This window comes from Microvirga pudoricolor (assembly GCF_016892705.1).
GTDB classification, from domain to species: domain Bacteria; phylum Pseudomonadota; class Alphaproteobacteria; order Rhizobiales; family Beijerinckiaceae; genus Microvirga; species Microvirga pudoricolor.
The window spans coordinates 338,504-559,745 of record NZ_JAFEMB010000001.1 but is presented as its reverse complement, the minus strand read 5'-3'; the positions used below and the strand labels follow the sequence as shown (position 1 = coordinate 559,745).

Annotated in this window: 226 protein-coding genes and 1 riboswitch (2 of these 227 cut by a window edge); of the genes, 118 read left to right on the top strand and 108 right to left on the bottom strand. The window is 66.6% G+C overall.

Annotation, left to right across the window (positions count from 1 at the left end; genetic code table 11):
• From ILT42_RS02680 to uxuA, 6 genes are all read left to right on the top strand, one after another.
• Positions 1 to 629 carry the 3' portion of a GntR family transcriptional regulator gene (locus ILT42_RS02680; RefSeq protein WP_204213768.1) on the top strand. It extends 70 nt beyond the left edge of the window, so the window shows 629 of its 699 coding nt (coding positions 71–699); its start codon lies off the left edge, out of view; the stop codon is at positions 627 to 629.
• A 40-nt stretch (positions 630 to 669) separates the two neighbouring features.
• Positions 670 to 1,488, top strand: a complete 819-nt coding sequence (locus tag ILT42_RS02675; RefSeq protein WP_204213767.1) for a substrate-binding periplasmic protein — start codon at positions 670 to 672, stop codon at positions 1,486 to 1,488.
• Between the two features lie 58 nt (positions 1,489 to 1,546).
• The gene (locus ILT42_RS02670; RefSeq protein WP_204213766.1) at positions 1,547 to 2,212 is read left to right on the top strand and encodes an amino acid ABC transporter permease; all 666 of its coding nucleotides are present in this window, start codon (positions 1,547 to 1,549) and stop codon (positions 2,210 to 2,212) included.
• Positions 2,209 to 2,868 carry an amino acid ABC transporter permease gene (locus ILT42_RS02665; RefSeq protein ID WP_204213765.1) on the top strand — a complete coding sequence of 220 codons (660 nt, stop codon included), beginning with the start codon at positions 2,209 to 2,211 and terminating at the stop codon, positions 2,866 to 2,868. The genes ILT42_RS02670 and ILT42_RS02665 overlap by 4 nt, the downstream gene beginning before the upstream one ends.
• Positions 2,865 to 3,650, top strand: coding sequence for an amino acid ABC transporter ATP-binding protein (locus tag ILT42_RS02660; RefSeq protein WP_407664495.1), 786 nt, complete (start codon positions 2,865 to 2,867; stop codon positions 3,648 to 3,650). Before ILT42_RS02665 ends, ILT42_RS02660 begins: the two co-directional genes overlap by 4 nt.
• An 83-nt stretch (positions 3,651 to 3,733) precedes the next feature.
• The gene (gene uxuA, locus ILT42_RS02655) at positions 3,734 to 4,930 is read left to right on the top strand and encodes a mannonate dehydratase (protein WP_204213764.1); all 1,197 of its coding nucleotides are present in this window, start codon (positions 3,734 to 3,736) and stop codon (positions 4,928 to 4,930) included.
• Positions 4,931 to 5,067: 137 nt separating this feature from the next.
• Here uxuA and ILT42_RS02650 read toward each other — a convergent pair whose 3' ends face one another.
• A complete protein-coding gene (locus ILT42_RS02650; protein ID WP_204213763.1) occupies positions 5,068 to 5,463 on the bottom strand; it encodes a DUF1622 domain-containing protein in 396 nt (131 codons plus the stop codon).
• A gap of 178 nt (positions 5,464 to 5,641) precedes the next feature.
• Here ILT42_RS02650 and ILT42_RS02645 point away from each other — a divergent pair, with 178 nt between their 5' ends.
• Both ILT42_RS02645 and purT read left to right on the top strand, forming a co-directional pair.
• A complete protein-coding gene (locus ILT42_RS02645) occupies positions 5,642 to 6,616 on the top strand; it encodes a phosphoribosylaminoimidazolesuccinocarboxamide synthase (RefSeq protein ID WP_204213762.1) in 975 nt (324 codons plus the stop codon).
• 21 nt (positions 6,617 to 6,637) lie between these two features.
• Complete coding sequence (gene purT / locus ILT42_RS02640) at positions 6,638 to 7,810, top strand: formate-dependent phosphoribosylglycinamide formyltransferase (RefSeq protein ID WP_204213761.1); 1,173 nt, start codon at positions 6,638 to 6,640, stop codon at positions 7,808 to 7,810.
• Between the two features lie 263 nt (positions 7,811 to 8,073).
• Here purT and ILT42_RS02635 read toward each other — a convergent pair whose 3' ends face one another.
• Positions 8,074 to 8,844, bottom strand: coding sequence for an IclR family transcriptional regulator domain-containing protein (locus tag ILT42_RS02635; protein WP_204213760.1), 771 nt, complete (start codon positions 8,842 to 8,844; stop codon positions 8,074 to 8,076).
• Between the two features lie 150 nt (positions 8,845 to 8,994).
• Here ILT42_RS02635 and ILT42_RS02630 point away from each other — a divergent pair, with 150 nt between their 5' ends.
• From ILT42_RS02630 to rfbD, 15 genes are all read left to right on the top strand, one after another.
• Positions 8,995 to 10,173, top strand: coding sequence for an ABC transporter substrate-binding protein (locus ILT42_RS02630; protein WP_204213759.1), 1,179 nt, complete (start codon positions 8,995 to 8,997; stop codon positions 10,171 to 10,173).
• 69 nt (positions 10,174 to 10,242) lie between these two features.
• The gene (locus tag ILT42_RS02625) at positions 10,243 to 11,103 is read left to right on the top strand and encodes a branched-chain amino acid ABC transporter permease (protein WP_204213758.1); all 861 of its coding nucleotides are present in this window, start codon (positions 10,243 to 10,245) and stop codon (positions 11,101 to 11,103) included.
• A complete protein-coding gene (locus ILT42_RS02620) occupies positions 11,103 to 12,116 on the top strand; it encodes a branched-chain amino acid ABC transporter permease (RefSeq protein WP_204213757.1) in 1,014 nt (337 codons plus the stop codon). Before ILT42_RS02625 ends, ILT42_RS02620 begins: the two co-directional genes overlap by 1 nt.
• Complete coding sequence (locus tag ILT42_RS02615) at positions 12,113 to 12,877, top strand: ABC transporter ATP-binding protein (RefSeq protein WP_204213756.1); 765 nt, start codon at positions 12,113 to 12,115, stop codon at positions 12,875 to 12,877. The genes ILT42_RS02620 and ILT42_RS02615 overlap by 4 nt, the downstream gene beginning before the upstream one ends.
• Complete coding sequence (locus tag ILT42_RS02610; protein WP_204213755.1) at positions 12,858 to 13,574, top strand: ABC transporter ATP-binding protein; 717 nt, start codon at positions 12,858 to 12,860, stop codon at positions 13,572 to 13,574. The genes ILT42_RS02615 and ILT42_RS02610 overlap by 20 nt, the downstream gene beginning before the upstream one ends.
• Positions 13,575 to 13,593: 19 nt before the next feature.
• Positions 13,594 to 14,763: a 4-hydroxybenzoate 3-monooxygenase gene (gene pobA / locus ILT42_RS02605; protein WP_204213754.1), complete on the top strand. Its 1,170-nt coding sequence runs from the start codon at positions 13,594 to 13,596 to the stop codon at positions 14,761 to 14,763.
• Positions 14,764 to 15,240: 477 nt separating this feature from the next.
• On the top strand, positions 15,241 to 16,455 hold the full coding sequence (locus ILT42_RS02600; protein WP_204213753.1) for an ABC transporter substrate-binding protein: 1,215 nt from the start codon (positions 15,241 to 15,243) through the stop codon (positions 16,453 to 16,455).
• A gap of 116 nt (positions 16,456 to 16,571) precedes the next feature.
• Entirely contained in the window at positions 16,572 to 17,333 is a 762-nt protein-coding gene (locus tag ILT42_RS02595; RefSeq protein WP_204213752.1) for an ABC transporter ATP-binding protein, read from the top strand.
• Positions 17,326 to 18,033, top strand: coding sequence for an ABC transporter ATP-binding protein (locus ILT42_RS02590; protein ID WP_204213751.1), 708 nt, complete (start codon positions 17,326 to 17,328; stop codon positions 18,031 to 18,033). Before ILT42_RS02595 ends, ILT42_RS02590 begins: the two co-directional genes overlap by 8 nt.
• Before the next feature lie 2 nt (positions 18,034 to 18,035).
• Positions 18,036 to 18,923: a branched-chain amino acid ABC transporter permease gene (locus tag ILT42_RS02585; RefSeq protein WP_204213750.1), complete on the top strand. Its 888-nt coding sequence runs from the start codon at positions 18,036 to 18,038 to the stop codon at positions 18,921 to 18,923.
• A gap of 2 nt (positions 18,924 to 18,925) precedes the next feature.
• Positions 18,926 to 19,897, top strand: a complete 972-nt coding sequence (locus ILT42_RS02580) for a branched-chain amino acid ABC transporter permease (RefSeq protein WP_204213749.1) — start codon at positions 18,926 to 18,928, stop codon at positions 19,895 to 19,897.
• A gap of 13 nt (positions 19,898 to 19,910) precedes the next feature.
• Positions 19,911 to 21,548, top strand: a complete 1,638-nt coding sequence (locus ILT42_RS02575) for a GMC family oxidoreductase (RefSeq protein WP_204213748.1) — start codon at positions 19,911 to 19,913, stop codon at positions 21,546 to 21,548.
• 114 nt (positions 21,549 to 21,662) lie between these two features.
• On the top strand, positions 21,663 to 22,241 hold the full coding sequence (rfbC, locus tag ILT42_RS02570) for a dTDP-4-dehydrorhamnose 3,5-epimerase (protein WP_204213747.1): 579 nt from the start codon (positions 21,663 to 21,665) through the stop codon (positions 22,239 to 22,241).
• Positions 22,242 to 22,271: 30 nt separating this feature from the next.
• Positions 22,272 to 23,342: a dTDP-glucose 4,6-dehydratase gene (gene rfbB / locus ILT42_RS02565; protein WP_204213746.1), complete on the top strand. Its 1,071-nt coding sequence runs from the start codon at positions 22,272 to 22,274 to the stop codon at positions 23,340 to 23,342.
• Positions 23,339 to 24,217, top strand: a complete 879-nt coding sequence (gene rfbD, locus ILT42_RS02560; protein ID WP_204213745.1) for a dTDP-4-dehydrorhamnose reductase — start codon at positions 23,339 to 23,341, stop codon at positions 24,215 to 24,217. Before rfbB ends, rfbD begins: the two co-directional genes overlap by 4 nt.
• Here the strand turns inward: rfbD and ILT42_RS02555 are convergent.
• The 3 genes from ILT42_RS02555 to ILT42_RS02545 form a co-directional block, all read right to left on the bottom strand.
• Positions 24,212 to 24,679, bottom strand: coding sequence for a hypothetical protein (locus ILT42_RS02555; RefSeq protein ID WP_204213744.1), 468 nt, complete (start codon positions 24,677 to 24,679; stop codon positions 24,212 to 24,214). The two genes, rfbD and ILT42_RS02555, sit on opposite strands and share 6 nt — an antisense overlap.
• A 6-nt stretch (positions 24,680 to 24,685) precedes the next feature.
• Positions 24,686 to 25,030, bottom strand: coding sequence for a DUF6152 family protein (locus tag ILT42_RS02550; RefSeq protein ID WP_229428423.1), 345 nt, complete (start codon positions 25,028 to 25,030; stop codon positions 24,686 to 24,688).
• Between the two features lie 113 nt (positions 25,031 to 25,143).
• Positions 25,144 to 25,659 (bottom strand): hypothetical protein, encoded by a 516-nt coding sequence (locus tag ILT42_RS02545; RefSeq protein ID WP_204213742.1) that lies wholly within the window; start codon positions 25,657 to 25,659, stop codon positions 25,144 to 25,146.
• Positions 25,660 to 25,786: 127 nt separating this feature from the next.
• Here ILT42_RS02545 and ILT42_RS02540 point away from each other — a divergent pair, with 127 nt between their 5' ends.
• Positions 25,787 to 26,680, top strand: coding sequence for a diacylglycerol/lipid kinase family protein (locus ILT42_RS02540; protein ID WP_204213741.1), 894 nt, complete (start codon positions 25,787 to 25,789; stop codon positions 26,678 to 26,680).
• A gap of 4 nt (positions 26,681 to 26,684) precedes the next feature.
• Here ILT42_RS02540 and ILT42_RS02535 read toward each other — a convergent pair whose 3' ends face one another.
• Both ILT42_RS02535 and ILT42_RS02530 read right to left on the bottom strand, forming a co-directional pair.
• A complete protein-coding gene (locus ILT42_RS02535) occupies positions 26,685 to 27,656 on the bottom strand; it encodes a threonine ammonia-lyase (protein ID WP_204213740.1) in 972 nt (323 codons plus the stop codon).
• Positions 27,657 to 27,667: 11 nt separating this feature from the next.
• Positions 27,668 to 28,048, bottom strand: coding sequence for a RidA family protein (locus ILT42_RS02530; RefSeq protein ID WP_204213739.1), 381 nt, complete (start codon positions 28,046 to 28,048; stop codon positions 27,668 to 27,670).
• A gap of 157 nt (positions 28,049 to 28,205) precedes the next feature.
• Between ILT42_RS02530 and argE the strand changes: the two genes are divergently transcribed.
• The 6 genes from argE (at position 28,206) to ILT42_RS02500 (ending at position 35,196) form a co-directional block, all read left to right on the top strand.
• Positions 28,206 to 29,360, top strand: a complete 1,155-nt coding sequence (gene argE / locus ILT42_RS02525; RefSeq protein ID WP_204213738.1) for an acetylornithine deacetylase — start codon at positions 28,206 to 28,208, stop codon at positions 29,358 to 29,360.
• Between the two features lie 155 nt (positions 29,361 to 29,515).
• Positions 29,516 to 31,111, top strand: a complete 1,596-nt coding sequence (locus tag ILT42_RS02520) for an ABC transporter substrate-binding protein (protein WP_204213737.1) — start codon at positions 29,516 to 29,518, stop codon at positions 31,109 to 31,111.
• 111 nt (positions 31,112 to 31,222) lie between these two features.
• On the top strand, positions 31,223 to 32,203 hold the full coding sequence (locus ILT42_RS02515; RefSeq protein WP_204213736.1) for an ABC transporter permease: 981 nt from the start codon (positions 31,223 to 31,225) through the stop codon (positions 32,201 to 32,203).
• Between the two features lie 10 nt (positions 32,204 to 32,213).
• A complete protein-coding gene (locus ILT42_RS02510) occupies positions 32,214 to 33,185 on the top strand; it encodes an ABC transporter permease (RefSeq protein WP_204213735.1) in 972 nt (323 codons plus the stop codon).
• Between the two features lie 17 nt (positions 33,186 to 33,202).
• Positions 33,203 to 34,195: an ABC transporter ATP-binding protein gene (locus ILT42_RS02505; protein WP_204213734.1), complete on the top strand. Its 993-nt coding sequence runs from the start codon at positions 33,203 to 33,205 to the stop codon at positions 34,193 to 34,195.
• Between the two features lie 71 nt (positions 34,196 to 34,266).
• On the top strand, positions 34,267 to 35,196 hold the full coding sequence (locus tag ILT42_RS02500; protein WP_229428421.1) for an ABC transporter ATP-binding protein: 930 nt from the start codon (positions 34,267 to 34,269) through the stop codon (positions 35,194 to 35,196).
• Between the two features lie 7 nt (positions 35,197 to 35,203).
• On the opposite strand, the gene ILT42_RS02495 is transcribed toward ILT42_RS02500, so the two are convergent.
• The 8 genes from ILT42_RS02495 to ILT42_RS02460 all read right to left on the bottom strand — a co-directional run bounded on the left by ILT42_RS02495 (position 35,204) and on the right by ILT42_RS02460 (position 43,159).
• On the bottom strand, positions 35,204 to 35,449 hold the full coding sequence (locus ILT42_RS02495) for a hypothetical protein (protein WP_204213732.1): 246 nt from the start codon (positions 35,447 to 35,449) through the stop codon (positions 35,204 to 35,206).
• Positions 35,450 to 35,518: 69 nt separating this feature from the next.
• Positions 35,519 to 36,223, bottom strand: coding sequence for a fumarylacetoacetate hydrolase family protein (locus ILT42_RS02490; RefSeq protein WP_204213731.1), 705 nt, complete (start codon positions 36,221 to 36,223; stop codon positions 35,519 to 35,521).
• Positions 36,224 to 36,258: 35 nt separating this feature from the next.
• Entirely contained in the window at positions 36,259 to 38,436 is a 2,178-nt protein-coding gene (locus tag ILT42_RS02485) for a malate synthase G (RefSeq protein WP_204213730.1), read from the bottom strand.
• 108 nt (positions 38,437 to 38,544) lie between these two features.
• Entirely contained in the window at positions 38,545 to 39,255 is a 711-nt protein-coding gene (locus tag ILT42_RS02480; protein ID WP_204213729.1) for an energy-coupling factor transporter transmembrane component T family protein, read from the bottom strand.
• Positions 39,249 to 40,874: an ATP-binding cassette domain-containing protein gene (locus ILT42_RS02475; RefSeq protein ID WP_204213728.1), complete on the bottom strand. Its 1,626-nt coding sequence runs from the start codon at positions 40,872 to 40,874 to the stop codon at positions 39,249 to 39,251. Before ILT42_RS02475 ends, ILT42_RS02480 begins: the two co-directional genes overlap by 7 nt.
• A complete protein-coding gene (locus tag ILT42_RS02470) occupies positions 40,849 to 41,436 on the bottom strand; it encodes an ECF transporter S component (protein ID WP_204213727.1) in 588 nt (195 codons plus the stop codon). Before ILT42_RS02470 ends, ILT42_RS02475 begins: the two co-directional genes overlap by 26 nt.
• 47 nt (positions 41,437 to 41,483) lie before the next feature.
• Complete coding sequence (locus tag ILT42_RS02465; protein WP_204213726.1) at positions 41,484 to 42,089, bottom strand: YkoF family thiamine/hydroxymethylpyrimidine-binding protein; 606 nt, start codon at positions 42,087 to 42,089, stop codon at positions 41,484 to 41,486.
• A riboswitch (TPP riboswitch) is annotated at positions 42,078 to 42,181 on the bottom strand. Its footprint overlaps the gene before it by 12 nt.
• 48 nt (positions 42,182 to 42,229) lie before the next feature.
• Positions 42,230 to 43,159: a choline/ethanolamine kinase family protein gene (locus ILT42_RS02460; RefSeq protein WP_204213725.1), complete on the bottom strand. Its 930-nt coding sequence runs from the start codon at positions 43,157 to 43,159 to the stop codon at positions 42,230 to 42,232.
• Between the two features lie 79 nt (positions 43,160 to 43,238).
• Here ILT42_RS02460 and ILT42_RS02455 point away from each other — a divergent pair, with 79 nt between their 5' ends.
• The 3 genes from ILT42_RS02455 to ILT42_RS02445 all read left to right on the top strand — a co-directional run bounded on the left by ILT42_RS02455 (position 43,239) and on the right by ILT42_RS02445 (position 46,553).
• Positions 43,239 to 44,417 carry a BaiN/RdsA family NAD(P)/FAD-dependent oxidoreductase gene (locus ILT42_RS02455; RefSeq protein WP_204213724.1) on the top strand — a complete coding sequence of 393 codons (1,179 nt, stop codon included), beginning with the start codon at positions 43,239 to 43,241 and terminating at the stop codon, positions 44,415 to 44,417.
• Between the two features lie 115 nt (positions 44,418 to 44,532).
• Positions 44,533 to 45,654, top strand: a complete 1,122-nt coding sequence (locus ILT42_RS02450; RefSeq protein WP_204213723.1) for an AGE family epimerase/isomerase — start codon at positions 44,533 to 44,535, stop codon at positions 45,652 to 45,654.
• An 11-nt stretch (positions 45,655 to 45,665) separates the two neighbouring features.
• On the top strand, positions 45,666 to 46,553 hold the full coding sequence (locus ILT42_RS02445) for an ROK family protein (RefSeq protein ID WP_204213722.1): 888 nt from the start codon (positions 45,666 to 45,668) through the stop codon (positions 46,551 to 46,553).
• 9 nt (positions 46,554 to 46,562) lie between these two features.
• Here the strand turns inward: ILT42_RS02445 and ILT42_RS02440 are convergent, their stop codons facing one another.
• A complete protein-coding gene (locus ILT42_RS02440; protein ID WP_204213721.1) occupies positions 46,563 to 48,194 on the bottom strand; it encodes an alpha-D-glucose phosphate-specific phosphoglucomutase in 1,632 nt (543 codons plus the stop codon).
• A 251-nt stretch (positions 48,195 to 48,445) separates the two neighbouring features.
• Here ILT42_RS02440 and ILT42_RS02435 point away from each other — a divergent pair, with 251 nt between their 5' ends.
• The 9 genes from ILT42_RS02435 to ILT42_RS02395 all read left to right on the top strand — a co-directional run bounded on the left by ILT42_RS02435 (position 48,446) and on the right by ILT42_RS02395 (position 59,330).
• Positions 48,446 to 50,014: an aromatic amino acid lyase gene (locus ILT42_RS02435; RefSeq protein ID WP_204213720.1), complete on the top strand. Its 1,569-nt coding sequence runs from the start codon at positions 48,446 to 48,448 to the stop codon at positions 50,012 to 50,014.
• Positions 50,015 to 50,074: 60 nt separating this feature from the next.
• Entirely contained in the window at positions 50,075 to 50,986 is a 912-nt protein-coding gene (osmF, locus tag ILT42_RS02430; protein ID WP_204213719.1) for a glycine betaine ABC transporter substrate-binding protein OsmF, read from the top strand.
• Positions 50,987 to 51,047: 61 nt separating this feature from the next.
• Positions 51,048 to 52,223: an ABC transporter permease gene (locus ILT42_RS02425; RefSeq protein ID WP_229428420.1), complete on the top strand. Its 1,176-nt coding sequence runs from the start codon at positions 51,048 to 51,050 to the stop codon at positions 52,221 to 52,223.
• Positions 52,220 to 53,158: an ABC transporter ATP-binding protein gene (locus ILT42_RS02420; RefSeq protein ID WP_204213717.1), complete on the top strand. Its 939-nt coding sequence runs from the start codon at positions 52,220 to 52,222 to the stop codon at positions 53,156 to 53,158. Before ILT42_RS02425 ends, ILT42_RS02420 begins: the two co-directional genes overlap by 4 nt.
• Positions 53,155 to 53,913: an ABC transporter permease gene (locus ILT42_RS02415; RefSeq protein ID WP_204213716.1), complete on the top strand. Its 759-nt coding sequence runs from the start codon at positions 53,155 to 53,157 to the stop codon at positions 53,911 to 53,913. Before ILT42_RS02420 ends, ILT42_RS02415 begins: the two co-directional genes overlap by 4 nt.
• Positions 53,910 to 55,292, top strand: coding sequence for a dihydroorotase (locus ILT42_RS02410; RefSeq protein ID WP_204213715.1), 1,383 nt, complete (start codon positions 53,910 to 53,912; stop codon positions 55,290 to 55,292). The genes ILT42_RS02415 and ILT42_RS02410 overlap by 4 nt, the downstream gene beginning before the upstream one ends.
• Positions 55,289 to 56,551, top strand: a complete 1,263-nt coding sequence (locus ILT42_RS02405) for a Zn-dependent hydrolase (protein WP_204213714.1) — start codon at positions 55,289 to 55,291, stop codon at positions 56,549 to 56,551. Before ILT42_RS02410 ends, ILT42_RS02405 begins: the two co-directional genes overlap by 4 nt.
• Positions 56,552 to 56,566: 15 nt before the next feature.
• Positions 56,567 to 57,658, top strand: a complete 1,092-nt coding sequence (locus ILT42_RS02400; protein WP_204213713.1) for a DUF917 domain-containing protein — start codon at positions 56,567 to 56,569, stop codon at positions 57,656 to 57,658.
• 10 nt (positions 57,659 to 57,668) lie between these two features.
• Complete coding sequence (locus ILT42_RS02395; protein ID WP_204213712.1) at positions 57,669 to 59,330, top strand: urocanate hydratase; 1,662 nt, start codon at positions 57,669 to 57,671, stop codon at positions 59,328 to 59,330.
• A 7-nt stretch (positions 59,331 to 59,337) separates the two neighbouring features.
• Here the strand turns inward: ILT42_RS02395 and ILT42_RS23155 are convergent, their stop codons facing one another.
• Positions 59,338 to 60,147: a sensor histidine kinase gene (locus tag ILT42_RS23155; RefSeq protein ID WP_204213711.1), complete on the bottom strand. Its 810-nt coding sequence runs from the start codon at positions 60,145 to 60,147 to the stop codon at positions 59,338 to 59,340.
• Positions 60,148 to 60,526: 379 nt separating this feature from the next.
• Here ILT42_RS23155 and ILT42_RS02385 point away from each other — a divergent pair, with 379 nt between their 5' ends.
• Entirely contained in the window at positions 60,527 to 60,706 is a 180-nt protein-coding gene (locus ILT42_RS02385) for a CsbD family protein (protein WP_204213710.1), read from the top strand.
• A gap of 2 nt (positions 60,707 to 60,708) precedes the next feature.
• Here ILT42_RS02385 and ILT42_RS02380 read toward each other — a convergent pair whose 3' ends face one another.
• Genes ILT42_RS02380 through ILT42_RS02370 form a run of 3 tightly spaced genes read right to left on the bottom strand, consistent with a single transcriptional unit; the run spans position 60,709 to position 62,755 of the window.
• Positions 60,709 to 61,002 carry a sulfurtransferase TusA family protein gene (locus ILT42_RS02380; protein ID WP_229428327.1) on the bottom strand — a complete coding sequence of 98 codons (294 nt, stop codon included), beginning with the start codon at positions 61,000 to 61,002 and terminating at the stop codon, positions 60,709 to 60,711.
• On the bottom strand, positions 60,978 to 61,622 hold the full coding sequence (mobA, locus tag ILT42_RS02375; RefSeq protein ID WP_204213708.1) for a molybdenum cofactor guanylyltransferase MobA: 645 nt from the start codon (positions 61,620 to 61,622) through the stop codon (positions 60,978 to 60,980). The genes ILT42_RS02380 and mobA overlap by 25 nt, the downstream gene beginning before the upstream one ends.
• Positions 61,623 to 61,624: 2 nt before the next feature.
• A complete protein-coding gene (locus tag ILT42_RS02370; RefSeq protein WP_204213707.1) occupies positions 61,625 to 62,755 on the bottom strand; it encodes an Mrp/NBP35 family ATP-binding protein in 1,131 nt (376 codons plus the stop codon).
• 240 nt (positions 62,756 to 62,995) lie between these two features.
• Between ILT42_RS02370 and ILT42_RS02365 the strand changes: the two genes are divergently transcribed.
• Both ILT42_RS02365 and pncB read left to right on the top strand, forming a co-directional pair.
• A complete protein-coding gene (locus ILT42_RS02365) occupies positions 62,996 to 63,505 on the top strand; it encodes a pyridoxamine 5'-phosphate oxidase family protein (protein WP_204213706.1) in 510 nt (169 codons plus the stop codon).
• Positions 63,506 to 63,632: 127 nt separating this feature from the next.
• Complete coding sequence (gene pncB / locus ILT42_RS02360) at positions 63,633 to 64,925, top strand: nicotinate phosphoribosyltransferase (protein WP_204213705.1); 1,293 nt, start codon at positions 63,633 to 63,635, stop codon at positions 64,923 to 64,925.
• Positions 64,926 to 64,965: 40 nt separating this feature from the next.
• Here pncB and ade read toward each other — a convergent pair whose 3' ends face one another.
• Both ade and ILT42_RS02350 read right to left on the bottom strand, forming a co-directional pair.
• On the bottom strand, positions 64,966 to 66,681 hold the full coding sequence (gene ade / locus ILT42_RS02355; protein WP_204213704.1) for an adenine deaminase: 1,716 nt from the start codon (positions 66,679 to 66,681) through the stop codon (positions 64,966 to 64,968).
• Positions 66,682 to 66,696: 15 nt separating this feature from the next.
• Positions 66,697 to 67,191 (bottom strand): D-Ala-D-Ala carboxypeptidase family metallohydrolase, encoded by a 495-nt coding sequence (locus ILT42_RS02350; RefSeq protein ID WP_204213703.1) that lies wholly within the window; start codon positions 67,189 to 67,191, stop codon positions 66,697 to 66,699.
• A gap of 320 nt (positions 67,192 to 67,511) precedes the next feature.
• Here ILT42_RS02350 and ILT42_RS02345 point away from each other — a divergent pair, with 320 nt between their 5' ends.
• Complete coding sequence (locus ILT42_RS02345) at positions 67,512 to 67,961, top strand: DUF4112 domain-containing protein (protein ID WP_204213702.1); 450 nt, start codon at positions 67,512 to 67,514, stop codon at positions 67,959 to 67,961.
• Positions 67,962 to 67,998: 37 nt separating this feature from the next.
• Here ILT42_RS02345 and ILT42_RS02340 read toward each other — a convergent pair whose 3' ends face one another.
• The 5 genes from ILT42_RS02340 to ILT42_RS02320 form a co-directional block, all read right to left on the bottom strand.
• Positions 67,999 to 68,769, bottom strand: a complete 771-nt coding sequence (locus ILT42_RS02340) for an ABC transporter ATP-binding protein (protein WP_324617688.1) — start codon at positions 68,767 to 68,769, stop codon at positions 67,999 to 68,001.
• 101 nt (positions 68,770 to 68,870) lie between these two features.
• Positions 68,871 to 69,596: an ABC transporter permease gene (locus ILT42_RS02335; RefSeq protein WP_204213700.1), complete on the bottom strand. Its 726-nt coding sequence runs from the start codon at positions 69,594 to 69,596 to the stop codon at positions 68,871 to 68,873.
• Positions 69,596 to 70,252, bottom strand: coding sequence for an ABC transporter permease (locus ILT42_RS02330; protein ID WP_229428417.1), 657 nt, complete (start codon positions 70,250 to 70,252; stop codon positions 69,596 to 69,598). Before ILT42_RS02330 ends, ILT42_RS02335 begins: the two co-directional genes overlap by 1 nt.
• Positions 70,253 to 70,429: 177 nt before the next feature.
• On the bottom strand, positions 70,430 to 71,275 hold the full coding sequence (locus tag ILT42_RS02325; protein ID WP_204213698.1) for a lysine/arginine/ornithine ABC transporter substrate-binding protein: 846 nt from the start codon (positions 71,273 to 71,275) through the stop codon (positions 70,430 to 70,432).
• Positions 71,276 to 71,490: 215 nt separating this feature from the next.
• Positions 71,491 to 72,336 carry a lysine/arginine/ornithine ABC transporter substrate-binding protein gene (locus ILT42_RS02320; protein ID WP_204213697.1) on the bottom strand — a complete coding sequence of 282 codons (846 nt, stop codon included), beginning with the start codon at positions 72,334 to 72,336 and terminating at the stop codon, positions 71,491 to 71,493.
• A 295-nt stretch (positions 72,337 to 72,631) separates the two neighbouring features.
• Between ILT42_RS02320 and ILT42_RS02315 the strand changes: the two genes are divergently transcribed.
• The 3 genes from ILT42_RS02315 (at position 72,632) to ILT42_RS02305 (ending at position 76,483) form a co-directional block, all read left to right on the top strand.
• Positions 72,632 to 74,086: an FAD-binding oxidoreductase gene (locus ILT42_RS02315; RefSeq protein ID WP_229428416.1), complete on the top strand. Its 1,455-nt coding sequence runs from the start codon at positions 72,632 to 72,634 to the stop codon at positions 74,084 to 74,086.
• Positions 74,083 to 75,012: a sugar kinase gene (locus ILT42_RS02310; RefSeq protein ID WP_204213695.1), complete on the top strand. Its 930-nt coding sequence runs from the start codon at positions 74,083 to 74,085 to the stop codon at positions 75,010 to 75,012. The genes ILT42_RS02315 and ILT42_RS02310 overlap by 4 nt, the downstream gene beginning before the upstream one ends.
• Before the next feature lie 406 nt (positions 75,013 to 75,418).
• Positions 75,419 to 76,483, top strand: coding sequence for an acyltransferase family protein (locus tag ILT42_RS02305; RefSeq protein ID WP_204213694.1), 1,065 nt, complete (start codon positions 75,419 to 75,421; stop codon positions 76,481 to 76,483).
• Positions 76,484 to 76,486: 3 nt separating this feature from the next.
• Here ILT42_RS02305 and ILT42_RS02300 read toward each other — a convergent pair whose 3' ends face one another.
• Positions 76,487 to 77,401: a metallophosphoesterase family protein gene (locus ILT42_RS02300; protein WP_204213693.1), complete on the bottom strand. Its 915-nt coding sequence runs from the start codon at positions 77,399 to 77,401 to the stop codon at positions 76,487 to 76,489.
• A 342-nt stretch (positions 77,402 to 77,743) separates the two neighbouring features.
• Here ILT42_RS02300 and ILT42_RS02295 point away from each other — a divergent pair, with 342 nt between their 5' ends.
• Together ILT42_RS02295 and ILT42_RS02290 are read left to right on the top strand one after the other, a co-directional pair.
• On the top strand, positions 77,744 to 78,226 hold the full coding sequence (locus ILT42_RS02295) for an NUDIX domain-containing protein (protein WP_229428325.1): 483 nt from the start codon (positions 77,744 to 77,746) through the stop codon (positions 78,224 to 78,226).
• 155 nt (positions 78,227 to 78,381) lie between these two features.
• Positions 78,382 to 78,894, top strand: coding sequence for a GNAT family N-acetyltransferase (locus ILT42_RS02290; protein ID WP_204213691.1), 513 nt, complete (start codon positions 78,382 to 78,384; stop codon positions 78,892 to 78,894).
• A 2-nt stretch (positions 78,895 to 78,896) separates the two neighbouring features.
• On the opposite strand, the gene ILT42_RS02285 is transcribed toward ILT42_RS02290, so the two are convergent.
• The 4 genes from ILT42_RS02285 to ILT42_RS02270 are packed head-to-tail and all read right to left on the bottom strand — an operon-like array spanning position 78,897 to position 85,764.
• Complete coding sequence (locus ILT42_RS02285) at positions 78,897 to 80,969, bottom strand: hypothetical protein (RefSeq protein ID WP_204213690.1); 2,073 nt, start codon at positions 80,967 to 80,969, stop codon at positions 78,897 to 78,899.
• A gap of 13 nt (positions 80,970 to 80,982) precedes the next feature.
• Positions 80,983 to 83,802, bottom strand: a complete 2,820-nt coding sequence (locus tag ILT42_RS02280; RefSeq protein WP_204213689.1) for a DUF4159 domain-containing protein — start codon at positions 83,800 to 83,802, stop codon at positions 80,983 to 80,985.
• A gap of 8 nt (positions 83,803 to 83,810) precedes the next feature.
• Entirely contained in the window at positions 83,811 to 84,737 is a 927-nt protein-coding gene (locus ILT42_RS02275) for a DUF58 domain-containing protein (RefSeq protein WP_204213688.1), read from the bottom strand.
• A 10-nt stretch (positions 84,738 to 84,747) separates the two neighbouring features.
• Positions 84,748 to 85,764, bottom strand: a complete 1,017-nt coding sequence (locus ILT42_RS02270; protein WP_204213687.1) for an AAA family ATPase — start codon at positions 85,762 to 85,764, stop codon at positions 84,748 to 84,750.
• A gap of 284 nt (positions 85,765 to 86,048) precedes the next feature.
• Here ILT42_RS02270 and ILT42_RS02265 point away from each other — a divergent pair, with 284 nt between their 5' ends.
• The 4 genes from ILT42_RS02265 to ILT42_RS02250 are packed head-to-tail and all read left to right on the top strand — an operon-like array spanning position 86,049 to position 88,781.
• Positions 86,049 to 86,648, top strand: a complete 600-nt coding sequence (locus ILT42_RS02265; RefSeq protein WP_204213686.1) for a DUF1285 domain-containing protein — start codon at positions 86,049 to 86,051, stop codon at positions 86,646 to 86,648.
• Entirely contained in the window at positions 86,645 to 87,283 is a 639-nt protein-coding gene (locus ILT42_RS02260; RefSeq protein ID WP_204213685.1) for a CoA pyrophosphatase, read from the top strand. The genes ILT42_RS02265 and ILT42_RS02260 overlap by 4 nt, the downstream gene beginning before the upstream one ends.
• Positions 87,280 to 87,540: a DUF6111 family protein gene (locus ILT42_RS02255; protein WP_204213684.1), complete on the top strand. Its 261-nt coding sequence runs from the start codon at positions 87,280 to 87,282 to the stop codon at positions 87,538 to 87,540. Before ILT42_RS02260 ends, ILT42_RS02255 begins: the two co-directional genes overlap by 4 nt.
• On the top strand, positions 87,537 to 88,781 hold the full coding sequence (locus tag ILT42_RS02250) for a CCA tRNA nucleotidyltransferase (RefSeq protein ID WP_204213683.1): 1,245 nt from the start codon (positions 87,537 to 87,539) through the stop codon (positions 88,779 to 88,781). The genes ILT42_RS02255 and ILT42_RS02250 overlap by 4 nt, the downstream gene beginning before the upstream one ends.
• A gap of 246 nt (positions 88,782 to 89,027) precedes the next feature.
• Here the strand turns inward: ILT42_RS02250 and hemF are convergent, their stop codons facing one another.
• A complete protein-coding gene (hemF, locus tag ILT42_RS02245; RefSeq protein WP_204213682.1) occupies positions 89,028 to 89,924 on the bottom strand; it encodes an oxygen-dependent coproporphyrinogen oxidase in 897 nt (298 codons plus the stop codon).
• A gap of 228 nt (positions 89,925 to 90,152) precedes the next feature.
• The gene (locus tag ILT42_RS02240; protein ID WP_204213681.1) at positions 90,153 to 90,632 is read right to left on the bottom strand and encodes a tRNA (cytidine(34)-2'-O)-methyltransferase; all 480 of its coding nucleotides are present in this window, start codon (positions 90,630 to 90,632) and stop codon (positions 90,153 to 90,155) included.
• Between the two features lie 110 nt (positions 90,633 to 90,742).
• On the opposite strand from ILT42_RS02240, the gene ILT42_RS02235 reads away from it, so the two are divergent.
• From ILT42_RS02235 to ILT42_RS02200, 8 genes are all read left to right on the top strand, one after another.
• Positions 90,743 to 92,590 (top strand): ABC transporter ATP-binding protein, encoded by a 1,848-nt coding sequence (locus ILT42_RS02235; protein WP_204213680.1) that lies wholly within the window; start codon positions 90,743 to 90,745, stop codon positions 92,588 to 92,590.
• 207 nt (positions 92,591 to 92,797) lie between these two features.
• Positions 92,798 to 93,343 (top strand): ubiquinol-cytochrome c reductase iron-sulfur subunit, encoded by a 546-nt coding sequence (petA, locus tag ILT42_RS02230; protein WP_204213679.1) that lies wholly within the window; start codon positions 92,798 to 92,800, stop codon positions 93,341 to 93,343.
• A 31-nt stretch (positions 93,344 to 93,374) separates the two neighbouring features.
• Positions 93,375 to 94,652 (top strand): cytochrome b, encoded by a 1,278-nt coding sequence (locus tag ILT42_RS02225; RefSeq protein WP_204213678.1) that lies wholly within the window; start codon positions 93,375 to 93,377, stop codon positions 94,650 to 94,652.
• A 23-nt stretch (positions 94,653 to 94,675) separates the two neighbouring features.
• Complete coding sequence (locus tag ILT42_RS02220) at positions 94,676 to 95,560, top strand: cytochrome c1 (protein WP_204213677.1); 885 nt, start codon at positions 94,676 to 94,678, stop codon at positions 95,558 to 95,560.
• A gap of 141 nt (positions 95,561 to 95,701) precedes the next feature.
• Positions 95,702 to 96,580: an S-methyl-5'-thioadenosine phosphorylase gene (locus tag ILT42_RS02215; protein WP_204213676.1), complete on the top strand. Its 879-nt coding sequence runs from the start codon at positions 95,702 to 95,704 to the stop codon at positions 96,578 to 96,580.
• A gap of 67 nt (positions 96,581 to 96,647) precedes the next feature.
• Positions 96,648 to 97,193: an adenine phosphoribosyltransferase gene (locus ILT42_RS02210; protein WP_204213675.1), complete on the top strand. Its 546-nt coding sequence runs from the start codon at positions 96,648 to 96,650 to the stop codon at positions 97,191 to 97,193.
• A 121-nt stretch (positions 97,194 to 97,314) separates the two neighbouring features.
• Positions 97,315 to 97,614: a type II toxin-antitoxin system TacA family antitoxin gene (locus tag ILT42_RS02205; RefSeq protein WP_204213674.1), complete on the top strand. Its 300-nt coding sequence runs from the start codon at positions 97,315 to 97,317 to the stop codon at positions 97,612 to 97,614.
• A complete protein-coding gene (locus ILT42_RS02200; protein ID WP_204213673.1) occupies positions 97,602 to 98,126 on the top strand; it encodes a GNAT family N-acetyltransferase in 525 nt (174 codons plus the stop codon). The genes ILT42_RS02205 and ILT42_RS02200 overlap by 13 nt, the downstream gene beginning before the upstream one ends.
• 13 nt (positions 98,127 to 98,139) lie before the next feature.
• On the opposite strand, the gene ILT42_RS02195 is transcribed toward ILT42_RS02200, so the two are convergent.
• The 9 genes from ILT42_RS02195 to ILT42_RS02155 form a co-directional block, all read right to left on the bottom strand.
• Positions 98,140 to 99,147, bottom strand: coding sequence for a MaoC family dehydratase (locus tag ILT42_RS02195; RefSeq protein ID WP_204213672.1), 1,008 nt, complete (start codon positions 99,145 to 99,147; stop codon positions 98,140 to 98,142).
• A 51-nt stretch (positions 99,148 to 99,198) separates the two neighbouring features.
• Complete coding sequence (gene nfi, locus ILT42_RS02190) at positions 99,199 to 99,867, bottom strand: deoxyribonuclease V (protein WP_204213671.1); 669 nt, start codon at positions 99,865 to 99,867, stop codon at positions 99,199 to 99,201.
• Positions 99,868 to 99,879: 12 nt separating this feature from the next.
• Complete coding sequence (locus ILT42_RS02185) at positions 99,880 to 100,047, bottom strand: hypothetical protein (protein ID WP_204213670.1); 168 nt, start codon at positions 100,045 to 100,047, stop codon at positions 99,880 to 99,882.
• A 73-nt stretch (positions 100,048 to 100,120) separates the two neighbouring features.
• Positions 100,121 to 101,218 (bottom strand): redox-regulated ATPase YchF, encoded by a 1,098-nt coding sequence (gene ychF, locus ILT42_RS02180; protein WP_204213669.1) that lies wholly within the window; start codon positions 101,216 to 101,218, stop codon positions 100,121 to 100,123.
• Between the two features lie 36 nt (positions 101,219 to 101,254).
• Complete coding sequence (gene pth, locus ILT42_RS02175) at positions 101,255 to 101,875, bottom strand: aminoacyl-tRNA hydrolase (protein ID WP_204213668.1); 621 nt, start codon at positions 101,873 to 101,875, stop codon at positions 101,255 to 101,257.
• A 90-nt stretch (positions 101,876 to 101,965) separates the two neighbouring features.
• Positions 101,966 to 102,580 carry a 50S ribosomal protein L25/general stress protein Ctc gene (locus ILT42_RS02170; protein WP_204213667.1) on the bottom strand — a complete coding sequence of 205 codons (615 nt, stop codon included), beginning with the start codon at positions 102,578 to 102,580 and terminating at the stop codon, positions 101,966 to 101,968.
• 157 nt (positions 102,581 to 102,737) lie between these two features.
• Entirely contained in the window at positions 102,738 to 103,667 is a 930-nt protein-coding gene (locus ILT42_RS02165; RefSeq protein WP_204213666.1) for a ribose-phosphate pyrophosphokinase, read from the bottom strand.
• A gap of 154 nt (positions 103,668 to 103,821) precedes the next feature.
• Positions 103,822 to 104,349, bottom strand: a complete 528-nt coding sequence (locus tag ILT42_RS02160; protein WP_204213665.1) for a hypothetical protein — start codon at positions 104,347 to 104,349, stop codon at positions 103,822 to 103,824.
• Between the two features lie 84 nt (positions 104,350 to 104,433).
• Complete coding sequence (locus ILT42_RS02155; RefSeq protein ID WP_204213664.1) at positions 104,434 to 105,594, bottom strand: benzoate/H(+) symporter BenE family transporter; 1,161 nt, start codon at positions 105,592 to 105,594, stop codon at positions 104,434 to 104,436.
• A 123-nt stretch (positions 105,595 to 105,717) separates the two neighbouring features.
• Between ILT42_RS02155 and uvrC the strand changes: the two genes are divergently transcribed.
• The 10 genes from uvrC (at position 105,718) to ILT42_RS02105 (ending at position 113,656) form a co-directional block, all read left to right on the top strand.
• Complete coding sequence (gene uvrC, locus ILT42_RS02150) at positions 105,718 to 107,736, top strand: excinuclease ABC subunit UvrC (protein ID WP_204213663.1); 2,019 nt, start codon at positions 105,718 to 105,720, stop codon at positions 107,734 to 107,736.
• Between the two features lie 164 nt (positions 107,737 to 107,900).
• The gene (gene pgsA, locus ILT42_RS02145; protein ID WP_204213662.1) at positions 107,901 to 108,494 is read left to right on the top strand and encodes a CDP-diacylglycerol--glycerol-3-phosphate 3-phosphatidyltransferase; all 594 of its coding nucleotides are present in this window, start codon (positions 107,901 to 107,903) and stop codon (positions 108,492 to 108,494) included.
• 5 nt (positions 108,495 to 108,499) lie between these two features.
• Positions 108,500 to 108,751 carry a molybdopterin converting factor subunit 1 gene (gene moaD / locus ILT42_RS02140; protein ID WP_324617709.1) on the top strand — a complete coding sequence of 84 codons (252 nt, stop codon included), beginning with the start codon at positions 108,500 to 108,502 and terminating at the stop codon, positions 108,749 to 108,751.
• A 1-nt stretch (position 108,752) separates the two neighbouring features.
• On the top strand, positions 108,753 to 109,241 hold the full coding sequence (locus ILT42_RS02135) for a molybdenum cofactor biosynthesis protein MoaE (protein ID WP_204213660.1): 489 nt from the start codon (positions 108,753 to 108,755) through the stop codon (positions 109,239 to 109,241).
• An 8-nt stretch (positions 109,242 to 109,249) separates the two neighbouring features.
• Positions 109,250 to 109,474: a hypothetical protein gene (locus tag ILT42_RS02130; RefSeq protein ID WP_204213659.1), complete on the top strand. Its 225-nt coding sequence runs from the start codon at positions 109,250 to 109,252 to the stop codon at positions 109,472 to 109,474.
• 321 nt (positions 109,475 to 109,795) lie between these two features.
• Complete coding sequence (locus ILT42_RS02125) at positions 109,796 to 110,806, top strand: extensin-like domain-containing protein (protein WP_229428324.1); 1,011 nt, start codon at positions 109,796 to 109,798, stop codon at positions 110,804 to 110,806.
• 151 nt (positions 110,807 to 110,957) lie between these two features.
• On the top strand, positions 110,958 to 111,392 hold the full coding sequence (locus tag ILT42_RS02120) for a hypothetical protein (RefSeq protein ID WP_204213657.1): 435 nt from the start codon (positions 110,958 to 110,960) through the stop codon (positions 111,390 to 111,392).
• Positions 111,371 to 112,060, top strand: coding sequence for a ribonuclease T2 family protein (locus tag ILT42_RS02115; protein ID WP_204213656.1), 690 nt, complete (start codon positions 111,371 to 111,373; stop codon positions 112,058 to 112,060). The genes ILT42_RS02120 and ILT42_RS02115 overlap by 22 nt, the downstream gene beginning before the upstream one ends.
• A 43-nt stretch (positions 112,061 to 112,103) precedes the next feature.
• Positions 112,104 to 112,952, top strand: a complete 849-nt coding sequence (locus ILT42_RS02110) for a 23S rRNA (adenine(2030)-N(6))-methyltransferase RlmJ (RefSeq protein ID WP_204213655.1) — start codon at positions 112,104 to 112,106, stop codon at positions 112,950 to 112,952.
• Between the two features lie 101 nt (positions 112,953 to 113,053).
• Positions 113,054 to 113,656, top strand: coding sequence for a glutathione S-transferase family protein (locus ILT42_RS02105; protein ID WP_204213654.1), 603 nt, complete (start codon positions 113,054 to 113,056; stop codon positions 113,654 to 113,656).
• A gap of 60 nt (positions 113,657 to 113,716) precedes the next feature.
• Here the strand turns inward: ILT42_RS02105 and ILT42_RS02100 are convergent, their stop codons facing one another.
• Positions 113,717 to 114,439 (bottom strand): outer membrane protein, encoded by a 723-nt coding sequence (locus tag ILT42_RS02100; RefSeq protein ID WP_204213653.1) that lies wholly within the window; start codon positions 114,437 to 114,439, stop codon positions 113,717 to 113,719.
• 287 nt (positions 114,440 to 114,726) lie between these two features.
• Here ILT42_RS02100 and ILT42_RS02095 point away from each other — a divergent pair, with 287 nt between their 5' ends.
• Positions 114,727 to 115,482, top strand: coding sequence for an SDR family oxidoreductase (locus ILT42_RS02095; RefSeq protein ID WP_229428323.1), 756 nt, complete (start codon positions 114,727 to 114,729; stop codon positions 115,480 to 115,482).
• Here ILT42_RS02095 and pgeF read toward each other — a convergent pair.
• The 3 genes from pgeF to lgt are packed head-to-tail and all read right to left on the bottom strand — an operon-like array spanning position 115,472 to position 118,190.
• Positions 115,472 to 116,239 (bottom strand): peptidoglycan editing factor PgeF, encoded by a 768-nt coding sequence (gene pgeF, locus ILT42_RS02090; protein ID WP_204213651.1) that lies wholly within the window; start codon positions 116,237 to 116,239, stop codon positions 115,472 to 115,474. The two genes, ILT42_RS02095 and pgeF, sit on opposite strands and share 11 nt — an antisense overlap.
• Before the next feature lie 2 nt (positions 116,240 to 116,241).
• Entirely contained in the window at positions 116,242 to 117,327 is a 1,086-nt protein-coding gene (locus ILT42_RS02085) for a class I SAM-dependent methyltransferase (protein WP_204213650.1), read from the bottom strand.
• Positions 117,324 to 118,190: a prolipoprotein diacylglyceryl transferase gene (gene lgt / locus ILT42_RS02080; RefSeq protein ID WP_204213649.1), complete on the bottom strand. Its 867-nt coding sequence runs from the start codon at positions 118,188 to 118,190 to the stop codon at positions 117,324 to 117,326. Before lgt ends, ILT42_RS02085 begins: the two co-directional genes overlap by 4 nt.
• Before the next feature lie 125 nt (positions 118,191 to 118,315).
• On the opposite strand from lgt, the gene ILT42_RS02075 reads away from it, so the two are divergent.
• From ILT42_RS02075 to ILT42_RS02055, 5 genes are all read left to right on the top strand, one after another.
• Complete coding sequence (locus ILT42_RS02075; protein ID WP_204213648.1) at positions 118,316 to 118,594, top strand: accessory factor UbiK family protein; 279 nt, start codon at positions 118,316 to 118,318, stop codon at positions 118,592 to 118,594.
• Positions 118,595 to 118,836: 242 nt separating this feature from the next.
• Positions 118,837 to 119,334 (top strand): type III secretion system chaperone family protein, encoded by a 498-nt coding sequence (locus ILT42_RS02070; RefSeq protein ID WP_204213647.1) that lies wholly within the window; start codon positions 118,837 to 118,839, stop codon positions 119,332 to 119,334.
• A 45-nt stretch (positions 119,335 to 119,379) separates the two neighbouring features.
• The gene (proC, locus tag ILT42_RS02065; RefSeq protein WP_204213646.1) at positions 119,380 to 120,207 is read left to right on the top strand and encodes a pyrroline-5-carboxylate reductase; all 828 of its coding nucleotides are present in this window, start codon (positions 119,380 to 119,382) and stop codon (positions 120,205 to 120,207) included.
• A gap of 58 nt (positions 120,208 to 120,265) precedes the next feature.
• Positions 120,266 to 121,003 (top strand): hypothetical protein, encoded by a 738-nt coding sequence (locus tag ILT42_RS02060; protein ID WP_204213645.1) that lies wholly within the window; start codon positions 120,266 to 120,268, stop codon positions 121,001 to 121,003.
• Between the two features lie 22 nt (positions 121,004 to 121,025).
• Positions 121,026 to 121,382 carry a tRNA-binding protein gene (locus ILT42_RS02055; RefSeq protein WP_204213644.1) on the top strand — a complete coding sequence of 119 codons (357 nt, stop codon included), beginning with the start codon at positions 121,026 to 121,028 and terminating at the stop codon, positions 121,380 to 121,382.
• 134 nt (positions 121,383 to 121,516) lie between these two features.
• Here the strand turns inward: ILT42_RS02055 and ILT42_RS02050 are convergent, their stop codons facing one another.
• The 3 genes from ILT42_RS02050 to ILT42_RS02040 are packed head-to-tail and all read right to left on the bottom strand — an operon-like array spanning position 121,517 to position 124,085.
• Positions 121,517 to 122,875, bottom strand: coding sequence for an ATP-binding protein (locus ILT42_RS02050; protein WP_204213643.1), 1,359 nt, complete (start codon positions 122,873 to 122,875; stop codon positions 121,517 to 121,519).
• Complete coding sequence (locus ILT42_RS02045; RefSeq protein WP_229428322.1) at positions 122,872 to 123,594, bottom strand: response regulator; 723 nt, start codon at positions 123,592 to 123,594, stop codon at positions 122,872 to 122,874. Before ILT42_RS02045 ends, ILT42_RS02050 begins: the two co-directional genes overlap by 4 nt.
• Positions 123,591 to 124,085, bottom strand: a complete 495-nt coding sequence (locus ILT42_RS02040) for a MarR family winged helix-turn-helix transcriptional regulator (RefSeq protein WP_324617708.1) — start codon at positions 124,083 to 124,085, stop codon at positions 123,591 to 123,593. Before ILT42_RS02040 ends, ILT42_RS02045 begins: the two co-directional genes overlap by 4 nt.
• A 208-nt stretch (positions 124,086 to 124,293) precedes the next feature.
• On the opposite strand from ILT42_RS02040, the gene ILT42_RS02035 reads away from it, so the two are divergent.
• Positions 124,294 to 125,181, top strand: coding sequence for a branched-chain amino acid aminotransferase (locus tag ILT42_RS02035; RefSeq protein WP_204213641.1), 888 nt, complete (start codon positions 124,294 to 124,296; stop codon positions 125,179 to 125,181).
• 36 nt (positions 125,182 to 125,217) lie between these two features.
• Here ILT42_RS02035 and ILT42_RS23150 read toward each other — a convergent pair whose 3' ends face one another.
• Positions 125,218 to 126,465, bottom strand: coding sequence for a Y-family DNA polymerase (locus ILT42_RS23150; protein WP_204213640.1), 1,248 nt, complete (start codon positions 126,463 to 126,465; stop codon positions 125,218 to 125,220).
• 176 nt (positions 126,466 to 126,641) lie between these two features.
• On the opposite strand from ILT42_RS23150, the gene ILT42_RS02025 reads away from it, so the two are divergent.
• Together ILT42_RS02025 and ILT42_RS02020 are read left to right on the top strand one after the other, a co-directional pair.
• Entirely contained in the window at positions 126,642 to 126,902 is a 261-nt protein-coding gene (locus tag ILT42_RS02025; RefSeq protein ID WP_204213639.1) for a DUF3072 domain-containing protein, read from the top strand.
• A gap of 168 nt (positions 126,903 to 127,070) precedes the next feature.
• Positions 127,071 to 128,081, top strand: a complete 1,011-nt coding sequence (locus tag ILT42_RS02020; RefSeq protein WP_204213638.1) for a Tim44 domain-containing protein — start codon at positions 127,071 to 127,073, stop codon at positions 128,079 to 128,081.
• Positions 128,082 to 128,150: 69 nt separating this feature from the next.
• Here the strand turns inward: ILT42_RS02020 and ILT42_RS02015 are convergent, their stop codons facing one another.
• Positions 128,151 to 128,732 (bottom strand): type 1 glutamine amidotransferase domain-containing protein, encoded by a 582-nt coding sequence (locus tag ILT42_RS02015; RefSeq protein ID WP_204213637.1) that lies wholly within the window; start codon positions 128,730 to 128,732, stop codon positions 128,151 to 128,153.
• A gap of 123 nt (positions 128,733 to 128,855) precedes the next feature.
• Between ILT42_RS02015 and ILT42_RS23145 the strand changes: the two genes are divergently transcribed.
• Positions 128,856 to 129,074, top strand: coding sequence for a hypothetical protein (locus tag ILT42_RS23145; protein WP_324617687.1), 219 nt, complete (start codon positions 128,856 to 128,858; stop codon positions 129,072 to 129,074).
• Positions 129,075 to 129,129: 55 nt separating this feature from the next.
• On the opposite strand, the gene ILT42_RS02010 is transcribed toward ILT42_RS23145, so the two are convergent.
• From ILT42_RS02010 to ILT42_RS01995, 4 genes are all read right to left on the bottom strand, one after another.
• Entirely contained in the window at positions 129,130 to 129,867 is a 738-nt protein-coding gene (locus tag ILT42_RS02010) for a metallophosphoesterase family protein (protein ID WP_204213636.1), read from the bottom strand.
• Complete coding sequence (locus ILT42_RS02005) at positions 129,860 to 130,675, bottom strand: nucleotidyltransferase family protein (RefSeq protein WP_204213635.1); 816 nt, start codon at positions 130,673 to 130,675, stop codon at positions 129,860 to 129,862. Before ILT42_RS02005 ends, ILT42_RS02010 begins: the two co-directional genes overlap by 8 nt.
• Before the next feature lie 100 nt (positions 130,676 to 130,775).
• Positions 130,776 to 131,150 (bottom strand): hypothetical protein, encoded by a 375-nt coding sequence (locus tag ILT42_RS02000; RefSeq protein WP_204213634.1) that lies wholly within the window; start codon positions 131,148 to 131,150, stop codon positions 130,776 to 130,778.
• A gap of 119 nt (positions 131,151 to 131,269) precedes the next feature.
• Positions 131,270 to 131,431: a hypothetical protein gene (locus tag ILT42_RS01995; protein ID WP_204213633.1), complete on the bottom strand. Its 162-nt coding sequence runs from the start codon at positions 131,429 to 131,431 to the stop codon at positions 131,270 to 131,272.
• 261 nt (positions 131,432 to 131,692) lie between these two features.
• On the opposite strand from ILT42_RS01995, the gene ILT42_RS01990 reads away from it, so the two are divergent.
• The 3 genes from ILT42_RS01990 to infA all read left to right on the top strand — a co-directional run bounded on the left by ILT42_RS01990 (position 131,693) and on the right by infA (position 132,754).
• A complete protein-coding gene (locus ILT42_RS01990; protein WP_204213632.1) occupies positions 131,693 to 131,956 on the top strand; it encodes a hypothetical protein in 264 nt (87 codons plus the stop codon).
• Positions 131,957 to 132,172: 216 nt separating this feature from the next.
• Positions 132,173 to 132,382 (top strand): cold-shock protein, encoded by a 210-nt coding sequence (locus ILT42_RS01985; RefSeq protein WP_204213631.1) that lies wholly within the window; start codon positions 132,173 to 132,175, stop codon positions 132,380 to 132,382.
• 93 nt (positions 132,383 to 132,475) lie between these two features.
• Complete coding sequence (infA, locus tag ILT42_RS01980; RefSeq protein WP_204213630.1) at positions 132,476 to 132,754, top strand: translation initiation factor IF-1; 279 nt, start codon at positions 132,476 to 132,478, stop codon at positions 132,752 to 132,754.
• A gap of 63 nt (positions 132,755 to 132,817) precedes the next feature.
• On the opposite strand, the gene ILT42_RS01975 is transcribed toward infA, so the two are convergent.
• Positions 132,818 to 133,366: a sigma-70 family RNA polymerase sigma factor gene (locus ILT42_RS01975; protein WP_204213629.1), complete on the bottom strand. Its 549-nt coding sequence runs from the start codon at positions 133,364 to 133,366 to the stop codon at positions 132,818 to 132,820.
• Position 133,367: 1 nt separating this feature from the next.
• A complete protein-coding gene (locus ILT42_RS01970) occupies positions 133,368 to 133,619 on the bottom strand; it encodes a NepR family anti-sigma factor (RefSeq protein ID WP_204213628.1) in 252 nt (83 codons plus the stop codon).
• Positions 133,620 to 133,970: 351 nt separating this feature from the next.
• Here ILT42_RS01970 and ILT42_RS01965 point away from each other — a divergent pair, with 351 nt between their 5' ends.
• Positions 133,971 to 134,129 carry a DUF3309 family protein gene (locus tag ILT42_RS01965; protein ID WP_204213627.1) on the top strand — a complete coding sequence of 53 codons (159 nt, stop codon included), beginning with the start codon at positions 133,971 to 133,973 and terminating at the stop codon, positions 134,127 to 134,129.
• A 146-nt stretch (positions 134,130 to 134,275) separates the two neighbouring features.
• Here ILT42_RS01965 and ILT42_RS01960 read toward each other — a convergent pair whose 3' ends face one another.
• From ILT42_RS01960 to ILT42_RS01935, 6 genes are all read right to left on the bottom strand, one after another.
• The gene (locus ILT42_RS01960; protein WP_204213626.1) at positions 134,276 to 134,782 is read right to left on the bottom strand and encodes an META domain-containing protein; all 507 of its coding nucleotides are present in this window, start codon (positions 134,780 to 134,782) and stop codon (positions 134,276 to 134,278) included.
• 164 nt (positions 134,783 to 134,946) lie between these two features.
• Positions 134,947 to 135,927 (bottom strand): ATP phosphoribosyltransferase, encoded by a 981-nt coding sequence (gene hisG, locus ILT42_RS01955; RefSeq protein ID WP_204213625.1) that lies wholly within the window; start codon positions 135,925 to 135,927, stop codon positions 134,947 to 134,949.
• On the bottom strand, positions 135,927 to 137,021 hold the full coding sequence (locus tag ILT42_RS01950) for an ATP phosphoribosyltransferase regulatory subunit (RefSeq protein ID WP_204213624.1): 1,095 nt from the start codon (positions 137,019 to 137,021) through the stop codon (positions 135,927 to 135,929). The genes hisG and ILT42_RS01950 overlap by 1 nt, the downstream gene beginning before the upstream one ends.
• Positions 137,022 to 137,353: 332 nt before the next feature.
• On the bottom strand, positions 137,354 to 137,962 hold the full coding sequence (locus ILT42_RS01945; RefSeq protein ID WP_204213623.1) for a hypothetical protein: 609 nt from the start codon (positions 137,960 to 137,962) through the stop codon (positions 137,354 to 137,356).
• A 133-nt stretch (positions 137,963 to 138,095) separates the two neighbouring features.
• Entirely contained in the window at positions 138,096 to 139,580 is a 1,485-nt protein-coding gene (gene hisS / locus ILT42_RS01940) for a histidine--tRNA ligase (protein ID WP_204213622.1), read from the bottom strand.
• 135 nt (positions 139,581 to 139,715) lie between these two features.
• The gene (locus ILT42_RS01935) at positions 139,716 to 141,062 is read right to left on the bottom strand and encodes an aspartate aminotransferase family protein (RefSeq protein ID WP_204213621.1); all 1,347 of its coding nucleotides are present in this window, start codon (positions 141,060 to 141,062) and stop codon (positions 139,716 to 139,718) included.
• A 369-nt stretch (positions 141,063 to 141,431) separates the two neighbouring features.
• Here ILT42_RS01935 and ILT42_RS01930 point away from each other — a divergent pair, with 369 nt between their 5' ends.
• Complete coding sequence (locus tag ILT42_RS01930) at positions 141,432 to 141,644, top strand: hypothetical protein (protein WP_204213620.1); 213 nt, start codon at positions 141,432 to 141,434, stop codon at positions 141,642 to 141,644.
• A gap of 17 nt (positions 141,645 to 141,661) precedes the next feature.
• Here the strand turns inward: ILT42_RS01930 and ILT42_RS01925 are convergent, their stop codons facing one another.
• Positions 141,662 to 141,883, bottom strand: a complete 222-nt coding sequence (locus ILT42_RS01925) for a heavy-metal-associated domain-containing protein (protein ID WP_204213619.1) — start codon at positions 141,881 to 141,883, stop codon at positions 141,662 to 141,664.
• A gap of 126 nt (positions 141,884 to 142,009) precedes the next feature.
• Here ILT42_RS01925 and ILT42_RS01920 point away from each other — a divergent pair, with 126 nt between their 5' ends.
• Both ILT42_RS01920 and ILT42_RS01915 read left to right on the top strand, forming a co-directional pair.
• Complete coding sequence (locus tag ILT42_RS01920; RefSeq protein ID WP_204213618.1) at positions 142,010 to 142,891, top strand: TIGR01459 family HAD-type hydrolase; 882 nt, start codon at positions 142,010 to 142,012, stop codon at positions 142,889 to 142,891.
• 53 nt (positions 142,892 to 142,944) lie between these two features.
• Positions 142,945 to 143,937 carry a bifunctional riboflavin kinase/FAD synthetase gene (locus ILT42_RS01915; RefSeq protein ID WP_204213617.1) on the top strand — a complete coding sequence of 331 codons (993 nt, stop codon included), beginning with the start codon at positions 142,945 to 142,947 and terminating at the stop codon, positions 143,935 to 143,937.
• 16 nt (positions 143,938 to 143,953) lie between these two features.
• On the opposite strand, the gene ILT42_RS01910 is transcribed toward ILT42_RS01915, so the two are convergent.
• From ILT42_RS01910 to ILT42_RS01900, 3 genes are all read right to left on the bottom strand, one after another.
• Entirely contained in the window at positions 143,954 to 145,123 is a 1,170-nt protein-coding gene (locus tag ILT42_RS01910) for a DUF3095 domain-containing protein (RefSeq protein WP_204213616.1), read from the bottom strand.
• Positions 145,124 to 145,204: 81 nt separating this feature from the next.
• Positions 145,205 to 145,705, bottom strand: a complete 501-nt coding sequence (gene msrB / locus ILT42_RS01905; protein ID WP_204213615.1) for a peptide-methionine (R)-S-oxide reductase MsrB — start codon at positions 145,703 to 145,705, stop codon at positions 145,205 to 145,207.
• A 28-nt stretch (positions 145,706 to 145,733) separates the two neighbouring features.
• Positions 145,734 to 146,861: a catalase family protein gene (locus tag ILT42_RS01900; RefSeq protein ID WP_204213614.1), complete on the bottom strand. Its 1,128-nt coding sequence runs from the start codon at positions 146,859 to 146,861 to the stop codon at positions 145,734 to 145,736.
• 405 nt (positions 146,862 to 147,266) lie between these two features.
• Here ILT42_RS01900 and ileS point away from each other — a divergent pair, with 405 nt between their 5' ends.
• From ileS to ILT42_RS01875, 5 genes are all read left to right on the top strand, one after another.
• Positions 147,267 to 150,215, top strand: a complete 2,949-nt coding sequence (gene ileS / locus ILT42_RS01895; protein ID WP_204213613.1) for an isoleucine--tRNA ligase — start codon at positions 147,267 to 147,269, stop codon at positions 150,213 to 150,215.
• A 206-nt stretch (positions 150,216 to 150,421) separates the two neighbouring features.
• Positions 150,422 to 150,886 carry a signal peptidase II gene (gene lspA / locus ILT42_RS01890; protein ID WP_324617707.1) on the top strand — a complete coding sequence of 155 codons (465 nt, stop codon included), beginning with the start codon at positions 150,422 to 150,424 and terminating at the stop codon, positions 150,884 to 150,886.
• 89 nt (positions 150,887 to 150,975) lie between these two features.
• Complete coding sequence (locus ILT42_RS01885; RefSeq protein ID WP_204213611.1) at positions 150,976 to 151,608, top strand: hypothetical protein; 633 nt, start codon at positions 150,976 to 150,978, stop codon at positions 151,606 to 151,608.
• Positions 151,609 to 151,758: 150 nt separating this feature from the next.
• A complete protein-coding gene (locus tag ILT42_RS01880; RefSeq protein ID WP_204213610.1) occupies positions 151,759 to 153,090 on the top strand; it encodes a M16 family metallopeptidase in 1,332 nt (443 codons plus the stop codon).
• A gap of 29 nt (positions 153,091 to 153,119) precedes the next feature.
• Complete coding sequence (locus ILT42_RS01875) at positions 153,120 to 154,397, top strand: M16 family metallopeptidase (RefSeq protein WP_204213609.1); 1,278 nt, start codon at positions 153,120 to 153,122, stop codon at positions 154,395 to 154,397.
• A 22-nt stretch (positions 154,398 to 154,419) separates the two neighbouring features.
• On the opposite strand, the gene ILT42_RS01870 is transcribed toward ILT42_RS01875, so the two are convergent.
• On the bottom strand, positions 154,420 to 156,447 hold the full coding sequence (locus tag ILT42_RS01870; RefSeq protein ID WP_204213608.1) for a M10 family metallopeptidase C-terminal domain-containing protein: 2,028 nt from the start codon (positions 156,445 to 156,447) through the stop codon (positions 154,420 to 154,422).
• 244 nt (positions 156,448 to 156,691) lie between these two features.
• Between ILT42_RS01870 and ILT42_RS01865 the strand changes: the two genes are divergently transcribed.
• The 3 genes from ILT42_RS01865 (at position 156,692) to ILT42_RS01855 (ending at position 160,719) form a co-directional block, all read left to right on the top strand.
• Positions 156,692 to 158,011, top strand: a complete 1,320-nt coding sequence (locus ILT42_RS01865) for a hypothetical protein (protein WP_204213607.1) — start codon at positions 156,692 to 156,694, stop codon at positions 158,009 to 158,011.
• 264 nt (positions 158,012 to 158,275) lie between these two features.
• On the top strand, positions 158,276 to 160,117 hold the full coding sequence (gene mutL / locus ILT42_RS01860) for a DNA mismatch repair endonuclease MutL (RefSeq protein ID WP_204213606.1): 1,842 nt from the start codon (positions 158,276 to 158,278) through the stop codon (positions 160,115 to 160,117).
• Positions 160,118 to 160,191: 74 nt separating this feature from the next.
• The gene (locus tag ILT42_RS01855) at positions 160,192 to 160,719 is read left to right on the top strand and encodes a hypothetical protein (protein ID WP_204213605.1); all 528 of its coding nucleotides are present in this window, start codon (positions 160,192 to 160,194) and stop codon (positions 160,717 to 160,719) included.
• A 29-nt stretch (positions 160,720 to 160,748) separates the two neighbouring features.
• Here the strand turns inward: ILT42_RS01855 and rsmD are convergent, their stop codons facing one another.
• Positions 160,749 to 161,306, bottom strand: a complete 558-nt coding sequence (rsmD, locus tag ILT42_RS01850; protein ID WP_204213604.1) for a 16S rRNA (guanine(966)-N(2))-methyltransferase RsmD — start codon at positions 161,304 to 161,306, stop codon at positions 160,749 to 160,751.
• A gap of 10 nt (positions 161,307 to 161,316) precedes the next feature.
• Complete coding sequence (locus ILT42_RS01845) at positions 161,317 to 163,500, bottom strand: pseudouridine synthase (protein WP_204213603.1); 2,184 nt, start codon at positions 163,498 to 163,500, stop codon at positions 161,317 to 161,319.
• 112 nt (positions 163,501 to 163,612) lie between these two features.
• On the opposite strand from ILT42_RS01845, the gene ILT42_RS01840 reads away from it, so the two are divergent.
• The 3 genes from ILT42_RS01840 to ILT42_RS01830 all read left to right on the top strand — a co-directional run bounded on the left by ILT42_RS01840 (position 163,613) and on the right by ILT42_RS01830 (position 164,625).
• Positions 163,613 to 164,047, top strand: a complete 435-nt coding sequence (locus tag ILT42_RS01840; protein ID WP_204215103.1) for a nucleoside deaminase — start codon at positions 163,613 to 163,615, stop codon at positions 164,045 to 164,047.
• 63 nt (positions 164,048 to 164,110) lie between these two features.
• On the top strand, positions 164,111 to 164,362 hold the full coding sequence (locus tag ILT42_RS01835; RefSeq protein WP_204213602.1) for a type II toxin-antitoxin system Phd/YefM family antitoxin: 252 nt from the start codon (positions 164,111 to 164,113) through the stop codon (positions 164,360 to 164,362).
• A gap of 2 nt (positions 164,363 to 164,364) precedes the next feature.
• Positions 164,365 to 164,625, top strand: a complete 261-nt coding sequence (locus tag ILT42_RS01830) for a Txe/YoeB family addiction module toxin (protein WP_229428321.1) — start codon at positions 164,365 to 164,367, stop codon at positions 164,623 to 164,625.
• A gap of 19 nt (positions 164,626 to 164,644) precedes the next feature.
• On the opposite strand, the gene ILT42_RS01825 is transcribed toward ILT42_RS01830, so the two are convergent.
• From ILT42_RS01825 to ILT42_RS01815, 3 genes are all read right to left on the bottom strand, one after another.
• Complete coding sequence (locus ILT42_RS01825) at positions 164,645 to 165,553, bottom strand: alpha/beta fold hydrolase (RefSeq protein WP_204213601.1); 909 nt, start codon at positions 165,551 to 165,553, stop codon at positions 164,645 to 164,647.
• 57 nt (positions 165,554 to 165,610) lie between these two features.
• A complete protein-coding gene (gene purD / locus ILT42_RS01820) occupies positions 165,611 to 166,888 on the bottom strand; it encodes a phosphoribosylamine--glycine ligase (RefSeq protein WP_204213600.1) in 1,278 nt (425 codons plus the stop codon).
• Between the two features lie 104 nt (positions 166,889 to 166,992).
• Positions 166,993 to 169,506: a hypothetical protein gene (locus ILT42_RS01815; RefSeq protein ID WP_204213599.1), complete on the bottom strand. Its 2,514-nt coding sequence runs from the start codon at positions 169,504 to 169,506 to the stop codon at positions 166,993 to 166,995.
• A 186-nt stretch (positions 169,507 to 169,692) separates the two neighbouring features.
• Between ILT42_RS01815 and xseA the strand changes: the two genes are divergently transcribed.
• Both xseA and ILT42_RS01805 read left to right on the top strand, forming a co-directional pair.
• Positions 169,693 to 171,267 carry an exodeoxyribonuclease VII large subunit gene (gene xseA, locus ILT42_RS01810; RefSeq protein WP_204213598.1) on the top strand — a complete coding sequence of 525 codons (1,575 nt, stop codon included), beginning with the start codon at positions 169,693 to 169,695 and terminating at the stop codon, positions 171,265 to 171,267.
• A gap of 55 nt (positions 171,268 to 171,322) precedes the next feature.
• Positions 171,323 to 171,547 (top strand): DUF2093 domain-containing protein, encoded by a 225-nt coding sequence (locus ILT42_RS01805; RefSeq protein WP_229428408.1) that lies wholly within the window; start codon positions 171,323 to 171,325, stop codon positions 171,545 to 171,547.
• Here the strand turns inward: ILT42_RS01805 and lpxK are convergent.
• The 8 genes from lpxK to ILT42_RS01765 form a co-directional block, all read right to left on the bottom strand.
• Positions 171,544 to 172,533, bottom strand: a complete 990-nt coding sequence (gene lpxK, locus ILT42_RS01800) for a tetraacyldisaccharide 4'-kinase (RefSeq protein ID WP_204213596.1) — start codon at positions 172,531 to 172,533, stop codon at positions 171,544 to 171,546. The two genes, ILT42_RS01805 and lpxK, sit on opposite strands and share 4 nt — an antisense overlap.
• Positions 172,533 to 173,822, bottom strand: coding sequence for a 3-deoxy-D-manno-octulosonic acid transferase (locus ILT42_RS01795; protein ID WP_204213595.1), 1,290 nt, complete (start codon positions 173,820 to 173,822; stop codon positions 172,533 to 172,535). The genes lpxK and ILT42_RS01795 overlap by 1 nt, the downstream gene beginning before the upstream one ends.
• Before the next feature lie 10 nt (positions 173,823 to 173,832).
• A complete protein-coding gene (locus ILT42_RS01790; protein WP_204213594.1) occupies positions 173,833 to 174,582 on the bottom strand; it encodes a lysophospholipid acyltransferase family protein in 750 nt (249 codons plus the stop codon).
• A 14-nt stretch (positions 174,583 to 174,596) separates the two neighbouring features.
• Entirely contained in the window at positions 174,597 to 174,830 is a 234-nt protein-coding gene (locus ILT42_RS01785) for a DUF4170 domain-containing protein (protein WP_204213593.1), read from the bottom strand.
• Positions 174,831 to 174,898: 68 nt separating this feature from the next.
• On the bottom strand, positions 174,899 to 175,780 hold the full coding sequence (locus tag ILT42_RS01780; protein WP_204213592.1) for a 3'(2'),5'-bisphosphate nucleotidase CysQ: 882 nt from the start codon (positions 175,778 to 175,780) through the stop codon (positions 174,899 to 174,901).
• Positions 175,781 to 175,838: 58 nt separating this feature from the next.
• Entirely contained in the window at positions 175,839 to 177,086 is a 1,248-nt protein-coding gene (locus ILT42_RS01775) for an NAD(P)/FAD-dependent oxidoreductase (protein ID WP_204213591.1), read from the bottom strand.
• Between the two features lie 65 nt (positions 177,087 to 177,151).
• The gene (gene ubiA / locus ILT42_RS01770; protein ID WP_204213590.1) at positions 177,152 to 178,090 is read right to left on the bottom strand and encodes a 4-hydroxybenzoate octaprenyltransferase; all 939 of its coding nucleotides are present in this window, start codon (positions 178,088 to 178,090) and stop codon (positions 177,152 to 177,154) included.
• Positions 178,091 to 178,105: 15 nt separating this feature from the next.
• The gene (locus ILT42_RS01765; RefSeq protein ID WP_204213589.1) at positions 178,106 to 178,579 is read right to left on the bottom strand and encodes a hypothetical protein; all 474 of its coding nucleotides are present in this window, start codon (positions 178,577 to 178,579) and stop codon (positions 178,106 to 178,108) included.
• A 187-nt stretch (positions 178,580 to 178,766) separates the two neighbouring features.
• Between ILT42_RS01765 and ILT42_RS01760 the strand changes: the two genes are divergently transcribed.
• The 4 genes from ILT42_RS01760 to ILT42_RS01745 all read left to right on the top strand — a co-directional run bounded on the left by ILT42_RS01760 (position 178,767) and on the right by ILT42_RS01745 (position 185,217).
• Positions 178,767 to 179,537, top strand: a complete 771-nt coding sequence (locus ILT42_RS01760; RefSeq protein WP_204213588.1) for a 16S rRNA (uracil(1498)-N(3))-methyltransferase — start codon at positions 178,767 to 178,769, stop codon at positions 179,535 to 179,537.
• 150 nt (positions 179,538 to 179,687) lie between these two features.
• Positions 179,688 to 180,827, top strand: a complete 1,140-nt coding sequence (locus ILT42_RS01755; protein ID WP_204213587.1) for a carboxylate-amine ligase — start codon at positions 179,688 to 179,690, stop codon at positions 180,825 to 180,827.
• A 142-nt stretch (positions 180,828 to 180,969) separates the two neighbouring features.
• A complete protein-coding gene (locus tag ILT42_RS01750; RefSeq protein ID WP_204213586.1) occupies positions 180,970 to 182,340 on the top strand; it encodes a glutamate--cysteine ligase in 1,371 nt (456 codons plus the stop codon).
• 84 nt (positions 182,341 to 182,424) lie between these two features.
• Positions 182,425 to 185,217, top strand: a complete 2,793-nt coding sequence (locus tag ILT42_RS01745; RefSeq protein WP_229428320.1) for a hypothetical protein — start codon at positions 182,425 to 182,427, stop codon at positions 185,215 to 185,217.
• Between the two features lie 84 nt (positions 185,218 to 185,301).
• Here the strand turns inward: ILT42_RS01745 and sugE are convergent, their stop codons facing one another.
• The 4 genes from sugE to ILT42_RS01725 form a co-directional block, all read right to left on the bottom strand.
• Positions 185,302 to 185,616, bottom strand: a complete 315-nt coding sequence (sugE, locus tag ILT42_RS01740; RefSeq protein ID WP_204213585.1) for a quaternary ammonium compound efflux SMR transporter SugE — start codon at positions 185,614 to 185,616, stop codon at positions 185,302 to 185,304.
• A 136-nt stretch (positions 185,617 to 185,752) separates the two neighbouring features.
• Entirely contained in the window at positions 185,753 to 186,142 is a 390-nt protein-coding gene (locus ILT42_RS01735; protein WP_204213584.1) for a hypothetical protein, read from the bottom strand.
• A 180-nt stretch (positions 186,143 to 186,322) separates the two neighbouring features.
• Complete coding sequence (locus ILT42_RS01730; RefSeq protein WP_204213583.1) at positions 186,323 to 187,999, bottom strand: adenylate/guanylate cyclase domain-containing protein; 1,677 nt, start codon at positions 187,997 to 187,999, stop codon at positions 186,323 to 186,325.
• A gap of 153 nt (positions 188,000 to 188,152) precedes the next feature.
• Entirely contained in the window at positions 188,153 to 188,740 is a 588-nt protein-coding gene (locus ILT42_RS01725; protein ID WP_204213582.1) for a DUF2087 domain-containing protein, read from the bottom strand.
• Positions 188,741 to 189,035: 295 nt separating this feature from the next.
• Between ILT42_RS01725 and ILT42_RS01720 the strand changes: the two genes are divergently transcribed.
• Positions 189,036 to 189,383: a hypothetical protein gene (locus ILT42_RS01720; RefSeq protein ID WP_204213581.1), complete on the top strand. Its 348-nt coding sequence runs from the start codon at positions 189,036 to 189,038 to the stop codon at positions 189,381 to 189,383.
• A 45-nt stretch (positions 189,384 to 189,428) separates the two neighbouring features.
• A complete protein-coding gene (locus ILT42_RS01715) occupies positions 189,429 to 191,894 on the top strand; it encodes a hybrid sensor histidine kinase/response regulator (RefSeq protein ID WP_204213580.1) in 2,466 nt (821 codons plus the stop codon).
• Here the strand turns inward: ILT42_RS01715 and ILT42_RS01710 are convergent.
• The 3 genes from ILT42_RS01710 to ILT42_RS01700 form a co-directional block, all read right to left on the bottom strand.
• Positions 191,882 to 192,838 carry a phosphotransferase family protein gene (locus ILT42_RS01710; protein ID WP_204213579.1) on the bottom strand — a complete coding sequence of 319 codons (957 nt, stop codon included), beginning with the start codon at positions 192,836 to 192,838 and terminating at the stop codon, positions 191,882 to 191,884. The two genes, ILT42_RS01715 and ILT42_RS01710, sit on opposite strands and share 13 nt — an antisense overlap.
• A complete protein-coding gene (locus ILT42_RS01705; RefSeq protein ID WP_204213578.1) occupies positions 192,835 to 193,770 on the bottom strand; it encodes an HAD family hydrolase in 936 nt (311 codons plus the stop codon). The genes ILT42_RS01710 and ILT42_RS01705 overlap by 4 nt, the downstream gene beginning before the upstream one ends.
• A 178-nt stretch (positions 193,771 to 193,948) precedes the next feature.
• On the bottom strand, positions 193,949 to 194,341 hold the full coding sequence (locus ILT42_RS01700) for a hypothetical protein (RefSeq protein WP_204213577.1): 393 nt from the start codon (positions 194,339 to 194,341) through the stop codon (positions 193,949 to 193,951).
• Positions 194,342 to 194,831: 490 nt separating this feature from the next.
• Here ILT42_RS01700 and ILT42_RS01695 point away from each other — a divergent pair, with 490 nt between their 5' ends.
• Positions 194,832 to 195,758, top strand: a complete 927-nt coding sequence (locus tag ILT42_RS01695; RefSeq protein ID WP_204213576.1) for a DMT family transporter — start codon at positions 194,832 to 194,834, stop codon at positions 195,756 to 195,758.
• A gap of 153 nt (positions 195,759 to 195,911) precedes the next feature.
• Here the strand turns inward: ILT42_RS01695 and ILT42_RS01690 are convergent, their stop codons facing one another.
• A complete protein-coding gene (locus ILT42_RS01690; protein ID WP_204213575.1) occupies positions 195,912 to 196,799 on the bottom strand; it encodes a LysR substrate-binding domain-containing protein in 888 nt (295 codons plus the stop codon).
• A gap of 204 nt (positions 196,800 to 197,003) precedes the next feature.
• Between ILT42_RS01690 and ILT42_RS01685 the strand changes: the two genes are divergently transcribed.
• The gene (locus ILT42_RS01685) at positions 197,004 to 197,342 is read left to right on the top strand and encodes a DUF1127 domain-containing protein (RefSeq protein ID WP_204213574.1); all 339 of its coding nucleotides are present in this window, start codon (positions 197,004 to 197,006) and stop codon (positions 197,340 to 197,342) included.
• Positions 197,343 to 197,349: 7 nt separating this feature from the next.
• Here the strand turns inward: ILT42_RS01685 and ILT42_RS01680 are convergent, their stop codons facing one another.
• The 3 genes from ILT42_RS01680 to ILT42_RS01670 are packed head-to-tail and all read right to left on the bottom strand — an operon-like array spanning position 197,350 to position 201,345.
• Positions 197,350 to 198,084, bottom strand: coding sequence for a DUF937 domain-containing protein (locus tag ILT42_RS01680; RefSeq protein ID WP_204213573.1), 735 nt, complete (start codon positions 198,082 to 198,084; stop codon positions 197,350 to 197,352).
• A gap of 13 nt (positions 198,085 to 198,097) precedes the next feature.
• A complete protein-coding gene (locus ILT42_RS01675) occupies positions 198,098 to 199,483 on the bottom strand; it encodes an MATE family efflux transporter (protein ID WP_204213572.1) in 1,386 nt (461 codons plus the stop codon).
• The gene (locus ILT42_RS01670; protein WP_204213571.1) at positions 199,483 to 201,345 is read right to left on the bottom strand and encodes a monovalent cation:proton antiporter-2 (CPA2) family protein; all 1,863 of its coding nucleotides are present in this window, start codon (positions 201,343 to 201,345) and stop codon (positions 199,483 to 199,485) included. The genes ILT42_RS01675 and ILT42_RS01670 overlap by 1 nt, the downstream gene beginning before the upstream one ends.
• Before the next feature lie 175 nt (positions 201,346 to 201,520).
• On the opposite strand from ILT42_RS01670, the gene ispH reads away from it, so the two are divergent.
• Genes ispH through rnhA form a run of 3 tightly spaced genes read left to right on the top strand, consistent with a single transcriptional unit; the run spans position 201,521 to position 203,925 of the window.
• Positions 201,521 to 202,480 (top strand): 4-hydroxy-3-methylbut-2-enyl diphosphate reductase, encoded by a 960-nt coding sequence (gene ispH / locus ILT42_RS01665; protein WP_204213570.1) that lies wholly within the window; start codon positions 201,521 to 201,523, stop codon positions 202,478 to 202,480.
• A gap of 3 nt (positions 202,481 to 202,483) precedes the next feature.
• The gene (locus ILT42_RS01660) at positions 202,484 to 203,449 is read left to right on the top strand and encodes a homoserine kinase (protein ID WP_204213569.1); all 966 of its coding nucleotides are present in this window, start codon (positions 202,484 to 202,486) and stop codon (positions 203,447 to 203,449) included.
• Positions 203,446 to 203,925 (top strand): ribonuclease HI, encoded by a 480-nt coding sequence (gene rnhA / locus ILT42_RS01655; RefSeq protein WP_204213568.1) that lies wholly within the window; start codon positions 203,446 to 203,448, stop codon positions 203,923 to 203,925. The genes ILT42_RS01660 and rnhA overlap by 4 nt, the downstream gene beginning before the upstream one ends.
• Positions 203,926 to 203,938: 13 nt before the next feature.
• Here the strand turns inward: rnhA and ILT42_RS01650 are convergent, their stop codons facing one another.
• Together ILT42_RS01650 and ILT42_RS01645 are read right to left on the bottom strand one after the other, a co-directional pair.
• Positions 203,939 to 204,424, bottom strand: a complete 486-nt coding sequence (locus ILT42_RS01650) for a peroxiredoxin (RefSeq protein WP_204213567.1) — start codon at positions 204,422 to 204,424, stop codon at positions 203,939 to 203,941.
• Between the two features lie 46 nt (positions 204,425 to 204,470).
• Complete coding sequence (locus ILT42_RS01645) at positions 204,471 to 205,286, bottom strand: protein-disulfide reductase DsbD domain-containing protein (protein WP_204213566.1); 816 nt, start codon at positions 205,284 to 205,286, stop codon at positions 204,471 to 204,473.
• Positions 205,287 to 205,399: 113 nt separating this feature from the next.
• Between ILT42_RS01645 and ILT42_RS01640 the strand changes: the two genes are divergently transcribed.
• On the top strand, positions 205,400 to 206,014 hold the full coding sequence (locus ILT42_RS01640; protein WP_204213565.1) for a YqgE/AlgH family protein: 615 nt from the start codon (positions 205,400 to 205,402) through the stop codon (positions 206,012 to 206,014).
• Here the strand turns inward: ILT42_RS01640 and ILT42_RS01635 are convergent, their stop codons facing one another.
• The 11 genes from ILT42_RS01635 to coxB form a co-directional block, all read right to left on the bottom strand.
• Positions 206,015 to 208,897: an EAL domain-containing protein gene (locus tag ILT42_RS01635; RefSeq protein WP_407664530.1), complete on the bottom strand. Its 2,883-nt coding sequence runs from the start codon at positions 208,895 to 208,897 to the stop codon at positions 206,015 to 206,017.
• A gap of 178 nt (positions 208,898 to 209,075) precedes the next feature.
• Positions 209,076 to 210,356: a M16 family metallopeptidase gene (locus tag ILT42_RS01630; RefSeq protein WP_204213563.1), complete on the bottom strand. Its 1,281-nt coding sequence runs from the start codon at positions 210,354 to 210,356 to the stop codon at positions 209,076 to 209,078.
• Positions 210,353 to 211,768 carry a threonine synthase gene (gene thrC, locus ILT42_RS01625; RefSeq protein ID WP_204213562.1) on the bottom strand — a complete coding sequence of 472 codons (1,416 nt, stop codon included), beginning with the start codon at positions 211,766 to 211,768 and terminating at the stop codon, positions 210,353 to 210,355. The genes ILT42_RS01630 and thrC overlap by 4 nt, the downstream gene beginning before the upstream one ends.
• 100 nt (positions 211,769 to 211,868) lie before the next feature.
• Positions 211,869 to 212,624, bottom strand: a complete 756-nt coding sequence (locus ILT42_RS01620; protein ID WP_204213561.1) for an SURF1 family protein — start codon at positions 212,622 to 212,624, stop codon at positions 211,869 to 211,871.
• Entirely contained in the window at positions 212,621 to 212,992 is a 372-nt protein-coding gene (locus ILT42_RS01615; RefSeq protein WP_229428319.1) for a DUF983 domain-containing protein, read from the bottom strand. The genes ILT42_RS01620 and ILT42_RS01615 overlap by 4 nt, the downstream gene beginning before the upstream one ends.
• A gap of 117 nt (positions 212,993 to 213,109) precedes the next feature.
• Complete coding sequence (locus ILT42_RS01610) at positions 213,110 to 213,970, bottom strand: cytochrome c oxidase subunit 3 (protein WP_204213560.1); 861 nt, start codon at positions 213,968 to 213,970, stop codon at positions 213,110 to 213,112.
• A gap of 62 nt (positions 213,971 to 214,032) precedes the next feature.
• On the bottom strand, positions 214,033 to 214,626 hold the full coding sequence (locus ILT42_RS01605; RefSeq protein WP_204213559.1) for a cytochrome c oxidase assembly protein: 594 nt from the start codon (positions 214,624 to 214,626) through the stop codon (positions 214,033 to 214,035).
• Positions 214,627 to 214,634: 8 nt separating this feature from the next.
• Positions 214,635 to 214,796, bottom strand: coding sequence for a hypothetical protein (locus ILT42_RS01600; RefSeq protein ID WP_204213558.1), 162 nt, complete (start codon positions 214,794 to 214,796; stop codon positions 214,635 to 214,637).
• A gap of 3 nt (positions 214,797 to 214,799) precedes the next feature.
• On the bottom strand, positions 214,800 to 215,756 hold the full coding sequence (locus ILT42_RS01595; protein ID WP_204213557.1) for a heme o synthase: 957 nt from the start codon (positions 215,754 to 215,756) through the stop codon (positions 214,800 to 214,802).
• 146 nt (positions 215,757 to 215,902) lie between these two features.
• A complete protein-coding gene (gene ctaD, locus ILT42_RS01590; RefSeq protein WP_204213556.1) occupies positions 215,903 to 217,522 on the bottom strand; it encodes a cytochrome c oxidase subunit I in 1,620 nt (539 codons plus the stop codon).
• A gap of 32 nt (positions 217,523 to 217,554) precedes the next feature.
• The gene (gene coxB / locus ILT42_RS01585) at positions 217,555 to 218,406 is read right to left on the bottom strand and encodes a cytochrome c oxidase subunit II (RefSeq protein ID WP_229428318.1); all 852 of its coding nucleotides are present in this window, start codon (positions 218,404 to 218,406) and stop codon (positions 217,555 to 217,557) included.
• On the opposite strand from coxB, the gene ILT42_RS01580 reads away from it, so the two are divergent.
• From ILT42_RS01580 to ILT42_RS01570, 3 genes are all read left to right on the top strand, one after another.
• A complete protein-coding gene (locus tag ILT42_RS01580; protein WP_204213554.1) occupies positions 218,342 to 218,512 on the top strand; it encodes a hypothetical protein in 171 nt (56 codons plus the stop codon). The genes coxB and ILT42_RS01580 overlap by 65 nt on opposite strands.
• A 282-nt stretch (positions 218,513 to 218,794) precedes the next feature.
• Positions 218,795 to 219,235, top strand: coding sequence for an invasion associated locus B family protein (locus ILT42_RS01575; protein ID WP_407664528.1), 441 nt, complete (start codon positions 218,795 to 218,797; stop codon positions 219,233 to 219,235).
• 83 nt (positions 219,236 to 219,318) lie between these two features.
• On the top strand, positions 219,319 to 219,969 hold the full coding sequence (locus ILT42_RS01570) for a hypothetical protein (protein ID WP_204213552.1): 651 nt from the start codon (positions 219,319 to 219,321) through the stop codon (positions 219,967 to 219,969).
• A gap of 60 nt (positions 219,970 to 220,029) precedes the next feature.
• Here ILT42_RS01570 and ILT42_RS01565 read toward each other — a convergent pair whose 3' ends face one another.
• Together ILT42_RS01565 and ILT42_RS01560 are read right to left on the bottom strand one after the other, a co-directional pair.
• Positions 220,030 to 220,695 carry a LysE family translocator gene (locus ILT42_RS01565; protein WP_204213551.1) on the bottom strand — a complete coding sequence of 222 codons (666 nt, stop codon included), beginning with the start codon at positions 220,693 to 220,695 and terminating at the stop codon, positions 220,030 to 220,032.
• 146 nt (positions 220,696 to 220,841) lie between these two features.
• On the bottom strand, positions 220,842 to 221,242 hold the end of the coding sequence (locus ILT42_RS01560; protein ID WP_204213550.1) for a hemolysin family protein. 907 nt of this gene lie beyond the right edge of the window; 401 of the gene's 1,308 nt are visible here — the last part of the coding sequence; its start codon lies beyond the right edge, outside the window; its stop codon occupies positions 220,842 to 220,844.

Sequence of the window (221,242 nt, the reverse complement as noted above, 5' to 3'; positions counted from 1 at the left end):
TCACGGCGCAGCTGCTGCCCGGCGTCGCGATCTCGGAGGTGAGGCTGGCCGAACGGGTGGGCGCGAGCCGAACCCCCGTTCGGGAGGTGTTCCGCCGCTTGGCCGACGAGGGGCTTCTCAACGTGGTTCCCCAGGTGGGCACCTTCGTGGCGCCCATCGACCTCGATGCGGTCTATGACAGCCAGTTCATCCGCGAGACCCTCGAATGCCGCACCGTCGCGCTGGCCACCGAGCGCGCGACGGAAGCGCAGCGCCGGGCCCTGAAAGACTTGCTTCAGCGGCAGCAGAAGGCGATCCGCAACGAAGACCGACAGGTTTTCTTTGATCTGGACGATGCCTTCCATACCTCGCTCGCCACCCTGGCCGGCCATGCCTCGGTCTGGACCCTGATCCAGGGCGTGAAGACGCAGCTCGACCGGGTGCGCCGACTGTCCCTGGAGAGCGAGGATTGGCTGCGCATGATCTTCGGCCAGCACGAACTCATTCTGGAACGCGTCTGCGCCGCCGACCCGACCGGCGCCGAGGCAGCCATGCGCGATCACCTGCAAAGCGTCTTCGGCGCGATCGAGAGCATCACCCGCTCGCGCCCCAACGTGTTCAAGAACCCGCCAGCCCGGCAAAGCGCCTGAGGCGGGCGACCTATTCAAAAAGGGAGACAAGGAAATGACCATGATCAAGACACTCGCGTTCGCAGCCGCGGCCGCCGTTCTGATGTCCGGCGCCGTGCAGGCCCAGGAGCCGCCGGCGGCCGGCGCAAGCCCGCGCATCGACGCCATCCGCAAGGCCGGCGAGCTGCGCGTGGGCGTTCTCGCCAACATCCCCTGGCTCGTCGAGAACACCAGCGGCACGGGCGAGGCCTGGGACGGTCCCGTGTGGACGCTCGCGAAGGAGTACGCGAAGCTCCTGAACGTGAAGCTCACGCCGGTTCTCGTGAGCCACGAGACGAAGGTGCCGGTGCTCGCCGCCAATCAGGTCGACATGACGATCTCGCCCCTCGCCGAGACGCCGGAGCGCCTGAAGGTCGTGGACTTCGTGCTCTATTCGAACACCAGCGTGTGCATGTTCGGCCTCGCCAACAACCCGAAATTCGCGGGCGCCAAGACCGTCGACGCGCTCAACAGCCCGGACGTGACTATCGCGTATTTCACGGGCGGCGCGGAAGAAGCCTGGGTCAAGTCGCGCTTCCCGAACGCGAAGCTGCGCGGCGTGGCGGGGTCGGGCGCGGCTCCGGTCGAGGAGATCATGGCCAAGCGCGCGGACGCCACGCCGATCAACCGCGTTCCGCTGGTCGGCCTGCAGAAGAAGGTCAAGGGCCTCGCGGTCCTGCCGCAGGAGAACAACTGCCAGGACAGCACCGAAAAGGCGAGCCCGGTGGGCTTGGCCATCGATAAGAACCAGGACTCCTACGCCACGTGGCTGCGCGCGGTCGCCAAGCGCATGGAAACCCAGCTCAAGGCCGACGAGCAGCGCGTCGTCAACGCTCTCTAATAAATCTCCCCTCAGCGGCGGTGGGTTCTAACCCGCCGCCGTCGTGCATGAGCGTATGATGGAATTCGATTTCTCTCCGATTACAGACAATTGGCGCTTCCTGCTCCGTGGCCTGGAGCTGACGGTCGTGCTGTCGCTCGCCACCATGGCGCTGGCGACACTCCTCGGCCTCGCGGTCGGCTTGGGGCGTCTCTACGGCCCCAAATGGCTGCGGGTCGTCCTCGGCTTCTACGTGGATTCCATGCGGGCCATCCCGGTCCTCGTGGTCTTGGTCTGGACCTTCTTCGCCTTTCCGATTCTGACGGGCGTCACACTGCCGCCGTTCTGGGCGGCGCTGGCGGCGCTCACGATCCACATCGCGGCCTTCGTGTCCGAGATCGTGCGCGCGGGCGTCACCTCGGTTCGGCCTGGCCAGACCCGCGCGGCGCTCGCGCTCGGGATGTCCGGCGCGCAGCTCGTGCGCAAGATCATCCTGCCGCAGGCCATCGTGCGCATTCTCCCGGCCTACGGGTCGATCCTGTCCGTCACCATCAAGGACACGGCCATCGCCACCGTCATCGCGGTGCCGGAGCTGATGCGCCAGACCGAGACGCTGGCGGCCCAGACCTTCCGGCCCATCGAGGTCTACACGACCACGATGATCATCTTCTTCCTCATCCTGTTTCCGGTCACGCGTGGCGTCGATGCGATCTACCGCCGGGTTGCTCATCTGGGGCAGTCATGAATCTCGATTGGGGTATAATCTGGCAGTACCGCTGGGATCTCGCGCACGGCGTCGGCATCACCGTCGCGCTCACGGTGCTGACCATGCTGATCGCCGTTCCGGGCGGCATCGCGATCATGATGCTGCGCCAGTCGCGCTATCGCGTCCTGCGCGGCCTCGGGACGGCCTATGTTGAGTTCTTCCGCAACGTGCCGCTGATCCTGCTGGTGTATTGGGCGTTCTACGTGCTGCCCATTCTCACCGACATCCAGTTCTCGGCCTTCACCACAGGACTTGTCGCCCTGTCCCTCAATGTCTCGGCCTATAACGCCGAAACCATCCGGGCCGGCATCGCGTCGATCCGCAAGGGGCAGCTGGAAGCGGCGCTCGCTATGGGCATGAGCCACAGCCAGGCCATGCGCAAGGTTCTCATCCCCCAGGCGCTCCGGCGCATCCTGCCGGTTCTGGCCAGCACCTGGGTGTCTCTGTTCAAGGATACGTCCCTCGTATCCGTCATCGCGGTGGGCGATTTGGCCCATACGGCGCTCCAGATCCGGTCGCAGACCTTCCGGGTCCTGGAGATGCTCACCGCCATGGCGGCCATCTACTGGGCTCTGGGCTACCCGCAGGCCAAGCTGGTCGACTGGATCCACCGCAAATATGGGGTTACCGAGTGAGCGCGTCCCTCAAGCCGACTGCTCCCGCCGAGCGCGCCGGGCAGCAACCCACCATCGCCTATGACGGCGTCGTCAAGCGCTTCGGGAGCCTCACGGTTCTCAACGGCGTCTCGGCGGAGGTCTACAAGGGCGAGGTCGTATGCCTCATCGGCCCCTCGGGCTCGGGCAAGTCGACGCTCCTGCGCTGCACCAACGGCCTCGAGACCGTCGATGGCGGCCGGGTCCTGTTCGACGGCGGGGTCGTGCCGTCCGACCAGGAGCTGATCCGCCGCGTCCGGCAGCGCATGGGTATGGTGTTCCAGAACTTCGAGCTGTTTCCGCACATGACGGCGCTCGACAACATCACGGTCGGGCCGACCACGATCCTGGGCGAGAAGGCTGCGTCCGCCCGCGAGCGCGGTCTCGCGCTCCTCGACAAGGTGGGCCTGCGCCAGAAGGCCGATGCCTTCCCGAGCGCTCTGTCCGGCGGCCAGCAGCAGCGCGTCGCCATTGCGCGGGCGCTCGCCATGAACCCGGAGGTGATGCTCTTCGACGAGCCGACCTCGGCACTGGATCCCGAGACCATTGGCGAGGTGCTCAACGTCATGAAGCGGCTCGCCGACGAAGGCATGACCATGCTGGTGGTCACCCACGAGATGACCTTCGCGCGCCGGGTCGCGGACCGGGTTCTGGTCTTCGATCACGGCCGGATCGTCGAAGCGGGTCCGCCGGAGCAGATCTTCGAGAACCCCCAGCAGGAACGCACCCGCGACTTCCTGGGCCATCTGGGCTGGAACGGTTGAAGAAACGCGCTCCCGTCTGGTCAAAGGCGCGACGGGTCATCAAAAGAAGCTGCATCGAGCCCACGGGGCGCAGGGAGTGAACGATGGAACAGACATGGCGTTGGTGGGGTCCCAAGGACATCATCAGCCTGGCGCATGTGCGCCAGACCGGAGCGACGGGGATCGTCACGGCCCTGCATGACATCCCGGCCGGCGAGGTCTGGACGAAAGAGGCCATCATGGAGCGCAAGCGCTTCATCGAGGATGCGCCCGACCTCGGCCTGCGCTGGAGCGTGGTGGAGAGCCTTCCCGTGGCCGAGCCGATCAAGATCGGCGAGGGCGATCTCACGGAGCTCTTCGACAATTACCGGGAATCCCTGCGCAATCTCGGGGCCTGCGGGGTCGACACGGTCTGCTACAACTTCATGCCGGTGCTCGATTGGGCCCGCACGGACCTGGCCGCCCCGGTTGCCGGAGGCGGGCGGGGCCTGCGCTTCAACCAGCACGAATTCGCGGCCTTCGACTGCTACATCCTGCGCCGGAGCGGCGCGGAGGCGGATTATTCCGAGGATGTTCTGCGCCGCGCCAAGGTCTGGTTCCAGTCCTCCGACGAGGAGGTTCGCGCCAAGCTCCTGTCGAACATCATGGCGGGCCTGCCGGGCGCCTTCGATCGCTATGACGTCGAGGGCCTCAAGGTCATCCTTGGCCGGTTCAAGAACGTCTCGACCGAGCGCCTGCGGGAGAACCTGAAGCGTTTCCTGGACGAGGTCGTGCCCACCGCCGAGGAGGCGGGCGTGCGCATGGCGATCCATCCGGACGATCCGCCATGGGGGCTGCTCGGCCTGCCGCGCATCGTGGGCAACGAGGACGATCTCGCCTTCATCGTGGGCGCGCACGATTCGCTCTCCAACGGCCTGACCTTCTGCACGGGTTCGCTCGGAGCGAACCCGAAGAACGACCTGCCGGCCATGGCGGCGCGTTTCGCGGGTCGTGTCAACTTCGTCCACCTGCGCAACGTCACGAAGGACCCGGACGGCTCCTTCGCGGAGGCCGAGCACCTAGGCGGCGACGTGGACATGGTGGGCGTCGTGTCGGCGCTCCTCCAGGAGCAGAAGCGCCGCAAGGATGCGGGCGACCCCCGCTGGCGGCTGCCGTTCCGGCCCGACCACGGGCACGAGCTTCTCGACGATATCGGCAAGCCGACCCATCCGGGCTACCCGGCCATCGGCCGCCTGCGCGGCCTCGCCGAGATCCGAGGCGTCATGACGGCGGTTTCTCAGCTCCAGGGCCTGCCGGTCTGACGGCACCATAAGAAAACGGGGATGGCGGTACATCCGCGCCATCCCCGCTGGTCAGGTTCTGCTTTCCGGCTGCCCCGAGCCGGTTGACGTGACTCTGCCAGTCCTATGGTTAACGATCCGTTAAGGTCCTGCGCCCGTCAGGAGCGAGCATCTGGAATGCTCGCCGCCGGACCGGGAGCGCCTTCCGATTTGGCGCGGTCCCAGGGCCAACGGCCCTCGATCTCGATCTCGAGGGAGAAGCTCAGGAAGGTCCGGATCAGGACGATGCCGCCCAGGACCGCGATGCTCTCGAGGCTGGGCTCGATGGCGACCGTGTTGATGATGTCGGCCGCGACTAAGAATTCGAGCCCCAGCAGGATCGCCCGGCCGAGGCTCGACCGGTACTGTATGAAGGCATCTGTTCGCGAGCCGCCGAAGAACTGGCCCAGATACGTGACCGTGGCCGCGACGGCCCCGATGGCGATGATGCCGATGCCGCCGAACTCGATGGCCTTGGTGATCCATCGCAAAACCAGGCCGAACCCCTCATCCATGGAAAAGCCCCCGTCCCCAGCCCAGAGTCTTAGGGGAGCGGCGGCCGGCGGCCAGCCCCATGGGCTGGACGTGCCGGTAAAATCAGCACCTTCTTCGCTGGACCCCGCGCCGGGATTTGCCTATCTGGGCGGCGTAAACCCCTTCCGTGAAGGAAGCGGCGTGGCCTGGTAGGTGATCATGGTGGATGCGACCGCGCTGGCGGATTTTGCCGAAAACGTCCTGGTGGACGTCAATCTCCCTGAACTGCCGAACCATTACCGGGGCAAGGTCCGGGACAATTACGACCTGCCCGACGGGCGGCGGGTCATCGTGGCGTCGGACCGGCTGAGCGCCTTCGATATCATCCTGGCGGCGATTCCCCTCAAAGGCCAGGTGCTGACCCAGACGGCCCGCTTCTGGTTCGAGGCCACCCGGGACCTCTGCCCGAACCATGTCCTCGAATATCCCGATCCCAACGTGGTGGTGTGCCGGAAGCTGGACATCCTTCCGGTCGAGATCGTGGTGCGGGACTACCTCGCCGGTACGACCGGCACCTCGATCCTGTCCCTCTACCGCAGCGGTCAGCGCGACATGTACGGGGTGCGTCTGCCGGAGGGCTTGAGGCCGAACGAGAAGCTGCCGGACACCATCATCACGCCGACGTCCAAGGCCTTCCACGGCGGCCACGACGAACCCCTGACGCCCGCCGACATCGTCTCCGGCAACCTGCTGACGGAAGCGCAGTGGCGAACGGTCTCCGACTACGCCCTCGCGCTCTTTGCGCGGGGCCGCGAGATGGCGCGGGAGAGGGGGCTGATCCTCGTCGACACCAAGTACGAGTTCGGTGTGGACGCGCGGGGCGAGATCGTCCTGGCCGACGAGATCCACACGCCGGACAGCAGCCGCTACTGGTTCCTGGAAAGCTACCGGGATCGGTTCGAGACGGGCGAAAAGCCGGAGAGCTTCGACAAGGACTTCGTGCGCAATTGGGTGGCGAGCCGCTGCGATCCGTATAAGGAGCCCGTGCCGGAGATCCCCCGCGACGTGATCCTAGAGACGGCGGCGGTCTATATCCGGGCCTACGAGACGATCACGGGTCAGAGCTTCGCCCTGCCGGACGCGTCGACGCCGGTGATGGACCGCATCCACGCCAATCTGGCCTCCTATTTCTGACATCCGCAGCAGGCTCCTCCCATGGTCTTCACCGCAAAAATTCTCCTCCTCGGATCGGGCGAACTCGGCAAGGAATTCGTGATCTCGGCCAAGCGCTATGGCTGCTACGTCATCGCCTGCGATGCCTATGCGAACGCGCCCGCCATGCAGGTGGCGGATGAGGCCGAGGTGTTTTCCATGCTGGACGATGGCGCGCTGCGCGCCGCCATCGAGAAGCACAAACCCGACTACATCGTGCCGGAGGTGGAGGCGATCCGCACCGAAGTGCTTCAAGAGATGGAGCAGAAGGGCTTTTCCGTGGTTCCTTCGGCACGTGCCACCTACATGACCATGAACCGCGACCGCATTCGCGAGGTCGCGGCGTCCGAGCTGGGCTTGCGCACGTCGAAATACCGCTATGCCGAGAGCCTGGACGAGGTGCTGGCGGGCGCGGAGCACACGGGCTTCCCGTGTGTGATCAAGCCCGTCATGTCGTCCTCGGGCAAAGGGCAGAGCAACGCCCACTCGGTGGACGATCTGGAGAAGTGCTGGACCTACGCGGTCGAGAACATGCGGGGCGACCGCAAGAAGGTGATCGTCGAGGAGTTCATCCGTTTCGATTACGAGATCACGCTGCTCACCGTGAGGACCCGCGAGGGCGTGCGGTTCTGCGAGCCCATCGGACACCGGCAGGAGCGGGGCGATTACCAGGAATCCTGGCAGCCCGTTCCAATGCAGTCGCATCTCCTCGACGAGGCCAAGCGCATGGCCGAGAAGGTGGTGGACAATCTCGGCGGGTACGGCCTGTTCGGGGTCGAGTTCTTCGTCACGAAGGATGCGGTGATCTTCTCCGAACTCTCGCCGCGTCCGCACGACACCGGCATGGTGACCCTGATCTCGCAGAACCTGTCGGAATTCGATCTTCACGCCCGCGCGATCCTGGGGCTTCCCATCGATCGCGTTCACCTGCACGGCAATGCGGCCTCGGCCGTTATCCTGGCTGACCAGGAGGCTTCGGACTTCACCATCGGCGGCTTGGCGGCGGCTTTGCGGCAGGGAGGCGAGGGCGTCGATGTGGACGTGCGGATCTTCGGGAAGCCGACGACGCGGCCCTATCGCCGCATGGGCGTCGCCCTGGCGCTCGGGGGGCGCACGACGGACGAGGCACGCGCCCGCGCACGATCCGCAGCCGAACAGGTGACAATTCAATATTAGCTAAGTCATGACTGCCGGAATGCGGGGAGCATCATAGACTTACATACAGGGAATAAGAAGAAAATCTCGCTGGGGACGCCGCCACCCTTTGTTGCTCACGGTCTGGGTGGCTATTTACGAAGTGCATCCGATGATGAGCGCACCGCCTAATGGCAAGCGGTAACCCCCAGCGAGATTTCTACTGAAACAAGACGCTGGAGCTTCTCTAGGTTCCCAAGTTTATCGGAGATATTAGAAGAAAATTTACGATATGTAATTTCGATTCAAAAGGCGTGACGCAGGGTGGCGCTCGCTTCAAGCAGGGGGCCGAGGAAGAGCTTCTCGACTTCGACGGCCGTCAGACGCGCCGCATGGGTGCTGACGTTGAGCGCCACCGTCACGCAGTCGTTGCGCTGGAACAGCGGGACGGCGATCGAGCGCAGCCCCAGCTCGAGTTCCTCGTTGACGACGGCATATCCGCGCTCGCGGATCAGGGTGAGTTCCCGACGGAGGGCGTCGCGGTCCGTGATGGTGTGGGGCGTCAGAGGCGCGAGCCGTGCGCGCTGCAGGTAGGCGTCGAGGGCTGGGGCGGGCTGGTGCGCCAGGATCGCCCGTCCCATGGAGGTGCAATGGGCGGGCAGGCGGCTTCCGACACTCAAGCCGATGGACATGATGCGCCGGGTGGCCGAACGGGCCACGTAGACGATATCGTCCCCCTCCAGCACCGCCGCCGAGCTCGACTCGCCTGTCGCCGCCGAGAGCCGCTCCAGGACGGGCTGCAGGCGCTCCGGTAGGGGAGAGGACGACAGATAGGCATAGCCGAGGCGCAGGACCTTCGGGGTCAGGCTGAAGTAGCGACCGTCGAAAGCCGCGTAGTCGAGCTGTGCCAGGGTGTGGAGATAACGCCGCGCGGCCGCGCGGGTGACGCCGGTGAGTTTTGCGACGTCCGAGAGGGTCAGGCGTGGGCGCGATTCATCGAAGGCTTCGATGACAAGGAGACCCTTCTCCAGGCTTGCCACGAAGTCCCGGCCGTCCGGTGCAACAGCAGGCTTCACGGGCGCTGGTCCGTGGGTCATGATCGTCATAGTTTAGGACTTTGGTAGCCTTGACACATCAGGCCCGAAATTCCTTCATGTTCGATATTAGCGCGATTGTTCGCAATGCGCACATCAACAAAAGTCTCATACCGTCCCAAGGAGGGAACGATGGCAGTCAGGACACTCATGGGGGCCGCGTTCGGGCTGCTGCTCGCCGGAACGGCCTCCGCCGAGACCGTCAAGGTCGGAATCATCGGTCCGTTCTCCGGGCCCTTCGCGCTCCAGGGCAAGAATTTCCAGGCCGGTGTGGAAGCCTACATGGCGGCCAACGGCAAGCAGGCGAAGGGCCATGACGTCGAGATCATCTACAAGGACCTGCCCGCCGCCAACCCGCAGGCCTCCCGCGCCCTGGCGCAGGAGCTGATCGTCAAGGACAAGGTGCAGTATCTTGGGGGCGTCTATTTCACCCCGGACGCGCTCGCGATCACGCCCCTGCTGAAGCAGGCGAACGCGCCGCTCGTGATCTTCAACGCCGCCACCTCGGCGATCATGACCCAGTCGCCGCTGGTGGTGCGCACCTCCTTCACGACCGCGCAGACCACGACCCCGCTGGGCAAGGTCGCGGTGGACCGGGGCATCAAGAAGGTCATCACCACGGTCAGCGACTATGGCCCAGGCGTCGACGCCGAGAACGCCTTCAAGAAGGCCTTCGAAGCAGCCGGCGGCCAGGTGGTCGAGTCGATCCGCATGCCGCTCAACACCACGGATTTCAGCCCCATCATGCAGCGCGTGAAGGATTCCGGCGCCGAGGCGGTGTTCAGCTTCCTGCCGTCGGGCCCGACGACCCTGGGCTATGTGAAGGCCTACAACGACACAGGTCTCAAGCAGGCGGGCATCAAGTTCCTGGCGCCGGGCGACCTGACGCAGGAATCCGACCTTCCGGCCCTGGGCGACGGCGCGCTCGGGCTGCTGACGAGTTTCCATTATGCGGTCTCGCACGACTCGCCCGAGAACAAGAAGTTCGTCGAAGGCGCCACCAAGGCCATCGGTGGCGCGGACCAGCTCTCCTTTCCGTCGGTGGGCGCCTATGACGGCATGCACGTGATCTACAAGATGATCGAGGCCACCGATGGCAAACAGGACGCCGAGAAGGCCGTGAACGCCGTCAAGGGATTATCCTGGACGAGCCCGCGCGGCCCGGTCAGCATCGATCCCGAGACCCGGCATGTGACGCAGAACATCTACTTGCGCGAGGTGGCCAAGGGTCAGGACGGCAAGACCTACAACAAGGAAATCCAGACCTTCCCGAACCAGAAGGATCCGGGTCTGGCGCCCGCGGGCCAGTAGCGACGGGCGGCCTGGCACAGGGGCAAGCGCGGCACCACCCGGTGCCGCTGCGCCGTTTGGACAACCGAAATGCAGACCATCATCAGCATCGCCGTCGACGCCTTGACCTACGGGATGGCCCTTTTCGTCATCTGCATCGGCTTGTCCCTGACCATGGGGCTGATGCGCCTCGTGAACCTCGCGCACGGGGCCTTCGCGATGATCGGGGGCTACATCGCGTCCTACGCGGCGCGCGATCTCGGTCTGTGGTACGGGTTCGCGGTGCTGCTCGCGATCCTCGGCACGGTTCTCATCGCGATCCCGCTCGAGCGCTTTCTCTTCCGGCGCATCTACGGCGCGCCGCAGCTGACCCAGGTGCTGATGACGATCGGCATCACGTTCTGCATCATCGGCATCACGAACTACCTCTTCGGCCCGACCCTGAAGACCATTCCCCTCCCGCGAGGCCTCGCCGAGCCGGTGGATATCGGGTTTCGGACCATCGCGGCGCACAGGCTCTTCGTTTTGGTCTGCGGCATCGTGGTGGCGGGCGGCCTGTGGTCCCTGATCGAGAGGACGGCCTTCGGCGTCAAGTTGCGGGCCGCCGTGGACAACGCCGCGATGACGAGCGCGCTCGGCGTGCGCACGGAGGTGGTCTATGCGGTGAGCTTCGCGCTGGCGGTCGGCCTCGGCGCGCTGGGCGGCGTCATCGGGGCCGAGTTCCTGCCCGTCGAGCCCTATTACGCCCTGCGCTACATGGTGACTTTCCTGGTGGTGGTGTCGGTGGGCGGCGCGGGGTCGATCCCCGGCGCGGTGCTCGCCTGCCTGCTGCTGGGCGCGGTCGACACGACGGGCCGCTATCTCATGCCGGATTTCGGCAATTTCTTCTTCTACGCGGCAGTCATCCTCATCGTATGTCTGTTCCCGCGCGGCCTCCTTGGACGGGCCTGATGCAGACACTCGCTCAAACCCAGCCCGTAGCCATGCCGCAGCCGAAGCGGGCGTGGTGGCGCGACATCGTCGGCGTGGCGCTGATCGCCGCTGTCGGCCTCGCCGGGTACTGGCTCTTTCCGGACAACCTCGCCCTCCTCACCCGCGTCATCGCCATGGCGCTGCTGGCGCTGTCCATCGATCTCCTCGTCGGCTATTGCGGCATCGCGACGCTCGGCCAAGCGGCCCTGTTCGGCGCGGGCGCCTATGCGGCGGGCATCGCATGCGTGAACGGGATCACGGAACCCTTCACGCTGGTGCTGATCGGCGCCGTCGCCGGCTCGCTGGCGGGGCTCGTCATGGGCGTCGTGATGCTGCGCGCCTCCCACGGCCTGCCGCAGCTCGTGCTCTCCATCGCCATCGTGCAACTGTTTCATGAGGCCGCCAACAAGGCCTCGGCCTGGACCGGCGGCAGCGACGGGCTCGCGGGTCTCAGCCCCGCCGCGCTCTTCGGGGTCTTCGAATTCGACCTGTGGGGGCGCACCGCCTATTTGTTCGGTTTGGGCCTTTTGCTCACGGTTTTCATCGTCTTGAAATTCGTCGTGCGCTCACCCTTCGGCATGCTCTGCCGGGGCATCAAGGAGGATCCGGTGCGGGTGGGCGCCATGGGGGCCTTCGTATTCCCGGTCCTGCTCAAGATGTTCATGATCTCAGGCTCCGTGGCGGGCATCGGCGGCGCATTGGCGGCTATCTCCACCCAGGTGGTCGGCCTCGACAGCGTGAGCTTCGAGCTCTCGGCCAATGCCCTCGTGATGCTGGTGCTCGGCGGCATCGGAACGCTTTACGGGGCGCTTGTCGGCACGGTCATCTTCATGGGCTTCGAACATGTGGTCTCGTCCATCAACCCGTTCCATTGGATGACGCTCGTGGGCGTCCTGCTGATCGTCATGGTGCTGTTCGCGCCGCGCGGCCTCACCGGCCTCATGGAAACCTATACGGGCCTGAAGCTCGGGAAGCGGGGAGGCCGGGCATGAGCGATCTGTTTCGGGTCGAGGGCCTGTCCAAGCAGTTCGGCGGCCTTGCCGTCAGCCGCGATATCTCACTCTCGTTGCCCGAGGGCGAGCGCCTTGCTCTCATCGGGCCGAACGGCGCGGGCAAAACCACGTTCGTCAACCTGGTGACAGGCCAGCTCAAGCCCAGCGCCGGGCGGGTCTTCCTGAACGGCCAGGACGTCACGGGCCTCGGCGCGGTGCAGCGCGTGCGGCGTGGACTCGTGCGGACGTTCCAGGTCACGCGCCTGTTCTCGGAGATGACGCCGGAGGAGCATGTCACGCTCACGATCCTGCAGCGGGAGGGCCGGGCGAACCGCGTCTTCGCCCGTTTCCGGGGGGATTCCGCCGTCGGAGGGGAGGTGGAGGGGATCCTGGCGACGCTCGGTCTCCTCGACGTCGCCCGCCGTCGGGTCGGCGAGATCGCCTACGGCCAACAGCGCCTCCTGGAAATCGCCATCGCGCTCGCCCTCAAGCCCAAGGTCCTGCTCCTGGACGAGCCCGCCGCCGGCGTTCCGTCCACGGACACGCCGCGCATCGAGCGCGCCCTGGAGCAATTGCCGCCGAGCCTCGCCGTTCTGATGATCGAGCACGACATGGACCTCGTGTTCCGTTTCGCGCGCCGGGTCGTGGTGCTGGCGGCCGGCGAGGTCATTTTCCAGGGGTTGCCCGCCGAGGTGGCGGCGGACGACCGCGTTCGTGAAGCCTATCTCGGGAGCTATGCCCATGCCCGCCGCGTCGCTTGAAGTGCGGGACCTCAGCGCCGGGTACGGGCCGACGCTGATCCTGGAGAATGTCTCGTTTTCCGTTCCCGCCGGAAGCCGCCTGTCGATCCTCGGCCGCAACGGCATGGGCAAGACGACGCTGCTGTCGTCGCTCATGGGCATGAACCGGCGCTATGGCGGCGCGATTCTCGTCGGCGGAACGGACATGTCCGGCCTCAATGCATCGAGCCGGGCGCGGGGCGGCCTGGGGCTCGTGCCCCAGACCCGCGACATCTTCCGCTCGCTTACCGTCGAGGAGAACCTGTTCGTCGGTCTGAAAGGGCGCCCGCGCGAAGCCTTGCAGGAGGCCTACGACATGTTCCCGCGCCTGCAGGAGCGCCGCCGCAATCTCGGCTGGCAGCTCTCGGGCGGCGAGCAGCAGATGCTGTCCACGGCGCGCACGATCCTGGGCCGGCCCTCGGTCCTCCTCCTGGACGAGCCCCTGGAGGGGCTCGCCCCCGTGATCTGCGATGAGCTCATGGCGGCGCTCACGCGGCTGGCCGATAGCGGCGAGATGACGATCCTCTTGGTGGAGCAGAGGCTGGAAAGCGCCTTGGATTTCGCCGAGACGGTCATCGTCATGGAGCGCGGCCGGATCGCTTGGCAGGGCCCCAGCGCCGCGATGCGATCCGATCAATCCCTCGTCGAGCGGTACATCGGCGTCGGCTCGCTTCACTGACCTCACCGGATCGACACCCATGCGCACTCAGGTTGCCATCATCGGAGCGGGACCGGCGGGACTCCTGCTGGGGCGCGCCTTGGAGCTTCAGGGCATCGACACGGTCATTCTCGAGCGGAGGAGCCGGGACTACGTGCTCGGCCGAATCCGGGCCGGCGTCCTGGAGCAGGGAACCGTCGAGTTCCTGGACGCGATCGGGGTCGGGGCGCGCATGCATGCGGAAGGGCAGGTGCATACGGGGGTCGAACTGTGCTTCGACGGCGAAAGCCACCGTCTCGACTTCGCTGACCTCGTCGGGCGCAAGGTCATGGTATACGGCCAGACGGAGGTGACGCGCGATCTCATGGCGGCCAGGGACGCATCCGGGGCCGGGATCATCTACGAGGCCGAGGGCGTTTCCCTGCACGACTTCGACGGCAGCGCTCCCAAAGTCCGTTACGTCAAGGACGGCGTGGCGCACGAGGTGAGCTGCGATTTCATCGCGGGCTGCGACGGCTTCCACGGGGTCGCCCGCGCCTCCGTGCCGGAGGCTGCGATCCGAACCTTCGAGCGGGTCTATCCGTTCGGGTGGCTCGGCATCCTGGTGGACAGGCCCCCCGTCGCCGACGAGCTGATCTACGCCCATCACGAGCGCGGCTTCGCGCTCTGCTCCATGCGTTCGCCGACCCGCAGCCGGTATTACATCCAGTGCGGCGCGGACGAGCGGGTCGCCGACTGGTCGGACGACCGTTTCTACGACGAGCTGCGACGTCGCGTCGATCCCGAGACGGCCGACCGCCTGGTGACGGGGCCGTCCATCGAGAAATCGATCGCACCCCTGCGCAGCTTCGTGGCCGAGCCGCTCCGTTTCGGAAGGTTGTTCCTGGCGGGCGACGCCGCCCACATCGTGCCGCCGACGGGCGCCAAGGGTCTCAACCTCGCGGCCAGCGACGTGGTCTATCTGGCGCAGGCCTTGAGCGAATTCTACGGTGATCGCTCCGAGGCCGGGATCGACGGCTATTCGGAGCGCGTGCTCCGGCGAGTGTGGAAGGCGGAGCGCTTTTCCTGGTGGATGACCTCGATCCTGCACATCTTTCCGGAAACAGACGCGTTCGGACGGCGGATTCAGCGGGCGGAGTTCGATTATCTGAAAGGCTCCCGCGCCGCCGGACAGTCTTTGGCCGAGAATTATACAGGGCTTCCTTTTTGAGAATATGTGAGCTGCGACCTCATCCTGAAAGAAACTCATAGCAGCGTCTCGAAGCCTCATCCTGAGGGCCCGCGCAGCGGGCGTCTCGAAGGATGGTCCAGTGTTCACCGGATACACTTCGCTAGAGCCTCCTTCGAGACGGTCTGACGGCCTCCTCACGATGAGGTCGAGATAGACTCGAACGGATTCAGGTAGTGCTCCGATTGAATACACCGTTCAAAAGAGACACGATCGCAAACGTCTAATATTTAGGCAGTTATTCACGTGTCGATCCTGTTTTTCCCTTGTTTTCGGCGCGTCTCAGCAGATCCTGAATCCTTCGCCGAACCTTCTGCGACTTAAGGCTAAGGCTTTTCCGTTTATCCAATGGTTTAAGTTACAGCCGCCCTTTCTTGACCCTATGGGTTCACCGCCACACGATAGGCCCACAAACACGGGTCTGAACAAGACCAGGGAACGGAAGAAAGGGTGGAACTCATGTTGAACCTCAAGAAGGCGCTCCTCGCGCTCAGCTGCAGCGTCCTGGCGACCTCGGCCTATGCGCAGGCGCAGCAGGTCTCGGACGGCGTCGTGAAGATCGGCATTCTCAACGATCAATCCGGCGTGTACGCGGATTTCGGCGGAAAGTATTCCGTCGAGGCGGCCAAGATGGCCGTGGCCGATTTCGGCGGCAAGGTTCTGGGCGCACCCATCGAGATCATCAGCGCCGACCACCAGAACAAGCCCGACATCGCGTCGAGCATCGCGCGCCAGTGGTACGACACCGAGAAGGTCGATTCCATCATGGAGCTGACGACCTCGTCCGTGGCGCTGGCCGTGCAGGGCCTGTCCAAGGAAAAGAAGAAGATCAACATGGTCACGGGTGCGGCCACCACGGACCTCACCGGCAAGCAATGCTCCCCCTACGGCTTCCACTGGGCCTACGACACCCACGCCCTGGCGGTCGGCACCGGCGGCGCGCTGGTCGATAACGGCGGCAAGAAGTGGTTCTTCCTCACGGCCGATTACGCCTTCGGCTATTCGCTCGAAGGCGAAACGTCCAAATACGTGAAGTCGAAGGGCGGCCAGGTGCTGGGCTCCGTGCGCCATCCGCTGAGCGCCAACGATTTCTCGTCTTTCCTGCTCCAGGCCCAGAGCTCCGGCGCCGACGTGGTCGGCCTCGCCAATGCGGGTCTCGACACCGCCAACGCCATCAAGCAGGCCTCCGAGTTCGGCATCACCCAGAGTGGCCAGCGCCTCGCGGGCCTGCTGTTCACCCTGGCGGAGGTCCACGGCCTCGGCCTGAAGGCCGCTCAGGGCCTGACCCTCACGGAGGGCTGGTACTGGGATCAGAACGATGAGAACCGCGCCTTCGCCAAACGCTTCATGGAGAAGACGGGCCGCATGCCCAACATGATCCATACGGGCACCTATTCGGCGGTCTCGCAATACCTGAAGGCGATCCAGAAGGCCGGCACGGACGCGACCGAGCCGGTGGCCAAGGCCCTGCACGAGATGCCCGTCCAGGACATCCTGACCAAGAACGGCAAGGTGCTGCCCAACGGCCGCATGGTCTACGACATGTATCTCTTCCAGGTGAAGAAGCCCGAAGAGAGCAAGAGCGAGTGGGACATGTACAAGCAGCTCGCCACCGTGCCGGGAGACCAGGCCTATACGGCCTTGGCCGAGAGCGGCTGCGCGCTGACCCAGTAAGCCTGAAACGACACGAGGGCGGGCGCGCATCCGGTGCGCCCGCCCTTCTTGCCACCAGAAGACCCTCGGAGCTTCCTCCTCATGCGTTCAGCCTCGCACCAGGATTGCCGATTGCCATGACGGCTCACGCCCAACCCATCCTGAGCGCCCGTGGGCTGACCATGGAATTCCGCGGCTTCGCGGCGGTGAAGAACGTGACCCTCAACGTTCAGGAGGGCACGATCCACGCGCTGATCGGCCCGAACGGCGCCGGCAAGACGACCGTCTTCAACCTCCTGACAAAATTCCTCACGCCGACGCGGGGCGAGATCACCTTCCGGGGTGATACGATCACCAAGATGGCGCCCGCCGAGGTGGCGCGGCTCGGCCTCGTGCGATCCTTCCAGATTTCGGCGGTCTTTCCGCACCTGACCGTGCTCGACAATGTCCGGGTCGCGCTCCAGCGACCCTCCGGCCTCGCCACCCAGTTCTGGCGCTCCTCCAAGACGCTCGCGGGCCTCGATGCGCGGGCTCATGAACTCATCGACGCCGTCAACCTCTCGACCTATGCCCATCTGCCGGCCGTCGAGCTGTCCTACGGCCGCAAACGCGCGCTCGAGATCGCCACGACCCTGGCGCTGGACCCGGCCATGCTGCTCCTCGACGAGCCCATGGCGGGTATGGGGCATGAGGATATCGGACGCGTCTCCGACCTGATCCGGCGCATCGCCAAGGACCGGACGGTCCTGATGGTGGAGCACAACCTGAACGTGGTGGCCGATCTCTGCGACCGGGTGACCGTTCTGGCCCGAGGCGAGATCCTGGCCGAGGGGACCTACGACGAGGTCAGCCAAAATCCCGCGGTGCGCGAGGCCTATATGGGAAGCGAGCATGAGTGAGGCGCCTTACCTGGAAGTTCGCGGGCTTCAGGCCTGGTATGGGGAAAGCCACGTGCTGCACGGGGTCGACCTCGACATCCGCGAGGGCGAGACGGTGGCGCTTCTCGGCCGCAATGGGGCGGGCAAGACCACCACCCTGCGCGCCGTCATGGGCATCCTGCGCAAGCGGGAGGGCGCCATTCGGCTCAAAGGCCAGGACCTGCTCCGCAAGCCCCTCCACCACGTGGCACGGGCTGGCCTCGGCTACGTGCCGGAGGAGCGCGGGATCTTCGCCAGCCTCACCGTGGCCGAGAACCTTCTCCTGCCGCCCAAGGTGGCCGAGGGCGGCATGAGCGTGGACGAGATCTACGCCCTGTTTCCGAACCTCCATGAGCGTCGCACCAGCCAGGGCACCAAGCTCTCCGGCGGCGAGCAGCAGATGTTGGCCATCGCCCGCATCCTGCGCACGGGCGTCACGACCCTCCTGCTCGACGAGCCGACGGAGGGCCTGGCTCCCGTCATCGTCCAGCGCATCGGCGACGTGTTGGTGGAACTCAAGAAACGCGGCATGACGATCCTTCTCGTGGAGCAGAACTTCCGTTTCGCCCGCAAGGTGGCGGACCGGTTCTACCTGATGGAGGACGGGCGCATGGTGGGCTCCTTCCCGGGCCACGAACTCGATGCCCGCATGGGCGAGCTGCAAGAGGTGCTGGGAGTCTAGCCATGAACACCATCTTCGGCGTCCCGGCGCCCGCTCTTTACGGCCAGGTTCTGCTTGGCCTCATCAACGGCTCCTTCTACGCGATGCTCAGCCTCGGGCTGGCGGTCATCTTCGGCCTGCTCCGCATCATCAACTTCGCGCACGGAGCCCAGTACATGCTGGGAGCCTTCGTGGCCTACCTGCTGCTCTTCTACGGCGGCGTGGCCTATTGGCCGGCCCTGATCCTGGCGCCTGTGATCGTTGCGGGCGTCGCCATCGTGATCGAGCGCACCATGCTGCGACGGCTCTACGGCCTCGACCCGCTCTACGGACTTCTTCTGACCTTCGGTCTCGCGCTCATCATCGAGGGGCTGTTCCGCTATTGGTTCGGCACCTCGGGCAAGCCCTACGCGCCGCCCGCCGCCCTGACGGGGGGCGTCAATCTCGGCTTCATGTTCCTGCCGATCTATCGTGGCTGGGTGGTCGTCGCCTCCCTGGCGGTCTGCATCGGGACGTGGCTGCTGATCGAGAAGACCCGTCTCGGCGCCTACCTTCGGGCCGCGACGGAGAACCCCGTCATGGTCCAGGCCTTCGGCGTCAACGTCCCGCTGCTGCTGACCCTGGCCTATGGCCTCGGCGCGGGTTTGGCGGGCCTCGCGGGAGTGCTGGCCGCCCCGATCTATCAGGTCAGCCCTCTCATGGGCTCCAACCTCATCATCGTGGTCTTCGCCGTGGTGGTGGTGGGCGGCATGGGGTCGATCCTGGGCGCCATCCTGACGGGCTACATGCTCGGCCTGCTGGAGGGCCTGACCAAAGTCTTCTATCCTGAAGCCTCCAACATCGTGATCTTCGTGATCATGGCTGTCGTGCTGCTGATCCGGCCGGCAGGATTGTTCGGCCGGGAGGCCTGACCATGACCATCGCCGTCAAGAACCCCACAGCCGCTCCCGATATCCGAACCCCATCACTGGTCTTCGGCTTGGTCGCGGTCGCGGCGCTGCTGGCCGCGCCCTTCGCGTTCTATCCCGTCTTCCTGATGAACATCCTGTGTTTCGCGCTGTTCGCCTGCGCGTTCAACCTGCTCATCGGCTATGTGGGCCTCCTGTCCTTCGGCCATGCGGCATTCTTCGGCGGCGCGGCCTATTTCACTGCACATGCCGTTAAGGAATGGGGTTGGGAGCCGCTGACGGGTATCCTGCTCGGCGTCGCCGGCGCGGCGGGGATCGGCCTTGTGGTCGGGTTCCTGGCGATCCGCCGCCAGGGCATCTACTTCTCGATGATCACCCTGGCGCTCGGCCAGATGTTCGCCTTCATCTGCCTTCAGGTGCCCTTCACGCACGGCGAGGACGGCATCCAGGGCGTGCCGCGCGGGCGGATGCTCGGGATCTTCGACCTGAGCGAACCGCTGACGATGTACTACGTCACCCTGGCGATCTTCCTCTTCGGCTTCTTCGCCATCTGGCGCATCGTCAACTCGCCGTTCGGCAACATCCTGAAAGCGATCCGCGAAAACGAGAACCGCGCCGTATCGCTCGGCTATCGCGTGGACCGCTACAAGCTCGGAGCCTTCGTGATGTCGGCGGCGCTCGCCGGCCTCGCGGGCGGTACCAAGGCCATCATCTTCCAGTTCGCGACCCTCACGGACGTGCAATGGCAGATGTCCGGGGAGGTGATCCTCATGACCCTGCTGGGCGGGATCGGGACCATGGTCGGGCCCGTGGTGGGCGCGGGCCTCGTGGTGACGCTCCAGCATTATCTGGCGGCTTCGGACTTCCCGGTCACGGTTCTCATCGGCGTCATCTTCGTGATCTGCGTGCTCGTCTTCCGGAAAGGCATCGTGGGAGAGATTCTGGCGCTCCTGAACCGGCCTTCCAAGAAGGTTTGAGGGCGATCTCGCCATGGCGGATGACGCATTCGATTACGTGGTCGTTGGAGCCGGGTCGGCCGGCTGCGTCCTCGCGAACCGGCTGTCCAAGGACCCTGCCAACAAGGTCTGTCTCCTGGAGGCGGGGGGCAAGGACAACTGGATCTGGTTTCACATCCCGGTCGGATATCTCTTCGCCATAGGCAATCCGCGCTCCGACTGGATGTTCACCACAGAAAGCGAGCCGGGCCTCAACGGCCGGGCACTAAACTATCCGCGCGGGAAGGTGATCGGCGGCTCCTCGGCCATCAACGCCATGATCTATATGCGCGGCCAGCGGGAGGATTACGACCATTGGCGCCAGCTCGGCCTGGAGGGTTGGGGCTGGGACGACGTCAGACCGATCTTCCGGGGGCATGTGGATCACTACCTCGGCGCGGGCGAGCATCACGGGGCCGGAGGCGAGTGGCGGGTCGAGGAGCCGCGCATGCGCTGGCCGATCCTCGATTCCTTCATCGAAGCCGCCGAGCAGGCCGGGATCCCGCGCAGTTCCGATTTCAACACCGGCAGCAACGAGGGCGTCGGCTATTTCCACGTGAACCAGCGCGGCGGTCGACGCTGGTCATCGGCGCGAGGCTTTCTCAAGCCTGCCCTGAAGCGCCCGAACCTGAAGCTCGAGATCCATGCCCAGGTCCTGCGGATCCTGTTCGAGGGCCGCAAGGCCGTGGGGGTGGAGTTCCGCCAGGGTGGCTTCACCCGCCGGATCCGCGCCCGGCGGGAAATCATCCTGTCGTCCGGCGCCATCGCGTCGCCGCAGCTTTTGCAGCTTTCAGGTGTCGGCGACGGCGACACCCTGCGTCGGCTCGGGATCGACGTCGTTCATCACCTCCCCGGTGTCGGCGCCAATCTCCAGGATCACCTCCAGCTGCGGCCGATTTACAAGGTCCGGGGCGTGCGGACGCTGAACGAGCAATACGGCTCGCTTTTCCGTAAAGGCTATATGGCCTTGGAATATGCGCTTTTCCGGCGCGGGCCGCTGACCATGGCTCCGTCCCAGCTCGGCGCGTTCACCCGCTCCTCGCCGGATTACGCGACGCCCAATCTCCAATTCCACGTCCAGCCCCTGTCCCTCGACAAGTTCGGAGAGGCTCCCCATACCTTCCCGGCCTTCACGGCCAGCGTGTGCAATCTCAGGCCCACCAGCCGGGGCAGTGTCGGGATCAGGCAGGCGGATCCCTTCGAGAAACCCTCGATCCGGCCGAATTACCTCTCGACGGAAGAGGACCAGCGAGTGGCCGTCGATTCCTTGCGCCTCGTGCGCCATATCGTGTCCCAGCCGGCTCTCCAGCGGTTCCACCCGCAGGAGTACAGGCCCGGAGGCGACCTCGTGTCCGACGAACAGCTTCTCGACGGGGCCCGCGCCATCGGGACCACGATCTTCCATCCCGTCGGGACCGCCAAGATGGGGCTGGGAAGCGATCCGATGGCCGTCACCGATGCCCGGCTCCGGGTTCACGGCATCCAGGGCCTTCGGGTGGTCGACGCGTCCGTGATGCCGACCATCACCAGCGGCAACACCAACACCCCCACGATCATGATCGCCGACAAGGGGGCGACGATGATCCTGGAGGACGCTAGGGCAGCGGCAGGAATGAGCGGGCGGGCGTCTTAAGCTGGTCTTTGGCTGATATATTGCTCTTATTTTGGAATTGTGGTCTGAGGCACCGACATACTCATTATTAGAAAATAGGAATATGAACCTTTCATTTCTCGGTGTGAGATCTCAATGTCACTGACCGTTCGCCAAACGGCGATTTCTGACGTGCTCGTGCTTGTCCCGCGCCGGTTCGGCGATGCGCGCGGCTGGTTTGTCGAGACCTACAGCACGCGCGCCTATGAATCGCTTCTCGGGGATGTGACATTCGTTCAGGACAACCAGGCGTTCTCGGCGCAGGCCGGCACGCTGCGCGGCCTGCACTTTCAGGCCCCGCCCGAACCTCAGGCCAAGCTCGTCCGCGTTCTCAGGGGCTCCATCTTCGACGTGGCGGTCGACCTTCGGCGCGGCTCTCCCACTTATGGGCAATGGGTGGGCGAGACGCTCACGGGCGAAGGGGGCGAGCAGATCTTCGTGCCCCGCGGCTTCGCTCACGGCTATTGCACGCTCGAGCCCGACACCGAGGTCGCCTATAAGGTCGACGGCTTTTATGCGCCCTCGTGCGACGGCGGCATCCAGTGGGACGATCCCGCCATCGGCATCGACTGGCCGATCACGGCGGCGGAGGCCGTCTTGTCCGACAAGGACAAGGGGCTGCCTGCCTTCGAGAGCTTTGTCTCCCCATTCCAGTACCGGCCTCCAGGGGCCTGAGCCCCATCTCGAGCCAGAGATACGTCTCGCATGTCCTCTTCTCCTCACCGCATCATCGTCACCGGCGGCGCCGGCTTCATCGGATCGGCCGTCGCCCGCGAAATCATTGCCGGGACACCCCACGCGGTTCTCGTTCTCGACAAGCTCACCTATGCGGGCAACCTCGATTCCCTGAAGCCGGTCGAGAACGATCCCCGCTACAGCTTCGTGCGGGCCGACATCCTGGATACCGCCCGCATGAGCGAGGTGATGGGCTCCTTCCGCCCCACCATGGTGATGCACTTGGCGGCTGAGAGCCACGTCGACCGCTCCATCGACGGGCCGGGCGCCTTCATCCAGACCAATGTGGTGGGCACCTACAGCCTGCTGCAGGCGGCTCTGGGCTATTGGCAGGGTCTGCCGGGCTTTGAGAAGGACGCCTTCCGGTTCCACCACGTCTCCACCGACGAGGTGTTCGGCTCGCTCGGCCCCGAGGGCTTCTTCACGGAAGCGACAGCCTACGATCCGCGCTCGCCGTACTCGGCCTCGAAGGCGGCTTCCGACCATCTGGTGCGGGCGTGGCATCATACCTACGGGCTGCCCACGCTCGTGAGCAACTGCTCCAACAATTACGGGCCCTATCACTTCCCCGAGAAGCTGATTCCGCTCGTCATCCTGAACGCGCTCGAGGGCAAACCCCTGCCGGTCTACGGCGACGGCTCGAACGTGCGCGACTGGCTGTTCGTAGAGGACCACGCCCGGGCGCTGCTCCGGATCGCGCAGACGGGGGAGGTGGGTGAGAGCTACAATGTGGGCGGCCACAACGAGAAGACCAATCTGGAGGTCGTGGAGGCGATCTGCCGGATCCTGGACGATCTGGCGCCGGATGGGGCCATCGGGGCGCGCCGGGGGCTGATCACCTTCGTGAAGGACCGTCCGGGGCACGACCGGCGCTATGCCATCGACGCGGCCAAGATCGGCCGGGAGCTTGGCTGGACGCCTCGTGAGACCTTCGAGACCGGATTGGCCAAGACGGTGCGGTGGTATCTGGAGAACCGGCCGTGGTGGGAGCGGATCCGCTCGGGCATCTATCGCGGCGAACGGCTGGGGGCGGGCGCATGATCCTCCTCTTCGGCGCAGGCGGACAGCTCGGACAGGAATTGACCGCTCTGGCGGGTGCCCGGGGGGTGCCGTTGACGGGCCTGAGCCGGCATGAGGCCGACCTTGCCGACCCGGCGGCCGTGACGCAGGCCATTCGTTCGTCCGCCCCGCGTCTCGTGGTCAATGCGGGCGCCTACACCAAGGTGGACAGGGCTGAGAGCGAGTCCGAGGAGGCGTTCCGGACCAACGCGACCGGCCCCGCGGTTCTGGCCCGAGCCTGCGCGGTGGCTGGGATTCCGCTGGTCCATGTGTCCACAGATTATGTGTTCGACGGCAGCAAGACAGGCCCCTATCGGGAGAGCGATCCGATCGCGCCGATTGGGGTCTACGGACGCAGCAAGGCGGCGGGCGAGGCGGCTGTCCGGGACCATTGGGACCGGCACCTGATCCTGCGCACGGCCTGGGTCTATGGCGTGTACGGGGCAAACTTTCTCAAGACGATGCTTCGTCTGGCGGGCGAGCGGGACGAGTTGCGGGTCGTGGCCGACCAGCGGGGATGTCCCACCTCGACGGCCGACCTGGCCCGCGCGATCCTCCAAGTGGCCCGGCGGATCGACGAGGGGCAGGCGGCGTTCGGAACCTATCACGTCGCGGGGCAGGGGGTGACCACCTGGCATGGCTTCGCGTCGCGGATCATAGAGGCGCAGCAGCCCTTCACGGGGCGTCGGCCGGCGGTGACGGCGATCACGACGCGGGACTATCCGACGCCGGCCCAGAGACCGGCCAATTCGGAGTTGGATTCCAGCCTGTTTGCCCAAGCCTTCGGCTTTACGGCGCTGCCCTGGGAACAAGCCACGGACGAGACCGTCCAGGCCTTGTTGGGCAATCGCTCATAGATAGGCGATCATGCGGCCGGCCAGTAGTGCCAAGATCCAGGCTGCGAGGGATATGCCCGCATAGACCCTCGCATCCGGGGGGAGGAGCCCGCCTCTCAACCTAGCCCCGAAGCGGGCGTGAAAGAGTGCCACGTTCGCGATGCCGAGGGCGATGAAGATAAGCTTGGCGTAGAAAGCCGGGTTCACGCCCAGGGCTCTCGCCTCCGCGGCGAGCAGGATAACGCCGGTCGGGATCTGCAGGGCGAGGCCCGCCGCCGCCAGCGGAATCGCGTAGCGGCCCACCTGCCAGGCGTTGTGCCCTCTCTCGGCCAGAACCTTCAGGTCGAATACCGCGATGCCGCCCACGAGCAAGGAGGCTCCGAGCACATGGAGCAGGTTGGCAATCGTGAAGGTCCACGCCGAGTGCCGGGCCGTATGCCCGACCCAGGAACTCTCTAAAGCCGCCAACAGGTCGAGATACATGACGGGTCAGCGCAACTCGTATGTCTTGCCGTCTGCGATGAGACGCTCCGCCCGCATCTCCGTGGCAACGCGGGTGGAGGGATACCCTTCGAGGCTGATCGTGGTGCCAGGCTTGAGCATGTCGGGCTGGAGGCCGCGGGCGCTCATTCGGAACGGTGGGGCCAGCACCGCTTCCCAAGGCTTCCCGTCATGTTCGACAGTCACATGGACATGGGGATTGGCCCATTCGACCTCCGCAATGGCACCCGTCATCGTGAATTTCTTCCCGGCGTCGTAGCTCCCCCACCCATGGTGTGCATAGGCTAAACCGCCGCAAGCCAGGGCGCCAAGCAGACAGGATCCGAACAGCATTATTTTCATGGACTGCCTCCAGAGCTCGAGCGCACCCCGAGAGCATCTAGGCGCATCCCCGCCATGGCTAGACGGGAGACTTCACGTTTTCGGGAGGGCGTTGTGGTTCCCCGCTACTCACCTTGCTGCAGGACGATGTCGGAGGTCTGCTGGATTGGGCCACCGGGAGTCAGGTTGTCGGCGACCGTGATCCGAAGCGTGCCGGATCCGTCGTTGCGGATTGTCAGGCTCGATCGTGTATCGCCATTGATCGGGCGAGGCCAAGTGATGGCCAGATTGATCAGGTCGCCCTTGCGCGTGCCTGAGAGGCGGGCTGGTCCGGCATTGGATCCGATATAGGTGCCTTGGTACCGACCGGACGCTGGATCGTAGGTCAGCTCTACGCCGATCTGCCGCTGTACGATCACGGCTGCGCGGCAATTGCCCTGGATGGAGATATGATTTTCCCCAGGGGCCAAGCCTTTCAGGTTGCAGCGGACGTTCCAGGGACTCGAATCGACGCTGCGTTGAACCTTGCCCGATCCATTCCATCCGCCCTTGAAACGGTCCAGGTAATTGTCTTCCGCGGCCTGGGCCAGGGTCGGGCTGAGGAACAAGAGTAGAGCAGCTGTGGTCGCATGGTTCAACATTGTCGTCACCCAGCGTTCTGATCGAGGGGCTAACCCGAGGGTCAGGGTCTTGTTCCGCAGGGCTCTTGAACGGATGCCCGAATCTCCCTGCGTCGCCTATATCGGTGGCAGCCAAGGGATGTCGCCCGTGAAGTCCAGTGAAGCGTTGCAGGAAGCCGTTCTCGTCGTGAACACGCAGTCGCGCTGGGGGCAGCGTTATTATGACATGGCAAAACGGGAGATCGAACGACAGGGAATTCGCCTGACGGAAGCCTATCCGGTTCGCGACGCGGCCCGGATTGTCGGTATCGTCGAGGAGGCGATCGGCCGAGGCCACCGGTTCATCGTCGTGGGCGGCGGGGACGGGACCGTCAGCTCCGTGGTGTCTCTCCTTGCCGGTCGGGACATCGTGCTGGGAATTCTTCCCATGGGGACCGCCAACAATTTCGCTCGGGCCAACGGCATCCCGCTGGGGCTTGAAGGGGCGGCGCGGGTCCTGGCGCAAGGCGCCGTCGCGCGGGTCGATCTCGGTCGAATCAACCAGGAATGCTTCACCAATGCGGTGTCGATCGGCGTGACAAGCGCCATCCACCGCAGTTCTTCGGACGCCATGAAGCGTCATCTGGGCCGCTCGGGCTACCTGATGGTAGCCTTGAGCCGCCTTCGCTCCTATCGCGCGTTCGCATGCCGCCTTGTCCTGGACGGCAAGCCCGTTTGTCTTGAGACGTTGGATCTCCGGATCGCCAACGGGCCTTATCACGGCGGCCTGGTGGCGCTTCCGGAGGCCCGGATGGACAGTGGGCGGCTCGTGGTCCGCGCCATCAAGGGAGCCTCGCCCTGGGTTCTCGGCAGGATGTGGATGCAGATCGCCCTGGGACGAACCCGGGATCCAGATCTTTTGGACGTGTTCGAGGCCCGAGAGATCGAAATCGCCACCGAGCCCGAGCAGTTCGTCTCCGTGGATGGAGAGGCCCTGACACGGACACCGGTGCGGATCGGGGTCCTGCCCGCCGCCCTGCGGCTTAAGGTTCCGAAGGCCTAGTCCATCACGCCAGGGCGAAGTCCCGCCGCCATGCCTCGAGATCCGGCAGCGCCACGTTGGAACCGCACAGCACAAGGCCGATGACGGCATCCTCCGGCAGCGACGACGCGACCGTCCCGGCGGCTGTCAGCACGCACGCGGCGGCCGGTTCGCAGAGCAGTTTCTCGGTCTGAAGGATCCAGGTGAGATCCGACACGACGGGTTTGTCCTCCACGAGGAGGATCGTCTCCAGGAACGACTTGGCCGCCAGGAGAGTGCGCTCGGTCGCGAAGGGGGCCCCGAGAGTCCGGGCGATCGAGGTGGACCGGATGGTGACGGGGCTGTCGGCTTTCAGGGCTTCCGTCATCGTCTGGGCGCCCGTCGTTTCGACCCCGTAGACCTTGATGGACGGACGCTTCGCCTTCAGGCCCGACGCGACACCCGCCATGAAGCCGCCGCCGCCGATGGAGACGAAGACGTGGGTGAGGTCGGGCGCGTCGTCGAGAAATTCCAGGCCGACGGTGCCGTGCCCGGCGATGATGGCCGGATCGTCGTAGGGATGAACGAAGAGCTTGCCCTCCCGCTCATAGGCTTCGGCCTTGGCGAAAGCCTCGGCGGAATCCTCGCAGAGTTCGACCTTCGCGCCGTATTTGAGGGTCAGGTCGATGTTGAAGCGCGGCGTGACCTTCGCCATCAGAATCAGGGCTTCGATCCCCAGCGTGTTCGCCACCCGAGCGAGGGCGATGGCGTGGTTGCCGCCCGAGACCGTGACAAGACCGCGCCGGCGCTCGGCTTCGCTGAGGGTCAGGATCTTGTTGAAGACGCCGCGGACCTTGAAGGAGCCGGCGATCTGCAGGGCCTCCATCTTGAGGAACGTGCGCCGGCCGAGCCGTGCGGAGACGTCGGCGCTCTCGTAGGCGGGCGTGCGCCGCACGAGGCCGCGAATGCGCTCGCGCGCGGTCTCGATATCCGACAGGGTCACATCGAAGGGGGGCATGGTTTGGTCCGTCAGCTGAGAGCGATGCACTCGATCTCGAGCAGCATCCCGTGCGGGAGCCTGCCGATCTCGACCGTCGAGCGCGCAGGGTAGGGGGCATGGAACGTTGCGGCGTAAACTTCGCTCATTCCGGCGAAATCATCGAGATTCGTCAGGAAAACGGTGGTTTTGACCACCTTGTCCATGGCGCTTCCCGCCTCGTCCAGGATAGCCCGGATATTGGCGAAGACGGCCTCGGTCTGGGCTTTGATGTCGCCCGCGCCCACGAGCCTGTTCTGCGGGTCCAGGGGCAACTGTCCCGAGACGAAGATGTAGTCTCCCGCCCGCACGGCCTGCGAATAGGGGCCGAGCGGCTGGGCGGCCCGATGGGTGAGGATGGCGTCGCGGGTCATGATCCGGCTTTGGAAGGCGCGCGATCATGGTCTGGGGATCGCACCGGGTCAACCGGCCGCAAGCGCTCCGGCCCGGAATTGTCTCACCCCTAATTCGAGCTTGACCGTCCGATCCTCCCGGTTGGATGCTGACCGCGATTCCGAGAGGTCCCCATCGATGTCCCTGTCTTCCCGCGAAATGCTCGCGCGCTTGGTTGCGTTTCCCAGCGTCTCCACCAGCAGCAATCTCGACCTCATCCATTTCTGCCGGGATTGGCTGCAAAGCTACGGGGTCGAGAGCAATCTCGTCATGAGCCCGGAAGGCGACAAGGCCAATCTCTACGCCACCATCGGCCCCCAGGTCGAAGGCGGGATCGTCTTTTCGGGCCACACGGACGTGGTCCCGGTCGAGGGCCAGGCCTGGACCAGCGATCCCTGGACGCTCACCGAACGCGACGGAAAGCTCTACGGGCGCGGCGCCACCGACATGAAGGGATTCGATGCCCTCGTGCTGGCGCTGGTGCCCGAAATGGTGAAGGCGCCGCTCAAGCGGCCCGTGCACATCGCGTTGTCCTATGACGAGGAATTGGCCTGCCGGGGCGCTCCGTCCATGGTGCGGCGGATGGCCGAGACCCTGCCGACGCCGGCGGCCGTCATCGTTGGCGAGCCGACGCGCCACGCGGTCGTGACCGGCCACAAGGCGTCCGTGCAGATCCGCACGGACGTGACGGGCTTTGCGGTCCATTCCAGCCGCATCGACCAGGGCGTCAGCGCCGTCATGAACGCGGCGCGCCTGATCGCGTGGCACGAAGACGTGATGGAAGAGAACCGCCGGAGAGCCGACCCCGAGAGCACGTTCGAACCGCCCTATACAACTCTTCATTGCGGCATGATGGTGGGCGGCACGGCCGCCAACATCGTATCCTCATCCGCCTGGTTCTACAGCGATATCCGGGCCATTCCCACGGAAAGCCCCCTCGATTATCTCGACCGCTACAAGGCCTATATCCGGGATGTGATCGAGCCTCGCATGAAGGCGGTGATTCCCCAGACGGGGGTGAGCGTCGAGTTGATCGCCGAAGTTCCCGGGCTGCGCCCGGAGAGCGACGGGGAGGCCGAGCGCTGGACGCGGCGGATCACGGGCGACAACGCCACCCATGTGGTGGCCTATGGAACGGAAGCGGGGCTGTTCCAGCGCGAGGGCTGGTCGACCGTGGTCTGTGGGCCTGGCGACATCGCCCAGGCGCATCAGCCCGACGAGTATATCGAGGTGAGCGAGCTTGAGGCGGGCGAGCGCCTGCTGCGGCGCATCGTTCACGATCTCTGTGCCTAAATACTAAGCATGACAGGCCAAGAGAGGGCTAGACCGCCGAGGCGAACCCTGTCTAACTTCTGCGGCAAGGGAGCCGGAGCCGCCTCGGATAGGCTCTCCCACAACAAAAAATCCCGCGCAACGACGCGGGACCTTCCATTGGAGAACGACAACCGATGAAGACCAGGACAGCTCTTCTGGCGGCTGCGGGAGCAGCCCTCCTCGCCAGCACCGCCTTCCCGGCCATGGCCGTGACGCTTCGCTACGCCAATCAGGGCGACCTCAAGTCGCTTGACCCCTACACGGTCAACGAGACGACCACCAACGCACATCTGGGGCATGTCTACGAGGGTCTGACGAAGCGCGGCAAGGATCTCAAGATCGAGCCGGGTCTCGCCGAAAAGTGGGAAATCAGCGAGGACGGCCTGACCTGGCGCGTCTTCCTGCGCAAGAACGTCAAGTTCCACAATGGGAATCCCTTCACGGCCGACGACGTGATCTTCTCGGCGACCCGCGTCCGGGCGCCCGGTTCGAACTTCCAGACCCGTGTTCCCAGCGGTGCCGAGTTCGTCAAGGTCGACGATTACACTATCGACGTGAAGTTGAAGTCCCCCAACCCGATCCTGAACTACCAATGGGATACGTGGTACATTCTCGACAAGGAATGGGCGGAAGCCAACAACGCCGTCGCACCGACGCCCGCCGCCGCCACGACGCCGAGCTACTCGGCTCTCAACGCCAACGGCACCGGCCCGTTCAAGATCGAGAGCCACCAGCCCGGCGTGAAGACCGTGTTCAAGGTCAACAAGGATTGGTGGGGCAAGCCCGAGCATAACCTCGACGAAATCGTCTTCACGCCCATCGGCTCCGACGCGACCCGCGTGGCAGCTCTCCTGTCGGGCGAGGTCGACGTGATCGAGCCCGTTCCGCTGCAGGACATCCAGCGTGTGAACAGCAGCGCGAACGCTCAGGTCATGTCCGGCCCCGAGCTGCGCACCATCTTCCTCGGGTTCGACCAGACCCGCGACGAGCTGCTGTTCTCGAACGTGAAGGGCAAGAACCCGTTCAAGGATCCGAAGGTTCGCGAGGCTTTCTTCAAGGCCATCGACATCGAGACCATCAAGTCCCGCGTCATGCGCGGCCTCGCCACGCCGTCGGCTCTCATGATCGCGCCGGAGCTCTTCGTCTTCGCGAAGGATTTCGAACGCCCGAAATATGATCCCGAGGGCGCCAAGAAGCTCCTGGCCGACGCCGGTTACGCGAACGGCTTCGAAGTCGGCATGGATTGCCCCAACGACCGCTACGTGAACGACGAGGCGATCTGCCAGGCCGTCGTCAGCATGCTGGCCCGCGTCGGCGTGAAGGTGAACCTCATGGCGCAGCCGAAGGCGCAGTACTTCGGCAAGGTCCTGAAGTCCGGCAACTACAACACGTCGTTCTATCTGCTGGGCTGGACGCCGGGCACCTTCGACAGTCACAACGTCCTCTTCGACATCGAAGGCTGCCGCGACAACGCGCAATCCTCGCGCGGCGAGTCCAACCTCGGCAATTATTGCAACAAGAAGCACGACGAGCTGACCGACAAGATCCTGGTCGAGGGTGACAAGGCCAAGCGCGACCAGATGATCAAGGAAGCCTTCCAGGAGACCGTGAAGGATTACGGTTACATCCCGCTGCACCAGCAGGCTCTCGCCTGGGGCGTGTCGAAGAAGGTGAAGCTGAACCAACGCGCCGACAACTCGGTGCTCCTCTACTGGGCCCGCAAGGAATAACGCGCGCCTGATCCCGAATCCCGGAACCCGCCTGGCGGGTTCCGGGGTGTCGCGCTCAACAGTGCCCGGACGACGCTAGGTCTCCGAGGACACCGGGGTTTGAAAACCGGAATGCTTGCTTTCATCATCCGCCGAGCCCTCCAGGCGATCGGCGTTCTGCTGACTGTCGGAATCATCGCTTTCGCGATGTTCCGCTTCGCCGGCGATCCGGTAAACCAGATCGTGTCCCTCGATACGCCGGCCGCCGAACGAGAGCAGGTGCGCCTTTCCCTCGGACTCGACGATCCCGTGCCGGTGCAGTTCGCACGCTACCTGTTCCGGGCCGCGCAAGGCGATTTCGGCGTGTCCTACCAGTTCCGCCAGCCGGTCTCGGATCTCCTCGCCGAGCGCGTTCCGGCCACCATGGAGCTGGCCCTGTGCGCCACGATCTTCGCCACGGTCTTCGGCGTCCTGATGGGCGTGTATTCCGGATTGAAACGGGACAGCATCCTGGCCAAGGTCTTCCAGACCGTCTCGCTCGTGGGCATTTCCCTGCCGACCTTTCTCATCGGCATCCTGCTGATCTACCTGTTCTCCGTCACCTTGGGCTGGCTGCCGTCCTACGGGCGCGGCGATACGGTCAGGATCGGGTGGTGGACCACCGGATTTCTGACCCTGTCCGGCTGGACGGCGCTCATCATGCCGTCGATCACCTTGGGGCTGTTCCAGATGACGCTGATCATGCGTATCGTGCGGGCCGAGATGCTGGAGGTCCTGCGAACGGACTACATCAAGTTTGCAAGGGCGCGCGGCCTCACCACCCGGGCGATCCACTTCGGGCACGCCCTGAAGAACACCCTCGTGCCCGTCATCACCATCGTGGGCCTGCAATTCGGCTCGGTCATCGCCTTCGCGATCATCACCGAGACCGTTTTCCAGTGGCCCGGCATGGGGCTTCTCTTCGTCCAGGCGGTGCAGAACGTCGACATCCCGATCATGGCCGCCTACCTCATGCTGGTGGCGCTCATCTTCGTCGTCATCAACCTCGCGGTCGACATCCTCTACACGGTCGTGGACCCGCGTCTGCGCACCACCATCCGGCAGCCGGCGTGAGGAGCGAGCCATGACCGAAGGATTGCAATCCGCTCCCGTCCTCGCGCCGGACAAGGCGCCCGCCGCGTCCTCGCCGTGGCATGCCCGTTTCCTCGACAGCGACATCTGGGCAAGCTTCAAGCGCTCGAAGCTGACCATGCTGGCAACCTTCCTGACGCTCCTGTTCCTCCTGGCCGCAATTCTGGCTGGGCTCGTGGCCCCGCAGAACCCCTTCGATCCGGCGCAGCTCGACCTCCTCAACAGCCGCATCCCGCCCCTTTGGGAAGCCGACGGGGTGGCGCCTTATCTTCTGGGGACGGACGAGCAGGGACGCGACGTTTTCTCGGCCATCCTCTACGGCCTGCGCGTCTCACTCCTCGTGGGTTTCCTGGGAGTGGCCTTCTCGGCGACGCTGGGCATCGCGCTCGGCCTGATCGCGGGCTATTTCGGCGGCACCGTGGACGCGGTCATCATGCGGGTGGCCGATGTGCAATTGACCTTCCCGGCCATCCTCTGCGCCCTCCTCGTGGACGGGGTCGTCAAGTCGGTGGCCGGCGGACAACTCAGTCCAGCCGCCACCTTGGGCGTCCTGGTCTTCTCCATCGGTCTGAGTTTCTGGGTCCAGTACGCCCGAACCGTTCGCGGTTCGGTGATGGTGGAGAAGAACAAGGACTACATCGCGGCGGCCCGCCTCATCGGCCTCCCGGCCCCCGTCATCATGTTCCGGCACGTGCTGCCGAACGTGCTGGGGCCGGTCCTCGTGATCGCGACCATCAACCTCGCGCTGGCGATCATCACGGAAGCGACGCTCTCCTTCCTTGGCACCGGCATGCCCGAGACCATGCCGTCGCTGGGCACCCTGATCCGCATCGGCAACAATTACCTGTTCTCCGGCGAATGGTGGATCATCGCCTTCCCCGGCGTCGCCCTGGCGATCCTCGTCCTCTCGATCAATCTCCTGGGCGATTGGCTGCGTGACGCCCTGAACCCGAGACTCAGGTAGGGGAGCGGAGAAAAGCCATGTCGCAACCCGTTCTGTCCGTCCGGGACCTCCATGTGGAGTTCGTCACCCGCCGGGGCGTGCTCAAGGCCATCGACGGAATCTCCTTCGACATTGCCAAGGGCGAGGTGCTCGGCGTGGTCGGCGAGTCCGGCGCCGGCAAATCCGTGACGGGATCCGCCGTCGTCGGGCTGATCGACCCGCCCGGCCGCATCGCCGGAGGCGAGGTTATCCTGTCGGGCATGAGGATCGACAATCTGCCTCCCGAAGAGTTGCGCCGGGTTCGCGGCAAGCGCATCGGCATGATCTTCCAGGATCCCCTCACGAGCCTCAACCCGCTCTACCGGGTCAGCGAGCAACTCGTGGAGACGATCCGCACCCACACGAACCTGTCGTCGTCTGCCGCCCGCAAGCGGGCCATCGATCTTCTGGCCGAGGTCGGGATTCCGGCGCCGGACAGGCGGATCGACAGCTACCCGCACGAGTTCTCGGGCGGCATGCGCCAGCGTGTCGTGATCGCGCTCGCGCTTTGCGCCGAACCCGAGCTCATCATCGCCGACGAGCCGACCACGGCCCTCGACGTTTCCGTCCAGGCCCAGATCATCACCCTGCTCAAGCGCCTCGGGCGCGATCACGGCACCGCCATCATGCTGGTCACCCACGACATGGGCGTGATCGCCGAGACAGCGGACCGGGTTGCCGTCATGTATGCCGGCCGCATCGCGGAGATCGGTCCGGTCCGGGACGTGGTGCAGAACCCGCTGCATCCCTACGCCAAGGGCCTGATGGGGGCGATCCCGTCCCTGGAGGTCGAGACGGACCGTCTCGTTCAGATTCCTGGCTCCATGCCCCGCCTGTCGGCGATACCGACGGGCTGCGCCTTCAATCCGCGCTGTCCCTTCGCCTTCGACCGATGCCGCGTCGAACGGCCCGAACCGATCCAGCGCGACCTGCACCGGGTCGCGTGCCATCTCTACGACGAAACGACCATCCGAGCGGAGGCCCTGGCGTGACCGAACGCTCCTATGTGCAAGTCGACAACCTCCGCCGCGTCTTCGACGTGTCGAAGCCCTGGCTCAACCGCATGCTGGAGCGGGAAGAAAAGCAGTTCCTGAAAGCGGTGGACGGGGTCTCCTTCGACATCGCCAAAGGCGAGACCTTTGCGCTCGTAGGGGAGTCGGGCTCGGGCAAGTCCACGGTCGCCCGCATGGTGGTCGGTCTCCTGCCGCCGAGCGCCGGGGGCGTCACGATCGACGGCGTTGCCATGGCCGGGCGCACGGACGCGGCGCAGCGGCAGCGCCTGCGGCGGCGGATCCAGATGATCTTCCAGGATCCCTATGCGAGCCTCAACCCGCGCTGGCGGGTGGATCGCATCATCGCGGAGCCGATCAGGGCCTTCGGCCTGCTCGAGGACGACGCCCAGATCCGCAACCGGGTCGGAGAGCTTCTCACCCTCGTCGGCCTTCATCCCGATGACGGGCGCAAGTTTCCGCATGAATTCTCCGGAGGGCAGCGCCAGCGCATCGCCATTGCCCGCGCGCTGGCGTCCAATGCGGAGTTCATCGTCTGCGACGAGCCGACCTCGGCCCTCGATGTGTCGGTACAGGCGCAGATCCTCAACCTGATGCGCGACCTCCAGGATCGGCTGGGGCTGACCTACCTGTTCATCAGCCATAACCTTGCCGTGGTCCGCCACATGGCCACCCGGATCGGGGTGATGTATCTTGGACGGATCGTGGAGATTTCAGGCGGCCGGGAACTCTTCCTGGCTCCGAAGCACCCCTATACCCGCATGCTGCTGGACGCGGTGCCGGATGTGGGGATGTCCGGTCGCCAGCGCATCCCCGTGAAGGGTGAGATCCCCAACCCCATTCACCCGCCCAGCGGCTGCACCTTCAATCCCCGCTGCCCCTTCGCCAACGATCGTTGCCGGCGGGAAATCCCGCCGCTCCTGGGCGGCGTGGCCTGTCATGCGGTGCACGAAGGGCGCATCACCATTCCGGCCGCGGCCTGAGGCTGTCTCAGGGGCCCTGGAGGCTGGCCCACAATCCCTCCAGCATTTCGGGCCGGATCACGAAACCCGAGGCGGCGCGGATATAGGCCTCCTGGCCTGCGGGCGCCTCCGAGGTCTCCGCCCAGTGCAGGGCCTCCCGAAGCGAGGCGAATTCTCGTCCGTCGCTCCAGTCCACCTGGCCCTCGTCGATGGTGGCGCCGGCCGTCTCGTACTGGATGACGGCCGGTGCGTTGAGGTCGGTCTCGGTCAGCATGGCAGGCTCCCGGGAGGGTCGCGGTTGACCATGCAACGGGACTGACTGGAAGTCGTTCCCGGAAGGACCCTAGACGACCCTCACGTCGAGGGTCCCGATGCCGTCCACGCCGCCCGACAGCACGTCCCCCCGCTGCACCGCTCCGACGCCGGAGGGAGTGCCGGTCATGATGATGTCGCCGGCCGCCAGGGTGAAGTAGGCCGACAGATAGGCGATGGTGTCCGGGACGTTCCAGATCATCTGGGAGAGGTCGCCGGTCTGGCGCCGGGCCCCGTTCACGTCGAGCCAGATCTCTCCGGCCGCCGGGTGTCCGGCCTCGGAGACGGGAATGAGGGGCCCGCAGGGAGCCGAGGCCTCGAAGGATTTGCCGATTTCCCAGGGGCGGCCCATCTTCTTGGCCTCGCCCTGCAGATCGCGCCGCGTCATGTCGAGGCCGACGCCATACCCGAACACGTGGTCGAGCGCGTCGCCCGGGGCGATGTCGGTGCCACCTTTGCCGAGCGCCACGATCAGCTCGATCTCATAGTGCACATCCGAACTCTTGACGGGATACGGGAAGATCCCGGAGGTGTTGAGGGCGTCGGGGTTCTTTTGAAAAAAGAAGGGTGGTTCGCGGTTCGGGTCGTGCCCCATTTCCTTGGCGTGCTCCGCGTAATTGCGCCCGACGCAGTAGATGCGCCGGACCGGAAAACGCAGGTCGCTTCCCTGAACCGGCAGGGACGGAATGGCGGCGGGCTCGATGACGAAGGCGGAGGAGGCCGGACGGTCGGTCATTCTGAGGTCTTTCAATGAAATGCGAGGTGCGGGGTTCAGGCGGGAAGCGCCGCGGCTCCTTGGGCCTTCGCCTCCCGGCGTCGTTCGTGGAGGACCCATTCGGTGTAGCCGTTGGGCTGCGCCCGGCCCTTGAAGACGAGATCGCAGGCGGCCTGGAAAGCCGGACCCTCGAAGTTCGGCGCCATGGGACGGTAGAGCGGATCGCCCGCATTCTGCCGGTCGACCACCTCGGCCATCCGCCGAAGCGTCTGCATCACCTGGGACTCCGAGACGATGCCGTGGTGGAGCCAGTTGGCGATATGCTGGCTCGAAATGCGCAGGGTCGCCCGATCCTCCATCAGGCCGACATCATGGATGTCCGGCACCTTGGAGCAGCCGACCCCCTGGTCGATCCAGCGAACCACGTAGCCGAGGATGCCCTGGCAGTTGTTGTCGAGCTCCTGCTGCACCGCATCCGGAGCCCAATTGGATTGGGAGACAGGGATCGTCAGGATATCCGCGAGCCGAGCGCGCTCCCGGCCCCGCAGCTCCGCCTGACGGTCATGCACGCTGACTTGATGGTAGTGCAGCGCGTGCAGGGTCGCGGCCGTGGGGGAGGGCACCCAAGCCGTGTTGGCGCCCGATTGCGGATGGCCCACCTTCTGTTCCAGCATGTCGGCCATCTTGTCGGGGGCCGCCCACATGCCCTTGCCGATCTGGGCCTTGCCAGGCAGCCCGCAGGCGAGACCCACATCCACGTTGTTGTTCTCGTAGGCCTTGATCCAGGCCGTCAATTTCATGTCGTTCTTGCGGATCATCGGACCCGCTTCCATGGAGGTGTGGATCTCGTCCCCCGTGCGGTCGAGGAAGCCCGTGTTGATGAACACGATTCTGTCCGCCGCGGCCTGGATGCAGGCCTTGAGATTGACGGTCGTGCGCCGCTCCTCGTCCATGATTCCCATCTTCAGCGTCTGGCGCGGGAGCGAGAGCATGTCCTCGACGGCCGCGAAGAGATCGTTGGCGAAAGCCACCTCGTCGGGACCATGCATCTTCGGCTTGACGATGTAGACCGAACCCGCCCGGCTGTTGCGGATGTCGCCCCGTGCCTTCAGGTCGTGCATGGCGATGAGCGAGGTCACGGCGGCGTCGAGCAGGGTCTCGGGGATGTCCTGGCCGCTCTCGTCGAGCACCGCATCCGTGAACATGTGGTGGCCCACGTTGCGCACCAGCATGAGGCTGCGCCCATGCAGGCGGACTTCTTCTCCCCCAGGGCCGCGATAGACGCGATCCTTGTTGAGGCGGCGCTCGACGGTCCGGCCGCCCTTCTCGAAGCTTTCCACCAGATCGCCGCGCATCAGGCCAAGCCAGTTGCGGTAGACGACGACCTTGTCGTCCGCATCGACCGCCGCAACGCTGTCCTCCAGGTCCATGATGGTGGAAACGGCCGATTCCAGGACGAGATCGGACACGCCCGCCGGGTCGTCGGCGCCGATCGGGCTTGCGCGGTCGATCGCGATCTCGAGATGCAGGCCGTTATGCCTGAGCAGGATCGCCTGGGGCGCCGAGGCCTCGCCGCGATAGCCGAGGAACTGGGCCGGGTCTTTCAAGGTCGTACGCGCGCCGTCCTCGAGCGTCACGATCAGTGCGCCGTCCTCGATGCCGTAGGCCGTCGCCTTCCCGTGGGAGCCGCTCTCGAGGGGGGCGGCTTCGTCGAGGATCTGGCGGGCGCGCGCCACGACGGCGGTGCCGCGGGCCTTGTTGTAGCTGCCCGACCGACCCATGCCGTCCGACTCGGGCAGGGCGTCCGTGCCGTACAGGGCATCGTAGAGACGTCCCCAGCGGGCATTGGCGGCATTCAGCGCGTAGCGCGCATTGGAGATCGGCACCACGAGCTGGGGTCCGGCCACGCGAGCGATCTCGTCGTCGACGTTCTGCGACGACACGGTGACGCTGGCGGGCTCCGGCAGGATATAGCCGATGTCGCGCAGGAAGCGCTCGTATTCGGCCATGTCCAAGGGGCGGCCCTTGCGCTCCCTGTGATAGGCGTCGATCTTGGCCTGGAGCTCGTCGCGAACCTTGAGGAGCTCGCGGTCACGCGGGGCGAAGGTCTTCACGAGGCCTGCGAAGCTCGTCCAGAAGGCGTCCGGGGAGATTCCCGTTCCCTGCGCGGCCTCCCCGATAAAATCGTGGAGAACCTTGGCGACCTTCAATCCCGCAACCTCGACCCGTTCCATATCGGACCTGCCTCCCTTGAATGCCGGGCGAACATAGTGCGATCGTCCCTCCAGTCCAAGCTTAACCCATGCCCGGCGGATGCTTCTTTCGGATTCCTCCAGCGGCCGTTACACGGTCAGGGCGAGGACCAGCAGGATCGCACAGGCCGCCAGGACCCCGTCATGAAGCGTCGCGCGCGGGATTTTCCAAGCCGAAGCCGGTCGGTCGGCCGAGAGTCCACGCAGTTCCATGGCCAAGGCGGCGGCGCCGGCGCGCCGGATGGCCCCCGCCAGGAGCATCACGCCCGTCCCGAAGGACAGGCCAGCAACCGCCCTGCGTAAGGCCGTCCAGCCCCGGCCGGGCTCGACCGCGCCTCGGGCGATGAGCCGGGCGATCCGGGCATCCTCGGCCAAGGCCGGCAGGAACTGGACCGCCGCGAGCGTTCCGTAGGCGAAGCGCCGGGACACCCCGGCCCGGTGAACCATCGCCCGGGCCAGATCGGACGGGTTCGTGGTTAGGGCGAAAGCCATCGAGACCATCCCGGTCGCCACGATGCGCGCCGCGACCAGCCCGGAAGCCTCCCAGCCGGCCTGCGCCCCACTGCCCGGATTCGGGTTCGGCGCCACCGCGTATATCCAGCTCGACGTGAGCGCGAAGAACAGGAACGGGATGAGACCGCGCAGGAGTGACCGGACAGGGATGCGCTCCACGACAATCAGCAATGCCCCCAACAGCCCGCACAATCCGGCGAGGCGGGCCGGGTCGCGGGTCAGGGTCGTCCAGGCCACGAGGAGAAACGCGATTGCGAGTTTCGTGAGAGGATCGCGACGGCTCAGCATGGCCCTGCCGCCCCCGGCACCCACCCGAGGCGGTAGGCAAGACGGCTTCCGTCGGATGGGCAGACGGGAAGGGAGCCCGCGAGCGCCCGGGCCAAGATGGCGAGGCTCGGGCCTTCGGCGACGATCCGGCCCCCATCCAGAACCAAGATCCGGTCGGCCACGGTGGCAAGCCAATCGAGATCGTGACCGACGATGAGGACACCGCTGCCACGTCCCCGCAGGGTCGCGATGTCGGCAGCGAGGCCGGCCATCCCAGCTTCGTCGAGGCCCGAGGTCGGCTCGTCCAGAATGACGAGGCGCGGCCCGGGCGCCGCCATGGCCAGGGCCATGGCCAAACGTCTCCGCTCGCCATGGCTGAAAGCAAGGGAGTTGCGATGCGGGTCGGGGTCGAGACCGGCACCCGCGACGGCGCGTGCGGCGTCAGTCCAGCCCAGACGCCGCCTTGAAGCCTCGCCTTCGAGAGTTCCGGATGTGAGGGCGAGGGATGGGTTTTGCGGAAGATAGACCGGAGCCGCGATCCTTTCCCGGATCGCCCGCCCGCGATGGATCCTGAGGGCGCCCGCCAGGGCCAAGGCGAGGCTCGTCTTTCCGGCGCCGTTGGGCCCGGCTAGGCCTACGACCTCGCCGGGCCGGATCTCCAGGTCAATCCCTGCGAGCACGCCTCTGCCACCGCGTCGAACGAACGCGTTGTCGAGCGTCGCCAGGGGCGAACCGGCGGCGGCAGGGGCCGACCGGCATCGGAGTCCCAGCGCCTCGACGACGATACCGGCCACGAGAGGATCGGAGGCGCTGGGGCCGAGGGCCGAGATCAGATCCTCTGTGCTCCGCCCGTGCCACCCGGCCGGCAGCAGGCCGGCCTGTTCGAGGGCCGCGCCGGCTCGGACGGGCGCGGGAAGGCGAATGCGAGGGGCGTCCTTCGATCGCGCAATCGCCCGAAGCGTCGGGCCCGTGGGACCGTGCGCATACGGGTGGCCGTTCGGTCCTAGGACAAGCACCGCATCGGCCAGACGCATCGCGGTGTCGGCCCGGTGCTCGACGAGGACGCAGGCGCCCGACGACCGGCGCAGCCGCGCCAAGGCCTCCGCCGCAGCGGATGCGGCCTCCGGGTCAAGATGAGCAAACGGTTCGTCGGCGATGAGAAGAGCCGAACCCTCGGCCAAGGCCGCGCCGATAGCCAGTCTCTGGCGCCATCCTCCGGACAACGAGAGCGTCCGGTCCCGCCGCCCGAGGCCACGGGCCGGCGGCAGGGTCAGGGCGGCGTCGATCCTGCGGTCGATCTCCTCCGGCGCGAGGCCGCGGTTTTCCAACGCGAAGGCGATCTCGTCCTCCACCGAGAGCGCAACGAGATGGGCATCCGTATCCTGAAGGATCGTCGTTGCGAAACCATCCTCGGGTTCCGGTCGACGGATCGAGCCCGTCAAAGCAGCCGGTACGAGCGTCGGGATCGCCCCCGCCAAGGCCAGGGCGAGGGTGCTCTTGCCGCTGCCCGACGGTCCGAGCAAAGCCAGCGTCGAGCCTGGATCGACGCTCAGCGCAATGTCACGAACCGCATCCCGCGCGCCGCCGGGAAGGCGCACCGCGACGCCGCGCGCCTCAAGCGCCGGACGGTGCGGATGCAAGTCGCCTGTCCTCGTCGATCTTCAGCCCGTCGAGCGAGCCGGTACGGTGGAGAGCCCTCGCCAGATAACGGCCGAGAACGCCCGCCAAAAGCATTCCGCTGGCTACGCGCAATGCGAACATCAGGACGAGGAGCTTGGGGTCGAGAGCGCCGTAATTGAAGCGGATCCAGGTATAGACGAAGCTGAAGAGCGCCGCGCTCGCGCCCGATGCGAGCAGGACGGGCCAAGAGTAATTTTTCCAGCGTGTCGCCAGGAACGGCAGTTCCGCACCCGCGCCTTGAACGGCGCCGCTCAGGAGCAGAATCAAACCGGCCGGGTTGCCGGTGGCGACCTCCGCTATGGCGGCCACCATCTCGGCAAAGAAGGCCGCGAACGGCTTCCTCACGATGTAGGCCGCCACCACGGAGGCCACGCACCAGAGCCCGAAGAACAAGTCCATCGCCAGCGGGCCGATGAACGTTTGCGCCACGAGCCAGGCCTGAACCCAAGCCAGATAGACGACGCCGAAAACCGCCCCGATGGCGGCCACCACGACGATTTCGCGCTGCGACCAAGCATTCATGCGTTGGACTCCTGTCAATGACGATGAGGGAAGAGGGAGCGAGTCGCTCAGGTGCGGCTGGGGCTGCCGGCCGAAACGGTGATGCTCATCACCACATGCGCGCTCATGGGAGCGAAATCGATGAAGGCGCGCTCGATGGCGGCAAACACCGTCGAGGCGTCACCACGGAGCTTCGAGCAGAAATGCTTCGACTTCTCGTAGACGCCAGCCTGCTTGAGGAAATCGATGCAGGCTCCGATCCGCGCCATGTGGGCTTCCGTGCCGAGCGGGTAGAGGGAGATCTGCGCCGCAACCGGAATTCCCCGGTCCACGCCCGGATCGAAGCGGCTCACGGCGCCAGCGACGGGATCCTCGTCGGCGCGCAGGGGCGCCAATGCGGGAGCCGTGCAAATCGGATCGTCGGATTCGCCGGGGCATCCGCGCGAGAGCGTGGCCGAGAGCACCACATGTCCGCCGCCTCGCGCCACCTCCGTGAACGCGTCGCGCATGGCCCGCACCACGGCGTCGGGCGGCCCGACCAGCAGGGTGCTGATATCGTCCGTCTCGCGCCTGAGACTCTCGTTGTAGGTCTCAAGCGCCGCGATCCCGCGCAGGATCGCGGGAACGAAATCGGACGTCATCGGATAGATGGAGAATTGCGCGCCGGAAAACATGTGTCTCGCTCCGCTGGCATTGCCCAGATCAGCTCAAAAAGGGTTGGACTGTCGTCCTCTCAGCCCCGCACGGAGCACCCCTGACAGCCCGTAGGCTTAGACTGGAAATGACGTTGGGTAAAGCTCTTGTTTTCGCGATCTCACGAGCGATGGTGGCCGGCCAACCAGTGGCGGAGGCGGCTGTCGGTCGCCAGGGTTTCGGCGGCGGACAAAAGGATTCGTGACCTGCCTTCCACGTTCCGTTCGCCGGACCGGGCCGACCGGCGGAGTTCCCATAGACCGTTGACGGCCGCCGCGATCAGCTTGGTGGCCAGGAAGCGGCCATGGGGAATTCCTGCAAGTCCATAGGCCTCCAGGAGCGCCTGGTCGTCCTTCTCGTCGAAGTCTGCCTCCAGCGACGCGTAGGCAAGGTCCCAGGCTGGATCCGCCATGGCGGCATATTCCCAGTCGACAAGAAACATGCGGCTTCCGTCGTCGAGGCAATTTTCCGGCACCGGGTCGCAATGGCTCGGTACGGCGGTCAGCCTGCCTTGCTCGACCCTGTCCAAGCTGGCTTCGAGGATCTCTTGCACCGATGCGCCCCATGGCAGGGTTCCCGACTGGTCGCGATAGGACGCGGTGTAAGCGTCGACGATGCGCCTCGGGTCGTATCGTCCCGCCAGAACCCGCCCCGATCCGTGCAAGCGGGCGACGGCCTTCCCCAGGCGCCGGACGGCGGAAGGGTCGCTTCTGTACCGGGAAGGGCTCATGGGGTGCGCCCCGTCGATCCAGCGTGTGGCCAGGGTGCCGTCCGGTTCCGCGTGCAGGAGGGCCGGGCCGATGCCGATCTCCGCCGCCACGCGCGTGGCTTCGATCTCGTTCGCGCGGTCGATGAACGGACCGGGATCGGGATTGGGGATCCGAAGCACGACCGGGCCGTCCGGGGTATCGACGCGGTAATTCGCATTGGACCGGCCCCCGAGGCGGGTAGCCGTTCCGCCGGCAGCGCCAAGTCCGGGGATGCGGCTCAGGATTTCCGTGATCTCGGGCATGACGTCCTCGCGGGCCTGCGTCGGTGCTGCGCTTGCCATACAGGCCTTCCTGGCCCAGAACCACCGCGCCGCCCCTTCGGGCCGCATGCGCGCCTCTCACGGATCACGGAAACTTCCATTGGATCGCTTCGACGTCATCATCATCGGGGCCGGCGCCGCCGGCATGATGTGCGCCATCGAGGCGGGAAAACGCGGCCGGTCCGTGCTGGTCGTCGACCATGCCGGCGCCCCGGGCGAGAAGATCCGCATTTCCGGCGGCGGCCGCTGCAATTTCACGAATCTGCATGCAGCCCCGCAGAATTTCCTGTCGCAGAATCCGAGCTTCTGCATCTCGGCCCTGCGCCGCTACACTCAGCGGGATTTCATCGCCCTCGTGGAGCGCCATGGCATCGCCTATCATGAGAAGACCCTGGGCCAGCTGTTCTGTGACGGCTCGTCGAAGCAGATTGTCAACCTACTCACCTCGGAGATGAGGGCTGCCGGGGCCGAAATGCGCCTCGGCATGCCAGTGGAGACCGTCGAGAAGACGGACGACGGCTTCCGGGTTCGCCTGAACGGGGGCGAGGCGTGGGCCGCATCCCTTGTCATCGCCACGGGCGGCAAATCGATCCCCAAGATGGGCGCGACGGGTTTCGGGTACGATCTCGCCGCCCGGTTCGGCCTGCGCCTCACGGAAACGCGGCCGGGCCTGGTGCCGCTTACGCTCGATCCCCAGACCCTCGAGCGCCTCTCGCCGCTCGCGGGCGTCTCCGTCGATGCGGTCGTGGCGAAGGGAAAGACGCGATTCACGGAGGGAATGCTGTTCACCCATCGGGGGCTCAGCGGCCCTTCGATCCTCCAGATCTCGTCGTACTGGCGCGAGGGGGATGAGATCGTCCTCTCGATGCTGCCCGGCACCGATGTGTTCGAAACCTTGCGGCGGGCCCGCTCGCAGAACGGCCGGCAGGCGCTCCAGACCGCGCTGGCGGCTTTCCTGCCCAAACGGCTGGCCCAGATCGTGGCGGAGGCCGAGCCCCATAAGGGCAACTTGGCCGACCTCTCCGACAAGCACCTGCAGCGCATCGCAACTGCCGTCAACGAATGGCGTATCAAGCCCGCGGGTTCGGAGGGCTACCGCACCGCCGAAGTGACCCTGGGCGGCGTCGACACGCGCGATCTCGATTCGCGCACCATGGAGGCCAAGACTGTGCCCGGGCTTTATTGCATCGGCGAGGTCGTGGACGTGACCGGCTGGCTCGGCGGCTATAATTTCCAGTGGGCCTGGTCGTCCGGCTGGTGCGCCGGGCAGGTGGCTTGAGAGGGGGTAGGTGGCTTGAGAGGGGGCGGCCTTCCCATTAAGGGCAATGGATGCCCTTCGCGGGGCGGCGCTATGGTAGTGCCGAATCGGCAGGGATGAAGCCTGGGATGAACGCATGATCGACCTGAAGCCCTGGCTCATCGAGCAGTCGCTCCCCTTCTGGCATCGGCAGGGCTGGGACGCCCGCCACGGGGGCGTCCACGAGCGCTTCCTGTTCAGCGGCGAACCGGACCTCGAGGCCATCAAGCGCGTGCGCGTCCAGGCCCGGCAGATCTACTCCTACAGCCATGCGGCGGTTCTGGGCTGGTACCCCGAAGGCACGGCCTTCGCCCTCGACCTCCTGGACTGGATGGTCGCGAAGGCCCGGTCTCCCGACGGCCGGCCCGGCTTCGTCCACCTGCTGCACCCGGACGGGTCCGTGGCGAACCCCTTGAGGGATACCTACGACCACATGTTCGTGCTCCTGTCCCTGGCCTGGCTCGCCCGCGCCAGCGGCGACGCGCAGGTACGGGGACTCCTGGACGAGACCCTGGCCCTCGTCGACGAACACCTGACCGCCCCCGACGGCACGCTCCTGGAGGGCATCCCGTCCTCGCTTCCCCGGCGCCAGAACCCGCACATGCATTGCTTCGAGGCCATGATGGGCCTGTATGAGGCGCTCGATTACCCGGGCGCCTTGGACCGGGCCGCGCGCCTCCACGCCCTGTTCCAGACACGTTTCCTCGTCCCGGCCCCGAAGCTGCGGGAATATTTCACGGATGCATGGGAGGTCGCGCCGGGCCGGGAGGGTGAGAGCGTCGAGCCCGGCCATCAGGTCGAATGGACGTGGCTCCTCCACCGCTACCGGCGCCTGACCGGCCGGTCCTCGGGCTCCCTGCCGGGCGACCTCCTGGACGACGCCCTCGCGACGTCCGATCCGGCGACCGGCTTTCTCGTGGACGAAACGGATTGCCATGGAGCCGTCAGGCGGGCCACCCGGCGCATGTGGCCGCAGACGGAACTCGTGAAGGCCTGGCTCGTGGAGGCCGAATCCGGCCGCCAGGGCGCCTGGGAGAAAGCCGAAGAGGCTCTGTCCGCGCTCGATGACACGTATTTGTCCAAACCTTTTGCGGCGGGCTGGATCGACCAGTTCGACGCGGACGGGAAGCCCGCTATCGAGACTGTTCCGGCCAGCACGCTCTATCACGTGCTTGGCATGATCATCGAGGTCGACCGGGTTTCGGCGCGGCGGGCTTGAGAGCGTTCGAAATGACGGGCATGCGGCTGGGGGTGGATGTCGGCGGCACGAAGATCGCCGCGGTCGTTCTCGACCGGAACGGGCACCGAATCTTCCATGCGCGCCGGGACACCCCCAAAACTTACGCGGATGTCCTGCACGCCATCGGCGGCATCGTCGGCGAGTGTGAGGGTGCGGTAGGGGCGGGCGCCAGCATCGGCGTCGGCATGCCGGGTTCGCAATCGCCCCGCACCGGCCAATGGCGCAACTGCAACATGACCTTCATCAACGGCCGCCCGTTCGCGGCCGACCTGGAGGCCGCCCTGGGACGGCCGATCCGCATCGAGAACGACGCGAACTGCTTTGCCCTGTCGGAGGCGATCGGCGGGGCGGGGGAGGGCTATCCGGTGGTCTATGCCCTGACCCTCGGAACCGGACTGGGCGGCGGCCTGGTGGTCGACGGCCATGTGCGCCGGGGGGCCAACGGCGTAGCGGCCGAAATCGGCCATGTGCCCATCGTGGTGCCGGAGGGGGAGCCCGCTCCCTGTTATTGCGGCGGCCTCGGCTGCGCCGAATCCTACGTGTCGGGCACGGGCATGGCCCGCGATCACCGGCTGGTCACGGGTGAAACCCTGTCGTCGCCCCAGATCATCGCGGCCATGCAGGCCGGCGATGCAGGCGCCATTGCCACCTTCGGCCGGTTGACCGACCGCCTGGCGCGGCTTGTCGGCATGCTGGCCAACGCCCTCGACCCGGACGTGATCGTGCTGGGCGGCGGTCTCAGCACCGTCGCGGGGCTCGCGGAGGCCGTGCGCGACTCCGCGCCCCGTTACGTGTTCGGGCGGGAGGCCGCTCCTCCCATCGTGCTGGCCAGAACGACCGAGAGCGGCGCCCGGGGCGCCGCTCTGCTGTGGGACTGAAGGGGTGCTTCAAGTCACGACGGACGGGGCCGCTCGGCCCGTGAAGCCCTCGATCCCGGCGATCTCCTTGGCGGCCTCCACCACGGGAATGAGCGCGTCGCCCCGCTCCACGTGGTGCCGGCTCGGATCGGGCTCGAAGCGCTCCATGTAGATGCGTAAGGTCGCGCCGGCCGTGCCGGTGCCCGACAGGCGGAAGACCGCTCGGGCATCTTCCTTGAACAGGATGCGCACACCCTGCTTGGGCGTCACCGACCCGTCCACCGGGTCCGTATAGGCGAAGTCGTCGGCCGACTCGACCGTCAACTCGCCGAAACGCTTGCCGGGCAAGGTCGACAGGCCCTGGCGCAGGTGGGTCATCAGCTCGTCGGCCCGCTCGGTCTCGATCTCCTCGTAGTCGTAGCGGGTGTAGAAGTCGCGGCCGAACGCGGCCCAATGCTCGCGCACGATCTGGTCGGCGGGCTTCTTCAGCTCCGCCAGGATGTTGAGCCACAGCAGCACGGCCCAGAGACCGTCCTTCTCGCGGATATGGTTCGATCCCGTGCCGGCGCTCTCCTCGCCGCACAGGGTCACGAGGCCCGCATCCATCAGGTTGGCGAAGAATTTCCAGCCCGTGGGCGTCTCGTAGGCCTTGATGCCGAGCTTGGCGGCCACCCGGTCGGCGGCGCGGCTCGTGGGCATGGACCGGGCGACACCCGCCAGTCCCCCGGCATAGCCCGGCGCCAGATGGGCATGCGCGGTCAGGATCGCGAGGCTGTCGCTCGGGGTCACGAACAGGTTCGGGGCCACGATCATGTTGCGGTCGCCGTCGCCGTCGGAGGCCGCGCCGAAATCGGGAGCGTCAGGACCCTGCATGAGCTCCATGAGCTCGTGGGCATGGACCGGGTTGGGGTCCGGATGGTGGCCGCCGAAATCGGGCATCGGCTCCGCGTTGACCACGGTGCCGGCCGGCGCGCCGAGACGCCGCTCCAGGATTTCCTTGGCGTAGGGGCCCGTCACGGCGCTCAGGGCGTCGAAGCGCATGGTGAAACCGGAGCGGAACAGGCTCGAGATCTTGCCGAAATCGACCAGGGTTTCCATCAGCTCGGCGTAATCGGCGACCGGGTCGAGCACCTGAACGGCCATGCCGTCGATGGCGGTCTCGCCGATCCGTCCGAGGTCGATGTCGCTGGCATCGCTGGTCTTGTACTCCGTGATGCCCTGCGTGCGCTTGAACACCGCCTCCGTGAAGGTCTCGGGCGCGGGGCCGCCATGGGACACGTTGAACTTGATGCCGAAGTCGCCCTGCGGTCCCCCGGGATTGTGGCTGGCTGAGAGCACGACGCCGCCGACTGCCTTGTACTTGCGGATGATGCAGGAGACCGCCGGCGTCGAGAGCAGGCCGTTCTGGCCCACCAGGACGCGCCCGAAACCGTTGGCCGCGGCCATCTTCAGCACCTTCTGCACGACCTCCTTGTTGTAGTAGCGGCCGTCGCCGCCCACCACGAGGGTTGCGCCGTCCCGGCCCTCCACGGTGTCGAAGATCGCCTGGACGAAGTTCTCGACATAGTGCGGCTGCTGGAAGACCGGCACCTTCTTGCGGAGGCCGGAGGTTCCGGGGCGCTGGTCGGAGAATGGGGAGGTCTGCACGCTTTTCGTGGGCATGGACAATCGGTGCCTTTTGGATGGGGATGCAGGACGTGGAAGTCCCCGGCCACAGGGATGCAGCCGGGTCGCTCTAGGGTTTTAGCGCATCCGGCGCAAAAGTGGACCCGGATTCGCCTCCCCGGAACCCAAGTTCGATCGCGCCGATGGCGGGTCGCTCGGTCAGTGTCGGGGTTACTCCGTTCCAATTCGCTTCACAGGATGCGCCCGCGCCCTTATGGGAGACATACCGGCACCAGAGGACCCCGTTCGTGACGTCGCCCATCGGATCCATCATCACCCTCAGCGGATCGCCGCTCAGCTTTCGGCAAAGGGGGCTGATCGGGGACGGCAAGGCCGCAATCGTGGCGGATCCGGCCGGGCTCGCGCGGTGCCGGGAGGGCCGGGCGGCCCTGGAGGCGGCGCTTGCGCGAGGGGCCATCGTCTACGGGACGACCACGGGCGTGGGCGCCATGAAGGACCGATCCTTCGGGGTCAACGATCTGCTCCAGTTCAACCGGGGGCTCGTCCTGGCTCATCACTTCGCCATCGGGGCACCGCTGCCGCTCCAGGTGGTGCGGGTGGCGCTGGCGGTGCGGGTCAACACCGCCCTGTCGGGCCGTGTCGGCTGCACGACGGAACTCGTGGAGGCCCTGATCGGCCTGCTCAATGCCGATGTGGTGCCGATGGTGCGTGGGGTGGGGTCCATCGGCTGCGCCGATATCGGCCTGATGGGCCAGATCGGCGCCGTGCTCACGGGTAACGGGGAAGCCTATCACGGGGGCCGCCTCATGCCCGCCGCGGAGGCGCTCGCGGCGGCGGGTCTCCAGCCGCATATCATGGCCCCCCGCGACGCCCTGGCGATCGTGAGCGCGAACGCGGTGGGCGTGGCCTTGGCGGGCGAGGCCCTGGCGCGCGCCTCGGCGACGGTCCGCATGCTCCTGGCCACGACCACGACGGCCGCCGCCGGGCTCGGAGGCTCCAGGGCGCCCTGGGAGGCCGCGATCACGGTCGGCACGCGCTTCGAGAGCGCCATGGGGCTTTGGCTCATGGCGGTGTCGGACGGGTGGGATTGGCCCGTGGGCACCCATATCCACGACCCCTTGAGCCTGCGCATGCTGCCTCAGATCTACGGCGCGGTCTTCGACCGGCTGAACGATGCGGGCGCGGAGTTCCTGGTTTCCACGGCGAGGCCGGACGACAATCCGATCATCGTGGACGGGCAGGTGCTGGCCTCCGGCGGCTCGTTGCCCCTGAACCTGACCCTGACGGTGGAGAGCCTGGCGACCGCGCTCGCCCACGTGGCGCGCAACGCCTTCAATCTCTGCGTCCTCCTGGCCAATGGGGGGCGGCGCGGCCTGCTCGCCAATCTCGTGGTTCCCGAGACCATCGCGACGGGGTTCGGGCCGATCCTCAAGCTCGCCGGCGACCTCCTGGCCCGGGTGCTGGCCGATGCGGCGCCGGTCTCCGCCACGCCCCTCGTGGTCGCGGGCGGCATGGAGGACGAGGCGACCTTCCTGCCTCTCGCTGTCGAGCGCGTGGAACGTCAGATCATGGCCCTCCAGGGTTTGACGGCCGTTCTCGGCCTCTTGTCGACCCAGGCCATCGATCTCTCGGGGGATCTTCCGGGAGGCCTCGTCGGGGTGGTGCGGAGCCTCGTGCGAGAGGAGGTCTCCCTCATGGTGGAGGACCGCATGCTCTCGGGCGACGTGGAGGCTCTTGTCACGCGCCTGAGTTCGGTCGAAGCTCACCGCATGATCGTGGAAGCCACGCCTCCCTTGCCCAGCGATGCAGTATTCCTAGATCAGCTGTGGGAACTGGAAACAAAAGACTCGGCCTGACGCCATGGTTGGGCCTAGGGTTGGGAATGCTGTCACATTACGACAAGCCATGAGGATCACATGAAATCCGTCCTGAAGTCCTTGACCGCTGCCCTGGCCCTGACCCTGACGGTCGCCGCCGCGCGGGCCGACGTGGTCGTGTCCTCCAAGATCGACACCGAGGGCTCGGTGCTCGGCAACATCATCCTGCTGGCGCTCAACGCGAACGGCATCAAGACCCAGGACCGCATCCAGCTCGGCGCCACGCCGGTGGTGCGCAAGGCCATCACGTCGGGTGAGATCGACATCTACCCCGAATATACCGGCAATGCGGGCTTCTTCTTCAACAAGGCGGATGACGGCCTGTGGAAGGACGCCGCCAAGGGCTACGACGAGGCCAAGAAGCTCGATTACGACGCCAACAAGATCGTGTGGCTCACTCCCTCGCCGGCCAACAACACCTGGGCCATCGCGGTGCGCAAGGACGTGGCGGGGCCCGAGAAGCTGGCGACCCTGTCCGACTTCGGGAAGTGGGTCGCGGGCGGCGGCAAGGTGGTGCTGGCCGCATCGTCCGAGTTCGTCAATTCGGCGGGCGCGCTTCCGGCCTTCCAGACGACATATGGCTTCAAGCTCACGCCGGCCCAGCTCATCACCCTCTCGGGCGGCGATACGGCGGCCACGATCAAGGCGGCGGCCGACAAGACCAACGGCGCCAACGCCGCGATGGTCTATGGCACCGACGGCGGCATCGCGCCGTCCGGTCTGGTGGTGATGGAGGACGACAAGGGCGTGCAGCCGGTTTACGCACCGGCACCCATCATCCGCGAGGCGGTGCTGAAGGAAAACCCGAAGATCGCCGACATCCTGGCGCCGATCTTCAAGTCTCTCGACCTCACGACCCTGCAGGGCCTGAACGCCCGGGTTCAGGTCGGCGGCGAGGCCGCGAAGGCCGTGGCGACGGATTACCTGAAGTCGAAGGGCTTCGTGAAGTAATCTCCGGCCCCGGCGCGTCGAAGCAGGGCGGATCGTGAACGCAACCGGTTCTAAAGGCGGCATGTTCGATGCCGCCACAGGACGCCCGGCTTTGTTCCTGGATCGACTTGGGGCGGTCATCGCGCTCCTGATCGGCGTCGCGCTCTTCGCGGCGCCGTTCGTCACCTATCGAGCCAACCGGATCGTCTCCGGCGAAGGCCGCATGATGTGGGATTCCGTCCCAATCGCGATGGCCTTCGGGCTGATGGCGCTGTCGGTCGCGGTCGCGCTGGTCGGGACCCTTGTCCGTCACCGGTTCCTGCGCCTTGCCGCCGCCGTTGTCGGGCTGGTCGCGATCTTTCCCGCCGTCGGCTACGCGGCCCTGTTCGTCACGCCGCCGGACAACACCTTCGCGAGGGTCTCTCCCGGGACGGGCTTCTGGCTTCTCGTCTTCGCCTTCGCGCTGCTCTGTGGGGATTCCCTCTCTCGGATGAGGCTGGGCCCCTGGATGCGGCTGGCGGCGTTGGGGCTCGCCGTCGCGGCCGTGACGTTGCTCCTGACGTCGGGCGCCTGGAACGGCCTATCCTTGCTGAAGGAATACGCCAACCGCGCCGACAGCTTTTGGGTCGAAGCCCGCCAGCACGTCCTCCTGGCCGTCGGATCGCTGGCGGCCGCCGTCGTGGTCGGACTTCCCATCGGCATGCTCTGCCATCGCGTACCGTCCGTGAGGGGCGCGATCCTCCAGGTTCTCAACATCATCCAGACGGTGCCCAGCATCGCGCTGTTCGGCATTCTCATGGTGCCGCTGGGCCTGCTCGCCGCCAACGTGCCCCTCGCCGCCGCCTTGGGCATCCGCGGCATCGGCGCGGCCCCCGCCTTCATCGCGCTGTTCCTGTATGCCTTGCTGCCGGTCGTGGCCAACACGGTGGTGGGGCTCGACCAGGTCCCCGCGACGGTGGTCGATGCGGCGCGGGGCATGGGGATGTCCAAGCGCCAGCGCCTGTTCGGGGTCGAGTTGCCGCTGGCTTTCCCGATCATCCTCACGGGCATCCGCATCGTGCTGGTGCAGAATCTCGGACTCGCGACCATCGCGGCGCTCATCGGCGGCGGAGGCTTCGGGACGTTCATCTTCCAGGGTGTCGGCCAAACCGCCATGGATCTCGTGCTCCTCGGGGCCATCCCGACCGTGGCGCTCTCCTTCGCGGCGGCCGTGATCCTCGATGCCGTCATCGACATGACGAAAGGTGCCCGCGCATGATTGAGATCGAGCACCTGACGAAACGTTACGGTAACACCACCGTCGTGGACGACGTATCGCTCTCCATCGCGAAGGGCACGATCACGGTGGTCGTCGGCACCTCGGGCTCTGGCAAGTCCACCTTGCTGCGCATGATCAACCGTCTCGTCGAGCCGAGTTCCGGACGCGTGCTCATCGACGGCCGGGACACCATGTCGATCCCGGAGGACGCGCTTCGGCACCGGATCGGCTACGCCATCCAGGGCCATGGCCTGTTTCCCCACCGGACTGTGGCCGAGAACATCGCGACCGTGCCGCGCCTGCTCGGGTGGGACCAGGCGCGCATCGACTCCCGCGTGGACGAGCTTCTGCGCCTGTTCCAGCTGGCCCCGGACGAATTCGCCCGCAAGTACCCGCAGCAGCTGTCGGGCGGTCAGCAGCAGCGCGTCGGCGTCGCGCGGGCCCTCGCGGCTGAGCCCGAGCTCCTGCTGATGGACGAGCCTTTCGGAGCGCTCGATCCCATCATCCGGGGCAAAGCCCAGGAGGACCTTCTCGCCATCCAGCGGCGCTTCGGCACCACGGTCATCCTCGTGACCCACGACATGGAGGAGGCCTTCCATCTCGGTGACAAGGTGGCGGTCATGGACCGCGCGCGGCTGCTGCAATACGGGACACCCGCCGAGATCCTGGTTCACCCTGCGGAAGCTTACGTGGAGCGCCTCGTGGGCACGGCGGACCGGCCCTTTCGCCTCCTGTCCCTCAGCACCGTCGCGGATGCCCTGGAGCCCGGCCCCGCTTCCGGTCAGCCCGTGGACAAGGGCACGAGCCTGCGCGACGCCTTGGCCCGGATGATGTGGGCGGGACGTACCGAAATGCCGGTCGTGGACGGCGCGGGCGCGGCACTCGGCAAGGTGTCGGTCGCGGGCATCCTGGCCCATGGCCGGCAGCCCGCATGAGGGCTCTCGCCATCCTGCTGCGCCTAGCGGCGCTGGTCCTGCTCGTGACCTTCATCGCGGCCCCGAACCTGTTCGCACCGGTCTTCCAGCCGCTCACCACCTATGATGCTCCGGCGATCTACAATCAGGGCAGCCTGTTCAGCCTGACGCTGTCGCACCTGGCGACGGTCTTCAGCGCGGCGCTCGCCAGCACGGTCGTCGCCGTCCTGCTCGGAATCTTCGTGACGAGGCCGTCCGGGCTCGAATTTCTGCCCCTGTCCCGAAGCCTCGTGAATATAGGCCAGACCTTTCCGCCCGTCGCGGTGCTGGCGGTGGCGGTCCCGCTCGTCGGGTTCGGCGAGGCCCCGACCCTGATCGCGCTCTTCCTCTACGGCCTGCTGCCCATCTTCGAGAACACCCTGAGCGGGCTCACGAACGTGTCGCCCCTGACGCTCGAAGCCGCCAAGGGGATGGGCATGAGTGCCCGGCAGCGCCTGCTCGGCGTGGAGCTGCCGCTGGCATTGCCGATCATCCTGGCCGGGATCCGCCTGTCGGTGGTGATCAATCTCGGCACGGCCACCATCGGATCGACGGTGGCCGCCAAAGGTCTGGGCGAGGTCATCATCGCGGGCCTGCAGTCCAACAACACGGCCTTTATCCTCCAAGGTGGCCTCATCGTTGCATTGCTGGCCATCCTGATCCATGACGCTCTCATGAGCGTCGAGCGCATCGTGGCCCGGCGTCTGGGCCAACAACCCGCGGGAGCTGCCGCATGAGTGATTTCGATCTCGTCCTGTCCGGCACGGTCGTGCTGCCGTCGCGCCTCGTGGAGAACGGCTTCGTGGCCGTACGCGACGGCAAGGTCGCCCTGGTGGGGCAGGGGGAGCCTCCCGCGGGCCGGGAGGCGCACGCTCTCGGCAACGCCATGATCCTGCCAGGCGCCATCGACGCGCAGGTGCATTCCCTCAGCCAGAAAAACCAGGAAGACTTCATCTGGTCGACCCGCTCGGCTGCCGCCGGCGGCGTCACCACGGTGGTGGACATGCCCTACGACGAGGGCAACCTCGTGTGCTCGGCGCAAGCCGTGGCCCGGAAAGTCGAGCACGCAAGCCCTCAGGCGCGGGTCGACTTCGCGCTCTACGGAACGGTTGACCCCGACGAAGGTCCGGAGCGCATCCGCGAGATCGTGGACGCGGGAGTCGCTGCCTTCAAGTTTTCCACCTTCGGAACGGACGCGAAGCGCTTCCCCCGCATTCCACCCCACCTGCTCTTCGATTGCTTCTCGGCCATCGCCCCCACGGGCCTGACGGCTGGCGTGCACAATGAAACCCACGAGGCGGTGGATGCCTATATGGCCCGCGTGAAGGCCTCCGGGATCACGGATTGGCGCGCGCACGGCCTCTCGCGCCCGCCCATCACCGAGCTGCTCGCCATGACGGAGATCTACGAGATCGGCGCCGCCACGGGATGCCCGGCCCACGTGGTGCATTGCTCCCTGGGGCGCGGCTACGAGATCGCGGCAGGCTACCGGGCGCAAGGGTTCGAGGCCAGCGTGGAGTGCTGCATCCACTACCTGATCCTGGACGAGGAGAACGATGCCCGCCGGCTCGGCGGGAAGGCGAAGATCAACCCGCCGATCCGGCCGCGCGCCGAGGTCGAAAAGCTGTGGCGGCACGTGGCGGCCGGCAACGTGACGCTCGTGTCCACGGATCACGTGAGCTGGTCCGAGGATCGCAAGACGAACCCGGACATGCTGTCCAACAATTCCGGCGTTCCGGGCCTCGAGGTCATGATTCCGCTCTTCGTCAAGGGCGCCCTGGAGCGCGGCATCCCGCTCACCTGGGCGGCGCGCCTCATGGCCGAGAATCCGGCCCGGCATTTCCGCATCGATCACGTCAAGGGCGCCCTCACGCCCGGGCGCGACGCTGATATCGCTGTCATGACCCCCGAGCCCTTCACCTACGAGGCGGCGGCGAGCGGCCACAACGTGGTCGGCTGGAGTCCCTATGACGGCATGCGTCTGCCCTGGCGGATCGCCGCCACCTACAATCGCGGCAGGCTGGCCTTCGACGGCAAGGCGGTTCTGGCGGAGCCCGGGCAGGGCCGGTTCGTTCGCCCCGCGCTGACGCACCCGATCGCAGGAGCCGTATCGTGAGTACCCGGAACCTCCCCGTCGACGGCAAGCGGCTGTGGGACGATCTCATGACCCTGGCCGACATCACCGATCCGGACCAGCCCTGGACGCGCAGGGCCTTCTCGGCGCGCTTCCTGGAGGGCCGGGAATGGCTGAGAGCGCGCATGGAGGAGGCGGGCCTCGAGGTCAGGCTCGATACCGGCGGCAACCTGATCGGGCGCCGACCCGGCCGCGTTCCGGGCAAGGGCACCATTGTGGTGGGATCGCACACCGACACGGTGCCGAACGGGGGCCGCTTCGACGGCCCCGCGGGCGTCATCACGGGCCTGGAGATCGCCCGGGCCTTGCAGGATCGCGGCATCGAGCTGGATCATGACCTTGAGGTCATCGACTGCCTGGCCGAGGAGGTGAGCATCTACGGTCTCTCCTGCGTCGGCAGCCGGGCCATGGCGGGGCTGCTGGATGAGACCGCATTGGCGCGTACATCGCCGGATGGAGAGATTCTGCGCGACGGCCTGCGGCGGATGGGTGGCGACGATGCCCGACTGGCAGACGCCATCCGAGGCGACATCGCGGCGTATTTCGAACTTCACATCGAGCAGGGGCCCGTCCTCGAGGAGGAGAAGCTGGATATCGGCGTCGTGACCGCGATCGCGGGCATCACGCGGTGGGAGATCGTGGTGGAGGGCCGCGCCGACCACGCGGGCACGACGCCCATGGACCGGCGCGCGGACGCCCTCGTGGCGGCTTCCGAACTGGTCCTCGTCATCCGGGCTTTGGGACATCGGCGCTCGAAGGACGGGCTTGGCCATTTCGCCGCCACGGTCGGCGAGTTCCGGATCGAGCCCAACGCCGCCAACGTGGTGCCGTCTGGGGCTCGGATCCTGATCGATGCCCGCGCCGAGCATCGCCCGGACATGGACGGTTTCGAGGCGGAACTCGACGAGCACGTGCGGCAGCTCGCCGAGAAGCATGGCGTGACCATCGCGCCGCCCCGGCTCGTCTCCGACAACCGGCCGACACCCGCCGCCGAGCCTCTGATGAAGACGATCGAGGCGGCGGCGGACGCCATCGGGGCCACCCATCGCCGCATGGCCTCCGGGGCCGGGCACGACATGGCCTGGGTCGCCCGCGTCGCGCCCGCTTCCATGCTGTTCATCCCGTGCCGGGAAGGCCGAAGCCATACGCCCGAGGAATGGGCCGAGCCCGACGCCATCGCACTCGGGGCCAGCGTCCTGTTCGAGGCCGTCCGCCGTTTCGACGCGGCATCCCATCACTAAGGAAAGACAACGATCATGGGGCGCATTCTCACCGAAAAGGACGTCGAGGCGGCCGTGAAGGGCGGCTCCGTCTACGCGGCGGGCGGCGGCGGCTGGGCGGATCACGGCCGCATGCTCGGCACGGCCGCCTGCCGGGTCGGCAAGCCGGAACTCGTGGCCGTCGAGGAGTTGCCGGAGGATGCCTGGATCGCGACGGCGGCCGCCATCGGGGCGCCCGCGGGCACGACCGCGTGGGAGATGCAAGGCATCGACTACGTGAGAGCCGCGCAGCTCCTGGAGAAGGAACTCGGCGAGAAGCTCTCCGGTCTGATCATCGGCCAGAACGGCCGCTCGTCCACGCTCAACGCCTGGCTCCCCTCGGCCGTCATGGGCACCAAGGTCGTGGACGCCGTGGGCGATATCCGGGCACATCCGACGGGCGACATGGGGTCCATCGGCCTCGCAGGTTCGCCGGAACGAATGATTCAAACCGCGGTCGGCGGCAACCGGGACGAGAACCGCTACATCGAGCTCGTGGTCAAGGGCGCAACCGCCAAGGTCTCGCCGATCCTGCGCACGGCGTCCGACATGTCGGGCGGCTTCATCGCGAGCTGCCGCAATCCCGTGCGCGCCTCCTATGTGAGGCAGCACGCGGCCTTGGGCGGCATTTCGCTCGCGCTCAGGCTCGGCGAGGCGATCATCGCGGCGGAGGCCAGGGGTGGGCACGCGGTCATCGACACGATCTGCAAGACGACCGGCGGCTCCATCCTCGTCGAGGGCGAGATCGTCGCCAAGGACGTGACCTATACCCGCGAGGCCTTCGACATCGGCACGATCACCCTCAAGGAAGGCGGCCGCACATCGACCCTGCACGTGATGAACGAGTACATGGCCGTGGATGACGGCGAGGGCAGGCGCATCGCCACCTTCCCGGACGTGATCACGTCGCTCGATCCGAACGGCGAGCCGCTCAGCGTCGGTCAGCTCCACGTCGGCCAGAGGATCTTCGTGCTGCATGTGCCCAAGACTGTGATTCCCCTCTCGTCGAGCGTTCTCGACCCCTCCGTCTACCCGGCGGTCGAGAAGGCCATGGGCATCGAGATCGCGTCCTACGCCCTCGCGAAGTAAGGAAGATCCGATGGCGAACCGTCCCCCCTCCCGCCATGCCCGTTTTCCAGTGCCGGGCGGCAACGAATTGCGCTGCAAGGGCTGGCGCCAGGAGGCGCTGCTTCGCCTTCTCGAGAACGTTCTATCGGTGGGAGAGGATCCGGACAACCTCGTCGTCTATGCGGCGCTCGGCAAGGCGGCCCGCAACTGGGCCGCCCATGACGCCATCGTCCGAACCCTGAAGACCTTGGAGGAAGACGAAACGCTCGTCATCCAGTCCGGCAAGCCCATCGGGGTTCTGAGGACTCACAGGCAAGCGCCGCTGGTCATCATGGCGAACTGCAACATCGTCGGCCAGTGGGCGAAAGCGGAGATCTTCTACGCTCTCGAGAAGAAGGGCCTCATCTGCTGGGGCGGGCTCACGGCAGGGGCCTGGCAGTATATCGGCAGCCAGGGCGTCATTCAGGGCACCTACGAGATCTTCATGCGCATCGCCGAGCAGAGCTTCGGCGGCGACCTGCGCGGCCGCTTCATCCTGACGGCGGGCCTCGGCGGCATGGGCGGGGCGCAGCCGCTGGCGGGCCGGATGGCCAATGCCGCGATCCTGGCGGTCGAGGTCGACCCCGAGAGGGCCGAGAAGCGCCGCAGCATCGGCTACGTCGATCATGTGACAGGCGATCTCGATGAGGCTCTCGCCATGATCGAGACGGCAAGGGCGGCCTACGAGCCGATCTCCGTGGCGCTCGTCGGCAACGCGGCGGACATCTATCCTGAGATCGAGCGGCGCGGCATCGTGCCCGATATCGTGACGGATCAGACTGCCGCGCACGACCTCGTCTACGGCTACGTGCCCTCCGGCTTCACGCTCGATGAGGTTCGCGAGCTTCGCAACGCCGATCCGGGTCGGCTCATGGCGGCGAGCCGGGACAGCATCATCCGTCATGTTCGCGCCATGCTGGCCTTCCAGTCCAAGGGCTCGGTGGTCTTCGACAACGGCAACCTGATCCGCACGCATGCGAAGAACGGCGGCGTCGAGAACGCCTTCGACATTCCCATCTTCACGGAAGCCTATCTGAGGCCTCTGTTTGCCCGCGCCATCGGGCCGTTTCGCTGGATGGCTCTGTCCGGCGATCCCGACGACATCCGGATGATCGACGATTATGTCCTCGAAAGCTTTCCGGACAACCGGATCGTGTCGAACTGGATCAGGCTCGCCCGGGAAAACGTGCCTTTCGAGGGGCTTCCGGCGCGCATCGCCTGGTTGGGGCACGGGGCGCGGACGCAGGTGGCCCTGGCCGTGAACCGCATGGTGGCGGACGGACGGCTGAAAGGCCCGGTCGCCTTTTCGCGCGATCACCTCGACGCGGGCGCGATGGCGCATCCCAACATCATGACCGAAAACATGCGCGACGGTTCGGACGCCATCGCGGATTGGCCTCTCCTCGATGCCATGGCCCTGTGTTCCTCCATGGCGGATCTCGTTGCCGTGCATTCGGGGGGAGGCGGCTATGCCGGGTACATGACCTCGGCGGGCGTGACGCTCGTGGCCGATGGCACGGCGGCGGCGGCTGACCGGCTGTCCTCCGCGCTCGACAACGACACCTCGCTCGGCATCATGCGCTACGCCGATGCGGGCTACGAGGACGCCCTAGACGAGGCTGAAGAAAAGGGCATCCGTCACATCCGGCTCTAGAGGCCGCTCAGATCCCGCCGCCGGCGTTGAAAGTCTGCACTGTCGGCAGGATGATACTGACGGTCGTGCCCTGACCCTCGCGGCTCTCAACCCTCAAGCTGCCGCCGTGCAGGTCGAGAATGTGGCTTGCGAGGCTCAAGCCGAGCCCGGTGCCCGGCATGTGCTTCGCGTTGCGGCCGCGAAAGAAAGGCTGCGTGAGATGAGGCAGGTCCTCGGCGAGGACGCCGATCCCTTGATCCCGCACGGAGATTGCGATCGCGCCATCTCCTTTGTCTCCCGCGATGCGGATCGGGCAATCCACGGGCGAATATTTGATGGCGTTCGACAGGACGATGATGAACACCTGCTCCAGCAGGAGGGGATCGCCCTTGTATCTGTCGGGCAGTGGGTCGATCGCCACCTCGAACGGGTGCGACGGATGCTCGTCGTGATGATAGTCGCAGACCCGGCGCACCATTCCGTTCAGATCGAAATCATGGACGTCGAGGACCATGGCGCCCGAAGTGGCTCGCGTATGGGCCAGGATGTTCTCGATGATTTCGGTCAGCCGACCGACCGCACGCTTGATCTTCTCGGCGCGGGACCGGATGTCGCTTTCGCTCATCTGGCCGGCTCGACGGATCATGCTCTGCGTCGACGACGAGATCGTCGACAGGGGCGTGATCAACTGGTGGGCTAGCAGCGAGATGTAGTCGGCCTGGAAGCGCTCCCCGGCGAGGGGGGCCGGGCAGGTTTGTCGCGGTAGCCGGCCACGCGCCGGCGACGGGTCGGGCGAAGCAACCCCGTGCCTGTTGGAATAGCCTGAATGATCCGACACCGTCAGCCCATTGAATAGCGATGCACCCAGTCGACACCCCGGCAGCCCATGAAGGCAGCACCGGCGACTGTTCCGCGGCAGAGAACAGGATGGTCCCGCCGTCCCCTATCCCAAGGGCTCTGCCGAGGATGCTTGTGAAGTATGGGGGCGTGCGAAACATCGTCACCTCTCCGTTTAGAGAGGTACCAGGGGAAAATTTCCGATCGCGTCGGGTCTATCCGAACCCTGGACTAATCTATCTATAGTTGTACGGGCCGCAATAACGCAAAGTACCGTTACGAGTTCCTGCGATTACACAAGATTTGCTTGCCGGCGACCATGCAACCCTCCCGGATGATGCGCGTTGTTCAGCCATGCTGTTTTACAGAGGAGATTTACGATGGACGACGATCGCGTCAAAGGCAGCCTGAAGAACATCAAGGGCAGCATCAAGGAAGCCGCCGGCAAGGTGCTGGGCGATTCCAAGATGGAAGCCGAAGGCAAGATGGACAAGGCCGAGGGCCGGGTTCAGAACACCGTCGGCGGCCTCAAGGACTCGGTTCGCAACAACCGCGACTGACTCTAAGCGTTCTTAAGAGTCCAAGGCCCGGCATCGTCCGGGCCTTTTTCCGTGGCTTGGTGGCGCTCGATCACGAAACTGAGCTTCGGACCGTCCGCGTGCTGCTCCACGAGGCGGTCTCGCAGTTCCTGGACCATATGGGGAATGTCGATGGCGGCGAGCGGGTCGGTGCAGATCACCCGCAGACGCTCGCCCGGCCGCAGCCCACGAAGCGCTTTGCGGGTTTTGAGAACGGGGAGGGGGCATTTCAGGCCCGTCAGGTCGAGTTCGGTCACGATCGGCTCCCCGGCTCGCATTCCCGGGCCGCGAGCGACCTCTCGGCTGCACGCAGATCGTCCGGAGTATTGATGTTGAAGAATGGATCGATTGGCGCATCCGGCCATGGGATCTCCGCCAACCCTTGGCTTCGGGCCCATTCCCCTACGCGGCGCTCTCCTGCCAGGATGCCCTCCCGCAGGCCGTGTCCCAGGGTCACGGGCCACAGACCGACGGCCGGGTGGGCCCGCCCGCCCGATGAAGCGCAGGCGACCCGCCGCCCGGCCTCAACGCGGCCCTGATGAAGACGCAGGACGAGATCCCCCGGGATGAAGGGCGTATCCCCCGGTACAGTCACAACCCATGAGGCCCTCGACGGGTGGTCGCAGGCCCATTCGAGAGCGGCCAGGATACCGGCGAGGGGCCCAGGATGGCCCGGAACGGGATCGGGCAGGATCGTCTCGTCCATCCCGGCGAACCGGGCCGGATCGCCATTCGCATTGACGGCCAGATCGGCGCATTGCGGCCCAAGCCGCTCCAGCACATGCGCCAGGAGGGTTTTTCCGGCAAGCGGCAACAGCGTCTTGTCGCCGCCGCCCATGCGCCGTGAAAGGCCTCCGGCCAGGACGACGCCCAGGGTCCATGGGACTGCGTCCCCCATGGCTATTCAATCACGATCCGGGGCGTGGGCCGGGCGGTCTCGCCTTCCGCGACGGAGTTCCAGATCTCCCGGGCCATTCCGATGTAGAGAGCGGCATGGTCCCCGTCCGGATCGCTGGCCACGACAGGCCGCCCGGCGTCCGACAGTTCCCGGATCGACATGTTGAGCGGCACCTCGCCCAGGAACGGCACCCCGAGTCGCCCGGCCTCCGTGCGGGCGCCGCCATGACCGAATATGGGAGACGCCTGTCCGCAATGCGGGCACACGAAGGTGGCCATGTTCTCGACGATGCCGAGGATGGGGATCTCGACCCGCTTGAACATCGCCACGCCCCGGCGGGCGTCGATCAAGGCCAGGTCCTGGGGCGTCGACACGATGACCGCACCCGCCAGGGGCGTGGCCTGGGCCATGGTGAGCTGGGCGTCGCCGGTGCCCGGCGGCATGTCCACGACCAGGATGTCGAGGTCGCTCCAGGCGACCTCCCGCAGCATCTGGGTGATGGCGGACATGACCATCGGGCCGCGCCAGATCATGGCGGCCTCCTCGTCGACCAGGAAGCCGATGGACATGACCTTGAGCCCATAAGCCTCCATGGGCTCCAGGATGCGACCCTCCAGGAGCTTCGGCTTGCCCTGGATGCCGAGCAGCTTGGGAACCGACGGCCCGTAGATGTCGGCGTCGAGAAGTCCGACCTTCAGGCCGAGGGCCTTCAGGCCGAGAGCGAGGTTGACGGCGGTGGTGGACTTGCCGACGCCACCCTTGCCAGACGCCACGGCGACGATGTGCCGGACCCCGGGGATGCGCTGGGACTTCGACGGAGCCGCGCCCGCGCCGGGACCCGGCTGTGGCCTCGTGGGCGCAGGGGATTGGGCGGGACCGGCCGGCCGGTCCGCCGTCAGGCTGATGAAGACGCCCTTCACGCCCGGCAGGCCCTGCACGGCGTTCTCGGCCGCCTGGCGGACCTTCTCCATGAGCGCCGCCTCGGCGGGTCGGATCGCGATCGAGAACATGACCCGAGCCGCATCGTCCACGAGCACTTCCGATAGGCGCCCCGACTGGACGAGATTCGTTCCGCTGGCGTCGACCGGCACCGTGGAGAGCGCCTGCAACACATGTTCACGGCTGATGGCCACCTTCGAACTCCTCTCGCGGCATAGGGCATCTGATGGGCAGTTCCCTGCCATGTATAGGGCGACAACGGTTTCGTTAAGGGCGTCGGTGTCGGGGCGCGGAGAAAGTGAGAACCAAAGAGGGCTTGGCCCGTTGTTCCCATACTTTTCGCCCGGCCGGAGAACGCCCAGCCATCGACAGGCGCCCAACCGGCGCATCCGGCGTCCTCCCGCCCGAACAGTTCGAGATCGAAGGAGTATTCCATGCACGACCACACCCATGGCAACCCGGACGCCAAGAAGCTCTACGAGCTCATCAAGGACGTAAAGGTCGCGATGATGACCACCGTCGATACGGACGGCACCCTCCACAGCCGACCCATGTGGAACCAGGATGTGGACGAGAGCGGCGATCTCTGGTTCTTCACGGAGATCTCCTCTCCCAAGGTGACGGAGATCTCGCGCGACAATCAGGTCAATCTCGGCTTCTCCCATCCGGGCAAGCAGGATTACGTGTCGGTCTCCGGCAAGGCCGAGATCGTGCGCGACAAGGCCAAGATCGACGAGAAGTGGTCCGAACCGCTCAAGGCCTGGTTCCCGAAGGGCAAGGACGACCCCCAGATCGCTCTCCTGCGCGTTCACCCGCAGAAGGGCGAGTATTGGGACAGCCCCTCCTCCACGGTCCTGCACATCTACGGCTACGCCAAGGCGGCTCTGACGGGCGAGCAGCCCAACGAGCTCGGCGACCACAAGAAGGTCGATCTGCACGCCTGACCGCACGATCCATGACTTCGATCGGCCCTCTCCCGCAGGGGAGAGGGCTTTTCCATGCGTCGGGGAGCCTTCACGGGACAGCCGGGCTTCGCTATGGTCCCGCTTCCGTCATGGTGAGGAGTAAGCGATGGCCGACATCGCGACCAGGGTCTACAACCATACCTGGAAAATCGACCCCATCGTCCGGTCCGTTCTGGATACGGATTTCTACAAGCTCCTCATGGCCCAGACGATCTTCCGGCGCCACCGGGACGTCCAAGTCACCTTCGGCATCCACAACCGCACCACCCGGATCCGTCTTGCGGACATCATCGATGCGGGCGAATTGCGCGAACATCTGGATCATGTCCGAACCCTATCCCTCACCAGGGGCGAGTCCACTTGGCTGCGCGGCAACACCTTCTACGGCAAGCGCCAGATGTTCTCGCCTGAATTCATGGACTGGCTCGAGACCTTCCGGTTCCCGGAATACCTCCTTGAAAAGGAGGACGGGCAATATGTCCTGACCTTCCACGGTCCCTGGATCGAGACCACCATGTGGGAGATCCCGGCGCTCGCCATCCTGAACGAGCTGCGCTCGCGAGGCGTCCTCAAGGGCATGGGCAAGTTCGAGCTGCAGGTTCTCTACGCCCGGGCGATGACCCGGGTCTGGGAGAAGATCGAGCGCCTGAAGACCCTTCCGGACCTCTCCATCGCGGATTTCGGCACCCGTCGCCGCCACGGCTTCCTGTGGCAGGATTGGTGTGTGCAAGCCATGATCGAAGGACTGGGACCGGCATTTCTGGGCACCTCGAACTGCCTCATCGCCATGCGGCGCGAGGTGGAGGCCGTGGGCACGAATGCCCATGAACTGCCCATGGTCTACGCGGCGCTCGCCCGCAGCGACGCGGAACTCGCGGAGACCCCCTACCAGGTGCTCTCGGACTGGCAGGAGGATTATGAGGGCAACCTCCTCGTCATCCTGCCCGATACGTACGGCACCACGAATTTTCTGGCGAACGCGCCCGAATGGGTCCCGGACTGGACCGGCATCCGCATCGACTCCAAAGATCCCATCGAGGGGGGCGAGGAGGCCATCGCGTGGTGGCGTTCCCGGGGCCAGAATCCGACGGACAAGCTCGCGATCTTCTCGGATGGCCTCGACGTGGACGTGATCGAGGACATCCACCGCCATTTCCAGGGCCGGATGCGTATCGGCTATGGCTGGGGCACCCTGCTGACCAACGATTTCCGCGGCTTGGCCGCAGGGGGCGAACTCGACCCCATCTCCATCGTGTGCAAGGTCATCTCCGCCGATGGCCATCCGACCGTGAAACTGTCGGACAACCCTACCAAGGCGATGGGTCCCAAGGCCGAGGTCGAACGCTACAAGCGCGTGTTCCACGTGGGCGCGCAGCGGGCGCAGCCCGTGCTGGTCTAGACCGCCAAGGAGGGTGCCGCGCCCTGGCAAGCCATGTCTCTCAGAGCGCGACGAGCTCCATCCGGTTCACGTCCACGATTCCGCGATCCGAGATCTTGAGGTGGGGAATGACCGGAAGCGGCAGGAAGGCCACTTGCAGGAAAGGCTCCGGCAGGACGACCCCAAGAGCCTTGGCGGCGCTGCGCAGGGGGTAGAGCGCATCGCGCACGGCCTCGTAGGGGAGGTCGCTCATGAGGCCCGCGATGGGAAGGGCCAGCTCGGCTGTCACGCGCCCGTCCGCCACGACGACGAAGCCGCCCTGGATCTCGCGCAGGCGGTTGACCGCCGTCGCCATGTCGCTCTCGCTCGCGCCCACCACGCAGATGTTGTGGCTGTCGTGGCCCACGGAGGATGCGATGGCGCCGCGCTTCAGCCCGAAGCCCTTGACGAAGCCGAGCCCGATATTGCCGTTGCGTCCGTGACGCTCGACGACGGCAACCTTGACGATGTCCTGGGACAGGTCGGCCAACGCATGACCGTCCCGGCGGGGCAGCGCGGCGGACAGATGCTCCGTGATGATCTTGCCCGGAACGATCCCGATCACCGGTGTCAGGGCCGCCGTCGCCGGGATGCGGAACTGATCTGCCGTGACGGGCCGCGCCTTCACGCTGGCGAGGCCGACCGGCGGCACCGTCGCGCGACCCGAAAACGCTTCCTCGTCCACCAGCCGACCGCCTGCGATGACGGCCGCGACCTCGCATCGGTCGAGATCATCGAGCAGGACGATGTCGGCACGCTTGCCCGGCGCGATCATGCCGCGATCCCTGAGGCCGAAGGCCTGCGCGGCCGTCAGCGAGGCGGCGCGATACACGGCGAGGGGCTCGCAGCCCTGCTCGATCAAGGTGCGGATCATGTAATCGAGATGGCCTTCCTCTGCGATGTCGAGAGGATTGCGGTCATCGGTGCAAAGGGCCAGGAAAGCCGAGGTCTGGAGCGACAGCGACGGCGCGAGCGCATGCAGGTCCTTCGAGACGGAGCCCTCGCGGATGAGAACCGTCATGCCCTTCCGGATCTTCTCGAGGGCTTCGGCAGCCGTGGTCGTTTCGTGGTCCGTGCGGATTCCCGCCGCCAAGTAGCCGTTGAGATCGAGCCCCCGCACCAGGGGGGCATGGCCGTCGATGTGGCCGCCCGCGAAGGCTTCGATCTTGGCGAGGCATTCCGGGTCGCGGGCGAGGAGACCGGGAAAATTCATGAACTCCGCGAGGCCGATCACCTTCGGATGGCCCGCATAACGCATGAGGTTCTGCGCATCGATCCGGGCCCCGGACGTCTCCAGATGCGTCGCGGGCACGCAGCTGGAGAGTTGGACGCGCAGATCCATGATCGTGTGCTCGGCGCAGGCCAGGAAGTAGTCGAAGGCCGCGCTGCCGATGACGTTGGCCATCTCGTGCGGGTCGCAGATCGCGGTCGTGACGCCGTGGGGCAGGACGCAGCGATCGAATTCCAGGGGAGTCACCAGAGAGGATTCAACGTGCAGATGCGTATCGATGAAGCCTGGAACAACGACGCGCCCGCCGCCGTCGATGCGCCGCCTCCCGCGATAGCGTCCATAGGTGCCCACGATGGTATCGCCGCAGATCGCGATATCGGTGGGCACCAGGCGGCTGGTGACCAGATCGAACAGCCGGACATCCGCAACGACGAGATCGGCGGGGGCGTCTCCGCGACCGCTGGCGATACGGGCCGCGAGGGTCGCGGCGTCGGGCTGTCTCGTCATGCGGCCTATCGATTCCTACCAGCTGCGGCGCTTTCCATCGTCGATATGGATGATGCCGTTTCGATAAAGCTTAAGGCCCCCGACCTCCGGACGCGAGCGCAAATATCCCATCACGCCCGAAGCCCTTGCGCGCACACGAAAATCCACCGCGCGGCAGGCGAGATGCAGCGATTGCCGCGCACCGCCCGCCCGCCCGTTGCGGCCCCGGCTGCGGTGGGTCGATTCCACGCTGACCGTCCCGAACCTCGCCGAGAGGCCGGCCACCACGGCCAGGAGGCCGCCCGGAACGCAGCGGAGGGGCGCCCCGGACCGCAGTTGCACGAAGCCTTTCGCGACCAGGGCCGGGACACCGGACGGTGCTTGCCTGCCAGCCTCGCGGACGGTCGCCGCCGGCAGATTGGCGTAGCGCGACGGCAGATCCGGATCGGTTTCGGCTCCGGTACGGCTGACGGGCAACAGGATGGCCAGGGCAGCCGCCACGACGCCCAACCGCGATGCTTGAATGCTCATCGGGTCTCTCCCCGCTCAAGCCCCCATCAGGTGCCATTCCGGCCTGCCTTCGCATCGACGATGCGCCTTCGCACAACCGTCTGCGGCGGGTCGGATCAGGCCCGAAACATTTCGGATCCGCAATGATCTGGGAGAGGCCCCATCCCGATGAGCCCGGTTCTACCCATGAAGGCTATCCGCAAGGTCAATGCCGGCGGGTCCGGGCACGACAGCTGCATCAGCACGGAACGAAACACCGTTCCGGCCGTCTTGCAGTGGCTCCTTGAGATCCACACATAAAGCTTGCTGGACCGTCTTTCGAACGGCCTGGAGGAGAGTGGATGAACGCGTCTCGTGCTGCCTTTTTCGAAACCGTCAAGGCGTCCGGCCCGACGGCAACGGACTCGCTGGCCCGCATCACGCTTCTGGCAAAGCTCATGGACAACGCCTTCGTGATCCCGGGCTTGAACCGCCGCGTCGGCTTCGATGCCCTCATCGGCGCGGTTCCCGTCGTGGGTGATGCGATCACGGCGGCGGTGTCGAGCTACATCATCTGGGAGGCGCGCCAGCTCGGGCTCCCGCGCTGGAAGATCGCCCGGATGCTCGGCAACGTGGCCGTGGACACGGCCATCGGCGCCATCCCGCTGGCGGGCGACGTGTTCGACGTGTTCTTCCGGGCGAACATGCGCAACCTGCGCATCATCCAGGACCACCTGGACCGGGATTCCATGGGCCGCCGGCGTCCGCCGACCACCATTGACGGCACCGCCGTTCGCGTCGGCGAGCGGTAGACACTCCAAGGCGCGGGCCGGCCCGCGCCTTTTCGCTTCACCGATGGTTCGAGATGAACTGCTTGAAGCGCTCGGATTTCGGCGCGCCGAAGACCTCCTGCGGCGCACCGTCCTCTTCGACGACGCCCTTGTGCAGGAACACCACCCGGTTCGACACATCGCGGGCGAAGCCCATCTCGTGGGTGACCACGAGCATGGTCCGGCCCTCCTCGGCGAGGGACCGCATGACCCGCAGGACCTCGCCCACCAGCTCCGGATCGAGCGCGGAGGTCGGCTCGTCGAACAGCATGACCTTGGGATGCATGGCGAGCGCCCGCGCGATGGCGGCGCGCTGCTGCTGACCGCCGGACAGGTGCGATGGGTAAGCGTTGCGCTTGTCGGCGATGCCCACCCGCGCCAGGAGCGCCTCGGCCTCCGCGATGCATTCGGCCTTGGGGCGCTTCTGAACGTGCACGGGCGCCTCGATCACGTTCTCGAGGATGGTCATGTGAGACCAGAGATTGAAGCTCTGGAACACCATGGCGACGCGAGAACGGATGCGATCAACCTGACCGCGATCGGCGGGCTCCATGCCGTGGCGGGTTTTCTTGAGCCCGATCAGCTCGCCGCCGATGCGCACCTCGCCGCTGTCGGGCACCTCCAGCATGTTGATGCACCGGAGCATGGTGGACTTGCCCGATCCCGAGGCGCCCAGGATCGAAATCACGTCGCCTTCCCGCGCGCCCAGGCTGATGCCCTTGAGAACTTCGAGGGAGCCGAAGCTCTTGCGCAGGTCGGTGATGGAGACGGCGGACGTTGTGTCGGACACGACGGAAGCTCCGTTAGAGCATTTTTCGGTGAAGTGGATCCGGTTCACCGCATGAAAATGCGACATGACAAAAAGGAGAGCTGATTCCAATGGAATGAGTTCTAAACATGGGCCGCCTCGACGGGCAGCGTGACCTCGGGCGGGCGGCGCAGATGAGGCGAAAGCCACCATTCCAGCGCCATGATGATCCGGGTGATGATGAAGTTGAGCACCAGGTAGATCAGGCCCGCCACCACGAAGACCTCCACGGCCCGGAAGGTCTGCGAGATGAGCTTCGCGGCAAGGCCCGTGACCTCCATCATCGTGATGATGGACGCCAGGGAGGTCGCCTTCACCATGAGGATCAGCTCGCTGCCATAGGCCGGCAGGGCCTGGCGCACCGCGATGGGGAAGATGATGCGTCGGAACAGCAGGAAGCCCGACATCCCGCAGGCCCGCGCGGCTTCCACCTGCTGGGCCGGAACGGATTGAAGGCCGCCGCGGATGATCTCGCTGGCATAGGCGGCCGTATTGAGGGTGAGCGCGAAGATGGCGCACCAATAGGGCTCACGGAAGAAGCCCCACAAGCCCCATTCCTGCAAGGTCGGCCGGAACTGACCGAGGCCGTAATAGATCAGGAAGATCTGCACCAGCAGGGGAGAACCCCGGAAGACGAACACGTAGCCCCGGGCGAGCCAATCCAGCACCGCGACGCCCGACATGCGCATCAGGGCGATGAGCATCGCCAGCACGGCACCCAGCGCCACCGCCGTGAAGGCCAGGTTGAGGGTGAGCGGCACGCCGGACAGGAGCGTCCAGAACGTGTCGCGCATGAAGGCGAAATCCATCAGGAAGCCCTCCGGAGGCCGCGCAGCGACCGATTCTCGGCCTTCTGGAACAGGATTGTCGAAATCCAGGTGATGACGAGGTAGAGGGCGGCCGCCGTCATGTAGAAGTCGAAGGGCCGGCGAGTGGAACCGGCCGCGATGTGCGACTGTCTCAGGAGCTCCACGAGTCCTGTGACCGAGATCAGGGCCGATTCCTTGAGGATGAGCTGCCAGGTGTTGCCCATTCCCGGGATCGCGTAGCGCAGGACCTGGGGGGCGACGATCCGGCGGAACATGAGCCAGCGTCCCATGCCGACCGACCGGGCGGCCTCGAGCTCGCCCTTGGACAGGACCTGGAAGGCGCCCCGGAAGACCTCCGCCTGATAGGCGCCGGACACGATGCCGATGGCGATGGCGCCGGTCATGAAGGCTGGCATGCCGATGAAGCCTTGGGCCCCGAAGAGGCTGCCGATGGCGCCGAGCGCCGCGCTTCCGCCGAAATAGAAAAGATAGATGACGAGCAGGTCCGGGATGCCGCGAAGCACCGTGGTGTAGCCGTCCGCGACGGCCCGCACCGGCATCGGGCCCGCGAGCTTGGCCCAGGCCACGAAGGTGCCGATCACCGCACCCACGACGAAACCGCACAGGGCCACCGCCAGGGTCATGGCCGTGGCCATCAGGAGGGCATAGCCCCAGCCGTTGGGACCGAAGCCCACCAGCTCGAAGTAACTGAGTTGCTGCACGCGTCAGGTTTCCCGCTGCGGATCATCCCGGACGGCGAGACAAAAGCCCGCCGTCCGAAGGCTCGTCTGGTCCAAAAGGCGCGGGGGCACAAGCCCCCGGCGCCCTCGGGCTCAGCTCTGAGGCGTCATGTCGACCTTGAACCACTTCTCGGTGAGCTTCTGGATCGTGCCGTCGGCGATGGCCGCCTGGATGGCCGTGTCGAAGTTCTTCTTGAGTTCGGCATCGTCCTTGCGCAGGCCCACTGCGACGCCCCGGCCGAGTACGTCGCCCGACATGCCGGCGCCCATCATGGCCATGTCCTTGAACTCGGGCTGGTCGAGGGTGGCCTTCATGGAGGACTGCGCCGCGAAGATGCCGTCCACGCGGCCGGCCGCGAGGTCGAGATCGTGCTGCTCGGTGGTCTTGTACTCGCGGATCGTGATGGTGTCCTTGAGGTACTTCTCCAGGAAGGCGGAGTTCGTGGTCGAGCCCTGGACGCCGATGGTCTTGCCCTTGAGGATCGGCTTCCATTCTTCGATGGTCTTCTTGGCGGCCTCGGCGTCCTTGTCGAGGTTCAGCCGCTGGCCGGTTCCGGCGAGCTTGGCCAGGGGCGAGTCCTTCATGGCGCCGAAGCCGTGCAGGCCGGAGGCGTAGGAGCGCGAGAAGTTGATCGCCTCCAGGCGCTTGTCGGTGATGTTCATGCCGGCCATGATGGCATCGTATTTCTTGGCGTTGAGCGCCGGGATGATGCCGTCCCAATCCTGGGCCACGACCTCGCAGGTCACGTTCATGCGCTTGCACAGGTCGGCGGCGAGGTCGACCTCGAAGCCTTCGAGCTTGCCGCCCGCGCCGGTGAAGTTCCACGGCGCGTAGGCGCCCTCGGTGGCGATCTTGATGGTCTTGGTCTGGGCCCCGGCGGCGCCCGCGGCAAGCGCCGTGGCGAGCAGGCCGAGACCCAATGCCTTGAAGAGTTTCATCGTCGTTCCCCTGTTGGAAGGCTTCGTCCGAGCCCTTTTGCGCCGGACGATCTGTCGGTGCCCGGGCGCAAAGCTAGCAGACAAAGAGCGCTCCGGCGCAAGCCCCAATTATGGTGAAGGCGTCCGTCCCGCTGACGTTTTCGGTCGCAAGTGCACAGCGCGGATGCAAAAAGGGCGCGGCCCGTGCCGCGCCCTCATGGCTTACCCTGGGACGGTCAGCCCTTCGGGGTGATGTCGATCTTGAACCACTTCATCGAGAGGGTCCTGACCGTGCCGTCCTGGATGGCCGCCCGGATGGCGTCGTCGAAGTTCTTCTTCAGCTCGGTGTCGCCCTTGCGGACGCCGACGCCGACGCCGTTGCCCAGGAGGCCGCCTGTGATGGACGGGCCGACGAGGGCGTAGTCCTTGAACTCCGGCTTCTCGAGGGTGCCGATGATGGCGGTCGCATCCGCCAGAACGGCGTCGATGCGGCCGGCCGCGAGATCGAGGTCGTGCTGCTCGGTGGTCTTGTACTCGCGCACTTCGGCCGTGCCCTTCAGGTACTTGTCGGCGAAGTTCGAGTGGATCGTCGAGCCCTGGACGCCCACGGTCTTGCCCTTCAGGAGGACCTTGTCGGCGTCGATGGCCTTCTCGGCGGCGGCCTGCTGGGTGGAGAGGCTATAGGCCTCGCCCGTGCCCGGCATCTTGGCGAGCGGGGACGACTTGGCCACGAGGTAGCCGTTCGGGGAGTTGCCGTAGGGACCCGCGAAGTCGATCACCTTCTTGCGGTCGTCCGTGATGCTCATGCCGGCCATGATGGCGTCGTACTTCTTGGCGTTGAGCGCCGGGATGATGCCGTCCCAATCCTGGGCCACGACCTCGCAGGTCACGTTCATGCGCTTGCACAGGTCGGCGGCGAGGTCGACCTCGAAGCCTTCAAGCTTGCCGCCCGCGCCGGTGAAGTTCCACGGCGCGTAGGCGCCCTCGGTGGCGATCTTGATGGTCTTGGTCTGGGCCCCGGCGGTGCCGATGGCCAGCACGGTGCCCAGGATGGCCAGGCTGACGGTCTTCGTGATGTTCATGATGGTCCCTGTTGTCCTCTGGCCCGCAGACGCGGGTCTTGCTTCACGGCCTGAACGGCCGCGTCGTGACGGAGTAACCGCCAAACCCATTAAAAAGGCAAGGGGGGAGCTTCGTTCACATGCAAACTTTCTCTATCCCCTTGCGGAAGCTTTGCTTTTCGCACCCGGCCTGCCAGGCTGCCGCCGGAGAGGGAGGCGCGATTGCGAGGTTTCCATTAGGTCAGGACGCGCTATACGGTGGCTTGGGACCCTGACGACAACGATCCCGGAGGAACGCGTGGCGGATGTGGAGACGATGCAAGGGCTGGTCGGCCGTCTGCGCGAGAGGCTCGGTCCCGCCAGGGTTGTGACCGAACCCTCCGACATGACGGGCCAGCTTGCGGAAATGCGCGGCCTCTACCAGGGCACGGCGGCCGCCGTCGTCTATCCGGCCGACACGGACGAGGTCGCCTTCGTGGTGGCCGAATGCGCCGCCGCCCGCGTGGCCGTGGTGGCCCAGGGGGGCAACACGGGTCTGGTCGGGGGCGGGGTGCCCCATGGCGGAATCGTTCTGTCCCTCGCGCGCCTCGACCGGGTGCGGGAGGTGGACGGGCTCAACGCCACCATCACGGTGGAGGCGGGCTGCATTCTCCAGAGGGTGCAGGAGGCGGCCGCCGAGGCCGGGTTCCTGTTTCCCCTGTCCCTCGCATCGGAGGGCACCTGCCGGATCGGCGGAAACCTCGCCACCAATGCGGGCGGCACCGCCGTGCTGCGCTACGGCAACATGCGCGAGCTGACCCTGGGTCTCGAGGTCGTGCTGGCGGACGGGCGGATCTGGCATGGCCTGAAAGGGCTTCGCAAGGACAACACGGGCTACGACCTGCGGGACCTGTTCATCGGGTCGGAGGGGACGCTCGGCATCATCACGGCGGCGGTGCTCAAGCTCTACCCGCGGCCGCTGGCGCGGGCGACGGCGTTCGTGGGCTGCGGCGGGCCGCAGCCCGCCCTCGCGCTGTTCGAGCGCTTCCGGGCCGGGGCGGGCGACCATCTGACGGCCTTCGAATACATCCCCCGCTTCGGCCTCGACATCGTGCTGAAGCACGTCCCCGGCGTCGTCCGTCCGCTCCAGGGCGATCACGCGGCCCATGCGCTGATCGAGCTCTCCTCGCCCCAGTCCGACCTCGACCTGGGTGGCCGGTTGGAGGAGATCCTCGCCGCCGCCATCGAGGACGGGATCGTGGAGGACGCCACCATCGGGGCGAGCGAGGCCCAGAGCCGGGCCCTCTGGGGCCTGCGCGAGAGCCTGTCGGAGGTGCAGAAGCTCGAAGGCGGCTCGATCAAGCACGACGTGGCCGTTCCGGTGTCCCGGGTCGCCGAGTTCATCGAGGCGGCCACCCAGGCCTGCGAGGCCGAGATGCCGGGCATCCGCGTTTGCGCCTTCGGGCATTTCGGGGACGGGAACATCCATTTCAACCTGTCCCAGCCCGTGGGCATGGACAAGGCGGCCTATCTGGCCCAGTGGGAGCATTTCAACCGCATCGTCCACGACATCGTGCACGCCATGAACGGTTCGATTGCGGCCGAGCACGGAATCGGGCTGATCAAGCGCGACGAGCTCACGCTCTACAAGGATCCCGTCGCTCTCGACCTGATGCGCACCCTCAAGGCCTCCCTCGATCCGCTCGGCATCCTGAACCCCGGCAAGGTCCTGCCCGAGAGGCCGGCCGAGCCGCTCCAGTCAACCCTCTCACCCATGGTGGCCCGCTCATGAAGACACTCGATATCCTCGCCATCGGCGAGCCCATGATGGAATTCGCCGAAGTCACGCGGGGGGACGAGCGCTTCTACCTGCCCGGTTTCGGCGGCGACGTGTCGAACGCCGCCGTGGCGGCGGCGCGCCAGGGCGCCAAGGTGGGGATCTTCACGGCGCTGGGCCAGGATGCGTTCGGGTCGGAGTTCCTGAGGCTGTGGGACCGGGAGGGCATCGACCGTTCCAGCGTCATCACCCGCGAGGACGGGCGCACGGGCGTCTATTTCATCAGCTATGGGGAGGACGGACACGTCTTCTCCTATGCCCGGGCTGGGTCGGCCGCCAGTCTGGTGACCGCGAAGGAGCTTCCCCTCGACCGGATCGCCGCGAGCCGCATCCTGCACGCCTCCGGCATCAGCCAGGCGATCTCGCAAACCTGCGCCGATGCGGTGTTCGACGCGATCCATCACGCCAAGAAGCACGGCACGACCGTGAGTTACGACACCAACCTGCGCCTGCGCCTATGGCCGATCGAGCGGGCCCGCGCCATCATCAACGCCGCCGCCGCCCTGGCCGACATCGCCCGTCCGGGCCTCGACGACGCCCAGCAGCTCACGGGTCTCGACCGGCCGGAGGACATCTGCGACTTCTATCTGCGCGGGGGCAGCTCCGTCGTGGCGCTGACGCTCGGCAAGGAGGGCACGATGGTGGCAACGCCGGAGCGGCGCGAGGTCATCCCCGGACGTCGCGTCGAGGCCGTGGACGCCACCGGAGCCGGGGATACCTTCGACGGTGCCTTCCTGTCCGAGTGGCTGCGCCACCGCGACCCCTTCAAGGCGGCAGCCTTCGCCAACGCCGCGGCAGCGCTCTCGACCCTCGGCAAGGGCGCCGTCGCGCCGATGCCGACCCGCGCCGACGTGGAGGCGTTCCTGAAGCAACCTGATTGAATCGAGTTCGGTCCGGGAGCCCCGCCAAGTTCCGGCGCCACTTTTGTTCCTTCCCCCTTTGCGGGGAAGGTGGGCGCGAAGCGCTCGGATGGGGGTGGTGCGGCCGAGTAAGCGCTCACCGAGTTCCCACCACCTTCATAGCTCCCCCGTCATCCCCGGCCTTGAGCCGGGGACCCACGTCTTGCGACGCGGGTGCGTGGGTGGCCGGGTCGAGCCCGGCCATGACGGTATGGGCGTTTGCGCTCTGATGATCGACCGATTGTTCTGACTTCTCCACCAACCGGTCGCTCACGCGACTCGCCCCCCGCGAGGGTGGAGGGCACCGGGCGTTCCGCCGATCCGCCAGGGACAGGTGCGCGGGATCGGCTCTTGCGCTATGGAGCCCTGGCACGCCTGCGGAATCCCTTTGTCCAAACTCGTCCACATCCAGCTGCTTCGCGCGCTCGCGGCCCTGTCGGTCGCGTTCCTGCATGCCCAGCACGACGCCGTCCTGCTGGCGCAGCGCGCCGGGACCAGCCTGGCGGTGCCCGACCGGCTGCCCTGGATGGCGGGCGTCGACGTATTCTTCGTGATCTCCGGCTTCATCATGGTCTACACGTCACGGGATCTGTTCGGGCAGCCGGGCGCGCAACGTGTGTTCCTGGCCCGGCGCATCGCCCGCATCGTGCCCCTCTATTGGGCTGCCACGACGCTCTATCTCGGGGTCGCGCTCGCTGCGCCCTCTCTGCTCAACAGCGGGCGACCACAAGCTTGGCAGGTCGCGGCGTCCTACCTGTTCGTCCCCTACAGGTCCGCCGACGGCCTTGCCCAGCCCATCCTGTCCCTGGGCTGGACGCTGAACTACGAGATGTTCTTCTACGTGCTGTTCGCGGGCGTGCTGGTCCTGAGAACCGGCCAGGCGCTGCGAACGCTTTTAGCCTTGCTGGCCGGGCTGTCGATCCTGGGCCTCGCCTCGGGCTTCCCGCAGCCCTGGGCCTTTTGGACGAATCCCGTCGTACTCGAATTCGGCTTCGGAGCGGTGATCGGCTGGATGCGCCTCAGCGGCGTCGTCCTGGATCGTCCGACCCGGCTTTGTCTCGGCTTGGGGGCTTTGGGCTATCTGGCCGCCAATCTCATCGGGATCGGAGGGTCCTCCGAACTCGCGCGGCCCCTGGCCTGGGGCCTTCCGGCGGCCTTCATCGTGGCGGCGGCGGCGCTCGGGCCGGCGCGACCGTTGGATCCGTCCGGGGTCACGCGGCTGGGGGCTCGCGTCGGAGACGTCTCCTACGCGCTCTACCTCGTGCATCCCTTCGTGATCCGTCCGCTGGCGGAGATCGCTGGGCGGATGGGCGTGTCGGGCCCGGTGGCTCTCTGGGGCTTCATCGCGATCGCCCTGTGCGGCGCGGTGCTCGCGAGTTTCGCGGTCCATCTCTGGTTCGAGCGGCCTGCCACGGCTTGGCTGCGGCGGCGCCTGGAGCCGTCGCGTCCTTGACCCTCAGCGCCGTTGGGCCGGAGCGATCCGGTTGAGGGAGAGCATGCCGAGGCCCCCGATGGAACCGTCGGCCCGCAGGCCCCGCAGCTCCGCCGTCAGCAGGAACCCGGTCTCGTCCTGGCCGATGGTGAACAGGTGATAGCCGGCCCGATGGGTTTCCGTTCCCGCATTGGCGGAAGCGGACGGGGCACCGATCACGGGCACGACGGTGCCGCGCGGCCCATTGAGATGCGCGAGCGAGCCCACATGGTTGTGGCCGTGGAGAACCAGTTCCGCGCCGACCCGTCGGATGATTTCCTCGAACTCCCGGGCGTCGGTGAGGGCGCGGCCGGGCTGGGCCCCGCCCACATGGGGCGGGTGGTGGATGAGAATGATCCGGAAGCAGGACCGGTCGCGGCCGAGATCGGCCAGAATGGCCTCGACGGCCTTGCGCTGGCGGGAGCCGATGCGGCCGCTCGCCACGAAGGGAAGGGTGGGGATCGCCGAGGACAGGCCGATCAGGGCGACCGGGCCGTAGCGACGCACGAACGGAAACGCGCGCTCGGTGCCGCTGTCGTCCCGGGTCCAGGGGCCGACCTCGCCCAGCAGGCCTTCCAGGGCGCCCGGCACGTAGGCGTCATGGTTGCCCGGCACGAAGCTGACATGGCGCGGGTCGCCCAATCCCTCGAGGAAGACCTTCGAGGTGAGCCATTCGCTGGGCAGGCCGATGTTGCAGGTGTCGCCCGTGCAGGTGATGTGATCGGGGTTCTGGGCCCGGATATCCTCCACGAGATCGGCCAGGAGCGTCATGTCGTGGAGGTCGCGGCGACCGCGACGCCAATTGTACCAGCCGGTCACGCGCTTGCTCAGAAGCTGGCGCAGCCGGGGACGGGGCAGGGGACCCACATGGGGGTCGGTCAGATGAGCTAGGCGGAACATGCGATGGGGGAACGTCCGGTCGGGCCGGAGAGTTCGCCCATGCGCGAGATTGCGTCAAGCGCCGAAGCGCCTGAGGGGAGGCCGTGGCCTCAGTACTGGGCGCCGGGGATCAGGGTCGAGCGGATCTGGTGGTTGCCGAGATCGAGCGCGGGGGCCCAATAGAAGCGCGAGGCGCGGTTGAGGCGGGAGAGCAGGAGAGAGAGAAACATTGATTCACCTTGTTGTTGGAGCTGTCATAGTCCTGCAAGGCTTGGCCGTCACGCGCTACGAATCACGAGCAGCCATGCATTATAGGCATGACCCATTCATCATTTCGTAACATCGTGGTGCTCCCCTGATCCGATGCCCTCACCCCTGAACCGACCGTTGGCGAAATCGGCCCTGTCCTGGGGACTGCACACGTACTGGCGCTTCGCCCGGGGCATGACGCTGGGTGTGCGCGGGGTGGTCCTCGACGACGAGGACAGGGTCTGCCTGATCCGGCACACCTACGTGGAAGGATGGCACCTGCCTGGCGGCGGGGTCGAGACGGGTGAGACCGGCCTCCACGCCCTGGAGCGGGAGCTGCGCGAGGAGGCCTGCATCGCGCTCTCGGGGCGGCCGAGCCTTCACGGGGTGTTCTTCAACCGCAAGATCTCCCGGCGCGACCATGTGCTGGTCTACGTGGTGCGGGATTTCACGCTGGCGGGCGTCAAGGCGCCGGACCGGGAGATCGCCGAGGCCGGGTTTTTCCCCGTCGAGCGGCTGCCCGAAGGCACCACCGCCGCGACGCGCCGGAGACTCGCGGAGGTCCTGTGGGATCATCCTTTAGCCGATACGTGGTGAGGAAAGGTTTGCGCCGGACCCGCGCCGCTGCTATGGCCGAGCATCCTCACGGAAAAGCGCATCCCGCCCATGACAAACCTGCGAGCATCGCGACGACGAAACGGCTGATTATCCCACGCCGAATCCCGTCCCATGTCTCTCGCTGAGTCCCTTCCGTGACCGAGCTCTCTCTCCTCATTCGTCCTGAACTCCCCTCCGATTCCGACGCCATCGAACGCCTTCACGAGCGCACGTTCGGGCCCGGACGCTTCGCCCGCACGGCCTTCCGGCTGCGGGAGGGGGCGCCTCACGACGCGAGCCTGTCCTTCACGGCGCTGGTGGGAACTCTGCTGGTCGGCTCCGTGCGCCTCACGCCGGTGCTGGCCGGATCGCAGGCCGCCCTCATGCTCGGTCCCCTCACGGTGGAGCCGGCGTTCGAGAACCGGGGCATCGGCGGCGCCCTCATGCGCCGCTCCCTCGACGCGGCACGGCAGGAGGGCCATGCCCTCGTGCTCCTGGTGGGCGACGAGCCCTATTACAGCCGCTTCGGGTTCAAGCGCATTCCCTACCGTCAGCTCGAATTACCCGGGCCCGTGAACGTGGAGCGGTTCCTGGCGCTGGAACTGGCCGAGGGCTCGCTCGCGCCGGCTCGCGGCATGGTGGCGGTGCGGCCCGTCCAGGCGGCCTGAGCTCAGGCCGTCCGCCGGCGGCCCTCGATCATCCAGGCCGCAAGCGTGGCACCCACGAGCAGGGCCAATCCGAGGAAGCCGAGCGCAAGCGGGAAGACCGAGACGCCGCGCACAACGGCCGTATCGCTCGGTCTAAACCCGATCCAGTCGCTCCCGGACATCCGGGTGCCCGAACGAACCGTCAGGAGGCGCGGCACGGTCACGCCCTGGCCGTCGTCGCCGATACGGCGGATGGATCCGCCCGAACCCTCGGCCACCGCTTGGAGCATCTCGGTGTTGCTGAACACGTCCACGAGCTCGCGCGGATTGGGCGGTCCGATGCTCACGAAGGCGACGAGGTCTCCGGATCGGAGGGTATGCAGTCCCATCTCGCGGCTCTCCACGCCGGCCGTGAAGAGACCGGGACGCTCCTCGTTGAGCGCGATGCTGCTCTCCTGGCCGCTAGGCGCCGTCATGGTCACGGGCTCGGCGGTCTCGCTCATGGTCTGGCGCTCGACGCGGATCGTGCGGCCGTTGGCGCTGGCGCGAAGCGCCTCCTCCTCGAGGGCGGGCTCCTTCATGAGCCAATGGGCGAGACGGCGCAGCAGGTCGAGATGCGGGCCACCCTCGCGGTAGCCCCGCGCCCAGAGCCAGGCATGGTCGGAGAGAAGCAGCGCCACGCGGCCCTTCTCCTCGCGGCTGAGCACCAGAAGCGGCAGGTCGTTCGCGCCCGACATCAGGGTCGAGCCGGTCTGCACCTGCGCGCCGATGATGCGCAGCCACTCGCCCCAAGCCGGCGGGTCCTGCTCGGAGCCCGGCAGGTCGCGGGTGACGGGATGACGCTCGCCATTGTCGGTGATGCGGGCCTTGTAGGGCTCCTCCACGATCCGGCCGTCCGGCTGGCCTGGAATGATGGGGGAGAGGCGGGTGCGGGCAAGGCTGCCGTAGTTCGTGAATTCCGGACCCGCCGCCACCAGCACCGCGCCGCCGTCGCGCACGTAGCGGACGATGTTCTCGAAATAGCTCGACGGCAGAACGCTCTGGTTGGCGTAGCGGTCGAAGATGATCAGGTCGAATTCCTTGATCTTCTGCTGGAACAGCTCGCGGGTCGGGAAGGCGATGAGGGACAGCTCGTTGATGGGGGTCCCGTCCTGCTTCTCCGGCGGACGCAGGATCGTGAAATGGACGAGGTCCACGTTGGCGTCGGATTTCAGGAGGTTGCGCCAAGTGCGCTCGCCCGCATGGGGCTCACCCGAGACGAGGAGCACGCGCAGCTTCTCGCGGATGCCCTCGATGTTGACCACCGCCTTGTTGTTGGCCTGGGTCAGCTCGTCGGGCAGGCTTTCGACCTCGAGCTCGACCACGTTGGGGCCGCCATGCTCCACCCGAACCTGGATCGAGAAGGGCGCGCCGGTGCGCACCTGCTGGCGGGCGAAGTCCTGGCCGTCCCGGCGGACGGTCAGCACCGCCGAACCCGTGCCGCCGCGCTCCTGGATTTCGGCCCGGATGGTCTGGTCGCGGCCCACGATGCCGAAGCGGGGTGCTTCGAGAAGCTTGATCTGCCGGTCGCGCTCGTTCGGGCGGCCCGTGATGAGGGCATGCAGGGGAGCCGTGAAGCCCAGGCCTTCGGCGCTGGCCGGGATGTCGTGCACCACGCCGTCGGTGACGAGGACGACGCCTGCGAGCCGGTCCGGCGGCACGTCCGCGAGACCGTTGGACAGGGCCGCGAACAGGCGGGTGCCGTCATCGCCCGCGCCGTCGACCGCGTCGATGAAGCGGGGCTCGATGTCGTTGAGCGAGCCGAAGCGGCGCTGCAATTCGTCCCGAACGCGGTCGGTCATGGCGGGTCGGTCGCCGAGGCTTTGGGAGGTCGAGCGGTCGACCACCACGGCCACGATGTCCTTCACCTTGTCTCGCTCTTCCTGCACGAGGGACGGGTTGGCGACCGCGAGCAGAATGAGCGCCAGGGCGAGGGCCCGCACGATGGCGACGGGGCCCCGCGACACGAGGGCGAGGAGGCCGAGGAGCACCGCGACTGCGCCGAGCGCCCAGAGCGCGTAGGCCGGGATCAGGGGTGAGAAGCTGACGGAGAGCAAAGAAGAGCCTCGCCTATTGTCCGAGACGCTCGAGGAGCGCCGGCACATGCACCTGATCGGATTTGTAGTTCCCCGTCAGGGCGTACATGACGATGTTGACCCCGCCCCTGAACGCCATTTCGCGCTGGCGCGGGTCGCTGCCGACCACGGGATAGAGCGCCTCGCCGCGCCCGCCGATGGCCCAGGCGGCCGCGAGGTCGTTCGACGTGATGATGATGGGCGACACGCCGTCGCCGGAGCGCGCGGGCCGGTTCGCCTCGCCCTCCGGGTTCGGCGGCAGGGCCTGGACCCAGGTCTGGCCCGTGGCGTAGCGGCCCGGGAAGGCGTCCAGGATGTAGAAGGTCTTCGACAGGACGTGGTCCGGCGGCACCGGCTCCAGCTCTGGGATGTCGAGGGTGGCGAGCATCCGGCGCAGGGCCTGGGCCTCCGCGCTCGCGGCGCCGCCCGGCCGCATCCCGAAGGCGTCCCTGGTGTCGAAGATCACCGTGCCGCCGTTCTTCATGAAGGCGTCGAGGCGGCGGAGCGCGGTCTCGTCCGGATTGGCCTGGTTGGCCACGATGGGCCAGTAGAGCACCGGGTAGAAGGCCAGCTCGTCCCGGGACGGGTTGACCCCGATGGGTTCGCCGGGTTGCAGCGCCGTGCGCAGGCTCAGCATCTGGGTCAGGCCGGTCAGGCCCGCCTTGCTGATCGCATCCACCTCACTGTTGCCCGTCACCACATAGGCCAGGCGTGTCACGATGGAGGGCTCGACCTCGGCGCGGCCGATGGGCGGTAGGGCGTTGGGCCGTGGGGGCTGCTGGGCGCGGCCCTCCGAGAGGGGCGCCGTGGCCAGGAGCGCGCCGAGCGCCAGGGCGGCCGCCGCGCCGGAGCGGCGCAACCGACCCCGCAGGCCGGACAGCTGTCCGCCGAGCCAAAGGGATGCCAGCGTGTCGGCCAGGAACAGGAGCAGGGCGGCGGTGAGAAGCGGGGCGCGCAGATCCAGCGTCTTGGCTCCCTGCAGCGGCGCGATCCGGGCGTTCAGGGGGGCATAGTCGATCGCCGCGAGCCGGTCGCCCGGCACAAGAGCGTTGACCGCGAGGCTCGTATCCACGGGACCGTAGAAACCCGGCGGGTGCTCCACCGTCGCGCGCTCGGCATAGCTCCGCGACACCGCGCGGGCATTTGCGGGCGGGGTCGAGAAGGTCCCGAACCCATCGAGGGTCAGGCGCGGAGCCACCGTCTGGTTGGCGTCGCTCCCGGACTCGGGGGCCGCCTCCGTGGAAGTGCCCGCCAGGGCCGTGACGCGCCGGAGCATGTCGACGAAGAGGCCCGACAGGGGCAGGTTGGACCAGGTTGTGTCGGCGGTCACGTGATAGAGCACGATCAGACCTTTCCCGCGCTTGTCGGCGGTGACGATGGGCGTTCCGTCCACCAGGGAGGCCCAGGTCTTCTCCGGGAGATCGCCGTCCGGCTCCGCCAGGATCTGGCGCCGGATGCCGATCTCGGTGGGGACGCCGAGGCCGAAGAACGGACTTTCCCGCGTGAACGGGGCAAAAGTGCGGGGGGTGTCCCAGGATAGGGTGCCGCCGAGATTGCGGCCGCCCCGGCGCAAGCGCACCGGAACGAGATCGTCGCTGCCGGCCGCCAGCCGCGAGCCCGCAAATCGCAGGAGCAGGCCGCCGTTCTCCACGAACTCCGCGACCCGGTCATGGGTGCGGGTGTCGAGACCGCCCACATCGGCCAGGACCAGGATGGAGACCTGCTCGTCGAGAAGCTTGTTGACTGCATCGCCCACGGCTCCTTGAGCCTCGCGCACCTCCGCGTAGGGGCTCAACGCGCGAGCGATGTAATAGGTCGGAGCCAGGAGCGGCTGGGCCTGGTCGGAGGTGCCGCCGAACACCAGCCCGACGCGCCGCCGCTTATTGCTCTCGTCCACGAGGGATACGGCGCCCGCCGATCCCTCGCCGATGATCTCGATGCGCGCGATGGCGTTGCGGATCTCGATGGGGAGCTCGAACCCGACCGTGGCCTCGAGCGCGCCGCCCTCGAAGCCGAAGCGGGCATCGGCCAGGGGCAGACCGCGCAGGTCGACCGCTCGGACGGACCCGCCGTCCCGGCCGTTGGCCTCGGGCCTGACGACCCGGACGGTGAGGCGCCCGCCTTCATTGGCGGTGCCGGCCAGCGCCAGGGCGGGAGCGCGGTCCGCCTTGAGGATCGTCACCTGACGCCCCTCGATCAAGGGCGCGAGGCCGTCGACGAAGGCTTGGTCGTCGGTGCCGCGCACGCCGTCGCTCACCCACACGATCTCGGCCTCCGGCTGGCCTTGCAGGAATCCGCGCACGGCATCGAGGTGGGCTTGCCGGTTGGGCAGATGGGGCAGGGGTTTGAACCCCCGCAGCTTCTCGAGAGCGGCGGCGGGGTTGAGGGGCTCGATCCCGGCGGCGGGGTCGCCCATGCCCACGAGCGCGACCACGCGGCCTTCGCGCCCGGCGGCCTCCACGCGCTCCTCCGCGAGGGCCAGCCTGTCGCGCCAGTCTCCGGCGGCCGGGAAGCCGTTGTCGACGAGGAGCAGGAGCGGGCCGTTCCCGGCGCCGCTCGCGGCCGGATTCCAGACCGGGCCCGCCGCCGCCAGGATGAGACAGGCCGCCAGCGTCAGGCGGATCAGAAGGAGCCACCAGGGCGTGCGGGCGGGGGTCTCGCGCTGGGGCAGGAGGTCCGCCAGGATTCGCAGGGGCGGGAAGTCGACGCGCTTGGGCTGCGGCGGCGTCACGCGCAGGAGAAGCCAGATCGCCGGCAGGGCGGCGAGCGCCGTGAGAACCAGGGGAACCGCGAAGGTGAGGGGGAGGCCTAGCATGGGATGTCCTAGCGGCCTCCGGGCGCGGCGCTGCGGGAGGTCGCCACGAGGGTCATGAGGCGAAGGGCCGCTTCACTGGCCGGGCGGTCCGTGCGGTGGACCGTCATGGTCCAGCCCCGGCGGCGGCAAAGGTCTTCGAGCGCCCCGCGATGCTGGGCCATGCGGTCGCGATAGGCCCGGCCCCAGGAGGCGGCATCGCCCACCCGCAGGGACAAGCCGGCTTCGAGATCATGCAGGACGGCTTGGCCCTGGAACGGGAACGTCTCCTCCACGGGATCCACGATCATGACGAGGTGGCCACGCGCGCCCCGGCCCGAGATGGCCTCGACGGTGGCGGCGATGTCGTTTAACGGCGACAGGAAGTCCCCGATCAGGACGGCCTCGTCGAGGGTCGAGATCGCGCCGCGTGGGGGCAGATCCTCGTCGAGGGCGTTCCTGTCCGCCACGATGGCCTCGGCCATCTTCTCGGCGATCTGGCGGGTGGCGCGGGGCGGCATCAGGCCGAGCATGCCCACGCGCTCGCCGCCCTCCACGAAGGCATCCGCGAGCGCGAGGCCCAGCACCAGGGCGCGCTCGATCTTCGAGGCTTGCGCTAAATCCGACACGAAACCCATGGAGGCGGAGCGGTCCATCCAGAACCACACCGTATGGGCGGTCTCCCATTCGCGTTCGCGCACGTAGAGCCGGTCGTCCCGGGCGGAGCGGCGCCAGTCGACGCGCTGGGCGGATTCTCCCGCCACGAAGGGCCGGAATTGCCAGAAGGTCTCGCCCGTGCCCGCCCGGCGGCGGCCATGGATGCCATGGGACAGGGTCGCGGCGACGCGGCGGGCTTCCAGCACGAGGTGCGGCATGCGCGCGGCGAGGTCGAGCGCCTCGTGGGTTTGGGTGCGGCCGGGAGACCGGGCGTCTTGGGGGAGGACCCGAGTGCGGGCCATGGATCGAATCCTAGCCCCGCAGCCGTTCGGTCAGGCGGCCGATCACGCCCGTGATGGTCTCGCCGTCCGCCCGCGCCGCGAAGGTGAGCGCCATGCGGTGCTTGAGGACGGGCTCGGCCAGGGCCACCACGTCGGCCACGGAAGGCGCGACGCGGCCCTCGATGAGCGCGCGGGCGCGCACCGCGAGCATGAGCGACTGGCTGGCGCGGGGACCGGGTCCCCAGAGCAGCTTGTCGGTGACGCCTGGCAGGCTCTCGCCCTCGGGACGGGCCGAGCGCACCAGGTCGAGGATCGCCTGCACCACGCTCTCGCCCACCGGCAGGCGCCGCACGAGGCGCTGGGCGTTCATGAGGGCGTCCGCGTTCATGACGGCGGACGGCTTGGCGTCGGCCACGCCCGTGGTCTCGATCAGGATGCGCCGCTCCGCGTCCCGGCTCGGATAGCCGACATCGATCTCAAGCAAGAAGCGGTCGAGCTGGGCCTCGGGCAGCGGATAGGTGCCCTCCTGCTCGATGGGGTTCTGGGTCGCCAGCACGTGGAAGGGCTGGGGCAGGTCGTGGCGCTCGCCGCCAACGGAAACGTGATGCTCCTGCATTGCCTGCAACAGCGCCGACTGGGTGCGGGGGCTCGCGCGGTTAATCTCGTCGGCCATCAGCAGCTGGGTGAAGATCGGGCCCTTCACGAACCGGAACGAGCGCCGCCGGTCCGCGCCCTCGTCGAGGATTTCCGAGCCCAGGATATCGGAGGGCATCAGGTCGGGGGTGAACTGCACGCGCCGGGCGTCGAGGCCGAGCACGGAGCCGAGCGTCTCCACGAGCTTGGTCTTGGCGAGGCCGGGCACGCCTACGAGCAGGCCGTGACCACCCGACAGGAGGGTGATGAGAGTCAGGTCGACGACGTCTTCCTGGCCGAAGATCACCGTGTGGATGGCCTCCCGGGCTCGCCCGACGGTCTCGAGCGTCGCTTCCGCATTGCGGACGATGGCGTCGTCGAGAACGGTGGGTGCCTGGGCGATACTGGCCGTCATGGGATTCTCCTGTGACCACCGAAGCCGCCCCAGGGTCGGGCCGGCACCGGCAAATTCCGCAACGCATGCCCCACGGCGCGCTGTTGCAGCTTCGCCGAACCATGCCTGAGACGCCCCCGGTCCCTAGTCTGCCTTCGCTTTCGTCCGTTATGCAAGCGGGTCGATGCGCCGCAGCAACGGGAGGGCTCGCTTTGACTGTGGAGGAGAAGCCGCTATCTGCTAGCTAATCGTCTTTTCCGGCCCGTCGATCCTTAAGGCATCACTTTGTTGTTCACGCTGTCGTCATGACCGATCCGGCCGCCCCTCCGTCGAATGCCCTGTCGCGCCTCGTCGAGGCGCTGGGTCCGGATGCCGGACGCCGGGGGCTGCCTCCCGTCGAGCGCTGGAACCCGGCCTATTGCGGGGAGATCGACATGCGCATCGCGGCGGACGGGTCCTGGCATTACATGGGCACGCCCATCGCGCGGCCGGCCCTGGTGCGGCTGTTTTCCACCGTGCTACGCAAGGACCCGGAACGCTACGTGCTGGTGACGCCCGTGGAGCGGGTCGGGATCACGGTCGAGGACGTGCCGTTCCTGGCCGTCGAGATGGCCCTGGACGGCGAGGGCCGCGACCGGCAGATCGCCTTCCGCACCAACGTGGACGATCTCGTGCAGGCCGGGCCGGATCATCCCCTGCGCTTCGAGACCGGACCCGATGGCGGCGTGAGGCCTTACGTCCATGTGCGCGGCGGCCTCTGGGCCCGGCTGACCCGCGCGCTCGCCCTCGACCTCATCGATCTGGCCGAGGAGCACGAGGGCCGATTCGGTCCCTGGGCCGCCGGCATGTTCTTTCCCATCGCGCCCGCCCATGAGCTGGGCATGAGGCCGGATAACGCCCCATGACCGCCGCCGCCATCGACTCGGACGACTTTCTGACGCTCGCGCTGCGCCGCCTGCGCGCCGAGCCGCCGGACGCGCAGGCGGCACTCGCGGATCCGCGCGGCGACCATTCCATCGACGGCGTCCCGCTCCATCATCCGCTGTCCCCAAAGCCCGCCGCCGTGCTGGTGCCGGTGGTCCTGCGCGAGGAGCCGACGCTCCTGTTCACCCAGCGCGCCGCGTCCTTGCGCGAGCATTCGGGCCAGATCGCCTTCCCGGGCGGGCGGGTCGACCCCACCGACGCGTCCGTGCTCGACGCGGCCTGCCGGGAGGCCGAGGAGGAAATCGGGCTGGACCGCGCCTTCATCGATCCCATCGGTTACCTCGATCCGTACCTGTCGGGCACAAACTATCTCGTGATGCCGGTTGTTGCGCGCGTTTCCGTTGACTACGTGCTGAACATCAACCCGCACGAGGTCGCGGACGCCTTCGAGGTGCCGGTTCGGTTTCTGATGAATCCGGGCCACCACGAGATGCATTCGAAGGAGTTTCGCGGCCAGGTGCGACGGTTTTACGCGATGCCCTACGAGGGGCGCTACATCTGGGGCGTCACGGCCGGAATCGTGCGCAACCTGTATGAAAGGCTCTATGCATTATGACGCGCGTGGTGTTCGGAGAGTTGCTGTTCTTCCTCCTGCCCTTCGTGGTCTTCGCGCTCTATCTGCTGGTCCTGCGCCGCAATCCCTTCCTGTTCGAACATTGGAGCCGCTCGTCCCTGTGGCTGGCCGTCGCGGGTCTCGTCTGCGTCATCCTGGCCTTCGTAGTCGCGGGCACGCGGGCGGAGCGCCACACGGGCGCCTTCGTGCCCACCCACATGGAAAACGGCCGCGTGGTGCCGGGGCAATTCAGCCAATGAGCGATCTCGACCGCAGGAGCTTGAGCGCACTTCTCGAACGCCCCGCGCTCGCGCGCCTGCTGGCGGCGCTGAACGGGGGCGGCGAGGAAACCCGCATCGTCGGCGGCGCGGTGCGCAACGCTCTCATCGGCCGTCCCGTCATGGAGGTCGATTGCGCCACCACGGCGGCCCCGGAGGTCACGGTCGAGCGGGCCCGCTCGGCGGGGTTCAAGCCTGTCCCGACGGGCATTGAGCACGGCACCGTGACGGTGGTGGTGGATCGTGAGCCCTTCGAGGTCACGACCCTGCGCGAGGACGTGGAGACCAATGGCCGCCACGCCGTCGTGCGCTTTGGGCGCGACTTTTCGGCGGACGCCCACCGGCGGGATTTCACCATCAACGCCCTGTCGCTGTCCGTCGACGGCAAGCTGCATGACTATACCGGCGGCGAGGCTGATCTCGCGGCAGGGCGGGTGCGCTTCATCGGCGACGCGGCCACGCGCATCCGCGAGGATTACCTGCGGATCCTGCGCTTCTTCCGCTTTCATTCGGAATATGCGGACGGTCCTCCGGACCCGGAGGGGTTGGCGGCTTCAAGCCGGGAGCGCGCGGGCCTCGACATTCTCTCGAAGGAGCGGGTCAGGGCCGAACTCCTGAAGCTCCTCGTCACGCGCCGGGCCTCCGACATGCTGGATGTGTTGCTCGCCCACGGGTTCATCACGAATCTGATCGGCGGTCCCGGGGAATTCGGCCGCTTCCGGCGTGTTTCGAGCTTTTCCGACGATCCGGTCGACCGGCTCGCAGCCCTCGCGGTGATGACCGAGAAGCAGGCGGATCTTTTGCGCGATCGCTTACGCTTGTCGAACGGCGAGCACGAGAGGCTGAGGGCCTACGGCAAGGCGCTCGCCGTCCTGAAAACCCAGACGCGTCCAGTCGATGCGCTGGCGATCCGGCGGTTCGTCGCGAAGCAGGGTCTGGCGCCTGTCGATCTGGCGGCCCATGCGGTGACGGGCGAGCCCACGCCTGTCTTCGAGGCCGACGCTCGACCAGCCTTGGAAGCCTATCGCAGCGGGGCCGAGCCGATCCCGGTCTTCCCGTTGCGCGGCGGCGACCTCATCGCCGAGGGAATTCCGAAAGGGCCTCATGTCGGCGAGATTTTGGCGGATGCGCGCCACACCTGGATGGCGGAAGGATGCCCGACCGGAGAGGAATACGCGGCGGATTTGAAGGAGCGCGTGCTGGCGTCGCTCGGGGGACGGTAGGAGGGGATTGACCCACTCTTGACCTCATCCTGAGAGGTTGGCTCATAAATCTGTGGCGCGGTTTTCCCCTCCCCCTTGTGGGGAGGGCGAGTCGCGCAAGCGACCGGGGTAAGGGTGTGAGCGCTACATCGAACCAGCGTCGCGCTCACACCCCCACCTCCAACTCCTCCCCACAAGGGGGAGGAGAGCACTGTAGCGCTGTATCGGCCAGACACTCAGGATGAGGGTCGTGATGCCTATTGTGCCTCAAGGCCACCGCACCGTCGGTGGCATGGAGGACAGGATCGACGCGATGTTGCCGCCGGTCTTGAGGCCGAAGATCGTGCCCCGGTCGTAGAGCAGGTTGAATTCGACATAGCGGCCGCGCCGCACCTGCTGCTCGAACCGGTCCTGCTCCGTCCACGGCGTCGTCACGTTACGGCGGACGATCGCGGGATAGATCGCCAGGAACGCCTCGCCCACATCGCGGGTAAAGGACAGATCCTCCACCGGATCGCCGGTCCAGTGATAGTCGTAGAAGATGCCGCCGATTCCGCGCGGTTCGTTGCGGTGCTTCAGGAAGAAATACTCGTCGCACCAGGCCTTGTACTTTTCGTAGTCGACCTTGCCCGGATGCCGGGCGCAGGCCTCCCGCAGGGCCTCGTGAAAAGCCTTCGTGTCCGGATCGTCCTGCGTGCGGCGGCGGTCGAGCACGGGCGTCAGGTCCGCGCCGCCGCCGAACCAGGGCTTCGTCGTCACGACGAAACGCGTGTTCATGTGCACGGTCGGGACGTTCGGGTTCCACGGATGAGCGATGAGGGAGATGCCTGCGGCCCAGAAGTGCGGGTCCTTGTCGGAGCCCGGGATCTGGCCGCGAAACTCGGGTGCGAACTCCCCGTGCACCGTCGAGACGTGGACGCCCACCTTCTCGAACACCCGGCCCGTCATCATGGCCATCACGCCCCCGCCGCCGGGGTTGCCGCCGTGATCCTTGCGCTCCCAGGGCGTGCGAACGAAGCGTCCCGCCTCGGATGCTTCCGGCGGCAGCGGGGCCTCGACCTCGTCCTCGATGGCCTCGAAGGCGGCGCAGATCCGGTCGCGCAGGGCCGCGAACCAGGCGGGGGCTTCGGCTTGGAGGGTTTGGACGATGGCGGTGTCGGGCATGATGGGCCTTACGGGAGATGGGCGGAAGTTGTCTACGAACCTCATCCTGAGGAGCCGCTTCAGCGGCGTCTCGAAGGAGGCTCCAGTGCACTCTGGAAACGCCTCGTCCTTCGAGACGAATGGCTTCCGCCATTCCCTCAGGATGAGGCCATGAGACGGTTTAAGGGCTCGCTCAGGATGAGGGTGAGAGAATGAGGCCTGAGAGCCGGGGATTCGAATCGTACGGCCTCATGTCCCTGAATCCACTGGCTTTGGGAAGCCGTCCGTCTGCCGCAGCGCCTCCGACAGGACCATGGCGGCCGTCACGGCCACGTTGAGGGAGCGCAGCCCCTGTCGCATGGGGATCAGGATTCGGGCGTCGGCCGCGTTGTGCACCTCGTCCGGGACGCCGGCCGATTCCCGGCCCACCATGACGATGTCGCCCGGCCGGAACGCGAACTCCGTATAGGGCATGGCCGCCTTGGTGGTGGCCAGGACCAGCCTGGCGTCGGTGAGCTGCCGCCATTCCTGGAACGCGCGCCAGGAGATGTGGCGCGTGATCGGGACCCGGTCGAGGTAATCGAGGCCGGAGCGGCGCAGGTTGCGGTCGGAGACGTCGAACCCGGCCGGCTCGACGATTTCAACCGGGACCCCGAGGCAGGCACAAAGCCGCAGCATGGTGCCGGTGTTCTGGGGGATGTCCGGCTGGAAAAGGGCAAGGCGTGGCATAGATCCGTCTTCGGCGCACAGGCCGGCCGCGTCAAGCGGACAGCCGTTGGGTTGCGAGCCCGGCCGAGCCGAAGGGAACGTCCCGTCCCGGGTCGGCATCAGGAACGAGCATGTTCGAGTGGCTTGAAAAACGCATCGACCCTTTCGCCCCCTTCGACGAGACCCGGACCCCGCCCCAGTCGGTGAGCGGCTTCGGCTGGTATTATCTCAGGCCCATCCGCTGGTGGCTGGTGCTGCTGTTCTTCGTCTCGCTCGCGGTCGGCATCTTCGAATCGTCCCTCTACATCCTCATCGGCTGGCTGGTGGACCTCCTGGCGACCGCCACGCCGGAGAACCTGTGGGCCGAGCACGGAGCGGCGCTGCTCCTCGTCGGCGGCCTGATCCTGCTCCTGCGGCCGCTCCTTCATTTCGTCCACGAGATCATTACGAACCAGGTTCTCGTGCCCCAGAGCACGAACATGATCCGCTGGCGCACGCACCTCTATACCCTGGGCCACGCGCTGGGATACTTCCAGGCCGACTTCGCCGGGCGGCTGGCCAACCGCATCACCCAGGCGGGTCCGGCCATCCGCGAGATCGCCGTCACGCTCCTCGACACCCTGCTCTACGTAGCGATCTTCGCCTTCACGGCCCTGGGCGTCTTCTCCGGCATCAGCGTCTGGCTGGCCCTGCCCATGGGGCTGTGGATCGTCGGGTACGGGCTGCTCCTGCGCTACTTCGTGCCCCGGGCCCAGGTGCGATCCAGGGCCGTCGCCGACACCCGCTCGGCCCTCGTGGGCCGGGTGGTGGACAGCTACACCAACATCCTGACCGTGAAGCTCTTTGCCCGGGGCGCGGAGGAGCGCTCGGCGGTGCACGACGCCCTGGCGTCGCACACCCGGGCCTTCCTCAACTCGTTCAGGCTCATCACAGGCGTCGGCGGGATCTTGGCCCTCATGAACTCGGCGCTCCTCGTGGCCACGGGCGGCCTTTCGGTGGCGCTGTGGACGCGGGGCCTCATGACGAGCGGCGAAGCCGCCACGGGCCTCGCCCTCGTGATGCGGATCCTGGCCATGTCGGGCTGGGTCATGCAGACGGTCCGGGGGGTGTTCGAGAATATCGGCGTGGTCCAGGAGAGCATGGACACGATCTCGCGGCCCCACGCCATCGTCGATGCACCCTCCGCCCCCGCCCTGGCGGTGACCCGGGGCGAGGTGCGGTTCGAGGGCGTGTCCTTCCATTACGGCCGCGAGGACGGGGTCATCGAGAACCTCGACCTGACCATACGGCCGGGCGAGAAGGTGGGCCTCGTGGGCGCCAGCGGGGCGGGCAAATCCACCATCGTGTCCCTGATGCTGCGCCTCCACGACCTGGAGGGGGGCCGGATCCTCATCGACGGGCAGGACATCGCGGGCGTCAGCCAGGACAGCCTTAGGCGCGCCATCGCGGTGGTGACCCAGGACACCTCTCTGCTGCATCGGTCGATCCGGGACAACATCGCCTATGGGCGGCCCGGCTCGGGCGAGGCCGAGATCGAGCGGGCGGCGCGGCTCGCCCATGCCCACGACTTCATCCTTGGGCTAGAGGACCACCGGGGCCGACGGGGCTACGACGCCCAGGTCGGCGAGCGCGGCGTGAAGCTCTCGGGCGGCCAGCGCCAGCGCATCGCCATCGCGCGGGTGATCCTGAAGGACGCCCCGATCCTGGTGCTCGACGAGGCCACCTCCGCCCTCGATTCCGAGGTCGAGGCCGCGATCCAGGAGGCCCTGTCGACCCTCATGGAAGGCAAGACCGTGATCGCCATCGCCCACCGGCTCTCCACCATCGCGGCTCTCGACCGGCTGGTCGTGATCGACGGGGGGCGCATCGTGGAGGAGGGCACCCACGGGGAGCTCCTGCGCCGGGAGGGCCTGTATTCCCGGCTCTGGCTCCGGCAATCGGGGGGCTTCCTGGGCGAGGAAGAGGCCGTGCCGGTTTGACGAATCCAGGCTGGAACATCTCCAAACCGGTATGGACAGGCGGGCGGGAGCGTGTCAAAGAGCCCCTGCGCGGCGACGCCCAGTCGCATTGCGCGCGCGTTGGCGCGTATGCTTGTTCCTCAAAGCTCAGCTGCGTGGCCAATGTCTGGATTGTCAAGGCATTGCAGACGCGCGGTTCTCGTTTGTTGACGTTTGCTGGAGAGCCAAGTGGCCCACCCCACCCATGCCGTTGAACCCACACGGCGCGACTTCCTCTTCATCGCCACCGGCGCCGCCGCCGCAGTGAGCGGCGCGACGCTCGTTTGGCCCTTCGTCCAGTCCCTGGCGCCCGACGCCGCGACGGTCGCGGCCGGCGCCCCGGTCGAGGTCGACCTGACTCCCATCGCCGAGGGGCAGATCGTCAAGCTGTTCTGGCGCGGCAAGCTCATCTTCGTGCGCAACCGGACCCCGGCCGAGATCAAGGCCGCCGAGGACGTGAACGTCGCCACCCTGCGCGACCCGCAGGCCGACGCCGCCCGCGTCAAGGCCGGTCATGCCCAGTGGCTCGTCGTGTACGGCAACTGCACCCATCTGGGCTGCGTGCCGCTGGGTCACCAGGGCGAGTACGAGGGCTGGTTCTGCCCGTGCCACGGCTCGATCTTCGATACGTCCGGCCGCGTCCGCGGCGGCCCGGCCCCGACCAATCTGCCGGTTCCGCCCTATACCTTCACGTCCGACACCAAGATCGTGATCGGCCAAGAAGCCACCGCGTAACCTCCGGCGACACGATCATCAGGCGACATCCATGAGCCATTCCACGACCTACGTTCCCAAGAGCGCCTTCGCCAAGTGGTTCGAAACCCGCTTGCCCGTCGCGGGCCTCGTCCATTCCTCCTTCATCGCCTTCCCGGTCCCCCGGAACCTGACCTATTTCTGGACCTTCGGGGCGATCCTGGTGTTCATGCTGGCCGCCCAGATCGTCACGGGCGTGTTCCTGGCGATGTACTACACGCCCAACGCCGCCATGGCGTTCCAGTCCGTCGAGCACATCATGCGCGACGTGAACTACGGCTGGCTGCTCCGGTACCTGCACGCCAACGGCGCCTCGATGTTCTTCATCGCGGTCTACATTCACATCTTCCGGAATTTCTACTACGGCTCCTACAAGGCCCCCCGCGAGGTCCTGTACATCCTGGGCGTGGTGATCTTCATCCTCATGATGGCCACCGCCTTCATGGGCTACGTGCTTCCCTGGGGCCAGATGAGCTTCTGGGGCGCCACCGTGATCACGAACCTGTTCTCGGCGATCCCGCTCGTGGGCGACACCATCGTGAGCTACCTCTGGGGCGGCTACGCGGTCGGCAACCCGACCCTGAACCGCTTCTTCTCGCTCCACTTCCTGCTGCCCTTCATGATCGCGGGCGTCGTGATCCTGCACGTCTGGGCGCTGCACGTCCCGGGGCAGAACAACCCGACCGGCATCCCGATCAAGTCGGGCAAGGACGCGGTGCCGTTCACGCCCTACGCGACGATCAAGGACGTGTTCGCCGTCGTGGTGTTCATGCTCTTCTTCGCCTGGTGGGTGTTCTACATCCCGAACTATCTGGGCCATGCGGACAATTACATCCCGGCGAACCCCGCCGTGACGCCGGCCCACATCGTGCCCGAATGGTACTTCCTGCCCTTCTACGCCATCCTGCGCGCCATTCCGGACAAGCTCGGCGGCGTCATCGCGATGTTCTCGGCCATCGTGATCTGGGTGTTCATGCCCTGGCTCGACACCTCGAAGGTGCGCTCCACCGCCTACCGTCCGCTCTACAAGCAGTTCTTCTGGGTGTTCGTGGCGGTCTGCGTGCTGCTGGGCTGGCTCGGCGCCAAGCCGGCGGAGGGCTACTACACCCTCGCGGCCCAGATCTGCACCGTCTACTACTTTGCCCACTTCCTGATCGTGCTGCCGGTGCTCGGCTTCATCGAGCGTCCGCTGCCCCTGCCGAACTCGATCCTCGAGTCCGTCATGGGCGTGCAGAAGGTTGGGGCGGGCATGCCGGCCGGCGCGCATGCCGAGCCGCAGTCCAAGGGCTGAAGGCGAGCGTTGGGAAACCGATCATGATCAAGCGTACACTTCTCATCGCGGCCGCCCTTCTGGGCCTTTCCGGCCCCACCTTGGCGGCCGGCGAGACCCCCATCCCGCCGCAGCTCAGCTGGACCTTCGCGGGGCCCTTCGGCACCTTCGACCGGGCCCAGCTCCAGCGTGGCTTCAAGGTCTACCGGGAGGTCTGCGCCTCCTGCCACTCCTTGAGCTACGTGGCGTTCCGCAACCTGGCCCAGCCCGGAGGTCCGGAATTCTCCGAGGCGCAGGTTCGCGCCCTGGCGGCCGAGTACCAGATCCAGGACGGCCCGAACGACGCGGGCGACATGTTCGAGCGTCCCGGCCGCCCCGCCGACCGCTTCCCGTCGCCGTTCCCCAATGAGAACGCCGCCGCGGCCGCCAATGGCGGCAAGGCCCCGCCGGACCTGTCCCTCATGGCCAAGGCCCGTACCTACGAGCGCGGCTTCCCGTGGTTCATCTTCGACATCTTCACCCAGTTCGCCGAGGCCGGCCCGGACTACCTCCACGCCGTTCTCATCGGCTACGAGGAGCCGCCGCAGGGCGTCCAGGTGCCGACGGGCGGCCATTACAATAAATATTTCCCAGGCCACATCATCGCGATGCCGAAGCCTCTGAGCGACGGCCAAGTCGAATACCCGAAGGACGCCAACGGCCAAGCGCAGGCTCCCGAGACGATCGATCAGTATTCCCGCGACGTCACGGCCTTCCTGACCTGGACGGCGGAACCCCACTTCGAAGCCCGCAAGCGTCTCGGTTTCCAGGTCATGCTGGTGCTGCTCGTGCTCTCGGTCCTGCTCTACTTCACCAAGAAGAAGATCTGGGCCCGCGTGGGCGGCGAGGTCGATGGCCACGCCACTCCTCCCATGACGCACAATCCCTGATCGGGGATCGTCGTCACGGATCGTGTTGAAGGCCCCGCCAGTCGGGGCCTTTTTCTTGGGACGGTGCGCGCACGGCGCTGGCCATGGGGGCCCCGAGCCTCCATTGTCCGTCCCGGTTGGTACGGTTGACTGGATTTTGCCATGGCGAAGGCGGTATTGGGCATCATCGGCGGATCGGGGGTCTACGACCTGCCGGGTCTCGAGGACCTGCGCGAGGAGCGCATCCCATCGCCGTGGGGCGAACCGTCCGACGCGCTGCGGTTCGGCCGCGTCGGCCACACCGAGGTCGTGTTCTTGCCCCGTCATGGGCGCGGACACTCCTATTCACCCTCCGACATCAATTATCGAGCCAATATCGACGTGATGAAGCGGGCCGGCGTCACGGACCTGATCTCGGTCTCGGCCTGCGGGTCGTTCCGGGAGGAGCTCTATCCCGGCATGTTCGTGCTCGTGGACCAGTATGTCGATCGCACGCACAAGCGCGAGCACTCCTTCTTCGGGAAAGGCTGCGTGGCCCACGTGCCGTTCGGTCACCCGGTCGGGCCGCTCTTGCAGAAACGCCTTGCCGCCGCGGCTGCGGCCGAAGGACTGCCGTTTCGGCTCGACGGCACCTATGTGTGCATCGAAGGCCCCCAATTTTCCACCTACGCCGAATCGATGACCTACAAGGGTCTCGGCTACGACGTGATCGGCATGACGGCCATGCCGGAGGCCAAGCTCGCGCGCGAAGCCGAAATCACCTATGCGACGGTCGCCATGGTGACCGATTTCGATTGCTGGCATCCCGAGCACGACAACGTGGACGTGGCCTCCGTCGTGGCTGTGGCGCGGGCGAACGCCGCCAAGGCCGCCACGCTCGTGGCGCGGGTGGCTCGGGACTTCCCGTCCGAGCACGAGCCCTGTCCCGCAGGCTCCGACCGAGCCCTGGACGGCGCGATCATGACGGCCCGCTCCATGCTGGAGCCGCGCCTGCTCGAAAAGCTCGACGCCGTCGCGGGCCGGGTCCTGGGGGCCCGATGACGATGGGCCTCGCCGCCGGCGTCCGGGAGATCCTCCTCTCGATCGCGCATTCTGATAGGATCACCGGATGACCGAGCATCTCATCACCGACCTCAAGGCCGCCGTCCGGTCGATCCCGGATTACCCGAAACCCGGCATCGTCTTCCGCGATATCACAACCCTTCTCGGCGACGCGGGGGCCTTCCGGCGCGCCGTGGACGAGTTGGTGCACCCTTACGCGGGGCGGCGCATCGACAAGGTGGTGGGCATCGAGGCGCGGGGCTTCATCCTGGGCGGCGCCATCGCACACCAGCTCTCGGCCGGGTTCGTGCCGATCCGCAAGAAGGGCAAACTCCCCCATGAGACCGTGCGCATCGCTTATTCGCTGGAATACGGCGTCGACGAGATGGAGGTTCACACGGACGCCATCGGCGGGGGCGAGCGCGTCATCCTGGTCGACGACCTCATCGCCACGGGCGGAACGGCGGTGGCGGCCAGCAACCTCCTGCGCCAAATCGGCGCCGACATCGTGGCGGCCTGCTTCATCATCGACCTGCCTGATCTCGGCGGCGCCCGGAAACTGCGCGACATCGGCGTGCCGGTCCGCAGCCTCATGGAGTTCGAGGGACATTGAGAGGACAGTTCGGCATTGGCCGGTGCCGCTCAGGCTGATAATATGTATTGACATTGTAAGTACAATTTTACAGTCTCGCTGAATTGAGCGTCCTGTCGCTGGATTTCAAAGTGAGAAAAACATGGCCGCCTTGCAAAAAACCACTGCTGCGCGTTCGCGTCGCGAGGCAACCGTGAACATCCGCATCGCGACGGAGACCCGCGATCTCATCGACTCGGCAGCGTCCGCCCTGGGTCAGACTCGATCTCAGTTCTTGGTCGAAAGCGCCCGTCGGCAGGCGATCGACGTCTTGTTGGATCAACGTTTCTTCGTCATGGACAGCGACCAATACGAGGCCTTTCTCGCCATCCTCGATAGCGCTCCGCCTCCCAACGAGAAGCTTGAAAATCTCATGAAAAAGAAGGCTTCATGGGAGGCGTAGCTCCACCTTCGAACCCTGACGGCGAGATCACGACACCTGCCGCTTTGACACCGGAACACGATCTCAGCCAGTTCGATTGCGGGCAGTCTGCCTTGAACCTCTGGCTCCAGCAGAAGGCTCGCCCCAATGACGGCCCAGCCTCCCGAACCTATGTTGTCTGCGCCGGTTCACAAGTCATCGGTTATTATTGTCTTTCAACCGGCGGCGTGAGGCACGATGACGTTCCGGGCAAGTTGAAGCGGAATATGCCGAATCCGGTTCCCATCATGGTCTTGGGGCGATTAGCGGTCGACCACCGCTTCCAAAGGCAGGGTATCGGCGGCGGTCTCCTGAAGGACGCGCTCAAGAGGACGCTAGCAGCCTGGCGGCTTGTGGGCTTTCGGGCTCTCGTCGTTCACGCCAAGAGTGACGATGCCCTGACATTTTATAGAAGCTACGGCTTTATCGAGTATCCGTCCGCGACCAGAACGTTGTTGCTGCCCATCGAGGGCATCGCTCGGATCTTCGGATGAAGGCCCCGTAGCGCTACCGCTCCGGTCGGCGCTCCCAGAACACCATGCCGTCGAAGGCGAAGACCTCCTCGCCCTTCTGATTCACCGCCGTGTTGTGGTGAAAGGCCAGTCCCCAGCCGGGGCGGGAGGCGGACGCGCGCTTGTTGGTGAGGGTCGTGCGGTACGTGATGGTGTCGCCCGCATAGACCGGTTTGAGCCAGCGCATGTTGGTGAAGCCCGGCGAGGGCCCCAGCCGTGCCGGGCGCTGGCCCCGCGCGAGCGCCTGGGTGCGGGTCTCGTCCCGATGCGCGGCGAGGTGCTGCATCCAGATGCAGGCCGTGTGCCAGCCCGAAGCGCACAGGCCGCCCAGCAGGCTCTCCTGGGCGGCGACGGGGTCCACATGAAACCGCTGGGGATCGAAGGCCCTCGCAAACCGGACGATTTCCTCGGCCGTGAAGGTATACGACCCCAGAACGGTGGTCTCGCCCGCCACCAGATCGTCGAGATAGGGGTTCGAGGTCGCCCGCACGAGGCCGGTCCCGGAATGATCCGCACCGGCGGGCTTTGGCGCGGCAGGCTTTGCCGGCGCGTCGGGCCCCGGTTCGCGGCGGCCGAAAAGCACCCAGTTGGACTGGGTCATCACCGGCTCGTCCTGCTGGTTCAGCACCTCGAAGGCGAATTGCACGAGGCCCAGCGTCGGGCGGCTCCCCGAGGGTCGGCTGTCCGTGACGGTCACACGGGAGCGAAGGGAATCGCCCGGCTTGACGGGCTTGAGCCATTTCAGTTCCTCGACCCCCGGCGCCCCCATGCCTGTCGAATCGAGCAGGATCCCCTCCGCGAAGAGGCGCATGTTGAGGCTCGCGGTGTGCCATCCGGACGCGATGAGGGTGCCGATGAAGCTGTCCCGGGCCGCAACCTCGTCCACGTGAAACGGCTGAGGGTCGTACTCACGCGCAAAGGCGACGATCTCCTCCTTGGAGACGGCGATCGGCCCGAAGGTGAAGGTCGTGCCCGGCCGAAGATCTTCGAAAGTGGTGGTCATGGGAATTCCTGGCTGGCGGCCCGAGCGAAGGAGCGGACCGAAGCGGGGGGTCTAAGGCTCGAACTGCCCGGCCGCGTTATGAGCCAAACGGATGGGCTCCGGGAGTCGGAATTTAGGCGAACAGCGCAGGACGAGCTCCGCCGCCGTGGGAATATCCGCCATGTGCCCCGGCGAGATGAACATCGGGTTCTTGGCCGTACGGGTGCGCAGCGCCACCCCGATGGTCTCGCCCTTGTCGATGAGGGGCGCGGCCGACCCCTTCTCCGGCCCCAGGTCCCGGTAGCGCCCGCACAACAGCGTCTTGCCGCAGCCGATGGTGGGACGGCCAAGCCACAGGCCCATATGGCTGGCGATGCCGATGCGCCGGGGATGCGCGATTCCCATGCCGTCGAAGAGGAAGACGTCCGGCACGGTCTTCAAGCTCTCGAAAGCCTCCTCCAGGACGGGGCCCTCGCGAAAGCTCAGGAGACCGGGAATGCAGGGGAAGGGGGTCGGGCGGCGGGCCAGAACGGTCTCGATGACCAGGAACCCCGGATATGTCATGACGACCACGGCGGCGTGGGACTGCTCGTTCTTGACGCTCACATCGACCCCGGCGACGACCTCGACGGCGTCAAGGTCGATGGGCCGGTCGGACATCACCTCGCGGCGGAGGTCCTTCTGCAAGGCGATGGCCTCGGCCGGGGAGAGGTCCCAGGCGTGGCGGTGCTGGAGTCGCATGGGCGGCGCCGCCTAGTGCCAGCGCGCCTCGTCCTTGCGGCCTGCCACGGCGGACTGGATGGCGCTGAACGCGAACCCGCATGCCACGAGAAGCGCCAGGATCAGCTCGGCAGAGCCGAGGCTCGGCGACACGAGCGCGCCGCCGACCGTGTAGGCCATGTCTTCGATAGAACCCTGCATGGATCAACCCTCCATGCCCCTATAATGCCGAACCGAGCTGAACGGTTCGGCGCGACTTCCATTCATTCGGCCTTCAGGTGTTGAACCGGAAGTGCATCACGTCGCCGTCCTGCACGGTGTATTCCTTGCCCTCAAGGCGCAGCTTCCCGGCGTCGCGGGCCCCGGCCTCGCCCTTGAGGGACACGTATTCCGGATAGGCGATCGTCTCGGCGCGGATGAAGCCCTTCTCGAAATCCGTGTGAATGACGCCCGCGGCGCCGGGCGCCTTCGTGCCCCGGGTAATGGTCCAGGCGCGGGCCTCCTTGGGTCCGACCGTGAAATAGGTGATGAGGCCCAGCAGCTCGTAGCCCGCGCGGATCACGCGGTTCAGACCCGGCTCGGCAAGCCCGATGGCGTCGAGATAGTCCTTCTGCTCGACCGCATCGAGGACGGCGATCTCGCTCTCGATCTTGGCCGAGACCACCACGGCCTTGGCGCCTTCCTCCTTGGCACGCTCGAAGACCTTGGCCGAGAATTCATTGCCCTGGTCGGCGGAGGCCTCTTCCACGTTGCAGACGTAGAGAACCGGCTTCGACGACAGGAGGCCGAGCATCTGGAACAGGCGCTCCTCCTCGGGCTTACGCTCCACGAGGCGGGCGGGCTTGCCCTCGCGCAGGAGCGGCAGGGCGCGGTTGACGAGGTCGAGGGTTTCCTTGGCCTCCTTGTCGCTGCCCTTGGCGCGCTTCTCCAGGTTCTGGACGCGCTTTTCGAGGCTGTCCATGTCGGCCAGCATCAGCTCGGTCTCGATGGTCTCGATATCGGCGATAGGGTCGATCTTGCCCTCGACATGGGTGATGTCGGTATCCTCGAAGCAGCGCACCACGTGGGCGATGGCGTCCACCTCGCGGATATTGGCCAGGAACTGGTTGCCCAGGCCTTCGCCCTTGGAGGCGCCGCGCACGAGGCCCGCGATGTCCACGAAGGTCAGGCGGGTCGGGATGATCTGGGCCGAGCTCGCGATCCCGGCGAGCTGGTCGAGACGATCGTCCGGCACCGCCACGTCGCCCACATTGGGCTCGATGGTGCAGAACGGATAGTTCGCGGCCTGCGCCGCGGCCGTCTGGGTTAGCGCGTTGAAGAGGGTGGACTTGCCCACGTTCGGCAGTCCGACGATGCCCATCTTGAAGCCCATGGCCTCACTCCTTCATAGCCGGGTTCATCCGGCGTTCTATTCACCCTGGCCGGCTTTTTCGCCGGGCCGTTTCACGTCGGTCCAGCCCCTTGCCTCCATGGCGAGGTGGACCTTGTTCTGAAAATTCACGTCCTGGCCCGCGGCCAGGAGGGCCGCGTTGTCGGCGCAGGCCCGGCAGAGATCGTCGACCCAGGCCTCTTCGGCCTTGCCGAAATCGCCCAGCACGTGGCCGGTGACGAGGTCCTTGTGCCCCGGATGGCCGATACCGAGCCGGACGCGGCGGTACTCGTTGCCGCAATGGGCCGTGATCGAGCGCAGGCCGTTATGGCCCGCATTGCCGCCACCCATCTTGACCCTGAGCTTGGCGGGCGCGAGATCGAGCTCGTCGAAGAACACGGTCACGTCCTGGAGCGGGATCTTGAAGAAGCGCTGCGCTTCGGCCACCGCCCGGCCGGATTCGTTCATGTAGGTATCGGGCTTGAGAAGCAGGACGCGCTCCCCGCCGATCAGCGCCTCGGCCGTCTGCCCCTGGAAGCGCTTGCGCCACGGCGCGGTCGCATGGGCGCGCGCGATGGCGTCCACGGCCATGAAGCCGATATTGTGGCGGTTTCCGGCATAGCGCGAACCGGGATTGCCCAGGCCGACGAAAAGACGCATCGCTTCACATGCTCATAAGGAAAGCGCTCCGGCCTTGCGGTCGGAGCGCTGGAAATCCTGCATCGGGCGGATGCCCAGCGCGGAGGGGCTTTAAGCCTTGGGAGCCTCGGCCTCGGCGGCAGCCGGCGCGACCTCTTCCTCTTCCTTCACGCCCGTGACGGACAGGAGGGTCACGTTCTCGGTCGCGACGGCCTTGGCGCCGTTGGGCAGCTTGATGTCCTCGAGGTGGATCGACGAGCCGATCTCGAGATCGGCCACGGACACCTCGATGAAGTCCGGGATCGAGTCGGACGGAACCAGCAGTTCCACCGAGTGCTCGACGATCTGCAGAGCGCCGCCGCGCTTCAGGCCGGGAGACTTGTCCTGGCCGACCACGTGCACCGGAACCACGACCTTGATGGCCTGGCCCTGCGAGAGGCGCAGGAAGTCGATATGGACCGGGAAGTCGCGGACCGGGTCGAGCTGGTAGTCGCGCGGGATGGCGCGGGTCTTCTTGCCGTCCACGTCGATCTCGAAGACCGTCGTGAGGAAGTGACCGGCGAAGATCAGCTGCTTGGTCTGGTTGAAGTCGAGCGCGATGGTCGTCGGCGCCTCGCCGCCGCCGTAGATGACGGCTGGTACCTGGCCCTGGCGACGAACGGCCCGGGCGGCCCCCTTGCCGGCCCGGTCGCGCGCCACGGCCGTGATCTGCTTGATATCACTCATGGTCGTGGTCCTTTGAAACGTGTTTTGAAAAACCGAAGGCCGCCACGGCGTCGAGCCAAGGGCGGCCATCGGGTTCGCGCCCGTGCCTCCAAGGGTGTCGAGCGGGCGCGGGGCGGCTTATAGCGGCAGCCGCCCGAAAAGGCAAGAAAGTGGGATCCTAGTCGAACAGGCTCGATACGGAGCTTTCCGTCGCGGTGCGGCCGATGGCTTCGCCGATGAGTTGGGCGATGGAGATCACGCGGATGTTGTGGGCGACCTTCACGGCTTCGGTGGGCATGATCGAGTCGGTGATCACGAGCTCCTTGAGCTTGGAATTGGCGATGCGCGAGACCGCGCCGCCGGACAGCACCCCGTGGGTGATGTAGGCCGAGACCTCCTTGGCGCCGCTGGCGAGCAGGGCCTCGGCGGCGTTCACCAGGGTGCCGCCCGAATCCACGATGTCGTCCACCAGGATGCAGGAATGGCCGGACACGTCGCCGATGATGTTCATCACCTCCGACTCGCCCGCCCGCTCGCGGCGCTTGTCCACGATGGCGAGGGGCGCGTCGATGCGCTTGGCGAGCGCCCGGGCGCGCACCACGCCGCCCACGTCGGGCGACACCACCATGCGGTCGCCGGCGAGGCGCTCCTTGACGTCGCGGGCCAGGATGGGGGCCGAGAACAGGTTGTCGGTGGGGATGTCGAAGAAGCCCTGGATCTGGCCCGCGTGAAGGTCGAGGGTCAGGACGCGGTCGGCGCCCGCGTTCGTGATGAGGTTCGCCACGAGCTTGGCCGAGATCGGGGTGCGGGGACCGGGCTTGCGGTCCTGCCGGGCGTAACCGAAATAGGGAATCACCGCCGTGATGCGGCGCGCCGAGGAGCGGCGCAGGGCATCGGTGATGATCAGGAGCTCCATCAGGTGGTCGTTGGTGGGGAACGAGGTGGACTGGACGATGAACACGTCCTCGCCGCGCACGTTCTCCTGGATCTCCACGAACACTTCCATGTCGGCGAAACGCCTCACCTGGCACTTGGCGAGGGGAAGGTTGAGATAAGCGGAGATGGCCTCCGCCAGCGGCCGGTTGGAGTTTCCCGCGACGATCTTCATGACGGCAACTTTTGCTTCGAGTGACGGATCGGGCCCGCCGCGTCATGGGGGTACTCTCGCGCCGCCGGGCGAGGGGGTCTTAGCAGCGTTGGGGAACCGTCACAATACTCGGGACGCCCCGAATGTGCAGCGGCCCCGCCTTCGTCCCCAGCCGTCACTGGGCCGTCACTTCGGGCTCCGCGCCCGAGGCGGCGGCGGTCTGGAAGGGGGTCTCGGCCTTCGAGGCGGCGAGGAACTCGGCGATCTCGTCCATGCTGGACCCGGCGAGCTTCGCGAGGGTCTCCTTGTCGAGTTCGGACCAGGATGCGACCTTGACGGGGCTCGAGCCCGCCAGGCGCTGGGCCCGGCGCTTCTGGGCGTCGAACACGTCCCAAACATAGGCCACGCTGGTCTCGCCGCCGGCGGTTTCCGTGGTCAGGTAGCCGCGCACCCGGTAGCGGGCCTCCGTGCCGGTGCCGACGAGTTCCACCTTGCGGCTCGCCGCCGCCGTGGTCAGCTCGTCCACGAGGGCGGTCTTCACGGGAGCGGGCGCGCCGTCGATGCTCTCCAGCACGATGGGGACGCCCTCTGGGGAGCCGCCCCTCAGGGAGGCCGAATCGCCCTGGCAGGCGGCCAGTCCGGCGGCGAGCGCCATGGTCGGCAGCAGCGCGGCCAGCCGCAAGCCCTTCGTCTTTCCGGCCATGATCGTTCCCCTCCCGCGCCCCGGCGTTAAGGAACTTTTAAGCGTAACCGGAGGCAAGGTCCAGATCGGCCGCGCCCGTTCCGATCAGCCGCGGCGGCGCAGCCGGGCGGCCAGACGATCCAGGCCGAGGGCGAGGAGGCCGGCCGCCAGGCCCCAGAAGGCGGAGCCGATGCCCAGCAGCGTCAGGCCGGAGGCCGTGACCGCGAGGGTCAGGACCGCCGGAAAGCGCAGGTTTTCCACTGCCAGCGCGGAGGTGAGCGCTCCCGTGAAAGACCCGATGAGGGCGAGGCCCGCGATGGTTTTGATCAGTTCCGGCGGCAGGGCCGCGATCACCGCGATGAGAGAGCCGCCGAAGGCCGCAAAGAGCAGGTAGCAGCCCGCATAGAACGGCCCGACCAGCCAGCGCTTGCCCGGATCGGGATGGGTGTCCGGGCCCGTGCAGATGGCGGCCGAGATCGCCGCGAGGTTGCTGGTGCTGGCCCCAAAGAAGGCGCTTGCGACGGAGACGAGGCCCGTGACGGTCAGGATCGGGCGTGTCGGCGGGTTGTAGCCGGAGGCGCGCAGGACCGCGAAGCCCGGCAGGTTCTGGGACGCCATGGTGACGAGGAACAGGGGCAGCCCCAGGCCGATCAGAACCGCGGGCTCGAAGACCGGCGGGATCAGAACGAGGGTCGACAGGTCGAGCCCCGAGGGCAGGGGGCCGGCGAACCCGGCCCCGAAGGCGAGGGCAAAGCCCGAAAACAGCACCGCCAGGACGGCCAGGGATGGGCTGGCGAGCCGCACGGCCAGGAAGATCCCCACCAGGGGCAGCACGAGGCCGGGCTGAGCGCCCGCGCTCTCGAACACCGCCATGACGAAGCGGATCAGGATGCCGGCCAGCATCGCGGCCGCGATGGGGCCGGGGATGCCCTCGATGAGGCGGCCGAACGGCTTGATCAGGCCCGCCAGCACGATCAGAGCTCCGGCGAGCAGGAAGGCTCCCACGGCCGCCTGGATGGAAATGCCGTTCGAGGCCGCGATGAGGGCCGCTCCCGGCGTCGACCAGGCCGTCACGACGGGCAGGCGGTAGCGGGTGCTCAGAACCAGGCTCGAGAACGCCATGCTGAGGCAGATCGCGGCCACCCAGGAGGTGGTCTGGTCCGGGCTTGCCCCAACCGCCCGGGCGGCCGCGATGATGATCGCGATGGTGCTCCCGAAACCCACGAGGGCCGCGACGACGGCTGAGGTGACGATCGAGAGGCGCATGCGGGGCTCCGGGCTCAAGCTGAGCCGTTTAAAACATGTCAGGGTTCAGAGGAACGGGTCTTTTGCCCGTAATCCCGGCCCGGGACTCTTTCCTGGGGAATCCCGGATGCTTAAATCAGGGGCATGAGTCGCAACACCACCAACGACGTCCCGCCCGACATCCTGGAGAACGAGGACGAAGACGAGTCCGTTGCCGTCGAGGGCGGGTCGGACGTCGAGTTCGACCTGGAGGCCAATCCAGGCTCCGTCCAGCGCGGCACCGAGGTCATCAAGCGTTTCTGGACCACGCTCCCCAATGCGCCGGGCGTCTACCGCATGCTCGACCACAAGGGCGACGTCCTCTATGTGGGCAAGGCCAAGAGCCTGAAGGCCCGCGTGGGGTCCTACGCCCGGGGGCAGGCCCATTCCAACCGCATCGCCCGCATGATCGGCGAGACGACCTCCATGGAGTTCGTCACCACGGCGACCGAGACCGAGGCGCTGCTGCTGGAGGCCAACCTCATCAAGCAGCTCAAGCCCCGCTACAATGTGCTTCTGCGGGACGACAAGTCGCTGCCCTACATCCTGCTCACGGCCGACCACGAGGCCCCGCAGCTCGTGAAGCATCGCGGCGCGCGCAAGCGCCGGGGCGACTATTACGGGCCCTTCGCCAGCGTGTGGGCCGTGAACCGCACCATCAACGCCCTGCAGCGCGCGTTCCTGCTCCGCTCCTGTAACGACAGCTACTACGAGAACCGCACGCGGCCCTGCCTGCTGTTTCAGATCAAGCGCTGCTCCGGGCCCTGCACCAAGGAGATCCCGCTGGACGAGTATGACGGTCTCGCGGGCGAGGCGCGGGCCTTCCTGGCAGGCAAGTCGAACGCCGTGAAGGCGCGCATCACGGAAGAGATGCAGAAAGCCTCCGAGGAGCTGGAGTTCGAGCGCGCGGCCCGCTGCCGCGACCGGCTGGCGGCCCTATCGGCGATCCAGGGCGTGCAGGGCGTCAACACCCAATCCGTCGAGGAGGCGGACGTGTTCGCCATCGACGAGCAGGCGGGCCAGTTCTGCGTCGAGGTCTTCTTCTTCCGCAACTGGCAGAACTGGGGCAACCGCGCCTATTTTCCGAAAGCCGACAAGTCCATGTCGCCCGCAGAAGTCCTGGGCTCCTTCGTGGCGCAGTTCTACGACGACAAGCCCGCCCCGCGCGTCGTCCTGCTCTCGCACGAGATCGAGGACGCGGAGCTCGTCGGGGCGGCCTTGTCGACCCGCGCCGACGCGAAGGTCGAGATCCATTCGCCCCAGCGCGGCGAGCGGCGCCAGCTCATCGACTACGTGCTGCGCAACGCCAGGGAGGCCTTGGGGCGCCGCCTCGCCGACACGGCTTCGCAGCAGAAGCTCCTGGTCTCGCTGGGTCAGGCTTTCAGCCTGTCGAAGGCACCGCAGCGGGTCGAGGTCTACGACAACTCGCACATCATGGGCACGAACGCGGTCGGCGCCATGGTGGTGGCGGGCGCGACCGGCTTCATGAAGCAGCATTACCGCATCTTCAACATGAAGTCGGAGGACCTGAAGCCCGGCGACGATTACGGCATGATGCGCGAGATGCTCCAACGCCGCTTCTCTCGGCTGGTCAAGGAGAACCCGAGGGGCGACGAAGCTACAGCGCCGCCGCCCGAGGACGGCATGCCGCCCGACACCTTTCCGGCCTGGCCCGACCTCCTGCTCATCGACGGCGGCAAGGGGCAGCTCGAGGCCGCCCGCCAAGCGCTCCAGGAGGTGGGCGTGAGCGAGAACGACGTGGCCGTCATCGGCATCGCCAAGGGCCGCGACCGGGACGCCGGACGGGAGACCTTCTTCAAGCCGGGCCAGCCGCCCTTCAAGCTGCCGCCGCGGGATCCCGCCCTGTACTTCGTGCAGCGGCTCCGCGACGAGGCGCACCGCTTCGCCATCGGGGCCCACCGGGCCAAGCGCAAGCGGGAATTCACCAAGAACCCGCTCGACGAGATCGCCGGGATCGGGCCGACGCGAAAGCGGGCGCTCCTGCACCATTTCGGCACCGTGAAGGCGATCCAGCGCGCCGCCCTGGAGGATCTCATGAAGGCGCCGGGCGTCAACGCCGCCACCGCGCGCGCCGTGTACGACTTTTTCCACGAGCGGGCCTAAGGGCGGGCAAGGCCCGGTGATCCGAACCGGCGGACACGGGAACGTGACGCCCGGTTCGGCCCTCGCCCCGGCGCCACGCCTTGGCAAGACGGGGGCGGCGTTCCTAGCTCAAGGGGCGGCCTTTTCAGGTTGACGCCTTCCCCCCGCCATGCTTTCCCGATGGTATGAATGCCGTGACACCTACTCGCCGGTCGAAAGCCTTCAACCTTCCGAACCTGCTGACCTACGGGCGGCTGGTGGCGGTGCCCGTGGTGGTGGGGCTGATGTTCTGGCCCGAGGATCACTGGTCGCGATGGATGGCCCTCGGCATCTTCGCCGTGGCGGCCATCACGGACTATCTCGACGGCTACCTGGCCCGGGCCTACTCGCAGTTCTCCGCCCTCGGGCGCATGCTCGATCCGATCGCCGACAAGCTGCTGGTCGCCGCGGTCCTGCTCATGCTCGTGGCCGACCATACGGTGAAGGGCTGGGCCATCTGGGCCGCGATCGTGATCCTGTGCCGTGAGATCCTGGTATCGGGCCTGCGGGAGTTCCTGGCCGAGTTGAAGGTGGGTGTGCCGGTGAGCAAGGTGGCCAAGTGGAAGACCACCGCGCAGCTCGTCTCCCTCGGGTTCCTGATCGCCGGCCCCGCGGGCGAGACCGTCTTGCCGGGCACGATCATGATCGGCACTGTCTTGCTGTGGGTCGCGGCCGTTCTCACGCTCTACACGGGTTGGGACTACCTGAAGACGGGAATCCACCACATGATGCGGGAGTGAGCCCCGTGAAGCTCGTCTATTTCGCTTGGGTCCGGGAGCGCATCGGGAAGGCCGAGGAGGAAGTCAGCCTGCCCGATGGGCTGGTGACGGTCGCCGACCTCGTGGCCTGGCTGAAGGGCCGGGGCGAGGAATACGACTACGCCTTCGAGAATGAAAGCGTGGTGCGCGCCGCCATCGACCACGTGCACGTCAAGCCCGACGCTCTCCTGGGTCACGCGCGGGAAATCGCCTTTTTCCCCCCGATGACGGGCGGATAGCATGCCCGCACTGGTCCGGGTCCAGGCCGAGCCCTTCGACGTGGCCGCCGAGACGGCCCTGCTGACCCGGGGGCGGGCGGATATCGGCGCCGTCGTGACGTTCACGGGCCTGTGCCGGGACGAGGGCGGGCGTCTCGATGCGCTGGAGCTCGAGCATTATCCGGGGATGGCCGAGGCCGAGATCAGCCGAGTGGCGGCCCAAGCCGAGGAGCGCTGGCCGCTCCTGGGGCTGACGGTGATCCACCGGTTCGGCCGTATCGCGCCCGGTGAGCCGATCGTGCTCGTCCTGGCGGCCTCCATTCATCGGCGGGCAGCCTTCGAAGCCGCCGATTTCCTGATGGATTACCTCAAGACCCAGGCGCCGTTCTGGAAGCGCGAGCATCTTCGGCAAGGTGGGGCGGGTTCGTGGGTTCAGGCCAAGGCCGAGGACGACCGGGCGGCGCAGCGATGGGCCGAGCCTCCCTCCGGACCGGATGGCGGCCAGATATAAGGCCAAACATGAAGAAAGCCCCGCCGAAACGGGGCTTCCTGGAAAAACCGGAGACGTTCGGTGCGAACATCCGGCGTGAATTCAACGCGACGACACTACGACACGATCAGAACGCACCAACAACGATAGCGCTGATGAAGACGAGCGACGTGCAGATCGCCGCTACGCTCAGTTTCGAAGTCCAGTCCGAGCCGAAAATCACGCTCATCCAATGTCCCTCCATGAATGGATAGGCTAGACGCTATCAAAGCTTTGCCGCTGTGAAAAGCCCATCCGGAAGCCGACAAAGAAACGCGCCAGCCACTAGTTTGGTTTCCGAACTCTTAAAGTCTTGTATTGTGAGACAAATCAAAGTTTTCCACAGGGGGTAAGTCCAGTCATGTTGTTCGCAGGAGGCCCCGAGGGTCTCCTAATGTTGCTTTGCACAACTTGAGTATTGGGACCAGTCGTCGTGTCAGACAGCCGATCGGTGATTGTCAGGTTGCTTGGGGCGGTTTCGTAGAAAATAGTTCTGTTGACCGGTTATTTACGGAAATCGGCAACATCATTCCCGCATGCGTCGTAGGTTTGTTGCGTTTCTCGCCTTATCGCTTGTCGGAGCCGGATTGACCGGATGCGGGCTGTTCCGGTTCGAACAGCGCGAGCCCTGGCGCACACAGGCCGAGGAGGCTTGCATGGCCGCCAAGCTGGTGCAGCCCTCGGCCTACATGTCCCGGGCATCCAAGATCGATGGTCCGGGCGCCTGCGGCATGGACTACCCGTTCCGCGTGACGGCCTTCTCGGCCGGCACGGTCGGTCTCAAGTCCCGGGTCACCCTGGCTTGCCCCATCATTCCGAGCATCGAGGGCTGGCTGGACGAATACGTGAAGCCCGCGGCGCTGCTTTATTTCGGCGTCCCGCTCCTGGACATCAAGGCGGGGTCGTATTCCTGCCGCCCGCGCAACAACCAGAGCGGCGCCAAGACGTCCGAGCACGCCTTCGGCAATGCGCTCGACGTCATGGCCTTTGTGCTGGCCGACGGCCGCGAGGTCACGGTGGTCAAGGGCTGGCGCGGGGAATCTGCCGAGCAGGAGTTCCTGCGCGAGGTCTTCACGGGGGCCTGCCAGAGCTTCACGACGGTGCTGGGGCCCGGCTCCGACCGGTTTCACTACGATCATCTGCATCTCGACCTCGCCCGCCACGACCCGCGAGGGACGCGCCGGATCTGCAAGCCGATCCTGAAATTCGAGCCCCGCATTGATCCCCGCCGGGGCTCGCCGCAACTGCAGGCCGCACAGCCGCCTTCCGCCGATCTGCCCTACGAGACGGACGAGGACGGCCCTGTGGAGGAGGCTGGAGGACCGCGCGCTTCGGACAGGCCCTACGCTGCCGATCTGCCGTCGCCTCGGGCCGCCTACACGGCCTCTCAGCCCGCGAGACCCCCAGGCCAGGCCGCCTCCCAGGCCTCCGCGTCTCCCGCATACGGGGCCGCCCCCTCGATCCCGCAAACCTACGCGCCGCCCTCGAGCCGGCCCGCGCAGGGCGGGTCTCGGCCGCTGGTTCTCTCGCCCCAGGGGATTTACTGAAAGGCCTTTGACTGGCCGGCCAAAGGGCTTTCCGCAGCGGGATTGTGGCTTTTCTCTCTCAGGTCGCAAACATTTCAAGCTGTGCCTTGACGCCGGGCGCGCCTGCCCACATGGTCCTGACAAGGTTTAGGAATCTGCAAGGAGCAGAACGATGAAGTGGGTGGCGGCTGCCCTGGTTACATGCGCGATGCTGGCCACGCCCGTGATGGCGCGGGAAATCACGCCCGCCGAACAGCGGCAGCATCCCTACGACGCGTCGATTCCGGGCTGCGACGACTCCGTCGTCCTGGGGCACATCGCGTCGAAATTCTCCATCAAGGAGGGCCGTTTCTGGCAGTCGCCGCTGACGATCCTGACCTTCGAGCGCATCCAGCAGACGGCCTGGCGCCCCAACGGCCTCGACTTCATCCCCCGGCGGTATTGCTCCGGTGCGGTCGTCACCTCGGACGGCATCAAGCGTCGCATCGACTATTCCATCCGCGAGGATCTGGGTTTCATCGGCCTCGGCTTCGGCACGGAATGGTGCGTCGACGGCCTCGACCGGAACTATGCTTACGCGCCGCAATGCAAGCAGGCCCGTCCCTGATCCCGACCCGATTCCTGGCCGGATTTTTCGTCTGGCTCCTGGTTCTGGCCACCGCTCCCGCGATCGCCCAGGACAGCGAGACCCGAGGCGGACCGGCCGGCCAGTTCGATTTCTACGTGCTGGCCCTGTCGTGGTCGCCCGGCTTCTGCGCCCTGACATCGGATGCCGACGAGCGATCGCAATGCGATGCGGGCAAGGGGCTTGCCTTCGTGACCCACGGGCTCTGGCCGCAGAACGAGCGCGGCTATCCGGTCTTCTGCCGTCCCGCCGACCGCATGTCCCTGCGCGGCACTGTCGCGGAGGCAGCGGGCCTTTTCCCGGACGAGCGCCTCGCACGCTACCAGTGGCGCAAGCACGGCTCGTGCTCGGGTGAGAGCCCGTCCGGTTATTTTCGGGCGGTCCAGCAGGCCCGCGACAAGGTTCGCATTCCCGACAGCCTCGCCCGGATGCCCGTGGCCACGCGCGCCATGCCGCTGGAGATCGAGCGCGCCTTCGCCGACGCCAATCCGGGACTGCGTCCGGACATGATGTCGGTCTCCTGCCGCCGGGATACCCTGCAGGAGGTGCGGATCTGCCTGACCCGCGACCTGCGCGGCTTCCGGCCGTGCCCGGAGATCGACCGCAACAGCTGCCGCGCCGGGCAGATCGGCATTCCGGCCACGCGCTGAAATCGCTGGAGCCGCTCCCGGGAATGTGGAAAGGGCTTCGGGCATGAATTATCGCCACGCCTTTCACGCCGGCAACTTCGCCGACGTCATGAAGCACGCGCTCCTGGTGCGGGTCCTCCTCTACCTTCAGCGCAAGGACACCCCGATCCGGGTCATCGACACCCATGCGGGCCTTGGGCTCTACGATCTTGCCGGCGACGAGGCCGGGCGCACGGGGGAGTGGGTGGGTGGCATCGGACGGCTGAACAAGACATTCGATCCGGCTGTGGAGAACCTTCTTGAGCCCTATCGCCGGCTGATTGCCGAGGTGCGGGCCCGATACGGCGATAAAGCCTATCCGGGCTCCCCCGCCATCGTCCGGGAATTGCTGCGGCGGCAGGACCGGGGCGTGTTCGTCGAGCTGCACCCACGAGACAACGCGGTCCTGGCCGAACGCTTCAACGCGGTCTCCAATCTGAAGGTGATGCATCTCGACGGCTGGACGGCGCTCCATGCGCTGATCCCGCCCAAGGAGAAGCGCGGCCTCGTGCTGATCGACCCTCCTTACGAGGAGCCGGACGAGCTCGAACGGCTGGGCGGCGAGATCCTGGCCGCGATCAGAAAGTGGCCGACGGGCGTTTATTTGGGCTGGTACCCGATCAAGGACACGAAACCCGTCGAACTCCTCTACCGCCGCCTTCGGGCCGAGTGCCCCCGTCCGGGCCTTCGCCTGGAGCTGCTCGTGGACGACCCGCGCGAGCCGAACCGCCTCAACGGCAGCGGCCTCCTCGTCGTCAACCCGCCCTGGGCTTTGAAGCCGGAGGCCGAGATCCTCCTCCCGGCCCTGGCCGAACGCCTGTCCCGCAGCGGTTACGGTGCCTTCCGGTGCGAGGCATTCGGGCCGGAGCCGTAAGGATTGGCGCCGGAGGGAGGCCACAGGGTTCGCAACGCGACGCGCTTGCGGTCGGTCTCGCGATTGTCCATGGAGGAAGCCTTCAGCAACCCGAGGGCCCCATGCTCATCCTTCGCTCTTCGCCTGCTTCTCCGTTCGGCCGTAAGGTCAAGATCTCGGCCAGCCTCCTCGGGCTGTCCGACCGGATCGAGATCGTCCCGAGCGACACCCTCAACCCCGAGGATTCCATCCGCCAGCAGAACCCGTTGGGCAAGATCCCGGCCCTGATCCTCGAGAACGGCGAGATCCTCTACGATTCCCGTGTCATCATCGAATACCTGGATTATCTCGCGGGCGGCGGCGTGATCCCGGCCGGCGAGGAGCGGTTCCTCGCCCTTCGTCATCAGGCGTTGGCGGACGGGATCATGGATGCGGCCCTGCTCCAGGTCTATGAGGGACGCTTCCGCGCCACGGACCGGCAAGAGGCCAAGTGGGTCGACCACCAGGCCGAGAAGGTGAAGCGCGCGCTCGCCCATGCCGAGGCCCATCTGACGGATCTGCCGTCCACGATCCACGTCGGACACATCGCGCAGGCCTGCGCCTTGGGCTACCTGGACCTGCGTTTCGCGGGCGAGTGGCGATCCTCCTATCCGAAGCTCGTGGCATGGCTCGATGCTTTCGCGTCCCAGGTGCCGGCTTTCGAGCACACGAAGGTCAAGGCCTGACGCAACGAAAAAGGCCCGGTGTTTCCACCGGGCCTTTTCCTGTCGCGGGTGCGACGGGTCTTAGTAGGTCGAGAACTTGTAGTTCAGGCCGGCGCGAACCACACCGAACTCGGTGTCGCCATTGCCGTTGTAGTACAGGCCGCCCGAGTTCTTCGTGTCGAGGTTCACGTACAGACCTTCGATCTTGGCGGTCAGGTTGTTCGTGAACGCGTACTCGACACCGCCGCCGAGGGTCCAGCCCCAGTTGCTGTCGTTGCCGCCACCATAATAATAGTTGGTGGTGTTGAGGCCGTAGTAGTTGTTGTTGCCGAGGTCGCCATAGGCGAGACCGCCGGTCACGTAGATGAGGGCGCGGTCGAAGGCGACACCGGCGCGAGCGCGGACCGTGCCGAAGTAACCGTCGGAATCGTCACCACCGTAGTAGTAGCCGCCCGTGGTGTAGTAGCCGGAGCTCTTGTTGCCGACATTGGCGTACTGCAGGTCGGTCTCGACGCCGATGACGAACGAGCCGATCTGGTAGTTGTAGCCGATCTGGCCGCCGCCGATGAAGCCGCCGTCGCTGCCGCTGTCGCCAGCGTAGCCGAAGGCCGGGTCGACGTAACGGTTCGAGCCGGAGTTCCAGCCGTAGCCGGCGTTCACACCGACGTAGAAGCCGGTCCAGGTGAAGACCGGAACGGCGGCGATCACCGGAGCGATCGGGGCCGTACGGGCCGGGAGATCGGCGGCCGAGGCAGCGCCGGACAGGGCAGCCAGTGCAACACCCGCGAGAAGAATCTTTTTCATGGTCTCTCCAATTCCTGTTCTACTGATCGATCCAGGGCTTCTTTGGCTCAGGTTCGATTTAAGCACCATATAAGGCGACACCCATGCGAGGTCTGTTGCAGGCTAAGCACAATGCCTTCCGGCACTGTGGCAGCAACGTGGCGCAATTGTGCGTGCTATTTCCCCTTGGCATCGCTGTACCGACAACTTTGACCTTAAGCTTTGGTTCGGGGAGCGATGTGAGAAATCGCACCTGAGCAGTATCTTCCAAACGGTTGTTACGTAAAGGCAACACTTCGAGGGGCCGAATGATGGAAAACGTGGCTTTAGTGACCGGCGGCGCCCGCCGGATCGGGAAAGCAATCTCCGAGACTTTGGCCCGCCACGGTTACGCTGTCGCAATTCATTGCCACAATTCGGGCACGGAGGCCGCGTGTGTGAAATCGCACATCGAGGCGCAAGGCGGCCGCGCGGCCGTGATCCGGACCGATCTTTCCGACCCCGCTGCGGCCGGGTCCCTGATGGAAGAGGCCGAGGCGGCGCTCGGGCCGGTCACCCTCCTGGTCAACAACGCGTCCGAATTCGAGCCCGACGGGATCGGCAGCCTCGATGTCGCGCGGTGGGACCGGCACTTTTCCGTCAACCTACGCCTGCCCGTCTTTCTGGCCGATGCCTTCGCCAGCCGGCTCCCGGCCGGCCGGGACGGCGCCATTGTGAACATCATCGATCAGCGGGTCCTGAAGCCGACCCCGCACTTCCTGTCCTACGCGCTGACGAAGGCGGGTCTCTTCGCCGCGACCCGCACCCTTGCCCAGGCGCTCGCGCCCCGGATCCGGGTCAACGGGGTCGGCCCTGGCCCGACCCTGGCCAACAGCCGCCAGGACTCGGAGGATTTTCGCAGGCAGACGGATGCTCTGCTGCTTCGGCGCGGGCCGTCCCCGGAGGACATTGCCGACGCGGTGCTCTATCTGGCCCGGGCCCGCAGCGTCACGGGCCAGATGATCGCCGTCGACGGCGGCCAGCACCTGGCGTGGGAGACCCCAGACGTTCTGGTCAATGAGTGAGGCGGATCGCCGAGATGAGGCGGCCATAATCCGGCTCGCCCCGGTGGGTGGTGCGCCGGTAGCTGTAGAAGCGCTCCTCGTCCGCGTAGGTGCAGAGGCCCGTATTGGCGAACTCGCCGATTCCAGAACCCTCCAGCCGCGCGCCGATAAAGGCGGGCAGGTCGAACATGGAATGGTCGGGCCTCTCGCTCGGGATGAAGAAGCGGGCGTGATCCGCGTCCGCCTCCAGGAAACGCGCCACGAAGTCGGGGCCCACCTCGTAGGCGGCCTGGCTGATGGTGGGACCGAGCACGGCCACGATGTTGCCGCGCTCGGCGCCCTGCGCCTCCATGGCGTCCACCGTGGCTTCGAGAACCCCCGTGAAGGCGCCGCGCCAGCCCGCATGGGCCGCCCCGATGACGCCTGCGTGGTGGTCCGCGAAGAGGACCGGGCCGCAATCCGCCGTCGAGATCGCCAGCGCGATGCCGGGCGTGCGCGTCACGAGGGCGTCGGCCTTGGGCCGGTCGCCGGCCCAAGGGGCATCGACGACGACCACGTCGGGGGAATGGATCTGATATAGGCTCAGGAGCGCCTCCGGCTCCACGCCCAGGTCCTCCGCCATGCGGCGGCGGTTCTCGGCCACATGGGCCCGATCGTCCGAGGAGCCGATGCCGCCGTTGAGCGAGGCATAAATCCCCTCCGACACGCCGCCCTGACGGGTGAAGAAGGCATGGCGGATGTTGGGGTAGGAGGCGAGCTCGGGCGCTTCGATGAACATGATCAGGACTCCGCCGGACGAGGTGTCCCGACCGGGAGGCCGGGCAGGGATTCGAGACCGGGATGGCTTAGGGCCAAAACCTTAAAGAGGCTTCCCATGCCGGTCTCGCCGCAATTCGTGAGGCGTGCAAGGGCGCGCTCGATGGATTCGGCCTGTGGAGGTGAGGCGCGCCGCTTCAGGGCCTCGGCGCGGGCCGATATTCCGAGGGCGTGAAGGAAATCGCCCTGCGTCGCGAGGCCATGGGCGCGGGCGCCCTCGGCGGCCGCGGCGCGCGCGAGGTGGTGGAAATCCACATGCGTCGTGAGGTCCGCCTCGCCGGGCTCGGCCAGCGGGTCGACGTATTCGTGCCGTCGCAGAGCCTGCAGCGTGTCGCCCAGGGCCGGCCCCCAATAGCCGTAATCGATCAGCAGAGCCGCGCCGCCGTCGCGGGCGATGCGCCGGCCGAGCGCGCGGGCGATGGCAATGGACGCGAGCGGGACTTCCAGCACGTCGCCGGGCCGCCGGGGCCGTTGCGGCAGGCTTTCGGGCTCGGCCCGCAGCCCGAACGTCAAGGCGGCCCCTTCGATCCCCACCAGGCGCTCGCACCAGCCTCGGTCCGTCGCCACGTATTGCCGGACGGGGAGGGCATCGAAGAACTCGTTGGCGACCAGGAGGACCGGCCCGTCGGGAAGGCTCTCCAGATCGTCGTGCCACTGTGCCGTGAGGCCGGAGCCCGCGAGAACGGCCCTCTGCCGCTCCCTCAGGGCCGGACTCGTCTCCACGAGGTGGACGTCGAGGGCGGCCTGGAACCCGGGCAGGATGCGGGCGGCCCTGAGGGCGTCGGCCATCAGGGTTCCGCGCCCGGGGCCGATCTCCACCACACGCACGGTCGCGGGACGGTCCATGGCGGTCCAGACTTCCGCGAGCCACAGCCCGACGAGCTCGCCGAACATCTGGCTGATCTCGGGCGCGGTGGTGAAATCCCCATCGGCCCCCAGCGGGTCGCGGGTGGCGTAATAGTGCCCCAGGCACAGGCCCATATAGCGCTCGACCGTGAGCGGCCCCTCCAGGGCGATGAGCTGGCGCAGGCCCTTCTCGAACTCCGTCACGCGGCCTCGGCGGACCGGCGCGGGCGAGTGAGACCCCGCACGGCGATCACGATCAGGCCAAGCCCCGCCAGCCCCATGGGCAGCGACAGCACCATGCCCATGGTGATGCCCCCGCCCAGCGCTCCGACCGAGGAGCCGAACAGGAACCCAAGCTGCGCGTCGGGCTCGCGGAAGAACTCGCACACGATCCTGGCCACGGCATAGCCCACCACGAACAATCCGCTCAGAAGGCCGGGGCGCCGGAAGCCGAAGCGGTTCACCGCCCAAGCCATGACGACGAAAAGCACCAAGCCCTCCCCGAAAGCCTCGTAGAGCTGGCTTGGATGGCGCGGCACGGGACCGCCATGGGGGAACACCACCGCATAGGGGAAGTCCGGCGCGGGCCGCCCCCAGAGTTCGCCGTTGATGAAATTGGCGATGCGCCCGAAGAACAGACCGATGGGCGTCACCACGGCGGCCATGTCGAGGATGGAGAGGGCGTTGAGGCCCCGAGAGCGGGCGAAAAGCGCGATGGCCGCGGCGGCGCCCAGGAAGCCGCCGTGGAACGACATGCCGCCGTGCCAGATCGCGAAGATCTCGAGCGGGTTCGCCAGATAGGCGCCCAGATTGTAGAACAGGACGTATCCGATCCGCCCGCCCAGGACGACGCCGAGCGCCACCCAGACGATGAGGTCATCCACGTCCGCCGGTTTGGGCTGAGGGGAGGGCGGCCAGAGGGCGGAGCGGTCCGCAAGCCGTCGCGCATAGAACCAGCCCCCCAGCAGGCCGACCACATAGGCCAGGGCATACCAGCGGATCGCGAGCGGCCCGAAGGAGATCGCGATGGGGTCGATGACGGGAAACGGGAGGGCGAGAACGGGCATCTGGGCCTTGTAAAGCGTTTCCCAGCCATTGGACCGCCGGGCAAGCCGCCGTCAACCCTGTTGCAGTCCCGGCCGAAAACGACCACATCTGCACCATCGCGTTTCCAGTCGAGGACGAGCACACCATGGCCCAGAGTTCCAACCGCCTGTTCGATGAGATCGCCCGACTCGCCACCGATGCGGCCGGGGCCGCCCAGGGCGTGCGCCGCGAGGTCGAGACCGTCGTGAAGTCCCAGGCCGAGCGCCTGATCCGGGACATGGACGTGGCCACCCGCGAGGAGGTGGAGGTGCTGCGCGAGATGGTGTTGGCCGCCCGCGAGGAAAACGAGCGCCTGAGCGCCCGCCTGAAGGTTCTCGAGGATCGGCACTCCGCTACGGAAGATGCCAAGCCCACATCTGCGTGATTCCCGCTTTCTCAACAGGAATTCAGTTGAAGGACGGCTGTTGTGGACAGTTGTCCGTCATGGATTGTGAGGGTGGGCAAAATCTTAGAGTGTCAAAGGCGCGTTGATTCGTGCCGCTCCTCGGGATTCATCTTTCGAAACTTCCAGTATTCGTAGGATTCATCTGGATATCGGCTGGCTCGACGTCGTTTTGTAGCTGCGTGCCAATGCACCTCAAGCGTGCTTGAGGCGTCAGGATCGACATGTCTCACATTCTCGATTTCGAGCGTTCGGAACATCCCCTGGATATCGTCGAGCGTTTCGCCTCGCTCAGGCACTGGATGTTCGACCGGGCCGAGACGGACGAGATGTCCATCGCGGTCGAGGGGCGGTGGGCCAACTACAACATCGCGTTCACGTGGATCGAGGACGTGGAGGCGATCCATGTCGCGTGCGCGTTCGACCTCAAGGTGCCCGAACGACGGCGCCAGGAGGTGCTCGCGCTCATCGCCCGGATCAACGAGCAACTCTGGGTCGGCCATTTCGACCTGTGGAATTCGGAGAACGTGGTCATGTTTCGCCAGGCCCTGCTGCTGGCGGGAGGCGCCGAACCCACGGACGGCCAGTGCGAGACCATGCTGCGCGTCTCCGTCGAAGCCTGCGAGCGGTATTTCCAGGCCTTCCAATTCGTCCTGTGGGCTGGCAAAACGGCGGCCGAAGCCCTCGATTGCGTGCTGTTCGAGACCGAGGGCGAGGCCTGAGCCCCAGGCCGCCCCGTCGCAATAGTCGCAGCCGAGATCCATCCGATGCCTGATCAAGCCAAGAATCTGCCTTCCTCCATCATCCTCGTGGGCGCCGGCAAGATGGGCGGCGCCATGCTCGAGGGCTGGCTCGGCGTCGGCGTGCCCGGCTCCGCCGTGACGGTGGTCGATCCTCGCGCCTCGGACGCCATGAAGGCGCTCTGTGAGGAGCGCGGCGTGGCCTTGAACCCGGCGACGGTTCAGCCCGCCGAGGTGGTGGTGCTCGGCATCAAGCCGCAGACTCTGGAAGAGGCGGCTCCCGTCATCAACGGCTATGTGGGTCGGGGCACCCTCATCGTGTCGATCCTGGCGGGCAAGACCATCCGGAACCTGCGCGATCGCCTCCCCAACGCCGGCGCGGTGGTCCGCGCCATGCCGAACCTGCCCGCCAGCATCGGCCGGGGCGCCACGGGCGTGGCCGCCAGCGAGGACGTGACAGAGGCCCAGAAGGCCATCGCCGACACGCTCCTGCGCAGCAACGGCCTCGTGGAATGGCTGCCCTCGGAGACCATGATCGACGCCGTGACGGCTATGTCCGGCGGCGGCCCGGCCTACGTGTTTCTGCTCGTCGAGCACCTGGCGGCGGCCGGCGTGGCGGCGGGCCTGCCGGAGGACCTGTCGCAGCGTCTGGCTCGTGCCACGGTGTCGGGGGCGGGCGAATTGCTCGCGCGGAGCGACCTTCCGCCCGAGACCCTGCGCCAGAACGTCACCTCGCCCGGCGGCACCACGGCGGCGGCCCTCAAGGTGCTCATGGCCGAGCCCGGCGGCGTCAAGGACCTCATGAAGGAAGCCATCCTGGCGGCCCGGCACAGGGCCGGGGAACTCGCCGGCTGAGGTGGGATATCCGGCGGCGATCCCTACATAAGGGGCTGAGTTATCAGAGGAGCCCTCCATGTCGGATGCCGCGTCAGCCACCCCTAAGCCCTCCGGGCGCGAGGCCATCGTCGAGGCGCTCATGCGGCTTGCGGCGCGCCGTCCGTGGGACGAGATCGAGATTGCCGATATCGCCGTTGAGGCGGGCGTGAGCCTTGCCGATTTCCGGGACGCCTTTCCGTCCAAGGGCGCGGTGCTCGGCGGCTTCTCCCGCATGATCGACCGCAAGGTCCTGGAGGGGACGACGGACGATCTGGCCGGAGAGCCCGCCCGCGAGCGGATCTTCGACGTGATCATGCGCCGGTTCGACGCAATGGAGCCCTACCGGCCCGCCCTGCGCCGGATCCTTCCCGCCTTTCAGCGCGATCCGGTGGCCCTGGCGGCCCTGAACAAGGGGGCGTTGAATTCGCAGCGCTTCATGCTGGCGGCGGCGGGGATCTCGACGGAAGGGCCACTCAGCACCCTCAAGCTCCAGGGCGCCGTTCTGGTTTTCGCCAACACCCTACGGGTCTGGCTCGACGATGACGACCCGACGCTCGCCCGCACCATGGCGCGCCTCGACCGCGAACTGAAGCGCGGCGAGCGGGTGCTGGAGCAAGCCGAGGACGTGCGCCGCCTCACCGCTCCGTTCAGGGCCATGGGCCGCGCCTTCATGAACGCGCGCCGTGACGGCCGTGGCGAACGCCGCACACCGGAGGCGGACGCTCCGGTTTCCCCGAAGGACGGCGACGCCGTCAATCCGGCCGCGGCGATCTGACGACAACAGGGGGCAGACAATCATGGACCAAGCCGCACCGCCGGCCACCATCACCTTCGACGATTTTCTGAAGGTGGATATCCGCGTCGGCCGCATCGTGGCGGCCGAGCCTTTCCCGCAGGCCCGCAAGCCCGCCTACAAGCTCACCATCGATTTCGGGCCGGAGATCGGCACGAAGCGGTCCTCGGCGCAGATCACCGTGAACCATGGGGTGGAGGAGCTGGTGGGCCAGCAGGTTTTGGCCGTGGTGAACTTTCCGCCGCGCCAGATCGGACCGTTCATGTCGGAGGTCCTGACGCTCGGCGTGCCGGACGCGGACGGCGCCGTGATGCTGATCCGGCCAGACAGGGAAGTGCCGGTGGGCGGAAGATTGTTTTAGAGCTCAACAAATTCCCTCCCCCTTGTGGGGAGGGCTAGGGTGGGGGTGTGGGCGCCAACACCTCAAAGTGTAGCGCTCACACCCTCACCTCCAACTGCTCCCCACAAGGGGGAGGAGAGCATGTTGGTGCCATCCTACGCGGGCAGCCGCACCGTCGCCCGCAAACCCCCGAGCGGCGAATCTCCCAGCGTGATATCCCCGCCATGCGAGCGCGCGATGTCGCGGGCGATGGCGAGGCCGAGGCCCGAGCCGCCTTCGTCCTGGTTGCGGGCCTCGTCCAGGCGCACGAAGGGCTTGAACACCTCGCCGCGCATGTCGGCCGGGATGCCGGGGCCGTCGTCGTCCACATGCAGCACGAGCCAGCGGGTCTCGTGGTTGGCCGAGATCTCGATGCGGTCGCCGTGGCGCGCGGCATTGGACACGAGGTTGAAGATCAAGCGGCGGAAGGCGTCGATGCGTACCGTGATGTTGGGGTCGCCCACGATGTCGAGATGGGTCGCGTGGCCCTGTCGTTCGGCGTCCGACTGCACTTCTTCGAGGATCATGCGCAGATCGGTGGTGACAGCGGGTTCGTTGGTGTCGCCGCGCGCGAAGGACAGGTAGCCCTCCAGCATCCGGCTCATCTCGTCCACGTCGCGCTTCAGGTCCTCCACCTCGGGCGTCTGCCTGAGCAGCGCGAGCGAGAGCTTGAATCGCGTCAGGATCGTGCGCAGGTCGTGGCTGACGCCGTTGAGCATGGTGGTGCGCTGTTCCATGCTGCGCTCGATGCGGCGGCGCATCTCCAGGAACGCGTGACCGGCCTGGCGCACCTCCCGCGCGCCGCGCGGCCGGAACTCGATCTCGCGTCCCTTGCCGAGCGCTTCGGCGGCTTCCGAGAGCTTGAGGATCGGGCGGATCTGGTTGCGCAGGAACAGGATCGCGATGCCGAGCAGGATCAGCGACGAGCCGCCCATCCAGACCAGGAAGATATGCGAGTTCGACGCATAGGCCTGGGAGCGGCGCGCGATGACGCGCATCACGTCCTTGTCGGAGAGCTTGACCCGGATCTCGATGTAGTTGGATCGCCCGACCGTATCCATCCAGTAGGGCTTGTCGATCTGCCGGCGCAGCTCGTCGGACAGCGTCTCGTCGAGGATGGAGAAGAACGGCTTCGGGCCCACCGGCGGCAGGTCGGTGTCGTGGAGGATGTCCACGTCGAGCTGCAGCCGCTCGGAGGCGATGCGGGCGAGCGTTGTGGCGTCGCGGTCCTGCGGATAGCTCTCGTAGATGTCGATGAGGGCCGAGATGTCGGCCGTCACGGCGGCGGAGAGGCGGCGCGTCACGAGCTGCCAGTGGCGCTCCATGAACACGTAGACCACGACGGATTGCAGCAGCACCACCGGCGCGATGATGATGATGAGCGAGCGGGCGTAGAGCCCCTTCGGCAGGATGGCCCCGAGCGAACGCATGGCCCGGTCGAACCAGTGCATGCGGACGAGGGCGCCGAGCTTCATCGATCCACGACCAGGCGGTAGCCGATGCCCCGCACCGTCTGCAGGAAGAGCGGGTTGGCCTGGTCGATCTCGATCTTGCGGCGCAGGCGGTTGATCTGCACGTCCACCGTGCGCTCGTTGGCGCCGGGCCCGTTGCCCGCCAACTCCTCGCGCGGCACGTTGGTGCCCGCGCGGGAGCCCAGGATCGTCAGGATCTCGCGCTCGCGCTCGGTGATGCGCACGACCTCGTCCTCCCGCCGCAGCTCGCCGCGATCGAAGCGGAAGCTGAAGGGGCCGAAATGGATCGCCTCCGGGGTGTCCGGGCCGGCAGGCCCGGCGGGCGGCGTCGAGCGCTTGAGGATGTTGCCCAGGCGCAGGATCAGCTCCCGGGGCTCGAAGGGCTTGGACAGGTAGTCGTCCACCCCGATTTCGAGGCCGTTCACCCGGTCCGCCGTATCGGCGCGGGCGGTGAGCATCAGAATGGGAACGGATGAGGTCTGGCGCAGGGAGCGGGCGTAGTCGAAACCCGATTCGCCCGGCATCATCACGTCGAGCACGAGAGCGTCGAACACGAAGTTCTCGGCCTTGGCGCGCGCCTCGGCGGCGCTGGACGCGGCGGTGACGCGGTAGCCGTGCTCGGACAGGAATCGAGCCAGAAGGTCGCGCAGGCGCCGGTCGTCGTCCACCACGAGGATGTGGGGAGCATGGTCGGGAATCTCGACGTGGGTGGCGTCCGTCATTCGCTCGGTGTGCTGAAAACCAGCCTCTCCACATGGGCGCGGTCGTCGGGGTCGATGAGCCGCAGGAGGTAATTGCTTATCACTTCCTTGGCGTCCGGTTCCAGCCCGCCGAGCGCCTTCATGATCCGGCGGGTCTGGAGCTTGGACAGGCGGATCGCGAGCTCATGCCCGATCGGTGTGGTCTGAAGATGACGCTGGCGGCGATCGGACGTGCCCGTGGAGCTGGTGACGAAGTCCTTCTCGATCAGCTCCTTGAGCACCCGGTTGAGGCTCTGCTTGGTGATGCGCAGGATGTCGAGGAGTTCCGCGATGGTCAGGCCCGGCTGGCGGTCCACGAAGTGCAGGACTCGGTGATGAGCGCGTCCGAAACCGAACTCGTCGAGGATGCGGTCCGGGTCGCTCACGAAATCGCGATAGGCGAAGAAGAACAGCTCGATGAGATCGTAGGCCGGGACCTCCGCCAGGATGTCATCCCCGGTTTTCCCCTTCACTCCCCCGCGCTTGATGGCCTGTACTGCGTCGGACACGGTCTCACACCTAAGTTTTAAGTCAGCCTTGTTGACATATCTCAAGCCGATTGTTACTCGTCAACCCGCTTCCGTGAAATGAATGAACCTTAAAGGGTATGGAAGCGCATCGGAAATTACGCGACCCGATGTTTTTCGCCAACTCAAGTCGCCAGCATCAAGGAGACCAACGATGTCCGCTACCCCCTTCGATCAACGTGACGGATGGATTTGGTACGACGGACAGATCGTACCCTGGAAAGATGCCCAGCTCCACGTCCTCTCCCACGGCCTCCATTATGGATCGAGCGTGTTCGAGGGCGAGCGCGCCTATGGGGGCGAGATCTTCAAGTCCACGGAGCATTCCGAGCGCCTGAAGAAATCCGCCGAGATCCTCGATTTCGAGATCCCCTACACGGTGGCCGAGATCGATGCCGCCAAGCGCCTCGTCCTGGAGAAGAACGGCATGACGGACGCCTACCTGCGTCCGGTGGCCTGGCGCGGGTCGGAGATGATGGGCGTCGCCGCCCAGGACAACAAGATCCACCTCGCCATCGCGGCCTGGGAATGGCCGAGCTACTTCAACCCGGCCGAGAAGATGAAGGGCATCCGCATCGACCTCGCGGATTACCGCCGTCCCGACCCGGCCACGGCTCCCTCCACCGCGAAGGCGGCGGGCCTGTACATGATCTGCACCATCTCCAAGCACCGGGCGGAGCGGAAAGGCTTCGCGGACGCCTTGATGCTCGATTGGCAGGGCCGCGTGGCGGAATGCACGGGCGCGAACGTGTTCTTCATCCGCGACGGCGTGGTCCACACGCCCATCGCGGACGCGTTCCTCGACGGCATCACCCGCCGCACGGTGATCGATCTCGCCAAGCGCCGCGGCTTCGAGGTCGAGGAGCGCCGGATCATGCCGGACGAGCTGCAAAGCTTCAACGAGTGCTTCATCACCGGCACCGCCGCCGAGGTGACGCCCGTGTCGGAGATCGGCCCCTACACCTTCAAGCCGGGCAACATGACCAAGGTGCTGATGGAGGATTACGCGGCCGAGGTTCAGCCCAAGGCCAAGGCGGCCTGAAGCGTCCTTATCGCAAAAAGACCGGCGCGGAGGACCTCAGAAGTCCTCCGCGTCCGGAATGCGGTTGAACGCGATCTTCGCGCCCGCATAGCCGCCTGGGATCTCGGCCCAAGGCCCCCAATGCAGCTTCCGGCCCCTGTACCGGGCGTTCAGCCGGTCCGCGATCAGGGACAAATCCTCCATCCGTCGCTTGACCTTCGCCTCCGGGGTCTGTCCGAACAGGTCCGCCTCGACCTCGCCCGTGGGCACGAGATCGTGCAGGGTGACGTGCACGCTCCTGACTCCGGGTCCCGCGTATTCCCGCTCCGCGTGAAGGAACAGCCGGGCAAGGCTCGTGAGCAGGGACGGGTCGTCCCGGGTCGGACGAAAGCGCTCCTCACCGTACCAGCCCGCGCTGTCGCGGTCCGTGAGCCAGAGGGCGAGGGCGCGGGTCGTGAAGCCTTCCCGGCGCAGACGGCTCGCGGCCTTGGCCAGCAGGACGCGGGCGCACGCATAGGCGCCCCCGAGGGTGCGCCAGCTCCCTGGCAGCACCCGGCCGTGGCCGAACATCTGCCGCCGGGTGGCAGGGCGTTCCATGGCGTAGCCGTGAAGCTCCATCCACAGCCGCTCGCCCTCCACGTTGCCCCAGAGGCGTCGGGCCTCCTTGGGCTGCAATCCCCACAGCGCCTCGACCGTGGCGACGCCCGCCCGTTCGAGCCGGGCGGCGTTGCCGCGCGCGATGCCGGGGATATCGGTCAGGCCGAGGGACAGGAGAGGGCCAGGCAGCTCGTCGGGCCGGATCGCCAGGAGCCCATCGGGCTTTCGCAGCTCGGCGGCGATCTTGGCCAGAAGCTCATTGGGACCAAGCCCCACGGAGCAGGTGAGGGTAGGCCCGATGCGCGCCGCGATAGCGTCCTTGACCCGGCGGCCAACGCCCAGGGCGGACGCCCGCTCCGCGGGCGCGAGGGCACAGACCATCTCGTCGATGGAACGCACCTCACGGACGGGCAGCACCGTCTCGATGGCGGCGAGAATCTCGCCGTGCAGACGCACATAGACGTCGTGCCGGGCCGTGACGAACACCATACGGGGATGGATGCGCCGCGCCTCCCGCACGGTCGTGCCTCGCCTGACCCCCAGGGCCTTCGCCTCCCGGCTGACGGCGATCAGGCCTGTGTGCTCCGACCTAATGGGGATGACCCCCATCGGCCGGCCCCTCAAATGCGGCTGGAGGTGCTGCTCGGCGCTCGCGAAGAACGAATCGAAGTCGACATAGAGCCTCTCGAGCTCGTGGGGCTGGTGCACGGTTCATCCTCGCTGAAACGAACAAACCATGAACCGCCAAAATCGGGCGAGTCGAGACGGGATTCCTGTGGATAACGGGGACGATCAGGGAGCAGACGACAACTTCCCGAGGGGAACCGTCGCTCCCGCCAGGCGTTCATAATTCAGAACATATACAGAACAGAGGTGTCATCGACATGGCGAAGACGAAGCAAGGCACAGGCCGTCACGAGGATCCGCCGGAGGTCCAGAACCCGAAGATCAATCCCGACGACGCCTCCAACCAGATCAAGGATCCGGACGATTGGGTAACGGGTCAAGAGCCCATGACAGGGGCTCAGGCGTCCTACCTGAAGACCCTGTCCGAGCAGGCGCATGATCCGAAGGCCTATGATCCGGAACTCGACAAGGCGGAAGCCTCGAAGCGGATTGATCAATTGCGTCAGGAAACTCGTTAGTCGGCGCAGCCGAGAACGGGCCGGCCTCGTGGCCGGCCTTATCCTTTTTGATGAAGTCTCGAGCACGAAAATCTTGGATGGGCCGACCTGAGCCCCTTACATAGCTGGGCTGCAATCACCACATTGATCGCATGAGGCGTCCTTGCCTCCAGTGAGGTCATTTCGACGATGATGAAGACTTTGTCCCGTAAAGGCCAATCGATCGCCGTGCTGGCGGTCCTGCTGACCCTTGCGGCAGGCATTGCTGAGGCACGTCCCGGCGGCGGCCGCGGCAGCTTCGGTTCGCGAGGCGCACGCACCTATTCGGCGCCGCCTCCAACCGCGACCGCACCCAATGCTGCGGCGCCGATCCAGCGTTCGCAGACCAATCCCAGCGCGGCACAGCCTTCCGCTCCGATGGCCGGCGCATCCGCCGCGCAACCGCGCCGTTTCGGCTTCGGCACCGGCCTCGCGGCAGGCCTCTTCGGCGCCGGTCTTCTCGGCATGCTGATGGGCAACGGCTTCTTCGGCGGTCTGGCGGGCCTTGGCTCGATCTTGGGTCTCGTGATCCAGATCGGTCTGGTGGTCCTGCTCGTGTCGTTCGCCATGAAGTGGTTCCGTCGCCGCCAGCAGGCGCAGCCCGCCTACGCGACGGCGCAGACCCACGCCCGCAATGCGTCCCCCGGTCCCAGGCCGGCGGGTCCGACCGGCGCGGGCCTCGGTTCCGCTCTCGGCGGCCTCGGCCGCGGCACGGGCAACGCCTCGGCTCCTCAGGGCCGTCCCGTCGCTCAAGCGCCGATCCAGATCGGCGAGCGGGACTACGCGGCCTTCGACAAGGCGCTGGTTGATCTTCAGGCCGCCTACACCCGTGGCGACACCGCCACGATCTGGGACATCGCCACGCCCGAGATGGCCGGTTACATCCAGGAGGAGCTGAACGACAACGCCAGCAATGGCGTCGTGAATTCAGTGACCAACGTGAAGCTGCTTCAAGGCGATCTGGCGGAAGCCTGGCGCGAGGGCAGTGCGGAATACGCCACGGTGGCCATGCGCTACGCGCTGACGGATGTCACCACGGAGAAAGCCACGGGCCGGATCATGGACGGCGATCCGAATCGCGTGACGGAGACGGTCGAGATTTGGACCTTCCGCCGCGATGCCGGCGGGCCTTGGAAGCTCTCGGCGATCCAACAGGGCTAACGTTCATCCGCACATGAGAAAAGGCCGGGGCCATCAAGCCCCGGCCTTTTTTGTGGGCTGTCTGCGCCGCTACTCGGCCGCTTGGCGGCGGTCGGCGTGCGAACCTTCCTGAACCTCTTCGATGATCTTCTTGGAGAAGGGCTCAAGATCACCAGGGTTGCGGCTCGTGATCAGGCCTTTGTCGACCACCACGGCTTCGTCGCTCCATTGGCCGCCGGCATTGATCACGTCTGTCTTGATCGATTGGTACGACGTCACCTTCCGGCCCTTGACGATCCCGGCCTCGACCAGCAGCCACGGAGCGTGGCAGATCGCGGCGACGACCTTGCCGGCGCTGTAGAAGGACCGGACAATCTCGATCGCCTTGGGCTCGAGTCGCAGCTTGTCGGGGTTGATCTGTCCGCCCGGCAGAACCAGCGCATCGAACGCGTCGGGATTGACGCTCTCGAGATCCTGATCGACGGGGACCGGACGACCCCAATCCTTCTCGTCCCAGCCCTTGATCTCCTTCGGGCTCTGACGCGATTGCGGCGCCGCGACAGTCACCTTGGCGCCGGCTTCGGACAGCTTCTGCTTGGGCACTTCGAGTTCGGACTGCTCGAAGCCATCCGTCGCCATGATGAGGATTTTGGCCTGTCGAATATCAGGCATGGGGCTCTCCATTTGTTTTGGGGATGCCCGGCCAACGGATGAACAGGGGGAGTGTTCCGTACCGGAACGGTCTTCCCGCTAATCGGTTGACCTCTCAAGGAAGCCTTTCAGAGAGGGAGATTCATGGTCAATCCAGGTCATCCGTCGGAGCCTATTCCGGGCGGCAACGTTCCCAGCGAAGTGCCTCCGCCGCCTTTGCCGGACGAGGTGCCCGATATCGGGCCGACCGGCCCGCGCACCCCTTATCCCGTGGACGATCCCGGCATCAGCGAACCGGGTGGCCCCGGCTCGGAGCCAGATTACCTTCCAGGCAATCCCACCGATCCCGGACCGAGGATGTAGACGAGAAAAAGGAGGCTCTTGGCCTCCTTTTTCAAGTGATCGCGTTGCAACCGCTTCAGATCTCCAAGATGGCGTAAGGCCGGCCCGTCGGCTTCTCGATGTGCCGTGCCACGTTGTAGACCGGTTGCCCACCCGGCGTGCGGCCCTCGAACCTGCCCCGGTGCGCGTGGCCGTGAACGATGGCGTTCACCTTGAACCGGTCGATCGTCTCGGCAAGGCGCGACGAGCCCAGGAACGGATAGATTTCCAGGGGCTCGCTTTCGATGGTGTCCGGCACTGGGGCATAGTGCAGGATCACCATGGAGCGTTTGCTCCGCACCTGCCGCATGGCGTTCTCCAGGCGCAGGGTCTCATTCATGGCCTCGTTCACGAATTGCTTGATGGCAGGCTCGCCGAACGAGCCGAGCATGCGGCGGCCGAAACCGCCCGCAAAGCCCTTCACGCCGACGAACCCGACCCCGCCGATCTCGCAGGACTGTCCGTCGAGAACCTTCATGCCGGCATCGCGAAGAATGCGGGAGACCTCCTCGGGTGCCCCGCACTCGTAGTCGTGATTGCCGAGCACGCCGACCACCGGAATCGAGCAGGCCTTCAGGTCTTGCGCCAGAAGCTCCGCCTCCTGGGGCTTGCCGAGATCGGTCAAGTCCCCGGCGAGCACCAGGACGTCGGCCGTTCGCGAGATCTCGCCGAACAGCTCGCGGTAGGATTCCGCGTTGTCCTCGCGGACATGCAAGTCTCCCATGGCGGCAACCCGCAGCGGGGTCGCCGCACTCGGCACGGCATCGTCAGTCATTCCGCCATTCACCCTCGCCGCCTACATCGGCAAAGCCCCATTGCTTCACGTCGATCTCGTAATCCACCCGCGAGAACATGCGGCCGCGGCACACCTTCATCTGCGGGGGCGGCAGGTCGAGCTGCTTGGATAACCGGTCGAGAAGCTCATCCATGACCCAGCGCGGGACGGTGTCGCGCTCGGTCGGATAGATCCAACGGAAGTTCAGGAGGTGCATGAGCATCACCTCCCAGTGCACTTCCATGTAGGCGAGGAGCTGGTGCCAGTCGATCTGGTCCCCCGCTTTGAGGATCGTGTGGGCCACGTCGGCGCCGTCGTAGCGGTGCCGCAGCTGGATGAAGCATTTCGACCAGACCAGCTCCGTCGGACCCACGATCCGCACCGGCGAGCCGAACACCTCGATCTGGCGCGCATTGTCGAACCAGAGATCGCCGATGGGCATCGTGCCGTTGGACGAAGCGAAGATCACGTCGAAGAAATACTGGCCTTTGTAGACCTTGCCGAGCCAGCGCTCGTCCTCGATCTCGATGGCATAGCCGAGATTCTTGAAATGCGAGAGCACGCGTGTGTAGTCGCCCGCCTTGCAGAAGATGTCGAGATCCTTCGTCGGGCGGGTGATGCCCGTATAGGCCGAGAGGGCGTAAGTTCCGGCGAGCAGATAGGGGAGCCCGAGCTGGTTGAGCTCCTTCAGGGCTTCCGCGTAGAAGGCTTCCGATTCCGGGTATTTGAGCGTCGGTTCCGCCTTGGCGTCGATAATCGGAACTCCAGGGTGAGCCACCGGCGTGAAGTCGGGGTTGTGGACCGTCATATGCCTCATTCCAGCGCAGCCGTGAGACAGGCCCGCGTTCGACAACCGGGTGACGGTAATGAAGTTCCTTAACGCTTGAGTGAGCCCCCGCCGGTCGGCCTCAGTGACCGCCGCCGGAAATCCGGATGTCCCTGGGGGAATTGAGAATTTCGAGAAGGCTGTTGGCGATGTGGCGGGCTTCGTCATCCTTCAGGCGCAGCATGAAAGGCGGGATCATGCCGGCTTGGAGGGACACGACCGCCATGCCGTTCTCGTCCATGCCGATATCGATCGTCGGGGATGTGACATCGACCATTTCCTCAATGGCTTCGCCGGTCTCCTCGTTGTCCTCGCCGATCGCCACGAGCAACTGGCCGACCGCCTTGACGAGGGACCGCGCGGCTTGCGGATCCATCACCACGGCTGTCGACTGCTCGCCCTTCTTGAACGCGAGTTGAATGTTGCTGCCGTCGAGCGTTACGGAAATGCCTGCCATCGCTCCGGGGTCTCCCATCGTTTGAGGACCCCAATATGGGGTCTGGAGACCGGAAAGGAAGTCAAGGGGGGAGGCGGCATCCCCGCATGGACGCGGACATGCTTAAAGGCCTCGCCGGCTCACGGCCGGAAGATCGCCGCGATCTGCGGGTAAAGGCCGCTTCCGTCTGGAGCCGCCATCCAGCCGGTGCTTCCGAGAGCGATGGCGGACAGGATCAGCGTATAGGTCAGTTCCCGCAGGATGTGGCGGCGTGAGCCGAGGGTGCGCACCGAAGCCATCATTGTCATTACTCTGCCGTTGTCGCGTGATGGGGTGGTCTACCGCCGGAAGGGCTACTCTCGCGGCTCACCATAGTCACGACGAACCGCCCGGTCTTTGAGGCAAGTTGTCCCTGCTCCCGCTTTCAACGTGAAAGGGTCCCAGCCGTTCCGGGTCAGGCCAAGCTCCGTTGCCGCACCCACAACAAAGCGGCCGGACGCGTGAACCGAATGGCTGAGGGGAACGTTCCTTCGACCGATGCACTCCTGTCGAAGGCTCCATCCATGGCAAACGAGAATCAGACGATCAGCGACCGGGCCCTCGCCGTGTTCGCATTCGCGGCCTATCACGAACTGGAAAGCGGCCAGCCGGTCCGAAGCGTCGCGCGGGCCGATCAGGCAGGCCACAAGGCGGATGACGAAGCTGTCGCCGAGTTGACGGAGCGGGGTTTCGTGGAAACCGATGAGAATTACATCCGGTTCACGCCCACCGGCGAGCAGTTGAAGCAGAACGTGATCGATGGATTACGCGGGGTTATCACAGGTTAACCTTCGTAATACTGAAGCGCCCGAGGCTGCCTCCATTGCAAGTCTGCCTTGCATTTAAGGGATGCATCGCTTACGTATTGTTCTCGATTTGGCCGGACGACTGGGCTGCTTCGCCTCTGGCAATGCCGGGCGCACGTCTTCTCTCTACCAATCTCGAAATGGCGGTCGGATGCTCTCCCATCGCGAACGTGCAACTAGCAGCAGAAGGTATCCCCGATGGAAACGGGAACGGTAAAGTGGTATAACGCCACGAAGGGCTACGGCTTCATTCAGCCGGATAACGGCGGCAAGGACGTTTTCGTGCATGCCACGGCGCTCGAGCGTGCCGGGATGCGCGGTCTGCGCGAGGGTCAGAAGATCTCCTACGAGCTTCAGACGGACCAGCGGACGGGCAAGTCTTCTGCTGTTAACCTGCAGAATGCCTGACGAATTCATGCTGGAGGGGGTGACTTCACGCCCTCTTGCATATAGCCGTTCCGGTTCGGGGCGGCTTTTTTGTTGTTGAATGGAAGGCTTTGCATGGCAAAGGAAGAATTGATCACCTTCGAGGGGCTGGTGACGGAAATCCTGCCCGACGCCCGTTACCGGGTACAGCTCGATAACGGGCATGAGGTGATTGCCTACACGGCAGGCAAGATGAAGAAGAACCGCATCAAGACCCTCGCGGGCGACCGCGTGACGGTGGAGATGTCGCCGTATGATCTGGAAAAGGGACGGTTGATCTTCCGTCACAAGGACGCCAATGCCGGCGGGCCTCGTCCGCCGCAGCGCGGAAACCCGCAGTTCCGGCGCCGCTGACGTTCGCTACCGGGAGCGGAGCAACCCCAAGGCTCCTCCGCTCCGGTCTGACTGTGCCCGCTCTCAGGCTACGGCCTGCATGACCGATAGCGTCATCCGGTCCGGGCCGAGATCCTCATCCATATCGGTGAAGTGCATCAGCTCCGCCAGACGGTTGCGGGCGCGGTTGACACGACTCTTGATGGTGCCCACGGCACAGCCGCAGATCTCGGCGGCCTGCTCGTACGAGAAGCCGGACGCCCCCACCAGGAGAAGCGCCTCGCGCTGGTCGTGAGGCAGGCGGGCCAGGGCCTTCTGGAGATCCTCGAAGTCCAGATGAGCCCCTTGCGAGGGCTGCACCGCGAGGCTCGCCGCATATTTGCCATCCGCGTCCTCCACCTCACGGCGCCGCTTGCGGTATTCCGAATGGAAGAGATTGCGCAGGATGGTGAAGAGCCAGGCTTGCATATTCGTGCCGGGCTGGAAGCGCTGGATATTGGCGATGGCCCGCATCAGCGTTTCCTGCACGAGGTCGTCGGCGCGATCCACGTTGTTGGTGAGCGAGATCGCGAACGCGCGCAGGTTCGGCGTCGCCTTCATCATGGCGTCGCGCAGTTCGTTGGTGATGCTCATGTTAGTGGTGCTCCCTCCGGTCGCGCCCCGTATCAGCTTGGTCCAACTGATTGATGATCTCGATGAACCGTTCAGGGACAGGGTTCTCGCCGAGGGCAAGGCTGTCGTAGAAATGGCGCAGCCTCTGGCCGATCTCCGCCTGCACGGAGCGGCTGAGGGCTGGCCGCGAGCCCGCCTTGAGGCCGGGAACGCTCTCTTCGGTGGTGTCCGTGGGGATGGGGTAGTCTCGCTTTTTGGGACTGTTGTGACGCATCGGCTCGCGCAACCTCGCTCCTTCAGGTCGTCAGGTCAGGGTCGCTCTCCGGGCGGAACCCACATCGCCACGGTTCTAACGCCCAAGCCAAAGGCATCGTTCCGCGCAACAGCGTCTCATTATGCTGGGCATAAGGCGCCGTCGTCCGGAACTTAATCCTTACAGTCAAGTTTCCTGCACACGACCGACATGAGGAGGTCGATGCCGGAGTAAGCCCGAGAGGCTGCTTTCGGTTCCGAAACCCTCGTGGGCCCGCGCGGATCATGCAGACGTGGCGTGCTGCCGTCTCGGGTCGGGTGGAGAGCGGGACGTAGCGCGTCCCGTGAGGCAACACTGGAAAGGACCGTCATCATGGCGCTCAGCACAATCCTTCTCATCATCGTCATCCTGCTGCTTCTCGGCGCCGTCCCGGCTTGGCCCTACAGCCGCGGATGGGGCTACGGACCGAGCGGCCTGCTCGGCGTCATTCTTCTGATCCTCATCATCCTGCTGCTGCTCGGCCGCATCTGAGGACCCACGGCTCAGCCGAGGGAAGAAGACCCGGAGGAGGGAGATTCCGGCGGCATGGCTTGCCGGAGCCCGCCCACTTGCGGCCCCGGATACGAAAAAGCCCGGCGGATGGGGGTCCGCCGGGCTTTTTCTTTGGAGAAGAACGGTCAGAGCGCGCGTTCGAAACGCAGCTCGCCGTTCTGCGACTTGATGATCAGGGTCGAGCCCTGGATGTCCCACTTGGCCGACGTGCGCAGGGCCACGAAGAAAGCCTGTTCGGACGCCATCACGTTCCGGTCGCAGGATCGCTTCGTCAGCGCGAGCGGACCCACCGCAAGTCCTTGCTCGCGCAGCGGGTAGGCCGTGGCCGCGAAGGTGTTGCACCCGCCGAATCCGCGGGCGCGCAGCTGGCCGTCGAGGCTGAAGCTCGGACGCTCCGATCCGCCGAAGGCCCTGCCGTTCAGGCTGACCGCGAGCCAGGACGAGTTGAGGGGGAAGACCTTGCCGCCCTGTCCGGGCTGCGGAACCTTCGGGTCGACCTGCCGGGAGGGGCCGGCCGGGCGGCCGGCGCTGGCGGCGCTTTGCGCATGGGCGGCGGGCACGAACGCGAGGGCGGCGAGAAGCATCGCAAATAAGCGCACGGACATGTGCGCCACGGGTCGGAGCGCGTTCATCGGAACCTCTTCATCGAAAAACGAGGCGACCATAAGGGCCTGACATCGCAAGCGCAACGGCCTGCGGTGCCCTGTCCCAGGTCAATGGCGGTCCAGGGTGGAATAGCCGAGCCTGAGCCGGGATGGAAGGCCGGAATCGGAGATCCGCCTTCAACTTTCCGACGTCATCCCCGGCCGAGACGGCGCAGCAGGCGCTCCGTGAGGGGATTGGTGCTCCGGAACAGGTAGTCGAGCGTGCGCACGGAGGCGTTCCGCGCGCCCAAGCCACGCAAGCCCTCGACCAGGTCGAAAACCACCCCGGCCGGACAGTGCAGGACGAGCTCCGGCCCCTGAGGCCTTCCGTAGGGCAGGCTCGCCCCGAGGGCAGCGGCCAGGGCCTCGGCCTCGCCCGCGCGGGTCGCGTCGAAGGCGGCGCGCACCTCCCGGCTCGTGCGGGCTTCCTCCTCGGCCGCGATGCGGGTGAGCACCAGGGTGGCGGCGGCCCGCGCACGCTCGCCCCAGGGCGCGCGGGCGGAGGCCACGAGATTGGCCTCGGAGCGCAGGATCATCCCGTCATCGAGAATCTTCAGGGCGTTCGCCTTGAGGGTGGCGCCCGTGGTCGTGATGTCCACGATGATCTCCGCCGCCCCCGAACCCGGAGCCCCCTCGGTGGCGCCGAGGCTCTCCACGATGAGATAGTCGGCGATGCCACGCTCGGCGAAGAACCGGCGGGTCAGGTTCACGTATTTGGTAGCGACCCGCATCTTGCGGCCGTGCCGGGCGCGCATGTCGGCCGCGACCTCGTCGAGGTCCGCCATGGTGCGCACGTCGATCCAGGCCTGGGGCACCGCCACGATCACGTTGGCGTTGCCGAAGCCGAGAGGCGTGAGGAGCTCCACGGCCTCGTCGGCGTCCGCGAGCTGCTCCCGGATCAGGTCCTCGCCCGTGATGCCCAGATGGGCCGTGCCCGCCGCCAGGTGCGCGACGATCTCGGACGCGGACACGAAGGCCACCTCCACGTCCGGCACGCCTTTCAGGGTGCCGCGGTAGTCGAGGGCGCCCCGGCTCTGGGAGAAGACGAGGCCCGCGCGGGCGAAGAACGCGGCCGCGTTCTCCTGGAGGCGTCCCTTCGACGGGACGGCCAGGATCAGGGGAGCGTCGGACATCAGGGCCTCCCCACGATACGGTCGAGCCAGAACGAGCAGCCCACGGCCGGGATCGGCTCCCTGGCGCCGAGATGCTGGAGCAGCCGGTCGTAGCGCCCGCCGCCCACGACGGGCTTCCCGTCGGCGCGGCGCCGGTCCTGCACCTCGAAAATGAAGCCGGTGTAATAGTCGAGATTGCGCGCGAAGGTGGCCGCGAAGGCGAACGTGCCCACATCGAAGCCTCGGGCCGCCATGAAGCCGGTACGCTCCTCGAGGCTGTCGAGAGCCCCCGACAGGTCGAGCCCGGCTTCCGCTGCGAGAGACCGGATCGCGGCGGCGGCCTCATCCGGATTGCCGCTGACCGCCAGATACCGGTCGAGGACCGCCCGAGCCTCCGTCGACAGGCTGGAGCGGTTCCCGGCGCGGGCCAGGAAGCGCTCGGCGATCTCGCCCGCGCTGCGCCCGCCCACACGGGCGATGCCGGCGATCGACAGGATATCCTCCACGAAGGCCTTGGCGGCCTGGGGCGCCTGCCCCTCGATGGCGGCCAGAAGGCCTGCATATTCGGCCGAGTTCTGGGACTCGCCGTCGCTGAGGCTGTCGAGCCCCTGACCCGACACGATGGCGCGGATCACCCGGCGCTTGCCGGCGGGGGTGATCCCGAGCGCGTCGATCAGATCGTTCAGAAGGCCCATGTCGCCGAGACGGACCTGGACGTCGTCGAGGCCGAGCTGGCTCAGTCCCTCGAGGCTGAGGCCCAATACCTCCGCGTCGACGGCGGCGATGTCGAGCCGGCCGATGGCCTCGATCCCGGCCTGGAGAAACTCGCCGCTCTCGCCCGGCCGCATCCGGAACACAGGTCCGCCATAGGAGTATCCGCTGGGCTGGGCGCCGTGGCGCTCCAGGTGCTGGAGGCACACCGGTATCGTGTATTCAGGCCGCAGGCACAGTTCCTGGCCCGAGGCGTCCTGGGTCACGAACATGCGCCGCCGGATATCCTCGCCGGACAGATCCACGAAAGCGCTCGCGGGCTGAAGCACGGGCGGCTCGACGCGCGCGTAACCCTCGCGCTCGAAGAACGCGATCAGCGTCCGGGTGGCATCGGTCTCCGTCACGGGCGTCGCTCAAATCCTTGTCCGGCGTGCTCTCTAGCAACGCTCGCGCAGGATGGCGACCGTTTTCGACCGGCAAGGTGAACGGGGAGGTGGGTGCGCAGGGGTTCGCATGAGGCGCAGCCGCCGGATGAACCGTGGCCGCATTCCACCTTCGTCATGGCCGGGCCTGACCCGGCCATCTGGGTATTCGGGGGATGTCCTCGGACACGGCCGATGGATGCCCGGCTCACGGCCGGGCTTGACGAAGTGCAGGACGGAGCCCTTCGGCGTCTCGAGCACAAATCCGGCTCCCCGCTCAGCCGCGCCCTCTGAAGCGGGGGGATGCCGGCGGCTCAGCCCTCCGAGGAGGTCTCGCCCGTGGTCTCGGAGCGTTCCGGGCCCTTTTCGGGAGCGGCCGCTTTCTCGGCCGGAGGGCGCTTGACCGCGGCCGGACGTTTGGCGGCGGTCTTGCGAGCCGCCTTCGCGGGCGCCTTGCTGGCCGGGAGACGGGCTGGGGCATCCTCGCTCTCTCCCGTCAGGGCCGTGGGAAGGAAGTGGCGGGCGGCATCCGTCACGACCCCGGCCACCGTACCGGCCGCCGAATGCATGACGCCCCGGGCGGCGGCCTTCGCCACCGCCTTGGCGTCTCCGCCCTGGCGGCTCTTCGTCAGCGCGGCCGCCGCGGCTCCGGCCGCGGCGATCAACGCGTCGGCCAGGATCTCGCGGCCGAGATCGGAGGTGAGCATCTCCTTGATCGGCCCCAACTTGCGCAGAGCCTTGGGCACCTTGACGCCCGCGATGTCCTTCGCGGCCTTCAAGGGCGCCACGGCGCCGGACCGGGATTTCCCGCCTTCCGCCTTGCGGGCGTCCGACTTGCGAGCCTCAACCTTGCCCGAACGGCCCTTGCCCGATTTGGACTTCTGCTTCTTGGGAGCGTCGGCTTTGGATTTCGTCTTCGCCATGGGTGCCTCACGGTGGTCAAGCTTGGGGCACAACGAGAAGCCAAGCTTGAGAGTTCCACGAGGTATAAAGCCTTCCGCTGGGGAAGGGGAGAGGCGCGCCGCCTTTGCCCACAGGCGGAACGAGGCGCCCGGCCTAGCCGAAGTGCCGGCCCAGGACCTCGCGCACCGCATCCACCAGCTGGTTCTCGGCGACGGAGAACTGGGCCGGTCGGGCGGACTTCCATTCGGCGTTGGACGCGATGGCGTCAGCCGCCTTGGCGCCCTCGATCAGGTCCTTGATCTCGACCTCGCCGCGTTCACGCTCGTTGGAGCCCTGGATGATCACGCAGGGGCTCTGGCGCTTGTCGGCATATTTCATCTGGGCCTTCATGCCCGACGAGCCGAGGTAGAGTTCGGCCCGTACGCCCGCGTGGCGCAAGGTGGAGACCATGCGCTGATAGGCGGCGATCTGATCCCGGTCCATTACCAGGACCACGACGGGGCCGGGGGTCTCCTGGCCCGACACGACGGGGCTCTTGACCGCCTTCAGGGCGGAGAACAGACGCGAGACGCCGATCGAGAACCCTGTGGCGGGCACAGGCTCCGAGCGGAAGCGGCCCACGAGCCCGTCGTAGCGTCCGCCGCCGCCCACGGAGCCGAACCGCACCGGGCGGCCGTCCTCGTCCTGCACCTGGAAGGTCAGCTCGGCCTCGTAGACGGGGCCGGTGTAATATTCGAGGCCGCGCACCACGGAAGGATCGACGGTCACCCGGTCCTCGTAGCCGGAGCCGGCCACCAGGGCGGCAATCTCCGCCAGCTCGCTCGCGCCTTCCTCCCCACGGGCCGACCCCGCCACCACGGTTCTGAGGTTCTCGATGGTCTCGGCATTGGTGGCGCCCTTGGCCTCCGTGAAGGCCAGCACCCGCGCAATGGCGTCAGGCTCGAGGCCCGCGCCCTTCGTGAAGTCTCCGCTCTCGTCCTTGCGTCCCGCGCCGAGGAGGTGGCGCACGCCGTCAGGGCCGAGCCGGTCGAGCTTGTCGATGGCGCGCAGCACGGTGAGCCGCTGGCCCGCTTGTGTTTCGCCGCCCAGCCCGATGGCCTCCAGGACGCCGTCCAGAACCTTGCGGTTATTGACCTTGATCACGTAATCGCCGCGCCCGATGCCGACCTTCTCCAGCGTATCGGCGGCCATCATGCAGATCTCGGCGTCGGCGGCGACGGACGCCGCCCCCACCGTGTCAGCGTCGAACTGCATGAACTGGCGAAAGCGCCCCGGTCCCGGCTTCTCGTTGCGGAACACCCAGCCGGCCCGGTAGCTGCGATAGGGCTTGGGCAGGGCGTCGAAATGCTCGGCCACGTAGCGGGCGAGCGGCGCGGTCAGGTCATAGCGCAGGGACAGCCATTGCTCGTCGTCGTCCTGAAACGAGAACACGCCCTCGTTGGGCCGGTCCTGGTCGGGCAGGAATTTCCCGAGCGCGTCCGTGTATTCCACGAAAGACGTCTCGACGGCCTCGAACCCGTAAAGCTCGTAGGACTGGCGGATCGCCGCGAGCATCCGCTCGGTGGCGGCGATCTCGGCGGGACCGCGGTCGGCGAATCCGCGCGGGGCGCGGGCCTTGATCTTATCGGCTTTGGACATGGGAACGTGAGGCGCCAGTATGAACGAAAATCCGGCGCACGGTTACCGCGTGGGGCGGTGGGGGGCAAGGGTGCCTTTTCATTCGCGCCGTCATGCCCGGCCTCGAGCCGGGCATTCACGAGACGCGTCCGAGCCCTACGCCACGGCCTTGATGACCCGGCCCACCTTGTCGACGACCTCGCCGATCTGGTCCTCGCTGATCACCAGCGGGGGCGAGAGCGCGATGGTGTCGCCGGTGATGCGCATCATCAGGCCCTGCTCGTGGAAGGCGCGGTCCATGGCCTCGAAGGCCCGGCGGCCCACGGCGTCGGGCCGCGAGGCCAGGTCGACGGCGCCCACGAGACCGATGCTGCGGATGTCGAGCACGTTGGGGAGGCCCTTGAGGGAGTGGATGGCGTCGGCCCAGACGGGCTCCAGGGCCTTGGCGCGCTCGAAGAGCTTCTCGTCCCGGTAGATGTCCTGGGCGGCGAGCGCCGCCGCGCAGGCCAGCGGGTGGCCCGAATAGGTATAGCCGTGGAACAGCTCGATCACCGGACCGTCGCCCTTCATGAAGGCGTCGTGGATGCCTTTGCGGACCAGCACGCCGCCCATGGGAACGGTGCCGGAATTCACGCCCTTGGCGAAGGTGATCATGTCCGGAACGACGCCGTAGCGCTCCGCCGCGAAGGCATTGCCCAGGCGCCCGAAGCCCGTGATGACCTCGTCGAAAATCAGCAGGATGCCGTATTTGTCGCAGATCTGGCGCAGGCGCTGCAGGTAGCCCTTGGGGGGCGGAAGCACGCCGGTGGAGCCCGACATGGGCTCCACGATCACGGCCGCGATGGTGGAGGCGTCGTGCAGCGCCACGATGCGCTCCAGCTCGTCAGCGAGGTGCGCGCCCCATTCCGGCTCGCCCTTGGAGAAGGCCTGCTCGGCGCGGTTGTAGGTATGGGGCAGGTGGTCGACCCCCGCCAGGAGGGAGCCGAAGAACTTCCGGTTCGGCACGATTCCACCGACGGAGATGCCGCCGAAGCCGACACCGTGATAGCCGCGCTCGCGGCCGATGAGGCGCGTCTTGCTGCCCTGGCCGGTGATGTTGAAATAGGCCAGCGCGATCTTGAGCGCGGTGTCCACCGCCTCGGAGCCCGAGTTGCAGAAGAATACGTGGTCTAGGTCGCCCGGCGCCATGGCGGCGAGGCGGGACGCGAGGGTGAACCCCGCCGCGTGCCCAAACTGGAAGGCGGGCGAATAATCCAGCTCTTCGGCCTGGGCCTGGATGGCGCGGGTGATCTCGTCCCGGTTGTGGCCCGCGTTGCAGCACCACAGGCCCGCCGCTCCGTCCAGCACGGCTTTCCCGTCGGGGGTGTAGTAGTGCATGTCCTTGGCGCGGGCGATCATGCGCGGGCGCGCCTTGAAGGACTTGTTGGCCGTGAACGGCAGCCACCAGGCGTCCAGGTCGTTGGGAGCCAGATGGTCGTTGGCGGCGCGGGAACTGGAGGTCATGGGTATCGGTCCGAGGGAGGGCTGGGGATTCGCGCCACCCTACCAGCGGGCCTCCAACCGGCAAAGGCTTTTGAACGGGACCCGCAATCGCGTCCGAAAACCTGGGGCTGCGGCGCTTTGCGCGATCTATGCCGCCAAGCTGAAACCGATCCATCCGGCCCGGGTTTGCCCTGGTACCGCATCGACACCCCAAGGCAGACATCCATCATGAACAGGACGACAGGATTGGCCCTCGCGGCCGCTCTCGCTTGGAGCACCGGCGCTCTTGCCCAGCAGGGCTTGGGAAGCGCTCCAAGCGCCACCCCCCAGACCTCGACCCAAACGGCTCCCAGCGTGGATACTGGGGGATCAGGACCGCGGAAAGCGCCGTTGATCGAATCCGACCAGCCCGGGGCCGCGGCCACGACAGGATCGGTCGGATCCACGCTCAATCCCGAGGGCAACCCGGCCGGCACCATCGATTCAGGACCCGAGAGCGGCATCAATTCCGGCGCCAGCGGCCGCAACACCTGTTATCCGGGCCAATCCGGCCAGCAGGTGGGCAGCACCAACCCGGCCGGCATGCCGAGCCAGTGCAAATAATCCTTCGCCCAGGCGGCTCAGCCTGTCATCGCCGTGGCCTCGTATCCCGCTTTCGAGAGGGCTTGGGCCACGTCGATGCTCTGCGCCAAGGTTTGGACGTGAACGCGGCCATGGGCCAAGTCCACGTCCACCGATGCGCCGGGGTCGAGGTGCCGGATCGTCTTGGTGACGGCCTGCACGCATCCCTCGCAGGTCATGCCTTCCACTTGCATCAATAGATCCTTGCGCGGCTCTTCCATGGCATCTCTCCTTGCATCCGGTTCAGGGGCGCTCCGGAAACGACAACGCGGGAGGGAGGGCTCCGGTCCATCGGTTGACTTCACCTTCCGGAGCGCCTACCCGCCAGCGGTTACCGGCGAGAGACCATGACCGACACCGACAGCATCCCCCTCGTGGACGGCATCGCCTCCTTCGCGGGCCGCTACGATCTCATCCTTTGCGACGTGTGGGGCGTGCTCCACAACGGCGTGAGCGCTTACGAGGGGGCGGGCGACGCGCTGTCCCGCTTCCGCCAGCAGGGCGGGACCGTGGTCCTGGTCTCCAACGCTCCGCGTCCGGGGACCTCCGTGGCGGCGCAGCTCGACGGATTCGGGGTGCCGCGGGAGGCTTACGATTCCGTGGTGACGTCGGGCGACATGACCCGCCTCGCCATCGAAGAGCGCCCCGGCCTGAGCCTGCACCATATCGGCCCGCCCCGCGACCTGCCCATGTTCGACGGCCTCGGCCTGCGTTTCGCACCGCTGGAGAGCGCCGATTACGTGGTGTGTTCCGGCTTCGACAACGACGAGCGCGAGACCGTCGAGGATTATCGCAATCGCCTGGACCTCATGCGGTCGCGTGGCCTCCCGGTGATCTGCGCCAACCCCGACTTGGTGGTGGAGCGCGGTGACGTGATCGTGCCTTGCGCCGGCACCATCGCACTCGCCTACGAAACGATGGGCGGCGAGGTTTTCTACGCGGGCAAGCCCCACCGGCCCGTCTACGAGCGCGCGCTTGCGGTCGCATCCGGGATTCGCGGCGCGCCCGTCGCAAAGGACAAGGTCCTGGCCGTGGGCGACGCGATCCGCACCGACATCGCGGGTGCGGATGCCTTTGGGATCGACTCGCTCATGATCGCGCGGGGCATCCATACCAAGGACCTGAACCTGCATCTCGGCCCTCTTCTGTCCCAGCACGTGCAGGACTGGGTCGCGCTTCAGGCCGCGCGGCCTACGGCCATTACGGACATGCTCGCCTGGGCGGCTTGACCCGACGGGGTCTTTTCGACAGGTTTCCCGCCCCTCAACGTCATCCCGGACCCATGCCGCCCGACGCCCCCTCGCACCCGATGGCTCCCTTCGCGATCCGCCGAGACGGCGAGGCCGTGCCGGAGCGCCTGAGGGGCGCCGTGGCGGCCATCGGGAATTTCGACGGGGTCCACCGGGGGCACCGCTCGCTCATCGCCCGCGCCGTCGGCGCCGGACGGCCTGGTGCCGTGGTCACGTTCGAGCCGCATCCGCGGGACTATTTCAGGCCGGCCGATCCCGTCTTCCGCCTGACGCCGGAGCCCGTGAAGCTCGCGCTCTTCGCCCGGCTTGGCCTCGACGGAGCCTTCGTGCTGGGCTTCGACGCGGCCCTCGCCAGCCGGGATGCCGCGTCCTTCGTCGCTCTCCTGGCCGACGAGCTGGCGCTCTCGGGAGTCCTCATCGGCCATGATTTCCACTTCGGGCGTGGCCGGGAGGGGACACCGGACCTCATGGGGGAGCTGTGCCGCCGCCGAGGGCTGGACTGTACGATCATGCCCGCCGTCACCGAAGGCACGGAGCCCGTCTCCTCCAGCGCCATCCGCGCCGCCCTCCAGGCGGGGGACATCGCCGAAGCCAACCGGCTCCTGGGCTACCGCTGGTTCGTGCGGGCCGAGGTCCGGCATGGGGAAAAGCGCGGCCGGACCCTAGGCTATCCCACGGCCAATATGCGGCTCCCGGACGATTGCCGCCTGCGCCACGGAATCTATGCGGTGAGGGCGCGCGTGGGCGAGGCCGTTGTCGACGGCGTCGCGAGCTTCGGCCGCCGCCCGACCTTCGACAACGGCGCGCCCTTGCTCGAGGTCTTCCTGTTCGATTTTTCAGGCGATCTCTACGGCCAGACCCTCGACGTGGAGTTCGTCGGCTGGATCAGGGGCGAGGAGCGGTTCGACAGCATGGACGCGCTGGTCGAGCGGATGAACCGGGACTCGGACGAGGCGAGGCGGATGCTGGAGGTGGATCGGGTTGAGACGATGATCGAGGCCTCAACCCAGGGTGATCGGGCATAGGGCTGCCGGACCGGCGTTACGCATCCCCCTTCAACGCCCGCGCGGCGCTCGCGTAACCGCCCATGGCGCCGTCGACGAAATGGATGTGGTCGGCCCGCGACGCTGAGGGGACGAAGCAGGTCATGAGGGCGGCCTGCTGGCGGTGGGTGCCGAAGCGGGCGATGCCGTCCCGCTCGGCTTCGCCGAGACGCCGCTCCAACCGGTCCGCAAGAGCGAGGCTGCAATCGAGGGTCATGCGCAGGCCGTCGTCGAATTTGCGAAAGTCGGTGTTGCGCACGAGCTGCTTGATGTAGCGCGCGGGGTCGAACGCGCCGATCCGCAGCCCCGTTCGGAACAGGAAGCCGGACGCGAAGGTGCGGGCCAAGAGGCTGAGGCGCCGGGCGAGCCCGTGGCCCGGATTGGCCAGTAGCTCCATCGAGAAGCCCCTTGGCGGCCAGCTCAGACCGGGCCCGGCTTCCGGCACGGGCCGGGTGGCCTCGCCCGAGGCGTCCACGAGGGCCAGGATGTCGGCGATCAGGCGATTGAAGGCGGCCGGGTCGCCCTCCGGCACCGGGGTCACGATGAGGGACAGGATCACGTCGTTCTCCGGCGTGATCTCGTCGAAGCGGCAGGACAGCCCCGTCAGGTCCGGCATGGCACCTTCCGGCCCTGGCGGAATGGCATAGGCTCCGGCCTTCATGCGGGTCTCGGCAAAGGCCAAGCCGCCGCCCGTGAACATGGCGTAGGACACGTCCGGCGAAGGGGCAAAGCGCGCCACCTGCACGTCGTAGCCCTCGGCCCGGAGATCCGCCACGGGAACGAGGGCGACGCGGAGGACGAGCCCGAAGGCGTCACGAACCCAGGCGGCGATGCGCGACAGCGTCTCCCGCGCCACGGCCTCGTCCTCCGGCGGCAAGGCGAAGCTCGCGCCGTCGCCGCCGAAGATGAACGGGAAGTCGTTGTCGCCCAGGGCATTGGCGATGGCCACGATCACGGAGGCGGCCGCCGTGTTGACCACCTTGTAGCGGCCCGCCTCGATGGCAGCCGTGGACTGGACGATATCGGCAAGGCCGATGACCCAATCGGCGGGCAGGGGCGTATACACCGAGGGGTCGGTGAGACGGGCGAAGCTGTCGAAGACGGGCAGGCGCGCATAGAAGCCGGAGCCCGGCTCCGCCCTCTTCCCCGCCTGCCCCGAATCCTTCACCCGCTGCCTCGCTTCATCGCCCGCCTCGACCTCGTCCGCCCGTCCTGGCCCGGACGCAAGCACACCCGCCGGTGCAAGGCCCTACGGGGCAGGTTCGCCCTCCGGGGCGCCCCGTCCGAGCTCGTCGGGCAAGGGGTCGCCGTCTGCGATGAAGCGCATGGATACGGAGTTCATGCAATAGCGCTCGCCGGTGGGCGGGGGACCGTCGTCGAAGACGTGGCCCAGGTGACCCTCGCATCGGGCGCAGCGGATCTCCGTGCGGATCATGCCGTAGCTCACATCGCGGACGAACTTGATGTGCGACCGGTCGATGGGATCGAAAAAGCTCGGCCATCCCGTTCCGGACTCGAATTTGGTGCCGGACTTGAACAGCGGCAGGCCGCACAGGCGGCACGCATAGGTGCCTTTGGTCTTGGCCTCGTTGAAGACGCCGCAGAACGGCCGCTCCGTGCCATGGTCCAGCAGAACCCGGCGTTCCTCGTCGTCCAGGTTGGCGACCAGGGCGCGGTAGAGGTCCGGGGAGGGCGGCGTCAGGTCGAAACCGGCTTTCGAGCGCTGCTCCGCGACGGGGGAATGGGCCATGCTGTCGTCCTTTGGCTGGAAGGGAGCCTCAGCCCGGGATCGTGTCCGAGACCTTCGGCTCCCGAATGGGATGTCCGTTGTGGGTTGCCCGGAACTGCGCCGACATTTCGTAGGCCTTCCGCCGCAACCGCATGATGACCCCGAGCGGCCGATGCGCCGCGAGGCAGTGCCAGGGGCTGAAGGACAGGCCTTCGTCGATGGCCGCCACCTTGCTGTCGCTCCACGCGTCCTGGGGCTGAACCGTAATGCGTCCGACACAGATATAAGGACTCCGGTCCTCGGGCCACAAGACCGAGGCGTCCTCCACCGGCATGGTCTCCAGATCCGTGCAGAGCTGCGCCCGGATCTCCCAGACGCCGCCGTGACGGTGGAAGAAGTCGACCACCGCGTCGCGCAGGGCGGTCGGGCTGTCGAGGGAGACGGTCGTGCCCGTCAGGGCCACGAGTTCCGGCGAGACCGGCGCCACCGACACCTTCGCGATGTGGTCGCCCCAGCGTAGCGCGGCCTGCGAGAAGAAGGTCTCGCCCAGGATATGGGTGGCCGGATGCCCCCCGAGGGCCTTGAGCTTGGCGCTCTCGCCCCCGAAGGCCTCGATCAGGTGCTCGAGCCCGCGCGACACGGTGGACAGCACCTTCTTGGTCCGGTCCAGGGTGTCGGTGGTCTTCTCGAGGAGCTTCAGGTTCCCGGCGAAGGCCTTGGCTCCGGACTGGAAGGCCGGTCCGTTGACGAGCACGAAGTCCTGCGTCGTCTCTTCCTCGGCGCCGGGCAGGCGGTCGCCCCTCACGTTCAGGATCTTGATGGCCACCCCGCGCGGGGTCGAGACCGTATCGTCCAGGATGTCGCCCGGCGTGGTGGAGAAACGCAGCACCGCCGGATAGCGGCCGGGCCGGGCGAAAAGCCCCTGGGCCAGGACCGGTGGCAGGTCGGCCGGGATCTCGAGCTCGCCCTTCAGCACCCCATGGCTCTTGGCATGCACGCTGCGCACCGCCCGGCCGTAATCCTGAAAGGTTTTCTCCCGGATCTTGCGCATGGAGTCGAGAATGCTCTCGGAGGTCTCGGCCTCGTCCGCTTCCGGCGTCTCGACCGACGGGTCGTAGCGCAGGGGGGAGGCGGGCGCGTCGGCGACGGCTCGGGGGGTGCCGGGGGTATTGGACATGATGGGGCCTGAGTTCGACCGTGGCCTGACGGGCCACGGGGCGTGAACCGATGAACCTTCAGGGGGTTCCAAGAGCTGAGGGCCAGCAGGGGTGATGCCGGCGGCGGGTCCGGGCGCCGTTTCCCGCAACCGGACGCTCGTCCACCAGGCGGAACCAGGTCGAGGCCAGGTCCGGAGAGGGCCGCGTCGCGCCCGTCCGATCGCGCTTTATTCTCTCCCGCGAGACTGCTAAAAGGCGGATCATGTCCGTGGTTTTTCAGGTTCAGGGCGTGGCTTCGGCCCGCATCGCGCGAATTATCGGCCCGGCCCTCGCCTGAACGGCGAAGGTCCGGGATCGAGCCGCCTTGCCTGCCATGCCTGATGCGCCCCAAGACGGGCTGCGCCCTATGAGACCGATTGACCGATATGTCCGACACAAAAGAAGCGGCCGCCCGCGATTACTCCGAGACCCTGTTCCTGCCCCAGACCGCGTTTCCCATGCGGGCCGGGCTGCCGCAGCGCGAGCCCATGCTGCTCCAGCGCTGGAACGAGATGAAGCTCTATGAGCGCCTGCGGGAGGTCCAGAAGGGCCGTCCGCGCTTCGTGCTCCATGACGGGCCTCCCTATGCCAACGGCAACATCCATATCGGGCACGCGCTGAACAAGATCCTCAAGGACATGGTGGCGCGCTCGCAGGGGATGCTGGGCCACGATTCCAACTACGTGCCGGGCTGGGACTGCCATGGTCTTCCCATCGAGTGGAAGATCGAGGAGGAGTACCGGGCCAAGGGCAAGGACAAGGACGAGGTTCCGGTGGTGGAGTTCCGCCGGGAGTGCCGGGCCTTCGCCGAGAAGTGGATCGATGTGCAGCGCGAGGAGTTCAAGCGCCTCGGCGTCGAGGGCGACTGGACCCATCCCTACCTGACGATGTCGTTCGACGCGGAAGCCCAGATCGCCCGCGAGATCATGGATTTCGCCACCTCGAACCAGCTCTATCGCGGCTCGAAGCCCGTCATGTGGTCGGCGGTAGAGCGCACGGCCCTCGCGGAGGCCGAGGTCGAGTACCACGAGAAGACGTCCACGACGATCTGGGTGAAGTTCAAGATCGTGAAGACCCTGAACGGCGACCTCGACGACGCCTCCGTGGTGATCTGGACCACCACCCCCTGGACGATCCCGGCCAACCGCGCCATCGCTTATGGGCCCGACATCGCGTACGGGCTCTACCAGGTCACGGAAGCCGCCGACGACAACTGGGCCAAGGTGGGCGACCGCTTCATCCTGGCCGACAAGCTCGCCGAGGAGGTGTTCAAGGCCTCCCGCGTCGCCAACTACGAGCGCGTCAAGGATGTGCTGCCGGTGATGATCGAGCGCTGCGCGCACCCCTTCCGGGGTCTCGACGGCGCGAATGGCTTCTGGGATTTCGACGTTCCCATGCTGCCCGCCGATTACGTGACCGACGACGCGGGGACGGGCTTCGTGCACACCGCTCCCGGCCACGGCGCGGACGATTACAACACCTATGTCAAGCACAAGGCCGTGTTCGAGTCCTGCGGCACCAAGGAAGTGCCGCATACGGTCTCGCCGGATTCGTCGTATTTTCCGGACGTGCCGTTCTTCGCGGGCGAGCGCATCTACGACGACAAGGGCAAGGATGCGGGCGCCAACGAGGCGGTGATCAAGAAGCTCGCGGAGGCCGGCGCGCTCGTCGCGCGGGGCCGCCTCAAGCACCAGTACCCGCATTCCTGGCGCTCGAAGGGGCCGCTGATCTTCCGCAACACGCCGCAATGGTTCATCGCGATGGACAAGCCCATCGCGGGGCGCAACGCGAGCCTGCGCCAGATCGCGCTCCAGGCCATCAAGACCGTGGAATGGGTGCCGCAATCGGGCGAGAACCGCATCACCGGCATGATCGAGAACCGACCCGACTGGGTCGTGTCGCGCCAGCGCGCCTGGGGCGTGCCGATCGCGGTGTTCGTGCGCAAGGGCACCAACGAGATCCTCAAGGACGCGGGCGTCAACACCGCCATCGCGGAGGCCTTCGAGCGGGAGGGGGCCGATGCGTGGTATACGGATGACGGTTCGCGCTTCCTGAAACCCTTCGGCTATGACGTCGCGGATTTCGAGAAGGTGAATGACATCCTTGATGTGTGGTTCGATTCCGGCTCCACGCACGCCTTCGCGCTGGAGAAGCGCGACGACCTGAAGGTGACGCGCAAGGTCGATGGCGGGCCGGATCAGGTGATGTACCTGGAGGGCACGGACCAGCATCGCGGCTGGTTCCACTCGTCGCTGCTCGAGAGCTGCGGCACGCGGGGCCGCGCGCCCTACGACATCGTGCTCACCCACGGCTTCGTTCTGGACGAGAAGGGCCAGAAGATGTCGAAGTCGATCGGCAACGTGGTGGCGCCGCAAACGGTCATCAAGGAGTCCGGCGCCGACATCCTGCGCCTCTGGGTGGCGGCGTCCGACTACTCGGACGACCTGCGCATCGGCCCGGAGATCCTGAAGACCTTCGTCGAGACCTACCGCAAGCTGCGCAACACGATCCGCTGGATGCTAGGCTCTCTGGCGCATTATCGCGAAGCCGACAGGGTGCCGGCGGCGCGGATGCCGGAACTGGAGCGTTTCGTGCTCCATCGCCTGGCCGAGCTCGACGGCGAGATGCGCGAGGCCTACGCGACCTTCGACTACAAGCGCGTGATCGCGTTGCTCAACGGCTTCATGACCTCCGACCTGTCGGCGTTCTACTTCGACGTTCGCAAGGACGCGCTCTATTGCGACCCGATAACGAGCCACGTGCGCAAGAGCGCGCTCACCGTCATCGACGAGACCTTCCGGTGCGTGGCCACCTGGATCGCCCCGATCCTGGCCTTCACGGCCGAGGAGGCGTGGCTCGCCCGCTACCCGGATGCCGAGTCCGTGCATCTGGAGACCTTCCCGGAGGTTCCGGCCGCGTGGCGCGACGACGCCCTGGCCGAGCGCTGGGCCAAGGTGCGCCGGGTGCGCCGGGCCGTCACGGGGGCGCTTGAGATCGAGCGCGCCCAGAAGCGCATCGGCGCGAGCCTGGAGGCCGCCCCGAAAGTCTTCGTCGCGGATGAAGGCCTGTTCGAGGCGGTCCAGGGCCTTGACATGGCCGAGATCTGCATCACGTCCAACATCGCGGTCGAGCGGGGCGAAGGGCCTGCGGAGGCCTTCCGGCTCGACGAGGTCAAGGGCGTGGCCGTGGTTCCGGCCCTGGCCGAAGGCCGCAAATGCGCCCGCTCCTGGAAAGTCCTGCCGGAAGTCGGCACCGATCCGAGCTACCCGGACGTGACCCTGCGCGATGCAGCCGCCCTGCGGGAGTGGGATTCCATGAAGGCGGCCGCCGAATGAGCAACCCGACGGGCGGACAGCCGCCACTGCCGGACGAGAGCCGGCGCCCCGCCGCGCGGCGGGCCGCCGCCTCCGAGCCCGCCGGGACCCCGGCCGAACCCGCTCCGCCGCGTCCGCGCAAGGCTGCCTCCCGGGTTCCTTCGAAGGGCGGCAGGACGCGGGGAGGAGGGCGCAAGACGGCGCAAGGCCTCTCGCTTCCGGGCAAGATCGGCTTGGCCGTAGCGCTCCTGACCCTCGTGCTCGACCAAGCCAGCAAGCTCTACACGTTCTTCATCTTCGATCTGCCGGTGAAGGAGCCCGTGGCGCTCGGCCCGCTCGTGAACCTCATCGTGGTCTGGAACCGAGGGATCTCCTATGGCCTGTTCCAGCAGAGCACGGAGTTCGGCCGCTGGATGCTGATCGTGGTCTCGATCATCGCCTCCATCGGCCTGACCGTCTGGATCACCCGGACACGGGGCAAGGTTCTGGCGGCTTCACTGGGCCTTATCGTGGGGGGCGCCATCGGCAACGTCATCGACCGGCTCCTGTACGGGGCGGTCTTCGATTTCATCCAGCTTCACGCTGGAACGTACTCCTGGTACGTGTTCAATGTGGCCGATGCCGCCATTGTTGCAGGCGTCCTCGGTCTCCTTTATGACTCTTTCTTCTTGGAAAAGCGCCGGGCGCGGTAAGCTGACGCAGCAGAACGTCAAGCCGCCACATGTTCGCCAGAATAAGGTATCAGGCGTTCCGGCAGAGACAATTGGGGAATGGTGAAGCCATGAAGTCCGTGAAGATCCTGACCTGCGTGAGCGCCCTGGCGTTCCTCGTGGCCGCTACGGGCGCGAGGGCCGAAGAGGGTGAAGCCATGAAGAGCATCCTGGGCGCCATCGGCATCATTCCCAAGGACAAGGCTCCCATCGATTATCGCGAGCGCGCCCCTCTGGTGCTGCCTCCGAAGATGGACCTGCGTGCTCCCACGGGCGGCAATGCCGAGGCCTCTGCGGCGAACTGGCCCAAGGATCCGGACGTGGCCGCGGCCCGCAAGGCGGCCGCCGACGCCAAGACGCCCTGGACCAGCACCGAAAAGTACCGCGAGGCCAAGGGCGGCGCGCTCTCGCCAGACGAGATGCGCAAGTACCGCAACCCGGACAACTACACCAAGGCTCCGGGTCCCGTGGGCGGCCAGGCCGACAAGAGCGTCATGAGCCCCGACGAGCTTCGCTCCTACGCCCAGCAGCCCAAGCTGGAGGGCAAGGGGCTCGAGCGCAAGTACCTGAGCGATCCTCCGGGCGGTCTTCTTCAGGCCCAGGGCAACGCGCCCCTGCGGGCCAGCGTCGACAAGGCTCCGATCGTCGATCCGGAGAGCCCGCTCGGCTTCATCATGCAGCAGAAGGGCGAGACCCTGGAGTGATCCAGGGCCGCTCAAGCGCCAAGTGGCCACGGCGACGGAAAGATCGTGTCGCACCGATGACGGGCGCTGCCTCGCTTGCGTCTTCGTCAAATTGGCGTAAGTCCCGTAGAAATTCCTACGGATTACTCGATTCCGCCAAGGTTGGACGACATGGATACAGGGCCTAAGCATCATCTGCGCACCGACGCTCCGCTGTACGGGCGAACGGAAGGCGGCGGGCCCGAACTGTCGTCCTTCACCCTCGACAACGGTCTCGACGTGGTCGTGATCCCGGATCGCCGTGTTCCGGTGGTCACCCACATGGTGTGGTACCGCAACGGCTCGGCGGACGATCCACTGGGCCAGTCCGGCATCGCCCACTTCCTCGAACACCTGATGTTCAAGGGCACGGACAAGCATCCGGCAGGCGAGTTCTCCAAGGTGGTGTCGAACCTCGGCGGCCAGGAGAACGCGTTCACGTCCTTCGACTATACGGCCTATTTCCAGCGGGTGGCCCGCGAGCACCTCGAAACCATGATGGAGTTCGAATCCGACCGGATGACGAACCTACTGCTCGAGGAATCGGTGGTGGCGCCCGAGCGCGACGTGGTTCTCGAGGAGCGCCGCATGCGGGTCGAGACCGATCCGTCCTCGCAGTTGTCCGAGGCCATGGCGGCCTCGCTTTTCGTGCACCACCCCTACGGGATCCCGATCATCGGCTGGATGCACGAGATCGAGACCCTGAACCGCCAGAACGCGCTGGACTATTACAAGCGCTTCTATACGCCCGAGAACGCCATTCTGGTCGTGGCGGGGGATGTTGAGGCTGACACGGTGCGCCGCCTCGCCGACAAGACCTATGGCCGGGTGGCGGCGGGCGGCGCTCGACCGGTCCGCTTCCGGCCGCGCGAGCCGGAGCCGGTGGCGGCCCGCCACATCACCGTGGCGGACCCGAAGGTGGAGCAGCCCACCATGCAGCGGCTCTATCTCGTGCCGTCCTGCCGCACCGCCAAGGACCGCGACTGCTATGCACTCGAACTCCTGGCCGAGGTGATCGGCGGCGGCCCGACCTCGTACCTCTACCGCAAGCTCGTGCTCGAGCGCGGTCTCGCCGTGAACGCGGGCGCCTGGTACATGTCCTCCGCCATGGAGGACACCCGGTTCTCGGTGTACGCCGTTCCGGCTCAAGGCGTCTCGCTCGAAGCGCTGGAAGAGGCCGTGGACGAGGTGCTGCGCACCATCCCGGCGGAAGCCCTCGATTCGGACGCCATCGAGCGCGCCAAGACGCGGCTCGTCGCCGAGACAATCTACTCCACCGACAGCCAATCCTCCCTGGCCCGCATCTACGGCTCGGCGCTCGCCATCGGCGAGACCATCGAGGACGTGCGCCGCTGGCCCACCGAGATCGAGGCCGTGTTCAAGGACGACCTGGCCTCGGCCGCCGAGCGCTACCTCATCCCGCGCCGCTCCGTCACGGGCTACCTGAAGAAGCCGGCGGCCTGATCGGCCCTGCGAACGATTACGGGATCCTCATGACCGCGTCCGTCGACACCCTGTCCCATTCCCCCACCACGGTGAAGTCCGTGGTCTCGGCCGCCGGCGTCGAGGCCTGGCACGTCGAATCCGACGTGGTGCCGCTGATCGCGGTCGCCTTCACGTTCGAAGGCGGCTCCGCGCAGGATCCGGCAGGCAAGCCGGGCGTGGCGCAGATGCTGGCGCGCCTCCTCGACGAGGGCGCGGGCGAGTATAATTCCGACGCCTTCCAGGAACGCCTCGCGGCCCGGGCCATCGAGATCTCCTTCAACGCCGGCAACGATGCCGTCGGCGGGTCGCTGAAGACCCTCGTGAAGCACGCCGACGAGGCCTTCGAGCTCCTGCGCCTGGCCTTGGCCGAGCCGCGCTTCGACCAGGACGCCATCGAACGCGTTCGCGCGCAGACCATTGCGGGCCTCCGCTACCAGCAGAACGATCCCGGCGTGATGGCGACCCGCCGGTTCTTCGAGGAGGGTTTCGCGGGCCATCCCTACGGCAACCCGACCTCAGGCACCATCGAGAGCGTGGAGGCCATCACCCGCGACGACCTCATGGCGATGCATCGCGCGTTGGTTTCCAGAAGCCGCGTGAGAATCGCCGTTGTCGGCGCCATCAACGGCGACCGGCTCTCCCTCCTGCTCGACAGGGTTTTTGGCGATCTGCCCGAAAGCGGTCCTCTTGCACCGGTCGAGACAACCGTCCTGCAGGGGCGCGGTTCCCGGGTCATCGTCGATCTCGACGTGCCGCAATCGGTGATCCGCTTCGGAACCAACGGCGTGGCCTGGCGCGACCCCGGATTCGTGCCCGCCTACGTGCTCAACCATATCCTGGGCGGCGGCGCCTTCACGTCGCGTCTCTTCCAGGAGGTGCGCGAGAAGCGGGGTCTCGCCTACAGCGTCGGCACCTCGCTGGTCAGCTACCGCGCCGCCGCCATGACCTGGGGCTACACGGCCACCAAGAACGAGCGCGTGGGCGAAGCCCTGCAGGTGATCTCCGAGGAGATGGAGCGCCTGAAGGCGGACGGTCCCAGCGACGCGGAACTGCAATCCGCGAAGGATTATCTCATCGGCTCCTATGCGCTCGGCTTCGACACCTCGACCAAGATCGCCCACACGCTCGTGCAGATCGCGTTCGAAGGGCTCGGAATCGATTACATCGGACGGCGCAACGGCCTCGTGGCCGCGGTCACGCAGGAGGACATCCGCGTCGCGGCCCAGCGCACGATTGGAGACGGCCAGTTGCTCACGGTCATCGCAGGCCGCCCGACGGACCTGTAAGCCTTGAACGCGGCACTTTCCCCTAGACGATGAAAAAATCGTCGTGGGCCAGCTGCGTTCCCTTGTCGAGCCTGGCAAATGGAACGGCCTTGGCCTTGCCCGTACCGTCCGGATCGAAGAGCACGAGACCCTCGCCCTTGTCGTAGAGGATGCGATCCTCGCGGTCGTGTGCCTTGCCGCCGTTCCGGAACGCGTCGGCGTGCAGCATCCCCGGCGGCCCGGCGGTCTTGAAGATCGTTTGCGAGAGGCGGAAACCGTCGTCGGACGCGTAGAAGCCGACGATGCGATCAACGTTCAAGTCCGCGTGGAGACGCGTGTCGAACACGAAGGTATCGCGTCCGTCGCCGCCGGACAGCGTATCGTTGCCCAGGCGCCCGGCCAGTCGGTCGTTCCCGTCGCGGCCTAAGATGCGGTCGCCGCCATGGCCGCCGGCGAGATCGTCCCGGCCGTCGGTGCCTTTCATGATCCGTCCGATGTGGATCACCAGCGTTTTCGTAACGAAAAGTCCATCGGGATCAGTTGCCTTGATGGAGAGCTCGACTTGCTTGTGACGGTCGTAATCCGCTTGCCGCGCCAAGACGATGCGGTCCCCGTCGATCTTCAGGACGTTGGCTGAGCGGGACACGAGCTCGAAATGAAAGCGGGCATCGTCCGCGTCCCTGGCGGTGAGCGGCGTGACGGTCGTGCCCTTGCGGGCTCCGTCGAGAACGCTGTTCTGGGCCACCGACACGGTGAAAGGCGCGGTGTTCGGGGTCAGGCGGACGCACGCGTCCTGGAAAAGGGCATACTTCACCTGGATAAGCGTATCCGTGCCATCCCGTTCCGCCCGCAGGTCGGTCACCGTCACGAGCCCATCCGGGCCTGTGGCGATGCCGTATTCGGATCGCCGGCCCGTGAACAGGGCCGTGTTCTCGCCAGATCCGCCATCGAGGGCGTCGTTGCCGCCGCCTCCCCGCAGGGTGTCGTCTCCCTGATGGCCGGAGAGCCGGTTGTCGGCCCGGTTACCGGTGAGCGCATCGTTTCCGCTGCCGCCATGGGCATCCTCGATGAGGGAGCGCGGGTCGCCCTCGTGAAGGTGAGCGTTGAACACATTCCCGCTCGCCGTGATCGGGCGCAGGTCGGCCACGAAGTCATAGGCCAGGACGGCAAGTTGATCGGCGGACAGGATCGAGGATCCACCGGGACCGAGATCGACCGAGACGCCCTTCGCATACTCGGAAAAGTCGTAGGTGTCGCGGCCGCCGCCGTCCCAGACGGTCTGCAGGATCCGGTTGCTCTCGGCCGTCCCGTCCCCGGGTCTGCCCGCGCCGGCGCCGTTCACGGTCACCGCTCCAGTGGCCGGGCTCCAGCGGTAGGTCGTGTCTTCCGCGCGAAACCCATAATCGGCTCCGTAGAGCGCTTGCAGGGCGGCGATGTCATCGGGCATGTAGGTTTGCGGGTAGCCGAAGCTCTCGTTCGTCATGATGCCCGACGACGGGTTGGTATGGTGGCTCCGGTAGGACATCAAAGTGTGCTGATGGTCGTCGTGCGCGACCGGCATCGCGGCCTGGTTGACGGACGTGGTCTCGTGCGGGTGCTTGAGGCCGAGCGCGTGGCCGAATTCGTGGAGCGCCACAAAGTAGCCCCAGCTTCCGACGAGCGGCGCCCGCAGGCTCTCGCTCACGCCGAACCAGATGTCGCCTGGATGGACCGAGCCGTCCGGAAAGGTCGAGAAGGCGGTCGCGGCCTTGCTCGAATGGGCGATCAGGATGTCGGCGCCGTTAGCCGTCATCGGGCTCTCGGCGAGCGAGAGGTTCGTGAAGCCTTCGATGGGGGTCAAGGTCATCGCGGCCGGATCGGCGGACCGCCCTTCGACGAACGCACGGACGGCTTGCCGCATCGCATCCGAGGTGGGGGAGAAAACCGGAAACGGATTCACGCCCCCGCTGTAGAAGGCTTCCCGATCCGGAAACCCGTAGGTCACCGTGTCGCCCTGCCAGCGATAGCCGGACAGCAATCCGTCGACAAACGGAACTCGCGTCGGCTCGAACGTACCCGTACCGTCGTCCATGCGGGTCTCCCATCAACGCTTTCGCTTGCGGGAGGACGGATTAGGAACGAGATCTGCGGATCTGTAACCGAGTTAGACGGGGTAGTTCTTTTAAGCTTGGGCTGAGGCGAGCGAAGCGTTAACAAATGGGCTTGGCACGGAACGGCTCTTGCGAAATGACAGGCCCGGCCTTCCGACCCGCCCTAGCCCTCCGCCCCCCGCTGCCCTAATGTCCCGCTTCATCTGTCACGAGTCGGAGCACCCCATGGCCCTGCAGCAAACGATCGATCTTGCCCTCGCGTCCAATATCGGCGGGGACGGGATTCCGCAGACGGCGTTGGACGCAGCTCTGTCGGTGGTCGGCAACGCCATGAAGCGGCTGGCCGACGACGATGCCTCGGGACGGCTGCCGCTGCTGCACATGCCCCGCACCACCGACGATCTCGACAGCATCCGCAAGGCGGCCGCCTGGCTGCGGGAGGACGCGACGGATGTGGTGTTTCTCGGCACCGGCGGCTCCAGCCTCGGCGGCCAGACGCTGGCGCAGCTCAAGGACTACGCGGTGCCGGGGGCAGGGCGCTTCACGGAAAGCCCGCGCGTCCACTTTCTCGACAATCTCGATCCGCTGACCTTCGACCACGTCCTGCACAAGCTGCCGCTCTCGTCCACGAGATTCGTGTCGATCTCGAAGTCGGGCGGCACGGGCGAGACGCTGATGCAGACCATCGCGGTGCTGTCGGCCCTCGCCAAGGCGGGCCTGAAGAAGGGGCCGGCGGACCTGTTCCTCGGCTTGTCCGAGCCGCGCAAGGACGGGGGCAAGAACGCCCTGCGCGACCTGCTGGAGCCGGAGGGCGTCCGCTTCCTGGAGCATCATACGGGCATCGGCGGGCGCTATTCCGTGCTCACGAATGTGGGCCTCCTGCCCGCCGCGGTGCTCGGCCTCGACATCGCGGCGATCCGCCAGGGCGCGGCCGACGCCTACGAGCCGTTCCGGGCGGGACGCGACGCCAAGGACGCGCCGGCAGCCGTTGGCGCGGCCATCAATGTCGCCATGACGCTGGAGGGCAAGAACATCACGGTCGGTATGGGTTATGCCGACCGGCTGGAGCGCTTCACCCGCTGGTGGGTCCAGCTCTGGGCCGAGAGCGTGGGCAAGGACGGCAAGGGCTCGCAGCCCGTGGCCGCCATCGGGCCGGTGGATCAGCACAGCCAGCTCCAGCTCTATCTCGCGGGCCCGAACGACAAGCTCTTCACAGTGCTCACCACGGAGGTGGCGGGCCTCGGCCCCGTCATGGACGAAGCCCTGGCCAAGCGCGCGGGCGAACCAGGCTTCGCGGGCAAGCATATCGGCGACCTCGTGGCCGCCCAGGGCCGCGCCACGGCGGATACGCTCGCCAAGAACGGCCGCCCCACGCGCCAGATCCACATCGAGAAGCTGGACGAGCGCGCCATCGGCGAATTGCTCATGCATTTCATGCTGGAGACGATCCTGGCCGGCTACGCGCTCGGCGTCGATCCGTTCGACCAGCCCGCCGTGGAGGAGGGCAAGATCCTGGCCAAGCAATATCTGGGACAGGGAAAGTAAGGCGGAGGTGGTGCTCCCCCTCTTTGCCCCTGCCACGGATATCGGGCTTGTCTGGGGTGCGGGTGAAACGACCGGGTGAGCGCTCACTGAATGACGTAAGCCGGTAGGAACGTCATGCTTCGCTCCCTCAAACAACAGCTCTGACTTTCCGACCCCCACCCTCAATCCCTCCCCTCAAGGGGGAGGGAAGAACGTGCCACACTTTCGAATGCCGTTTCGCCCACTATTTCTCTCTGACAGCACTCATCACCAAGAACCCGCCCCATGCCCGTCCGCCGCCTCGATCCCATCCTTGTCGACCGCATCGCGGCGGGCGAGGTGGTGGAGCGTCCGGCGGCTGCCGTAAAGGAACTGGTGGAGAACGCAGTCGATGCGGGTGCGACCTCTATCGAGATCGCGGTGGAGGCCGGTGGGCGTCGTCTCATCCGGGTGGTCGATGACGGGCAGGGCATGAGCCCTGATGACCTGGAACTCGCCGTCGAGCGGCACGCCACCTCCAAGCTGCCCGATGGCGACCTCTTCGCCATCCAGACCCTCGGCTTCCGGGGCGAGGCCCTGCCGTCCATCGGGGCGGTGGCGCGGCTCGCCATCACCACCCGCGCGGCCGGAGCCGAGACCGCCTCGACGCTCACCGTCGACGGAGGCGTCAAGGGGCCGGTCCGGCCGGCCTCGGCTCCCAAGGGCACGCGCATCGAAGTCACGGACCTGTTCTCGGCCACCCCCGCGCGGCTGAAGTTCCTGAAGAGCGACCGCTCGGAGGCGCAGGCCGTGGCGGAGATCGTCAAGCGCCTCGCCATTGCCCACCCGACGATCCGCTTCACTCTCTCGGGCGAGCACATCACGGCCTTCACGTATCCGCCGGAGCCCGAGGGCGAGCACGGATTCCTGCGGCGCCTGGCGCGGGTGCTGGGCTCGGATTTCAACGACAACGCCATGGGCATCGGCGTCGAGCGCGAGGGCGTGCGGATCCACGGGTTCGCGAGCCTGCCGACCTATCATCGCGGCACCTCGACGGCGGTCCATTTCGTGGTGAACGGGCGCCCCGTCCGGGACAAGCTGCTGCTCGGCGCCGTGCGCGGCGCCTATGCGGACGTGATGCATTCCGACCGGCATCCGGTGCTGGCCCTCATGATCGACCTCGATCCGCGCCTCGTGGACGTGAACGTGCATCCGGCCAAGACGGAGGTCCGCTTCCGGGATCCCGCCTTCGTGCGCGGCTTCGTCGTGGCGGCCATCAAGGAGGCGATCACCCGCTTCGGCTTCCGGGCCGCCACCACGGGGGGCTTGCGCACCCTCGACAGCCTGCGGCCGCATAGCGGCCCGCCACCGCGACCGGTTTCTGTGTCGCACCGGGCATCCGCCCTGCGCCACGGCGGCGCCTATGCGGGCTGGCAGGCGCCCCTCGACCCCGCGCCACCGGCGCAGGGGCTCCACGAGAGTCAGGGCAGCCTGCCGGACCTCATGGCCCCCTCCGCCGACAGCCGCGCGGCCCTGACGGAGATCCAGGCCGAGACGGAAGCGTCGCCTCTCGGCGCGGCCCGCGCGCAGCTTCACGGCACCTATATCGTGGCCCAAACCGGGGACGGCATCGTGATCGTGGACCAGCACGCCGCTCATGAGCGGCTCGTCTACGAGCGCCTGAAGCGCGAGCGCGCCGCCACCGGGATCGGGCGCCAGATGCTGCTCATCCCCGATGTGGTCGAACTCGATCCCGTCGACGCGGACCGGGTTCTGGCCGAGGCCGAGACCCTGGAGAGCCTTGGCCTCGTGGTGGAGAGCTTCGGGCCCGGCGCGCTCCTGGTGCGCGAGGTGCCCTCGGCGCTCGCGGGCGGGCGCATCAAGGCCCTGGTGCAGGACGTGGCGGATGCGCTCGCCGAGTGGGGGCAGGGCGGCCCCAGCCCCCTGGAGGAACGTCTCGACGCCGTTCTGTCCCGCATGTCCTGCCACGGCTCCATCCGGGCCGGCCGCCGCCTGCGCCCGGAGGAGATGGACGCGCTGCTCCGCGAGATGGAAGCCACGCCGATGTCGGGCCAGTGCAACCATGGGCGTCCGACCTATGTGGAGTTGAAGCTCTCCGACATCGAGCGGCTCTTCGGGCGGCGGTAGGGCCGCGGAACCAAGCTTGTCCATGGCTCTTATCGTTCGAGGATCGCGATCCGATGCGATGAGGGAGGATCACAATGGTGAGCAAGGCCGATTTCACGCCCCAGGAATGGACCCGTATCGTGGCGAGCCCGATGGTGGTCGGCATGGCCGTCACGGCGGCTGAACCGAGCGGGCTCTGGGGCCTGCTGAAGGAATCCATGTCGAGCGGCTGGGCACTCGTCGAGGCCAAGCAGGATGCCGGAGCCGATCCCCTCGCCAGGGCCGTTGCAGACGACATCGCGAACCCCGCGACGCGGGACAGCGTGCGACAGGAGGTTCAGGATCGCTTCAAGGGAAGCCAGGTGGCCGACATCAAGGGCAAGGCGATCGCCGAGCTGCGGGAGGTCTCGGCCATCCTCGATGCGAAGGCTCCGGGCGAGGCCGCCAGCTTCAAGACATGGCTGCGCGGGGTCGCCCAGAAAACCGCCGAGGCCGGAAGCGAAGGCGGATTCCTGGGCTTTGGCGGTGTCAAAGTCAGTGATGCCGAGAAGGCGACCTTGGCCGAGATTTCCACCGCGCTGGGCGCTCCCGGCCCGAACGATGCCGGAGCCATCCAAATCTAGAGCCGTCGACCTTTCGGGCGGCGTCCGCGCTAGGCTCGATACCGCCCGAACACGACCTTCGTCTCCCCGTAATCCCGCCGCTCAATCTCCTCGAAGCCGGCGGGCAGGGTGACGGTCACGCCCTGCGCCTCCTCGACGACGATCAGCGCGTCCGGCGTCAGCCAACCGCCTTCCGCGCAGGACGTGAGGGCTTTCGGGGCCAGGTCCTTGCCATAGGGTGGGTCGCAGAACACGACGGAGAACGGCGCGTTCGAGGCGGCGGGTCCCATCTTGGTGGCGTCCCGGCGGAAGAGGCGGGTGGCGCCGCCTGCACCCAGCGATTCCACGTTCTCGCGAATGATGCCGCGCGCCTGAGCGCCGTCATCGACCAGCAGCACGAAGCTCGCGCCGCGTGACAAGGCCTCCAGCCCCATGGCGCCGGTGCCCGCGAACAGGTCGAGGACGCGTGCGCCTTCGAGCGGGTCGTCGTAGCCATGCTGGAGGATGTTGAAGAGGGTTTCCCTCAGGCGATCGGAGGTCGGGCGGATCACGTCCGACGATGGGCCCTTCAAGGCACGGCCGCGCCAGCGGCCGCCCACGATCCTCAAGGTCTAGTCCTCACGGACGGCGGCCGCGCGGGCCACCCTTGGAACCGCCGCCTCGAGGGCCGCCGCTCTTGAAGCCGCCACCCTTCGAGCCACCCTTGAAGCCGCCGCCTTTGAAGCCTCCACCGGAGCGTCCGGCAGGCTTCTCGCCCGCGAACTTGCCGCCCGAGGGCTTGCCCCTCGGGCCGCCCCGGGGCGGGGCATCCCCGCGCGGCGGGCCACGCCGGGGCCGATCCTCATCGCTCCTCGGGCGGAAAGGTGCGTCGCCATCGCGGCTGCGGAACGGGCGATCTCCCTCCGAACGCGGACGGCGCGGACGTTCGTCACCCTCAGGGCGGGACCGGAATGGCTTATCGCCGTCGCGGCTGCGGAAAGGACGGTCGCCTTCAGGACGGGGGCGGCGCGGCCGCTCATCGCCATCGGGACGCGGCCGGAAGGACCGCTCGCCCTCCGGGCGGCGAGGGCGATCCTCCCCGTGGCTCGAACGCGCGAACCCTTCCGGACGCGGCGAACGGCGCATGGGCCTGTCTTCCGCTCCCGGCGCCTTGCGGCTGCTCCGGCGGGGCGCTTCTTCCTCTTTCGGCGCGCTGACGAGCCGCTCGACCACGACCTTGCGGCCCTCGGACTGGATGGCCCCGACGCGCTGGCGCTGACGCTCGCCCGTGGCAGCGCGGGCCTCCTTGGGGTCGGCACCGCGACGCGGGGCGCGCTTGCGCGGCGCATCCTCGTCCTCGCCAGCGCGCCAAATGCTGGTCTTTGCTTCGAGACGGGACGGTCGCTTGCGTTCGGGCTCCGCCTCCTCGCGCTCGCCGCCACGGCTATGGTACGGCTTGTCGCCGTCCCGGCCCCGGCGGGGACGATCGTCGTCCCGGTCGCGGGGGGCGCGGCGCTCGCCCCGCTCTCGATCCTGGCGTCCCTCGCGGTCCCGGTCCTGGCGCTCGCGCGCCTTGGTCGAGCCGAAGGGCGCGATGGGCTCGCGCACGGGGCTTTCGAAATCGACCCCGGCCTCGAGCGCCAGGGCGTCGCCGAGCTGGTCCTTGAGAATGCGGGTCTTCACCTCCTCGACGAGGCCGTCTTCCAGGTCGCCGAGCTGGAAGGGCCCGAAGGAAAGGCGGATCAGGCGGTTCACCTGGAGGCCCAGATGTTCGAGGATGCGCTTGACCTCGCGGTTCTTGCCCTCGCGCAGGCCGAGCGTGATCCAGGCATTGTCGCCCTGGATGCGGTCGAGGCGGGCCTCGACGGGGCCATATTCCATCTCGTCCACGGTGACGCCGTCGCGAAGCGCGTCGAGGTCGGCCTGGGTGATCTCGCCATGGGCCCGCACCTTGTAGCGGCGCAGCCAGCCCGTGTCCGGGTGAGCGATCACGCGGGCGAGGCCGCCGTCATTGGTGAGAAGCAGCAGGCCTTCCGTATTGATGTCCAAACGGCCGACCGCCACCACGCGGGGCAGGTCCTCCGGCAGGTTGTCGAACACGGTCGGACGACCTTCCGGGTCGCGCGCCGTGGTCACGAGGCCGCGCGGCTTGTTGTAGAGCCACAGGCGCGTGCGTTCCTTGGCGGGTAGGGGCTCGCCGTCCACGGTGATGGTGTCGGCGGCCGTGACGTTGATGGCGGGCGAGTCCAGCACCTTGCCGTTGAGCGTCACGCGGCCTTCCGCGATCATCGCCTCGGCGTCCCGGCGCGAAGCGACGCCCGCGCGGGCGATCACCTTGGCGATGCGGTCCTCGGCGGGCTCCGCCGCTTGAGCCTGCAGGCGGGCCTCGGCGCTGGAGACCTTGTCGCGCGGGCGCTCGTCGGCGGCCTTGGCTGCGTAGGGCTTTCCAGCCGGCGCCTTGGATCGGAACGGGCGGTCGCCCTCATCCCGGCGCGGCTTGAAGGGGCGATCCTCGCCCGTGGGGCGGGACCGGAACGGCTTGTCGCCGCCACGCGAGAACGGGCGGTCTCCCTCGGGGCGGGGGCGACGCGGGCGCTCATCGCCCTCACGGCTGCGGAAAGGCTTGTCGCCGTCCTGACGAGGCTTGCGCGGGCGGTCGGCACCACGGCTGGCCCAGGGCTTTTCTTCGCCTCGATCACGTTCTCCAAAGCCTTCGTCCGAGCGAGCACGGAAGGGCTTTGCCCCGGACGGGCGGCTATCGGTACGTCCGCGCGGGCGCGAGCCCGGACGGCCGCGCTTATCATCGTTGTTGCTGTCGGTCATGCTGGCCTGATAGCAGAGGAGCACGCGAGAAGCGAGGGTGATGGATAAACCGGGCCGCAAGAAAATAGATCCCCGGAACGCCCCGGCCGAAAGAGAGCACCCGATGGATCCCATGGCACGCGCCTTCGAGGAAGCAAGGGCCGCGGCCGTTCGGGGCGAGGTACCAGTGGGCGCCGTCGTGGTGAAGGACGGCCTGATCGTGGCCTCGGCCGGTAACCGGCCCCGGGAGTTGCGGGACCCTTCCGCCCATGCGGAGATGCTGGCGATCCGCCAGGCCTGTGACGCCCTGGACGACGAGCGCCTCTCCGGCTGCGATCTCTACGTGACCCTGGAACCCTGCACCATGTGCGCGGCCGCCATCTCATTCGCCCGCATCCGCCGGGTGTACTTCGCGGCCGCAGACCCCAAAGGCGGCGCGGTGGAAAACGGTGTGCGCTTCTTCCAGCAGCCCACCTGTCACCACGCCCCGGAGGTCTACGGCGGCATCCGGGAAAGCGAGGCGGCGGGGCTGTTGAGGTCGTTTTTCGCCAGCAAGAGAGAAGAGTAGAAACTTGATCTAGTCTCAATATGTACTTATATCTGTACATATTTGGTGCACTGGAACGAAGGCATGCCCTATATCAACTTTACCGAGTTTCGTCAGAACATGGCATCCCATCTCGATGCGGTTTGCGAGAGCAAGGCGCCGCTGGTGGTCACACGCCAGAAGGGGCAAGCAGTCGTTGTCCTCTCGGAGGAGGAATTCGAGGGCATTCAGGAGACGCTGCACCTGCTGAAAAGTCCCCGCAATGCATCGCGCCTCATGCGATCCGTCGAGGTGCTCAATGGAGGCAAGGGCGTGAGCGGCGATCTGGCTGAATAAAGATGGTCTGGTCGCCGGAAGCCTGGGCCGATTATCTCCACTGGCAAAAGACCGATCGTGACATGATCGAGAAGATCAATGCCCTGATCAAGGATGCCGTGCGCAATCCCTTTCGTGGCATCGGCAAGCCCGAGCCGCTGAAGGGCGTTCTCGCAGGATGGTGGTCACGGCGGATCACGGGCGAACATCGCCTTGTGTACCGCGTGGCGGGCAAAGGCGAAGAGCAGACGTTGGAAATTGCAGCCTGTCGCTATCATTACTGATGATAAGCAATCGGACGCCCTAAGAAGACAGAAATCCTCTGAGCGCCTCAAGCGTCGCGCCCGGGTTTTCCTCTGCCACGAAATGGCCTGAGGTCACGCCGATGCCATGGGCCTGCGGAGTGAAGGTTCGCTTCCACACGTCCAGGGGAGTTTCGTCCTCGGCGCCCGAGCTTTTGACGAGATAGAAATCGCTCCATATCAGGTAGGTCGGGCAGGTGATAGTCTTGCCGGCCGCCAAGTCGGCCTCATCGGCTTCGATATCCCGGGTGGCTCCGGCGCGATAATCCTCGCAGAAGGCGTGGATGCGGCTCGGTTCGTTGCAGCTCTCGCGGTAGCTCTGGAGCGCCCGGCGGTCGAAGGCGTCGAGATTGCCCTCCCCCGACCACTTGATCATCAGGCCCTCGAAATATGGCCAGGGATCGCGCCCGATCTCCTCTTCGGGCTTTGGGGCGGGCTCGGACAGGAAGCCCCAATGGGCGGCAGGCACCTTTCCGGCCTTCATCTGCGCCCAAACATGGAAGGTCGGCAGGATATCGAGGAGCGCCAGACGCTCCACGCGGCCCGGATGATCGAGGGCGAGGCGATAGGCGACCCGCGCCCCGCGATCATGTCCTGCGACCGCGAAGCGAACGTGGCCCAGCGCCTCCATGACGGTGATCACGTCCTGGCCCATGGCGCGCTTGGAATAGGTCTCGTGGCGCGAGTCGCTCCGGGGCACGGAGGACCAGCCATACCCGCGCAGATCCATGCAGACCACGCGGTGGGTTTCGGCCAGTTCCCCGGCGATCCGGTGCCACATGACATGGGTTTCCGGGAAACCGTGCAGGAGGACCAGCGGAGGCCCGTCACCCTTGGTGCGAGCGAAGATGCGTCCGGCCTCCGTGTCGATCCAATGGGCCTGGAAACCAGGAAACAGGTCGTCGCTCATGGCCGGTCCTCCGTCGAGGGAATGTTATCCTCGAAACTAGCGGACCTTTTCCGTTCGTCAGCCCTGCTCGCGCTCCACGGCCCTCCATCCGATGTCCCGGCGGCAGAAACCCTCGGGCCAGTCGATCCTGTCCACGGCTTCATAGGCGCGCTTCTGGGCCTCGCCGATCGTGGCGCCCAGCGCCGTGACGTTGAGCACGCGGCCCCCATTGGCGACGATCCGGCCCTCGACCTGCTTCGTTCCCGCATGGAAAACCAAGATTCCGGGCAGGGTTTCGGCCGCCGCGATGCCCCGTATGTCCGAGCCCTTCTCGACCGGGCCGGGATAGCCCTTGGCCGCCATGACCACGGTGAGCGCGGTCTCGTCCTTCCATTGCAGCGACACGGTGTTGAGCACGCCGTCGCAGGCGGCCAGCAAGGCGGTGAGGAGATCCGACTTGAGGCGAGGCAGCAGCACCTGGGTTTCCGGGTCGCCGAGGCGGGCGTTGTATTCGATGAGTTGAGGCCCTTCCGCCGCGAGCATCAGGCCCGCGTAGAGAATGCCCGTATAGGGCGCGCCCCGGGCCGCCATGCCGGCCAGGGTCGGCTCGATGATCTCGCGCATCGCGCGGTCCTGCAGCTCGGCCGTCAGCACGGTAGCGGGCGAGTACGCCCCCATGCCGCCCGTGTTGGGGCCCTGGTCGCCGTCGAAGACGCGTTTGTGGTCCTGGGCGGTGCCCAGCGGGATGGCGGTCCGGCCGTCGCATAACGCGAAGAAACTCGCCTCCTCGCCCTCGAGGAACGCCTCGATCACGACCTCGGCTCCAGCCTGCCCCAGGCCTCCGCCGATCATCATGTCGACGGCGGCCTCCGCGTCCTCGAAGGACGTGGCGACCACCACGCCCTTTCCGGCCGCGAGCCCGTCCGCCTTGACCACGATGGGGACGCCGAAGCTGCGGATGTAAGCCTTGGCCGCCTCCGCGTCCGTGAAGCGCCGGTAGGTGGCCGTGGGGATGCCGAACTCCGCGCACAGATCCTTGGTGAAGGCCTTCGAGCCCTCCAGCTGGGCCGCCGCCTTCGTTGGTCCGAAAGCCTTGATGTCCGCTGCCTTGAGGTCGTCGACGAGGCCGGCCACGAGGGGGGCTTCGGGGCCCACGACCACGAAGTCGACTCCCATGACCCGGCAGAAGTCGATCACGGCCCGGTGATCGGTGACGTCGAGGGCGACGTTATCGCCGCACTGCGCCGTGCCGGGATTGCCGGGGGCGATGAAGAGCTTGTCGCACAAGGCGCTGGCCGACAGGCTCCAGGCCAGGGCATGCTCGCGTCCGCCTGATCCGATGAGAAGAATGTTCATGCGCTGAGCCCTCTGATGACCCAGCGCTCATAGCGGCCCTTGGCGGCGGCGCCTACCCCCCGAGAGACGGCGATCCGGGATTTCATGAGCGGGGCGAAGGGCGCTCAGATGAAGAAAAGATCCTTCTCGGAAAAGCGCGCCAGGCCCTTCGTCTTGGCAAAGGCGGCGATCACGGAGGCAGGCTTCGCGCCGTTGCCGTCGGGATCGTAGGCGAGCGTCCGTTTGCCCGTGTCGAAAATGAAGTGGTCGCTCCGGTCGGTGGCCCGATCCAGGGCGAAGAATGCCTTCTTGAGCTTGACGGGCTTTGCATCGCTGGCGGTCTTGATGGCCGCAAACAGAGATTTGCTGGCCTTGAACAGGCTCGCGTCGAGCAGGATCCCGTCGTCCTTCACGTTGAAGTCCGTGATCGTATCCGCGTTGCTACGGGTCGGGGAAACGTCGAAAACGAACAGGTCCTGGCCGGCATGACCGGTCAGGGTATCCCGGCCGACACCCCCGGACAGGGTATCGTCACCGCGCCCGCCGCCGAGGCGATCATGGCCCAGGCCGCCCCTGATCAGGTCCGATGCGTCCGAGCCGACGGTCTCCTCTCCCTGCCAATCCCCGACGCCGATGTCGAAGGTTCGGGCGTAGCGCGCTCCCGCTCCGTCCATGACCTCCACGTGAACGCGGTGGGATCGAGCCTGCTCGAAATCGAGCTTGATGCCGCCCGCCACGACCAGCCTGTCCCCGTCGATGCGGAACCGTCCTCCCGCATCGTCGAGAAGGCGGTACGAAAACCGCTCCACGCCATTGAGGTCCAGGGTGGTGAGGATCCCCACCAGCGTGCCGCTGGGGGAGAGTTCCCTGGCCGTCTTCACCGTGAGGTCCATGTCCACGGGCGCCCGGTTGGCGGTCGTCGAGACGACCTGGATCGACCGGTCCGTCGCGCTCAAGCCTCCGGGGTCGGACACGCTGATCGTGAAACCCGCCACGTCCTCGGTGCCGAAGGCCGTCCCTGTCCTGTCACGAGGATCGAACCGCAGTTCGCGAACGGCTTGCGTGACGAAGTCCTTGGTGCCCATGAAGGTGTAGGTGCCGCCGCCCGAGGCCAGGGCGCCGCTCTTGAGAACACCTTTCGTCGCGTCCACCGCAACGGTCACCATAAGGCTGTCGTTCTGGGCATCGTCGAAGGACACGCCCAGGAAAGGCGTGACGTCGGGTCCATTGTCGAGGGCCCGCGTCACCGACGTTCCAGGCGCGACGCGAATGACCGGGGCGGTGTTTGCAGGCTCGGGTTCCCCGCCTTCCGCCGAGATGGTGACGACGAAGCTCCTCACGATCGTTTCGCCCGCGCCGTCCGTGGCCTGGATGCGAACCGCGTGAGATGCCTCGCCGAAGGGGCCCGCAGCGAGCTTCGATGCGTCGGCGATCAGCAGCCTGTCCCCATCGATCCTGAACAAACCGCTCGGGCCGCCCTGCAGCGCGAAGCGCGCCGTATCGCTGCGGTCGAGATCGAATGCCGTCAGGCGCCCGACAACGTCTCCATCGGTCGCGCCGGCGGAGACGGTCGCGTTCGACAGCGCGATGTCGGACGGCGCGTGGTTGACATCAGGTCCCGCATATCCCTCGGGGTCGACCTTGAAACGCGAGATGCTCTCCCGGCCGCCAGCGCTGCGCAGCTGCATTTCGATCTGTACAGGGGCGGTGACCGCGAGGTCGCCATCGTCGTAAGTCAGCGACCGGATCAAGGCTTCTACCCGGTCGGACGTGGCATTGTCATGGAAGACGATGGCCATATGGCCGTTCGCATAGTCCTGGACGGATCCGAAAACCGTGGTCCCGATCCGGATCTCGCTGCCAGGGCTCAGGCCGCCTGACAGCCCGATGCCCCCGGAAGGGTCGATGCCGAAAACGTGGTTCTGAAAGAGATTTCCTTCCACGTCGAGTTTCAGGCTGGAGAACCGATCTTCATCGCAGACCACCTCGGAATCCTGTCCCGCATCGAGAAGGACGGGAGACGTGGAGGCAATCGCGACCCGGTCGCCGTTGAGATGGGCCACATGCGGCGCCGCCTGCGTCGAGGAGCCGGTGACGTCGACGACCGTATCGATCCCCTGGCGATGAAGGGCCAGACGCTCTGCGTCCGAAAAGGTGCCATCGATCAGGACGACGCTTTGGTTGGCTCCCCCGATCCCAGTGAGGCTTTCGAGCAAACTCTTGTCCCGGATCAGGATCCTGGCGTCATCCGATTCAAGGCTCACGACCTCGAACCCCGTCACTTGGATGTCGGTCAGATCGACCATGCTTCCATGAAAGACAAGGCGATCTTCTGCTCCTTCACCCGCGTCGATGAGCGCGAGATCGGCGAGTTGCTCCGCCGCCACGGACAGCGTGTCGCTGTCGCCCGATCCTCGGATCGTCTCGATGCTCGCAAAGCCGGCCAACGCGTGCAAACGGAAGACGCCCCCGGCGAAGGTCGGCACGGGGGGCGGAGCGACGAGTTGAAGCACATCGTCACCGGCCCCGCCGTCCAGGCGGTCCTCCCCGCCGATCTGGTCGGCTCTCGCCAGGAAGGTGTCAGGATCCGCCGTTCCGTCGAGCCGATCCGCCGCGGTCGTCAGGTGAAAAGTCAGCATGGGAGCTCGATGGGAGATCGTTCGTAATGATACTGTGTTGCTTATGAGGGGTCTCCGCCGGGCACAACAAATGCGCGATTGAGCCGAGCATATTCCTGAATTGCAGATTGCATCCGGGCTCCCCCTTCCACAGAGGATGGCTGGCCTGGCCTTGGCACGGATGCGATCAGCCTTTACGTTCACGGCATGTTCGCCGAGAAAGCCTCATCCAACGCTGCCGAGTGGTCGGTTTCCGATCTCGCCGGAGCTCTCAAGCGCACCCTGGAGGACGCCTTCGGGCATGTTCGGCTGCGGGGCGAGGTCTCGGGTTACCGGGGGCCGCACTCCTCCGGTCACGCCTATTTTTGCATCAAGGACCAGAACGCCCGCATCGATGCGGTGATCTGGAAAGGCTCCTTTTCCCGGCTCAGGATCAAGCCAGAGGAGGGCATGGAGGTGATCGCCACCGGGCGCATCACCACGTTCCCGGGCTCGTCCAAATATCAGATCGTTGTGGAGGCCCTGGAGCCCGCCGGGATCGGCGCCCTTATGGCGCTCCTGGAGGAACGACGTCGCAAGCTCACGGCGGAGGGCCTGTTCGCGGCCGAGCGCAAGCGGGCGCTGCCGTACCTGCCCCGCGTCATCGGCGTGGTCACGTCGCCCACCGGCGCGGTGATCCGCGACATCCTGCATCGTCTCGACGACCGTTTCCCACGCCAGGTCCTGGTGTGGCCGGTGCGGGTCCAAGGCGACACCTGCGCGGCCGAGGTCGCCGCCGCGATCCGGGGCTTCAACGCCATGAAGCCAGACGGCCCGATCCCGCGTCCGGATGTGCTGATCGTGGCCCGGGGCGGCGGATCCATCGAGGACCTCTGGGGTTTCAACGAGGAAGTCGTGATCCGCGCGGTTGCGGACGGCTCCATCCCACTCGTCTCGGCGGTCGGCCACGAAACCGATTGGACGCTCATCGACCACGTCGCCGACATGCGCGCCCCGACGCCGACCGGAGCGGCCGAGATGGTCGTGCCCGTGCGGGCCGAACTGGTCGCGACGGTTCAGGATCTCTCCCGACGCCACGTGGAATCGGCTCTTCGGGTGATCGAGCGGCGGCGCACGGACCTGCGCGCCACGGCGCGGGCGCTGCCGTCGTCGGACGCTTTGTTCGCGCCCAAGCGCCAGCGCCTCGACCTTGCGGCCGCGAAGCTCGGACCGGCCCTCATCCTCAATAAGCGGCGCTTCGAGGATCGCCTGTCCCGGATCGCCCGGCAACTGACGCTGAGCTCGCCGGCTTCACGGCTGGCCGAATTCCGGGCGAGACTGGCCGCCACGGACCAGCGGCCGAGGGAGGCGCTGCACCGGCTCGTCCTCGCGAAGGCCGACAAGACGAAGAACGCCGGCCAGCGCCTACAGGTCGCGAGGGACGGGTTCCTGCGCGCAGAGGCCTTGCGCCTCCGCCAGCGGCACGAGAGCGTGCAGGGCGTCGCCGAGCGTCTGCTGCCGGCGCTGGCGGGACAGATCCAGCGCAAGCGCCTGCATCTCGCTTCGGCCTCGAAGCTGTTCGGGAGCCTGAACTACAAGTCCGTCCTGGAGCGCGGCTATGCCCTGGTCCGCGACGCGGATGGCCGTCCGTTGCGCTCGGCGGACGCGGTAGGAGACGGCCAGCATCTCGCCCTGGAATTCGCGGACGGCACCGCCGAGGCGGTGGGCGGACGGGGGCTCCTAAAGGTGTCCAAGCCGCTCAAGCAAAAGGCCTCGGTGGCCGAACAGGGCGCATTGTTCTAGGATCCCGTCTCGCGAGCCTGACATTTCCTTGGGCCGTGCCCATATCGACATCACCATGCTGAAGACTCTCGATCCCAAAGGCGGCGAAGCCGTCGTTCACTATCTCGACGGCAGCTACCGGGTCGTAAAACCCGGCGCTTACGTGCGCTGCGCCGTGACGGGGGAGCCCATTCCGCTCGAGACCCTGACCTATTGGAACGTGGAGCTGCAGGAAGCTTATCTCTCTCCGGAGGCCGTCGCCGACCGGATCGGACGCAAGCCGCGCCGGATCGAGGGTTAATCCCGCCGTCCCGCGAGCCCTGAGAGGATGAGGTCCCGCCAGCCGGCCTGATCCTCCACCTGCAGATGGATCGGCAGGGCCAGAATGTCCCCGGCGGCCGCTCCGATCCGGGCCATGTCCTTCTCGGTGGTCACGAGCTGGAGGCCGTCACGCGCGGCCGTCTCGCGCAGGCGGTCGAGATCCTGGCCGGAATAGGGCTGATGGTCCGGAAAGCCTTGTGTCTTTTCCAGAATGGCGCCGCAGGCCTTCAGGGTGTCGAAGAACTTCTCGGGCCGGCCGATTCCCGCAAAGGCGAAGACCCGTCTGCCCCGCAGGCCAGCCGCCGCCGCCTCGTCGGGCTTCAGCGCCGCCCGGAACACGGGCTTGCCGGAGCCGCGCGCCTCGTCCGCCATCCGCATCCCCGCCAGGCCATCGCCGATCACCAGCACGGCGTCCACGGCGGGCCATTGGGCTTCCATCGGGGCTCTCAAGGGGCCGGCCGGAATGGCAAGGCCGTTGCCGATGCCGGTTCGGCCGTCCACAACCGCTAGGGCGAGATCTTTCACCAGGGACGGATTTTGAAGCCCGTCATCCATGACGATCACGGTCGCGCCGAGCCTGTTCGCCAGGGCCGCCCCGGCGGGTCGGTCGCGGGATACGATGGCGGTGGCCGTGCGGGCGAGGAGCAGCGGCTCGTCGCCGACGTCCTCGGCCGTGTGGCGATCCTCCACCCGCGCCGGCCCGGCGAGCCTTCCGCCATAGCCCCGCGACAGGAAGGCGGGCGTCTCGCCGGCGGCCTTCAGGAGTTCGGCGACGGCTTGCGCGGTCGGCGTCTTGCCCGCACCGCCCGCCGTGAAGTTGCCGACACAGATCACCGGAAGGTCCGCGCGCTCGCCCACCTGGCCCAGACGGCGGGCCGCGATCCCGCCATACAGGAGGCCAAGGGGATAGAGGGCGCGGGAGACCGGACCCGGCGAGGACTGCCACCAGAAGGCGGGCGCCCGCATCAGCGGCGGGCCCCGATCTTCGCCTGGACAATGAACGGCTCGATGGACTGCATCGTCCGGTCGACCGCGCCGCCCAGGCCGAGCACCGCGTCGGAGGCCGCCCGTGCCATCTGGCGCGTCAGGGCCGCATCCCCGAGGAGCTGATTGAGGCCACGGGCAAGGCCGTTGCTGTCATGCACCTCGATGGCGCCCTTGGCGTCGTCGATGGCGGCGTAGATCTCGCGGGCATTGTGAACGTGGGGACCATGCAGGATCGCCGTGCTGAGCTTGGCCGGTTCGATGGGGTTGTGGCCTCCGATGGGCACGAGGGTGCCGCCCATCAGCACGATGGACGACAACCTGTAGAACAGCCCCATCTCGCCCATGGTATCGGCCACGTAGACGTCGAGGGCCCGGTCGGGATGAACGCCCTCGGAGCGCCGTCCGGCCCGCAGGCCGGCCCGATGCGCGATGGACGCCACCTCCTCGCCGCGATGGGGATGGCGCGGCGCGATGATCGTCAGCAGGTTGGGGTGACGCTGCGTCAGTGCCCTGTGAACCGCCACGATGGCGGTCTCCTCGCCCGGATGGGTGCTCGCGGCGAGCCAGACGGGACGCCCGGCGATCAATCCCGAGAGCTGGGCCACCACGCGAGGATCCGCCGGGGGCGGCGACACGTCGAATTTGAGGTTCCCGGCCATGACCACGCGGGGGGCGCCGAGGCGAGCCAGGCGCTCGGCGTCCTCGGGCGACTGCGCGAGGCACAGGGCGAAGCGCTCGAGCAGGGACCCGATGATCCGGGGCAGCTTCTGCCAACGCCGGAAGGAACGGTCCGACATGCGCCCGTTCACGAGGATGAGCGGCACATGGCGCTGCTCGAGTTCGACCACCGTGTTGGGCCAGATCTCCGATTCGGCCACGAGGGTGAGATCCGGCTTCCAATGATCCAGGAAACGCCTGACGTAGCGCGGCACGTCCAAGGGAACGAACTGGTGGAAAGCTCCGGGCGGCAGCCGACGGGCGATCAGGCCCGCCGAGGTCTTGGTCCCGGAGGTCACGAGCACGGACAGTCCGCGCTGGGTCAGGCGCTCGATGACGGGGATCAGCGACAGCGTCTCGCCGACGCTCGCGCCGTGCACCCAAGCGACGTGCCCGTTGGGACGTTGCCGGCTGGGGTAGCCGCGCCGTTCGCCCAAGCGCGTGCGCTCCTCAAGGCCCTTGCGCTGGCGCCAATAGAGAAAGCCGAGCACGGCCGGCTCCAGGACGGCCGTGGCCCTCCGGTAGGTATTGATCAGAAGCGGAAGGCTCATGGAAGCGGGCTCATGGGGACAACCTCTCGACCGGGCCGACGCTCCGGGAGGCCGCCTTGCCGCCGGGGTCTCGGGAGCCGATCAGCGCATAGGCGCGCTCGTGGACCCGGTCCAGCTCGCGCTCCACCGTCTGCCGCGCGGCCTCGATGGTGGCCGCGTCGGCGTCCCGGGCCACATGGATCGGGTCGCCCAGCACCATCGCGCCGCGTCCGAAAGGCAGCCCGATGCTGGCCTTGTCCCAGCTGTCGAAGTCCCGCCGGCGGCTCGTCACCACCGCGACGGGCACGATGGGGCGGCCGGAGATCTGGGCCAGGATCACGATGCCGTCGCCGCACACGCGGGCGACCTTGGGAATGTCGGCCGTCATCACCACCATCTCGCCCTGCGCGAGCGCCCGCAGCATGCCGCGCATGGCCGACACGCCGCCCTTCTTGCGCACGTCGCGGCCCCGCGCCCCGGAGCCCCGGATGGCCCGGATGCCGAGATGGCGCAGCGCGATGGCGTTGAACTCGCCGTCGCCCGAGCGCGACACGAGGCTCGCGGCCCGGTCCTGCGGCCGCTTGGCGAAATGGATCATGAAATGCTGGCCGTGCCACATGGCCGCGATCACCGGCATCATGGGCCCGATGCGCTCGTAGGCGTCCGCCGGCTCCATGACGAACCGGTTGGTACGGCGCACGAGCTCGAGATACCGCGCCACCATGAGGCCGAGGGCCTCCTGGACTTTGCGCGAGCGGGTGATGCGCTTGACGAGACCCATTGCGGCCCGAGGGATCAGCTCTGCTGCGGGTCGAGCAGCCGGTGGAGATGCACCACGAAATAGCGCATCTCGGCATTGTCCACGGTCGCCTGGGCCTTCGATTTCCAGGCCGCATGGGCGGTCGCGTAGTTCGGGAAGATGCCGACGATGTCGAGCTTGGACAGATCCTTGAAATCGATGCTGTCGATGCTCTCCAACTCTCCTCCGAAAACCAGGTGAAGCAGCTGCTTGCCGGACGTGTCGCTCATAGGGACGGTCAACTCCTGATGGGGTGGCGGAAACGGATTCGCGAGGCTTTCGGACAAGCCCCGGCCTTTCAGCCTCTCATGGCCCTAATGGCGCGCGGATGCAACCATGCTGCGGCCGCGACGAGGTCGCCGTGGGTGGGGTGAGAGCGGTTGTAGCCCGGCTCCGTGCCGGTCAAATCCGTGAGAGCGCCGCCGGCCTCGCGCAGGATCAGGTGGGCGGCGGCGATGTCCCAGTCATGGGAATTGGCGGACGCGAACCCGAGGTCGAGAGTCCCGTCCGCCACCCGCACGATTCGCAGGGCAAGGGATGGGATCTTGGGCAGGCACTCGACCTCGGCGCCTCGGCCCGCATAGCGGTCCATGAGGGGCTTCGGCCCCGAGATCAGCAATCGGCTCCGGTCCTGTCCGTCCGGCACCCGCAGCGTCCTGCCGTTGAGGAGCGCGCCACCCGCGAGGCTCGCCTCGTACAGACGGTCTGGAACAGGGGCGTGGATCGTCCCCAGGATGGGCTTTCCGTCACGCACGAGGGCGATCGACACGCACCATTCCGAACGCCCGGCCGCGAAGGCCCGCGTCCCGTCGATGGGGTCTACCACCCAGACCAGGCTCCGGGACAGGCGGGAGGGGTCGTCCGCCGTCTCCTCGGACAGCCATCCCGCCTCCGGCAGGAGGCCCGTCAGGCGCTCCTTGAGGAAGGTGTCGACGGCGATGTCCGCCTCCGTGACCGGGGAATTGCCAGGCTTGTACCAGACCTGGGCGGCGGTCTGCGCTCCCTCTCGAAAACGCTCCATGGCCATGGCGCCTGCCTGCCGGGCGGCCTCCCGGACATCCGGCATCAGGGAGGCGACGAGGGCGGTGGGAGAGGAGGACAGCATGGCGCGGAAACAATGGGGCGGAAGTGGGCTCCTGGCCAGACCGCGCATTGCCGCGCCGGCCTTTTCCCTGTTCATGACGCCGTCTTTCGGCTTGCGCCGGCCGGGATGGGCCCGACGGTTGGAAGCCGTGGGCTCAGGGAGTCGTCCGGTCGATGGCATAATCGCCGAACCAGGCCCTGTCCTCACCCTCCACGAGCGCGCTCAGGATCCGGGACGCCATGAAGCTGTAAGTGATGCCGTTGCCGCCGTATCCATAGGCCGCGAGCATCCGAGGAGCGCCCGGCACGCGTCCGATCAGCGGCAATCCGTCGTCGGTTTCCCCGAACTGGGCCGACCAGGAATATTCCACGTCGTATCGGGCCGCTGGCCACAGCTCCCGCATTTTCGACAGGAGCCGGGCGACCTTGGCGGGCGTGGCCGCCTCCCGTTCGGCAGCGTCCTGGGTGTCGTCGTCCTCGCCACCCAGCACGATCCGGCCCTCATCCGTCGTCCGGGCATAAAGGTAGGGGGTGGCGGCCTCCCAGATGAGAACACGGTCGTGCCACAGCGCTCCGGGGGATTGCGGGCAGGTTGCGATGCACCAGCTTGAGACGGTGCGGTGATTGTCCGACCGCAGGAAGTCCGGCATCTCGTAGCCGGTCGCCAGAACCACATGCCCCGCTTCGATGGTGGGGCCGCTCGCCAGGGTCAAAGCGGCGCTTCCCTCCGTCCAGTCATAGGCGACGACCTCGTCCTCCACGAGGACCGCTCCGTGCAGAAGCGCCGTCCTGAGGAGGTTGAGGGACAGGCAGAGCGGATCGGCTTCCGCGGAACCGGGCGACAGCAGAGCGGCCGGGCGGATCATGCGGAACGTATCGGCCAACGCGCCCCGATCGAGCAGCGCGCCGGGAAGTCCCGCCCTTTCCCGAAGGGCATGTTCGGCCGAAAGCCCGGCGAGCCCCGTATCGGCGCTCCCGAGATACAGGGTCGAGCGCGGCGTGAAATGGCAGGAGGCGCCCAGGGCATCCACGAAGGCGGTCAGGTCCGTCATGGCCGTGAAACTGCGCCGGTAGAGGCCCGCAGCCTTCTCAAACCCGTACATGTCGGAGAGTTCGGACAGCGACGTGTCGATCTCCCATTGCAGCATGGCGGTGCTCGCCGCAGTGCTGCCGCGCCCCGGCATCAGCTTGTCCACCACCACGACGGAATGGCCCCGCCGGGTGAGGGCCTCGGCCACGAAGGATCCCGTGATGCCCGCGCCCACCACCACGACGTCGCAGCGCGTGTCCGCCAGGATGGGCGTGCGGGGGAAGGGCGCCTGATCGACGTGCCAGGGAGGAGACCCTGATCGCAGCTCGCGAACGTCCGACGATGCTTCCTCAACGCGACCCAACTCAAACATCGACCGGCCCTCAGCTGAGCCATTCAACGTCATCCGGCGTCAGTCGTTCCGTGGATGCGCCTCGGTCAGAGGAAGCGCAGGGCGCTGTCGAGAACCAAGCCCGCAAACAGCAGAAGGCCCGCATCGCGGTTGGCGCGAAACAGCCTCAGGGCTCCGGCACCGTCGGTTGCATCTGCCTTGCCCACCTGCCAGACGAGATGGGCCCCGAAGAGCCCCAGGCCCAGATAGGCGGTAGGTCCGGTGCCTGCGCGCCAGAACGCCGCGGCGATGAGCACCCAGGCCAGCGCGTAGCAGATCGCGATGCCGTGCCGGACCTTCGCGCCGAAGAAACGGGCGGAGGACTTGATGCCCGCGATCTCGTCGTCCTCGATGTCCTGGAGGGCGTAGATCGTATCGTAACCCACCACCCACGCGATCGTGCCCGCGTAGAGCAGCACCGGCGCGAGGCTCAAGGATCCGAACGCCGCCGCCCAGCCCATGAGGGCGCCCCAGGAAAAGGCGAACCCGAGCACGATCTGCGGCATCCAGAAGAACCGCTTCATGAAGGGGTAGAGCAGCACGATGCCCACGGATGCGAAGCCCGTGAGGATCGCGAAGGCGTTGAATTGCAGCAGGATCGCCAGGCCGATGAGGCATTGCAGGATCAGGAAGCCGATCACGGCCCTGAGGGTCACCTGCCCCGAGGGCAGGGGGCGCATCCGGGTGCGCTCCACCCGGGCGTCGAGGTCCCGGTCCACGATGTCGTTGTAGGTCGAGCCCGCGCCGCGCATGGCGATAGCCCCGACGAGGAAGAGGACGCAGTGCCACGGGTTCGGCCAGGGCTGCCCGCCCGCGCCGGCCGCCAGGGCGGCCGACCACCAGCACGGCAGGAGCAGCAGCCACCAGCCGATGGGCCGCTCGATGCGCGCGAGGCGCAAGTAGGGGCGAAGCCGCGCGGGGGCGATCCGGTCGGCCCAGTGACCCCGGACGGCGTCCGGCAGGGACGAGTCGATCGGACGCGCCATGAACGCGCGAGAGCCTTAGAGGGCGCCCTGGGGCATCTTGTAGGTGCCGGTGAGGCCGCCACCACCCAGGAGGCCGCCTCCGCCCCCGTTCTTCTGGGCGTCGCGGGCCTGCTTCTCCATCTGCGCCACCTTGGCGGCGGCCGCGCAGGCCTTGCCCTTCATCTCCACGGCGCGGCCGTGGTCGGCCTTGAAGTTGCTGGCGAACTCGTCCGGAACCTGGCACCAGTCCTTGTTGGACTCGATCCATTTCATGCCGCCGTCACCGTTGGTGACGAGCTTGGAGAAGATCGTGCAGGCGGCGCGGGGGTCGACCGTCTTCTTCTTGCCGCTCCCGCCCAGGCCTTGAATCTGCTTGATCAGGGACTGGCGTTCGCCGAGAAACTTCTGGGCATAGGCGCAATCGTTGCTCGCCTGCGCGAAGGCAGGGGCAGCCATCAACATGCTGACGGTGGCGAACGCGGCAGCCATGTGCATACGGGCGTGCGTCATCGAAAAATCCTCGAGAAGGCAGCGCAACCCGTTGCGCGCCGATGCCCTGTTAGCAGGGAAAGGGCCAGCACGCCAAGTGACGAATGGCCTCGGCACCCTCACGGGGTGTTGATGCGCACCGCGGCCGTTGCGGCGCCGGGCTGCCCGAGGGCTTGTCAAAAGCCTCCCGGGCGACAACAACCGCCCCATGGCATCTTACGACTTCAATGCGCCCCGCCTCTTCGTCGACCACCCCCTCCGGGCAGGCTCCAGGATCGCTCTCGATCGGGCGCAGGCGAACTATCTCCTGAATGTCCTGCGACTCGGGCCCGGAGGGTCGGTGCTGGTCTTCAACGGGCGCGATGGCGAGTGGCGGGCGGAGATCGCCGTGGAGGGCCGCAAGGCGGCCGACCTCGTCCCGGCGGAGCAGGTGCGCGCCCAGACAGCCCCGCCCGACCTGCTCTATCTCTTCGCGCCCCTCAAGCACGCCCGCCTCGACTACATGGTGCAGAAGGCCGTGGAGATGGGAGCGGGCGCGCTGCGCCCGGTCTTCACGCGGCGAACGCAGAGCTCGCGGGTGAACCTGGACCGGATGCGCGCGAATGTGATCGAAGCCGCTGAACAATGTGGCATCCTGTCGGTCCCGGAGGTGCTGCCCGAGCTCGATCTGGACAAGGCGCTCAGGGGGCTAGAGCCCGACAGAACCTTGATTTTTTGCGATGAGGACGCCCCGCCCGGCAGCCCTGTGAATATATTGTCAAGCTTGCGGAACCCGGGAGCCAAGCTCGCCGTTATCGTGGGTCCCGAAGGGGGGTTCACCGATCAGGAGAGAGCGCTTGTTGCCGCCCACGACTTGTGTATCCGCGTATCGTTGGGACCGCGCATCCTACGGGCCGACACGGCGGCGGTCGCCGTCTTGGCGCTGGTCCAGGCGACCCTGGGCGATTGGGGCCGGAGCGACGGCCCAACAACCGGCTGACCGGATAAAACCGTAGCCTCAAGAGCTTAGCCGTTTGATCCCGATTTGCTCCGATCTTGCCCAAAAGGGTTGGAGTTTGACGCTGGCCGGCAGCGTATCATGCTCGCATATAACCCCGCAGAAAAAGAATAATGACGAGGAGTTTCAAGAATGGCTGGGGATTTTAAGTTCGGAATCGAAGAGGAATACTTCGTCAACGACGCCCTGAAACGCGACGCCGCCCGCGGAAGAATCAAGGAATTCTTCGACGATTGCCGCGACAACCTGTCGGACGATATCCAGCCAGAGATGCTGGAGCCTCAGCTCGAGATCGCCACGAAGCCTCATGTCGATTTCGCTGAGGCGCGCGCACAGCTCGCCGGCCTGCGCGCATCGGTGGGTGAGATCGCCCGTGGACACAACCTGACGCTCATGGCGTCCGGCACTCATCCGCTGGCCGTCTGGTCCCGCGTCCGGCCCAACACCCAGCCGCGCTACGGCAAGGTGATGCACGATCTGCAGATGGTCGGCAGTCGCACCATCGTGTGCGGCATGCACGTCCACGTGGAGGTGCCCGACCTCGAAGCCCGCGTCGACCTCATGAACCGGATCCAGCCCTATCTGCCGCTGCTCTTGGCGCTATCGACGTCCTCACCGTTCTGGCAGGCTCAGCGCACGGGCCTCCTGGGCTATCGCCTGGCCGCCTACCGTGAGCTGCCCCGCACCGGCCTGCCGGACCTGTTCCAGGACGCGGCGGACTACAAGCGCTATATCGACACCCTCGTGGCGGCCCGCGCCATCGAGAATTCCAGCTATGTGTGGTGGCTGATCCGCCCGTCTCTCAAGCATCCGACCCTGGAACTGCGCGTGGCCGACAGCTGCACGCGGGTCGACGACACCATTGCCATCGCGGCGCTCTACCGCTGCCTCGTTCGCCATCTGACCCGGGACTCGAAGCTCAACGCGGGCCAGACCGGGGCATCTCGCGCCATCAACGACGAGAACGGCTGGCGGGCCCAGCGCTACGGCATCCACGGCAGCTTCGTCGACGAGGCCTCCCGCAGCGCCAAGCCGGTGCGTCAGGTGCTGGACGAGGTCCTGGCCCTGGTGAGCGAGGACGCCGACGCCCTCGGCTGCCGCCGGGAGCTCGATCTCGCCCGCTGGATCGTGGCCCGGGGCACGAGCGCCGACCAGCAGCTCGCGATCTACACCGAGGCCATGGGCCGGGGCCGGTCCAGCCGGGACGCGCTGGCCAGCGTGGTCGACTGGCTCTCGGCCGAAACGGTCGGTGAGACGGCCTTCCGGCACTGATCCGTCCTGAACGAGCCCCCCTCGAAATCGAGGGGAGGTCTGCGGCTTCCTCATTGCAGCTTGGCGGCAAGGCCTCTATTTACACGCGACCCGACTTTCGGCGCGACCCAAGGGGCCGTGCCTTCTTTGCATGAGGTGATCCATGGCGCGCGACGTTTCCGATGCGAATCTCATCGGGGCGCGGTCCGAACTCGTGGAATGGTTCGCCTCCGGGGCCAAACCGCGCCAGGATTGGCGGCTGGGCACCGAACACGAGAAGGTGCCGTTCTATAGGGCTGACGCGTCCCCCGTTCCCTATGAGGGGGAGCGTGGGATCCGGGCTCTCCTGGACGGGATGGGGCGGCTCAGCGGCTGGGAGCCCATCCTGGAGAACGGCAAGCCCATCGGACTGGCGGACGATGCGGGCGGCGGCGCCATCTCGCTCGAGCCCGGCGGGCAGTACGAGCTTTCCGGCGCCCCCCTGCGTGATCTCCACGAAACCGCCGCCGAGACGAACGCTCACCTGGCGGACGCCAAGCGCGTGGGCGGCGAACTCGGCATCGGGTTCCTGACGCTCGGCATGAGTCCGCTCTGGACCCGCGCGCAGACGCCCGTCATGCCCAAGGCGCGCTACCGCATCATGACGGATTACATGCCGAAGGTGGGCACGCGGGGCCTCGACATGATGTACCGCACCTCCACGGTGCAGGTGAATCTCGACTACGGCTCCGAGGCCGACATGGTGAAGAAGCTGCGGGTGTCGCTTGCGCTCCAGCCCATCGCCACGGCGATCTTCGCGAACTCTCCTTTCACGGACGGCAAGCCCAACGGCTTTCTATCCGGTCGCTCCCATATCTGGCTCGACACGGACAACAACCGCTCCGGCATGATGCCGGGCGCTTTCGAGGACGGTTTCGGCTTCGAACAATACGTGGATTGGGCGCTCGACGTGCCGATGTACTTCGTCAAGCGCGATTCGACCTATCACGACGTGACCGGCGCGTCCTTCCGGGACCTGCTCGAGGGCAAGCTGCCGCAGATGCCCGGCGAGCGGGCCACCCGCTCAGACTGGGCGAACCACGTTTCCACGCTCTTCCCGGAGGTGCGCCTCAAGCGCTATCTCGAGATGCGAGGGGCCGATGTCGGGCCGCCAGAGCACATCACGGCGCTCTCGGCCTTCTGGGTCGGGCTGCTCTACGACGAGACGGCCCTCGACGGCGCCTGGGAGCTGGTGAAGGCCTGGACCGCCGAGGAGCGGCAGGCGGTGCGGGACGCCGTGCCGGCGCTGGCCCTCAACGCGACGGTGGCCGGGCGCCCCGTGCGGGAGGTCGCCGCTGAGGCGGTGGCGCTCGCCAAGGCGGGACTGGCCCGCCGCGCCCTGCGCGATGCGCGCGGGCAGGACGAGACCGTGCATCTGGCTTACGTAGAGGAAATCGTCGGCTCGGGCGTCACGGTGGCCGAGCGGTTGCTAGAGCGCTTCCACGGGGAATGGGGCGGGTCGGTGCGGCCGGTGTTTTCGGAGTGCGTGTTCTGAAGCCGGAACGACTTGCAAAAGTTTGCTGAAAGTGAAATGCAATAACGTATAAGGCCACTAACGGCTTTCGCGTGGGGCATTTCAATGACGACCAAGATCCTGGCCGCCGTCACCTGGACGGGCGATGGAACAGACCAGACCTATAGCGTGACCGCAGATCAGGTCGAAGGCTCGCGCCTCGACGCCAAGGGCGGAAGCGACCGCCTCAATCTGACGGGCGGCGGCATGTTCAAGTTGAACAACATGCTTGCGTTGAGCGGGTTCGAGACCATCGCGGGGACGAGTGCGGCCGATCACATCGTCATCGAATCGGACCAGTTGGCCGGTATCAAGCTCATCGACAGCGGCGACGCGCTCGACAGCGATACCCTCACGATTCAGGGCTACGACGTCGACCTGAATGGTCTCGCCATCACGGGCTTCCGAGTGATTGAGCTCTCCTCGAGTGTATGGGGTACATATGTCGACAACGTTTCGGACTGGACGCTGGCGTCGAAGCTCAGAGCCTACACGTCCACTTATGACGAGCTGAACTATACCGGCGACCTCGGGGCGGGCTTCATGGAGAAGATCCGGGTCCTGTGGAACAACGGCATCGATACGGTTTACTACGACGGAGAAACCTACACCAACGAGGCTCCCGACCTCGATCTCGGAGAGGACCAGATCGTTGGCCCGGCCTCCGAGCGGTTTTCGTTCGCGGATGCGACGCTGTCCGACGACGACGAAAAGATCGGGTCGATCCAGTTCGTGAGCTATGGGAGAGGTGTGTTCTCGATCGGAGGCGCCTTCGCGGCTCCGGACGGGTGGGTTGACGGCAAGCGCGTCGAGCACAATGACACCGAGATCGGCACCATCCACGTGCTCGACGAAGGCGTGATCAAGGTCGACTTCGATGGTGGCCTCGCGATTGCCACCGCGCAGAGCTTCATTCGAGCGCTCTCCTACCTGTCGGTTACCGGAGGGACGGCGGCCGAAGAACACCTGATCAGCATCGAGGTTTCCGATCTCGGCGGGCGAACCAGCGAAGACGCCGTCACGTTTGTCACCTTGCCGGCGAATTGGCGCAGCCTGACCGAAGGCGACGACAATATCGTCGGTACGGACGCGGACGAGTTCTTCGTCGTTCAGGATCGTCTCATCGATGCGGGCGACAGGATCGATGGCGGTGCCGGCGTCGATACACTGTACTTCCTGGATTGGGACGACGCCGATCTGAGCGGAATTGCATCCCTGAAAGGGATCGAGAACGTCCTCGGAAGCGAATACTCGAACTTCATCACCCTGTCGGCCAGCCAGTTCAACGGGATCTCGTCCTTTGACGGCGGACAGGACACCCTGGGCGACGACACCCTGGCCATTCGCGGCGGGACGGCGGATTTCAAGGGCAAGACCGTCACTCGCTTCGAGCAGATCAATCTCGTGGACGGTGCCACCGCGATCTTCGAGAAGGAGCAGATCGGGCTGGCCAAGCTGGCATACGCGTCCGGGGGCACCGGCGCCTCGGTCGTTCTCAGGAACGAAACCTTCAGCGACACGGAACGGACGCAGCTGTTCCGGCGTGGGATCGACAGCATCACGGATGCGTCCGGCACGAAGGTGAACAAGGCCGCGCAGGTCGCGAACCTCCAAGGCGACAAGGTCAAGATCCTCAACGGCGCAACAGGTTTCCTCGATGCGGGCCGCAATGCCGTCGTGACGGACGAAGAGTATCTGAACTATCTCATCATCGACCAATCAGTTGATGACGGGAAAGGAACACTCTCCGTCGATCAATCCGGCATCTTCAAGCTCAAGGCCGACACATCCTCTGGAGGGACCTACTACAGGATCATCGCCAATGGAGCGACCGAGGTCGGTTCCTATGAGGCGTCGTCGAAAGGTTCTCTCGACATCAGCCTGACGGAAGACGCCACGCCTGCTCTTGTGCAGGAGTTGATCCGCTCGATCGCCTACACACGCGCGGCGGACAGTGCGGCCGTATGGTCCAACAAGGTCGATTTCACGCTCTACGACAGCGGTTACCGGCGTTCGGTCTTCACCGTGGAAGTCGGCTCGGACGGCAACTCCGCTCCGACGTCGATCTCGCTCTCCGGCTCGAGCGTCCAGGAACTTGCCGCGAACGGCACCGTGATCGGGCGGGTGTCGGCCCTCGATCCCGATGCAGGCGACGTGATCACGCTCTCGCTCACCAACAATGCCGACGGACGCTTCGCCCTCGTCAACGGCGCGCTCACGGTTCTCGACGGGGTGAAGCTCGATTACGAGCAGAACCTGTCTCACGCAGTCACCGTTCGCGCGACGGACTCGAAGGGCCTGTTCATCGACCGGACCTTCACGATCAACGTCACGGACCTTTTGGTGGAGCGCACCCAGGGCACGCCGTTCAACGACGTCATCAAGGGCGGCAAGGGCAATGACGTCCTCGCCGGCGGCCTGGGCGACGACATCCTGTTCGGCGGGCTCGGCAAGGACAAGCTGACGGGCAACGGCGGCAAGGACACGTTCGTGTTCGACACCAAGCCCAACGTCAAGGTCGACGCCAAGCTGAAGGTCACGCTGAACGCCAACTCGAATGTCGACGTCATCACGGATTTCGATTCCAAGCAGGACTCGATCTATCTCGACAATGCCGTCTTCGCCATGATGGGCAAGAAGGGGACGCCGGTTCAGTCCGTCAAGATGAAGGCGTCGTTCTTCAAGGAAATCGGCATCGGCAAGACGCTCGTTCAGGATCGGGACGATTACATCGTCTACGATAGGAAAGCCGGCAAGATCTATTACGACTCCAATGGGGCCAAGGACGGCGGCATGTTCCTGATCGCGACCGTGAAGCCGAAAACGGTGATCAAAGCCGACGACTTCTTCGTGATCTGAAGATCCGAGGCAGAGCCAAGGACGAAGGCCGCGGGAGAAACCCTCTCGCGCCTTCGTGCCGATAAAGCTTCGTTTTCGCGCCGGTCAGGACGCCATCTTCAACCCGAGAATGCCCACCACGATCAGGCCGATGCAGGCCAGCCGCGCGGCGTTCGCGGGATCCGCGAAGAGATAGATACCGAGCAGGGCCGTGCCCACCGTGCCGATGCCGGTCCAGACCGCATAACCTGTCCCGACCGGAAGCGTCTTGAGGGCAAGGCCGAGCAGCACGACGCTGACGATCATGCTGGCAACTGTCAGGGCCGAGGGGACGAGACGGCTGAAACCATCCGTGTATTTGAGGCCAATGGCCCAACCGATTTCGAACAATCCCGCGAGGGCGAGGTAGATCCATGCCATGACGATGCTCCGTCGGAAGCAGGGTCGTCCCCACTCTGGGTCAGGATCGGGCGAGGTCGTCCAAGCCCGGCGGAACGCGGTCCGCTCGTCCAGATATACGATCTCACGCAAGATCGCTCAAGGGCCGCGGGGGGGTTCAGGGCTGGGCCGCTACGGCCGGAGCAGACGGGGCCACATCGGAGGCAGGGGCGTCCGGCGCCGGCTCCGAGGCCATGCCCTTCAGGGAGCGCATGGGGTTGAACGGCGCGTAGGAGTTGTGCTTCCAGGCATCGCCGCAATTCTGGCAGATGGACCGGAACAGGAAATCGTTGTCGGCCATGCGTTTGAGCAGGCGCTCCTGGCGTGCGACGGCATCCTCGGGCGCGGGCTCGTAGCCCGACGGACGGACCTTCAAGCGAAGCGGCTGGGAGGCGCCGGTCGATGCCTCCGGCCCTGTGCCGGGCGGTGCTGCGGGAGCCTGTGCCATCGCCGGGAGCGACAGGGGCAACAGGGCGAGGCAGGCCAGGATGAAGCGCTTTGATTCCATGGTCCGATTGGAATCCAGGTGACACTGTTTCGTCAAGCGCGCCGAAGGGGTGGCAGGCGGCTAATTGGACGCATCCGTCACGGTTCTTTCCCCATCCCCTTTTCAAGCTCGCAGCCAGGTCGTTCGCCGCGGGGCCGCCGTTTTGAACCCCGATTCCCGCTCGATCCTTGCGACAATGCCCTATTGCACTGCTCGGGCGGCGCTCCGGACGATCCATGCATCCACCGGCATCGCCCGGCCGCGAACCGTCACGGTCTGGCGTTCGTGCGCTGCGAGGTCGAGCCGGGCTCGTTGGGCGAGCTCGGCGGAGATCACCAGTTCCACATCGCGCTCCTTGGCGACGCTTTCCAGACGGCTCGCCACGTTGATGGTGTCGCCCACGGCCGTCAGGCCGCTGGCCTGGCCGTAGCCCATCTCACCCAGGATGGCGGGGCCGGCATGGAGGCTGACCACCACCGCGAGGGGGCGGTCGAGTTCCGTCGCGTGCGCATCGCTGAGCTGACGCACCCCCTCGACGATCCGAAGGGCGGCCTCGAAGGCCTGCCGGGCGGCATCCTCCGGGGAGGCGTTCAGGCCGAACAGGGCCAGCGCCCCGTCGCCGATGAACTTGTCGAGATGGCCGCCCGACTGTTCCACCGCATGGCCCACGATCTCGAAATAGCGGTTGAGCAGGAAGACCGTGTCGAAGGGCAGCCGATCCTCGCTGAAGCGCGTGAAGCCCCTTAGGTCGCAGAACAGCACGGCCAGCTCGCGCTCGCGGCCGCCGGTCTGGCGGCTTCCTCCCAGGGACGCCACGAGTCCCGGCTGGTGGGTCGACAGGACGGGGACGACGGCGATGTCCCGCGTCGGGCGCAGCTGGCAGGCGAGACGGATGTCCGGGCCCGCCCCGATGCGGGTGAGCGTCGCCTGCTCCTGGGGCGTGGGCCGGGGCTGGCCCTCCAGGCCCTCCACGATCCGCACGCGGCAGGTCGAGCAGCGCCCGCGTCCGCCGCAGGCCGATGGATGGGGAATGTCCATGAGCCGGCTGGCTTCGAGCACGGTGAAGCCCCGCGGCACGACGGCGGTCCTGTCACCCGGATAGGCTATGCGCACACGGGTCGAGAGCGTGCGGTAAGAGCGCAGCCCCCGCGCGGCGAAGACGCCGGCGATGAGCGCCGTGAAGCCGCCCATGAGCGCGGCGCGGATCCCATCCACCGTCGGGTCGTTCCGGGGCGGCAGGAAGGTGAAGCGGTCCGGATCGGCCGCGATCTCCTTCCCGGCCTCCGCGAAGCCCAGTAGGGCCAGAACGGGCAGCAGCAAGGCGCCAGCATAGAGCAGGGGCGTCCATTGCCGGAACCAGGGCTTGACCCTCAGCCAGAAATAGACGCCCAGGCACCCGTGCAGCCAGGCGATGACGAGCGCCAGCGCCTGACGGGCCCCGTTCTCGGGACTGAGGACCCAGAGGTTCCGGATCACATCCGGGTAGCCGACCTCGCGCCCGGTCACGGAGAACTCGACCCGCGTTCCCACCACATGCGCCACGAGAAGGAAAGGCAGCGACAGGCCGAGAACGAGCTGCGCGGCCTCCCGAGGGGGCATGCGAAGGGTCCTTCGCCGGAACAGGGCGTCGAGCGCCAGGGCGAAATGCGTGGCGAGCGCGCCATAGAGCAGGGCGGTCCCGGCCGGATTGCGCCAGAGCCGGTTGAACCATTGCCGCGCCGCTTCCATGGCTTCCACGGAGACGAGGCCGAGCGCATGGTTGGCGAAGTGGCTGACCAGGAAGGCGCCCAGGATCAGTCCCGACGCCAACCGGATATCGCGAAGGGGCAGGCCTTTCCGGGACTCTGGCGCGGGAGGGCCCGAGGGCGGGACGTTCATGGAGGGACGTTCATGGCGGGACGTTCATAGCGGGACGTTCATGGGGATCCGATCAGCGGGGGAGAGATCCTATGGGAGGATAATGCCTTCGCGACCAATGACAAACCGGTGAGACATGCCCGGCCGGCGACCGGGCATGGCCTTGGGGTTCGGCTAGGCGGCGGGCGGCAGGGTCTTGAGGCGGCGCAGGAAGGCCGACGCTTCGTCGGGGACGGGTTGCTCGACCCGCCGGTAGACCCGTCCGTCGCGGGTGCGCTCCAACAGGCCGTTGTCGCATAGGAGGCGTCGCAGCAGGGCAGGGTCGTCGAATGCGTGGAGTGCCCGCAAGCGCCCATTCACCTCGGCTTCCGACCAGTCCTGCCGGGCCGGGAACCGAGACCAGAGCCCCCAGAGAACCAGCAGGCGCTGGGTGTGCTTCGGCGGCCACCGCACGAGCAGACCAGTGGAATCGTAGCAGCGCAAGAGCCTCTCGATGCGCTCCGTGCCCACGGCCGGCTTCCCGTCCGCGTTGCCGCCGGGGCGAGGCTGCGGCGCAGGCGCGTCCATGGTCCCGGGCACCATGTGCTCGGCCCGATAGTGCTGAAAGTTGCGGTACCCGGTCGATCGGGCGAGCATATTGAGGAGTTCGACGTGCCCCGGAGGACGATCCGGCGATGACGTGCGCTTGGCCAGCTGGTCCTTCAGCGACCGGGCGACGGAGGAGATGTCGTTCGCTTGGAACGGCAGAACGGTTCTGGACATGATGGATCCCTGTTCACGTGCCTATCCGACAGGGGATGATCGGTGATCGCCGTTCCGACGCGGCACAGGAATACGCTGTCCGGCGGTTGAATGACAGGTTTAGCGTCCCTTGCGGGGGCGATGCCTCGGTGAACTGCTGACCGAAAGATATCGATAGCCGGAATGATCACCGAGGGTCAACCCAAGCGCAGCCGTTCGAGGATCCTCGCGACGGGAAAGCCTGAAATTAAGCCTGTGGCACGACTCCATTTGTCAATTGCATCAGTATAGCATTAATTTGGGCGCCATGACGTGCGTGAGCAGCCTCGATAGCGACGAATGCCTCGCCGGAGGGGGCGAGGCAGGCCTGCTTTTGCGCGAGAGGGACTGGCGGAACTCTGCCCTGGGGGAGCCCCGGCACTGGCCCCAGCCCTTGAAGGGCGCCGTCAGCCTGATGCTCAATTCGCCCCATCCAATCTTCATCGTCTGGGGCGACGAGGCCGTGTGGCTGTTCAACGATCCCTTCGCGGCGCTCCTCGAACCCTTTCGTCGTGAGAGCCTCGGGCGCAGCCAGGCATCCGAGCGGCCGGACTCATGGTCCCACATCCGGTCCCTTCTCCCGCGCCTCTACAATGGGGACGCCAAGGTGTTCGACGAAACATGATGGGACCTCATACCGGGTCGGGTTCATGAGGGGCATCGCCTCGTCGTGGTGCCGACTCCCGTCAGGGACGAGGCCGGGCAGGTCGCCGGCGTGTTCTGCAACCTCGTCGAGGCCTGGGAGCCGGCCATCAACCGCCGCCTGGCCATCGAGAACGACGGATGGCGGCAGCTTTTCCGGCAGGTGCCCGGCTTCATCGTGGTGATGGAGGGACCGGAGCACATCTTCCGGTTCGTCAACGATGCCTATCTCCAGCTTGTGGGTCACGGCGACATCGTGGGCAAGTCCGTGCGAGAAGCCTTGCCGGAGACGAAGAGCCAAGGTTTCTGGGAGATCCTGGACAAGGTCTATCGGTCGGGCGAGGCTTTCGTGGGCCGCGCGATGCCGGCGCTGATCCGTCGCCGGCCCGACCATCCCGCCGAGCGTCGCTACATCGACCTGATCTATCACCCCATCAAGGACGCGGCCGGAGACGTCACCGGAATCTTCGCGGTCGGCACGGACGTGACCGACGTGAAGAACGTCGAGGACGCTCTGCATCTGAGCGAGGAACGCAGGCGTGAGAGCGAGCGGCAGATCCATCGCCTCACGGAGCTGTCCACCAACATCATCGGCTTCGGCTCTCCCGACGGAGCCCTGAGCTACCTGAACGGCCGTTGGTACGAGTATACGGGACAGGATCCCGACATCGCTCTGCCACACGGATGGACCCGTGCGCTCCATCCCGACGATCTCGTGAGCCTGCGGCAATCGTGGGAGCGCGCCCAGGCCACGGACATGCGTCTCGATACGGAGGCGCGGCTGCGCGCCGCGGACGGCTCCTACCGCTGGCACCTCGTTCGCGCGGAGGCCCATTATGCCGACGACGGCAGCGTCATCGGCTGGCTCGCCAGCTGCACGGATATCGAGGACCAGAAGGCTGCGAGGGACAGGCTCGCTTCCCTCAACGCCAGTCTCGAGAGCGAGATCGACAAGGGCCGGCGAGAGCGGGAGCGGGCTTGGCACGTCAGCCAGGAACTGATCGTGGTCGCGAGCCTCGAGGGAACGTTCGAGAGCGTCAATCCAGCCTTCGAACGGATTTTGGGATGGAGCCGGGAGGACGCGATGGGCAGCCCCTTCATGAGCTTCGTTCATGCCCACGACGTCGCCACATCGGTCCTGGAGCTTCAGCGCCTCGCGGACGGCCATCGAACCCGCAACTTCGAGGCCCGGCTCCTGCATCGGAACGGCGAGTATCGCTGGATCAACTGGACGGCCATCCCGGAGGACGGCGTGATCTACGCCTTCGGCCGTGACGTTACGGCTGAGCGGCAAGCGGCGGAGAAACTGGCGCAGGCGCAAGAGCAGCTTCGGCAGAGCCAGAAGATGGAGGCTGTGGGCCAGCTGACGGGCGGGATCGCGCACGACTTCAACAACCTGCTCACCGGGATCATCGGCTCCCTCGACCTGATGCAGACCCGCATGGCGCAAGGGCGCCACGACACCCTGGAACGCTACGCCAAGGCGGCGGTGTCCTCCGCCAACCGGGCGGCCGCGCTCACCCACCGCCTGCTTGCCTTCGCCCGCCGCCAGCCCCTCGACCCCAAACCCGTCAACGTCAACCAGCTCGTCACCTCCATGGAAGACCTCCTGCGGCGATCCCTGGGAGAGACGATCAGCCTGACGGTCGGGATGACGCCCGATCTCTGGCCGACCCACTGCGATCCGCACCAGCTTGAGAACGCCATCCTCAACCTGGCCATCAATGCGCGCGACGCCATGCCGGAGGGCGGCCGCCTGACGATTGCCATGGACAACGCCTGCCTCGACCCGTCCTTCGCGCCCTCCCGCGATCCCGATGGTTCCAGCCCCTATGTCAGGATTGCCATCGCCGATACGGGACAAGGCATGTCCGCCGATGTGATCGCCCGCGCGTTCGATCCGTTCTTCACCACAAAGCCCATCGGCCAGGGCACGGGCCTTGGCCTGTCCATGGTCTACGGCTTCTGCAAGCAGTCGGAGGGCCACGTGCGCATCGACAGCGCCCCAGGCGCCGGGACGACGGTCGCGCTCTACCTGCCGCGACACGCCGGCGAGATGCCCGTGGAGCCGGAAGTGCTCGCGCCTCTGGCCCTCGCTGCGGTGAGAAACGGCGAGACGATCCTCGTGGTGGAAGACGAGAGCGTCGTCCGGACGCTGGTCGTCGACGCGTTGCAGAGCTTGGGCTACCACACGATCGAAGCCGCCGATGGCCGTTCCGGTCTCGATGTTCTCCTGTCCGGCCGGAGGATCGACCTCCTGGTTAGCGACATCGGGCTTCCGGGGATGAACGGCCTCCAATTGGTCGAGCAGGCCCGACGGTACAAGCCGGGTCTGCCCGTCCTGTTCATGACGGGCTATGCCGAGAGTGCCGCCATGGCGGCGGGCTTTCTGGGGGAGGGCATGGCCTTGCTCACCAAGCCGTTCACGGTGGAGGCCCTGGCCGGCCGCATCCATGAAATGCTCGACGGACGAGCCTGCGCTCAGATCGCGTAGAGGTCGAGCGCCCCGGATAACCGCGTCCGGTACTGCTCGAGCATGGGCTTGTCGCCCTCGGCGGCGGCGCGCTCGACGAAGGGCGCGTAGTTGAGAAGGTTGATCGCCTTGATGACCGGCGCCATCTCGCGCAGCTCCGCCTCGCTCAGCCCATAGCCTTTCAGGAACTCCTGCTTGGCGTCGATGGACAGGTCGTGCAGGGCAAGCGACAGGTCCCAGTAGGGAGCGAGGTTGGAGCTGCAGAACTCCCAGTCGATGACGGCCGTGATCGTGCCGTCCTCATCGACCATCACGTTCTTCAGCCGCATGTCACCATGGTTCAGGACGGGCTTGGGATCCTTCCAGCGCTCCATCTCCCGCACGACCGCCTTCATTCGCTTGAGCGGGGCCGGATCGAGCATCTTCTCCTTCTCGAGGATCGCGAGGCGCGTGCCAACCTTCAACTCGCCATGCAGGTAGTCTTTCCAGGTCTCGTTGCGCGAGAGCTGGTTGTTCGACCAGTCGAAGGTGTGGCCGAAGCCGGAGGTCTTGATCGAATGGATCGTGGCCGTGAGGCGGCCCATCTCGCGTAGGATCGCGAAGCGCTCCGGATGATGAACCGCCTCGGTGCCTTCGACCTTGCGGGCGATCATGTAGGGGAGGGGGATAAGATCCGCGCCGACCTCCAGGACCTCGGCGGTCGGCACGCCCGCTTCGCCCGCCTTGGCGATGGCCCATTGCTCCTTGAGATACTCCTTCACCTTCGCGGCTTCCGTGCCCATGCGCACGATGAAGTCGCCCTCCGCGTGGTTGACCTCGAAGACGAAGTTGGTCAGGCCTCCTCCGAGGGCATTGACCTTTTTCGGCTTGGCGCCGCCGAAGTGATGAGCCACGACCTCGCGCGCGAAGGCGCGGGCGTCCCGCTCGTCGAAGGCATGCGTCGCCGATTTGAGAGCCGCTGTCATGGCTTGAAATCCCGAAGAGGCTTCTGAAGGTCCGCGAGGCGGAAGAGCAAGTCCCCCAAGGCACGTGAGTTCTCGATGCGAACCGTCTCGACGAGCCCCTTCAGCTCCAGATCCATGGGTCCGACATGCACCGCAAGGCCGCAGCCTGCCAGGAAGGTGTCCATGGGGGTATCGCCCGACCCGACGGATTGGTCGAGCTCGAAGCCGAGCCTCTCGGCGACGGAGCGCGCCCCGAAGAGCTTGTCGACGCCCTTGCGCGTGACGAACCGCGTGGGGTTAGTGCCCTGCTGGTATGCCATGCGCTGGTCCTGAGGGATCTCGACGAGAAGGAAGACCATGCAGATGTCCTGGCCCATCAACGTGTCGCGAAGGCCGGCGATCGCGCCGCTCACGACCTCGGAAGCGCTCCGGTACTTGTCCCGAATGTGCGGGATACGATCGGGGGCGGGGGTCCAGATCGTTTCGCCCTTGGTCCAATCCCGCGCATAGTAGAAGACGAGTAAATCGTCGATTCCATTCGCCACGAGGCCCTCGATGCCGACCAGGAGCTCTTCGATCTCACCAGGCGAGAGCGGGAAGGCGTCGATCTCCTCGAAAGCGATGAGGCCGTCCCTGGTCTCCGTCAGGTAGCCCGTGATGCTGCCGTTGAGAGACACGAGAGGTAAGGGCGCGTTGGTGATGGCATACCACTCGCGCCCAAACGTCTTGATCACGTTGAGGGGGAACCGCAGGGTATTCAGAACCACTGGCCGATGCCCATCCTCGGTGATCGCCTTGAGGCCGTGCGACACGGAATCCGGAATCGCGATACGGCCTTCGAATTCATGAACGGCCGTGCCGTCGAGGTCCGTGATCACGGCACCCTTCTCGGCGAAGCGCGAGGTCGTCAGGAACGACCGCAACTGGTCGTCGATGGCGGAAGCGGGCGACATGGCGTGGAATTTCCCAAAAGATTTCTGTGATAACCCTGCTTTGGTCGAAATGGTTCAGTGCCCGGCGGAAAGTGGTTCAATCGTCGGGCTTTCAACGAAAAGTCCCGTGCAAGATCACCCCTGCACGGGACTTTGAAGGGTCGGCGACGATTAAGCCGCGACGGGGCGCCTCAGGTCATTACTTGACCGTGGTCGAGCCCGTGCCGGCCGGGTTGGTCACCTGCGAGCCCGAGGCGTTCGGAACCGGGGCCACGGTGCCGGCGGTGCCCGGCATCATCGGGACCACGGACGGAGAGCTGCTCGTGCCGGCCGGGTTCGTCACCTGCGAACCGGACGCGTTCGGAACCGGGGCGACAGTGCCGGTGGTCAGCGGAGCGGCGGGGGCGACCGCAGCCGCGCCGGGCGTCGTGTCCTGCTTGCCGAGATACTCGTTAGCGGTCGAACCCTTGGAGTTCGGGTTGGTGACCTGCGAGCCGCTGGCGTTCGGAACGGGAGCGGCCGTTTGCGCCATGGCGCCAAACGAAGTGAGAGCGAAACCGGCTGCGATCGTGCCGATGAGAATGCGACGCATGAATAATCTCCATCCAGTCAGGTTTGCCCTAGCGGCACCACCTTCTCCACGTCACAACACGTTGATGAGCGGATGGTTTCAGCAAAACGGCCGATGCCCTTCACGGCTTCGTGGGCGACGGCGCGGTCTGCCCCCGAAGTGAGACAGCCCACGACGCTCCCGGGCTTAGGCTCTTGCCCTCAGTGGGCGTAGATCAGGACGCTTATCGCGAAGGCGAGAATCTGGGTGGCATAGATCACCTTGACGGTGCGGGCTTCGCTGCGTTCGCTGTGGCTGTGCATGGCTCTCGGACCTCACTGACGCGTAGTCTCATGAGCCCACTTCCTTTAACGGGAGCTTACTGCCGAGCTCGCGGAATTCCCTCCTGTTGACGGGTGTGGATGCCGAGGGGCCCGCATCATAAGGGATCCTATTGCAACCCATCACAATCCATCATTTGCGCTCATGGTCGGCGAGGCGTAGGCGTGGGGCGTGCCGGGAGGGCAGCGTGATGAGCCAGGTGAATGCGATGCCGGGAGCGGAGCCGAGACGCGTGGAGGGATCCACGATCGGCCTCTACGTGGCAACCGTGTTCCTGTGGGGCGTGAGCTGGATCGGCATCCGCGCCCAGCTTGGCGTCGTGGCGCCCGAGATGTCCGTCCTGTGGCGCTTCCTGCTGGCGGCTCTCGTCATGTGGGGCTGGGTGCTGGCCTCTGGGAACCCGGTTCGTTTCGCGTGGAGCGATCACCTGCGGTTCCTGGGCACGGGCGCGTGCCTGTTCTGCTGCAATTTCGTCTGCTTTTACTACGGTGGGCTGACCGTTCCGTCGGGCCTGCTCTCCGTCGTGTTCTCCCTGGCGTCCATCTTCAACCTCGTCCTGAGCGCCGTCGTGCTGCGTCAGCGCATCGAGGCCCGCGTGGCGCTCGGCGGCCTTCTGGGAGCCGTCGGGATCGCGCTTCTGTTCTGGCCGGAAATCGCCGGGGCCGGCGCGCGGCAGGGGGCTCTCGTAGGGCTCGGCTTCTGCGTGATGGGAACGCTTTTCTTCTGCTCCGGGAACATGATTTCCACCCTGGTCCAGCGGCGCGGCATCCCGCTCCTGTCCGCCAGCGCCTGGGGCATGACCTACGGGGCCTGCCTCCTGGCGCTCCTCAACCTGGTTCGGGGCAACGCTTTCATCATCGAGCCGACGGCCAAATACGTGGGCTCGCTGCTCTATCTCGCCATCGGGGCGTCCGTTCTGGCCTTTGCCAGCTACCTCACGCTTCTGCGCCGGCTCGGCGCCGCGCGGGCCGGTTACACGACGGTGCTCTTCCCCATCATCGCGCTGGGAGTGTCGACGGCCGTGGAAGGCTACGTCTGGACCCCGCTCGCCATCCTGGGCGTCGTCGCGGCTCTGGCCGGAAACGTGCTGGTGCTGAGCCGTCCCGCCCGAACCTGAGCGGCCACCCGCAACATTCCCCGTCCTGTTTGTTGCCCCGACGGAACAGCGAAGCTCTACATGCCCACGGCGGGCGGGCGGCTCATCGCCCTCGATCCCGACAAGGGCGTGGTGTGCCGGAGCTTCGGCGGCGGGACCGAAAGAAGGGAGCCGTCACTCCGCCGCGATGGGCAGAGTGCGGGCCGCGCCGAGATTGTCCAGGGATTGCTTGATGTGGAAGCAGAGCGCATCGGCGAGCGGGCTCGCCTCCTGCCGGGCGCGGATCAGCCCGATCTTGCACGAGGGCAGGGCCGGGAAGCCGTCGGTCGGGCCCAGGATGCGCATGCCCGGCCGCACGGCGCTCTCCGGCAGGACCGACACCGCGAGGCCCGCCAGCACGGCCGCGCCGACGGCGGTGGAATGCCAACTCACGTAGAGGATCCGAAACGCCTTCCCGGCACCCTCCAGCGTCCCCGTCGCGGAATGCCGCCAGTTGCAGTTCGGGCGTCCCAGGGCCAGCGGGATCGGAGTCTCCTCGTGCACCGCATGGCGGGCCGACGTCACCCACAGCAACTGCTCGATCCGCACGATCTCGGACGGCCCGTGGCGGTCCACATGGGTGATGATGGCAAGGTCCAGGTCGCCGTTCTGCACCCGCTCGATGAGGTTGTGGGTCGGCTCACACATCACCGTCACCTCAGCCTTCGGGTTGGATCGCGAGAAGCGCGCCAGGATCTCAGGCAGGTAACGATCGGCGTAATCGTCCGGCAGGCCGAGACGGACGCGGCCGATGAGCTCGTTCTCGTTGAACGACAGCATGCATTCCTGGTTCAGGCGAACGATCCGGCGCGCATAATCGAGGAGACGCTCGCCCTCGTCGGTCAGCTTGGACAGCCGGCCCTCGCGCTCGAAGATGGACCGGCCGACCCGGTCCTCGAGGCGCTTCATCTGCATGGAGACGGCGCTCTGCGTCTTGTGCACCATCTCGGCCGCGCGGGTGAACGACCCCGTATCGGCGATGGCGACGAAAGTGCGGAGCTGGTCGATATCGAGCAGATGCATGGCCGTTTCCTTTATCAATTAACGTGATGATACATATTTCAAACTATCGCTTCAAGTGATGAGATGAATCATCTAGCTTCCGCTTATTCCTTGGAAAAACAAGGATTTCGGCTCTCGGCGCTCGGTCCTCGTTGCATCAACCGTGGTGCGAAACGGCTGCGCTTCGTCACGCCGAATGGTGTCTGTCAGAGCAAGGTGATTCTCATGGCCCGGTCTATTCATTCCGTCATTCCGTCGTTCGGGTCGGCGTTCTTCGGACGTGCGGCTCTCATCCTGGCCACGCCTGTGGTCCGTTTCGCCAAGGCTCTGAAGCACCGCGCCGAGGTCCGGCGGCTCGCCGATTTCGACGACCGCATGCTCAAGGATATCGGCCTCACCCGCAGCGAGGTAACGGGAGCTCTCGAGGAATCGATCTTCGAGAACCCGTCCGTGGTGTTGGTTCGATCCTTTGAGCGTCGTCACCGGTCTCAGCGCGTGGGGGAGACGCGAAAAACGATCCGGCCCGCGGTGCCCATGGTAACGCGCGAGCTGCGCCTCGCGTAACGGCGCACTAGGAGCGTCCGGGCTTCTGCCGCCAGGCACTCTCGAAAATGCCCTGCAGGGACGCGAGATATTGCTTCTGCATCTCGTGTCCCGCTCCCATCATGCGCTCCCACGCCTCGGCGGAGCTGTTGCCGCGCTCCGGTTTCGACGGCGGGTTCATGAAGGGCGCCATCATGGCCTCGAAGGGGGTCGCGGGCGCCTGTCCCTTGCCGGCCGAGGCTTGGCCGAGCCAGGCATCCCACAGGTGGGCCCAGTCGGGCGGCTGCGGGGCGGAGGGCTTCGAAGACGTGGGCTTGGACGGGGCGGATTGGCTCATCTGGCCCTGGGCCGCCATCCACTGATGCAGCGTGCCGGCGAAGATCCCCGCCATGAGCGGCAGCATCTGCTGCATGGTCTCGACGCCGATCCCGGCGAAATCGGCCGCCTGGTGCGCGACCCTGCGGCTGGTGTCGTCCGATCCGAACAACTGGTCGATGACCTGCTTGCCGGCCTGGTGGGCCTGGGGCGTGAACGCCCGGGCGGCCTGGCTCCAGAACTCGGTGAACGGGGTGCCCGGCAGGCCCCGGAACATCTGCATCGGATCGTTGAGGCCCGCCGGCTGCCTCACCCCCATGGCGAAGGCGGGCAGGAACGCCGCCATGGCCCTCTGGGCCTGCTCGGTGGACAGGTTGAACTGGCGCGCCAGGGCATCGAGATCCGGGGAGCCTTGGGCCTGACGCATCAGGTCGAACCAGGTGAACATGTGGGGGGCTCCCTCAGAGCGTTTGCGGACCCTTAGCTTGACGCTCCAGACGCCGGATTGTCCAGAAGGCAGTCACCACCGCGGCGATGCCGAACAGGACGGAGCCCGCCCCGATGCCCATCAGCGCGCCCCGGGGGCCGCCCCACTGGGCGCCCAGATAGGCGAACGGGATCATGCCCAGCGTTGCGCGGCCCCAGTTGAAGAAGGTCGACAGGAGCGGAAAGCCCAAATTGTTGAAGGATGCGTTCGACAACAGCACCAAGCCCACGAAAAGCCAGATGAAGCCGCTGATCTGGCAGAAGAAGACGATGAGATCCGCCGTCAGGCCCTCGGCATTGAACAGGGCGGCCAGGGGATAACGCAGGAGCGCCAGGATCACCCACACGGCCGCCACATAGACGATCGTGAAGGTGAGCGAGTCCTTCAGGGCCTGACGCATGCGGTCGTAGCGCCGCGCGCCCCAGTTCTGGCCCATGACGGGGCCGATGGCGCCCGCGAGGGCGAAGAGGCCGCCGAAGGCCACGGGCGTGACCCGGTCGATGATGGCGGAGGCCGCGATGGCCTGGTCGCCGAAGCGGGCCATCACGCCGGTGAAGAAGGCGTTGGCCGCCGGGGCGGCGATGTTGGTGAGGATCGCCGGAACCGCGATCGCATAGAAGGGACTCGCATCCGCCAGGACGTCTTGAACGGTGGGGCGGGCCAGCAGGCCATGTACGCGAACCACGAAGAGCAGGGCGATGATCGCATAGGCGACCCGCGCCAGGTTGACTGTCAGGGCCGCTCCGTTGGACTGAAGGCCGAGCGTGAAGATGAACAGGGGGTCGAGCACGATGGTGACGGCCGCGATGGCCAGGGTCGCGTACATGCTGCGCTTGGCGTCCCCGGCCGCTCTCAGTACCGTGGTGAGGCCCATGCCCAGGGCCACGATCCCGTTGGTGGGCAGGCAGATCCAGAGGAAGTGCGTGGCCACCCGCTGCACCGCCTCGCCCGCCCCCATGGCCGCCATGATCCAGGGCAAGGCGAGGATGATCAGCACGCTCACGCCCGTCGCGATCAGAGTCATGTGAACGCAGCCTGTCGTGGCCAGGCGCCGCGCCCGGGTCCGGTCGCGGGCGCCCAGCGCCTGGGACACGAGAGCCCCGATGGGGATCATCAGGCCGACATTGAGCGAGATACTGAAGAACATCACGACCGTGGCGATGCCCACGCCCGCCGTCATGCGGGGGTCGTTGAGCCAGGAGATGTAGAGCAGCGACACGAGATCGACGACGAAGATCGCGATGAGGCCGGCCGCCCCCGTGCCGGTCATCACCAGGACGTGGCGCATGGTGGATCCGACCACGAAGCGGGGCGGCTCCGAGAGCGTCCTCGACAGGTCGGGCGGTTGAGGCTCGTCCATTACAGGGCCCCTTCGCCGAGGATGTCCCGGGTCTCCGCGTTGAGCGCCCGGGCGCGGGCGACGGGAGCCGTCAGGGGCTCCGGGGCGATCTTCGAGCCGACCATGAGTTCAGCGCCGCCCATGGTGTTGCCGTCGCGCTGGAGCATCATCCGGGCGATGTCGCGCTTGCGCACCTCGTCGGCCACGGCGGCGGCGGCCTCCGGCGCCGTTCCCAGCTCCTCCAGGGCGGCACGGCTGAACGCGATCGCGGATTCGAAGCATTCGCGCAGCTGGTAATCCACCTCATGGTTCATGAGGTTGATCGCCTGGATCCGGTCGTAGGCGCGCACGAAGCTGCGGGCGTTCTGGCAATTCTCGTGAATGATCTCCACGATCTTCAGGGTCGTGTCCGGATCGTCCGTGCAGACGCAGATCATCTCGGCCTTCTCGGCCCCGGCGGCCCGCAGCACGTCGAGCCGTGTGCCGTCGCCATAATAGACCCGAAGGCCGAACCGGGCCGCGTCGCGGATGCGCTCCACGTCCTTGTCGATGACGGTCACGTCGATCCCCTGCGCCAGGAGAACCTGGTTCACGATCTGGCCGAAGCGCCCGAAGCCGATCACGAGAACGCGGCTCGACAGCTCTTCCCCATGGCCCGGCAGCGCGTCCGGGCCGGAATCGGCGTCCGCGTGCCGTCGGCCGAGCGCCTTTTCGAGCATCGTGGCGACGACCGGCCCGACCAGCATGGTAATCGCCGCAAGGGCGGTGGCGAGCTGTGCGATCGCCAGGGGCATGAGGCCCTGGTTCGTCGCGACAGGCAGGAGCACGAAGGCGAACTCGCCCGCCGGGCACAGGAGCACGCCGGACCGGAAGCCGTCGCTCCACGTCGCGCCGAACTGGCGCGACAGCACCGCGATGATGACCGTCTTGCTGACCACGATCACGGGGGCGGCGATCGCGAGGACGAACCATTGCTCCCGCACGAGGGACAGGTCGATGGACATCCCCACGCTCATGAAGAACAGGCCCAGCAGCATTCCGCGGAACGGCTCGATGTCGGCCTCGAGCTGGTGGCGGAAGTTGGATTCCGCGAGCAGGAGCCCGGCCAGGAAGGCGCCCATGGCCATGGACAGCCCGACCTCTTCCATGAGGAGGGCGGCGCCGAGCACCACGAGAAGCGCCGAGGCCGTCATGACCTCGCGGGCGCCGGTGCGGGCCAGGATCCGGAAGAAGGGGTTCAGCCCGTATCGGCCGATCAGGATCACGGCCACCAGGGCTCCCACGGCCTTGACCACGGCCATGATCCCGCCCTCGGACCCGTGTCCCGCATCGGCGGCCAGGTTGGCGGCCGCCATGCCGGTGGCCAGGAGCGGCAGGGCCGCCAGCACGGGCACGATGGACAGGTCCTGGAACAGCAGGATGGCGAAGGAGCGCTGGCCGTAGGGGGTCTGGAGATCGTTGCGCTCGCCCAGCATCTGGAGCGCGATGGCGGTGGCCGAGAGGGCGAGCGAGATGCCGATGACCACCGCCCCGACAGGCGGCACGTCCGCCAGAACGGACAGGCCTCCCAGAACCAGCCCCGTGACGGTGAGTTGGAGCAGCCCGAGCCCGAAAATGTCCCGCTTCATCTCCCACAGGTGGGACAGCTTGAGCTCGAGCCCGACGATGAACAGCAGGAGGACCACCCCGAACTCCGCCACCGTGGCGATGGTGGCCGGATCCCCCACCAGGCTCAGGACGGACGGTCCGATGATCACCCCGGCGGCCAGATAGCCCAGCACCGCGCTCAGGCCCATGAAGCGGAAAAGCGGCACCGCGACCACGGCCGCGCCGCAGAAAGTCAGGATGGGGGGCAGGAAACTGACGTGAGAAGCCGCAGCCATGGCAGAATGCACGGAATTCGGGGGATCGAGCGTTCTCGTTCTAGAGGGTCTTCCGCCGGAGGGCGAGGCTTTCTTGAGAAAGAATGCTCCCCCTGCGGACCCGGGTCCGATTCCCGCGAATAAGCGTCGCTCCCGCTTGACAGGATGGGCTCCCACTCGCCACATCGCGGGCGTCATGACCAAACCGCCTCTCGACATCCTGCTCTGCGCCCCGCGCGGTTTCTGCGCCGGCGTGGTCCGCGCCATCGACGCCGTCGAGAAGGCTCTCGCGATCCATGGGGCGCCGGTCTATGTGCGCCACGAGATCGTTCACAACAAATACGTGGTGGAGAGCCTCAGGCGGAAGGGCGCGGTCTTCGTGCGCGAACTGGATGAAATTCCGGACACCGAGGCGCCCGTGATCTTCTCGGCCCACGGCGTGCCGAAATCCGTGCCGGAGGCCGCGGCCGCCCGCAATTTCCTGGCCATCGATGCGACGTGCCCCTTGGTCACGAAGGTTCACCGGGAGGCCCAGGTCCACTACAAGCGGGGCCGCCGGATCATCCTGATCGGCCATGCGGGCCATCCGGAGGTCGTCGGCACCATGGGGCAGCTGCCCGAGGGCGTCGTCACCCTGGTGGAGACCGTGGCCGACGTCCTGGCCCTCGAGCCGGCCGAGCCCGACAACCTCGCCTTCGTGACCCAGACGACCCTGTCGGTGGACGACACCCAGGAGGTCGTGGACGCCCTGAAAGGCCGCTTCCCGTCCATCGCCGGCCCCCATAAGGAAGACATCTGCTACGCCACCACGAACCGGCAGGGCGCGGTCAAGCGGGTCGCCCCCCAGGTAGACGCCATGATCGTGGTGGGGTCGCCCAATTCCTCGAACTCGCAGCGCCTGCGGGAGGTCGCCGAGCGGGAGGGCTGCGGGCTGGTGCGCCTCATCCTGCGCGCCGAGGACATCGACTGGAGCCTGTTCGGCAACCTGCGCAGCCTCGGGGTCACGGCGGGCGCCTCGGCGCCCGAGGTCCTGGTCGAGGAGATCATCGACGCCTTCGCGGCGCGCTACGCCGTGACGGTGGAGAGCGTTTCCACGGCCGACGAGAGCGTCTTCTTCCCCCTCCCGCGCGAGCTTCGCGAACAGGCTGCGGAGTAAGCCGTGGCGGTCTATACCGAAGTCTCCGACGAGGACCTCGCGGCGTTCCTCGCCACCTACGAGATCGGCACGGTTCTGTCCTACAAGGGCATCGCCGAGGGGGTCGAGAACACCAATTACTTCCTGCACACGACGGAGGGGTCCTACATCCTCACCCTCTACGAGAAGCGCGTGCGGGAGACGGATCTGCCCTTCTTCCTGTCGCTGATGCAGCACCTCGCCAACAGGGGCTTGAACTGCCCCCTGCCGGTGAATAACCGAAACGGCGAGGCGCTGGGGCGCTTGTCCGGGCGCCCCGCCGTGATCATCACGTTCCTGGACGGGGTGGCGGTCCGCCGCCCGAGGGCGCAGCATTGCGGGGCCCTTGGCGGGGCCCTGGCGCGGCTGCATCTGGCGGGCGAAGACTTCCCGATGTCCCGGCCCAACGCCCTCTCGCTGGACGGCTGGCCGCCTCTCTTCGCCCAGGCGGAGGCCCAGGCCGACACGGTCTCGCCGGGCTTGGCCGAGCGGACGCGGCGGGAGCTCGACGGCCTGCACACCGCGTGGCCCTCGGGCCTGCCCGCGGGGATCATCCATGCGGACCTGTTCACCGACAACGTCTTCTTCATCGGCCCCGAGGTGTCGGGCCTGATCGACTTCTACTTCGCCTGCACGGACGCCTTCGCGTACGACGTTGCGATCTGCCTGAACGCCTGGTGCTTCGAGGCGGATGGATCCTTCAACCTGACCAAGGGGCAGGCGCTGCTCGCCGGCTATCAGGCGGTCCGGCGCCTGAACGCCGCGGAGGCCGAGGCCTTGCCGGTCCTGTGCCGGGGCGCGGCCCTGCGCTTCATGCTCACCCGCCTGGTCGATTGGCTCAACGTGCCGCCCGGCGCGCTGGTCAAGCCGAAGGACCCGCTGGAATACGACCGCAAGCTCGCCTTCCATCGGCACGTGCGCAGCGCGCGCGATTACGGGCTCGACGCATGAGCGGGACCGAGCGCGTCACGATCTACACCGACGGGGCTTGTTCGGGGAACCCTGGACCCGGTGGCTGGGGAGCGATCCTGTCCTTCCGCGGCCAGGAGCGGGAGGTCTCGGGCGGCGAGGCTTTCACGACGAACAATCGCATGGAGCTTCAGGCCGCGATCGAAGGGCTGAACGCCCTGAAGCGATCCTGCCAGATCGATCTCTACACGGATTCCCAATACGTCCGGCAGGGCATCACGTCCTGGCTCGCCAACTGGAAGCGCCGGGGCTGGCGAACGGCCGACAACAAACCCGTGAAGAACGACGATCTCTGGCGCCGCCTGGACGAGGCGGCGTCCCGGCACGCGGTGGCTTGGCATTGGGTGAAGGGCCACGCGAGCGACCCGATGAACATTCGCGTCGACGCGTTGGCGGTCGCCGCCATGCAGCCCTACAAGACGCGCAAAGGGGCGCCCGCGGCGCCCCCCGTCGCGTAAGCTCGGTTAGGGCTCAGACCAAGCAAGTCAGCAGGTTGTCCACGCCGGACAGTTCCGCCTTGCCGGACGCTTCCTCCACGTTCAGGCTCTTCACCACGCCGTCTTCCACCACCATGGAGTAGCGGCGCGAGCGCTGGCCGAGGCCGAAGCCCGACCCGTCCATCGTCAGTCCGATGGCGCGGGCGAAATCGCCGTTCCCGTCCGCCAGGAACTCGAGGTTGTCGCCCCCGGAGGCCTTGGACCAAGCATCCATGACGAACACGTCGTTGACGGCCGTGACCGCGATGGCGTCGACGCCCTTGGAGCGCAGCTCGTCCGCCTTCTGGACATAGCCTGGCAGGTGGTTCTTGTGGCAGGTGGGCGTGAAGGCGCCCGGGACGCCGATCAGAGCGACGGTGCGGCCCTTGAAAACGTCGTCCGTGGTCTTGGCAGCCGGACCCTCTGGGGTCATGACGCGAAACGTTACCTGGGGCAGGCGATCTCCGGCCTGAATCGTCATGGGACTTGGCTCCGATGGGAAGGCGACGAAGGCCGCCCCCATCGGTCTAGCGCGGCTTGGGAGCGCCGTCGAGACGAAGTTGCGTTTCCACCGCGTGTCCGCCCGCCGCGAGGGTCAGGGTCACCGGTGCGTCCCGCGCGTCCGCGGGCTTCTCGTCCACCGTGACGGTAAACCCGTTCGGGCCGTCAGGCCGGGACGTGGACAGGTACCAGTTTTCGGGACCTTCGGCGAAAAGAGACGGGCTCGCGCCGTCCGGAACCCGGACCTTGACGCGGAAGACGGACGGATTGCCAGCCTCGGGCGTCACGTCCAGGATCGAGAGGGGCTCCGGCGCGCCCAGGGCCTGCGGCTTCGGAACCTGCGCCAGGGCCCGGTCGATCGCGGCCTTCTCGCCCGCGCCATCGAGGGTCAGGTCCACCTCCGCGTGAGCCGGAATGCAGATATCCTTGCAGACGCCGAAATCCAGCGTCAGGTCGAGGCTGACGGGTTTGGCCGGGTCGCGGGGGGTCACGAGAAGCGGAAGCACGACTTCGTGACTGTAGACGTGGGCGACCCCGCCGGCATCTTCGACGCGGGCGGGCGCGGGCCAGAGCACCTGCACGTCCGCCACATTGCGCGATGCGGACCAGTCGAAGCGGGGCGGGAGGCCGGATTCGCCGGGATTGCGCCAATAGGTCTTGAAGCCGGAATCGAGATCAATCTCCAATCCGGCCAGCCGTTTATGCCCGGTCTCGCCGCCTGAGAGCAGCCGCACCTGCGAGTGAAGCCCTTTGCTCCAGGGCGAAGCGTCCTGCGCCGGCGAGGGCTGGGACGAGAGCGCCAGGAAAAGCCCTGCTCCGAGAACGCGCAACACGATTGCCATGGAACTCCTGCCTCCTTGCGGCGCTTCCCTTATGGTGTTCATTCCGATGCGGCTATCCACTTTCCCGTGAACGCGGGCTAAGATGACGTAACGGCAACAACAGAAATCGAGCCATGCCCTTGAAGCTGACCCGAACCGCCGACCAAGAGCCGAGCTACCTGGAAGGGCAGCTTCTCATCGCAATGCCGTCCGTCACCGGTGAGCCCTTCTCCCGATCGCTCGTGTACGTGTGCGCTCATTCGGCCGAGGGCGCCATGGGCATCGTCCTGAACCGGCCCGCCACCAACTTGAACCTTCCCGACCTCCTCGTTCAATTGGAGATCGTTCCCGAGGCGGAGCGGATCGCTTTGCCGAAATCCGTGGGGGCCATGCAGGTGTTGATGGGCGGTCCCGTGGAAACCAGCCGGGGGTTCGTCCTCCATTCGCCGGACTACCACATCGCTCAATCCACGCTGCCTATCGATGACGGTGTCTGCCTGACGGCGACCGTCGATATCCTGCGGGCCATCGCGCAAGGCCGCGGTCCATCCAGCGCGGTGCTGGCGCTGGGCTACGCGGGCTGGCAGGCGGGGCAGCTCGAGAACGAGATCCAGGCCAATGGCTGGCTGACCTGCCCGGCCAACCCGGACCTGATCTTCACCGCTCCCATCGAGGCGCGGTACGAGCTGGCCATGCGTCACATCGGCATCAACCCGGCGATGCTGTCCATGGAGGCCGGTCACGCCTGATCAGGCGGCCTGGGTTCCGGCGCCCACGAGCTGACGGGCCTGGTGGGTCGACATCGGCTCGCCGAAGACGGGCCCCTGAGCATACTCGCAGCCCAGCTGATAGAGCTCGATGGCCTCCGATTCCGTTTCGGCGCCCTCGGCGACGATCTCCATACCGAGTTCGTGCGCCATCTTGACGATGGAGCGCAGAATGACGGGTTTCCCATTCGCCATCTGGCGCACGAAGGACTGATCGACCTTGATTGTGTCGAAGGGAAACCGCTGGAGATAGGATAGGGCCGAATATCCCGTTCCAAAATCGTCCAGGGACAGGCCGGCTCCCAGATCCCGCAGCCGCATGAGCATCTGGGCCGAGTATTCCGGGTTTTCCATGACGATGCTCTCGGTCATCTCGATTTTGAGAGAGCCGGGGAGAACACCCGTCCGGGCGATCACGGCTTTCACGTCCTGGAGCAGGTCGTGCCGCAGGAGGTGGTGGCTCGACATGTTGATGCTGGCGAAAATCGGCGGATCGACCTCGAGGGCATCCTGCCACGCCGCGAGTTCGCGGCCGGTTTGCTCGAGCAGGTAAACGCTGAGGGACACGATGGTGCCGGTTTCCTCCGCGATCGGCATGAAGTCGTCCGGGCCGATCCGCCCCAGGCGCGGATGATCCCAGCGCAGCATGGATTCGAAGCCCGCGATGGTGCGGTCCTCCAGGCGGACGATAGGCTTGAACAACACCTTCATCTCGTTGCGCTCGACCGCCTGGCGCAAGTCCGTCTCCAGGGTGAATCGGTCGCTCCGTTCGGACCGCATGGTGGGGCGGAAGACCTCGATCCGGTCGCCACCCTGCCGCTTCGCATGGGCGACGGCGATCTCCGCGTTGCGCACGACCTCCTCGCGCCGCGCGGCCGATTGCGGGTCGTAGAGCACGATGCCGATGGAGGCGGTGAGGAAGATCTCCCGCTCCGCATAGGTGATCGGCGTCGTGATCGCCCGGCGCACCATGTCGGCGAAGGCGATGATCCGGTCCGGCTCCCGCTCCGAGAGCAGCATCACGGCGAATTCATCGCCGCCGATGCGCGCGAGGGTATCCTGCGGACGCAGCAGGCGGCCGAGGCGCCGGGACAGGGTCAGGAGGATCGAATCCCCGGCCGAGTGACCCACCGACTCGATGACCGGCCTGAACTTGTCGAGATCGACCACCAGCACGGTCGGGCGCAGGCCCGTATCCTGGTTGGCCAGGGTCAGCGCCGCTTCGAGGCGGTCGTAGAAGAGCTGGCGGTTGGGCAGGCTCGTCAGGTTGTCGTGGACCGCGTCGTGGAGCAGGCGCTCCTCCGAGGTGCGCGAGTCGGTGACGTCGGTGAGCGTCCCGACGATGCGAATGACCTCGCCGTCTGAGCCGACGATGGGCCGGGCTTTCAAGCGGAACCAATAATACGAGCCGCCCGAGGACCGCAGGCGGAAATCCTGGGAGAGCCGGCCCCGGCGCTGTTCGATCACGGTATCGAGGGCCGCCCGGTAGCGATCCCGGTCGAAGGGATGGATGAGCTGGAGCCAGTCGGAGGCGGCTCCCGCGAGCGTTCCGGTCTTGAGCCCCAACTGGTGCTCGATTTCGGGGCTCACGAAAATCTTGTCGGAGGTGACGTCCCAATCGAACACGATGTCGCCGGCGCCTGCCAGCGCCAGGGCGCGCCGCTCCGTGTCGCTCACGAGGCCCTGCGCGAAGGCACCGCCCGAGAAGGCGTGCTGCAGGACCGTGAAACCGATGAGCATGACGATCAGCACGAGGCCGCCGATGAGGGCGGAGGGCACCAGGTCGGTGGTGAGCTGGCCCATGATGGTGAATCCGGCCGCCGTCACCCAGGCGATCAGCAGGAGCCAGGTCGGCACCAGCATGATGGCGCGGTCGTAGCCATGGGTGGCCAGGTGGATGACCAGAATGAACCCGATGCCGGCCACGGCCGCGATGGAGATGCGCGCCACGCCCGCCGCCACCGGAGGGTCGAAGATGGCCAGACCGATCAGGGCCCCCAGGAAGGTCAACCAGAAGGCCGTCACGTGGCTGTAGCGCACGTGCCAGCGATTGAGGTTGAGATAGGCGAACAGGAAGACGAGAAGGGTTGCGGCCAGCACCGCCTCCGCGCCCGCGCGGTAGATGCGCTCCGCCGATTCCGTGATGGGGAAGATGCGCTGGAAGAAGCCGAAATCGATGCACGCATAGGCCAAGACCGCCCAGGCGAGCGCGGCTGCGGCCGGGAAGATGAGGGCGCCCTTCACCACGAACACGATGGTGAGGAAGAGCGCAAGAAGGCCCGCGATGCCGATGATGATGCCCTTGTAGAGCGTCAGGCCATTGACGCGCTCCTTGTAGGCGTCCGCGTTCCACAGATGCAGCTGCGGCAAGTCGGCGGTGCGCAGCTCCGCCACGAAGGTGACCGTGGTTCCCGGATCCAAGGTGATCAGGAAAGCGTCCGCATCGGTGGTGCTCTCGTCCTTCTCGGGCCTGATGCCCTGGCTCGCCGTGATGGCGGCGATGCGGGAGGAACCGAGATCCGGCCAGATCACGCCCGAGGCGGTGAGCCGGAAGTGCGGCGCGACGAGAAGACGGTCCACCTGCTCGTCGGAATCGTTGGTGAGCGCGAAGACGATCCAGTCGGGCCGGGTGCCCGCCTCGCGGGCCTTCACGGCGATGCGGCGCACGATGCCGTCGCGGCCGGGCGCCGTCGAGATGCGGATTTCGTCCCCGTCCGAGCGGTAACGCTCGATCATGGGCGTGAGGTCGATGGCCTTGGTGTCCGAATCCACGCGCACGGATTCGACGGCCCAACCGGCGGACGGCCAGGCCGCGCAGAGGAAGCTCGCCAGGAAAAGGGTGATGGCGAACGAAACGATCCGCAACGCTTCCGTCTTTCGTCCGTAGCTCATGATGGGGTTGGTATCGGTCGGGCCCCCCAAGGGCAAGGCAAAGCAAACATCCGGTTCGACTTGTCCGCAGGAGTCACAGGGCGGGAGCCGTCCCCTGAGAGACGGTCTCAGCGCCCATGAGCCTACTTTGCGGCGGGAATGAGGTAACAGTCTAGCCCTGAAGTTCCGCCTTGACGGCGGCCAGGGACGGCAAACCCTTGATGGGTCCGATGGCCGCAAGCGTCGGCGCTCCCGCAAGGACGGCTCGCCCGGCTGCGCGAACCTGCTCGACGGTAAGCGCATCGACTTTCGCGACCACCTCCTGGCTCGCGACGATGCGGCCCCAGGACAGAAGCTGGCGCGCCACCCGCTCGATCCGCCCGCCCGGCGTCTCGAGGGCCGCCAGCAGCGCCACCTTCATCTGGGCCTTGGCGCGAGACAGTTCCACCTCGCCGATATCCTCCGTGGCGCGACGCGCGCAAGCCAGAGTCACGTCCATCAGTTCCGCCACGTCCGAGCCCGCCGTTCCGGCTCCGATGCCGAACAGGCCGGAATCGGAAAAGGGCCAGTGGAAGGAATCGATGGAGTAGGCGAGCCCCCGCGTCTCGCGCACCTCGTGCCAGAGACGTGAGGTGAGCCCGCCCCCGAGGATATGGGCAAAGAGATGCGTGGCGTAATAGTTCGGGTCCTTGAACGAAAGCCCTGGCAGGCCCAGAACGATGTTGGCCTGTTCGAGCTTTTTCGGCAGACGCCGCTCGCCTCCGGTGTAATGCCCGGATTCAGGCTGGCGGATCTCCACGGCCGGAAGCCCGCCGAAATGCTTTTGCGCGAGTTCGACCACCTGCGCGTGGTCCACGTCGCCCGCCGCCGCGAGGGCCATTTTTCCAGGCGCGTATTCGCGGCCTAAATAGGTGCGGATGGTGGCCTCGTCGAAGCTCTTGATGGTCTCGGGTGTGCCCAGGATCGGACGCCCGATGGGCTGCTGTCCGAAGGCCGTTTCCATGAAGGCGTCGTAGATCAAATCGTCCGGCGTATCCTCGACGGCAGCATATTCCTGAAGGATCACGCCCTTTTCGCGGGCCATCTCGCCCGCCTCAAAGACGGAGTTCGTCAGGATGTCGCCAACCACGTCGAGGGCCACGTCGATGTTCTCGCCCAATACGCGGGCCGTATAGCTCGTGTACTCGATGCTGGTTGCGGCATTGATCTCGCCGCCCACGTTCTCGATATCCTCGGCGATCTGGCGGGCGGAGCGGCGGGCCGTGCCCTTGAAGGCCATGTGCTCGATGAAATGGGACAGCCCATGCTCGTGGGGCAGCTCGTGGCGGGACCCCGTCGCGACCCAGACGCCGAGCGTCGCGGTCGCGACCTCCGGCATCCGCTCCGTCGAGACCGTGAACCCGTTGTCGAGGCGGGTGATGCTGACCTGCTTTTCGCGGAAATGCTGGTTCATGCGGCTTGACCCCGCACCGCGCGGGCCCGCTCGCGGATGAAGCGCTGAACGGCGGCCTCGTCATTGGGCAGCACCGTGAAAGTCTCCCGTCGCTCCATGAGATCGGCCATGTGCGAGGGCAGGGCCGGCCGGATCCCCGTGGCGCGCTCGACCGCGTCCGGGAACTTGGCCGGATGGGCGGTGGACAGCGCCACCACCGGAACCTCGGGGCGCTCCTGGAGCAGGGCGCGGGCCGCGCGGGTGCCGATTGCGGTGTGCGGGTCGATCACGTAGCCGGTCTCGCGATAGGTCCGGGCCATTTCGTCGGCGACCTGCGGCTCGTCCACGGCCTGGGCCGAGAATTCGTCGCGGATGCGGGACAGCGGCTCGGCATCGATGAGGAAGGCGCGGGACTGGGCGAGCCCTGCCATGAGGCGGCGCACCGCGCCGGCATCCCGGCCATAGGCCTCGAAGAGGAGGCGCTCGAAGTTGGACGAGATCTGGATGTCCATGGACGGGGATGCGGTGGGCTGGACGCCCTTGATCTCGTAGGAGCCGGAGCCCAGCGCCCGGGCCAGGATGTCGTTGGCGTTGGTGCCGATCATCAGGCGCTCGATGGGAAGCCCCATGCGCTTGGCGGCCCATCCGGCCAGGATGTCGCCGAAGTTGCCGGTCGGAACCGAGAACGAGACCCCGCGGTCCGGGCCGCCGAGGCTCACGGCCGCCGTGAAGTAATACACGGTCTGGGCGGCCACCCGGGCCCAGTTGATCGAGTTCACGCCAGAGAGCCGCAGGTCGTCCCGGAAGCGGGCATGGTTGAACATGCCCTTCACCATGGCCTGGCAATCGTCGAACGTGCCCTCCACGGCGATGGCATGGATGTTGGGCGACCCCACCGTGGTCATCTGGCGCCGCTGGACGTCGGACACGCGCCCATGCGGGTAGAGAATGAACACATCGACCTGATCGAGGCCTTTGAACGCCTCGACGGCCGCGCTGCCGGTATCGCCCGAGGTCGCACCCACGATGGTGGCCCGGCTGCCCCGCGCCTTCAGCGCGTGATCCATGAGGCGGCCCAGCAGCTGCATCGCCACGTCCTTGAAGGCGAGCGTCGGGCCGTGGAAGAGTTCGAGCACGAACAGATTGTCGCCGATCTGGGTCATCGGGCACGTCGCCGGATGCCGGAACGTGGCATAGGCCTCCTCGATCATGCGCCCGAGTTCGGCTTGGGGAATGTCCCCGTCCACCAGGGGCCCGAGCACGTCCTTGGCCACGTCGGCGTAACGCTTTCCGGCGAAGCCCCGGATCGCGCCGTGGGACAAGGCAGGCCAGGTTTCCGGAACATAAAGGCCACCGTCCCGCGCCAGGCCGGCCAGCAGGGCCTCCGTGAAGCCGATCGCCGGGGCCTCGCCGCGGGTGGATACATGAAGCATGTCAGATCCTCAGATTGCGCCGGACATTATGCGCGGGGCGTTGCCGGAACAAGAGCGGGCAGGGCATCCCAGGTCACCGGATGTCTCGGCTTCCCGTCCGTCAGGTGTCCGATCCCTTCAGCCTGCGCCTGGCGAAGGCCACGAAGACGCCGATCAGCGTGAGGGCGATTCCGAACCACGTGAAGGCGTATTGCAGGTGGTTGTTGGGCAATTCCAGGCGACTTTGGCCACCCTTGGGCCAGCCGCCGGGATTGGGTGTGGCGTCGGCTTCCACGTAGAAGGGGGCGACCCGACCGAGCCCGCGGGCGGCCGCGATGGATGCGGGATCGCGGGCGAACCAGGTGTTTTTGGCCGGATCGTCCGCCGGCGTGAAGGCATTGCGCTCTTCCGGCGCGCGGACGAGGCCGGTCACCGCCGTCTCGCCCTGGGGCCGGCTGCCCGGCCGGGTGGCCGGGTCGCGCAGCTCCGTGGGCACGAAGCCTCGGTTGACCATCACGACGGCACCGTCCGAAAGCCGCAGGGGCACCATGAGGTAATAGCCCTGGGCAGGAGCGCCCCGCATGGCGGGAGCGAGGCCGTAGACGGGCGTCTCGAACTCATTCAGGAAGGTGCCGGAGACGCGCACGCGCCGGAACTCGTCGTCGGCGGCCTTCCAGGCGCCCCAGGCGGACTCGGGCAGGATTGCGCCCGGCTCTCCGTGGGACCGGCTTTCGATCTGCGCGATGAGGCCGTCCTTCCAGATCTTCCGCTGGAGCTGCCACGTGCCGAGCCCCACCAGGATGCCGAAGGCGACGAGCGCCGCGATGGCGGGAGCGACCAGCGTTCGCCAGCCTTGACTTTGAGTCGTCGCGGTCACTTGTGCAGGCGTCCTTCCTCGGCCTTATGGTGATATTGCAGGGCGACGAGCAGGCCTTTGGAGGGCCGCACGAGGGCCAGGCTCAGAATGGCCGACAGGCCGAACCAGAGCACGAGGTGCAGCCAGATCGGGGGCTCGAAGGCGAACTCGACCCACAGGGCAAGTCCCACCACCACGATGCCGACGATCGACATGACGAAGAAGGCCGGTCCATCGCCCGCATCCGCGAACGAAAAATCCAGACCGCAAGCCTCGCAGGACGGCCGCAGGGTCAGATAGCCCTGGAACATGCGCCCCTTGCCGCAGCGGGGGCACCGGCAGGTGAGGCCGGCCACGATGGGGGAGGGGGGTGTCAGGGTCTCGGCCAAAACGGGCCTCCGGTCGGTTCGCGGCTGCTGCGCGGTCCTGGCACATGGTGCCTGCGGGCCGAAAAACGAAGGGCGGCCATGGGCCGCCCTGCGAGAATTGATCCTTGCGGCTCCGGTCTAGTGGCCTCCGGCCACCGGCCCGCCATAGCCCCATACATAGATGGCAGCGAACAGGAACAGCCAGACCACGTCCACGAAGTGCCAGTACCAGGCCGCGAACTCGAAGCCGAGATGCTGCTTGGGTGTGAACTGGCCGAGATAGGCGCGGAACAGGCAGACCGCCAGGAAGATCGTCCCGATGATCACGTGGGCGCCATGGAAGCCCGTCGCCATGAAGAACGTGGCGCCGTAGATGTTGCCCTTGAACCCGAAGGTGGCGTGGGAATACTCGTAGGCTTGCACGAACGAGAAGATGATCCCCAGCGCGACCGTGAACCAGAGGCCCATCTTCAGGCCCTTGCGGTCGCCCTCCAGGAGGGCGTGGTGCGCCCAGGTCACCGTGGTGCCGGAGGTGAGCAGGATCAGGGTGTTGAGGAGCGGCAGGTGCCAGGGATCGAAGGTCTCGATGCCCTTCGGGGGCCAGACGCCGCCGAGAACCTCGATGCGTTGATATTGCAGCGGGTCGTTCGGATAGAGGGCAGCCTCGAAATAGGCCCAGAACCACGCCACGAAGAACATCACCTCGGAGGCGATGAACATGATCATGCCGTAGCGGTGGTGAAGCTGGACCACGCGGGAATGGAAGCCCGACTCGGCCTCCTTCACGACGTCCGTCCACCAGCTGATCATGGTGTAGGCGACGCCGATGATGCCCGCGCCGAAGATGAACGCGCCCAGATGCATGCCGGCGATCTCGAGGCCGCGCCACCAGCTCAGGAAGCCGGAGGCCAGCATGAACGCGCTGATCGAACCGATGAGGGGCCAGGGGCTCGGATCGATGATGTGGTAGTCGTGGTTCTTGCCGTGTGCCTCGGCCATCTCGTATCGTCTCCGTGCCTCGTCTTCGCTTTAAACCCGTTCTGCCAGGCTTGTCACGTCGGTTATTGGACCATGGGTTGAGGTTTCGATGCCGCGGCCTGCGCCACCGGTTTGCCCCCCTTGGAGGGGAAGTACGTATAGGACAGCGTCAGCGATCCGATATGCTTCACGTCGGAATCCTCGGCGATGCGCGGGTCGACGTAGAAGACCACGGCGGATTCGAGGGTCTCGCCGGGCTGCAGGGTCTGCTCCGTGAAGCAGAAGCACTCGAGCTTCGTGAAGTAGCTGCCGGCGAGGTCCGGCTGCACGTTGTAGGTGGCGATTCCGGTGGTCGGCTGGGTGCCGGTGTTCGTCACCTTGTAGAGCACGGTGTTGGTCTCGCCGAGCCGGACCTTGACCTCGGGCGTCTCCGGCGAGAAACGCCAGTTGAGGCCCGGCGCCACGTTGGAATCGAGCCGGACCGAAACCTTGCGGTCCGTGGCCTCGCTCGTGTTGCTCGAGGCGATGCGGGGCGTCCCGTCGAAGCCGGTGACCTTGCAGAACAGCTCGTAGAGCGGCACCGACGCATAGGCGAGCCCCACCATGCCGGCGACGATGCCGGTGCAGGACAGGACCGTCATGCGGATCTTGCGGGACTGGGAAGCCGTATCTCTCATCGCGGGCCTCACAACGGACGGTTCAGGACCTGGGGGCCAAGCTTGGCCATGGTCACCACGAAGATGAGGAGCACCAGGCCGCCCAAGGTCAGGGCGATCGCCAGCGAACGCTGGCGGCGGCGCTTCTGTTCCTCTGGGGTCAGGCGGACGGGGACGGGACGCTGGGCCATCGCTTACCCGAAGACCGGACGGAAGACGCCGAAGGCATGCTCGGCCAGAAGCGTCGCGAAGAGCAGGAACAGGTACAGGATCGAGAAGCCGAAGAGCTGCTGCGCCACGCGGGCGGCGGGCTCGCCCTCCCGCAGGCGGTAGACCTGCACGGCGAGCGCCAGCATGCCCAGGCCCCCGAGGGTCCCGATGATCGCGTAGGCCAGGCCGCCGAAGCCCATGGCCACGGGGGCCAGGGAGAGGGGGGCCAGGATCAGGGTGTAGACCAGGATCTGCAAGCGGGTGTGGTCGGCCCCCTTCACGTTCGGCATCATGGGGATGCCCGCACGCGCGTAGTCGCCGGACTTCACGAGCGCCAGCGCCCAGAAATGCGGCGGCGTCCACATGAAGATGATGGCGAACAGGATGATGCTCTCCCAGCCCACATGCCCGGCGACCGCCGCCTGGGCCACGATGGGAGGAAGTGCGCCCGCCGCACCGCCGATCACGATGTTCTGCGGCGTCGAGCGCTTGAGCCACATGGAGTAGATCACGGCGTAGAACACGATGGTGAAGGCGAGCAGCCCCGCCGCGAGCCAGTTGCTCACGAGGCCCAGCATGATCACCGAACCCGCCGACAGGAACAGGCCGAAGGCCAGGGCCTCGCCGGGAGCGATCTTGCCCGCCGGGATCGGCCGCTTGCGGGTGCGGGTCATCACCGCGTCGATATCGGCGTCCCACCACATGTTGAGGCAGCCCGACGCGCCACCCCCGATGGCGATCATCAGGAGGGACGCGAAGGCCACGACCGGATGCACGTCCGGATGTACGACCACCATGCCGACCAGCGCCGTGAACACGACCAGGAACATCACCCGCGGCTTGAGCAGGGCGAAGTAGTCCGCCACGTCGCCCTGGGACAGGCCCGGCGTCGCGAAGGGTTCGGTCGTGGTCTCGGTCAGGCTGTTCGTCGCAATGGTCATCAGAGGGTCTCTCGAAGCCGGTTTGGGGTGGAGGCCGGGCCTGCGGGCTTGGGCCTCCGTCTTGCTGCAGCTCCTCGCCGGAAGACTCCGTGGAGCCCTCGGGGGAGGAGCGGGCGGTCCTTTGAAGACCGCCCGACTCTGGCGATTTAGTGACCCGTATCGGCGATGCGCGGAAGGGTCTCGAACTGGTGGTAGGGCGGAGGAGAGGACAGGGTCCATTCCAGCGTCGTCGCGCCTTCGCCCCACGGGTTCCCGGCAGCCTTTTCCTTGCGGACGAGGGCATAGACCACGCCGAACAAGAAGAAGATGATGCCGAAGCCGAAGATGTAGGAGCCGATGGACGACACCATGTTCCAGCCCGCGAAGGCGTCGGGATAGTCCGCGTAGCGGCGCGGCATGCCCGAGAGGCCCAGGAAGTGCATCGGGAAGAACAGGACGTTCGCGCCGATGAACGAGATCCAGAAATGGGTCTTTCCGATCCATTCCGGCATCATGTAGCCGGTGATCTTCGGGAACCAGTAATAGACGCCCGCGAAAATGACGAACACGGCGCCGAGCGACAGCACGTAGTGGAAGTGGGCCACCACGTAGTAGGTGTCGTGCATGTACCGGTCCACGCCCGCATTCGCCAGCACGACGCCCGTGACGCCGCCGACCGTGAACAGGAACACGAATCCGATGGCCCATTGCATGGCGGCCGTGAAGCGGATGGAGCCGCCCCACATGGTGGCGATCCACGAGAAGATCTTCACGCCCGTCGGCACCGCGATCACCATGGTGGCAAACACGAAATAGGCCTGGGTCTGCAGGGAGAGGCCCACCGTGTACATGTGGTGCGCCCACACCACGAAGCCCACGACGCCGATGGCCACCATGGCGTAGGCCATGCCGAGATAGCCGAAGATCGGCTTCTTCGAGAAGGTCGAGATGATGTGGCTGACGATGCCGAAGGCCGGCAGGATCATGATGTACACTTCGGGGTGGCCGAAGAACCAGAACAGGTGCTGGTAGAGGATCGGATCGCCGCCACCCGACGGGTCGAAGAAGGTGGTGCCGAAGTTGCGGTCCGTGAGCAGCATCGTGATCGCGCCCGCCAGGACCGGCAGCGACAGGAGCAGCAGGAAGGCGGTGACCAGCATGGACCAGGCAAACAGCGGCATCTTGTGCAGCGTCATGCCGGGGGCGCGCATGTTCAGGATGGTGGTGATGAAGTTGATGGCGCCCAGGATCGAGGCCGCACCCGCGAGGTGCAGGGCCAGGATGCCGAAATCGAGCGCCGGGCCCGGATGGCCCGCCGTGGAGAGCGGCGGATAGACCGTCCAGCCGCCGCCGAAGCCGAGCGAACCGGGTGCGCCCTCCAGGAACAGGGAGGTGACCAGCATGCAGAAGGCCGCCACCGTGAGCCAGAACGAGATGTTGTTCATGCGCGGGAACGCCATGTCGGGCGCGCCGATCATGAGGGGCACGAACCAGTTGCCGAACCCGCCGATGAGGGTCGGCATCACCATGAAGAACACCATGATGAGACCGTGGCTGGTCACGAAGACGTTGAAGGCCTGCGGGTTCGAGAAGAACTGGAGGCCCGGCTCCTGCAGCTCGAGGCGCATACCGATGGACAGGGCGCCGCCCACGATTCCGGCGATGAAGCCGAAGATCATGTAGAGGGTGCCGATATCCTTGTGGTTCGTGGAATAGAACCACCGACGCCAGAAGGTCGGGATGTGTTCGTGGTGATCCGCGTGAGCGGCGTCAGAGGCATGTGCCATGTTCTAGACCCCTGTGGTCCTGGTTCTTGGAATTACTGGGCGTCGGCGAGCTTGACCGGCGCGGCGCTGTCGTTGGAGGCGAACTTCGCCTTGGATTCGGTGAGCCAAGCCGCGTAGTCCTGCTCGCTCACGACCCGGATGGTGATGGGCATGTAGGGGTGCCCGTTGCCGCACAGCTCCGAGCACTGGCCGTGATAGGTGCCCACCTGATCGGCCTTGAACCAAGTCTCGTTCAGGCGGCCCGGGACCGCGTCCACCTTGATGCCGAAGGACGGCATCGCGAAGGAGTGGAGCACGTCGGCGGCGGTCACCTGGACCTTTACGATCTTGTTCACGGGAACGACCATGTCGTTGTCCACGGTGAGAAGCTTGGGCTGGCCGGGCTTCAGGTCCTTGGAATCGACCATGTTGGAATCGAACTTGAAGCCGCCGCCCTGGTCGGCCGGGTACTCGTAGCCCCAGTACCAGGCATAGCCGGTGGCCTTGACCACGATGTCCGGGTTCGGAACCACGAGCTGGAGGCGCAGGAGGCGGAAGGACGGGATCGCGATGGCGACCAGGATGAGCACCGGAACGATGGTCCAGGCCACTTCCAGAAGGGTGTTGTGGGTCGTCTTGGAGGGTGTCGGGTTCCGCTTCTCGTTGAACCTGACGACGATGATGACGAGGAGCGCCAGCACGAACAGGCACACGATCGTGACCAGCCAGACCAGGTAGGTGTGGAAGTTCGACAGGTCGCGCCCGACTTCGGTCACCATGGGCTGCATGGTGGCTTCCCAAGGCTGAGGCTGGGCGGCGAATGCCTCACTAAAGCCCAACATGAAGGCGATCACTGCCGTAAAGAGGGCAGCCGCCGATCGATATCCTGAGGCCTCGATCCGCATCGGTTTTCCAAAGCTCCTACCTGATGTGATGGCCCCCGGCCGTCAGGGCTTCGAAAAGGAGGCTGCCGCACGGAAGGCGGTGCCCGGCCTGCGCCATCACCTTTGATCCCGTGTCTATGATCACAGGATCGCCGGAAGCGCAACGGTAGAAGCATTCCAAATCGTGCGTCATAACCGCCAAAGAACTCTGAAAAATCATGGGATCGTGCCCGCTCGCTTGACATTCCGGGGCGCTCCATGGTCCCAACGGCTCCACCGACGGCAGGCGATGCGGTTGTATTTCCGCCGTTTCGAACGATTCAAAACGGAGATGCCGGTGATCGTGTCACAATGGATTCGTGCGGGCGCCGCCGCGCTGTTCGGCCTCGCCCTGTTGTCCACAGCTGATATGGCCCAGGCTCAGGGCCTGGTGAAGAACACCTACGGGGACTGGCAGATGCGCTGCGAGACCCCCGCCGGCGCCAGCGCCGAGCAATGCGCCCTGGTCCAGAACGTGGCGGCCGAGGACCGGCCGAACATGTCGCTGGTGATCATCGTGCTCAAGACCGCCGACGGCAAAAGCCGTCTCCTGCGCATCGTCGCGCCCCTGGGCATCCTGCTGCCGTCCGGCCTCGGCCTGAAGATCGACCAGACCGATATCGGCCGGGCCGGCTTCGTGCGCTGCCTGACCACGGGCTGCGTGGCGGAGGTCGTCATGGAGGACACCCTCATCAACCAGATGAAGTCGGGCCAGACCGCCACCTTCATCGTGTTCCAGACCCCCGAGGAGGGCATCGGAATCCCGGTCTCGCTGAACGGGTTCGGCACAGGATTTGATTCTCTGCCGTAGAGCATCGTGCGGAAAAGTGTACGCGGTTTTCCCGCGTCCAACGATGCTCAAGTCCTTGCAAATGCATCGAATAGATCCCAAAAGTGGATCCCACTTTTGGGTCCGATGCTTTGGTCGGGCCATACAGAACCAAAATTCAGGGGGTTTTCATGCGCGTGGATGGCAAGCGGGCCGTGACCGGCCTCGGTCTGGTGGGTCTGCTCGCGCTCGGCGGCTGCGGGGGCGGCGCGCCGGGCGAGGAGGGCTCGACGTTGAGCAACATGGTCCTGTTCGCCGGACCGACGGTTCCGCCCCCCATGACTCGGCAGACCGAGGACGTGTACTGCCCCAGGGTCCAGATCCCGGACGGCGGGGCCGCCATCCAGGCCTATTCGGGCGGCCGGGTCGGCGACGCCTCGGGGCTGCGCAGCCAGATCTCCCTCGGTGAGCTCGCGCGCGAGTGCACCGGCAACGCCGACGGCACCACCAGCGTCAAGGTGGGCGTCGAAGTGCTGGCGCTGCTCGGCGCCGGCGGCGGCGCGGGCCGGTACGACGCGCCCGTGAACATCGTGGTGAAGCGCGGCGACCAGGTGATCGCCAGCCGTCCCCGCCGGGTCGCGATCGCGATCCCGAGCGGCGAGACCCAGGGCCGGGCGACGATCGTGGAGGAGAACATCGTGGTCTCCGCCGCCGACGCCACCAATTTCAGCATCGACGTGGGCCTCGGCGCCGGAGCGCGCAGCAGCCGCCGGTAGAGGCCCGATCATCGTGCCGGGCGCGAGACGGGACTCGTCCTGGACTGACTCCAGGCCCCGTCAGGCCGCGCGGCGGTAGAGGGCGATGGAGCCGGCGAGGCCCAGAAGCGCGGCGCCGCTCAGCCGGTCGAGCCAGACGGCCGCCCGGTGCGAGAAAGCCCGCGCGGCCTTGTAGCCCAAGAGGGCGTAACCGGACATCACGACCAGATCGAGGGCTGCGATAACGGCGCCGAGGAGGAGATATTGCGGGAGCGGCGGCAGATCCTGCACGACGAATTGCGGCAGGAAGGCCGACATGAACAGGTAGTATTTCGGATTGCTCATCGCCATGACGAAGCTTTTCGAGACGGTGGCGAGGGGCGAGGGCGGCGATGCGCCCCGGTGCGAGCCTTCCCTTATGTTAGGGTCCGTCCGGCCTGAGACTGGCGTAAGGGAAGGCTCCGCCCTGGCTCTCATCAGCACCGCGCCCACGAAGCCCAGATAGGCGACCCCGGTCCATTTCACCGCGAGAAACAATCCCTCGGAGGCGGCCAGGAGAGCCCCGAGTCCGAGCCCGACCAGGGCCACGAGCGTGAGGTCGGCCGCGACCGCCCCGGCCATGCCGTAGGCGGCGATCCTCAGCCCGTGCCGCGAGCCGTTGGTGAGGGCGAGCAGCACCGTCGGGCCCGGAGTCACGATGCCCACGAACATGATGGCGGCGAAGGCCAGCAGGGCGGCCAGGCTCATGGCGTCCTCCCGGACGAGACACGCCTCCAGCGGTCGTGGCGGCGGTCTCGCGAGGAAAGCCGCCGCCGCCGGAGACGTCAAGCCGTTCCGCCCTGGCAGCGCGGCCAATCATCGGGACGCTGGGATCGCTTTGGGGTCTCAGGCGGTTACGACAGCAGCGCCGAGGAGCCCGCCCGCTGGATCAGCGACGTGGCCAGGACCTTGTCGATCCGGCGGCCGTCCAGGTCCACCACCTCGAAGCGCCAGCCGAGGGTCTCCACATGCTCGCCCGTGGCGGGCAGGTGCTGGAGTTCGCTGATCACGAGGCCGCCCACCGTGTGGTAGCTTCGGCTCTCGGGCAGGGTGATGCTGAGGATCTCGGCCATCTCGTCCACCGGCATGGAGCCCGCGAGCAGCCAGGACCCGTCCTCCCGCCGCACGGCGTCGGGGTCGGGGGTCTCGGCGTCGGACCGGAACGCGCCCACGATGGCCTCCAGGGCGTCGGCGGGCGTGACCACGCCCTCGAAATGCCCGTACTCGTCATGGACGAGGGCCATGGGAACCTCGG

Bases quoted from the DNA above. Each gene is read 5' to 3' on its own strand.
- ILT42_RS02675 (WP_204213767.1), top strand. From the start codon at position 670: ATGATCAAGACACTCGCGTTCGCAGCCGCGGCCGCCGTTCTGATGTCC.
- ILT42_RS02670 (WP_204213766.1), top strand. From the start codon at position 1,547: ATGGAATTCGATTTCTCTCCGATTACAGACAATTGGCGCTTCCTGCTC.
- ILT42_RS02665 (WP_204213765.1), top strand. From the start codon at position 2,209: ATGAATCTCGATTGGGGTATAATCTGGCAGTACCGCTGGGATCTCGCG.
- uxuA (WP_204213764.1), top strand. From the start codon at position 3,734: ATGGAACAGACATGGCGTTGGTGGGGTCCCAAGGACATCATCAGCCTG.
- ILT42_RS02650 (WP_204213763.1), bottom strand. From the start codon at position 5,463: ATGGATGAGGGGTTCGGCCTGGTTTTGCGATGGATCACCAAGGCCATC.
- ILT42_RS02645 (WP_204213762.1), top strand. From the start codon at position 5,642: ATGGTGGATGCGACCGCGCTGGCGGATTTTGCCGAAAACGTCCTGGTG.
- purT (WP_204213761.1), top strand. From the start codon at position 6,638: ATGGTCTTCACCGCAAAAATTCTCCTCCTCGGATCGGGCGAACTCGGC.
- ILT42_RS02630 (WP_204213759.1), top strand. From the start codon at position 8,995: ATGGCAGTCAGGACACTCATGGGGGCCGCGTTCGGGCTGCTGCTCGCC.
- ILT42_RS02625 (WP_204213758.1), top strand. From the start codon at position 10,243: ATGCAGACCATCATCAGCATCGCCGTCGACGCCTTGACCTACGGGATG.
- ILT42_RS02620 (WP_204213757.1), top strand. From the start codon at position 11,103: ATGCAGACACTCGCTCAAACCCAGCCCGTAGCCATGCCGCAGCCGAAG.
- ILT42_RS02615 (WP_204213756.1), top strand. From the start codon at position 12,113: ATGAGCGATCTGTTTCGGGTCGAGGGCCTGTCCAAGCAGTTCGGCGGC.
- ILT42_RS02610 (WP_204213755.1), top strand. From the start codon at position 12,858: ATGCCCGCCGCGTCGCTTGAAGTGCGGGACCTCAGCGCCGGGTACGGG.
- pobA (WP_204213754.1), top strand. From the start codon at position 13,594: ATGCGCACTCAGGTTGCCATCATCGGAGCGGGACCGGCGGGACTCCTG.
- ILT42_RS02600 (WP_204213753.1), top strand. From the start codon at position 15,241: ATGTTGAACCTCAAGAAGGCGCTCCTCGCGCTCAGCTGCAGCGTCCTG.
- ILT42_RS02595 (WP_204213752.1), top strand. From the start codon at position 16,572: ATGACGGCTCACGCCCAACCCATCCTGAGCGCCCGTGGGCTGACCATG.
- ILT42_RS02590 (WP_204213751.1), top strand. From the start codon at position 17,326: ATGAGTGAGGCGCCTTACCTGGAAGTTCGCGGGCTTCAGGCCTGGTAT.
- ILT42_RS02585 (WP_204213750.1), top strand. From the start codon at position 18,036: ATGAACACCATCTTCGGCGTCCCGGCGCCCGCTCTTTACGGCCAGGTT.
- ILT42_RS02580 (WP_204213749.1), top strand. From the start codon at position 18,926: ATGACCATCGCCGTCAAGAACCCCACAGCCGCTCCCGATATCCGAACC.
- ILT42_RS02575 (WP_204213748.1), top strand. From the start codon at position 19,911: ATGGCGGATGACGCATTCGATTACGTGGTCGTTGGAGCCGGGTCGGCC.
- rfbC (WP_204213747.1), top strand. From the start codon at position 21,663: ATGTCACTGACCGTTCGCCAAACGGCGATTTCTGACGTGCTCGTGCTT.
- rfbB (WP_204213746.1), top strand. From the start codon at position 22,272: ATGTCCTCTTCTCCTCACCGCATCATCGTCACCGGCGGCGCCGGCTTC.
- rfbD (WP_204213745.1), top strand. From the start codon at position 23,339: ATGATCCTCCTCTTCGGCGCAGGCGGACAGCTCGGACAGGAATTGACC.
- ILT42_RS02555 (WP_204213744.1), bottom strand. From the start codon at position 24,679: ATGTATCTCGACCTGTTGGCGGCTTTAGAGAGTTCCTGGGTCGGGCAT.
- ILT42_RS02550 (WP_229428423.1), bottom strand. From the start codon at position 25,030: ATGCTGTTCGGATCCTGTCTGCTTGGCGCCCTGGCTTGCGGCGGTTTA.
- ILT42_RS02545 (WP_204213742.1), bottom strand. From the start codon at position 25,659: ATGTTGAACCATGCGACCACAGCTGCTCTACTCTTGTTCCTCAGCCCG.
- ILT42_RS02535 (WP_204213740.1), bottom strand. From the start codon at position 27,656: ATGCCCCCCTTCGATGTGACCCTGTCGGATATCGAGACCGCGCGCGAG.
- ILT42_RS02530 (WP_204213739.1), bottom strand. From the start codon at position 28,048: ATGACCCGCGACGCCATCCTCACCCATCGGGCCGCCCAGCCGCTCGGC.
- argE (WP_204213738.1), top strand. From the start codon at position 28,206: ATGTCCCTGTCTTCCCGCGAAATGCTCGCGCGCTTGGTTGCGTTTCCC.
- ILT42_RS02520 (WP_204213737.1), top strand. From the start codon at position 29,516: ATGAAGACCAGGACAGCTCTTCTGGCGGCTGCGGGAGCAGCCCTCCTC.
- ILT42_RS02515 (WP_204213736.1), top strand. From the start codon at position 31,223: ATGCTTGCTTTCATCATCCGCCGAGCCCTCCAGGCGATCGGCGTTCTG.
- ILT42_RS02510 (WP_204213735.1), top strand. From the start codon at position 32,214: ATGACCGAAGGATTGCAATCCGCTCCCGTCCTCGCGCCGGACAAGGCG.
- ILT42_RS02505 (WP_204213734.1), top strand. From the start codon at position 33,203: ATGTCGCAACCCGTTCTGTCCGTCCGGGACCTCCATGTGGAGTTCGTC.
- ILT42_RS02500 (WP_229428421.1), top strand. From the start codon at position 34,267: ATGCTGGAGCGGGAAGAAAAGCAGTTCCTGAAAGCGGTGGACGGGGTC.
- ILT42_RS02495 (WP_204213732.1), bottom strand. From the start codon at position 35,449: ATGCTGACCGAGACCGACCTCAACGCACCGGCCGTCATCCAGTACGAG.
- ILT42_RS02490 (WP_204213731.1), bottom strand. From the start codon at position 36,223: ATGACCGACCGTCCGGCCTCCTCCGCCTTCGTCATCGAGCCCGCCGCC.
- ILT42_RS02485 (WP_204213730.1), bottom strand. From the start codon at position 38,436: ATGGAACGGGTCGAGGTTGCGGGATTGAAGGTCGCCAAGGTTCTCCAC.
- ILT42_RS02480 (WP_204213729.1), bottom strand. From the start codon at position 39,255: ATGCTGAGCCGTCGCGATCCTCTCACGAAACTCGCAATCGCGTTTCTC.
- ILT42_RS02470 (WP_204213727.1), bottom strand. From the start codon at position 41,436: ATGAATGCTTGGTCGCAGCGCGAAATCGTCGTGGTGGCCGCCATCGGG.
- ILT42_RS02465 (WP_204213726.1), bottom strand. From the start codon at position 42,089: ATGTTTTCCGGCGCGCAATTCTCCATCTATCCGATGACGTCCGATTTC.
- ILT42_RS02460 (WP_204213725.1), bottom strand. From the start codon at position 43,159: ATGGCAAGCGCAGCACCGACGCAGGCCCGCGAGGACGTCATGCCCGAG.
- ILT42_RS02450 (WP_204213723.1), top strand. From the start codon at position 44,533: ATGATCGACCTGAAGCCCTGGCTCATCGAGCAGTCGCTCCCCTTCTGG.
- ILT42_RS02445 (WP_204213722.1), top strand. From the start codon at position 45,666: ATGACGGGCATGCGGCTGGGGGTGGATGTCGGCGGCACGAAGATCGCC.
- ILT42_RS02440 (WP_204213721.1), bottom strand. From the start codon at position 48,194: ATGCCCACGAAAAGCGTGCAGACCTCCCCATTCTCCGACCAGCGCCCC.
- osmF (WP_204213719.1), top strand. From the start codon at position 50,075: ATGAAATCCGTCCTGAAGTCCTTGACCGCTGCCCTGGCCCTGACCCTG.
- ILT42_RS02425 (WP_229428420.1), top strand. From the start codon at position 51,048: ATGTTCGATGCCGCCACAGGACGCCCGGCTTTGTTCCTGGATCGACTT.
- ILT42_RS02420 (WP_204213717.1), top strand. From the start codon at position 52,220: ATGATTGAGATCGAGCACCTGACGAAACGTTACGGTAACACCACCGTC.
- ILT42_RS02415 (WP_204213716.1), top strand. From the start codon at position 53,155: ATGAGGGCTCTCGCCATCCTGCTGCGCCTAGCGGCGCTGGTCCTGCTC.
- ILT42_RS02410 (WP_204213715.1), top strand. From the start codon at position 53,910: ATGAGTGATTTCGATCTCGTCCTGTCCGGCACGGTCGTGCTGCCGTCG.
- ILT42_RS02400 (WP_204213713.1), top strand. From the start codon at position 56,567: ATGGGGCGCATTCTCACCGAAAAGGACGTCGAGGCGGCCGTGAAGGGC.
- ILT42_RS02395 (WP_204213712.1), top strand. From the start codon at position 57,669: ATGGCGAACCGTCCCCCCTCCCGCCATGCCCGTTTTCCAGTGCCGGGC.
- ILT42_RS02385 (WP_204213710.1), top strand. From the start codon at position 60,527: ATGGACGACGATCGCGTCAAAGGCAGCCTGAAGAACATCAAGGGCAGC.
- ILT42_RS02380 (WP_229428327.1), bottom strand. From the start codon at position 61,002: ATGCGAGCCGGGGAGCCGATCGTGACCGAACTCGACCTGACGGGCCTG.
- mobA (WP_204213708.1), bottom strand. From the start codon at position 61,622: ATGGGGGACGCAGTCCCATGGACCCTGGGCGTCGTCCTGGCCGGAGGC.
- ILT42_RS02365 (WP_204213706.1), top strand. From the start codon at position 62,996: ATGCACGACCACACCCATGGCAACCCGGACGCCAAGAAGCTCTACGAG.
- pncB (WP_204213705.1), top strand. From the start codon at position 63,633: ATGGCCGACATCGCGACCAGGGTCTACAACCATACCTGGAAAATCGAC.
- ade (WP_204213704.1), bottom strand. From the start codon at position 66,681: ATGACGAGACAGCCCGACGCCGCGACCCTCGCGGCCCGTATCGCCAGC.
- ILT42_RS02350 (WP_204213703.1), bottom strand. From the start codon at position 67,191: ATGAGCATTCAAGCATCGCGGTTGGGCGTCGTGGCGGCTGCCCTGGCC.
- ILT42_RS02345 (WP_204213702.1), top strand. From the start codon at position 67,512: ATGAACGCGTCTCGTGCTGCCTTTTTCGAAACCGTCAAGGCGTCCGGC.
- ILT42_RS02335 (WP_204213700.1), bottom strand. From the start codon at position 69,596: ATGGATTTCGCCTTCATGCGCGACACGTTCTGGACGCTCCTGTCCGGC.
- ILT42_RS02330 (WP_229428417.1), bottom strand. From the start codon at position 70,252: ATGGCCACGGCCATGACCCTGGCGGTGGCCCTGTGCGGTTTCGTCGTG.
- ILT42_RS02325 (WP_204213698.1), bottom strand. From the start codon at position 71,275: ATGAAACTCTTCAAGGCATTGGGTCTCGGCCTGCTCGCCACGGCGCTT.
- ILT42_RS02320 (WP_204213697.1), bottom strand. From the start codon at position 72,336: ATGAACATCACGAAGACCGTCAGCCTGGCCATCCTGGGCACCGTGCTG.
- ILT42_RS02315 (WP_229428416.1), top strand. From the start codon at position 72,632: ATGCAAGGGCTGGTCGGCCGTCTGCGCGAGAGGCTCGGTCCCGCCAGG.
- ILT42_RS02310 (WP_204213695.1), top strand. From the start codon at position 74,083: ATGAAGACACTCGATATCCTCGCCATCGGCGAGCCCATGATGGAATTC.
- ILT42_RS02300 (WP_204213693.1), bottom strand. From the start codon at position 77,401: ATGTTCCGCCTAGCTCATCTGACCGACCCCCATGTGGGTCCCCTGCCC.
- ILT42_RS02295 (WP_229428325.1), top strand. From the start codon at position 77,744: ATGCCCTCACCCCTGAACCGACCGTTGGCGAAATCGGCCCTGTCCTGG.
- ILT42_RS02280 (WP_204213689.1), bottom strand. From the start codon at position 83,802: ATGCTAGGCCTCCCCCTCACCTTCGCGGTTCCCCTGGTTCTCACGGCG.
- ILT42_RS02275 (WP_204213688.1), bottom strand. From the start codon at position 84,737: ATGGCCCGCACTCGGGTCCTCCCCCAAGACGCCCGGTCTCCCGGCCGC.
- ILT42_RS02270 (WP_204213687.1), bottom strand. From the start codon at position 85,764: ATGACGGCCAGTATCGCCCAGGCACCCACCGTTCTCGACGACGCCATC.
- ILT42_RS02265 (WP_204213686.1), top strand. From the start codon at position 86,049: ATGACCGATCCGGCCGCCCCTCCGTCGAATGCCCTGTCGCGCCTCGTC.
- ILT42_RS02260 (WP_204213685.1), top strand. From the start codon at position 86,645: ATGACCGCCGCCGCCATCGACTCGGACGACTTTCTGACGCTCGCGCTG.
- ILT42_RS02255 (WP_204213684.1), top strand. From the start codon at position 87,280: ATGACGCGCGTGGTGTTCGGAGAGTTGCTGTTCTTCCTCCTGCCCTTC.
- ILT42_RS02250 (WP_204213683.1), top strand. From the start codon at position 87,537: ATGAGCGATCTCGACCGCAGGAGCTTGAGCGCACTTCTCGAACGCCCC.
- hemF (WP_204213682.1), bottom strand. From the start codon at position 89,924: ATGCCCGACACCGCCATCGTCCAAACCCTCCAAGCCGAAGCCCCCGCC.
- ILT42_RS02240 (WP_204213681.1), bottom strand. From the start codon at position 90,632: ATGCCACGCCTTGCCCTTTTCCAGCCGGACATCCCCCAGAACACCGGC.
- ILT42_RS02235 (WP_204213680.1), top strand. From the start codon at position 90,743: ATGTTCGAGTGGCTTGAAAAACGCATCGACCCTTTCGCCCCCTTCGAC.
- ILT42_RS02225 (WP_204213678.1), top strand. From the start codon at position 93,375: ATGAGCCATTCCACGACCTACGTTCCCAAGAGCGCCTTCGCCAAGTGG.
- ILT42_RS02220 (WP_204213677.1), top strand. From the start codon at position 94,676: ATGATCAAGCGTACACTTCTCATCGCGGCCGCCCTTCTGGGCCTTTCC.
- ILT42_RS02215 (WP_204213676.1), top strand. From the start codon at position 95,702: ATGGCGAAGGCGGTATTGGGCATCATCGGCGGATCGGGGGTCTACGAC.
- ILT42_RS02210 (WP_204213675.1), top strand. From the start codon at position 96,648: ATGACCGAGCATCTCATCACCGACCTCAAGGCCGCCGTCCGGTCGATC.
- ILT42_RS02205 (WP_204213674.1), top strand. From the start codon at position 97,315: ATGGCCGCCTTGCAAAAAACCACTGCTGCGCGTTCGCGTCGCGAGGCA.
- ILT42_RS02200 (WP_204213673.1), top strand. From the start codon at position 97,602: ATGGGAGGCGTAGCTCCACCTTCGAACCCTGACGGCGAGATCACGACA.
- ILT42_RS02195 (WP_204213672.1), bottom strand. From the start codon at position 99,147: ATGACCACCACTTTCGAAGATCTTCGGCCGGGCACGACCTTCACCTTC.
- nfi (WP_204213671.1), bottom strand. From the start codon at position 99,867: ATGCGACTCCAGCACCGCCACGCCTGGGACCTCTCCCCGGCCGAGGCC.
- ILT42_RS02185 (WP_204213670.1), bottom strand. From the start codon at position 100,047: ATGCAGGGTTCTATCGAAGACATGGCCTACACGGTCGGCGGCGCGCTC.
- ychF (WP_204213669.1), bottom strand. From the start codon at position 101,218: ATGGGCTTCAAGATGGGCATCGTCGGACTGCCGAACGTGGGCAAGTCC.
- pth (WP_204213668.1), bottom strand. From the start codon at position 101,875: ATGCGTCTTTTCGTCGGCCTGGGCAATCCCGGTTCGCGCTATGCCGGA.
- ILT42_RS02170 (WP_204213667.1), bottom strand. From the start codon at position 102,580: ATGAGTGATATCAAGCAGATCACGGCCGTGGCGCGCGACCGGGCCGGC.
- ILT42_RS02165 (WP_204213666.1), bottom strand. From the start codon at position 103,667: ATGAAGATCGTCGCGGGAAACTCCAACCGGCCGCTGGCGGAGGCCATC.
- ILT42_RS02160 (WP_204213665.1), bottom strand. From the start codon at position 104,349: ATGGCCGGAAAGACGAAGGGCTTGCGGCTGGCCGCGCTGCTGCCGACC.
- ILT42_RS02155 (WP_204213664.1), bottom strand. From the start codon at position 105,594: ATGCGCCTCTCGATCGTCACCTCAGCCGTCGTCGCGGCCCTCGTGGGT.
- uvrC (WP_204213663.1), top strand. From the start codon at position 105,718: ATGAGTCGCAACACCACCAACGACGTCCCGCCCGACATCCTGGAGAAC.
- pgsA (WP_204213662.1), top strand. From the start codon at position 107,901: ATGAATGCCGTGACACCTACTCGCCGGTCGAAAGCCTTCAACCTTCCG.
- ILT42_RS02135 (WP_204213660.1), top strand. From the start codon at position 108,753: ATGCCCGCACTGGTCCGGGTCCAGGCCGAGCCCTTCGACGTGGCCGCC.
- ILT42_RS02130 (WP_204213659.1), top strand. From the start codon at position 109,250: ATGAAGAAAGCCCCGCCGAAACGGGGCTTCCTGGAAAAACCGGAGACG.
- ILT42_RS02125 (WP_229428324.1), top strand. From the start codon at position 109,796: ATGCGTCGTAGGTTTGTTGCGTTTCTCGCCTTATCGCTTGTCGGAGCC.
- ILT42_RS02120 (WP_204213657.1), top strand. From the start codon at position 110,958: ATGAAGTGGGTGGCGGCTGCCCTGGTTACATGCGCGATGCTGGCCACG.
- ILT42_RS02115 (WP_204213656.1), top strand. From the start codon at position 111,371: ATGCAAGCAGGCCCGTCCCTGATCCCGACCCGATTCCTGGCCGGATTT.
- ILT42_RS02110 (WP_204213655.1), top strand. From the start codon at position 112,104: ATGAATTATCGCCACGCCTTTCACGCCGGCAACTTCGCCGACGTCATG.
- ILT42_RS02105 (WP_204213654.1), top strand. From the start codon at position 113,054: ATGCTCATCCTTCGCTCTTCGCCTGCTTCTCCGTTCGGCCGTAAGGTC.
- ILT42_RS02100 (WP_204213653.1), bottom strand. From the start codon at position 114,439: ATGAAAAAGATTCTTCTCGCGGGTGTTGCACTGGCTGCCCTGTCCGGC.
- ILT42_RS02095 (WP_229428323.1), top strand. From the start codon at position 114,727: ATGATGGAAAACGTGGCTTTAGTGACCGGCGGCGCCCGCCGGATCGGG.
- pgeF (WP_204213651.1), bottom strand. From the start codon at position 116,239: ATGTTCATCGAAGCGCCCGAGCTCGCCTCCTACCCCAACATCCGCCAT.
- lgt (WP_204213649.1), bottom strand. From the start codon at position 118,190: ATGCCCGTTCTCGCCCTCCCGTTTCCCGTCATCGACCCCATCGCGATC.
- ILT42_RS02075 (WP_204213648.1), top strand. From the start codon at position 118,316: ATGGCCCAGAGTTCCAACCGCCTGTTCGATGAGATCGCCCGACTCGCC.
- ILT42_RS02070 (WP_204213647.1), top strand. From the start codon at position 118,837: ATGTCTCACATTCTCGATTTCGAGCGTTCGGAACATCCCCTGGATATC.
- proC (WP_204213646.1), top strand. From the start codon at position 119,380: ATGCCTGATCAAGCCAAGAATCTGCCTTCCTCCATCATCCTCGTGGGC.
- ILT42_RS02060 (WP_204213645.1), top strand. From the start codon at position 120,266: ATGTCGGATGCCGCGTCAGCCACCCCTAAGCCCTCCGGGCGCGAGGCC.
- ILT42_RS02055 (WP_204213644.1), top strand. From the start codon at position 121,026: ATGGACCAAGCCGCACCGCCGGCCACCATCACCTTCGACGATTTTCTG.
- ILT42_RS02050 (WP_204213643.1), bottom strand. From the start codon at position 122,875: ATGAAGCTCGGCGCCCTCGTCCGCATGCACTGGTTCGACCGGGCCATG.
- ILT42_RS02045 (WP_229428322.1), bottom strand. From the start codon at position 123,594: ATGACGGACGCCACCCACGTCGAGATTCCCGACCATGCTCCCCACATC.
- ILT42_RS02035 (WP_204213641.1), top strand. From the start codon at position 124,294: ATGTCCGCTACCCCCTTCGATCAACGTGACGGATGGATTTGGTACGAC.
- ILT42_RS02025 (WP_204213639.1), top strand. From the start codon at position 126,642: ATGGCGAAGACGAAGCAAGGCACAGGCCGTCACGAGGATCCGCCGGAG.
- ILT42_RS02020 (WP_204213638.1), top strand. From the start codon at position 127,071: ATGATGAAGACTTTGTCCCGTAAAGGCCAATCGATCGCCGTGCTGGCG.
- ILT42_RS02015 (WP_204213637.1), bottom strand. From the start codon at position 128,732: ATGCCTGATATTCGACAGGCCAAAATCCTCATCATGGCGACGGATGGC.
- ILT42_RS23145 (WP_324617687.1), top strand. From the start codon at position 128,856: ATGGTCAATCCAGGTCATCCGTCGGAGCCTATTCCGGGCGGCAACGTT.
- ILT42_RS02010 (WP_204213636.1), bottom strand. From the start codon at position 129,867: ATGACTGACGATGCCGTGCCGAGTGCGGCGACCCCGCTGCGGGTTGCC.
- ILT42_RS02005 (WP_204213635.1), bottom strand. From the start codon at position 130,675: ATGACGGTCCACAACCCCGACTTCACGCCGGTGGCTCACCCTGGAGTT.
- ILT42_RS02000 (WP_204213634.1), bottom strand. From the start codon at position 131,150: ATGGCAGGCATTTCCGTAACGCTCGACGGCAGCAACATTCAACTCGCG.
- ILT42_RS01995 (WP_204213633.1), bottom strand. From the start codon at position 131,431: ATGATGGCTTCGGTGCGCACCCTCGGCTCACGCCGCCACATCCTGCGG.
- ILT42_RS01990 (WP_204213632.1), top strand. From the start codon at position 131,693: ATGGCAAACGAGAATCAGACGATCAGCGACCGGGCCCTCGCCGTGTTC.
- ILT42_RS01985 (WP_204213631.1), top strand. From the start codon at position 132,173: ATGGAAACGGGAACGGTAAAGTGGTATAACGCCACGAAGGGCTACGGC.
- infA (WP_204213630.1), top strand. From the start codon at position 132,476: ATGGCAAAGGAAGAATTGATCACCTTCGAGGGGCTGGTGACGGAAATC.
- ILT42_RS01975 (WP_204213629.1), bottom strand. From the start codon at position 133,366: ATGAGCATCACCAACGAACTGCGCGACGCCATGATGAAGGCGACGCCG.
- ILT42_RS01970 (WP_204213628.1), bottom strand. From the start codon at position 133,619: ATGCGTCACAACAGTCCCAAAAAGCGAGACTACCCCATCCCCACGGAC.
- ILT42_RS01965 (WP_204213627.1), top strand. From the start codon at position 133,971: ATGGCGCTCAGCACAATCCTTCTCATCATCGTCATCCTGCTGCTTCTC.
- ILT42_RS01960 (WP_204213626.1), bottom strand. From the start codon at position 134,782: ATGAACGCGCTCCGACCCGTGGCGCACATGTCCGTGCGCTTATTTGCG.
- hisG (WP_204213625.1), bottom strand. From the start codon at position 135,927: ATGTCCGACGCTCCCCTGATCCTGGCCGTCCCGTCGAAGGGACGCCTC.
- ILT42_RS01945 (WP_204213623.1), bottom strand. From the start codon at position 137,962: ATGGCGAAGACGAAATCCAAAGCCGACGCTCCCAAGAAGCAGAAGTCC.
- hisS (WP_204213622.1), bottom strand. From the start codon at position 139,580: ATGTCCAAAGCCGATAAGATCAAGGCCCGCGCCCCGCGCGGATTCGCC.
- ILT42_RS01935 (WP_204213621.1), bottom strand. From the start codon at position 141,062: ATGACCTCCAGTTCCCGCGCCGCCAACGACCATCTGGCTCCCAACGAC.
- ILT42_RS01925 (WP_204213619.1), bottom strand. From the start codon at position 141,883: ATGGAAGAGCCGCGCAAGGATCTATTGATGCAAGTGGAAGGCATGACC.
- ILT42_RS01920 (WP_204213618.1), top strand. From the start codon at position 142,010: ATGACCGACACCGACAGCATCCCCCTCGTGGACGGCATCGCCTCCTTC.
- ILT42_RS01915 (WP_204213617.1), top strand. From the start codon at position 142,945: ATGCCGCCCGACGCCCCCTCGCACCCGATGGCTCCCTTCGCGATCCGC.
- msrB (WP_204213615.1), bottom strand. From the start codon at position 145,705: ATGGCCCATTCCCCCGTCGCGGAGCAGCGCTCGAAAGCCGGTTTCGAC.
- ILT42_RS01900 (WP_204213614.1), bottom strand. From the start codon at position 146,861: ATGTCCAATACCCCCGGCACCCCCCGAGCCGTCGCCGACGCGCCCGCC.
- ileS (WP_204213613.1), top strand. From the start codon at position 147,267: ATGTCCGACACAAAAGAAGCGGCCGCCCGCGATTACTCCGAGACCCTG.
- ILT42_RS01885 (WP_204213611.1), top strand. From the start codon at position 150,976: ATGAAGTCCGTGAAGATCCTGACCTGCGTGAGCGCCCTGGCGTTCCTC.
- ILT42_RS01880 (WP_204213610.1), top strand. From the start codon at position 151,759: ATGGATACAGGGCCTAAGCATCATCTGCGCACCGACGCTCCGCTGTAC.
- ILT42_RS01875 (WP_204213609.1), top strand. From the start codon at position 153,120: ATGACCGCGTCCGTCGACACCCTGTCCCATTCCCCCACCACGGTGAAG.
- ILT42_RS01870 (WP_204213608.1), bottom strand. From the start codon at position 156,447: ATGGACGACGGTACGGGTACGTTCGAGCCGACGCGAGTTCCGTTTGTC.
- ILT42_RS01865 (WP_204213607.1), top strand. From the start codon at position 156,692: ATGGCCCTGCAGCAAACGATCGATCTTGCCCTCGCGTCCAATATCGGC.
- mutL (WP_204213606.1), top strand. From the start codon at position 158,276: ATGCCCGTCCGCCGCCTCGATCCCATCCTTGTCGACCGCATCGCGGCG.
- ILT42_RS01855 (WP_204213605.1), top strand. From the start codon at position 160,192: ATGGTGAGCAAGGCCGATTTCACGCCCCAGGAATGGACCCGTATCGTG.
- ILT42_RS01845 (WP_204213603.1), bottom strand. From the start codon at position 163,500: ATGACCGACAGCAACAACGATGATAAGCGCGGCCGTCCGGGCTCGCGC.
- ILT42_RS01840 (WP_204215103.1), top strand. From the start codon at position 163,613: ATGGCACGCGCCTTCGAGGAAGCAAGGGCCGCGGCCGTTCGGGGCGAG.
- ILT42_RS01835 (WP_204213602.1), top strand. From the start codon at position 164,111: ATGCCCTATATCAACTTTACCGAGTTTCGTCAGAACATGGCATCCCAT.
- ILT42_RS01830 (WP_229428321.1), top strand. From the start codon at position 164,365: ATGGTCTGGTCGCCGGAAGCCTGGGCCGATTATCTCCACTGGCAAAAG.
- ILT42_RS01825 (WP_204213601.1), bottom strand. From the start codon at position 165,553: ATGAGCGACGACCTGTTTCCTGGTTTCCAGGCCCATTGGATCGACACG.
- purD (WP_204213600.1), bottom strand. From the start codon at position 166,888: ATGAACATTCTTCTCATCGGATCAGGCGGACGCGAGCATGCCCTGGCC.
- ILT42_RS01815 (WP_204213599.1), bottom strand. From the start codon at position 169,506: ATGCTGACTTTTCACCTGACGACCGCGGCGGATCGGCTCGACGGAACG.
- xseA (WP_204213598.1), top strand. From the start codon at position 169,693: ATGTTCGCCGAGAAAGCCTCATCCAACGCTGCCGAGTGGTCGGTTTCC.
- ILT42_RS01805 (WP_229428408.1), top strand. From the start codon at position 171,323: ATGCTGAAGACTCTCGATCCCAAAGGCGGCGAAGCCGTCGTTCACTAT.
- lpxK (WP_204213596.1), bottom strand. From the start codon at position 172,533: ATGCGGGCGCCCGCCTTCTGGTGGCAGTCCTCGCCGGGTCCGGTCTCC.
- ILT42_RS01795 (WP_204213595.1), bottom strand. From the start codon at position 173,822: ATGAGCCTTCCGCTTCTGATCAATACCTACCGGAGGGCCACGGCCGTC.
- ILT42_RS01790 (WP_204213594.1), bottom strand. From the start codon at position 174,582: ATGGGTCTCGTCAAGCGCATCACCCGCTCGCGCAAAGTCCAGGAGGCC.
- ILT42_RS01785 (WP_204213593.1), bottom strand. From the start codon at position 174,830: ATGAGCGACACGTCCGGCAAGCAGCTGCTTCACCTGGTTTTCGGAGGA.
- ILT42_RS01780 (WP_204213592.1), bottom strand. From the start codon at position 175,780: ATGAACAGGGAAAAGGCCGGCGCGGCAATGCGCGGTCTGGCCAGGAGC.
- ILT42_RS01775 (WP_204213591.1), bottom strand. From the start codon at position 177,086: ATGTTTGAGTTGGGTCGCGTTGAGGAAGCATCGTCGGACGTTCGCGAG.
- ubiA (WP_204213590.1), bottom strand. From the start codon at position 178,090: ATGGCGCGTCCGATCGACTCGTCCCTGCCGGACGCCGTCCGGGGTCAC.
- ILT42_RS01765 (WP_204213589.1), bottom strand. From the start codon at position 178,579: ATGACGCACGCCCGTATGCACATGGCTGCCGCGTTCGCCACCGTCAGC.
- ILT42_RS01760 (WP_204213588.1), top strand. From the start codon at position 178,767: ATGGCATCTTACGACTTCAATGCGCCCCGCCTCTTCGTCGACCACCCC.
- ILT42_RS01755 (WP_204213587.1), top strand. From the start codon at position 179,688: ATGGCTGGGGATTTTAAGTTCGGAATCGAAGAGGAATACTTCGTCAAC.
- ILT42_RS01750 (WP_204213586.1), top strand. From the start codon at position 180,970: ATGGCGCGCGACGTTTCCGATGCGAATCTCATCGGGGCGCGGTCCGAA.
- ILT42_RS01745 (WP_229428320.1), top strand. From the start codon at position 182,425: ATGACGACCAAGATCCTGGCCGCCGTCACCTGGACGGGCGATGGAACA.
- sugE (WP_204213585.1), bottom strand. From the start codon at position 185,616: ATGGCATGGATCTACCTCGCCCTCGCGGGATTGTTCGAAATCGGTTGG.
- ILT42_RS01735 (WP_204213584.1), bottom strand. From the start codon at position 186,142: ATGGAATCAAAGCGCTTCATCCTGGCCTGCCTCGCCCTGTTGCCCCTG.
- ILT42_RS01730 (WP_204213583.1), bottom strand. From the start codon at position 187,999: ATGAACGTCCCGCCCTCGGGCCCTCCCGCGCCAGAGTCCCGGAAAGGC.
- ILT42_RS01725 (WP_204213582.1), bottom strand. From the start codon at position 188,740: ATGTCCAGAACCGTTCTGCCGTTCCAAGCGAACGACATCTCCTCCGTC.
- ILT42_RS01710 (WP_204213579.1), bottom strand. From the start codon at position 192,838: ATGACAGCGGCTCTCAAATCGGCGACGCATGCCTTCGACGAGCGGGAC.
- ILT42_RS01705 (WP_204213578.1), bottom strand. From the start codon at position 193,770: ATGTCGCCCGCTTCCGCCATCGACGACCAGTTGCGGTCGTTCCTGACG.
- ILT42_RS01700 (WP_204213577.1), bottom strand. From the start codon at position 194,341: ATGCGTCGCATTCTCATCGGCACGATCGCAGCCGGTTTCGCTCTCACT.
- ILT42_RS01695 (WP_204213576.1), top strand. From the start codon at position 194,832: ATGAGCCAGGTGAATGCGATGCCGGGAGCGGAGCCGAGACGCGTGGAG.
- ILT42_RS01690 (WP_204213575.1), bottom strand. From the start codon at position 196,799: ATGCATCTGCTCGATATCGACCAGCTCCGCACTTTCGTCGCCATCGCC.
- ILT42_RS01685 (WP_204213574.1), top strand. From the start codon at position 197,004: ATGGCCCGGTCTATTCATTCCGTCATTCCGTCGTTCGGGTCGGCGTTC.
- ILT42_RS01680 (WP_204213573.1), bottom strand. From the start codon at position 198,084: ATGTTCACCTGGTTCGACCTGATGCGTCAGGCCCAAGGCTCCCCGGAT.
- ILT42_RS01675 (WP_204213572.1), bottom strand. From the start codon at position 199,483: ATGGACGAGCCTCAACCGCCCGACCTGTCGAGGACGCTCTCGGAGCCG.
- ILT42_RS01670 (WP_204213571.1), bottom strand. From the start codon at position 201,345: ATGGCTGCGGCTTCTCACGTCAGTTTCCTGCCCCCCATCCTGACTTTC.
- ispH (WP_204213570.1), top strand. From the start codon at position 201,521: ATGACCAAACCGCCTCTCGACATCCTGCTCTGCGCCCCGCGCGGTTTC.
- rnhA (WP_204213568.1), top strand. From the start codon at position 203,446: ATGAGCGGGACCGAGCGCGTCACGATCTACACCGACGGGGCTTGTTCG.
- ILT42_RS01650 (WP_204213567.1), bottom strand. From the start codon at position 204,424: ATGACGATTCAGGCCGGAGATCGCCTGCCCCAGGTAACGTTTCGCGTC.
- ILT42_RS01645 (WP_204213566.1), bottom strand. From the start codon at position 205,286: ATGGCAATCGTGTTGCGCGTTCTCGGAGCAGGGCTTTTCCTGGCGCTC.
- ILT42_RS01640 (WP_204213565.1), top strand. From the start codon at position 205,400: ATGCCCTTGAAGCTGACCCGAACCGCCGACCAAGAGCCGAGCTACCTG.
- ILT42_RS01630 (WP_204213563.1), bottom strand. From the start codon at position 210,356: ATGAACCAGCATTTCCGCGAAAAGCAGGTCAGCATCACCCGCCTCGAC.
- thrC (WP_204213562.1), bottom strand. From the start codon at position 211,768: ATGCTTCATGTATCCACCCGCGGCGAGGCCCCGGCGATCGGCTTCACG.
- ILT42_RS01610 (WP_204213560.1), bottom strand. From the start codon at position 213,970: ATGGCCGAGGCACACGGCAAGAACCACGACTACCACATCATCGATCCG.
- ILT42_RS01605 (WP_204213559.1), bottom strand. From the start codon at position 214,626: ATGAGAGATACGGCTTCCCAGTCCCGCAAGATCCGCATGACGGTCCTG.
- ILT42_RS01600 (WP_204213558.1), bottom strand. From the start codon at position 214,796: ATGGCCCAGCGTCCCGTCCCCGTCCGCCTGACCCCAGAGGAACAGAAG.
- ILT42_RS01595 (WP_204213557.1), bottom strand. From the start codon at position 215,756: ATGACCATTGCGACGAACAGCCTGACCGAGACCACGACCGAACCCTTC.
- ctaD (WP_204213556.1), bottom strand. From the start codon at position 217,522: ATGGCACATGCCTCTGACGCCGCTCACGCGGATCACCACGAACACATC.
- ILT42_RS01580 (WP_204213554.1), top strand. From the start codon at position 218,342: ATGAAGGCGATCACTGCCGTAAAGAGGGCAGCCGCCGATCGATATCCT.
- coxB (WP_229428318.1), bottom strand. From the start codon at position 218,406: ATGCGGATCGAGGCCTCAGGATATCGATCGGCGGCTGCCCTCTTTACG.
- ILT42_RS01575 (WP_407664528.1), top strand. From the start codon at position 218,795: ATGGCCCAGGCTCAGGGCCTGGTGAAGAACACCTACGGGGACTGGCAG.
- ILT42_RS01565 (WP_204213551.1), bottom strand. From the start codon at position 220,695: ATGAGCCTGGCCGCCCTGCTGGCCTTCGCCGCCATCATGTTCGTGGGC.